We start from the raw sequence: 228,604 nt of genomic DNA, 5'->3' as shown, positions 1-228,604 counted from the left end.
CCACGCAATCGGCGCCGGTGGCGCGGGCAAAGCCGATATAGCCCTCGCCGGCCTCGCGCGGGAAGGCGATGACCGGCAACCCGGGGTGGCGCGCCTTCAGTTCGGCGATGATCCGCTTCGCCGGTTCCAGCGCGTAGGCGTTGAAATCCTCGCCCTTGAGCGAACCTGCCCAGCTGTCGAACAGTTTCACCACCTCGGCGCCCGCCTCCACCTGCATCGAGAGATAGTCGATCGTCGCCTCGGTGATCCGCTCCAGCAGCGCCTCGAACAGCGGGCGGTTCTCGTCCTTGAGCGCATGCGCCGGGCCCTGGTCGGGGGTGCCGCGCCCGGCGATCATGTAGGTCGCCACCGTCCAGGGTGCGCCGGCGAAGCCGATGAGCGTGGTTTCCGCGGGCAGTTCGCGCGAGAGAATGCGCACGGTCTCGTAGACCGGGCCGAGCGTGTCGTGGATCATCGAGGCCGGTTTCAGCACATCGAAATCGGCCTGCGTGGTGACCGTGGAGAGCCGTGGCCCCTCGCCGGTGACGAACCACAGATCGGCCCCCAGCGCCTGTGGCACTAGGAGAATATCGGCGAACAGGATCGCGGCATCGAAGCCATAGCGGCGGATCGGTTGCAGCGTCACCTCCGCTGCAAGCTCCGGGTTGTAGCACAGCTTGAGGAAATCGCCCGCCTCTGCCCGGGTCGCGCGGTATTCCGGCAGGTAGCGCCCGGCCTGGCGCATCATCCAGATCGGCGGAACCGGCAGGGTCTCGCCCGCAAGGGCGCGCAGCAGAAGCTTGGTCATGCGTGATCCTTTCGCTTGTTGCGGCTGGTTCCCAACTGCGCGGCGACTTGTCAAGCACGCGGGGCGTGGACAGGCCGATTTGCCGCGTTTAAACGGTTCGCATGACAGTGACGCTCCCCTCCCCCGCCCAACCGCTCAAGATCGGCACCCGCGGCTCGCCGCTGGCGCTGGCCCAGGCGCACGAGACCCGCGCCCGCCTGATGGCCGCCTTCGACCTGCCCGAGGCCGCCTTCGAGATCGTGGTGATCAGGACCACCGGCGACGACGCGGCGCTGATCGCCGCCGACCGGCCCTTGAAGGAGATTGGCAACAAGGGATTGTTCACCAAGGAGATCGAGGAGCAGCTGCTTTCGGGCGGGATCGACATCGCGGTGCATTCGATGAAAGACATGCCCACGGAGCAGCCCGAGGGCCTCGCGCTCGATTGCTACCTGCCGCGCGAAGACAGCGCCGACGCTTTCGTCTCGCTGACATGCGCCAGCATCGCCGATCTGCCGCAGGGCGCCACCGTGGGCACCTCGTCGCTCAGGCGCAAGGCGCAGCTTCTTAACCGGCGGCCCGACCTGAACGTGGTGGAGTTTCGCGGCAACGTGCAGACCCGGCTGAAGAAGCTCGCCAATGGGGTGGCCGAGGCCACTTTCCTCGCCATGGCGGGGCTCAACCGGCTGGGGATGAACGATGTACCGCGCCGGGCGATCACCCCCGAGGAGATGTTGCCCGCCGTGGCGCAGGGGGCGATCGGCATCGAGCGGCGCAGCGCCGACAACCGCACCGCCGACATGCTGGCCGCGCTGCACCACGCCGAAACCGGCCTGCGCCTCGCCGCCGAGCGCGCGTTTCTCGCGGCCCTCGATGGCTCGTGCGAAACCCCGATCGCGGCGCTGGCCACGCTGGCTGGGGGCAGGCTGCGGCTGCGTGGCGAGATCCTGCGCACCGATGGCTCGGAGGCGCTGGCCGACGATGTCACCGGCGCCATCGAGGACGGGCCCGAGATCGGCCGCGCGATGGCCGCCAGGTTGCTCGCCCAGGCGGGCGACGGGTTTTTCGACTGGAAATAGACGTGTTTACAGGGCCTTGCGGGCCTTTAGCGCGGCGGTGATCGTGCCGTCGTCGAGGTAATCCAGCTCGCCGCCAATCGGCACGCCTTGCGCCAGCGAGGTCACGGCACAGCGCCCTTCCAGTTCCTCGGCGATGTAATGCGCCGTGGTCTGGCCGTCGATCGTGGCGTTGAGGGCAAGGATGACCTCGGTAATCCCCTCGTCGACCACGCGCTGCACCAGCTTGGGAATCCGCAATTCCTCCGGCCCCATCGAGTCGAGCGCCGAGAGCGTGCCGCCGAGCACATGGTAGCGGCCCTTGAACACGCTCGCGCGCTCCATCGCCCAGAGATCGGCCACGTCCTCGACCACGCAAAGCTCGCCGGTGGCGCGTTTCTCGGAGGTGCAGATATCGCAGACCTCCGAGGTGGAGACGTTGCCACAGACCACGCATTCGCGGGCGGTGACGGCGACCTGGTGCATCGCGTCGGCGAGCGGGGCGAGCAGGAGGCCGCGTTTGCGGATGAGGTAGAGCACCGCCCGGCGCGCCGAGCGGGGGCCGAGCCCCGGCAACCTCGCCATGAGGTCGATCAGGTTTTCAATCTCGCGCGGTGCGTTGGTCATGGTCTAATCCCAGGCAAGGGGGAACACCTCGCGGTGCGTCCACCAGAACTTCTTCGGATCGGTCTCGCGGGCGATTTCAGCGGCGGCATTCCGTCGAAGCGGAATGCTGGCGATGAAGTGGTTCAGGGTCGCGAACAGGGCGCCCCAGAGACCCCAGGCGGCAAGCGTCGCCAGACCTGCGGACAGCCAGACGACCAAACCGTCGGCCTGGACCGCACCCCACACCAGCCCCCCGACAAGGGCGGCGAAGGCCGCGAGCTGCGTCAGGCAGACCCGGCGTGCCTTCGCGATCACGGCCTCGACCGTCGCCTCGCTGAGCGGCAAGGCCGCCGCTTCCTTGCGGCCGTAGCTCAGGATACCCGCCATCAGCCGAAGGGGTTCGCCATCCCCGGCGGAAGCCCGAGTCCCTCGGTGACCTTGGCCATTTCCTGTTCCATCCGCTCGGCGGCCTTGGCCTGTGCGTCCTTGATCGCGGCCAGGATGAGGTCTTCCACCACCTCCTTCTCGTTCGGATCGAAGATCGAGGGGTCGATCTCGAGCCCGGTCAATTCGCCCTTCGCCGTCGCGGTGGCCTTAACCAGCCCGGCGCCGGCCTCGCCCTCGACGGTGATGCGCGCAAGCGCCTCCTGCGTCTCGGCCATCTTCGATTGCATCTCCTGCGCGGCCTTCATCATCTTGGCCATGTCGCCGAGATTTCCCAAACCTTTGAGCATGTCGCGATCCTTGTCTGTTGTGAGTCCTAGATACGAACGCGCCGGGCTTCGCACAAGCGCGGGGGCGCCGACCGGGCTCGCTGGCTGTGATCCATATCCCGTGCGTTCAATCGCTTGCCCCGGTCTTGAGCCCCCGCACAAGGTCAGCCGTCCTCGAACGGGTCCCAATCCTCGCCGGCTTCCTCGACCTCCGGCAGCGCCTCGGCCTCGGCCTCGGCGGCAAGCTCTTCCGGGGTGCGGATCTCGGTGATCCGCGCTTTCGGGAAGGCGGCGAACACCGCCTGCACAAGGGGATGCGCCTTCGCCTCCTCCTCGAGCGCCAGTTTTTCGGCTTCGCGGGTTTCGGCGATCGTCGGCGCGGTGGCGCCCGGAACCAGCGTTACCCCCCAGCGCACGCCGGTCCAGCCCTGCAACCGCGCGGTCAGCCGCGACGCAAGGTCGGGGGGCGCGGCGTCGGTGGGGGTGAACTCGATGCGTCCCGGCTCGTAGCGGGCCAGCCGGAGCGCGGTTTCGACCTCGACGAGCAGTTTCACGTCGCGGTTGGCGCGGATGATTTCCACGACATTTCCGAAGCTGGCGTAATGGGCGAGCGCGGAGTCCTCCGCCACCGCAAGCGCCGTCGCGCCGCCGCCGTTGCCGCCGGATCGCGGCGCAATGCCGCCGCGCGCCTCGGGCCCGCCGCCGCCTGTCGGCGCGGGCGACCCGGCCGGGGGCGAGGGCGGCGGCTGTGTTTCGGTGAGCTGCTTCACGAGGTCGGCCGGCGAGGGCAGATCGGCCACGTGGGTGAGCCGGATCACCGCCATCTCGGCCGCCATCATCGCGTTGGGGGCCTGCCCGACCTCCTCGATCGCCTTGAGCAGCATCTGCCACATCCGGCTCAGCACCCGGATCGGCAGCACCGCCGCCATCGCCTGCCCCCGCGCCCGCTCATCCGGGCCGACGGTGGGATCCTCCACCGCCTCGGGCGTGATCTTGATGACACTGATCCAGTGCGTGACCTCGGCGAGATCGCGCAGCACCGCCATCGGGTCGGCCCCATCGGCATATTGCCGGGCCAGTTCCGAAAGCGCGCCCGAGGCCTCGCCTTTCACGACCATGTCGAACAGGTCCATCACCCGGCCGCGGTCGGCCAGCCCGAGCATGGCGCGCACCTGGTCGGCGCTGGTCTCGCCCGCACCGTGGGAGATCGCCTGGTCGAGCAGCGAGGTGGCATCGCGCGCCGAGCCTTCCGCCGCGCGCGTGATCAGCGCCAGCGCGTCGTCGGCGATCTCGGCGCCCTCGGCACTCGCGATCCGGCGCAGCAGCGAGATCATCTCTTCGGGTTCGATCCGGCGCAGGTCGAACCGCTGGCACCGGCTCAGCACCGTCACCGGCACCTGCCGGATCTCGGTGGTGGCAAAGATGAATTTCACGTGCTCGGGCGGTTCTTCCAGCGTTTTGAGCAGCGCGTTGAAGGCGCTTTTCGACAGCATGTGAACTTCGTCGATGATGTAGATCTTGTAGCGCGCGCTGGCGGCCCGGTAGTGCACGCTTTCGATGATCTCGCGGATATCGCCCACACCGGTGCGGCTGGCGGCGTCCATCTCCATCACGTCGACATGCCGCCCCTCGGCAATCGCCACACAATGCTCGCACTGACCACAGGGCGAGACCGTTGGCCCGCCGCTGCCATCGGCGCCGATGCAATTCATGCCCTTGGCAATGATCCTTGCGGTGGTGGTTTTCCCGATCCCGCGAATGCCGGTCATGATGAAGGCCTGCGCGATCCGGTCGGCCTCGAAGGCATTCTTCAGGGTCCGAACCATGGCATCCTGGCCGACGAGATCGGCAAAGGTCTCGGGCCGGTATTTGCGCGCGAGAACCTGGTAGGCCTTTTCGCCGGTATCGGACATGCTGCTCCCCGGGGGTTGGTTGGCTGCAAATCTAGAGGCTGGGTAGACCGGCGTCCACCACCCGAGCACTCGATGAGCGGATTTCATGTGGCCTCGCCGGCGAGGGGCCGATTGCGCACGACTTGTGGGCCAAGCGCGATGGCATCACGCGCCGTGCTCGGCCCGCAACCGGTCACGCTCCTCGCGCAGGATCTGCGCCAGCACCCGGAAATCCTCCTCCCGCGCCGAGGATTTGCGCCATGCCAGGATCACCTCGCGCGGCCAGGCCCCCTCCAGCGGCGTGAGCGCGATCTCGGCATGGCGCGCCGCACCCGCGTCGATCACCAGTTGCGGCAGGAGCGTGATCCCGACCCCCTCCTCGACCATCGCGATGAGCGTGGCCAGCGAGGTGGCGGCGAAGCTCTCATCCTGCCGCGCGTGGCTCTCGGGAAAGGCGGCGAGGGCGTGGCGCTGCAGGCAATGGCCGCGCTCGAGCAGCAGCAACGTCTCGTCGTCCAGATCCGCGCCATGCACCGGATCGGGCCCCGCGAGCGGGTGGTCGGGCGTGCTGGCGAGCTGGTAGCCGTCCATGAACAGGGACTCGGAGGAAAGATCGCCGATGTCGAAGGGCAGCGCGATCAGGATCACGTCGAGCCGCCCGCCGCGCAGGCCCTCGATCAGGCTCTCGGTCAGTTCCTCGCGCGGGTAGAGCCGAAGCTCGGGAAAATCGCGACGCAGCCGGGGCATGAGGCGCGGAAACAGGAACGGGCCGATGGTCGGGATCGAGCCCAGCCGCAGCGGGCCGCGCAGCGTGCCCGCCTCGCGCTGCGCCAGTTCGACCATTTCGCCCACGTCCGCCAGCACGCCGCGCGCACGTTCGGCCAGCTCTCGGCCGAGCGGCGTCATCATCACGGAGCGCCTGGTGCGTTCGGCCACCGGCGCGCCGAGCAGGTCTTCAAGCTCCTTCAACCCCGACGACAGGGTCGATTGGGTCACGAAGCACCGTTCGGCGGCGCGGCTGAAATGCAGCTCGTCGTTGAGCGCCACGAGAAAGCGGAGTTGGCGGAGGCTGGGCAGATTCATGATCGTTTTTTTCGATTATTGTTATCTTTTTTATTCGTTTCACCGATTATACTCAATCCCCTATCTCTGTCTCATCGAAGGCGACAGGGCCTTCACCGAAACCCAAGAGGAGACAAGACATGACCGAAGAAATCCAAGCCATCGGCCCCGGCCTGAACCGCCCCGCGCCCGACTTCGACGCGCCCACCACCCACGGCCGCAAGAGCCTTGCGGACTACAAGGGCAAGTGGCTCGTGCTGTTCTCGCACCCGGCCGACTTCACGCCGGTCTGCACCACCGAGTTCATCGGTTTCGCCAACAGGCAAGACGAGTTCGCCGCGATGGGCGTGGAGCTTCTCGGGCTCTCGATCGACAGCCACTACAGCCACATCGCCTGGGTGCGCAACATCAAGGAGAAGTGGGGCGTCGACATCAAGTTCCCGATCATCGCCGACCTCGACATGAAGGTGGCCAAGGCCTACGGCATGATCCAGCCCGGCGCCTCCGATACCGCTGCGGTGCGTGCGACCTTCATCGTCGACCCGGAGGGCGTGCTGCGCGCCATGGTCTACTACCCGATGAACGCGGGCCGCTCGGTTGACGAGATCCACCGCCTTCTGGTGGCGCTGCAAACCGCCGATGAAAACGCCTGTGCGATGCCCGAGAACTGGAAGCCGGGCGACCGGGTGATCGTGCCGCCGCCGGCGACCGATGCCGCCGCCGAGGAGCGCGTGGCCGAGGCCGGGGACGACATCGAGGTGATCGACTGGTATTTCGCCACCCGCGCACTCTGACAGGCGGAACAAAGAAAAAAACGGGGCGCCCTCGGGTGCCCCGTTTCGCGTTTCGGCGGATGCCCGGCCGGCTCAGCGCTGGTTCATCTGCTCGATATAGGCGCGCAGTTCCTCCGCCTCGTGGCGGGCGTCGCGCAAACCGTCCATCGCCGCGCGCAACTCCGCCTCGGCCTGGTGCAGCTGGTTCGACATTTCCGCCTCGCGCTGCTGCAGGTAGGTGATCGCCTGATCGCGGGTTTCCTCCGCCTCGTGCAGCGATTGCGCCAGCCGGTCGATCTCCGACATGTCACCCGATGCCACCCGCGAAAAGCGGTGGATCAGCCAATGCGCGAACCATCCCAACCCGAAGGCCACGAAGAGGATGATGGCGGTGACGATGATGAACTCGGTTCTGTTCATGTCCTTCTCCGTTGGGGCACGGCCTCTAGCCGTCGTCGCGGTCGGGGCGGGGTTGCGGCCGGATGCCCTCCAGCTCGGGGGCAACGACGATCGGGGCGTCGAGCTCCGCCTCGTCGGCATCCTCGGTTGCGTCGGCGGCCGTGGCGGCTTCCGCCTCGGCATCGGCATCCACCGCCGGGGCGGCCTCGCTCTCGGGCACGGCTTCTTCGGCTGGTTCCGGTGAGGCTTCGGGCGTGTCTTCGGCGTCGCCCTCATCCTGCGGGGCGGGGGCGTCCTCGTCGGCGGCGTCGTTCGCCGGCTCTTCGGCCCCATCCTCACCCGTCACGTCCTCGACCAGTTCATCCGGGCGAGCGAGGGGGCGAACCGCTGTCAGCTCGTCTTCCGTCGCGTCCTCCGCGCCGTCGCCGCCGGCAGTGTCCGGATCTTCGTCCGCCGATTCCGGCGTGTCTTCATCGACGGCACCCGCGCCGATCAGGCGGAACTCGATCCGGCGATTGGCCTCGCGGCCTTCCTCGGTATCGTTGTCGGCAATCGGGTTTTCCTCGCCGTACCCAAAGGCGGTGAGATTGCTGGTGAGCACGCGGCGCGCGAGCAGCGCCGAAAGCACCGAATCGGCCCGCCGCTGCGACAGCACCTGGTTCATCTCTTCGCGGCCCTGGCTGTCGGTGTAACCGCCGATTTCCATCGCCACGTCGGGACAGGTCTTGAGGATTTCGGCGATCTGGTCGACGGTCCGCACCGAAGACGCCTCGATCTCCGCCGAGCCGGGCGAAAAGGTGATCTTGTTCTCGGTCAGCGCCGCGTTGATCTCGGCCGCGCACTCCTCCGGGGTGGGGAGCGCGGCCAGCGGATCGAGCTCTTCCTCGTAGCGGACGTTCACGCGGAAATCCTCCGCCTCACCCAGCTTGTCGGACAGGATGCGCGAAATTTCCGCCGAAGCGCCGGTATCACCGGTCGCGCCGCGCACATCCACGACGAGCGGCTGCACCACGACCGCCCCGTTGGCGAGATGCGAAAGCGATTCAAGCGCGGCGAGCGTGCGGACAGACCAGCCGCGCGGCAACTCGGGATCAAGCCGCATCGCGGCATAGACGTTATCGGAGCCGAAGCGCGCGCGCGCGAAGCTCTCGGTTACCGTGCGCTCCTGGGCGTCGGCCACGCGCCCGCGCAGCTGCACCAGCCCCTCGGGGCTGAGCGTGGCGACGAATTCGGGTGGCCCGTCGGACTCGCCGGTGCCGGAGATGTTCACCGGGTCGGGCAGCACCGAGTGAAGCGAGAACACGTCGGGCAATTCGGTTTCAAGCTCGCCCACCACCCGGTCGAAGGTGTTCTGCGGCGTGCCTTCGGCAGCGACGAGGGTAACATCGGCGTCGGAGAAGGTGAGCGATCCGCCGCCCATGTCGCGCAGAGCCGCGATCCCGAGCGCCGCGGCCTCGGGCCAATCCGTCGAGGGTTCGCCAAGACCGATCGGGCAAGAGGGCCTGCCTTTCACCCCCGCCGCAACCCCGGCGGCGACGATCTTGTCGCGCCCGGCCTCGTTCGAGGCGGTGCAGGCGTCGAAGCGGGCGCCGCTGTCGTCGATGGTGAAGCGCAGGGTGAAGGGTGTGATCACAGGGCGCGGGGCGGTGATATCGAGCGCGATCCGCAGGCCGCCGGGCGCCTGCGCGCGCAACTGGCGCTCCCACCCCGCCTTCTGCTCGCGCGAATCCGCAATCGCCTCGATCGCCACCCGGTCGGCGCGGATCGAGATTTTTGATCGCGGCAACATCCGGAGCGCCTCGATCGCGAACCCGAGTGCGTCGTCCCAGCCTTCGGGCACCGGGTAATCGGCCGTTTCCAGCAGGTCGGTCACCGCGCGGGCCAGGTCGATGCGTTGAATCTGCGCTCCCAGCGCCTCGCGATCCGTCGCAGCGGGGATCAGCCCGATCATCGAGATCCCCGCCTCGCCGCGCAGGATCTCGACAGCGAACCGGGGCGGGATGATGTCTTTCGGCGGCGGCACCTCCATGAGGTCGATCACGCGGCTCGACTCGACGCGTGCGCCCGCGATCGACAAGGCCTGGAAACGCGCGGATTCGCTCGGGGCGGTGCCCGAAAGAACCACCTGAAGACCGCTTGTCTCGACGCTGGCCCAGTCCTCCCCCTCGAGCAGCAAGGCCCGCTCCACCGCGCTTTGCGAGACGGTCTCGATGGCTCTGAGCGCGCCCCAGGCGACGAAGAGCGAGATCAGCGCCGCCGCAATGAAGACGGCGATGCTGAGAATCCCGGGGTTGTTGCGCAGAATGGAAAGACGCGGCAGGCGCATGGGCGGTCGAGTTCCAGGTTCCGGTTCCAGTTCAGCTTCCTTAAGCCGCGACGGAACCGGGCGCAATCAAAGGACCGCGGCAGCGGCAAGAAACAGCACAGGGATGAGTCCCGCGTCGCGGTTGGAGCGGAACAGGCGCAGGCAGGTGTCGGGGTCTTCGGTGTCAAGCACGCGCAACTGCCACGCCATGTGCCAGCCCATGAACCACGCGCCGCCGAGCGCCACGGTGAGCGCCAGCACCGAGCGGTCTGGCGTGAAGGCGAGCACGATGGCGAGCGTCATCAGCAGCACGGTAGCAATCAGGAAGCCGCGCAGCCAAGGCGCGGTGGCGTCGCCGAACAGCCGGGCGGTGGATTTCACCCCGATCAGCGCGTCGTCTTCCTTGTCCTGGTGGGCATAGATCGTGTCGTAGAACAGCGTCCAGCCGATCCCGGCGAGATAGAGCGCCACCGCGGGCCAGCCGAGCGCACCGGTGTGGGCGGTATAGGCCAGCAGCGCGCCCCAGTTGAAGGCGAGGCCGAGAAACACCTGCGGCCACCAGGTGAACCGCTTGGCGAACGGGTAGATCGCCACCGGCGCGAGCGAGATGAAGCCGAGCAGGATCGCGTTCGGGTGGAAGGTGAGCAGGATCAGGAAGGCGACGAGCGATTGCCCCGCGAGCCAGCCCAGCGCCTGTTTCACGCTCACCTGCCCGGAGGGAATCGGGCGCGACCGGGTGCGCGCCACGGCGGCGTCGATGTCGCGGTCGGTGATATCGTTCCAGGTGCAGCCCGCGCCGCGCATGAGCCAGGCGCCGATCGCCACGCCAAGGGCGATCCAGGCGTCCTGCCAGCCGACCTGCCCGGTTTCGCCGATGCCCAGCAGCAGCCCCCACCAGCAGGGCAGAAGCAATAGCCACGTGCCTATCGGCCGGTCGGCGCGCGACAGCCGCAGGTAGGGGCGGCTCCAGGCCGGCGCGTGCCGGTCGACCCAGTTGCCGCGCACGGCGTCGGCAACCTGCCCCGCCGCCTCTGGCTTCTTCCCCGCACCCGCCATATCGTGCTCCCCATGATGCACCGTGAGAAAATCCGCCTCTTTGTAGACGCCCCCTTGGGGGCGGGGCAATCCGTCGATCTGACGCGCGACCAGGCCCATTACCTTTTCGCGGTGATGCGTCTCGGCCCCGGCGCGCGCGTGGCGCTGTTCAACGGCCAGGCCGGCGAGTGGACGGCGGAAGTGGCCGTGGCGGGCAAGCGCGGCGGGCGGCTCGCGGTGCTCGGCCAGAGCGCGCCGCAGCTCGACCCGCCCGACCTCTGGCTGATCTTCGCGCCGATCAAGAAGGCGCGCACAGATTTCATCGTCGAAAAGGCCGCCGAGATGGGCGCCGCGCGCATCCTGCCGGTGCAGACCGCGTTCACCAACGCCGAGCGGATCCGGCAGGACCGGTTGCAGGCCCACGCGGTGGAGGCCGCCGAGCAATGCGGCGGCACCTTCGTGCCACCTGTGGACGCGTTGCAAAGACTCGACAAGCTGCTCGATGCCTGGCCCGAGGATCGCCAGATCATGTTCGCCGACGAGGCGCTTTCCGGCGCGCGCGAAAGCCTCGGCGCCGCGACGGGCGGCAAATGGGCGATCCTGATCGGCCCCGAGGGCGGCTTTTCCGACGCCGAGCGAACCCGTTTGCACGCCATGCCAAGGGCCCACCCGGTGAGCCTCGGGCCGCGCATCCTGCGCGCCGATACTGCCGCCGTCGCAGCCCTGACCCTGTGGCAATCGACCTTGGGAGACTGGTGATGCTGCGCCCCGCGAAGGCCGGAGACGAAGCGGCGATCGAGGCATTCCTTGCGGGCTATCCCGACACGTCGATGTTCCTGCGCGCGAATTTGCGCGAGCATGGTCTGTTTGACCACGGCGCACCGCACGCCACCACCTTCTGGATTGCCGGGCAAGGAGGGGTCAGCGCGGTCTTCGGCCTCAGCAATGCGGGCTTCGCCATGAGCCAGGCCCGGGGCGCCGATGCGGCCCTGTGGCACACCTTCGCCGAGGCGGCGGCGGGGCGGATGCTCGCCGGAATCGTCGGCGAGGTGACCGAGGTCGCCCTGATGAAACGCGCGCTCGGCCTGCACAGCGCCGCCTTCAGCCTCGACGACCCCGAACCGCTCTACCGGCTCGATCTTGCCCGGCTCACACCGCCATCCGGGCCGGGCATACTCCGCAAGCCGACGCAGGACGACCGCGCGCTGCTCGAAGAGTGGTTTCGCGGCTATCTCGACGAACTTCGCATGGCGGCGCCGGAACGGATCGCGATGGAGGCGCGCGAGCGCGCCGCGCGCGCCATTGCCGGGGGCGAAACCCGTATTCTCGAAGTGGATGGCACGCCACGCGCGATGAGCGCGATCAACGCCCGCCTGCCCGACATGGTGCAGATCGGCGGGGTCTTCACGCCGCCCGCCGATCGCGGGCAGGGGCTGGCCCGCCGCGTCGTCGCCCTCCACCTCGCCGAAGAGCGGCCGAACGGCGTCACCACCGCGATCCTCTTCGCCTCCGGCCTCGCGGCCTCGCGCGCCTACGAAGCCATCGGCTTTGCCCGCGTCGGCACCTATGCGCTCGCGATCCTGAAAACCCCCGTCACCATAGGAGCGCAGCCATGACCTTCATCCGCCCCGAACTGCGCCACGAATTGCACCGCTGGCGCGAGGTCATCGCGGCCAGCGCCGTTCTGGCACTGGCGCTTTGGTGGGCGCTCACCGGCCTGGGGCTGATCCGCTGGATCGGCTGGGCGCTGGTGGTCGGCGGCGCGGCGCTGCTCTGGACCGGGATTCAGCGCGCGCGATTCCACGGCGGCCACGGCGGCCTCGGCGTGGTCGAGGTGGATGAACGGCAGATCGCCTACCTTGCACCGGTGGGCGGCGGCATCGCTTCGCTCGACCTGCTCACCGAGGTCAGCCTCGGGCCCGACCGCGCCGGCCTGCCGGTCTGGCGCTTCCGCTCGGGCGGCGAGACACTGATCATTCCCGCTTCCGCAGAGGGCACGGCCAAGCTGTTCGACGCGCTCACCGCCCTGCCCGGCGTCGACATCGAAGCAGCGATCCGCGCCAGCCGCTCCCGCCCCACGCACAGCGTCGTGATCTGGGCTAAGCCCCCGGCGCGCCTGCATTGACACCGCCCGCGCCTTGGCCCACCAAGCAGACCACGCGAAAACGAACAGCCCGGAGGCCCCCCATGTCCATTCCCCAAACCGGCGGCGGCCCGATCGAAAACGTCGACCAGCTCGCAGAATACCTCGCGTCGGGCTGCAAGCCGATCGAGGAATGGCGGATCGGCACCGAGCACGAGAAGTTCGGCTACGACAAGGCCACGCTGATGCCCCTGCCCTACGAGGGGCCGACCTCGATCAAGGCGATGCTGGAGGGCCTGCGAGACACCTACGGCTGGAACCCGATCCACGAGGGCGAGCACATCATCGGGCTGGAAATGCGGGGCGCCAACATCTCGCTGGAGCCGGGCGGCCAGCTCGAATTGTCCGGCGCGCCGCTGGCGACGATTCACCAGACCTGTGACGAGGTGAACGAGCACCTGCGCGAGGTGCAGCACGTCGCCAACCAGATCGGTGCCGGTTTCATCGGCCTCGGCGCCGCCCCGATCTGGACGCATGAGCAGATGCCGATGATGCCCAAGGGCCGCTACCGGCTGATGACCGACTACATGGACAAGGTCGGCACACTCGGCAAACAGATGATGTATCGCACCTGCACGGTGCAGGTGAACCTCGATTTCGCCTCCGAGGCCGACATGGTAAAGAAGTTTCGCGTCGGCCTCGCGCTGCAGCCGATCGCCACCGCGCTCTTCGCCAATTCGCCGTTCCTGGAGGGCAAGCCGAACGGCCACAAATCGTGGCGGTCGCGGATCTGGCGCGATCTCGATCCGGCGCGCACCGGCATGCTGCCCTTCGTCTTCGAAGAAGGCATGGGCTTCCAGCGTTACGTCGACTACGCGCTCGATGTGCCGATGTATTTCGTCTACCGCGACGGGCAATACGTCGACGCGCGCGGCCAGTCGTTCCGCGATTTTCTCAACGGCAAGCTGCCCGCCCTGCCCGGCCAGATCCCCACCCTGTCGGACTGGGCCGATCACCTCACCACGATCTTCCCCGAGGTGCGGATCAAGAAATTCATGGAAATGCGTGGCGCCGACGGCGGACCGTGGCGCCGCATCTGCGCCCTGCCCGCGTTCTGGGTCGGCCTGCTCTACGACGACCTGGCGCTCGACGCCGCCTGGGATCTCGTCAAGGGCTGGGATGCCGAGACCCGGGAGGAACTTCGCGTGGCGGCCTCGGTCGACGGGCTGCAGGGCCAGGTCGGCAAGCTGCACATTCACCAACTTGCCGAAACCGTGCTCGACATCTCGCGCGGCGGCCTGCGCCGTCGCGCGCGCCCCGGCTTCAGCGGCATGGTGCCCGACGAGCGCCACTTCCTGACCGCTCTGGAAGACACCGTGGAAGACGGGATGACCCCGGCCGACGAACTGCTGGCCAAGTACCACGGCGAATGGGGCGGCGATCTCAGCCGGATCTACGACGAATACAGCTACTGACGCGGAGGCGCCTCGCCTCGCCCGGCGGCCGGAGGCTGCCCTCCGGCCGGACCTGGTGGCCTCAATCCCGCGGCACGTTCGGAACCGATGAGGCCGTCAGCCCCGCGCCTCCACCATAATCATCGCCGCCCCCGAGCGGATCGGGGCCGAAGCGGTTGGCGCCACGGGTGCCCTCGGTGGCGAACCAGACGATCAGGATGATGATGCCCACCACCGGGATCAGGCCGAGCCAATACCACCAGCCCGACTTGTCGCGGTCATGCAACCGGCGCACCGCCACCGATACCATCGGCAGAAAGGTCGCCAGCGCGAAGATACCCGACAGGATCGGCGTTTCGGTCGAGGCCTCGAAACCGTATTCGGTCGTCGTCGTGGTACCGAACACAACAGAGTCGACGATCGACAAGGCGATCTGACCGCCGAAAACGAAAAGCGCAAACCACCAGAATTCGGATCGCGCCGCCCGCCCCGAAAAAGTGACATACTTGGAAAAACACGTTCTAACGGACTCGGAGAATGTCATGAGCCGCCCTCCCCTCTTGAATACGGAGCGATTCTGCGCTGCTTTGCCTGCGAAATCAACTCGGACGGTGCCGCGCCGCCTGACTATTTGCGGCCAATCCTCGGTTCCTCGCCACGCAGGAGCCGACCGATATTCGGTCGATGCCGTGCGAAGATCAGCGCGCCGAGAAGCAGCGCGAGTAGGAAGGTGTCGCCGTGCCCCACCGCGATCGCCCAGACCGGCGTGAGCGCCGCGGCCGCGAGCCCCGCGAGCGACGAAATGCGAAACACCGCCGCGATGACGAGCCAGGTGGCGGCCGCCGCGAGCCCGGCCGGCCAGGCCACGGCGAGCATCGTGCCGAGCCATGTCGCCACACCCTTGCCGCCGCGAAAGCCTATGTAGACCGGGTAGAGATGGCCGAGATAGGCCGCGAGCCCGGCCACCTGCGCCGCGTCATCCCCGAGCAGCGCGCGCGCCACCAGCACCGCGAAGGCGCCCTTGCCGACGTCGCCGACCAGCGTCAGAAGCGCCGCGAGCTTGTGGCCGGTGCGCAGAACGTTGGTCGCACCGATATTGCCCGAGCCGATCTCGCGAATATCGCCCAGGCCGAACAGCTTCGCCCAGACAAGGCCGAAGGGCACCGACCCGAGCAGGTAGCCGAGCACGGCGGTGAGGGCGAGGAACGGAGCGGAGGTGATGATCTCGGGCATGCCCTTCTATCCCCCGATCGCCCTTCCCGGACAAGATCAAATCCAACGCCGCGGCGCATCCGTGCCAACCCGGCCGAAGTCCGCACCGCAGCAAAGGGGGGCTGTCTGCCCCCCTCGCCCTTCGGGCTCACCCCCCGAAGGTATTTGACGACCCAAGAAGCAACGAGCCGTTAACCTTAACGCGCCCTTGTCGCTTTTCGAACCGCCGCGCCGGCCCGACTTCGGGGCTTCCCGGTTCTTCTTGGGTCCGAAAATACCTCACGGGGGTCCGAGGGTGTGAAACCCCCGGTCCGACGCCGGCCAAAGGGGGCGTCAGCCAAAGACCCGTTCGCCACCCACCCAGGTGCCCAGCACCCGGCCCTGCAGACGCGCGCCGTCGAACGGCGTGTTCTTGGATTTGGAGCGCAGCGCGAAACGGTCGAGCACGAAGGGCACGTCGGGGTCGAACAGAACGAGATCGGCGGGCGCGCCTTCGGCGAGGGTGCCGCCGGGCAGGCCGAAGCGCCGGGCCGGGTTCAGAGATAGGGCGCGCCACAGAACCGGGAGCGCGAGAGCGCCGGCGTGCACGAGGCGCATCGCGGCGGGCAGGAGCGTTTCCAGCGCCACCGCCCCCGAGGCCGCCTCCTCGTAGGGCAGCCGCTTGCTCTCCTCGTCCTGCGGCGTGTGCATCGACGAGATCACGTCGACGAGACCGGTGGCCACCGCTTCAACCATCGCCACCCGATCCTCTTCCGCTCGAAGCGGCGGCTTGAGCTTGAAAAAGGTGCGGTAATCGCCGACGTCGAACTCGTTCAGCGTGAGATGGTGAATATTGACCCCGGCGGTGACATCGAGCCCCGCCGCCTTGGCGCGCTCCAGAACCGGCAGGCTGGCGGCGGCGGAGAGGTTGTCGGCGTGGTAGCGCGCCCCGGTCATCTCCACCAGCGCCATGTCGCGCTCCAACCCCATGCGCTCGGCCATCGGCGACACCGCCGGAAGACCGCGCAGCGAGGCGAACTTGCCCGAGGTGACGGCGGCGCCCCGGGTCAGCACCGGTTCCTGCGGGTGCGCAATCACCAGCGCGCCGAGGCTGCGGGCGTAGACCAGCGCGCGGGAGAATACCTTGGCGTCGGTCACCACGTTGTCGCAATCGGTGAAGGCCACCGCGCCCGCGTCGAGCAGGAACCCGACCTCGACCATCTCGCGGCCCTCGCGGCCCTTGGTCAGCGCGGCCATGGAGTGCACCCGCACCGGCGAAACCTCGCGGGCGCGGCGGGTGACGAAGGCCAGCGTTTCAGGCGTATCGATCGTGGGCGTGGTGTCGGGCCGGGTGACCATGGTCGTCACGCCGCCGGCCGCGGCCGCCTCGCCCGCCGTGCGGAAGCTTTCCTTGTGCCGCTCGCCCGGCTCGCCGATCTTGACGCCGATATCCACGATCCCCGGGGCCAGGCACTTGCCGTCGCAGTCCACCACCGCGCCGCGCGGCGCGAGATTCCGCCCGACGATCGTGCCGGCCTCGACGGTCAGGCTCCCGGTCGTTTCGGTGCCGGTCTCGGGGTCGATCAGGCGGGCATTGATGAAGGTGGTGGTGGTCATGGCATTCCCTCGATCCGCGCCAACAGGGTGTCGCGCGCCATCTCCGCGTCGTCAAGCCGTTCGAAGGCGAGCCGCGCCTGCGGGCCTTCGACGAGGAGCGTATCGCCCCGCGTCTGCACGGTCACGCCGGGCGCGAGGCGCACCTCGGCGCGGTAGGGCCCGGCGAGCACGAGCGCGCGCCGGTCGGTGATGGCATAGGCGGTGCGGGCATCGCGCGCGCGGGCGCGGCGTCGGTCGAGCAGGGTGAAGCGCAGCCCGAGGTAGGTGCAGAAGGCGGCCGTCGACACCAGGAGGTAGACCACGAGGCGCCACTGCGGCACATGGCCCCAGTAGATTTCCAGCCACCCCGCGAAAACGGTGAGCAGGAGAGCCGCGACGTAGAGCGCCGCGCCGAGGAGGTTGGCGCGGGCTGGTGCCCGCCGGCCCGGCTTCGGGTAGCCCTGCCAGACCAGCGCCTCGCCTGGTTCGAGCGCCGCGCCCGGATCGGGGCGCCCGCTCATGCCCGGGCCGCCGCGTCGGCCTGAATCCCGCGGATCAGGCCGTGCACCTTTTCCGCCTCGGCGATCCGCTCGAAGCCGATATCGACCATGCGCACCCGGCCCTTGCTGCCACGTCTCTCCTCTCGGAAAAACGTCACCGAGCCGGGGGCGCCCGCCTTGAGCACGAGCGGCGTTCCGGCGCCTATCGGGTAGCTCTCGAGCCGCTTGCCCTTTACCGGCAGATCGGTGGCGATGAAGGCCCGCCGGTCGGTGAGCGTGTACCAGGTGCGGCGACGGCGGAGCGTGGGCCAGACGAGCGCGCCGAACACCATCGCGGCCCCGACCGAAAAGTGAATGAGGCCGAACATCCAGAACACCCCGCCGGCCTGCGCCGCCATGAGCATCCAGAACAGCGCGAATCCTGCGAAAGCCAAACCGAACAGGGCAAGTGGCAGCGTGACAAGCGCAACGTGAAACCCGTGGTCGGGCCGCCCCTGCCACAGGATGCGCTCGTTCTCATCGAGGATACCGCGCCAGCCTTCGGGCTGGGCCGGGGCTTCGGTTACGGAGGCTGGCCGGTCGGTCATGGCGCGCTGCTTGCTGGGGGGCGGAACGCCCAAGGTATAGGCGGGCGGACCGTCCGGGGCAACGTGCTAGCCCTTGCCCATGATCGTCGCGGCCACTTGCCCGGGGTCGGCCTGGTACTTGATCATGTATTTCTCGCCCTTGCGGGTGACCACTTGGGCGGCGGAGAAGATCGTGCGCACCTTGTCGATCTCGGAGCGCGGGATACCGATGCCGGCGGGGGTGATGAGGCGGCGGTCGGTGAGTTGCCAGGTCATGCCGATCTGCTCTGACGCGACGTAGAAACCGCGGATCGCGATTGCGAACACCGCGCCCACCACGCCCGTCCAGGCATGGGCATTGCCCATCGCCATCAGCACCAGCACGGCGCCGACCGAGCCGATCGCGGCGAGCATCACGTGCTCCTTTATGTAGGTTTCGCGGCTGCCGGTGAAGCTTGCGACGAGGGCCTCGCCATCGGCCAGCGCGGGGATCGGATCGGGCATGGGCATTTCCTGTCGGGTCAGACGAAGGCGAGGATGACGAACACAAGGGCGAGGAGTCCCGCGAGCGCAAGAAGGAGCGCGCGGCGGTAGTCGAGCGCCGGGCCGGGGGGTGGCGTGATATGGCCCGTGGTGCTGGCCGACGGCATGGCCGGCGTCACTGGCGAGAGGCGCCGGGGCGCGCTGTAACGACCGAAGAAGTTCGCCGGCCGGCTCGGGGCGAACCGCCCCGGACGCTCCCGGAGCGCCCCCGACAACACCACCGCCACTGTGCCGCGCAGCGCGTCGAGCCTGTCTGCGTCGGCTTCGACCTCGGCCTCGTCCATGCCGTGGGCATCGGCGAGGTAACGGCGCAATCCGCCCGGGCCGAGATCGGCCGCCTCGAACACCTGAACATGGGCGGGATCGAGCGGCCCCGCGCCCAGTGCCGCCTCGAGCGGCCAGTCGCGCGGCGGCTGACCGATGCGCGGCGGCTCCCAGTCGGCGATCTCGGCGGACGGCACGAAGAGCGTGAACAGCCAGATCTCGCGCAGGCCGGTATCGGGGCCGAATTCAAGGGGATCATCGCTCATACCATCACCTCTTTTGGTCCGGCCAGTTCGCGCAGGTTGCGCGCGAGCAGGTCCATCGCCGCCATGCGCACGGCAACCCCCATCTCCACCTGTTCCTGGATCACCGAGCGGTTGATGTCATCGGCGATCACCCCGTCGATCTCGACGCCCCGGTTCATCGGGCCGGGGTGCATCACGATCGCGTCGTCCTTCGCATAGGAGAGCTTTTCCGCGTCGAGCCCGAAGCGGTGATAGTACTCGCGTTCCGACGGGATGAAGCCGCCGTCCATCCGTTCCTTCTGGAGCCGCAGCATCATCACCACGTCGGCCCCCTCCAGCCCGGCGCGCATGTCGTCGTAGACCTCGACGCCGAATTCCTCGATTTTCGCGGGCATCAGCGTTGGCGGACCGATCAGGCGCACCCGGTTTTCCATCTTGCCGAGCAGGATCAGGTTCGACCGCGCCACCCGGCTGTGCGCGATATCGCCGCAGATGGCGATGGTCAGCCGGTGCAAACGGCCCTTCTTGCGCCGAATCGTCAGCGCATCGAGCAGCGCCTGGGTCGGGTGCTCGTGCTTGCCGTCGCCGGCGTTCAGCACCGCCGCGTTGACCTTCTCGGCCAACAGGTTGACCGCGCCCGAGTTGGGGTGGCGCATGACGATCAGGTCGGGGTGCATGGCGTTGAGCGTAAGCGCGGTGTCGATCAGGGTTTCGCCCTTTTTGATCGACGAGGCCTGCATCGCCATGTTCATCACGTCGGCCCCGAGCCGTTTGCCGGCGATCTCGAAGCTCGCCTGGGTGCGGGTCGAGGCCTCGAAGAACATGTTGATCTGGGTGAGCCCCTTGAGAACCTTGGAGCGTTTCACCGGCTGGCGGTTGAGATCGACGTATTTTTCCGCGAGATCGAGGATGGTGGTGATCTCCTCCGGGCGGAGAGGTTCGATCCCGAGCAGGTGACGGTGGCGGAAGGTCATGGGCGCGGCTCCCTGTTTGCGCCCGGTTTAGCCTTCACGGCGCGTCCGGGCAAGGCGGCGAGGCCGGGGGTTTCACACCCCCGGACCCCCGTGAGGTATTTGAGCCAGGATGAAAGGGCATTCGGCGCGCCGCCACGGCTTGCCGCTTCCCCGGCACGGCCCTAGCTTGGAGCCATGGAATCGGCACTGGACTGGCATCAGGCAAGGGCGCTGCTCGAATGGTATGTCGAGCTTGGCGCGGTGGACGCGGTGGGCGATGCCCCCGTGAACCGCTGCGATCTGGCCCAGGTCGCGCCGAAGCCCGCGCGGCGCGCCGCCGAGCCTGCGCCTGCGCAGGCGGCCCCGCCGGGCGAGGCCCCGAGTATCGATCACGCCGCCGAGGCGCGGCGACTGGCCGCGGCGGCGGGCGATCTTGGCGCGCTGGCGGAAGCGATGCGCGATTTCGACGGTCTCGAGCTGAAGAAGGGCGCGCGGAATTTCGTCCTGGCCGACGGCAACCCCGCGGCGCGGCTGATGATCGTGGGCGAGGCTCCCGGCGCGGACGAAGACCGGGTTGGGCGCCCATTCGTGGGGCGCGCGGGGCAACTGCTGGACCGGATGCTCGCCGCCATCGGGCTCGACCGCGACAGCCCCGACCCGGCACGGGCGGTTTACATCACCAACGTTCTGCCCTGGCGCCCCCCCGGAAACCGCACGCCCACGCCGGCGGAAATGGCGATGATGGTGCCCTTCCTCGAACGTCACATCGCGCTGGCCGACCCGGAGGTGCTCGTGCTGATGGGCAACACCCCCTGCGGTGCGCTTCTCGCACGCACCGGAATTCTGCGGCTTCGCGGGCAATGGACGCAGGCGCTCGGCAAGCCGGTGATGCCGATGACTCATCCGGCCTACCTGTTGCGCAACCCCGCCGCCAAGCGCGAGGCCTGGGCCGATCTGCTCGAGATCCGCGCCCGGCTGGAGGGTGGCGCATGAGGATTCTCGCCTTCTCCGATCTGCACATGGCGCGCGCCCGCGCCGCCGATCTCGTGGCGGCCTCGCGCGAGGCCGATCTCGTCATCGGCGCGGGTGATTTCGGCAACATGCGCCGCGGCGTCGGCGCGGCGATGGCGATGCTCGCCGGGATCGAGGCACCGCTCGTGATGGTGCCCGGCAACAACGAGAGCGAAGAAGAGTTGCGCGCCGCCGCGCCCGAGGGCGCGCATGTGCTGCACGGCGCGGGCATCGGGATCGGCGGATTGCGCATCTTCGGCCTCGGCGGCGGCGTGCCGGTCACCCCCTTCGGCCCCTGGAGCTGGGACCTGACCGAGGACGAGGCCGCGGCATTGCTGGCGGGCTCGGAGGGCGCCGACATCATCGTCAGCCACTCGCCCCCCAAGGGCATCGCCGACCGCACCTCGAGCGGGCTTTCGGTTGGTTCCACCGCCGTGCGCGACGCGGTCGACCGGGTGCAGCCCCGGCTCCTGCTGTGCGGCCATATCCATGATTGCTGGGGCGAGGAGGCAAGGCGCGGCGCGACCCGCATCGTCAACCTCGGCCCCACCGTCAACTGGTTCGAACTCGAAGGAACGCCACAATGAACACCATCACCGACGCCGAAAGCCGCGAATTCATCCCGGTGCGTGTGGCCGTGATCACCGTGTCCGACACGCGCACGCCCGAGGATGACCGATCGGGCGATACACTGGTCGCGCGGATCGAGGCCGCGGGCCACATTCTCGCCGACCGCGACATCGTGAAGGACGATCGCGGCGTGATCGCCGACAGGCTGCGCGCCTGGTCGCTCGACCCCGAGATCGACGTGGTGATCTCGACCGGCGGCACCGGCCTTACCGGGCGCGACGTCAGCGTGGAGGCGCATCGCGATGTCTACGAGAAGGAAATCGAGGCTTTCGCCACGCTGTTCACCACGATCTCCTACCAGAAGATCGGGACCAGCGCGGTGCAGAGCCGGGCCACCGGCGGCGTGGCCAACGGCACCTACCTGTTCGCGCTGCCCGGCTCCACCGGCGCCTGCAAAGACGCCTGGGACGAAATCCTCGCGCCGCAGCTGGATTATCGCCACCCGCCTTGCAACTTCGTCGAGATTTTTCCGCGGCTCGACGAACACAAGCGACGGAAATAAACCGGTCGGGCGTTCCAAACCGTAGAGTATATGTCAAGTTTGCCCGCTGGCGCGACGCCAGGATTGTTGCGGGCGCCAATTCTGGAGTGACCCGCACATGCGATTTCTGCGCCGCAGCCTGACCGGGATTTTTCTGATCGCCGTGACCCTCGCGCTGCTCGCGCTCGCGGCCCAGACAGTGCGCAGCGCGTTCGAGACTCGGATGGCGCGCGAGACCATGGACCGCCCTGCACGCGAGCGGGTCTACGCCGTCAACGTGCTGCCGGTAACGTCGCAAGCGGTTGCCCCGGTGCTTGAAGCCTTCGGCGAAGTGCGGGCGAGACGCTCGCTCGAAGTGCGCGCCCAGGCCGGGGGGCCGGTGATCGAACTCGGCGCGGGTTTCGAGGAAGGCGGGCGCGTGGAGGCCGGTGAGCTTCTGTTGCGGGTCGACCCGACCGACCATGAAGACGCGCTGGCGCTGGCGCGCACCGACCTTGCCGAGGCGCAGGCCGAAACCCGCGATGCCGCAGCGGCGCTGGAGATCGCCCGTGACGACCTCGACAGCGCCCGCCGTCAGTCCGACCTGCGGGCCCAGGCGCTGGCCCGACAGCGTGACCTTGCGACCCGTGGCGTGGCCACCGAAGCGCAGGTTGAAACCGCCGCGCTCGCCGCCGCCACGGCCGAGCAGGCGGTGCTTTCGCGGCGCTCGGCGCTGGCCAATGCCGAAGCCCGCGTGGCGCAGGCCGACAACCGGCTTGCCCGTGCGCGCATCTCGCTCGAAGAGGCCGAGCGCCGGCTGGCGGAAACCGAGATCACCGCCGCCTTTCCGGGGCGGCTGACCGGGGTGAACGCCGTCGAGGGGAGGATCGTGACCGCCAACGAGAAGGTGGCCACACTGGTGGACCCGACCGCACTGGAAGTTTCGTTCCGCCTGTCCACCGCGCAATATGCCCGCCTCGTCGACGAACGCGGCCAGTTGCTCGACGTTGACGTGACGGCGCGGCTCGCGGTTTCGGGCGTCGATCTCGTTGCGCGCGGGCGGGTCGACCGCGAAAGCGCCGAGGTGGGCGCGGGGCAGACCGGGCGGCTGATCTTCGCCCGGCTCGACGATGCACCGGGGTTCCGACCCGGCGATTTCATCACCGTGGAGATCGAGGAGCCGGTGCTCGCCAATGTCGCGCGCCTGCCGGCCACGGCGGTGGGCGCGGCGGGAACGGTGCTGGTTCTGGGCGAGAACGACCGGCTCGAGGAAATGCCCGTCGAGGTGCTCCGTCGCCGGGGCGACAGCGTTCTGGTACGCGCCGAGCCGCTCGAAGGGCGCGAGGTGGTGACAGAGCGCACCCCGATGCTCGGCGCGGGCATCCTTGTGCGGCCCTTCCGCGAGGGCGATGCCGAGCCTCCAGAGTCCGGAGGCGGAGGCGGACAGGGCGCGGGCGGTGGCGGGGCAAGCGCCGATGGCGAGATGATCGCGCTCGACGACGCGCGCCGCGCCCGGCTGATCAGTTTCGTGGAGACCAACCAGATGATGCCCGCCGACGCCAAGGAGCGCATCCTCAACCAGTTGAACGCGCCCGAGGTGCCGGTGAGCGTGGTCGAGCGGCTCGAAGGCCGGATGGGAGGCTGACATGGCGCGGCGACCGACAGAACTTGCCCGGGGCCTGCTGAGCTACTTCACCCGGCATCGCACCGCGGCCAACCTTCTGTTGGTGGTCCTGATCGCGGCGGGGCTGACGATCCTGCCACAAATGCGGGCGCAGTTTTTCCCCGACGTGGTGATCGACGATGTCACCGTCTCGGTCGGATGGAGCGGCGCCGGCGCGGAAGATGTCGATACCGGCATCGTCCAGCCGCTGGAGCCGGCCCTGCTCGCGGTGGAAGGCGTAACCGCAAGTTCGTCGCGCGCCTCGGAGGGCCGGGCGCGGATCCAGCTCGAGTTCGAACCGGGCTGGGACATGGCCCGCGCCGCCGCCGATATCGAGGAAGCCGTGGCCGCGGTGTCGACGCTGCCCGCCGAGGCCGACGCGCCCGAGGTGCGGCGGGGAAGCTGGCGCGACCCGGTGACCGACGTGGTCATCACCGGGCCGGTGGGCCTCGACCAACTCGCCCGTTTCGCCGACGAGATGGTGGCGCGGCTGTTCCTCGAGGGCGTGACCCGCACCTCGATCCGGGGCGTGGCCGCACCGCGCACCATCGTCGAAGTCACCTCGGCCGCGCTGGTGAGGAACGACGTGACGATGGCGCAGATCGCCGACGCCATCGGCGCCGAAACCTCCGCCGATCCGGCCGGCAACATGGCGTCCGGATCGGCCCGTGTGCGCACCGGCGTGGCCAAGCGCACTCCCGCCGAGATTGCCGAAATCGTGCTGCGCTCCAACCCCGACGGCTCCAAGCTGACGGTCGGCGACGTGGCCCGCATCAACGTCGAGGGGATCGACCGCGAGGTGGCCTATTTCGTCGGCGAAACCCCGGCGATCACGATCAACGTCACCCGCTCCGCCCAGGGCGACGCGATCCGGATGCAGCGCATCGTCGAGGACGTTGCCGCCGAGATGATGCTGACGCTTCCCGATGGCGTCGAGATCGACCTGATCCGCACCCGCGCCGAGATCATCACCGCGCGGCTCCAGATCCTGCTTGAAAACGGCCTGATGGGGCTTGGCCTGGTGGTGGTGCTGCTGTTTTTGTTCCTCAACGCGCGCACGGCGTTCTGGGTTGCGGTCGGCATCCCGGTGTCGATGCTCACCGCGGTTGCGATCATGTACATGCTGGGGCTCAGCTTCAACATGATCTCGATCTTTGCCCTGATCATCACGCTGGGGATCGTGGTGGACGACGCGATCGTGGTCGGCGAACACGCCGATTTTCGCGCCCGTCATCGTGGCGAAGACCCTGTTACCGCAGCCGAGAACGCCGCACGCCGGATGTTCCCGCCGGTGTTCTCGGCCACGCTCACCACGATCATCGCCTTCGTCGGGCTGACCGCCATCGGCGGGCGTTTCGGCGACCTGATCGAGGATATCCCGATCACGGTGATCGCCGTGCTCGCGGCCTCGCTGGTCGAATGCTTCCTGATCCTGCCCAACCACATGGCCCATGCGCTCACGCACTCGAAGGAGCACCATTGGTATGACTGGCCGTCGCGGCAGGTCAACAAGGGCTTCCGTTTCGTGCGCGAGCGGCTGTTCCGTCCGCTCATGCGGTTCGTCATCGCCGCGCGTTACCCGGTGCTCGCCGGCGCCGTGCTGGTGCTCGCCACGCAGGCCGCGCTGTTCATCGAGGGCAAGGTGCAGTTTCGCTTCTTCAACGCCCCCGAGCGTTCCGACGTGACGGCGAATTTCGCCATGGCCCCCGGCGCCACGCGCGAGGACACGGTGGAGATGCTGGCGATGCTCCAGCAATCGGTGCGCGACTACGGCGCCGAGGTCGAAGCCGACACCGGGGTCGATCCGATCCTCTACGTTCTGGGCCAGGTTGGCGGCAACGCCGGCCGCGGGCTTGCCGCCGCCGAAGACAAGGATGCCGAGCTGCTCGGCTCGGTCTCGATCGAACTGATCGATGCCGACCAGCGGCCGTTTTCCTCCTTCGCATTCGTGAGCGACGTGCAGGAACGCGCGCCGCGTCACCCGATGCTGGAGGAACTGAGCTTCCGGGGCGGCCGCTTCGGCCCCGGCGGCGATGCGCTCGACGTGGAGCTGACCGGCGCCGACGCAGCGGTTCTCAAGGCCGCGGCCGAGTCGCTGAAAACCGCCGTCGTGCAGTTCCCAGAGGTTTCCGCGGTGGAGGACAGCCTTGCCTACGACAAGGACGAACTGGTGCTGGAACTGACCGCGCAGGGCAAGGCGCTCGGCTTCACCATCGACGAGCTGGGCCGCGAGCTGCGCCGCCGTCTCGGCGGGATCGAGGCCGCGAACTATCCGGTGGGCATGCGCTCGGGCACGATCCGGGTGGAATTGCCGCAGGACGAGCTGACCGCCGATTTCCTCGAACGCACGATGTTGCGCAATGCCGCGGGCGCCTATGTGCCACTTGGCGATATCGTCACCGTCACCACCCGGTCGGGCTTCTCCACCGTCAACCGCGAGAACGGGTTGCGCGTGGTCTCCGTCACCGGCGATATCGACGAGAGCGATCCCGCCCGCGCTGAGGAAATCGCCCGCGCCATCGAAACCGAGATCCTGCCCGCGGTCGCCGAAGAGCACGGCATTTCCTACAAGATCGCCGGGTTGAAGGAACAGGAAAGCGCGTTTCTCGAAGATGCCCGCCTCGGCCTCCTCCTCACGCTGATCGGGATTTTCCTCACGCTCGCATGGATCTTTTCGAGTTGGACACGGCCGTTGGTGGTGATGGGCATCATCCCCTTCGGGCTGATCGGCGCGCTCTGGGGGCACTACGCCTGGGGGGTTCCGATGAACCTTTTCTCCATCGTGGGCCTGATCGGCATGGTGGGGATCATCATCAACGATTCCATCGTGCTGGTGAGCACCATCGACGAATACGGCCGTGATCGCGGCCTTGTGCCGGCGATCATCGACGCGGTGGCCGATCGTCTGCGCCCGGTGTTCCTCACCACCGCGACAACCGTGATCGGCCTCTCGCCGCTGCTCTACGAGACCTCGAGCCAGGCCCAGTTCCTCAAGCCGACGGTGATCACGTTGGTCTACGGCCTCGGCTTCGGCTTTTTCCTCGTCCTGCTCGTGGTGCCGGCGCTGGTGGCGGTGCAGGAAGACGTGGGCAAGCAGATGCGCGCGCTTCGCCGCATGATGGGGCTCAAGCACCGCCGGGCGCGTGGCGCCGCATTGGGAACGACCGGGGTCGCGCTGGTGCTTGCCGCGCTGTTCGCGGCAACGCTTGGCTGGGTGATGGTCACCGGCGCGCTGCCTTTCGGGCTGTTCGAGGGCATGGAGGATCCCACCCTCGCCGCCGCCGGGTTGTTTCTCGCCGGCGCTGTCGTGGTCGTCGTGGTGGCCTGGCTGCTCGCGGCACTCGCCCACTGGGCGCACCTGCGTCGCGGGCGGGCCTAGCGGATCGGGCTGCAGCCCAGGATATCCACCGCGCGGGCCTCGTCCATGACCGTGAACCGCAAGGTTCCGGTGTCGAGGTCGAAGGGCTTGGCGTCGGCCGGCACGAGGTCGGCAACCGCGACGAGTTCGCCGCCGTCGCGGCTGGTGGTGACTGACGACACCCAGACCGACGGATCGTCGGCCTCGATCACGGCCATTTCCTCGCCGCCCAAAGCTGGAAGGACGAAGTGTGCTGTCACCGTGAGACCATCCTTGATCGGGGTCACCTCGCAGCGGGCGGAGACCAGCCCCGCCGCCTCGGCGCTCTCCGGCTGACGCTCAAGCGCCAGCAGAATACGCGGATCAGGGGCCTTCTCGGCCCGATCCAGAACCGCCGCCACCTCCCTCTGGAGGGGCACGCAGATGTTTTCGCAGATTCCCATCGCCAGATCGCCGTTCAGCGCGATCTCGGCCGCCGGATCCACGGGCAGGATCTCGAGGGGCAGGATCAACTCGTCGTGGTAGCCGAGCGTCATCATCCCGCTGGACAGAAACGCCTCCGGCACCGGCCAGTGCGGCGTGATCGCGGCAATGTTCGACGATGCCGACCAATCGAACTGTGGCGGCAAGCCGGCCTCGCCCGGCGCGCGCCAGTAGGTTTTCCATCCCTCGTCGAGCGTCACCCGCAGCGCAGCCATATGCGTGCCCGCTTCGGTGCGCCAGCCCGGCAGGATCTCGACACCGGGGCTTGGCGGCTCCTGCGCCCCATCGGCGAGGAGCGGCGCGGCCGCGAGCGAGACGGCGAGGGCAAGGGGGGCAATTCTGTTCATGAGATTTGGATATAGGGTGGCGGCACGGCAGCGGAAGTCACATTCGCGAGACATCGCTCACTTTGCCGCACCTCTTGCAAATCCCGCGCAACGGTCCCCATCTTGAAAGCATGAATGCGCCAGATCAAACCGAACATGACCTCACGGGGAAAATGCTGATCGCCATGCCCGGCATGGAAGATCCGCGTTTCGAGTATTCCGTGGTGTTGCTTTGCGCCCATTCCGTGGATGGCGCGATGGGGCTCGTCGTCAACAAACGGGTGCCGGACCTGAGCTTCGACGATCTGCTCGGGCAGCTCGAAATCGAAAGCGGCGCCGGCAGCCAGGGCGTGGCCCTGCACTTCGGCGGGCCGGTGGAAGGCGCACGGGGGTTCGTGCTGCACTCCAACGATTACCCCGGCGCGCAGGGCACGATGAAGATCAACGCCCGGTTCGGCATGACGGCGACGAAGGATATTCTCGTCGATATCGCCCGCGGTCAGGGGCCGAAGGCGGCGCTCACGGCACTGGGCTATGCCGGCTGGGGGCCGGGCCAGCTTGAAAGCGAGCTCAAGCAGAACGCCTGGCTGACCGTCGATGGCGACGAGGCCATCGTCTTCGATGCCGATGACGGCGGCAAATGGGCGCGCGCGCTGCGCAAGCTGGGGATAGATCCGTCGATGCTCTCGGCCGGGGGCGGCCGCGCCTGAGCGCCGGGCTATTCCAGCGCCGCGCTCAACGCCTTCACGCGGTCGACGAAATCCCCCGCCCCGTCTCCCAGAACCGCCAAGAGCTCGGCCTGATACGCCGCCGCGATCGGTGAAAGCGTGTCGATCATCTCGAGGCCCTTTTGGGTGAGTGATAGCTCCACCAGCCGGCGATCGGCGGGATTGATCACCTTGCGGACATAGCCTGCCGCCTCGAGCCGCGTGGCGGCGCGGCTGACCTTGGGCTTGTCCATCCCGACGCGGTTATGGATCTCGCGCACCGAGACCGCCGTCTGCTGGCTCAGATGCGCCACCACCCGCCATTCCGCCACCGAAAGTCCGTATCGTTCCCGGTAATGCCGGGAAAACCGCGCGCTGACGCGGCGCGACAGCTCGGCCAGTTGGTAGGGCAGAAATTCGTCGAGATTGAAATCGGTCACCTGGATTCCCCGTCTGATACGGGTCGATTGAACCGCAGGGTTCCGATCAGTGCAAGAACAACGAAGCTTGCACAGCCCCGCGATGCCGTGTCATCTGGCGCGACGTCCGGAACGGGGAGGAGAAACACGCATGCGCGCCGGGATCGCAATGCTCATCACGGGCTACGTGCTCAGTCAGTTCTACCGAGCCTTCCTGCCGGTCATGGCCCCCGTGCTCCAGACCGACCTCGGCGCAACGCCGGAAAGCCTCGGGCGCGCCTCGGGGCTGTGGTTTCTGGCGTTCGCGGCGATGCAGATCCCTGTTGGCTGGGGGCTCGATCGTCTTGGCCCGCGGCGCACCGCGGCCTGGCTTCTCGGCTTCGGCGCGGGCGGCGGCGCGGCCCTCTTCGCGGTCGCGGCCGAGCCCTGGCACATCCAGGCGGCAATGGTGCTGATGGGGATCGGCTGTTCGCCGGTGCTGATGGGCGCTTTCTTCATCATCGCCAAGAGCTTTCCCCCGGCGGTGTTCGGCACCTTTGCCGGCGCGGTGATCGGCATCGGTTCGATCGGCAATATCGCGGGCAGCCTGCCGATGGCATGGGCAGTGGAAAACCTCGGCTGGCGCGAGACCATGTGGGGGCTGGCCGCGCTCACCTTCGCGGTGGCCGGGATGATCTTCGCGCTGGTCGAAGACCCCGAGCGCGCGCCGGATCACGGCACCCAGAAAGGCTCGCTGCTCACCCTGCTGGCGATGCCCGCGCTCTGGGCAATCCTGCCGCTGATGTTCGTGAACTATGCGCCCGCCGCCGGGCTGCGCGGCCTCTGGGCCGGGCCATACCTTTCGGACGTCTTCGGCATGAACACATCCGGCATCGGGCTGGTGACCCTCGCCATGGGCATCGCGATGATCATCGGCAATTTCGCCTATGGCCCGCTCGACCGTGTCTTCGGCACCCGCAAATGGGTGATCTTCTTCGGCAACCTCGCCTCCGGCCTTTCCGTGCTCGCGCTCTGGGCCTTCCCCTCAAGCGGGGTCTGGGCCGTCACGATGCTCCTGGCCAGCGCCGGGCTGTTCGGCGCCTCGTTCCCGCTGATGATGGCACATGCGCGGGCCTTCTTCCCGGCCCATCTCACCGGACGCGGCGTCTCGCTGATGAACCTGTTCGGGATCGGCGGCGTCGGATTGTTCCAGTTTTCGTCGGGCTGGGTTTTCGAGGCGGCGAAGGAAGCGGGCAGCGATCCGGTGACCGCGTATCGCGCCCTGTTCCTGTTCTTCGGCCTGCCGGTGCTGATGGGCCTGGTCGTCTACCTGTTCAGCCGCGACCGGCTGGATTGAGGGCAGGACCGGGGGTTTCACACCCCCGGACCCCCGTGAGGTATTTGTGCCAGGATGAAGAGGCTCAGGCCGCCTTGCGGCGCGGGCGGCGGCGCTTCTGCCCCGCGTTCTGCCCCTGCGGCCGGGCCTGACCCTGCGGCGGCCCGCCACGACGGCCGCGCCCGCCCTTCTTCGGCGGGTCGACCTCGACGGGGCGTTCACCGCCGAGCACGGGGATCTCGATCTTCATGGTCTTTTCGATCTGGCGCAGGAGCCCGATCTCTTCGCCGCTGACGAAGGCGATGGCGTCGCCTTCCAGCCCGGCACGGGCGGTGCGGCCGATCCGGTGCACGTAGTTCTCCGCCACTTCCGGCAGGTCGAAGTTGTAGACATGGCTGACGCCGGGAATGTCGATCCCGCGCGCGGCCACGTCGGTGGCCACGAGGATGCGGGCGGTGCCTTCACGGAACGCCTTGAGCGCGCGGTCGCGCTGGCCCTGGCTCTTGTTACCGTGAATCGAGACCGCGCCGTAGCCCTCGGCCACGAGGTGCTTCATCAGCCGCTCGGCGCCGTGCTTGGTGCGCGCGAAAACCAGCGCGAGCCCTTCGGGCGCGTCGTCGAGGTAGCCTTTGAGGAGCGAAACCTTGTGTTCCTTGCCCTTGGCCCAGTGCACCCCCTGGGTGATCTTGTCGGCGGCCTTGCCCGGGGGCGCGGCCTGAACCCGGATCGGGTCGTTCAGGTAGGTGGCGGCGATCTCCTCCATGTCTTTCGGCATGGTGGCGGAAAACAGCATGGTCTGGCGCGGGGTGCCCAGCTTGGGCGCGATCCGGCGCAGCGCGTGGATGAAACCCATGTCGAGCATGTGGTCGGCTTCGTCGAGCACGAGGAAGGTGGCAGCATCGAGCCGCACGGCGCCCCGGTCCATCAGGTCGATCAGGCGGCCCGGGGTGGCGACGAGAATGTCGGTGCCCTTCTCGAGCGCATTCACCTGGCGGTTGATGGATACCCCGCCCACCACGGTGGTCACCTTGAGGTGCGTGCCCTTGATGTAGAGCACGAGGTTTTCGGCGATCTGGCCGACGAGTTCGCGGGTGGGCGCGAGGATCAGCGCACGCGCGGTTTTCGGCGCCCGCTTGTCGTGGTTGCCCATCAGCTGGTGGATCAGCGGCAGGCCGAAGGCGGCGGTTTTGCCGGTGCCGGTCTGGGCCAGGCCCATCACGTCACGGCCTTCCAGAACCGGCGGGATCGCCTTGATCTGGATCGGCGTGGGGGCGGTGTAGCCTGCGGCCTTCACGGCGGCGAGCAGTTTCGGGTCGAGCCCGAGGCTTTCGAATGTGGTCATGTTTCTCTTTCGGCGGCGAAGGCGCCGCATACGTGGGGGCCTCGGGCACAGGATGCGCCCGGGCGACTTCAAGGTGCGGACCAAGCCTCGCGGAAGGACCCCTGCCCCGCCGCCGTTTGGCCCGTTGACCCCCCGCGTGAATTGGGAACCTGTCTGGGCGCGCTCCTCGGAGCCGCGCCGCTCTTGCATCGTGCCTTGCCGCTCATTGGTAGACTGGCGGCGGGTGGCTCACGCGGCCACCGGGACGATGCGCTCTCATCACAGCATGTGGGGGCCGAGTCAACGCAAATCAACGCCCCTTTCGCTGCGCGCCGGATTGCGGTATCTCACCCCCCGTCCTCGCTTGGAGGCAAATTCAAAGGAGACCCTCATGGGCTACAAGGTCGTCGTCGTGGGCGCCACGGGCAACGTGGGCCGCGAAATGCTGAACATTCTGGCCGAGCGCCAGTTTCCCGTTGACGAGATCGCCGCGCTGGCCAGCCGCCGCTCGCTCGGCACCGAAGTCAGCTTCGGCGACAAGACGCTCACCACCCAGGATCTCGACCAGTTCGACTTCACCGGCTGGGACATGGCGCTGTTCGCCATCGGCTCGGACGCCACGAAGAAATACGCGCCCATCGCCGCCAAGGCGGGCTGCGTGGTGATCGACAACTCGTCGCTCTACCGCTACGACGCCGACGTGCCCCTGATCGTGCCCGAGGTGAACCCGCAGGCGGTGCACGGCTATTCCAAGAAAAACATCATCGCCAACCCGAACTGCTCGACGGCGCAGATGGTGGTGGCGCTCAAGCCGCTGCACGACCGCGCCAAGATCAAGCGCGTGGTGGTGAGCACCTACCAGTCGGTGTCCGGCTCCGGCAAGGAAGCGATGGACGAGCTGTGGAACCAGACCAAGGGCATGTATGTGCCCGGCCAGGAAGTGGAGCCCACCGTCTACCCCAAGCAGATCGCCTTCAACGTGATCCCGCATATCGACGTTTTCCTCGACGACGGCCAGACCAAGGAAGAGTGGAAGATGGTGGCGGAGACGAAAAAGATCGTCGATCCCGCGATCAAGCTCACCGCCACCTGTGTGCGGGTGCCGGTTTTCGTCGGCCATGCCGAGGCGATCAACATCGAGTTCGAAGACTTCCTCGACGAGGACGAGGCGCGCGATATCCTGCGCGAGGCGCCGGGCATTCTCGTCGTCGACAAGCGCGAGCCCGGTGGCTACATCACCCCGGTGGATTGCGTCGGCGACTACGCCACCTTCATCAGCCGGATCCGGCAGGACTCGACCATCGACAACGGGCTGAACCTCTGGTGCGTCTCTGACAACCTGCGCAAGGGCGCGGCGCTGAACGCCGTTCAGATCGCCGAGCTTCTCGGCCGTGAGGTTCTGAAAAAGGGCTGACCCTTCCCCGAACGACGCTGCACGGCCGTCGGGCGCCCACCCGGCGGCCGTCTGCTTTTTCACGGGCCTCGTCGAGGCTTGCGGCACCGTCGAAAGGCTTCAGGGCTCAGGCGCGATCTCCCGCAGTGGCGGTGCGTGTTGGCCCGCTGGAGGCCCCACCCGAAGGCGGGTCATGCGCCCGAACCGCCCCGGCATCGGCGCGGCGAACCTGCGCGCGAGCTCGGCCTGGGTAAACCCCAGCTCAGACATCCCGCACGAAAGGACGCCGTCCGCCCCGCACACCCCGAGGCCGGCAGCCGACCGGCCAAGCGTGTAGCCATGTCGGCCAAGGCGCAGCGCCAGGTCTGCCCAGGAGGTCGCCGCCGCCACTTCGGCCGCGAGGCGCCGGTACAAGGGCGCGATGATCGGGTCATCGACGGGATCACGGACCCCGGTCCGCCCATGGCGGGCCACCTCGCGCAGAAGCATGGCGCGGATCATGTCGCCGGGGGCCTCGTCGCGTTCGGCCGCGATGCGGCGCAGATCGTGGATCAGGGCGGACGGCAGGTTGATGGTGACAGGTCTCTGGCTCATGCCCGGATCCTGCCGGGTTAACCTTGAGAAAGCGTTAAGCGCTGCGGGCCGGGTTCCGCCGGTGCGACGACTCTGCGCTTTGCTCCACCGGGATCGCGGTTTAGCCTTGTAGTGCAAACCAGGCAGAAAGGATTGCGCCATGCGTATGTTCGCCACCTCGCTGATCGCCCTCGCCGCTGCGGTGCCGGCGCTGGCCGAAGATGTCTACACCCAGGCGCCGGTCGCGGCCGCCACCGTTTATCCGGCCGGGGCCGAACTCACCCTGCGCGCCACGGTCGAGCTGCCTGCCGGAACGCACCGGGTGTTCCTGCCCTATTCCGGGCTCGACAGCCTCGCCGCCCTGCCCCGCATCCGCACCTCCGAAGGCGTGGTGATCGGCACGCTCGGATTTCGCCGCGAGGTCAGCCTCGACCGGGAGGCGCTGTTCACCCCGGCGCAGGCCGAAGCCTGGGCCGGCTTGGAGACCGCGCGCGAAAACGTCGCGATGAAGCAGGACGAGATAGAGACCGCGCGCGCGGAACTGCGTGGCCTCGAGGCCCGGCTCGACTTTCTTTCGCGGATCGACCCCGGCGAAGAAATGGAAGCCGAGACGCTCTTCGCCCTTGCCGACCGGTTGCGCGACGAGACCGGGTTGAGCGAGGCCGCCCTTGTCGACGCCAAGGCGAAGCTCAGGCCGCTGGAAGACGCGCTGGAAGATCTGCGCGCCGATCTCGCCGCGGCGCAAGCCGCGTTCGAACGGCTCTCGCCGCCGGATGCGGTGGCCGACATGCTTTCGGTCGAGGTCACGCTGGCCGAGGCCGGGCCGGTGACGCTGGAACTCACCGAACTCACCTCGCGCGCCTATTGGGAAATGGATTACGACCTCGATCTCGACCGCGCGGCGGGCGAGGTGGCGGTGGCGCGCAAGGTGATCGTGACGCAGGAAACCGGGCGCATCTGGGATGACGTGGCGCTCACGCTCTCCACCGCGCGGCCGGGCGAAGACGTGTCGCCCGCGCCGGTGGAGCCCGACCGCGCGCGCATCGTCGAACCGATGGAGGCAGAGCGTTTCTCGGACCGTGCCTCCGCCCCGAGGATGGAATCCGCCGGGATCATGCCGGAACCGATGATGCTCGCGGATGCCGAGATGAAAACCGCCGCGCTGGAAATCGACGGGCTCGCGCTGTCCTATGTCTATCCCGAAGCGGTGACCATCGCGTCCGACGAGGCCGCGGAGCTTGCGCTCGACCAACTCACGCTCGAGGCGGAGTCCGCCGTGCACGCCTCGCCGCGGTGGGACGAAACCGCCTTCACCGTGGCCCGCTTCACCAACAGCACCGGCGAGCCGATGTTGCCCGGCTGGGCCAATATCATGCGCGACGGCCATCTCGTCGGCCGCGAACGGCTCGACATGATTCCCGCCGGCGCGGAGGCGGAGCTGGGGTTCGGCCCGATCGAGGGCATCCGGCTCGAGACGATCTTCGCGCGCAACGAGGAAGGCGACACCGGCTTCATCTCGAAATCCAACACGCGCACCCAACTGGTGACCTTCACGGTGGAAAACCTCACCGACGAGGCGCAGGACGTGCGCGCCCTGTTCCCGCTCACCTTCTCCGAGCAGGAAGGGCTGCGGGTGCGGATCGTGGCCGATCCTGCGCCGGATGAAACCGATATCAACCGCAAACGCGGCGTTTCGGCCTGGGATCTCGCGATTGCGCCGGGCGAAACGGCGGAGGTCGAGATTTCCATCGCGCTCGACTGGCCGGAGGGGATGGAGCTGATCTGGAACCCGTAGTGCCCCGACTCGGTGGCGATTCTCACCCGGCCCGCGCCCATTGGCGCGGGCCTTTTTTTAGGGACCGTCACGAAATTCAGGTTAAATTTCTTCGATTATGACATGGTTTCGCCGCAATTCAGCGCATTTGGCGCCGGATTCGGACGCAAGTCTGAACCGGTCGGCAACAAAGATTGCCGCCACGGCCAGGCCGAGTGGCCCGATAGGCCCCCGCCGAGAACCGGCATCCTGTTCGCCCGCAACGTGATCGGCACCAGTGGCCGAAACCTGCGTCCTGCATCAAGGGAGTCCGCCATGCCTACCAACGTCGTCGCCTTCACCAGCCGCCGCGAGAACCGCAAGCGCCACGCCGCGCGCCGGCAAGCCGCCGCGCGCAACAACGTCATCGAGCTTGCCGCATGGATCGGAAAGGCGATGCCTCGGCGCACGCCGCACGGCGTGTTCTTTGCAACCCATGCGGTCGTCACGCCGGGTGAAATCGCCTGATTTTTCGGCCGTTTCCGTAACCAAGACAGAAAGACAACGCCATGCCCACTTCGCTCGCCGAAAAGGCCCGCGCCCGCCGCCGCGGCGCGCTCGCTGCCCTCAACGCCCGCTTTGCCACCGACGAGGGCGTCGTCTCGATCTTCGAGGGCAGCTTTCCGAAGCGCCAGGCCGTGCCCGAATTCCGCTCCGTCCGCGGCCATCCCGACCCGCGCGAGACGCGCCCGCTGCCGGTGCTTGTCTTGCGCAACAGGGTCGCGGCCTGAGGTCTCGGGGGCGCCGACGGCGGGCCCGTTTGCGCCGCGCTCCGGCCTCACCAGCGCCGCATGTGAGAAGGTTTGGAGGGCATCCTGAGGCGTTCCGGTGTCGAAAGAGTGGAATTCCACTTTTCTGCCCCAATTCGGCACAAATACCGCCCGAATCGAGACGCATCTTTGACCACATCGGAACGGAAATCTGACCAACGGGAGACACACCATGGCTGCCACCATGACACTCCAGAAAACGGCAAAGGTTCTGCCCTTCAGCAAGCCTTGCCAAAGCGTGAACCGGACAGACCGCAATCAGCGCCTGCCCAGGATCACGAGCGCCGAGATCGAAATCTTCTTCGACCAGGCGAACTCTGCCAAGCCAACCCGTCAGGCGGCCTGATGCCAGACTGACGGGCGATACGTCAACACAAGTTATAGAAACAATCTCGGCACAATGCCGAAACGATCCTGGGAAAAAACGCCATGCACACCAACGTCATCGCCTTCGACCGCGCCCGCAAATCCGCTGACCGCACCACCGCCGCCATCAAGAGCGTCCGCAACAATGTCGTCTCGCTGGCAGAGTGGAAAACCCGCGCCCGCGCCCGCCGCACGGCTTCCGGCGTGTTCTTCACCACCGGCGTGCTGGTCACCTGCGGCAACGTCGCCTGAGCCCGGTCAACCCGCCGCCGAAGCGCGGCATGCAAGACAGAATGCAAGACAAGGAGAACCCAAAATGGCCACCATCACCCTTCTCGAGAAAGCCCGCCAGGGTCGCCGCAATGCAATCGCTTCGCTCGCAACCCGCCAGCAACGCAACGACACGATGACGTCGATCTTCGACTTCGTCTTCGACGAAGCCCCGGCTCAGCCGACGGGCCCGGCCCAGGGCTCGAACGTGATCGCCTTCCGCTCGGCCCGCCGCGCCGCCGCGCCCGCGCCGCGCCACATCACGCCGCGCCGCGCGGCTTGATCCCTCAAGGCGGGCGAGGCGCGCAGCACGCGCCTCGCCGCCGGCGTCCCTCGGGCCATCAGCCGGCCGCCCAGAAATAGCGCACGAGGTGGAAGAACAGCGGCGCCGAGAACACAACCGAGTCCAGCCGGTCGATGAAGCCTCCCTGGCCGGGGATCAGGTGCCCCCAGTCCACCACGCCCTTGTCGCGCTTGATCGCGGCCATCACCATCCCCCCGCCATAGCCCAGCAGCGCCACCACCAGCGCCATGATCGCCGCCTGCCAGGGCGCGAAGGGCGTGATCCAGGCCAGCACGGTGCCGAGCACTGCGCCCGAGCCCAGCGCGCCGATAAAGCCCTCCCAGGTGCGCGAATGCGGCACCCCGGGCGCGATCCGGGTGCGGCCCATCAGCCGGGGGGTGATGAAATGGGCCATGTCGGCGCCCTGCACCACGATCACCAGCCAGGCGATGAGAAGGATCTCCTTGCCGTCATAGCCGGGAATATCGAGCCAGAGCAGAGCCGGCGCGTGCGACGCGGCGAAGATGCACAGCATCAGCCCCCACTGCGTTTCGGCGATGCGGGTGAGGAAGCCCGCGGTATCGCCCCGCACAGCGGCGAGCACAGGCAGGAACAGGAAGGCATAAACCGGGATGAAGATCGTCATCAGCCCGATACCACCGGTGGCGACCAGAAGGTATTGCAGCGGCAGGGCCAGGAAGAAGGAGAACATCAGCACCCAGTGATCGGCCCGGCGTTTCGCGGTGAGGGTGAGAAATTCGCGCAGCGCGGCGAAGGAAATGAAGGCAAACAGGACCACAACGCCGATCCGCCCGAACAGCGCCGCGAGCGAGAGCAGAACCACCATCGCCCACCAGGCGTTGATCCGGGCGAACACCGTCTCGATGATGATGTTTTCCGGCCCCGCCGTCCGCCACCAGCGCCTGAGCGCCGCCGCCACCAGCGTGGCGCCAAGAAGCGCGAGCACGAGACCGGTGAAGAGCTGGGCGAACTCCGCGGGCGCACTCATGCCTCGCCCGCCTTGTGCAGCGCCACGAGGGCCCGGTGCGCGCGATCGAGGAAGATCTCGCGGTCTTCGCCGGGCGCGATGTGGATCGGGGGGCCGAAGGTCACCGTGCAGATCAGTGGCACCGGCACGACCTCGCCTTTCGGCAGCACCGAGTTCAGGTTGTCGATCCAGGTCGGCACGAGATCGACCCCGGGCCGGGCGCGGGCGAGGTGGTAGAGCCCGGTCTTGAATGGCAGAAGCGGGTCTTCGGTGAGGTTGCGCTTGCCCTCCGGGAAGATGATGAGGCTCGCCCCCCCGTCGATCGCCGCGATCATCCGCGCCACCGGGTCTTCCTCCGGATCGCGGTTCTCGCTGTCGCGGTTGATCAGCACGGCGTTCAGCACATCCCGCCCGAAGAAGGCGCGCAGGCGGTTCTTGAGCCAGTAGTCCGAGGCCGCAACGGGCCGGGTCTTGCTGCGCAGGAAGGTGGGCAGGACAGACCAGATCAGCGGAAAATCGGCGTTGGAGGTGTGATTGGCGAAATAAACCCGCTGCCGCGGGATCGGCTCGATCCCGGCCCAGATCGCCCGGGGCGCGGTCACCATGCGGACGAACAGCACCAGCCCGTGGCCCGCGATCTGGGCAATCGCCTTTCTGAACATGAATGTCCTCTCCCCGGCTCTCGAAAACTATAGGCGCAGGATTCCCTTGGGGAAACCGCCTATCCGCGAATTCCGCCGGTGGGTCTCAGCCGCGCGGGGCCGCGGCGCGGCGCAGCCTGTCATTGATCGCGCGGCCGAGGCCGGTGTCGGGGATCGGCGAGACGGCGATCGGCGCGGCGCCGCCGGCGTCGAGCGCGTGGAGGTGGTGAAACAGGTTCGCCGCCGCCTCGACCATGTCACCCGACGGCGAAAGGTTGAGCACCGCCCCATCGACCGGGCCAAAGCCCAGAAGGCGTTCGCCGGGGTTGGCGGTGGCCGCGTTCAGCCGCAGCGGGGCCTCGGGGGCATAGTGCGAGGCGAGCTGGCCCGGCGCGTTGATCGCGGCATCGGGGGCGTGGTGCACCAGCGCCGCGCCGAGGCAGGACTCGATCGCCTCCACCGGCAGGCCGCCGGGGCGTAGCAGCACCGGCACCGGATCGAAACCGACGATGGTGGATTCCACGCCCACCGCACAGGGCCCACCATCGAGCACCGCTTCGATTCGCCCGCCAAGCCCGGAGATAACGTGCCCCGCCTCTGTCGGGCTGATCCGCCCCGAGGGGTTGGCCGATGGGGCGGCCACCGGCCGGTCGGCCGCCGCCAGAAGCGCGCGTGCCAGCGCATGGTCGGGCACCCGCACAGCGACCGTGGGCAGGCCCGCCGACACCAGCGGCGACAGCCCGCCGCCCTCGCGCAGCGGCAGAACCAGCGTGAGCGGACCGGGCCAGAAGGCATCGGCCAGCCGTTCCGCCGCGCCCTCGAGCCGCGCGTATCGCGCCACCGCCGCCACGTCGGGCAGGTGCACGATCAGCGGGTTGAACCTTGGCCGCCCCTTGGCCTCGAAAATCCGCGCCACGGCGTGATCATTGCTGGCGTCGGCGCCGAGGCCATAGACCGTCTCGGTCGGAAAGCTCACCAGCCCGCCCGCGCGCAGGATCTGCCCGGCCCGGGCGATCCCGGCCGCGTCTGGCTGCAGAACTTCGGTTTCGACCATGACGCGGCGTTTCCCTTGCCTCGGTATCGCGGCGGTTTACCCTCCGCTCCCGTCTGCCTACAAGTCGCATGAGAACTTGCCAAGCCGTGAGAAGGAGAAGGCCCGATGCCCTACGCCGCACCCGCCAGCGAGTTTCGTTTCCTGCTCGACGACGTTCTCGGCTTCGACGCCGTCACCGCGACCGACCGGTTCGCCGAGGCCACGCCGGAGACGGTGAATGCGATCATCGCGGAAGCGGCCAGGCTCAACGACGAGGTCATCGCGCCGCTGCAGCGAGCCGGCGACACCGAAGGCGCGCGGCTGGAGAACGGCATGGTGCGTACCAGCCCGGGCTTCGCCGATGGTTACCGCGCGATCGCCGAGGGCGGCTGGATCGGCATGGCGGGTGACCCGGCGCATGGCGGCATGGGGCTGCCCTTCACCCTCAACGCCGTGTTCAACGACATGATCTCGGGCGCGGCGCTGTCGCTGGGGCTCAACCCGCTGCTCACGCAAGGCCAGATCGAGGCGCTGGAAACCCACGCCTCGCCGGAGATGAAGGCGCTCTACCTGCCCAAGCTCAATTCCGGCGCGTGGACCGGCACGATGAACCTGACCGAACCGCAGGCGGGTTCGGACGTGGGCGCGCTCACAACGAAGGCGGTGCCGAACGGCGACGGCACCTTCGCGATCACCGGACAGAAGATCTACATCTCCTGGGGTGACCACGATTTCGGCGGCAACGTCTGCCACCTCGTGCTCGCGCGCCTGCCCGACGCCGCGCCGGGCACCCGGGGGATCAGCCTGTTCATGGTGCCGAAGTTCATCCCGGATGAAGCCGGCGAGCCGGGCGCGCGCAACGCGCTGCGGGTGGTCAGCCTCGAACACAAGACGGGCCTGCACGGCTCGCCCACTTGCGTGATGTCCTACGAGGGCGCGACGGGCTGGCTCGTCGGCAAGGAACACGGCGGCATGGCGGCGATGTTCACGATGATGAACAACGCCCGGCTGCAAGTGGGCGTGCAGGGGATCGGCGTGGCCGAGGGCGCCTACCAGCACGCGCTGGCCTATGCGCTGGAGCGAAAGCAGGGCCGCTCGCCCTTGCCGGACGGCACCGGCGCGATCGTCGATTTCGCCGACGTTCGCCGGATGCTCACCGAGGCCAAGGCCGAGATCTTCGCCGCCCGCGCCATCGCGCTGGCCTGCGCCATGGCGCTCGACATGGAGAAGGCCACCGGCGCGCCGGAATGGTCGGCCCGCGCGGCATTGCTCACCCCCATCGCCAAGAGCTACGGCACCGACATGGCGCAGAAGGTGACCGGGCTGGGCGTCCAGATCCACGGCGGCATGGGCTACATCGAGGAGACCGGCGCCGCGCAATACGCCCGCGACGCCCGCGTGCTGACAATCTACGAGGGCACCAACGGCATCCAGGCGATGGACCTCGTGGGCCGCAAGATGATGGACGGCGGCGAGGCCGCCTTCCGGCTCTGCGAAGAGATCGAGGCCGAGGCCGAAGCCGCCCGTGCCACCATGCCGGAATTGGCGGAACCGGTCTGGGGTGCTGCCGAGACGCTGCGCGAAACCGTCGAATGGCTCGTCGGGCAGGAGATGCAGGAGCGCTTCGCCGGTGCGGTGCCCTTCCAGGCCGCCTTCGCCCGGGTGCTGGGCGCCTTCTATCACCTGCGCGCGGCGCGGGCGGCGGGCGGCACCGGGCCGCGCCAAGCCCTCGCCGCGTTCTACATCGAAAGGCTGCTGCCCGAACATGCCGCCCTGATCGCGGCGGCCCGGGCGGGTGCTGCGGGGCTCTATGCCCTCAGCCCCGAGGATCTCGCGTCGTGACCGCTTCGATCCACTTCCCCTGGGAAACGCCGCCCGCCGAGGGCGAGGCGATCGAGGTGGGCGAAGGCGCGCTGTGGATGCGCCTGCCCCTGCCGATGAAGCTCGACCATGTGAACGTCTATGCCTTCGAGGACGACGACGGCTGGACCATCGTCGACACGGGCTTCGATACCAGCCGCACCCGCAAGATCTGGCAGACGCTGCTTGCCGGCCCCCTCGGCGGAAAGCCCGTTGCCCGCGTCATCGTCACCCATCACCACCCCGACCACGTCGGCCTTGCCGGCTGGTTCCAGCGCGACCACGGCGCCACGCTGATCACCACCCGCACCTCGTGGCTGTTCGCCCGGATGCTGCTGCTCGACGAGCAGATGGTGCCGGTGGACGAAACGCTGGCCTATTGGCGTTCGGCGGGGATGGAGCAAGAGGTTTTCGAGGAACGCCGGGCGCAGCGCCCGTTCAACTACGTCGATATCGTCGCCGACATGCCGCTCGGGTTTTCCCGGGTGAAGGAGGGCGACGTGATCCACTTCGGCGGGCGCGACTGGGACGTGCGGATCGGCAACGGCCACGCACCGGAACACGCCACCTTCTGGAGCCGCGATTGCGATCTCGTGCTCGGCGGCGACCAGTTGCTCGCCACGATCAGCCCGAATCTCGGGGTCTACGCCACCGAGCCGGAGGCCGACCCGGTGGGCGACTGGCTCGAAAGCTGCGAGCGGCTCGCCCCCTTCGCACGTGCAAGCCACCTCGTGCTGCCCGGCCACAAGCTGCCCTATCGCGGCTTGCCCACCCGGATGCGTCAGCTCGTGGATAACCATCATACCGCGCTGGCCCGGCTTCTCGATCACCTCGCCGAGCCGCGCACGGCGGTCGAGTGCTTCCCGGTGCTCTATCGCCGCCGTATCGGTGAAGGCGAATACGGGCTCGCCCTTGTCGAGGCGGTGGGGCATCTCAACCACCTCCTGCACACCGGCGAGGTCACCCGCACCCGGCGCGAAGATGGCGCCTGGCTCTGGCAACGAAAGGACACCGCCGATGGCTGACAAGAAAGCGAAGCGCCCGCCCGCCCGCGTTGCCCATTGCAATGCCGATACACCGCCCACCGCCGAGCAGAAGCCGCTGCCGCGCTCGATCGCGGAAACGCCGCTCGAAGAAAAAAGCCCGGCCGAGTGGGCCTATGAACGGCTCATACTCTACATCCAGAACTTCGAGGAACAGCTCGACAACGCCCACGAGGTCGCCATGGGGTTCACCGGCGGCGACGCGGGCGTGCTGATGATCGAGGGGCTCGGTTATTTCGAGCCCGATATCGTCACGTTCTATGGCACCGATACCACGGGGGCGAAAACCCAGCTTATCCAGCACGTGAGCCAGTTGAACGTGATGCTGCGCGCGCTGCCGCGTGAAGACGAAACCGACGAACCGCCCAAGCGGATCGGCTTCCGCCTCGCCGCCGATCTCAACATCGACAACGAAGACGACTGACGCGATTTCAGCCGCGCATTTTCAGCGGGCAACGATCCGAGCGTTCGCGGTTGTCATCGGTGATGCCGTATTGCCACCACTCGATTTCACCTTTCTGGAAACTGCCCAGTTCCGGCGCGTGCGGGATGCCGTCGTATGCCTCGGCGCGGTCGCGGATCACCTGCCGGATGCGGTTGCCCTCCGGGGTGTCGCCGGCGACGATATCGAAGCGTTCGCGCGGGTTGACGATGAACAGGAAGTGGCGCCCGAGATTGCGGCTCTTGCGCTGCTTGTGGGCAGGTGATGAGAAATTGATGAAAAGCTGCATGCCGGAAAAGCACATCGACCAATAGGCCGCCATCGGGTCTTTGGCGACTTCCTCGGGCCACGGCTCGGGATCGTGGTCGTGCCAGTCCTGCAGCACCTCCCAGCCGATCGCATGATAGCCCTCCACGCTGTCGGCGCGCGCCGCCTCGGCGGAAAAGGCGACAACGAGGGGATGCGCGGTGTTGACCTGCCCGTCCCAGGCGCGGGCCTCGGCGATGTAATCGGCAAGATCGGTGCGCAGCCGGGCGAGCCCCGCCGCATCACGCGTTTCGACGAAAATGAAGCGGACGAGCCCGCGCCGGAAGGCGTTTTGCGAAAAGGTGCAGGGGAAATCCGACGGCGGCGTGAGCCGGGCGGCGAGATCTTCGGCCACGTCGCGGTGCCATGCGGGACCCGCATAATCCGACGCGGTGATCGTTTCCTGGGCGAAAAGTGTCATGGCGGGAGATTTGCATCTTTCCACGCCCGGCCGCCAGCGCCCTGTTGCCGCATATCGCGATTTTTTGAAATCGCGCCCGCGCACCCGGTTCGCGCGGTTGTGATTGGACGTGATTTCCTCCGCGGTTACGCTCGCGCCTGATTGCTCGAAACACCTCCGCAAAAGGATCATTCCCCAATGGTGAAACTGAATACCGCCCTCGCCGCCGCCGTCGTGCTCGGCACCGCCTCCTTCGCCTTCGCCCAAGCGCAGGATGCCAACATCAAAAACCGTCAGGCCGCGATGAAGGTCGTCGGCGCCAACACGAAGGCGTTGGGCGAGATGGTGCAGGGCAAGACCAGCTTCGACGCCGCCGCCGCGCAGGAAGCCTTCGCCGCGATCTCGGCGAAAGCGGCCGAGGTGCCCGTGCTCTTCGAGGCTGAAGTGACCGATCCCGAGAGCGATGCCGCCGACGAGATCTGGATGATGTGGGATGATTTCATCGACAAGGCGGGCGCCCTCAAGGCAGCGGCTGATGCCGGTGCCGGCGTCGACAGCCCCGAGGCGCTCGGCGCCGCCTTCGGCGATCTGAACGGCGCCTGCAAGGCCTGCCACACGCAATTCAAGCTCTGAACTAGTCGCAACTCAGTTCCACGACCCGCGTCTCGCCCACGGTGCTCCCGTCGGGCGAGACGTAATCGAAGACCAGCCGCACCGGCCCCGACTCCAGGCATCGCACCGAGAACAACTGCGGCGCGGGCGCACCGATCAGATCCGATTCGGGCGTGCCAAAGCCCTCATCGGTGAGCGCCACTCGGTCGACCCCGTCTGACGCCTCTGCATCGAGCTTCCACGCATAGCCGGTTGACGGATTTGCGGGGAAACTGAGGCTCAGGTCACCATCCCCGTTGGCATGAAGTGGCAGGGCGAGGCCAAGGCTCAGCACCGGGGCCAGGGCCAACTTTCCAAGCAATCCAGAACCGCGCATCTATGCCTCCCCGGCCAGGTGTTTCACAGTCAAGGGTTGCAGCCCGGGCGTTTCCCTGCCTTGATGCGCGTCAAACGCCGAGCATTCTCCGCCACGCGCATCGCCGGATCCGAAGACATGAAAAACACCTCGAATACCCCTCTGCTCGCCGTCCTGATCGACGCCGACAACATCCCGGCGCGCCACGCCGAAGCTATCCTGAAGGAAGTGACCGCCTATGGAGAGCCGGCGCTGAGGCGTGTCTACGGCGACTGGGCGGCGCCCCGGCTGCAGACCTGGGCCCGCAAGGTGCATGCGCTCGGCCTTGTCGCGCACCAGGAAACCGCCAATACGAAGGGCAAGAACGCCTCCGATATCGGCCTCGTGATCGACGCCATGGATCTCTTGCACACCGGGCGCTTCGACGGTTTCGTGCTGGTCTCGTCCGACAGCGATTTCACCTCGCTCGCCAACCGCATCCGCGAACAGGGACTCGATGTGATCGGCATCGGCGAGGGCAAGACGCCTGAATCCCTGCGCAACGTCTGCACCCGCTTCGTGATGATCGAAAACATCACCGAACAACCGGCCGAGACACCGGCGACAACCGGGGTGCAGGACAATGCCAAGCGCCCGCCCGCCGAGGCCTTGCCGCTGATCCTGCGGGCGATGGAGAAGATAGACCAGGACGGCGAATGGTATCAGCTCGGGCAGATCGGCCAGGCGATACAGGCCGATGTGCGCGACTTCGACACCCGCAGTTACGGCAAGGCGAAGCTGTCTGACCTGATCGGCGAATTCAAGCGCTTCGAGACCAAGCGCGAGGGGAACCACGTCTATATCAGGCGGCTTGACTGAGGCCTTGCATGGCGCCGGGAAATGTCTAATTTAGAACCATTCTAAAAGGAGGCCCCGGATGATCCCCGGAATCACCAGTGGTCGGCGCCGTTTTTCCGACCTGTCCGAACAGGAAGTTCTCGCGCTCGCGATATCCAACGAGGAAGACGATGCGCGCATCTACCGGCAATACGCCGAGCGCCTGCGCGAGGAATACCCGGCCTCGGCCAAGGTATTCGAGGAAATGGCGGTGGAAGAAGACGAGCACCGCCGCCGCCTGATCGAGGCCCACAAGCACCGCTTCGGGGACGTGATCCCGCTCATTCGGCGCGAGCACGTTTCGGGCTTCTATGCCCGCAACCCGGTCTGGCTGATCGAGAACCTCGGGCTTGAGCGGATGCGGGCCGAGGCGCGCGAAATGGAGCGCCAGGCCGAGCAATTCTACCGCAAGGCGGCCGACCGCTCGTCGGACGCCGAAACCCGCAAGCTGCTTGGCGACCTTGCCGCCGCCGAAGCCGGGCACAACGTGCTCGCCGGCGATCTCGAGGCGGAGTACCTCGGCGGCGACGAACGCAGCGAGGAAGATCGCAGCGCGCACCGCCAGTTCATCCTGACGTGGGTGCAGCCCGGCCTCGCGGGCCTGATGGACGGCTCGGTTTCGACGCTTGCGCCGATCTTCGCCACCGCCTTCGCCACGCAGGATACCCGCACAACCCTGCTGGTGGGCCTCGCCGCCTCGATCGGCGCGGGGATCTCGATGGGCTTCACCGAGGCCGCGTCGGACGACGGCGAGCTTTCGGGGCGTGGCAGCCCGGTCAAGCGCGGCTTCGCGTCCGGTATGATGACCACGCTGGGCGGCCTCGGCCACGCCCTGCCCTACCTGATCACCGATTTCTGGACCGCCACGACGCTGGCGATCATCGTCGTTTTCGTCGAGCTCTGGGCCATCGTCTGGATCCAGAACCGCTACATGCAAACACCCTTTGGCCGCGCCACGTTCCAGGTGGTTCTCGGCGGCGCGCTGGTGTTTGCCGCGGGCGCTCTGATCGGCTCCGGTTAGAGCCATTCGATCGCGCCCGAAACGCGCGTGCGGCATGGCGCTTGACGCAGCGCCATGCTAGTCGCTCCGCATGCTCGCCGTCCTGATCCAGACCCTTCCCTTCTTCGCCCTCATCGGCATCGGTTACGGCGCCGGGCGGCGCGGCTTTTTCAGCGCCGAGGCCACGGCGGCCCTCACGAAATTCGTGTTCTACTTCGCGCTCTCGGCGATGCTGCTGAAGTTCTCGTCCAGTCTCGACCTCGCGGCCTTGATCGACCGCGATTTTCTTCTCGCCTACCTCGTCGGTTCGCTGGCCGTCTACCTGCTGGCCACCGCCGTCGCGTTGATGCGCGCGCGCGGGTTGGAGGAGGCCGCCGTGGAGGCGCAATGCGCGGTGATCGGCAATGTCGGCTTCCTCGGCATCCCGATGCTGGTGATGCTGCTCGGCGAAGCGGCGATCGGGCCGGTGATGATGGTGCTGATCGTCGACCTGATCGTGTTCGGCAGCCTGATCGTGATCCTGATCACCGCGCGGCGTGACGGCCGGGTGAGCCCGGCGGTGCTGGGATCGGTCGGCCTCGGCCTCCTGCGCAACCCGATGATCGTTTCGATCGTGGTGGGCCTTGCATGGTCGGCCACCGGCTGGCCGCTGCCCGGCCCGGTGTCGGCCACGCTCGACATTCTCGGAGCCGCCGCCACCCCGGGAGCGCTGTTCGCCATCGGCGCCTCGCTCGCCACAAAGTCGGCCGAACGCGTCCGCGTCGCGGCCTGGCTTTCCTTCGCCAAGCTGGTGCTGCACCCGGCCGCCGTGGCGGTGATGGCGCTGTTCGTGCTGCCGGTGGATCGCTTCGCCGCCGGGGTGATGATCGCCACCGCCGCGCTCCCGGTGGCGGGCAACGTCTACATCCTCGCCCAGCACTACGGCGTTGCGCCGCACCGGGTTTCGGCCTCGATCCTGATCTCGACCGCCATTTCGGTGCTGACGGTGTCGATGGTGATCGCCTGGGTGACGGCATGATCTACGTCGACGCCGATGCCTGCCCGGTCAAGAGCGAGGTGGAAGAGATCGCCACCCGGCACCGGGTGCGCGCGCTGTTTGTCTCGAACGGGGGCTTGCGCCCCTCGCCCAACCCTTTTGTCGAGATGGTCTACGTGCCCGCCGACCCCGACGCCGCCGATATCTGGATCGCCGAGCGGGCCGGGCCAGGCGACGTGGTGGTGACCGCCGACATCCCGCTTGCCGCCCGCGCCATCGAAGTCGGGGCGCGGGCGCTCAAGCCCAACGGCGAGGCCTTCACCGCCGCAAATATCGGCTCGGTGCTCGCCACCCGCGACCTGATGACCGACCTGCGCGCCGCCGATCCGTTTCGCCAAGGCGGCGGCCGCGCCTTCTCGCGCACCGACCGCGCCCGTTTTCGCGACACGCTCGAACGGCTGCTGCGGGCGGCGGCCGCGGGCAGCAAGGACTGAAACTCCTTTCGGCAGACCGGCACCGCCGCGATGTGAAAGCCCGGGCCGCCGCGCCTTGCTCGCCCCGCCCCCACTGGCTACCTTCGGCGAATGTCCGCCGCCGAGCAAGATACGCCCCAGGGCTTCGCCGCGATCCGCAACAACGCCCCACTCCGGCGCCTGCTCATTGCGCAGACGCCGGCCGACCTTGCCGATTGGCTGGATTTCACCGCCCTTGCCGCGCTGCTTGCCTATGCCTGGGAGGTCGAGCCCTTCGTCTTCGCCCTGCTCGCAGTGGCCATGGGCCTGCCCTACATGCTCGTCGGCCCGCTCGCAGGCGTGATCGCCGACCGCCTCCCGCTGCGCGGCGTGATGGTTGGCGCAAATCTCGCCAAGGCCGGGGCCACCGCGATGTTCGCACTGGCGCAGGATTGGCCGCTCCTGCTCGCGCTCGTCTTCCTGCGCGGCGCATTCGATTCCTTCTTCACCCCGGCCCGGCAGGCGGCGATCCAGGCCCTCACCACCCCCCGCGACCGCGCCGCGATGAACGGGCTCAGCCTCGGGCTGAACCAGGCGACGAAGATCGTCGCCCCGGCGCTCGGGGGCGTGCTGCTGGTCGTGCTTGCCCCGGGCGAGGTGTTCCTGCTCAACGCCGGGGTTTCGCTGCTGGCGGCGCTGCTCCTGCTGCGGCTCGCCCCGATCCCGCGGGACGATACCGAAGCTACGACGGGCGGGATGGTCGCCCAGCTGGTGGAGGGCTGGCGCATGGCCATCGGCCGCCCCCGGCTGGTCAACGCCCTCGGATTGATGGCGATCGGCTTCTTCGCCGTGTTCCTCTACGACAGTTTCTTCGCCCCGCTCACCCGCGATTTCGGCTTCAGCGAGGTGCAGCTTGGCCTCATCCTTTCCGCCGTCGGGGCCGGCGGCGTGATCGGCGCGCTGTTCTCGGGGCGCGCCGGCGGCACCCGGCCGTTCCGGCAGGTCGCCCTCGCCATGGCCGCGGCCGGGCTGTTGGTCATCGCCGTGGGCCTCACCGCCGCGCTCGGACTCGGGCTTTCCTTCGCGCTGTTCCTCACCGGCTCCACGCTGGTCGGCTTCACCTCCGCCGCCACGCTGGTGCCGATCCGAACCGTGATCCAGAACGAAACGCCACCGAGCCACATGGCCCGCATGGCGGCTCTCAGCGAAGCGGTGAACACCCTCGCCATTCTCAGCGCCCCCTTCATCGGCGCCGCCATCGCCGAAGCGACCACCCTGGGCTATGCTTTCGTCGCCGGAGGCACCGTGGCGCTCGCCGGGGCCGCCCTCGCCGCATGCGCCGACCGCGCCTAATTCCCTTGCCTCGCTCCGTTACCCTTTGTAGGCAAGGCGTTGGAAACGCGAGGGGGAACCATCATGCCTGAGAGCGACCCGAAATCACTGGTCTCGACCGATTGGCTCGCCCAACATCTCGAAGACCCCGACCTGCGCCTGCTCGACGCCTCCTGGTATCTGCCCAACGCCGACCGGGATCCGAAGGCGGAATACGCCGGCGCACACATCCCCGGCGCGCGGTTCTTCGACATCGACGAGATCGCCGATCTGCGCTCGACGCTGCCGCACATGGTGCCGCCGGTGGAAAAATTCATGAGCCGGATGCGCGCGATAGGCGTGGGCGATGGCCACCAGGTGGTGGTCTATGACAGCGCCGGCATCTTCTCGGCGCCGCGCGTCTGGTGGCTGTTCCACCTGATGGGAAAAACCGATGTCGCCGTGCTCGATGGCGGCCTGCCGAAGTGGCGCGCCGAGGGCCACCCGGTGACCGACGCCCGCCCCCAGATCCGCGACCGTCACATGACGGTAACCCGCCAGAACGACATGGTGAAGGACGTCACGCAGGTCGCCGCCGCCTCGAAGCTCGGAGATTGGCAGATCGTCGACGCCCGCGCCGCCGACCGCTTTCGCGGCGAAGCCCCCGAGCCGCGGCCGGGCCTGCGCATGGGCCATATCCCCGGCTCGAAGAACGTGCCGTGGAACAGCCTGCTGAACGACGATCAGACGATGAAATCCCCCGCCGAACTCAAGGCGGTCTTCGAGGCGGCCGGCGTCGACCTCGACAAGCCGGTGATCTCGAGCTGCGGCTCCGGGGTCAACGCCTGCATCCTCGACCTCGCGCTCACCCGCATCGGCCACGCGCGTCACGCCGTCTACGATGGCGCATGGGCCGAATGGGGCATGTATAACGATCTCAAGATCGCCACCGGGGCCTGATCCCCTCAACCGGAGACTACCGATGTTCGAACACCTCAAGGACCTGCCCGCCGACAAGATCATCGCGCTCATGGCGGAGTATCGTGCCGATCCGCGCGATAACAAGGTCGATCTGGGCGTGGGCGTCTACAAGGACGCCTCCGGCAACACCCCCGTGATGCGGGCAGTGAAAAAGGCCGAGAAACAGCTCTGGGAGGCGGAGACCACCAAGACCTACACCGCGCTCGCGGGCGATCCGGCCTTCGGCCGCGCGCTGTCCGGCCTCGTGCTCGGCGACGCGGTCGAGGAAGACCTGCTCGCCCTCGCCGCCCAACCCGGCGGCACCGGCGCGATCCACCAGGCGCTGGAACTGATCCAGATGGCCACGCCCGAAGCCACCGTCTGGCTCTCGGCCCCGACCTGGCCCAACCACCCCTCGATCATCAGGCATCTCGGCATGAAGATGACCGAGTATCGCTATTTCGACAACGAAACGCGGGCGGTGGATTTCGCCGGGATGATGGAAGATCTCCAGAAGGTGAAGGCGGGCGACGTGGTCTTGCTGCACGGCGCCTGCCACAACCCCACCGGCGCCAACCTCACCCTGCCGCAATGGGACGAGGTCGCCACCCTGCTCGAGACGAAGGCCGCGGTGCCGCTGATCGACATCGCCTACCAGGGCTTCGGCGACGGGCTGGAGGCGGATGCCGCCGGCACCCGCCTGGTCGCGGCGCGCCTGCCCGAAACACTCATCGCGGCGAGCTGCTCGAAGAACTTCGGCCTCTACCGCGAGCGCACCGGCCTGTTGATGGCCGTCGCGCCCAACGCGAAATCGAAAGCCCTCACCCAGGCGACCCTCGCCCACCTCAACCGGCAGAACTTCTCCTTCCCGCCCGACCACGGCGCACGGCTGGTGCAGATGATCCTCGACGATCCCGAGCTGCGCGCCGACTGGGCGGCGGAGCTTGAAGAGGTGCGCACCGGCATGCTCGGCCTGCGCACCAGGCTCGCCGACGCGCTGCGCGCGCGCACCGGCTCGGATCGTTTCGGCTTCATCGCCGAGCACCGTGGCATGTTCTCGCGCCTCGGCGCCACCCCCGAGCAGGTGGCCTACATGCGCGACAAGCACGCGATCTACATGGTCGGCGACAGCCGGATGAATATCGCCGGGCTCAACGAGAACACCATCGACCTCCTCGCCGACGCCATCGTCGACGCGGGCGTCTGAGCCAGCGGACAACCACACGACACCAAGGCGCCGGGCTTCCAAACCCGGCGCCTTTTTTCTTGGGTCGCGAAATACCTCGGGGCGTTTGAGGGGCAGAGCCCCTCATCCGAAAAAACCTGCGCGGCGCAGCCGCACCTTTGGGCAACAAAAAAACCCGGGCGCGAACGCCCGGGCCAGTTGATACGGCTCAGGAAGGAAACTCAGCCGTTGGTAAACTCGGGGTAGGCCTCCATGCCGAGCTCGGCCTTGTCGAGGCCCATCGCCTCGGCCTCCTCCGACACCCGCAGGCCCATGATCATCTTGATCAGGTAGAAGACGATCAGGCTGACCACGAAGACGAAGGCGCCGATGGCCACGATACCCATGATCTGCGCACCCCAGTTGCCGGTGTAGAAAGCAACGGCGAGGGTGCCCCAGATACCGGCGACCAGGTGCACCGGGATGGCGCCGACCACATCGTCGATCTTGAGCTTGTCGAGCAGCGGCACGGCGAAGACCACGATCACGCCACCGACAGCACCGGTCAGGAGCGACGCGAACAGCGAAGGTGCGAGCGGTTCGGCGGTGATCGAAACCAGGCCGGCGAGCGCACCGTTGAGCACCATCGTGAGATCGACCTTCTTGTAGATCACCTGGGTCAGGATCAGCGCGGCAACGGCACCGGAAGCGGCGGCCATGTTGGTGTTGGCGAAGATCCGGCTCACGTCGGCGACATCACCGATCGTGCCCATGGCCAACTGCGAGCCGCCGTTGAAGCCGAACCAGCCGAGCCACAGGATGAAGGTGCCGAGCGTGGCGAGGGCCAGGTTCGAACCGGGCATGGCGTTGACCTTGCCGTCCTTGCCATACTTGCCTTTCCGCGCGCCGAGCACGATGGCACCGGCCAGGGCGGCGAAACCACCCGCGGCGTGCACCAGCGTGGAACCGGCGAAGTCGGAGAACCCGGCTTCAGACAGCCAGCCGCCACCCCACTGCCAGGAGGCTTCGATCGGGTAGATCAAGCCGGTCAGCACGACCACGAAGAACAGGAAGGGCCACAGCTTGACGCGCTCGGCGAGCGTGCCCGAGACGATCGAGGCGGTGGTGGCCGCGAACATCAGCTGGAAGAAGAAGTCCGACCCGGCCGAGGCATAGGTCACATCGACGCCATCGGCGCCAACACCCACGGCCTCGAGCACGGTCGGCGAGAAGAACGGCCCGAGCCAGCCTTCGATCAGCCACTCGCCGGGATACATCAGGTTGAAGCCGATCAGCCAGTACATGATCGCGGCAATGGAGAAGAGGCCGACGTTCTTGGTGAGCTGCATCGTGACGTTCTTGGACCGCACGAGGCCCGCTTCGAGCATCGAGAAGCCCGCGGCCATCCAGAACACGAGGAAGCCGCCGACAAGGAACAGCAGCGTGTTGAGAATGAACTGGGTGTGCGCCGCGGCCTCGCCCGTGGCCATCGCCGCTTCCTCGGCTTCCTGCGCAAGGCCGAGCGCGGGCACAAGTGCCGCGGCGGCCGCGAAGGGAAGGAATGTCTTGATATTCATTGGAGTTGTCCTCTTTGTCTCGGTCCGGCCCGTCTCAGAGCGCGTCGCCGTCGGTTTCGCCAGTCCGCACGCGAAGCGCGCTGTCGACATCCAGGGTGAAGATCTTGCCGTCGCCGATCTTGCCGGTCTGGGCGGTCTTGGCGATGGTCTCGACGACCTGTTCGGCCAGGGTGTCGGCCACGACGATCTCGAGCTTGACCTTGGGCACGAAGTTCACGGCGTATTCCGCCCCGCGGTAGATTTCGGTGTGGCCCGACTGAGTGCCGAAGCCCTTGATTTCCGTCACCATCATGCCGCGCACGCCGATGGTGGTGAGCGCCTCGCGCACCTCCTCCAGCTTGAACGGCTTGATCGCTGCAATGATCAGTTTCACGTTTTTCCCCTTTTGCCAGATGCGAGGTGCCCCCGCGCGAAGTCACGGTGAGAGCCAAGCGCGCCCAGGTGGTGAGCGACAAGCAAACGAGCGGGCGTCGGGGGGGTGAAAACAGGCGGCGTGCCACATTTTCTGCACTTGCAGCAGGCAATGCACAAAATTTGTGCGCCGAAAAAATGAGCAGGTCACCGCAGCCGTGTCTTCGCTCTCGTCTTCATTCGGCCGAGTCGCTATGCTGCGCGGAAAACAGAGCAGGTCGGACCAGCAAGATGGCACAGAAAGGTTCCCGGCGCCCACCGTTGGTGGCGGACAAGCGGTATTCGGGCGGCTCACGGGGCAAGAAACCGCCGCGCGGGACTCCGCGGAAAAGAAAACCCGCGCCCCGTGGGCCGAAGCGGAACCTGCCGTTCTTCCTCGCTTGGCCGCTTGCGCTCATCCGCTGGATCTTCCGCCTCGGCCTGCGCCTCGCGATGGTCGGCGCCCTCGTCGTCGGCCTGATGATCGGGCTTGGTGTTTTCTATTTCACCTCCACCATGCCGCCGCTTTCACAACTCGTCGACGGCAGGGCGCAAGGATCGGTCACGCTGCTCGACCGTCGCGGCGAGGTGTTTGCCTGGCGCGGCGACCAGTTCGGCGGGTTGATCTCCGCCAGCACCGTTTCACCACATCTCAAGAACGCCGTCATCGCCACCGAGGACCGCCGGTTCTACCGCCATATCGGCGTCAGCCCGCGCGGCATCGCCGGGGCGGTGCGCATCAACCTCGCGGCCGGCCGCGGGCCGCTCTCCGGCCACGGTGGCTCGACCCTCACCCAGCAAACCGCCAAGCTCCTCTGCCTTGGCGAACCCTACGATCCGTCCTCGGGCATGACCGAACGCGAATACGAGGCCGACTGCCGCGAATCCTCGCTCTGGCGCAAGATCAAGGAGGCCGTCTACGCCCTCGCGCTGGAGGCGAAGTTTTCCAAGGACGACATCCTCACGATCTACCTCAACCGCGCCTATCTCGGTGCGGGCGCCTATGGTTTCGAGGCCGCGAGCCAACGCTACTTCGGCAAGTCATCGGCTCAGCTCGACGCCGGCGAGGCCGCCATCCTTGCCGGTCTGCTCACCGCGCCCAGCACCTACGCCCCGACCAACAACTTCCAGCGCAGCTGGGACCGCGCGCTCACCGTGCTCCGTCTGATGGAAGAGCAGGGGTATCTCACCGCGCAGGAAGTGGCGCAGGCGCGCGCGACCCCGGCCGAACTGTCAGAGGCGGCCGAGGCCCGGGCTGGCGGCTATTTCGCCGACTGGGTGATGGCGTCGGGCCCCTCCTTCCTGACCCGCGACACCACCGAGGATGTGATCATCCGCACCACCTTCGACCAGGAGATCCAGCGGGCCGCCGAGGCGGCGCTCGCGCAGGTTTTCGAAACCAAGGTCAGCCCTGAATCGCAAGCCCAAGCCGCCATCGTGGTGATGAGCGCCGACGGCGCGGTGCGCGCGATGGTGGGCGGGCGCAAGACCAGGGTCTCGGGCGCGTTCAACCGCGCCACGCAGGCGCTGCGCCAAACCGGCTCGTCGTTCAAACCCTTCGTCTACGGCGCCGCGCTCGATCTCGGCTGGCGCTACGACAGCCTGATCGAAGACGCGCCCTTCTGCATGAACATCGTCGGCTCCGGCGAGTGGTGCCCGGCGAATTACGATCGCAAGACGAGGGGCTGGGTCACCCTCACCGATGCGCTGAGAAATTCGCTCAACATTCCGGCGGTCAAGCTCTCCGAGGCCGTCGGGCGCGAGAACGTGCGCACCGTGGCCGCGATGTTCGGCATCGAAAGCGATCTTGCGCTCGGCCCCGCGCTCGCACTGGGCGCCTCGGAATCGACGCTGCTGGAAATGTCCGGCGCCTACGCCGGCATCCTCAACGGCGGCTCCTCGGTCACGCCCTATGGCCTAGTCGAGTTGCGCCTGCTCGGCGACAACGCACCATTAATGGAACAGGCCGGCGGCATCGGCGAACGGGTGATCACCCCGCAGGCGGCGCAGGCCCTCACCTACATGATGCATCGGGCGATCGAGGATGGCTCGGGCCGCCGCGCCAAGCTTTCCGACCGGGAAGCGGCCGGCAAGACCGGCACCACCAGCGCCGCCCGCGATGCCTGGTTTCTCGGCTTCACCGCCGATTACGTCGCCGGCGTCTGGATGGGCTATGATGACAACTCCCCGCTCACCGGCGTGACTGGCGGCGGTTTGCCCGCCGAAATCTGGCGCGAGACGATGGCGCGGGTTCATGCCGATCTGCCGCCACGCCCGCTGCCGATGATCCGCCCCGAAGCGCCCCCCACGGCGGAAACCGGCGTTCCCCAACCCGGAACGTCACGTGGAACCGCGCGGCCCCGCGCGGGCGACGACAGCCTGATGGGGGTGCTGCGCTCGATCCTCGGCATCGACGGCTGAGATCATAACCGAATCTTGGCAATTGTGGCGCACCCTGCAGGCGCGGGCGGCGTCGCCCGCGTTTGAACCGCCGGGGCGCCATGAGATTTTCCGAGCCGATAGGGGGAAAAGCCGAACTGCACGCCATCCTGCGCGAACGCCGGGGCGCGCTCTGGGCGGCGGGCCTGTTTTCCGTCCTCGTCAACCTGCTGATGCTGACCGGCCCCTTGTTCATGCTCCAGGTCTACGATCGCGTTCTGGGCTCGCGCTCGGAAGAAACACTGGTGGCGCTGTTTCTGCTGATGGCCTTCCTGTTCCTGATGATGGGGGTTCTCGACTATGCGCGGGGCCGGGTGCTCGCCCGCGTCGGCGCCGGTTTTCGCGCCAGGCTCGACCGGCGGGTGTTTTCCGCCATGCTCCGCCACGAGGCCTCCCAGCGGGGCCGTGCCTGCCGGGGCAACAACACGCTGCGCGATCTCGAAGCGGTGCAACGCCTGTTCGCCGCCCCGGTCATCACCGCGTTCTTCGACATTCCCTGGACCCCGGTTTTCCTCGCCGGCATCCTGATTTTCCACCCCTGGCTCGGGGCGCTCGCCCTCGTTGGCGGGGCGATCCTGATTGCTCTCGCCGCGCTCAACCAGGGGCTCACCTCCGGCCTCGCCTTCGCCGCCGACCGGGCCGCGGCACGCGCGGATCACCTCGCCGAAGACCTGCGCGCAAATGCCGAGATGGTGGGCGCCCTCGGCATGTCGGGCGCCGTGTTCGAAAGGTGGCGCCGCGCGCAGGACGCTGCCCTCGACAACGCCATAAGGGCGTCCGACCGCGCCGGGCAGTTCGGATCGATCTCGAAGTCGTTCCGGATGTTCCTGCAATCGGCCATGCTCGGGCTCGGTGCGCTCCTCGTCCTGAGGGGAGAGCTCAGCGCGGGCGCGATGATCGCGGCATCCATCCTTCTCGGCCGGGCGCTTGCCCCGGTTGAAACGGCGATCGGCCACTGGCCCGCGGTGCAGCGCGCGCGGCATGGCTGGCGGGCCCTGGTCGAGCTTCTCGGCAAACAGGCACCGCGCGCGGCCCGGCTGGCCCTGCCCAGACCGGCGGCGCGCCTCGTTGCCCACCAGCTCAGCGTGGCCCCCGCAGGGCGGTCCGATCCGGCGCTTGCACGGATCTCGTTCGAGCTTGAACCCGGCCGCGCACTTGGCGTGATCGGGCCATCGGGGGCGGGAAAATCATCGCTTGCGCGCGCCATCACCGGCGCCTGGCCGCCTCGGAGCGGCGCGATCAGGCTCGATGGCGCGTCGCTCGACCAGTATGCGCCCGAGGCACTCGGCCGGCATATCGGTTACCTGCCCCAGCAGGTGAAGCTGTTTGACGGCACAATCGCGGAAAACATCGCCGGGCTCGCGATCTCGCCCGATCCCGATGCCGTGGTCATGGCGGCAAGGCAGGCGGCGGCGCATGATCTGATCCTCGCCCTGCCGGATGGCTACGACACCCTCATCGAAACCGGCGCCAACCGCCTCTCGGGTGGCCAGGTTCAGCGCATCGCGCTCGCCCGCGCCCTTTTTGGCGAGCCCGTCATCCTCGTGCTCGATGAGCCCAATGCCAACCTCGACAACGACGGAACGATCGCCCTCAACCGCGCCATCCGCACCGTCAAGGCGCGGGGCGGTGCCGTCGTCATCATGGCGCACCGGCCCGCCGCGATCACCGAGTGCGAGCTTCTCATGGTGCTGGAGGAAGGCCGCATGCGCGCTTTCGGCCCGCGCGACGAGGTGCTCGCGCGCATGGTTCAGAACCTGCATGAAATCCAGCCCACACTGCGCGCGGGACAGGCCGGCGGCGTGGCGTGATGGCAGAACAGGACAGCACCCGCACCTGGTCGGCGCGCGGCGCCCTCGTGCTTGGCCTGCTCGCATCGCTCCTGCTCGTCGGCGGGGCCGGCGGCTGGGCGATCACCGCGCGGATCGCAGGGGCCGTCGTCGCCACCGGCACCCTGCAAACGGAACAGAACCGCCAGGTCATCCAGCACGCCGAGGGTGGCGCGGTCAGCGAAATCCTCGTGCGGGAGGGCGATTTTGTGAAGGCTGGGCAAGTCATCGCCCGGCTCGATCCCTCCACGCTCACCCGCGAGCTTGCCATCATCGACAACCGGATCTTCGAACTGAGCGCGCGGCGCGGTCGCCTCGAGGCCGAGCGCGACGGGCTCACCGATCTCACCTACCGCGACGGAATTCTGAACGAAGCGCGGCACCGGCCAACATCCAGCGAGATGCTGCAAAGCAACCTGCGGCTCTTCGCCCAGCGCCGCGAGGCCGAGGCGGCATCCATCGCGCGGCTCGGAAAGCGGAAGACCCAGATCACGAGCCAGATCGCCGGCCTTGAGCACCAGCTTGCCGCCAGCCGAACCCAGGCCGCGCTCATTGCCGAGGAAATCGAGATCCAGACGGCCCTGAAGGAAAAAGGCCTCGCGACGACGGCCCCCGGCCTCGCCCTGCAGCGCGAGGCCGCGCGGCTCGACGGGCTGCAGGGAGAACTCCGCGCCGAAATCGCCCGCAACGCCGAAAGGATCGGCGAGCTTGAAATCGAGATGCTCACGCTCCGGGCCACCCGGCGCGAGGACGCCATCGCGCGCCTGACCGCCCAGGAAGGCGATGAACTCGAGTTGGCGGAACGTCGCCGGGAGATCCTCGATCGGCTCGACCGGCTCGATCTGCGCGCGCCCTTGTCCGGCGTGGTGCATGGGCTGGAGGTATTCGGTCCGGGCGCCGTGATCCGGGCGGCGCAGCCGATCCTCCATATCGTTCCCGAGGATGCACCGCGCGTGATCGCCGCCCACATCGAACCGGTCCACGTTGACGAGGTTTTCCCGGGCCAGGAGGTGTCGCTACACTTTCCCACGCTCGACCTGCAACACCTGCCCGCGATTCGCGGCGAGGTGCTTTCGGTTTCGCCCGACGCCTTCAGCGATGAGCGCAGCGGACGAAGGTTCTACCTGGTCAGGATCGGCGTTCGCGACGATGAAGTGGCAAACCTGCCCAGGGGCACGGCGCTGATCCCCGGCATCCCCGTCGACGCCTACATCCAGACCGGCGCGCGAAGCCCGTGGGCCTACCTCGTCAAACCGCTCGCGGACTATTTCCGAAAGGCGATGCGCGAGGGCTGAACGAAGCGTCTGGCTGCAAATGGCATGTTTCCGCGCCCGTCATTCCGCACTAGTCTGTGGCTGATGACAGGAGAGCGCGAATGACCAACCCGACAGCCGCCATGCTTGTGATCGGCGACGAGATCCTTTCCGGCCGAACGCGCGATTCGAACCTTCACTTCCTTGCCGGCCAGCTCACGGCGCATGGCATCGACCTCAAGGAAGCTCGCGTCGTATCGGACGACACCGCCGCCATCGTCAGCGCCATTCGCGCGCTGTCAGCCAGCTACGACCAGGTGTTCACCTCCGGTGGCATCGGCCCGACGCACGACGACATCACCGCCGATGCCGTGGCACAGGCCTTCGAGGTGGGGATCGATGTCCGCGACGACGCCAAGGCGATCCTGCTGGCGTTTCTCGACGCGCGCGGCGCCGAACTCACGCAAGCCCGTCTGCGGATGGCGCGCATTCCCGACGGCGCCACCCTGATCGACAACCCGATTTCGGCGGCGCCCGGGTTCACCATCGGCAACGTGCATGTCTGCGCCGGGGTGCCGAAGATTTTCGAAGCCATGGTGACCAGTGTCCTGGCCACCATCACCCACGGCGCGCCGCTGCTGTCCCAAACCCTGCGGGTGGAACGCCCCGAAGGCGACATTGCCACGCCGCTGGCCGGCCTCGCCGCCCGCTACCCGATGCTGTCGATCGGTTCCTACCCGTTCAATCGCGATGGCGTTTTCGGCGCGAACATCGTTGTGCGCGGGCACGATGGCGCAGCGGTGAGCGAGGCGATGATGGAATTGGCCGCGCTGTTCCCGGAGACCACAAAATGAACCGACCGCTCCACCTGCCCGATGCCACCAAACTCTCCGAAGTCTGCGAAGTCACCTGGCCGCCAGCCAGCCGCCAGCACCTTGGCGCATGGACGATCCGCGACGGACAGGGCGCGGGCAACCGCGTGTCGGCCGCCACCGAAGACTGGCCGGTGACGGAGGCCGACCTGCCCGCCGCCGAAGCCGCCATGCGCGCGCTGGGCCAACCTCCCCTGTTCCAGATCCGCGAAGGCGAGGAAAAGCTCGACGCCCTGCTCGAAGCCCATGGTTACATCCTGCGCGATCCGGTGAACCTCTGGGCGGTGTCGGTCGCCGATCTGCTGAAGGAACCGATCCCCCGCGCCGCGGCCTACACCATGTGGCCGCCGCTCGAACTGGTGCGCGAGATCTGGCAGGACGGCGGCATCGGCGCGGCGCGGCAGGCGGTGATGGAGCGGGCAACCTGCCCGAAAGCGGCCATCCTGGCGCGGATGGGCGACTATCCGGGTGGCGCGGCCTATGTCGGATTGCACGACGGTATCGCCATGGTGCATGCGATCCACGTTCTCCCCGCGCAACGCCGCAAGGGCGCCGGGGGGCTGTTGCTCCGGGCGGCGGCAAAATGGGCCGAGGGCCACGGCGCCGAGATTCTCGGCCTGATCGTCACGCAAGGCAACCACGCCGCCAATCCGCTCTATGCCTCGCTGGGGATGACCCGTGTGGGCAACTACCATTACCGGATCCACCCGCACGCCGTCTGATGCATGCCATCCCCGGGCGCGTGGCGAGCGGGGGCGCGGCGCGATGTGGGCTTTCACCAATGCGGTATTTGGGTTAATGCGGTCCGTAACTAGCCCTTTTCCATCGTGGACCGCGCGGCTCCGCCGCCAAGCCGAGAACAGACGCCGCCCGCACGCACAGGCCACATGATCCGAACCGCCCATCTTTTCGCCGCTTTGATCGTGGCATTGCCGCTCGGGGCTGGCGCGGCGGAATTGTCCTTGCCCGCCGGTGCCACGCTGCGCGCCGAAACGGTCGAAGCCGCCGGCCGCTACGCGCTGCCGATCGGGCCCTGGCGCGAGGATGGCGGGGTTGAAACGCAAGACATCTCCGGTGCGATCACGCGCCAGGCCTGGCGGATCGGCGGCACCGCGCTCACCAGCTACGAATTGCTGCTCGAATTGCGGCGCCAGATCATTGCTGACGGCTACGACATCCGATTTGAATGCAGCACCCAATCCTGCGGCGGGTTTGATTTCCGCTACGGTATCGAGGTGATCGGCGCGCCGGAAATGCACGTCGATCTCGGCGATTTTCACTTTCTCGCGGCAACCCGGCCCGGCGACGCGCCCGATCACGTGAGCCTGCTCGTCAGCCGCTCGCCGTCGGCCGGTTTCGTCCAGATCGTGCAGGTCGGCGCGCTCGCGGCCCGCCCCGCCGAACCCATGGCGACGACGAAGGCGGAGCCCGGTGCCGCGCTGCCGGCCCAGGCCCTTACCGAGATCGGCCCGGCGATGGAAGGGATCGGCCGGTTCGTGCTCGCCGATCTCGTCTTCGATACCGGCTCGGCGGAACTCGGGCCGGGACAGTTCAGCTCGCTGGAAGATCTCGCGGACTACCTGAAGGCCAATCCGCGCAAACGCGTGGCGCTCGTTGGCCATACCGATGCGGAGGGCTCGCTTGCGGGCAATCTCTCGCTGTCGAAGCGGCGCGCCACCTCTGTCATGACGCGCCTTGTCGATGAATTCGGCGTCGATGCCGGCCAGCTGGAGGCCGAGGGCGTGGGCTATCTCGCGCCGATCGCCTCGAACCAGACCGACGACGGGCGCACCATCAACCGGCGGGTAGAGGCGATCCTCATTTCCACCGACTAGTCATGGCGAGGGCGACATGACCGCAGACAGAGATGCGCAGGCGGCGGTGATCGCCTTTCTCGAAGACCCCGATACGCACGGGATCGGTGAAGCCGTCGAGGTGATCACCACCCATTCCGCCCATGTCTTTCTGGCCGGCGACCGCGCCTACAAGATCAAGCGCGCGGTGAAATACAATTACCTCGATTTCAGCACCCTCGAAACCAGGCGCAGGATCATCGAACGCGAGCTCGAGCTGAACGCGCCCGGTGCACCGATGATCTACGACCGGGTGGTGGCGATCACCCGCGACAGCACCGGCGCGCTCGCCTTCGACGGAACCGGCGAGGCGGTGGAATACGCGCTGGCGATGCAGCGTTTCGCCCGCGAGGACGAGCTTGACCGCATCGCCGAGGCCGGCGGCCTTTCTTTCGAGATCGCGGAAAAGCTCGGCGTTGCGGTGGCCGAGCTTCACGCCAGCGCGCCACGCCGCGAGGCCGATGGCGCCGCCCTGATCGGCGAGATCCTCGATGAACTGGCCGAGGCGTTTTCAGATATGGAGGAGGTTCTGGGCGCCGCGCGGCTCGCATCCTTCCTCGACAGCGTGCGCAGCGTCTTCGACGCCACCGCGCCGTTGCTCAGGGCTCGGGCCGAAGGCGGGTTCGTGCGCCGCTGCCACGGCGATCTGCACCTCAAGAACATCGTGATGATCGACGACCACCCGGTGCTTTTCGACGCGCTCGAATTCGACGAGCGCCTCGGCATCACCGATGTTTTCTACGATTTCGCCTTCCTGGTGATGGACCTGCTGCACCGCGGCCTGCCACGGCAGGCCAACGCGGCGCTCAACCGGTTCCTCGCCCGCTCCGGCGATATTGGCGGCCTCGCCACCTTGCCCCTCTTCCTCTCGGTGCGGGCCGCGATCCGCGCCATGGTCGCGGTTCAGACGATGGCCGACCGCGCCCCCGACGGGCTCGCCCGCGAGGCGCGCACCTATCTGGACGCAGCGATCGCCTTTCTCGCGCCGCCCCCGGCCCGGCTTGTGGCGATTGGCGGCCTCTCGGGCACCGGCAAGACGACGATCGCCGCGCACCTGGCCTTCCGCCTCGGCCCTGCCCCCGGCGCGCTGCACCTGCGCAGCGATCTCGAGCGCAAGGCGATGTTCGGGGTCGACCCGCTGGAGCCGCTCCCGCCCGAAGCCTACAGCGCCGAGGTGAACCGCGAGGTCTACCAGCGGATGATCGAAAAGGCCGGGACTGCGCTTGCGGCCGGGCATGCGGCCATCCTCGACGCCACCTTCCTCGACCCGGAGCAGCGCGTGGCCGCCGAGCGGCTTGCAAGGGCACGCAGCGTGCGGTTTGACGGGCTCTGGCTCGACGCCGAGGCGGCCACGCTGGAAGCCCGGGTCGCCGCGCGGCGCAACGATGCGTCCGATGCCGACCTGGCCGTGCTGCGCCGCCAGCTCGCCCGCGGGTTCGATGCAGGCGACTGGGCCGGGATCGACGCGGGCGGCACGCCCGAAGAGGTCACGGCCCGAGCCGCCAAGGCGCTTGGCCTCGACTGAAAAAAGCGCCGGTGCGACTGCCATCGCCCGGCGCTTCAGTTTTGCCCGTTGTAGATCAGGCTGGGAAACCTCTGGCGCCCCGGGGGCTCACCATCTGTCGGGGCCCTTCTCGGCGAAGGCGTTCACGAGGAAGTCGATGAAGGCGCGCACCTTAGGCTGGGTGAAGCGTCCCGGCGGGTAAACCGCGTAGATGCCCTGCTGGTCGATCGGCAGATCGGGGATCGCGTCTTCGACGAGGCCGTTCTCCATGGCATCGGCGTAGAGGAAACTGGGCAGATAGGCGATGCCAAGCCCCGCGATCGCGGCGTTGAGCAGCGATTGACCATCGTTGACCGAAAGCCACCCCGCCGTGCGCACCTGCCGGACTTCACCAGAGGGGGCGGGGATCTTCCAGACGTTGCCCGAGGCCTGGCTGGAATAATGCAGGAGCTTGTGCTCGTTCAGATCGTCGATCCGCATCGGGCGGCCGAATTTCTGGAAATATCCCGGGCTGCCAACCATCCGCCGCGTGGTCTCGGCGATCTTTCGGGCACGCAGCGAGCTGTCTTCCAGTTCGCCCACGCGGATCGCCATGTCGAACCCTTCCGAAATCAGTTCGACGTAGCGGTTGTTGAGCACCATGTTCACCGTGATATCGGGGAACTCCTGCAGGAACTCGCCCAGCACCGGAGAGAGATGGTTAACGCCGAAATCGGTGGCGACCGAGATCCGCAGAAGACCGGAGGGCGCCGATTGCATCGAGGTGACCAGCGCGTCGGCCTCGCCGGCGTCGTTCAGCACGCGGCGGGCGCGGTCGTAATAGGCGAGGCCGATCTCCGTCGGGCTCACCCGGCGCGTGGTCCGGTTGAGAAGACGCGCCCCGAGACGAGCTTCCAGGGACGAGACGTGTTTTGATACGGCGGATTTGGAAATCCCCATTTTCTTGGCCGCGTCGGTGAAACCGCCCTGATCAACCACCGTGGCAAATGCTTCCATCTCAGTCAGTCGGTCCATCGTAAATCTTTCTACAGTCATCGCCCCAACAAGGAATTGTATCGGGGGCAATTCGGGCAAGACTGTGGAGCGAAGGCGACGATTGCGCGGTAATTCACCGAATTGGTTATGGGTGGGAAACGTGCCGGGAGCCGCTCAGAGCGTCGCCGCGAGCCGCACGCCCTGGTCGATGGCGCGCTTGGCGTCGAGCTCGGCCGCCACGTCGGCACCGCCGATCACGTGCACCGGCACGCCCGCCTCGGCCAGCGCGTCGGCAAGGCCGCGCGCGCTTTCCTGCCCCGCGCAGATCACCACCGTGTCGGCCTCGACAAGTCGCGGCCCTTCGGCAGTGGCCACGTGCAGCCCGGCGCCGTCTATCCGCTGGTAGTCGACACCGCCCAGCGTCTCGACCCCCCTGGCGCGCAGGCTGGCGCGGTGGATCCAACCGGTGGTCTTGCCAAGGCCCTTGCCGAGCGCCCCGGCCTTGCGCTGCAGCAGGGTCACCTTGCGCGGGCTGGTAGCCGGGTGCGACGTGGTCAGGCCGCCGCGCGTTTGGGCCGGGTCGCCCACGCCCCACTCCTCTTTCCACAGGTCGAGGTTTTCCGTCGGGCTCTCGCCCGTGTGGGTCAGAAATTCCGCCACGTCGAAGCCGATGCCACCCGCGCCGACGATCGCCACGCGATTGCCAACCGCCGCGCCGGTGAGCACGTCGACGTAGGACAACACCCGCGCGCCGGGCTCTGCCGGGATGCCCGGATCACGCGGGATAACCCCGGTGGCCACGATCACCGCGTCGTAGTTGGCCACGTCGGCAAGGCCCGCTTCCACGCCCAGCCGCGTCTCGACGCCGCGCCGCGCCACCATCGTTTCGAACCAGTCGATCAGCCCCTGGAATTCCTCCTTGCCGGGAATGGTCGCGGCCAGGTGCAACTGCCCGCCCACGCGTCCCGCCTTGTCGAACAGGGTGACGTGGTGACCGCGCTCCGCCGCGGTGATCGCCGCCGCGAGCCCGGCGGGGCCGGCGCCGACAACGGCGATATGCCTGGCGGTTTGCGCCGGGTCGAGCACGATCTCGGTTTCATGAGCGGCACGGGGGTTCACCAGGCAGGTCGAGATCTTGCCTGCGAAAGTGTGATCGAGGCAGGCCTGGTTGCAGGCGATGCAGGGGGCGATCTCGTCGGCCCGCCCGGTCTGCGCCTTGGCGACGAAATCAGGATCGGCGAGGAAGGGCCGCGCCAATGAGACCATGTCGGCCGCACCGCCCGCGAGCAGCTCCTCGGCCACCTGTGGGCTGTTGATCCGGTTCGAAGTGATCAGCGGCACGCCCACCTTGCCCATCAGCTTCTTCGTCACCCAGGCGAAGGCCGCCCGCGGCACGCTGGTGGCGATGGTGGGCACGCGGGCCTCGTGCCAGCCGATCCCGGTGTTGAGAATGGTCGCCCCGGCCGCCTCCACTGCCTTGGCCAGTTGCAACACCTCGTCGGAGGTCGAGCCCTCGGGCACGAGGTCGATCATCGAAAGGCGATAGATCAGGATGAAATCCTCGCCCACCGCCTCGCGCACCCGCCGCACAACCTCGACGGGCAGGCGCATGCGGTTTTCGTAAGACCCGCCCCAGCGATCCTCGCGCTGGTTGGTTCTGGTGACGAGGAACTGGTTGAGGAAATAGCCCTCGCTCCCCATCACCTCGACGCCGTTATAGCCCGCCTCGCGCGCGAGCCGCGCAGCATTGGCGAAATCGGCGATCTGTTTCTCGATGCCTTCCTCGTCGAGCGCGCGCGGCACAAAGGGCGAGATCGGTGACTTGATCGCCGAAGCCGAGACGCAATCCTTGCCGTAGGCGTAGCGCCCGGCATGGAGAATCTGCATCGCGATCCGGCCACCCTCGGCGTGCACGCGCCCGGTCACGATCCGGTGGTTTGCCACGTCCTGCGCCGTCATCATCGCCGAGGCACCGGGGAACACCGCACCCTCGGGGTTCGGCGCGATCCCGCCGGTGACGATGAGGCCCGCACCGCCCCGCGCCCGCGCGCCGTAATAGGCCGCGACCCGCTCCCAATCGCCGCGCTCTTCCAGCCCGGTGTGCATCGAGCCCATCAGAACGCGGTTTGGCAGGGTCGTGAACCCCAGGTCGAGCGGGGCGAGCAGGTGTGGGTATTCGGTCATGGCGTTCTCCCTTGGCCGCAGCCTAGCGGCGCGCGCGCGGCCACGTCACCCGCGACGCCACGTCAGCCCCGGCCGGCCTACATCGTCGCGACGCAGTGGCGGCGGAAGGCCCTCTTGAGCATGTCGAGTTCAGCGCGCAGAAGCTCCATCTCGGCACGGAAATCCTCGTCGAGCGGCTGGCCGGTGACGATGGTGAAGGCCGCAAGCCGGGTATCGGTGGATTTGTCGGTGATCAGGAAGGTCTGCACCCCCTCCGACAGCAGCTCCACCGGGATCGGAACCCGCACCAGGAACTGGCTGGGCGTCTCCGGATCTTCGCGCACGGTGGCCCCGTCAACCGGCTTGGCGAGATGCGTCACCTCGAGATCGGGCAGGGTTTCCGCGCCGGTGAGCACCCCTTCCCAAACCCCGGCCTGGATGCGCGTCTTGGTCAGTTCGATATCCGGCATCGTGTTCTCCTAAAGCTCGGCGCGGGGACGGCGACTGAAGGTCACATCGCGCAGGATGACCTGGTTCATCCGCACGCCCTCGAAGATCAGGTCGACCCAGGCCGCCTCCACGCGCTTCTCGTTGAGCTTGGTATAGGCGAGATCGAATTCCACCATGACCTCGCTCTCGCCAAGCGGCAGTTCACGCACCAGTTGCTCGGTGTTCGGCCCGTGGCGCACGTTGAGCCGGGCGAAAATCTCGAGATTGTTTTCGGATTCGACCACCGTGGTCATCCGCACGAGGTGCTTGCGCTTGAGCCCCTCCAGCGCACCTTTCGGCAGTTCGATCACGAGCGAGAGGAAGGAACCGTCGAAGTTGAACACGTCCATCTTCAGCCCGTAAGGCGCAAGGTCGGCCTCGCGCGTGTTACGCACCTGTCGCACCGTCAGCTCCGACATGCGGCAATCGTGGAACAGGGTGACATCGTCGCCAAAGGTCGTTTTCGTTTCCGCCGCCGCCACCCCGGGCGGCGAGATCGGCCCGCGCCAGAGCGGCGGCCGCCAGGCCCAGTCGGAATGGAGCGGCTTCTGGATCGCTTTGGACCCGATCAACGGAAGCGTCAGCCGGCTGTCAGCGACGTGTATCACCCGGTCGAGCAACGCGCGCATCTCCAGCGCCCGCAAACGGACCTGGCGCAGATCGCTCAGCCGCATCCGCGCGGCATGCCGCGCGATCCGCTCCCAGCGCCGCATCATGCGCCGCTGCAGCAGGCGGGCGGAAAAACCGAAAGTGCCATTTGCCATGGGTAGGGAATCGCCTTGGAGCCAGGATTGTTGCCATACTTAAAACAAAAGGTTTCTTTAGAGCAAACGATTGAAAAACGCCGCCAATCCGCCGCCGCCGCCGACCGCTGTGCGCTCCGAAGGCGCCCTGTTGGCGCGCCGGATCGCCTCGGCGAAGTCTCGGGCGAGTTTCGTGCCCGCGGTCTCGTCGAGCGGCGCGGCGCGAAAGCCCGCGACAGTGACGGTGACGAGCTGGCCGGCAAGGGAGAACACGCCGCGCCAGTAGTCGCCCGCCATGTCGCCCGCGCGCGCGCCATCGCGGGCATGGACGAGCACCAGATTGTCGTCCCGCGAGAGTTCGAGCACCACGACCTCTTCAGCATCCTCGCTGCGCGCCAGGGTCGACCGGCCTTCATCGGTCGCAAAGAACGCCGCCAACCGATCCAGCCCCGCGTCATCGAGCGGCGTTTCGGCCGCGGCCACCGAGGCGGTGAGCACGGCCGGTATTCTCGGCTTGGCATCGCGGTTGTTGCCCGAGATCGCGGCGCAACTGCCCAGCATCACGAAAGCTCCGGCAGCGGTTTCCCGCATCGCGGCTTCGTCGATGCAGAACCCCCTTGGCCCTGAAATGGTGAAGGATTTCGACATGACCTGCACGCTCGGGGTGCCGCGCGCCGTGCTTTGGGTGGACGCCCCGCGCACGCCATCGGAACAGCCCGCCAGCATCACCGTGAACCCCAAGGCAACCCGCAATCCAACGCCAGCCACGCCTGCTCTCCCCCTTTGTCATGCGTTGGTCTAGGAGTAAGTCAGCACCCGGTGTGGCGCAACCCGCTGGACGGCGCCGGCCCGCGGCGGCAATCTGGAACCGGCGCAACCCATGAGGCACCACGATGACCCAGCCCCCGTTCTGGCAACCGGCCCTGCCCCGGGTTCAACTCTGGCGCACGGCGCTTGGGTTTGTGATCGTCATGGCGATCTGGCTCGCGGCCTCCTTCGTGCTTGTCCTCGGCGGCGCATGGCTGCTCGGCCAGCCGCCCGGCCTCGTCGCCCAGGGCAACACCTGGGCCGCGGCAGCGGTGTTTTTCGCCGGGTTCCTCGGGTTTCATCTCGGTCTCGCGCTGGTGCTGCCCTTGCTGCATCGGCGGGGCTACACAAGCCTGTTCGGCCCCACCCGGCGGCTGAACCTCCGGCACATGGCACTCGGCGCGGGGGTGATGCTGGGGCTCGCTACCGTGCTCTACGCGCTGATGGGGCTCGAGCATCTCCTGCTGCCGGAAGGCGCCGCGCCGAAGTTGCGTCAGGTCGCACCGCTTTGGCCGTGGCTGGCAGGGCTCCTGCCCGCGCTGGCGCTGATCTTCGTGCAGGTCTTCGCCGAGGAAGCCTTGTTTCGCGGCTACCTGCTGCAGCAGTTGCGGGCCCGGTTCCGCTCGGCGCTGGTCTGGGGCGTTGCGCCCTCACTCGTCTTTGGGCTGCTGCATTTCCAGCCCGGGGTATACGGCATGGCCAACGCACTGGCCTATGTGCTCAACGCTACCGTGATGGGCACGCTCGCCGCCTTCATCACCCTGCGCACCGGCAATCTCGGCGCGGCGGTGGGGCTGCACTTCGGCAACAACGCGGCCCTCGCCCTGATCGGCATTTCCGGCTCGCTCGAAGGCTTCTCGCTGTTCGTGGCGGAGGTGCCGCTGGCCTCGGGCTACATGACCTATTCGATCCTGACCCAGACGCTCGTCACCGCGCTCGTTTTTCTCGCCTGGTGGCGCTGGATGAACCGCCATCGCCCGATTGCAAATACCGGCCCCTCGGCTTAGGTAGGGCCAGTCAGTCCGAGGAAGTCTTATGAACTGGATCTCCAACTACGTCCGGCCCCGGATCAATTCGCTGTTTTCGCGCCGCGAGGTGCCCGAAAACCTCTGGATCAAGTGTCCCGAGTGCGGCCAGATGCTGTTCCACCGCGAGCTCGAGCAGAACCTTCACGTCTGCACCGCCTGCGACCATCACATGGCCATCACCCCGCGCGACCGTTTCCAGGCGTTGTTCGATGGTGGCATTTTTGTCGAGGTCGAGGTGCCGACACCGGTGACCGATCCGCTGCACTTCAAGGACCAGAAGCGCTACCCCGACCGGCTCAAGGCCGCGCAGAAATCCACCGGCGAAAAGGAAGCCATGCTGGTGGCCGAGGGTGAGATCGGGCGGACCCCGATCGTGGCCGCGGCGCAGGATTTCTCGTTCATGGGCGGCTCGATGGGCATGTACGTGGGCAACGCGATCATCGCCGCGGCCGAACGCGCCGTGGCGCTCCGCCGTCCGTTCGTGCTGTTTTCCGCCGCCGGCGGCGCACGGATGCAGGAGGGAATCCTCAGCCTGATGCAGATGCCGCGCACCACCGTCGCCGTCGACATGGTGAAGGAAGCGGGCCTGCCTTACATCGTGGTGCTCACCCATCCCACCACCGGCGGCGTCACGGCTTCCTATGCGATGCTGGGCGACGTTCAGATCGCCGAGCCTAACGCGCTGATCTGCTTTGCCGGCCCGCGCGTGATCGAGCAGACCATCCGCGAAAAACTGCCCGAGGGCTTCCAGCGCGCCGAATACCTGCTCGACCACGGGATGCTCGACCGGGTGAGCCACCGCAAGGACCTCAAGGACGAATTGGTGACGATCCTGCGGATGCTGCTCAAGCAGAGCCCCGCCGTGCGCGGCGACCTCCCGGCGCCGGAAACGACATTGCCCGCGCCGGCGAAAGAGCCGTCGACCAAAGAGGCGAAAAAAGAGTGAGTCGGCCCGATTCCGACGTCATCCTCGACCGGATGATGTCGCTTCACCCCAAGGTGATCGACCTCACGCTCGACCGGGTCTGGCGGCTGCTCGAGGCCGTCGGCCACCCCGAGCGGCGCCTGCCACCTGTTGTGCATATCGCGGGCACCAACGGCAAGGGCTCGACGCTGGCGATGATCCGCGCCGGGATCGAGGGCGGGGGGCTTACCGCCCACGCCTATACCTCGCCGCACCTCGCGCGCTTTCACGAGCGCATCCGCCTTGCCGGCAATCTGATTTCGGAAGACCACCTCGCGCAGGTGCTCGACCGCTGCGAGACCGCGAACGGTGGCGAGAGCATCACCTATTTCGAGATCACCACGGTGGCGGCCCTGCTCGCCTTCGCCGAAACGCCCGCCGACTACACCCTGCTCGAAGTCGGGCTTGGCGGGCGGCTCGACGCGACCAACGTGATCAAAAAGCCGGCGATCACCGTGATCACCCCGGTCTCGATCGACCATACCCAGTTTCTGGGCGACACGATCGAGAAGATCGCCTTCGAGAAGGCGGGCATCATCAAGCCGGGCGTGCCGGTGGTGGTGGGACCGCAGCAGGAGGCGGCCCTCGAGGTGATTGAACGGCAGGCCGCCCGGTTGGGCGCGCCGGTGCTCGCCCATGGCCAGCATTGGCAGGTGTGGGAAGAGCGCGGGCGGCTGGTGTTTCAGGACGAATCCGGGCTGGTCGACCTGCCGCGCCCCGCGCTGATCGGCGACCACCAGGTGCAAAACGCCGGTGCCGCGTTGGCGGCGCTGCGCGCGCTGGGCTTCGAGGAGGCCGCCTGCGAAGCGGCCATGCGCGATGCAACCTGGCCCGCGCGGATGCAGCGGCTGCGCAGCGGGCCCCTCGTCGTAGCGGCAGGCGCGGCCGAGCTCTGGCTCGACGGCGGGCACAACCCGGCGGCCGGTGAAATGCTCGCGCGGGTGCTCGAAACCATGCCGCCGCGCCCCACGCATCTGGTTTGCGGCATGCTCAACACCAAGGACGTGGCCGGGTTCATGCGCCCCCTCGCCGGGCAGGCTGTGAGCCTCACCGCGGTCTCGATCCCCGGCGAAGCCGCCACGCTCTCCGCCGAGGAGACCGCCCGCATCGCCACCGACACCGGACATCACAGCCGAACGGCCGCCGATCTTGGCCAGGCCATTGCGGCGATTACGGCCGAGGAACCGAACGCGCGCATCCTGATTTGCGGCTCGCTCTACCTCGCCGGCCGCGTGCTGCGCGAGAACGGCTGAGGCGGCCTTGCGCGGTTTTTCGCGCGTTCAGATTTGTGATCACGAAAAAAACTTTTGGCCGAGGGGTGGTGACGGCCGGGCCTGACGGAGTCAACCCATTGGCGCGACTCACTTTTTGCGCTTTAGTGCGAAATCCGATGAGGTCAACCCTTCATATTGACGAATTCGCGAACTTCTGCCTAAATGTTGATAAGTTCGTTGGCCGGGCCATCCACCCGGAACGCGGCAACAACCTGTCGAGCAGGACAGGATCAGGGAACGGTGAATGGTTTGGCTGCTGCTGGGCGCGCTTTCCAATATTGTGATCACGAAATCACGGATGAACGCGCAAAACGTGCACGTCGCGCCCGACACCAGAACTCGCACGATCGATAACAACGCAAAAGCCGTGACGATCGCGCCAGTTCAAAACATTCACCAGGCAGTCGCGCCTGGATTTCGGAAAATTCCCCGTTCCCGCCCCCCGTCGCATATGCACCCGAAAGCGTCCGGGGAAGGGATGCAAACGGTGGGCAAACTCCCGGTCATCGGCTTCTGCGAGAAGCGGTTGCCCGCAGCACCCGGCGCATGATCGGCGGCCGGGCGCCGGAACGGTTGGTGAAGGGCATGATCCACGGCGGGAGCGTGCCCTTCACAACACATGCCACCACGTTGTGGCCCACCCGCATCGCGCCCCGGAACGTCACCGGGTTGCGCCGGGAAAACCGTCGCGTCCGGGCTGAGCCGATTTTGCCGAAAACTTGTGCCGCGACCGGCCTCAGCGCAGCGTGGCCGCCGTGACCCACCAATCGGGGTGGGCATCGGCGAGATCATCCGCCGCCGCGTCGGCCTCGCCTCGGTCTTCGAACAGGGCGAAGCAGGTCGCCCCCGAACCCGACATCCGCGCCATGCGCGCGCCCGGAAGGGCCGAGAGCGCCGCGAGCACATCGCCGATCACCGGCGCGAGCTTCAGCGCCGGCGCCTGCAGATCGTTGCGCTGCTTCGAGATCCAGTCGATCGCCGACCACGCCCCGCGCCAGCGCGGGATGCGCTTTGGCATCGGGTCGTTTTGCTTCTCGTCCAGCGCCGCGAACACCTCGGGCGTCGACATTGCCACGCCGGGGTTGGCGAGAACCGCGTGCAGTTCCGGCACGCCCTCTACCGGCTGCACATCTTCGCCGATCCCGCGCATCCGCGCCGCCTGCCGCGCGAGGCAAACCCGCACGTCGGCGCCAAGCCCGGTCGTGCCCTCGGGCATCGTGGTGTTGCCGGTGAGATCGACCATGGCGAACAGCGTCGCCGCCGCATCGGAGGATCCACCCCCAAGCCCGCCCGCCGTGGGCAGATGTTTTTCCAGCGTGATCGCCACCGGAAGATCGTAGAGCGCCGCCGCCTTCCAGACGAGGTTGGACGCGTCGGCGGGCACACCTGCGGCCATGGGCCCCTTCACCTCGAGCGAGATGGCGTCGGCAGGCTCAAGGCGCACCCGGTCGCCGACATCGGCGAACATCACCAGGCTGTCGAGCAGGTGATAGCCGTCGGGCCGCTGTCCGGTCACGTGCAGGGTGAGGTTGATCTTGGCGGCGGCGAAGGTTTTCGTCATCATCGCGTGAGCGGCTCCCCGCCTTCTTCTTCGAGCACCACGTCGAGCCCGACCTCAAGCTTGCGCCGGATACGGTCGGGTTTGAGCTCTTCGAGATTGGTTTCGTCGGTCACGAAGGAAAGCGCGCGTTTCCATTGGAACCGCGCCTCGCGAACACGCCCGACCGACCAGTAGGTATCGCCAAGGTGATCGTTCAGCACCGGGTCGATCGGCATCAGCTCCACCGCCCGTTCCATTTCCTCGACCGCTTCCTGGTAGCGCCCGAGGCGGTAGTAGACCCAGCCGAGACTGTCGCGGATATAGCCATCATAGGGCCGTTCGGCGACGGCACGCTGGATCATGTCGAGCGCCTCGTCTAGGTTTTCGCGCCGTTCCACGTAGGAATAGCCCAGGTAGTTCAGAACCGAGGGCTGATCGGGAAACAGCTCCAGCGCCTTGCGGAAATCCCGTTCCGCCTCGTCCCAGCGCCCTGCCCGCTCGAACGTGATCCCGCGCGCGAAATAGACCGACCATTGCGCCGGACGATCTTCGTCGTAGAGCGCGATGGCCGCGTCGTAATGGGGCTGCGCCTCGGCGAAGCGTTGCTCGAAGCGATAGGTATCGCCCAGCGCGGCATGGGCGAGGGCGAGTTCAGGCCGCTCGGCGACCAGATCGCTCAGCACCGCGATCACCTCTTCCACCCGGTTCATCCGGCGCAGCGCCGTTGCGCGCCCGAGTTGGGCCTGGGGATAGGCCTGGTGATCCGCCGGCACCGTCGCATAGGCATCCGCCGCCAGCGCGTGGTTGTCCATTTCCTCGAGCACGGACGCCGCGATCAGGGTGGCGCCGATGGTGGTGGGTTCAAGATACTCCGCAATCCGGGCATAGATCAGAACCAGCCCCGGATCTGTTTCGCCCGCAAGCGAATCCGCAACCTCGTAGAACAGGTGCCCAAGCCCCTCGCGCGGGCCGGCGACCGCGTTGAAGGCGATCGGTTTGCCCGCCGCAAGCTCATCGCGAAGGGTGATGAGCTCGGCATCGTTGGTATCGGGAAAAGCCGTTTCGAGAAGCGAGACCGCATCGGGATTGCGCTCCAGCTGGCTCAGAACCTGCGCATAGGCGACGATGCCCGCGCGATTGAGGTTCAAGACTTCTTCCTCGCCCGAAAAAATCTGCGCCGAGCCTTCGTGATCGCCCACCAGCGCAAGCGCGAGCGCCTTCTGGATCAAGGCCGCCTGCCGGGTGCCGGGATCACTTGCCAGATCATCGAACAGCGCGAGTGCGCGGCTCATCTGGCCGGCGCCGATGAGCGCCCACGCTTCGATCATCTGGTCGAGGAATCCGCCGACGGAGGCGCCGCCTTCGATCTGGGCCACGACGCCATCCCAGTCTTCGCGCTGCATCGCATCGGCCAGCAGAACGAGTTCGGCAACCTGGTTGGCCTCGGTCAGCCCGTCGAGCCTGCGCGCCACCGGCACCGCGTCGCCGATCCTGCCTAGCCCGATCTGGGCGATGATAAGCCCTTCCATCAGCCCGGTGTTTTCCGGATCGGCCGCGAGCGCCCGCGTGCCATACTCGACAACAGACACGTAATCCGCGTTTTGATCGGCGGAGCGCGCCGCGAGATAGGCCCCGGCCAGCCCGTCATCCGCCCGCATCGGGGCGGTTGCGAGCCCCAGCACGAATACGGACAGGCCAAGCGCTCGGGCGATACGGGAATGCGGCAAGGGAAGCTCCGTCACGAATGCGTCACCGGCAACCTAATGGGACGGGCGCGGTGGTTCAATGCGCCGCGTGCATCGCCGCACTGACGGTTGCGTGAAGCCGGGCCGTGGCAACCCGCCTCACATGTTGGGATAATTCGGCCCGTCGCCACCCTGCGGCACCGTCCAGGTGATGTTCTGGTGCGGATCCTTGATGTCACAGGTCTTGCAGTGCACGCAGTTCTGGAAGTTGATCTGGAATTTCGGCCCGGCCTCGCTCTGGACGACTTCGTAAACCCCCGCCGGGCAATAGCGCTGCGCCGGCTCGTCGAACTCCGGCAGGTTGAGCGCGATCGGCAGCTCGGGATCTTTCAGGATCAGGTGGCAGGGCTGGCTTTCCTCGTGGTTGGTGGCCGAGAAGCTCACGTTGGTCAGCCGGTCGAAGCTGAGCGTGCCGTCGGGCTTGGGATAGTCGATCTTCGGGAAATCCTTCGCGAGCCCGGTGGCCGCGGCGTCGGACTTGCCGTGCTTCAGCGTGCCGAACAGCGAGGTCTTGAAGATCGTCTGAAACCACATGTCGAAGCCGGAGACCATCAGGCCGAGCCGGAGCCCGAGCTTGGTCATCAGCGGCTTGACGTTGCGCACCGGCTTGAGATCGCGCGCCACGTCGCCGCTGCGCAATTCGCTCTCGTAGGCCTCCAGCACGTCGCCCGAGCGGCCGGCCTTGATCGCCTCGGCCGCCGCCTCGGCCGCCGCGATGCCCGAAAGCATCGCGTTGTGGTTGCCCTTGATCCGGGCGTAGTTCACCAGCCCCACGTTGTCGCCGAGCAGCGCGCCGCCCGGAAAGGCGGCCTTGGGCATCGACTGGTAGCCGCCCGCCGAGATCGCCCGCGCGCCGTAGGCCACGCGCTTGCCGCCTTCGAGCAGTTCGGCCACCTTCGGGTGGTGCTTGAGCCGCTGGAATTCCATGTAGGGATGCAGGTGCGGGTTCTGGTAGTTCAGGTGCACCACGAGGCCGAGGAAAAGCTGGTTGTTCTCGGCATGGTAGATGAAGCCGCCGCCGGAGGCGTTCTTGCCGAGCGGCCAGCCCATGGTGTGGGTGACGGTGCCTTCCTTGTGCTTCGCCGGGTCGATCTCCCAGATCTCTTTCATCCCGATGCCGAACTTCGGCAGATCACGGCCCTTGCACAGCTCGAACTTGCTCATCACCTGCTTGGCGAGCGAACCGCGCACCCCCTCGGCGAGGAACACGTATTTGCCCAGGAGCTCCATGCCCGGTTCGTAGGCCGGGCCGGGGGTGCCATCGGGGTTCTTGCCGAACTCGCCGGCGACCACGCCCTTGACCGCACCGGTCTCGGGGTCGCAGACCAGTTCGGAGCACGACATGCCGGGGTAGATCTCCACCCCCAGCGCCTCGGCCTGCTCGCCGAGCCAGCGCGCCACGTTGCCCATCGAGACGATATAGGCGCCGTGGTTCGACATCAGCGGCGGCATCGGCCAGGTGGGAATGGAAAAGCCCCCGCTTTCGCTCAGCATCAGGAATTCGTCGTCGGTCACCCCGGTTTTCACCGGCGCGCCCTTGTCTTTCCAGTCGGGGATCAGCCGGTCGAGCCCGACCGGGTCGAGCACCGCGCCCGAGAGGATATGCGCACCCACCTCCGAGCCCTTTTCGAGCACGACGACGTTCAGATCCGCGTCGATCTGCTTGAGCCGGATCGCCGCCGAGAGCCCCGCGGGGCCCGCGCCCACGATCACCACATCGACTTCCATCGCCTCGCGTTCAATCTCGGACATGGTTTCCCTCCTCGGACACTTGGCATTTGGTAGCGGCCCGGCCGGGGTGGGTCAATTGCGACGGCACGGAATATTGCCGCAGCGCGGCAAGGCGCGCGCGGCCGCCGAAGCCAACCGGCGCGGGGGTGAGGCAGGGCCTGCGTGCATCGACGCCGCGGCGCGCCGCCGCGCAACGCAACAAGACCATTGCAAACCAAGCGGATTTGCTTTTCCCTTACCTGAACGTATCGCCTCTTTGGAGGTGACTTGCACAACTCATGCCACCACATTAGGGCTGACCGCGCCAAGCCGGCCCGCGACGAACGAGTGAATACCGCCCATGGATAAAATTCTTCTGACCCGCGCGGGGCACACCGCGCTGAACGACGAGTTGAAAAACCTCAAGTCGGTGGAACGTCCGGCCGTCATCGCCGCTATCGCCGAGGCGCGCGAACATGGTGACCTGTCGGAGAACGCCGAGTATCACGCCGCGCGCGAGAAGCAGAGCTTCATCGAGGGCCGGGTGAAAGAGCTTGAGGGCATTCTCTCGCTGGCCGAGGTGATCGACCCGGCGAAGCTTTCGGGGCCGGTCAAGTTCGGCGCCACGATCAAGCTTGTCGACGAAGACACCGACGAGGAAAAGACCTACCAGATCGTCGGTGAACCCGAGGCCGATCTGGAGAAGGGCAAGCTCAACATCAAGTCGCCGCTCGCCCGCGCGCTGATCGGCAAGGACGAGGGCGACAGCGTCGAGGTCAAGACCCCGGGCGGCGAGAAGAGCTACGAGATACTCGAGATCGACTACGTCTGAGGCGCGAGCCGGGGAGCGGCGGATGGCACGAGAAAGGCAGGGCGGGCGGATCGACCTCGGCATGTTCGAGAGCGGCGTGCGTCGGGGTCTCGGCGCGTCGGAGATCGTCGCGCTGGCGCTTTCGGCAATCTGGCTCATCGCCTGCCTCGTGTTTTTCCTGGTGCTCGGCGGCTCCGGGCCGGACGCGCCCGATGCGCTGCGCTTCGTGATGATCCTCGTGGCGGTCGCGCTCCCCGTCGTGGTGATCTGGCTCGCGGCGTCCGCTGCGCGCTCGGCCCGGGTGATGCGCGAGGAAAGTCGGCGGCTTCAGGACGCGCTCAACGCGATGCGGCAAAGCTTTGTTGAAGCCCAGCACGCGCATGTGATCGGCCCGCGGCCGCAAGACCTGACCCGCAAGCTCGAAGAGATCGCCGAGAAACAACGCCGGACGGAAGATGCGCTGGCGACGTTCGTTTCCACCCGGCCGCGGGTGGACAACCGCCTTTCACCGCCTGCGGCGCCGGTCGCCGCGCCGGCACCGCAGGTCGACGTCGAGACCGGGCAGGCCAGCCTTGCGCTCGGCACCCCCGCCGAGGCGCTCGCGCCCCCGGTCGAGGCCAACGACCTGATCCGCGCGATCAACTTTCCCGAGAACGCCGAAGACGAGGAAGGCTTCGCCGCGCTGCGCCGCGCCCTGGCCGACCGCAAGATCGCCTCGCTGATCCAGGCCGCGCAGGACGTGCTCACGCTGCTGAGCCAGGATGGCATCTACATGGACGATCTGCGCCCCGACCTCGCGCGCCCCGATATCTGGCGGCAGTTCGCCGAGGGCGAACGCGGCCGCGCCGTGGCCCCGCTGGGCGGAATCCGTGACCGCTCATCGCTGGCGCTCACCGCCGGACGGATGCGGCAAGACCCGATCTTCCGCGACGCCGCCCACCACTTCCTGCGCCGTTTCGACGAGGTGCTGACCGCGGTTGCGCCAAGGCTCAGCGACGAGGAAATCGCCCATTTCGGCAGCACGCGCACGGCGCGCGCCTTCATGCTGCTGGGCCGGGTGACCCATACGTTCGACTGAGCGCGGGCGCTTTTCTAACGGACGATATAGCCGATGACCCGCACGAAGGCGTGCGGGATATCTTCGATCGTGTAGCCCTGTGGATGCTGGGTATGCGCCCATGCCACCAGCCCGCCGCCGACGAGCAGCATGATCGTGGCAAAGATCGGCATCCGGCGCTCGGAATAGGCCGCGACAATGGCTGGTATGGTGAAGCCCAGGATGACCAGGCCAATCACCAGTTGGAAATCATTTTGCAAATCGGGCTCCCCCCCAAAGGGTGCCCGGCCATTATTCCGGGTCGGTGGCGAAAATCAACCGCTCCGCGCAAGGCGCCACGCGCAGGATGTTGGTTGTGCCGGGCACGTTGAAGGGAACACCCGCCGTCACCACGATCTGGTCTTCCTCGCTCACGATACCCGAGGCGCGGGCTGCGCGGGCCGCCGAGACCACGGCGAGCTTGAAGCGGTCGACCGTGTCGGAGGTGATGTGGCAGGAGATGCCCCAGCTCAGGCAGAGCCTGCGCGCGGTGCCTTCCAGCGGGGTGAGCGCGAGGATCGGCACGCGCGGGCGCTCGCGCGCCGTCAGCAGCGCGGTGGTGCCAGACTGGGTGAAACAGCAGATCGCCTTGATGTCGGTCGCCTCGGCGATCTCGCGCGCGGCGGAAACCAGACCATCGGCCACCGTGCGCCGGTCGATGATGCGGCTGGCCTCGATCACACGGCGATATGTCGGATCCCCCTCGACCTCGACGGCGACGTTGACCATCGTCATCACCGCCTCGATCGGGTAGTTGCCCGCCGCCGATTCCGCCGACAGCATCACCGCGTCGGCCCCCTCGTAGATCGCGTTGGCCACGTCGGACACCTCGGCGCGAGTCGGCACCGGGCTCTCGATCATGCTTTCCAGCATCTGTGTTGCCACGATCACCGGCTTGGCGGCGGCACGGCAGACATGGGTGAGCCGCTTCTGGATCGGCGGCACGTTCTGCACCGGCAGTTCCACCCCGAGATCGCCGCGCGCGATCATGATCCCGTCGGACACCGCGAGGATTTCGTCGAACGCCTTGACCGCCGCGGGCTTCTCGATCTTCGAGAGCACCGCCGCGCGGCCATTGGCGAGGCGGCGGGCCTCTTCCACGTCGGCGGCGCGCTGCACGAAACTCAGCGCCAGCCAGTCGACGCCCAGTTCGCAGGCGAATTCGAGGTCTTCACGGTCTTTCTCCGAAAGCGCCGCGACCGGCAGCACCACGTCGGGCACGTTGACGCCCTTGCGATCGGAGATCGTGCCGCCCACCATCACGGTGCAATTGGCATAATCCTCGCCGTTGTCGTCCACCCGCAGGCGGATCTTGCCATCGTTGACGAGCAGGGTGGAACCCGGCTCCAACGCATCAAAAATCTCCTTGTGCGGCAGGCGCACGCGGTGGCTGTCGCCCGGGGTCTTGTCGAGATCGAAGCGGAAGGACTGGCCCTCTTCGAGATCCGCCGCTCCCGACGCGAAGACGCCGCAGCGCAGCTTGGGGCCCTGCAGGTCGGCAAGAATGGCGATGGGGCGGCCCAGGTCACGCTCGACCCGGCGGATCATCTCGTGGCGCGCACGGTGCTCCTCGTGGGTGCCGTGCGACATGTTGATCCGGAACACGTCGGCGCCGGTTTCAAACAGCTTGCGGATGGTGTCGTAATCGTTGGAGGCGGGGCCGAGCGTGGCTACGATCTTTACATTGCGGCGGCGTTGCATGCCTTGTCCTTCGTCTGAGCGCCGTGTTTGCGGTAACGGCGGGTTGCGCGTTCTATGCCCGAAAACCGAACCGCTCGCAACTGGCGCTTTCCACGGATCGCCCGGCTTTCGGCATGGCGCGAGGTTGCAAAGGGAAACCGGTTTTCACCGCCGGGAATGCGCACTAGAACGCTGTGAACCAGAGAGATGACGGTTTCATGACCTACCTGCCTTTTCACGTTGTCGGCGAGGATCGGGAGTCGCGCTGGCTGATAACCTGCGACCATGCCTCGAACGCCGTGCCCCCGGAGGTGAACGGCGGCTCGCTCGGGCTGCCCGACGAAGACATGGCGCGCCACATCGCCTGGGATCCGGGCGCGGCGGGCGTTTCGATCGGGCTTGGCGAATTGCTCGGCGCGCCGGTGGTGATGTCGAACTTCTCGCGTCTGGTGATCGACCCCAACCGCGGCGAAGATGACCCGACGGTGCTTATGAAGCTTTACGACGGCACCATCATTCCGGCCAACAGGCACGTCGACGAAGCCGAGCGGGATCGCCGGCTCAACGCCTATTACCGGCCCTACCACGGCGCCGTGGCCCGGATGGCGGCACGGCGCGACGACACGGTTTATGTCGCCATTCATTCGTTCACCCGGCAACTGAGAGGCCGCGATCCCCGGCCATGGCATATCGGTGTGCTCTACGGCAAGGACGACCGCTTCGCCCAACCGCTCCTGCGCCGGCTGCGCGATGAAACCGATCTCTGCGTCGGCGAGAACGAGCCCTATGGCGGCCATCTCGACGGCGATAGCGTCGACCGGCACGCGATCCGCCCCGGGCGGGTGAACGTGTTGATCGAACTCCGGAACGACCTGATCCGCACCGATGCGCAGCAATGGGCCTGGGCCGAGCGGCTCGCGCCGATCCTTGAAGAAGTGCTCGACGCGGCCCAACTCTGAGAAAAGGGAGAAACGCGCATGGATATCGACGAAAAGACCCGGACCGAACTCGAGGCCGCCGCCTTCCGCCGGCTGCGCAAGCACCTGATGGAAGACCGGCCCGAGGTGCAGAACATCGACCTGATGAACCTCGCCGGCTTCTGCCGCAACTGCCTCAGCCGCTGGTACCAGGAGGCCGCGAACGAACGCGGCATCGAGATGACCAAGGAAGAGGGGCGCGAGGCGTTCTACGGCATGCCCTACGACGACTGGAAGGCGCAGAGCCAGACCGACGCCAGCCCCGAAAAGCAGGCCGAATTCGAGGTGGCCTTCCGCGAAAACGTGCTCGGCGAGAAAGGCTGAGGGTTTCGCCCCGCCTGCGGCGGGCCGACCCGCGCCGCGCTCGCGCGCGGCGGTCGCAGACCTCCCAGGGTGGCCCGGACGGTCAGGCCCGGGCCGAACTTTCCTGCCTCCGGTGGAGGTATTTTTCGACCCGAGAAACGATGTGCGTGGATGCGCGGAGGCTGTTCGGTTGCGGGGGGTTTCACCGCTCTCCGGACGTGGCAGGATAGCCTCTGGCCATTGTGGAGGGTGCCATGACACGAATGCCGAGCTACTTCATTTCCCATGGCGGCGGACCGTGGCCGTGGATCGACGACATGCGCGCGGCCTTTGCGCCACTGGAAGCCTCGCTGGCGGCGATCCCGGCGGCGCTGCCCGAACAGCCCAGGGCCATCTTGATGGTTTCGGGCCACTGGGAAGCGCGCGAGGCGCGGGTGATGCACGCAGAGCGGCCGCCAATGGTTTACGACTATGGCGGCTTCCCCGCGCATACCTACGAGATCACCTACCCCGCCCCGGGGGCGCCCCGGCTTGCGGAACGCGCGGCGGCGCTGATCGAGGCGGCGGGATTGGCGGTGACGGTCGATGAAACCCGTGGCTTCGACCATGGCGCCTTCGTGCCGGCTTTCGTGATGTATCCCGATGCGGATGTACCCATGTTCCAGGTTTCGCTCATGGAAAGCTACGACCCGGAAGATCACTTCCGCCTCGGCCGCGCCCTTGCGCCGTTGCGCGACGAGGGCGTTCTGATCCTTGGCTCGGGGCTGAGCTATCACAACCTGCGGCTATTTGGCCCCGGGGCGCGCGGGCCCTCCGAGGCCTTCGACGCCTGGCTCGACACCGCCCTTGCCCTCGATCCCGCCGCGCGGACCGCCGCACTTCTCGACTGGGAAAGCGCGCCCGAGGCGCGCACCTGCCATGCCCGGGAGGATCACCTGGTGCCGCTGTTCGTGGCGCTGGGCGCGGCTGAGGAGACGGGCGCGACCCGGGTCTATCACCAGGAGATGATTTTCGGCGGCGTCACCGCCTCGAGTTGGCGGTTCGACTGACCCTTTCCCGGCCGGATCGGCGCTGGACTTTACTTGTAAAGATCGCCCTTCTTCACCTTGCTGGCGAAGGCGGTGTTGCCGCCGGCGGCCAGGATCCCGGCCTGTTGCACCCAGTCGTCACGGGTGACCCTTCCCTTGAAACCTTCGAGATTGGCATCGACCCAGGCGATCTCCTCCGCCGTCCAGTTCGCGATCTGGTCGAAGTGGTAGAAGCCGAGGGCGTGGCAGAGCTTCTCGAGCTTCGGCCCGATACCCTTGATCTGTTTCAGATCGTCGGGACCGCCTTCGCGCGGTGCGTCGAGGGCGGCGGGTTTGACGCCGGTCGTCTCCTCTACCCCGTCGGGGTGCACCGGATGCGCGCCGTGATCCGCCTCCACCGCCTCGGCCACGGCGACGGCCTCGGCGGCGGCTTCCATCGCGGCTTTCTCGGCGGCCTGCGCCTCGTTGCGCGCCGCCGCCAGATCGCCTTCGAGCGACGCGATGCGGGTGTCTTTCGCGTTCGCCTCCTTCCGGCAGGCGGCGAGATCGGCCTTCAGTCCATCCGTTTCGGCACCGGCCGGCCCGCCACGACGGCCCCAGATGATCCAGCCCACGAGCAGGCCCAGAAGGGCGGCGAGGATGATGAGCAGCACCATCTCCGCGATCAGAAAACCCCATTCTTCAAACATGCGTTTGCTCCTTGTCTCGGCCGCGGCTCATTCGGGCCATTCGAACGTGGTGCGACGGTTCTTCGCGCGCCCTTCCTCGGTGTCGTTGTCGGCGACGGGTTCGGTCTCGCCGTAGCCGACCGCCGTCATCCGCACCGTATCAATGCCGCGCGCGGCGAGGGCATCGCGCACCGCCCGCGCCCGGGCCAGCGAGAGCGCATAGTTCGCCGTATCGTCGCCCTGCGCGTCGGTGTGGCCGCCGATTACCACGCGCATCCCGGCCTCGCGGGTGCACAGGTGGATGATCCCGGCCACCTCGTTGACGGTGGCGAGCGAGACCGGATCAAGCTCGGCGGACCCGGTGACAAAGCGGATCGGCGCGGCCTCGACGGTATCGCGCGCGGCTTGCGTACAGGTGGCCTTGCTCGGCTCGAACTCCGGCATGTTCATCCAGACGCCACCTTGCGCGAACTGCCTGCGGCCGGTGGCGGCATTCACCCGCTCGGCGCCGTCGGCAGGCGCAGTTGATGCGATCATCGTGATCCCCTCGCCGTCGCCCAGCCCCTCGACCAGCGCGGCGCGCACTGTGTCGCCATCAAGCCCCGCCATCGGTTCGGCTGCGAGGCTCAGCCCATCGTCGCTGGCGGTGAGATCGAAGCTTTCGAACAACCCGAGGCGCGCGCCAAGCGCGACCAACGCGGCTTCCAGCCCGTCGAGGCCGGCGAAGGTCGTGCTCACCTCGCCGTCAAGCTCCACACCGCCAAGCGCGGCCGCGATCGCGTCGCGCCCCAGAGATCCGGGCACGGTGCCCGCGATGCGGAAGCCTTCCGACGCGTCGTAGCCAATTTGGAAATCGACGATGCCCGGATCGAGCACCTCGATCGCGACAACGGTTTCAAACCCGTCCAGCCCGGCCAACGCGGCGCGCGTCTCGTTCTCCTCGAACGGGGTCGCGGCCATGCCCGCGAGGGTGAAGGTGGTGCCGGTGAGTGCCGCGCTGCCCTCTTCGAGCGGCGCGAGCGCGGCGGCGCCCGCTGCGAGCGCCCCGGCCCAGCCTTCCGGCGCGCCGTGTCCAAGCAGCAGCCCGGCAAGCCCGGGCAAATCGGCGGCGAGCGCATCGCGCGCAGCGGCGGTGGGGGCGTAGCCGGTGGCGGCGATGCTGCCGTCCGCTGCCTTGGAAAGCGCGGTTTCATAGGGCTCGACCAGCGGCAACACGGTGACGCCCTCGGCGTTGACCACCCGCCGCCCGCGAATGTCGTTCAGCCCGTCGACAAGGCCCGCCAGTTCGGCCTCGTTATCGGCGGTTCCGGCCAGCGCGATATCGCGCCCGATGACCGAAACACTCATCGGATGCACCGTTTGCGCGATCAAGCTCATCGCCTCGGCCGCGATCTTGCGCTCCATCGTGACGGCGTGCGACTGCGCGCCCCAGTAGCTCAACGCGGCCACGCCCGCGACGAAGACAAGCGCGCCCAATCCCTTGCTCATGCTGTTCCCTCTCAGCAATACGGCCCAAGGAAATCAGGCCCCAGGCCAGCCTTCAAAGCAAGAGGGAAAGCACGCGCAAACACGGCATGTTCGCAAACGAGGCAATGGGCCGCAGCGGTGCGGCCCGGTCAGATCGCCGATTTCAGGCTCTCTTCGAGGTAGATCTCGCGCAGCCGGCCGGCCACCGGCCCGGGTGTGCCCGCGCCGACCTTGACGCCGTCGATCTCGACCACCGGCATCACGAAAGCGGTGGCGGAGGTTACGAAAGCCTCATCGGCGGCCTGCGCCTCCTCAAGGGTGAAGCGGCGTTCCTCGATCTCCATCTGGGCCTCGGCGGCGTAGCGCAGCACGGCGGCGCGGGTGATGCCGTGAAGAATGTCGGACGAGCGCTCACGGGTGATGATCTTGCCGTCCTTGACGATATAGGCGTTGTTCGAGGTGCCCTCGGTCACCTTGCCATCCTCGACGAACCAGGCATCATCGGCCCCGGCCGCGAGCGCGGCCATCTTGCCCATCGAGGGATAGAGCAGTTGCACCGTCTTGATGTCGCGCCGCGCCCAGCGCTGATCGGGGATCGAGATCACCTTGATGCCGGTCTTCGCCGCCGGGCTGGCGGCCAGCCCCGGCTTGGACTGGGTGAACATCACCACCGTGCCGGGGGTCGTTTCAGGATCGGGGAAGACGAAATCGCGATCGCCGGGGTTGCCCCGGGTGATCTGGAGATAGACCAGACCCTCCTCGATGCCGTTGCGCGCCACCAGTTCGCGGTGCGCCGCGAGCAGGTCTTCGTGGCTGATCGGCTGGGCCATGTCGAGCTCGGCCAGCGAGCGGGCGAGGCGGGCGGCGTGGCCGTCGAAGTCGATGAGCTTGCCGCCGAGCACGCTGGTCACCTCGTAAACCCCGTCGGCCATCAGGAAACCGCGGTCGAAGACAGATACCTTCGCCTCTTCCTCGGGCAGGTAGTCTCCGTTCACGTAAACGATGCGGCTCATGCCCGTCTCCTTCATGATCGGCCCTCAGGCCTCGTCCTGTTCCACGATCCAGGGCTCGGCGCGGCCCGCTGCCGCCCACTCGGCCCAGGCCGGGAGCGCCTTCATGGCGGCCGAATACCGGGCCACCGCTTCATGCGTGCTGAGCGCGTAGATTTCAAGCCGGTTCACCACCGGGGCGAACATCGCGTCGACGTTGCTGAATTCGCCAAACAGGAACGGCCCGCCGGAGGCCGAAAGCGCCTCGCTCCAGAGCTGTTCGATCCGGGCAACGTCGCGGCGCACCCCGTCCGAAACGGCGATCGGGCGCACTTCGCGGGCCATGTTCATCGGGCATTCCGAGCGCAAGGCCCCGAACCCGCCGTGCATCTCGTGCGCCATCGACCGCGCTCGCGCCCGCGCGGCGATGTCTTCCGGCAAGAGCCCCACTTCGGGAAACCGCTCCGCGAGGTATTCGAGAATGGCGAGCGATTCCCACACCGCGAGATCGCCGTCGACCAGCACCGGCACCTTGCCTGCGGGCGTCGCCGCCCTGATCGCCGGGTTGCCCGCGGCGAAATCGAACGGGATCAGCTCTTCTTCGAAGGCGATGCCCTTCACCCGCATCGCGATCCATGGCCGGAACGACCACGAGGAATACTTCTTGTTGCCGATGATCAGCTTCATGGCTCACCCCCAGAGCGCGGCCTCCGGCGGGTGGACCCCGGCGGCGTCATAACGCAAGGCATGCGGGCGATCCTTCGCGAGAAGCAGCGGTCCGTCAAGGTCCGTCACCATCGCGCCCTGCGCCACCAGCACGGCAGGCGCCATCGCCAGCGACGAGCCGACCATACAGCCCACCATCACCCGGAAACCTTCGGCGCGGGCGGCATCGCGCAATGCAAGCGCCTCGGTCAGCCCGCCGGTCTTGTCGAGCTTGATGTTGACCACGTCATACTTGCCCTTGAGCCCGGGCAGGCTCGCCCGGTCATGGCAGCTTTCGTCGGCACAAACCGGCAAGGGGCGCGCGATCTCGGCGAGCATGTCGTCCGCGCCCGCCGGCAGGGGCTGCTCCACCAGTTCCACCCCGAGGCGGATGAGATGCGGCGCGAGGTCGGCATAAACCTCCGCCGTCCAGCCTTCGTTGGCATCGACGATGATGCGCGATTTCGGCGCGCCTGCGCGCACGGCTTCGAGCCGGGGCATGTCATCTGGCGTGCCGAGCTTGATCTTGAGCAGGGGGCGATGCGCGTTCGCCGCCGCCTTGGCGCGCATGTCGTCCGGCGTGCCGAGGCTGAGCGTATAGGCGGTGATCTCCGGTCCGGGGCGCTCCAGCCCGGCAAGTTCCCAGGCCCGCTTGCCCGCGCGCTTGGCTTCCAGATCCCACAACGCGCAATCCACCGCGTTGCGCGCGGCCCCGGCGGGCAAGAGCGCCTGCAATTCCGCCCGGGTGAACCGCTCGGGCAGCGCCTCGATCTCGGCGCGCACGCTCTCTAGCGTCTCGCCATATCGGGCATAGGGCACGCATTCCCCCCAGCCCGTCGCGCCCGTATCTTCCACGCGCACGGTCAGAACCGCGGCCTCCGACTTGGACCCGCGCGAGATGGTGAACACCTCCGCCAGGGGGAATCGCTCTTCGGTCACGGAAAGCCGCATCACTTGCTCCTTCATCCTGGCAAAAATACCTCGGGGGGTTTGGGGGGCAGCGCCCCCCATCTACCCCATCGCGGCCAGCGCATCCACCAGCTTGCCCGCCCCGAAACGGAACGGATCGGTGGCCGGCAGCCCCATACGCGCCTCGGTCTCGGCCAGGTAGGCCACCGCCTCGTCCTCGCTCATGGCCTGGGTGTTGACCGAGATCGCCACCACCTCGCAGGCCGGGTTCGCCACCCGGGCCATCGTCAGCGCCATGTCGCGCAACGCCTCGAGGCCGGGCAGGCTGTAGCCCGGCAAGCCGCGCATGTGCTCTCGGGTCGGCTCATGGGCGAGGATCAGCGCGTCGGGCTGGCCGCCGTGGATCAGCGCCATGGTCACACCGGAATAGGAGACATGAAACAGGCTGCCCTGGCCCTCGATAAGATCCCAGTGGTCGGGATCGTTATCGGGCGTCAGCCATTCCACCGCCCCGGCCATGAAATCGGCCACCACCGCGTCGAGCGGCACGCCGTCGCCGGTGATCAGGATGCCGGTCTGGCCGGTGGAGCGGAAGGTGGCCTTCATGCCCCGCGCCTGCATCTCGCGGTCCATCGCCAGCGCGGTATACATCTTGCCGACCGAGCAATCGGTGCCCACCGCGAGGCAGCGCTTGCCCGAGCGCTTCACGCCGTTGGCGATGGGATAATCCACCTCGGGCACCCGTACATCATGCAGGCTGCGTCCGGTCGCCTCGGCCACCGCCACCAGGTCGGGTTCGTCGCGCAGCAGGTTGTGCAGGCCGGAGGCGAGGTCGAAGCCCTCTTCCAGCGCCGTCACCAGCACCTTCTTCCATGCTTTCGAGATCACGCCGCCCCGGTTGGCCACGCCGATCACCAGCGTTTTCGCGCCGGCGGCTTTCGCCTCCCGCAACGTCATGTCGGCAAGCCCGAGATCGGCCTTGCAGCCTTCGAGGCGGAACTGGCCAACGGCGTTTTCCGGGCGCCAGTCCTTGATGCCCTGGGCGACCTTCACGGCAAGTTGGTCGGGCGCGTCGCCGAGGAAGAGAAGATAGGGTGTTTCGATCATGGGGAGCTCCATCGTTTGGCGCAGGATTGCCTGCCCATCGGGCAAAGTCTTCGCAAGATCAAGCGTAATGAATAAGCAGGTAGGGAGAATCTTGCGTCATTTCGCCGTTTCTCGGGACAAACCCTTTCCTTTGCCGCATTGCGGCGCATGTTGTGCTGCAACCGCGAGATTCGGCTTGCTCCCGATTGCGCAACAATCTATCCGTTGCGCAAAGATAAGTGAAACAAACTTGCCCGGAGGTTTTCCATGTCCTTCCGCCCCCAACCCAGCCCCCCGGCCCGTCCCAACCGCAGCCAGTTGTTCGGCCCGGGCTCGCGCAGCGAGTTGTTCGAGAAAATGGCGGCCTCGGCGGCCGACGTGATCAACCTCGATCTCGAAGACAGCGTGGCGCCCGACGACAAGGACAAGGCGCGCGCGAATATCATCGCGGCCACCCACGAGGTCGATTGGGGCGACAAGTATTTCTCGGTGCGTATCAACGGCCTCGATACCCCGCACTGGTATCGCGACGTGGTGGACCTGCTCGAAAACGCCTCCGACCGGCTCGACCAGATCATGATCCCGATGGTGGGCTGCGGCGAGGATATCTATGCCGTCGACGCGCTGGTCACCGCCGTCGAGCGCGCCAAGGGGCGGACGAAACCGATCAGCTTCGAGGTGATCATCGAGACGGCGGCGGGGCTTGCCCATGTCGAAGAGATCGCCGCCGCCTCGCCGCGGCTTCAGGCGATGAGCCTCGGCTACGCCGATTTCGCCGCCTCGATGGGCATGGCCACCACCGGCATCGGCGGCACGCAGGCGAACTACTACATGATCCACGAGGGCCAGACCGATTACCCCGACCCGTGGCACTATGCCGTCTCCGCCATCGTCGCGGCCTGCCGCACCCACGGCGTGTTGCCGGTCGATGGCCCGTTCGGCGATTTTTCCGACGAAGATGCCTACATCGCCCATGCGCGCCGGGTGGCGACGCTCGGCATGGTGGGCAAATGGGCGATCCACCCCAAGCAGGTGAAGCTCGCCAACGAGGTATTCTCGCCAAGCGAGGAGGCCGTGGCGGAAGCGCGCGAGATTCTCGCCGCGATGGAGGAGGCCAAGGCCAAGGGGCTTGGCGCCACCACCTGGAAGGGCAAGCTGATCGACATCGCCAGCATGAAACAGGCCGAGGTGATCGTGCGGCAGGCGGAACTGATCGCGGGGCGCTGAGGGCTTGTGGCACGCCGTTTTGCGGCGTGCTACGCTCGCGGCATGAAGATCCTGATCATGAGCTATGGCACGCGCGGCGACGTGCAGCCTTACCTGGCGCTCGGGCGGGGTTTGCAGGCGCGCGGCCATGCGGTGACGATCGCCACGGCCGGGCGCTTTGAAGGGTTCGTGACGAGCCATGGCCTGGGCTTCGCGCCGCTGTCCGACGAGATGCTCGCGGTTCTCGACACGCCGCAGGGCCGCGAGATGCTCGAAAACACCGAGAACGCGCTGCAATCGCTGTTCCGGATGGTCAGCATGTTGCCGCAGGTCGGGCCGATGCAGCGCGCGCTGGTGGAGGATTGCTGGGCCGCGGCCGAGGCAACGCAGCCCGATCTCATCCTGTTCCACCCCAAGGCCTATGCCGCCCCCGCCATCGCCGAGAAGCTCGGCGTTCCGGTGATTCTGGCGCTGCTGATGCCCTTGCTGGTGCCGACAGCCAGCGCGCCGATGATGAGTTTTCCGGATCTCCGCATGGGCTGGTGGAACCGGGCGACTTACCGGCTGGCTCGGCGGCTCATCGGGCTTTCCGCCAGAAAATACGTCCGCGAAACCCGCTCCGTGCACGGCCTGCCAAAACAGCGCCGCTTCGACATCGCCTGTTCCGCCGATGGCCGCCCGATCCCGGTGCTGCACGCGGTCAGCCCTTCGGTGCTGCCGCCGCCCCCGGACTGGCCCGACTGGGCGCGGATGAGCGGATACTGGTTTCTCGACGAGCAGGACTGGACGCCGCCACCCGCGCTCTCGGACTTTCTCGCGGCCGGGCCGCCGCCGGTCTATGTCGGTTTCGGCTCGATGGCCGGGCGCTTTCCCAACCGGCTGGCGCACGCCGTGGTCGAGGCGCTCGGGCAGGCCGGGCTTCGCGGCGTCATCGCCACTGGCTGGGGCGGCCTTGAACCGGCCGACCTGCCCGAAACGATCCATCGGATCGACGCCGCGCCGCACGACTGGCTGTTCCCGCGCATGGCGGCGGTGGTCCATCACGGCGGCGCCGGCACCACGGCGGCCGCGATCCGGGCCGGCCGTCCGCAAGTGGTCGTGCCGTTCTTCGGCGATCAGCCGTGGTGGGGCGCAAAGGTGCACGGGCTGGGGCTTTCGCCCGCGCCGATCCCGCAGAAGAAGCTGACCGCCGCCAAGTTCGCCGACGCGCTGCGCAAGGCGACCGGCGACGAGACCATCGCCGCCGCGGCCGCGCAGCTTGGCGCAACGGTGCGTAAGGAGGATGGCGTGGCTCAGGCGATCGCCGACATCGAGGCGTTGACCGGGGTCTCGCTCGCGAAATCGGCGGCCTGACCGGGGCGCAGGGAATGGCGCAGAGGCCGAGCCCCGATCACGAGTTGCAATCCACGCACCCCGAGTCTTATATCGGCGCGATACATTGAAGGGGTTCGCGATGACCAATTACCTCGAATTCGAAAAGCCGCTGGCCGAGATCGAAGGCAAGGCCGAGGAGCTGCGCGCGATGGCGCGGGCCAACGAGGAGATGGACATCGAGAAGGAAGCCGCCGCGCTCGATCGCAAGGCCGAGACGATGCTTCAGGATCTTTACAGAGACCTCACGCCATGGCGCAAATGCCAGGTCGCGCGCCACCCCGACCGGCCGCATTGCCGCGACTACATCGAGGCGCTGTTCAACGAATACACCCCGCTCGCGGGCGACCGGAATTTTGCCGACGATCACGCGGTGATGGGCGGCCTCGCCCGGCTTGGCGACATGCCGGTGATGGTAATCGGCCACGAGAAGGGCCACGACACGAAAAGCCGGATCGAACGGAATTTCGGCATGGCGCGCCCCGAGGGCTACCGCAAGGCGATCAGGCTGATGGACATGGCCGACCGTTTCGGCCTGCCGGTGATCTCGCTGGTCGACACCCCCGGCGCCTATCCCGGCAAGGGCGCGGAGGAGCGGGGCCAATCCGAGGCAATCGCCCGTTCGACGGAAAAATGCCTCTCGCTGCGCGTGCCGCTGGTGTCGGTCATCATCGGCGAAGGCGGCTCGGGCGGCGCGGTGGCCTTCGCCACCGGCAACACGGTGATGATGCTGGAGCATTCGATCTACTCGGTGATCAGCCCCGAGGGCTGTGCCTCGATCCTTTGGAAGGATGCCGAGAAGATGCGCGAGGCCGCCGAGGCGCTGCGGCTCACGGCGCAGGATCTCAAGGCGCTTGGCGTGATCGACCGGATCATCTCGGAGCCGATCGGCGGCGCCCAGCGCGGCCGCGAAGACACCATCCGTGCCGTTGGCAAGGCGCTGGAAGTGGAACTGAAGGCGCTCTCGGAAAAGAAGCCCGACGCGCTGCGCAAGGATCGCCGCCGCAAATACCTCGACATGGGCTCCAAGGGCCTCGCCGCCTGAATCCCGGACGGCCCCGCCGCTACTGGTGGCGCAGCGCCTCGATCGGGTCGAGTCGGGCGGCGCGGCGGGCGGGGAAGTAGCCGAAGACGACGCCGACAAGAGCCGAGAACAGGAAGGCGCCGATCACCACGCTGGCATTCGGCGCGAAGGGAATCGCCATGTTGAACGCCGTCACCGCGGCGATCACGAGGCCCAGGCCGATCCCGACCACGCCACCCAGTAGCGAGAGCATCACCGCCTCGACGAGAAACTGCATCATCACCTGCCCCGCCGTCGCCCCGACAGCGAGACGAATGCCGATCTCGCGGGTGCGCTCGGTCACGCTCACCAGCATGATGTTCATGATCCCGATGCCCCCGACGAGCAGGCTCACAGCCGCGACCGCCGAGAGCAGACCGGTGAGCACCCCGGTGATGCCGGACAGCATCGAGGCAATCTGCGCCATGTCCATCGCATAGAAATCGTCTTCCTCGTCTTCGGTGATTCGCCGCCGATCGCGCATCAGGTCTTCGATATCGGCAAGGCCCTGCGCGGTGGTGAACCCTTCCGCGAGGCCGGCATAGATCATGCTGACATCGCGGTTGCCGAGAATGCGCTTCTGCATCGTCCGCATCGGGATCAGCACAACCGAGTCCTGGTCCATTCCGAAACTTCCGGCGCCCTTTTCCTCGAGCACGCCGATCACCTCGCATGACAGGCTGCCCAGCCGGATCTTCTGCCCGACCGGATCGGCGCCGCCGAACAGATCCTTGCGCACCGTCTCGCCGAGAATGCACACGCTCTGGCCCACGGTTTCCTCCGCGTTGGTGAAACCGCGCCCGAGCACCACCGGCCAGTCGACGACGTCGAAATACCTGTTGTCGGTGCCCGCGACCTGGGTGGATATCGTCTCCGATCCGAGGATCGCCGTGACCGGCTGCGTGCCGTAGGGCGCGGCGGCGGCGATGCTGACCAGATCGGACTCGATCGCATCCGCGTCGGCGATCGTGAACGGCTCGGCAGAAAGGCCGCGGCTGCCCGGCCCGCTCGGACCCATGCCGGAAACGCCCGGCCGCACCATCAGGATATCGGTGCCCAGTTTTTCAAGTTCGCCCGTCACCTCATCCGATGAGCCCTGCCCGAGCGTGACCAGCGCGATCACGGCGGCCACGCCGATCACGATGCCGAGCGTCGTCAGGAAGGAGCGCAGCGCGTTGCGCGCGATCGCCTGAGCGGCAAGGCCGAAGGTTTCACCGATCATGACACACCCGCCCCGGGCTCGGGCACGCCATCGCGCACCACCTTGCCGTCGACCATCATGATATGGCGCGGAGCATAGGCAGCCATATCGGTTTCATGGGTGACCATCACGATGGTCATGCCGTCGTGGTTGAGCCCCTCGAGCAGCTTCATGATCTCGTTCGAGCGGGTCTGGTCGAGGTTGCCGGTGGGTTCGTCGGCGAGGATCACTTCCGGGTTGCCCACCAAGGCGCGGGCAATGGCCACGCGCTGTTGCTGACCGCCGGACAGCTCGGAAGGATCGTGCGCGGCCCAGTCGGCCAGCCCCACCCGCGCCAGCGCCTCCATCGCCTGGCGCCGCCGCGCCGCGCGCGGCACACCCTTGTAGATCAGCGGCAGTTCGACGTTCTCGATCGCCGGGGTGCGGGCGAGCAGGTTGAAACCCTGGAAGACGAAACCGATGAAATCGCGCCGGATCAGGGCGCGCTGGTCTCGGGTGAGATTGGCGACGTTCACCCCGTCGAAAAGGTATTCGCCGGAGGTCGGGGTGTCGAGACAGCCGATCACGTTCATCGCCGTCGACTTGCCCGATCCGGACGGCCCCATGATCGCGATGAACTCCCCGCGCGACACCTTGAAGCTCACGCCGTCGAGCGCCCGGACCTCCGCCGCCCCGGTGCCATAGATCCGGGAGATATCGCGAAACTCGATGACCGGGGGTGCGTTCTGCATGACCGCTCTACTCGTTGCGGATGCGGGCGAGCACCACCTCGTCGCCCTCCGCGATCTCGCCCGTCAGAATGGCGGTGCGGCTGCCGTCGCTTTCGCCCGGCACCACCGCAACCTCGACGGGCTGGCCCGCGCGCATGACCCAGACGGTGCCCGGATCGGCCTTGCCGCGCAGGTCACCGTCGCCGGGCGCACGCGGCATCATCATGCCGAGCAGCCCCCCGCTCGCACCATCCTCTTCGGTGGCGGTCGGCGGGGCGTAGCGCAGGGCGGCATTCGGCACCACCAAGGCGTCAGGCACCTCCGCCACAACGATCTCGGCCACAGCCGTCATGCCGGGGCGGAGGATCAGATCGGGGTTCTCGACCGTGAGGATCACCTTGTAGGTCACGAGCCCGTCGGTCACTTCGGAGGAATAGCGCACCTGGGTGATCTCGGCGGGAAATTCCCGCTCGTTCCAGGCTTCCACCGAGAAGGTGGCCGGGTTGCCGATCTCAACAAGCCCGATATCGGCCTCGGCCACGTCGACATGCAATTGCATGCGGGAAAGATCCTGCGCGATGGTGAACAACTCGGGCGCCGACATCGTGGCGGCGACGATCTGTCCGGTTTTGACCGCCACGTCGAGCACGACGCCGTCGATCGGCGAACAGATGCAGGCTTTCTCCAGTTCCGCCTCCTGGGCCTCGGCATTCGCCCGGGCGAGGTCCACATTCGCCGCGGCCACGTCGCGGGCGGCTTCGGCGCGCTCCAGCGTGGTTCTCGCCGTCGTCAGCTGGGTGGTGGAGACAAGCCCGCGCTCATCGAGCCCTTGGGCACGGGTGAAGGCTTCGCGCGCCTCGGCGAGCGAGGCTTCGGCCGACACCAGTTGCGCGTCGGCGGCGGCCAGCGAGGCGCGCTGAACCGCGAGTTGAGCCTCGAGCTTGGTGGTGTCGAGCGAGGCGAGCACCTGGCCCGCTGTTACATGATCGTTGTAGTCGACGTGCACGGCGGTGAGCGTGCCCGAAAGCTCCGATGAAATCTCGACGAGATTGGTAGGTTCGATCGAGCCCGTCGCGGTCACGGTGACGGTGAGATCGCCGCGCGTTACCGGGGCGGTGGTGTAGGTAAAGGGGGCGCCGGCGTTCGGGGCTGCGGCCCACCACCAGAGTGCCGCCACCAGGCCCAGCGCGACCAACGCATAAAACATTCTTCGCAGGCCCTTGCGGGGGCGCCCGGCGCGCGCGAGCGTGGCTTTGATGTCAGGTTTGGCGGTGTTCACGTCGTTCACCTCGGCTTGCCGGGAGGCCCGGTCGGTCTGCCCTCCCAATATAGGGTTTCCGCCCGGTATTTCCCATACGCAGCTCGGCGCGATCAGCCCAGAAGCCAGAGCATGGTATAGAGCGTCGCCGCGCCGCCGAGGATGGCGAAGAGCATGTTGCGCACGACCAACCCGATCACCAGCGTGGCGAGGGCGGCGAGCAGGCGGGCCGGATCGGCCGCGCCATCGGTGGCCGCGGGCCAGAGCACCAGCGGCGCGACGAGGCCGGGCAACACCGCCACCGGCGTGTAGCGCAACAGCCGCAGGAGCCAGGCGGGCAGCGGCCGGTTGCCGACGATGCCGAGAAACGAGAACCGGATCAGGAAGGTGCCGATCGCGAGGCCGGCGATCACCGTCCAGATTTCGCCCGTGCTCATGCTCATGGCCGCGCCCTCTCCATCGCCACCTCGACACCGGCGCCAACCGCCATCGCAAGCGCGGCGGCGATCAGCAGCCCGGCCCCGAAGGGCAGCCCCGCGAGCAGCAGCGCGACGATCACCGAGGTGGCCGCGGCCGCGACATGGGCAAGCGTGCGCAGCATCGGCGCGATCATCGCCAGGAAGGTGATCGGCACGGCGAAATCGAGCGCGAACTCCGGCGGAATCGCCTTGCCGACCACGGCGCCGACGAAGCTCGCCACATACCACATCGGCCCGATCAGGATCATCGTGCCGAAGTAGTAGCGCAGCCGCTCCGAGAGCGTCATCTCCGGGTCGGTCTCATATTTCGCGATGCTGAGCATGTAGGACTGGTCGACCATCACGTAGGACGCGATGGCGCGTTGCCAGAGCGGCGCGGCCCCGAGGTATGGCGTGAGCGAGGCGGAATACATCGCCATCCGCAGGTTCACCGCCAGCGCGGTGGCGAGCACCATCACCACCGGCGCGTCGCCCACCATCTGCTGAAGCGCGGCGAATTGCGCCGCCCCCGCGATCACCAGAACCGACATTCCCATCACCTCGACGAGGTTCAGCCCTGCTTCGGTGGCCACCACGCCGAACAGCAGCGCGAAGGGCAGAATGACGAGCAGGAAAGGCGCGGCATCGCGCGCGCCGAGCCAGACGAGCGATTTCGGGTTGGAGCGGGACATTGTAGAACCTAGGTTGTGCGTGGCGTGGGTAGGGGGAAACCGGAGCGGATGCAATTCCCGACAGCACAAATTCCGGGCGTCGAGCCATGACCACGACCCTGGGCGTGATCCTTGCAGGTGGATTGGCCACGCGGATGGGCGGCGGCGACAAGGCCCTGTTGGCGCTCGGCGGGCGACCGATGCTCGCCCATGTGATCGAGCGGCTGCGCCCGCAGGTTTCCGCGCTCGTGCTCAACGCCAACGGCGATCCCGCCCGCTTCGCGCAGTTCGGCCTGCCGGTGATCGCCGACCCGGTGCCGGATTATCCCGGCCCCCTCGCGGGCGTGCTCGCCGGGCTTGAAAAGGCGGCTCAAACGGGGGCGGTGCGGATCGTGACCGCCGCCGCCGACACCCCCTTCCTGCCGACCGATCTGGTCGCCCGCCTCGAGGCCGCGGCCAGCCCCGACGACGCCATCGCGCTCGCCGCCACCGCCTCGGGCCTGCATCCCACCTTCGGGCTCTGGCCGGTTTCGCTTCGCAGCGCGCTCGCCCGGGATCTGGCTGCGGGCATGCGCAAGGTGGGGGCATGGGCCGAGAGCAAGGGGGCGCAGCGCGCGACATTCGAAGACACCCCGTTCGACCCGTTCTTCAACATCAATACCCCCGACGATCTCGCGCGGGCCGAACAACTTCTGGCAGGAGAAGGCAGATGAGGATTTACGGTGTGATCGGCTGGAAAAACGCCGGAAAGACAAGCCTGATGGAACGGCTGGTCACCGACGTTCGGGCGCGGGGCTTCACCGTGTCGACGGTCAAGCACACCCACCACCGCTTCGATCTCGACCGACCGGGAAAGGACAGCTACCGCCACCGCGCGGCGGGCGCCCGCGAGGTGCTGCTCGCTTCGCACCAGCGCTGGGCGCTGCTGCACGAGTTGGGCGACGAAGCCGAGCCGCCGCTGACGGAGGTGCTGGCCAAGCTCGCGCCCGTCGATCTCGTGCTGGTCGAGGGCTACAAGCGCGACTCGCATCCCAAGGTGGAAGTGTTCCGCGAGGGCGAGGGCCGCAGCCTGATCCAGCCCGAAGACCCGACGGTGCGCGCCGTGGCCACCGACCAGCCGATCGAAGGGCTGCCCGTGCCTACCCTCGACCTCGACGACACCCGCGCCATCGCCGACTTCATCCTTGCCGAAACCGGTCTGCGGCGCACGGCGGAGGAAGGCCCGAGCGCGGCCTGTTTCGATCCGCCCCAGTTGCAGGGCATGGCAAGTGTCGACGAGGCGCAGGCGGCGCTGCGCGGCGCGCTCTCGGCGGTGACGGGGCAGGAAACAGTGGCGCTGGGCGAAGCCGCCGCGCGCATCCTCGCCGCCGATGCCGTCGCGCTCAGGGCCAACCCGCCGGGAACGAATTCGGCGATGGACGGTTTTGCCTTCGCCCATGCCTCGCTGCCCGCCACCGGCGAGGCGGCGCTCACGCTGCTGGATGGCCGCTCGGCGGCGGGCGCGCCCTATCCGGGGCAGGTGCCGCCCGGCCACGCGGTGAAGATCCTCACCGGCGCGCTGATGCCGGAGGGCACAGACTCGGTGGTGATGCAGGAGCGCGCGCGGGCGGAAAACGGCTTGCTGCACTTCGACAGCGCCGTCGCACCCGGGAGCAACACGCGGGCAAAAGGCGAGGACGTGGCCGAAGGTGCGGTGGCTCTTGCTGCAGGCACCCTGCTTGGGCCGGGCGAAGTCGGGCTGCTCGCGGTGCTCGGGCTGGGCGAGGTTGCGGTGCGCAGCCGGTTGCGCGTGGGCGTGCTCTCGACCGGCGACGAACTCGCCGCACCGGGCAGCACGCGCGACCCCGCCCGCACCTACGACGCCAACCGCCCGATGCTTCTGGCCCTCGCCGCGCGCTGGGGGCACAAGGCGATAGACCTTGGACACGTGCCCGACGACCGCGACACCCTGCGCACCACGCTCGACAAGGCGGCGGCGGCGGTGGATGTGCTGATCACTTCGGGCGGTGCCTCGGCGGGGGAGGAGGATCACGTCTCGGCGCTGCTGGGCAGCGAGGGACGGGTGACGCAATGGCGCGTGGCGCTGAAGCCGGGCAAGCCGCTCCTGCTCGGACAATGGCAAGGCCTGCCGCTCTTCGGCCTGCCGGGCAACCCGGTTTCGGCCTTCGTCACCGCCCTGCTCTTCGCCCGCCCGGCGCTGTCGGTGCTCGCGGGCGGCGCCTGGCTCGAGGCGCCGGGGTTCACCGTTCCGGCCGCCTTCGCCATGACCAAGCGTGCCGGGCGGCGCGAGTTTCTGCGCGCGCGGCTCACCGCCGAGGGCCGGGCAGACCTCTTCCGTGCCGACAGTTCGGGGATGATCTCCGGGCTCGCCTGGGCCAGCGGGCTCGTCGAGATCGGCGAGCAGGCGCAGGAGATCGCGCCCGGCGACCCGGTGCGGTATTACCCCTTGGGAAGTTTCGGGCTGTAAGCCTCGGGCAGAGGCTGGACTCGACTCTGGCAGGAAGAATCCCTATAAGAACAAATACAGAACAAAAGCTGCCCGCACCCTCATCATGCCGCAAAAGCGCTTCCTCAGCCTGTGGTTTCCCCGTCTCGCGGCGGAGCGGCTCCTGCGGCTTGATCGTGGGCTGGCCTCGGGGCCTCTCGCGGTGGTGGCCGACCAGCGCGGCGCGCAGGTGCTCGCCTGCCTCAACGCCGAGGCGGAGGCGGCGGGGGTCACCCAGGGGCAACCGTTGCGCGATGCCCATGCGATCTGTCCCGATCTCGTCTCGCGGCCCGCGAACCCCCACGCAGAGGCGACCTTTCTCGCCACGCTGCGGCGCTGGGCAGGCAAGTTCACCCCCTGGGTGGCGGAGGAGCTGCCCGACGCCCTCGTGCTCGACATCACCGGCTGCGCGCATCTTTTCGGCGGCGAGGAGGGGCTGGTGGCCACGGTCGAGGCGGATTGCGCCGGGCTTGGGCTGAGCGTTCGCCTCGGGCTGGCCGATACCGTGGGGGCGGCCTGGGCGGTGGCACGCTTCGCCGGCGCGAACCCCGACACCGGCCCGGCAGGCGACGCGATCGACCAGGAGGCCCGGGCCACGCGGTCGCGCGCCGCCAAGCGGCGGCATTGGACGCGCGGCGGCCAGCCGCCGGGAAGCGCCGGGCCGACAGGCCGCGCGCCGGCCCGGATCATCCCCGTTGGAGGCGCGCGGGCGGCGTTGTCTCCCCTGCCCGTCGCAGCGCTCCGGATCGAGGCCGAAACCGTTGCCGCACTCGCCCGGCTCGGCCTCAGGCGCGTGGGCGATATTCTCGGCACCCCGCGCGCAGGCCTCGCCCGGCGCTTTGGCACCCATCTCGTGCGGCGGCTCGACCAGGCAATGGGGATGGAGCCCGAACCGGTTTCGCCCGCCCGCCCGGCCTTGCGTTTTGCCCTGCGCCTGCGCCTGCCCGAACCGATCGGGCTGGAGGACGACCTGCTCGCCGGGATCGACCGGCTGCTGGCGGAGCTGGCCCCCCGGCTTGACCGCGCGGGGCGCGGGGCACGGCAGGTGCGGGTGGAGTTCAGCCGCACCGACCGCACGATGCAGGCCATCGAGGTGGGGCTGGCCCGCCCCGCCACCTCCCCCGAGCGCATCCGCCCGCTGCTGGCGATGAAGCTCGGCGATGTCGACGCGGGCTTCGGCATCGACCAGCTGCGCCTCAGCGTGCCGGTGCACGAGCCGGTTCATGCCGAGCAGCACCGCGGCCATCTCGCGGCAGGCGAGGCCGCGGCACAAACCGACGGCCGCGCGCTCGACGACCTGATGGGCCGGATCGGCGCGCGCCTCGGGCTCGAAGCGCTCACCCGGCTGCACCCAGCCGAGAGCCATATTCCCGAGAAATCGGCCACGGTGGTGGCCGCCGCCTTCACGCCGCCGAGCACCGACTGGCGCCCCGCTGCAACCGAGCGTCCACTGCGGCTCTGGCCGCCCGAACCGGTGATGCTGCCGGCCGTTCCGGGCCTGCCCTCGCGGTTTCGCTGGCGCGGGCGTGATCACGAGGTGGTGGCCGGTGAAGGCCCTGAACGGATCGCACCGGAATGGTGGTTCGACGATCCCGCCTGGCGCAGCGGCAGCCGCGATTACTGGCGGGTGACCACCCACCGGGGCGACCGGCTCTGGCTCTACTTCGCACATGGCGCGGCGCTGTCGGCGGGCTGGTTCTGCCACGGGGCCTTCGCCTGAGCCGGGATCAGCCGGGGCTTGCGGCCACGGCAAGTGGCTTTTCGCGGATCGGCAGGTGGATGAGGGCCGAGAAGGCACCCACGCCAACCCCGATCCACCACACGAAGGTATAATCGCCGGTGATGTCATACATCCGCCCGCCCAGCCAGACGCCGAGAAAGCTGCCAAGCTGGTGCGAGAAGAAGACGATGCCATAAAGCGTGCCCATGTAGCGCAGCCCATAGATATGCGCGACCAGCCCCGAGGTGAGCGGAACCGTCGCCAACCAGAGGCTGCCCATGGCGATGGAGAACACGATCACCGAGGTCGGCGTGATCGGAAGCATGATGAAGAGCGCCGCGATCACCGTGCGCCCGGCATAGATCGCCGCGAGCAGGTATTTCTTCGGAAAACGGTTGCCCAGCGCGCCCGCGAGCAGCGTGCCGCCGATGTTGGCGAGGCCGATCAGCGAAATCGAGATCGCGCCCAGCGCCGAGGTGGTGCCCACCCCGAGCGAGGCAAGCGTGCCCGAGGGGTCGATCGTGCCACACATCTCGGTGACGAAGGCGGGGAAATGGGCGGTGATGAAGGCAAGCTGGTAGCCGCAGGAGAAGAAGCCGAGAAAGATCATCGTGTAGGACGGATCGCGGAATGCCTGTTTCAGAACGTGGCCGAGGCTGTCTTCAAGCTGGGCGCGGCTCGCCACCCGGTGCGCAGGCATGAGCGGCAGCATCACCAGGGAGCCAAGGATCACCGCGGCGAAAACGACGAAGACGCTCTGCCAGGGCATCATCGTAAGCAGCCATTCTGCCACCGGCGCGCCGAAGACCTGGCCGGCAGACCCCGCGGCGGTGGCGATGGCGAGCGCCATGGAGCGGTGCCTGTCGGATGCGGCGCGGCCGACCACGGCGAGGATCACCCCGAAGCCCGTGCCCGCCACGCCGAAACCCACGGCGACCTCGAGGAGTTGGTGTTCGAGCGGCGTGGTAGCGAAGGCCGAGGCGACCAGGCCGGCGGCGTAGAGCAGCGCGCCAAGCACGATCGCCCGCCTGTCACCCAGCTTTTCCGCAATGGCCCCGAAGATCGGCTGACCGATGCCCCAGGCGAGGTTCTGGATCGCGATGGCCAGCGAGAAATCGGCGCGCAGCCAGCCGAATTCCTCGGCGATCGGGATCTGGAACACCCCGAAACTCGCGCGCACCGCGAAACTGAGCATGAGGATCGTGGCCCCGGCAATCAGCACCGGGGTAATCAGTCGCGCGGGTGTCATTCTTGTCTCCGTCGCGCGAAATTGTGGCAAAGCGCGCAGGCGGTCAATCGCTTTCCTTCGCCCCGCGCGCCCGATATTGCTGGGCCATGAGCGAGACGATTGCCGATATCTATGCCGCCCGCGTAGCCAGCGGCGCCCTGCACCCCGACCCGGCGCAGGAGGCCGTTCTGCCGATGTTGGAAGACATCCGCCATCACCTCGAAACCACCAAGCTGAGGCGGCGGGGGATTCTCGGCGGGTTGTTCCACAAGGCCGAGGAGGTGCCGCAGGGGCTCTATCTCTGGGGCGGCGTCGGGCGCGGCAAGTCGATGCTGATGGATCTTTTCGTGAGCCACCTCAACATCGCCGAGAAGCGCCGGGTGCATTTCCATGCCTTCATGCAGGAGGTGCACAACGGCATGCACGCCGCCCGCCAGCAGGGGCTTGCCGATGCGCTCGCCCCGGTGGCCGACGCGCTGGTGAAAGACCTGCGGCTGCTTGCGCTCGACGAGATGCAGATCACCGATATCACCGACGCGATGATCGTGGGCCGGTTGTTCGAGAAGCTCTTCGCCGCCGGCGTGGTGGTCATCACCACGTCGAACCGCCCGCCCGAAGAGCTCTACAAGAACGGCCTGAACCGCCAACTCTTCCTGCCCTTCATCGACATGATCCGCGACCGGCTCGTGGTGCACGAACTCGCAAGCCCCTCGGATTACCGGCAAAACCGCCTCGCCGGCGCGCAAACCTATTTCTCGCCCCTTGGCCCAGAAGCGCGGGACGGGATCGAGGCGATCTGGAAAAGCTTCACCGATCACGGCCAGCCACGCCCGCTGGTGCTGACCGTGAAGGGCCGCGAGGTGGAGCTGCCCGCGGTGTGCTCAGGCGTGGCGCGCGCCAGTTTCTACGAGCTTTGCGCCAGGCCCCATGGCCCCGCCGATTATCTCGCCATCGCCGAGGCGGTGCGGATGATCATCATCGAGAACATTCCCCGGCTCGGCCGCGGCAACTTCAACGAGGCGCGCCGCTTCGTCACCCTGATCGACGCGCTCTACGAGGCCCACGTGCGCCTCGTGGCCAGCGCGGCGGCCGAACCCGAATACCTCTACGTCGAAGGCGAGGGCAGTTTCGAGTTCGAGCGCACCGCCTCGCGCCTGCGCGAGATGCAGGCGGCGGACTGGGGCCGGTAGGGCCGGTAGCGGTGGGTCACTCCGCCGCCCGTGCCGCGCCCAGACGCTCGCGCCCGTGCGGCGCGCTCCAGTCGAGCTGCGGGCCGATGGGCACGATACGGTTGGGGTTAATCGTTTCGTGCGAATAGTGATAATGCCGGATCCAGTGATCTTCATGGCAGGTTTCGGCCACGCCCGGCCACTGGTGAAGTTCGCGCGCATAGGCCCAGAGGTTGGGGTAATCCACCAGCCGCTTGCGGTTGCACTTGAAGTGGCCGTGATAAACCTCGTCGAAACGCGCAAGCGTGGTGAACAGCCGCCAATCCGCTTCGGTGATCCGGTCGCCCACGAGATAACGGCGCGTGGCAAGCCGGTCTTCCAGCCAGTCGAGGCTGTCGAACAGCGCGCCCACCGCTTCATCATAGGCGGATTGCGTCGTGGCGAAGCCGGACTTGTAGACGCCGTTGTTGACGGTGTCGTAAACCCGCGCGTTCACAGCCTCGATCTCGTCGCGCAAGGGCTCGGGCCAGTAATCGTCGGTATTGCCCGTCACCCCGTCGAAGGCGGAATTGAACATGCGGATGATCTCGGCGCTTTCGTTGGACACGATCGCCTGGCGCTCGCGATCCCACAGAACCGGCACGGTCACCCGGCCCGACATGCCGGGCTCGGCCTTGAGGTAGACCTCGCGCAGGTAATCGAATCCATGCAGCCGGTCGCCGGTCGCACCGTCGAAGCCGGTATCGAAGGTCCAGCCGTCCGACAGCATGTCGGGGTGCACAACAGATACGTCGATATGCGATTCCAGCCCCTTCAGCGCGCGAAAGATCAGTGTGCGATGCGCCCAGGGGCAGGCGTAGGAGACGTAGAGATGGTAGCGCCCGCTCTCGGCTTTGAAGCCGCCCTCGCCGGAAGGTCCGGGGGCGCCATCGGGCGTGATCCAGTTGCGAAAACTCTGGGTCGAGCGCACGAAGCGGCCACCCGACTTTTTCGTGTCATACCACGTGTCTTCCCAGACACCGTTTACGAGTTGGCCCATTTCGATCCCCTTTTTCCTGATCGACAGATAGGCCTGGAGCCCGCCGGGAAAAACACCACCCCGCGCGCACGCCTCGTGCGCTGGCGCACAATCGCGTCGCGGCGTCGCGCCCAAGCGCCGTTTCCTGCGTTGAGGCGCGCGGCGGCTTGGCCTATATTGGGCCGCGACGATGCCCGCAGGGGCCGGAGTGGTGTGCCGTGGCAAGATCGACCCAATCAGGGGATCTGGCTGCGCGATCGTCGGGCAAGGCACGCTTTCTCTGCGCCCATGCGGCTGCTTGAAAAGGATATGCCATGCCAGCTTACACCCCTCCGAAGCATGAGCGCCTGCAACCCGAAGCCCGAGGAGCCATCCAATGACGAAAATCGGCGTGATGATCTGCGGCCACGGCTCGCGCAGCCAGGCGGCGGTCGACGAGTTCAAGGTGCTGGCCGAGAAACTGCCCGCCTACCTGCCCGACGACTGGATCACCGATTACGGCTACCTCGAGTTCGCCAACCCGGTGATCCGCGCCGGGCTCGACAACCTGCGCAACGCGGGCGTGGAAAAGATCCTCGCCGTGCCCGGCATGCTCTTCGCGGCGATGCACACCAAGAACGATATCCCCACCGTGCTCAACACCTACGCCACCGAGCATGGCATCGAGGTGCGCTACGGCCGCGATCTCGGGATCGACCCGAAGATGATCGCCGCTGCCGGCGACAGGGTGCGCGCCGCGATCGGCGCGGCCAATGCCAAGCACGGGCCGGTGCCACTGGAGGAAACCTGCCTCGTGGTGATCGGCCGCGGCGCCTCCGACCCCGACGCCAACGGCAACATCGCCAAGGTCGCCCGGCTGTTGCAGGAGGGGCTCGGGCTGGGCTGGCTCGAAACCGGCTATTCGGGCGTGACCTTCCCGCTGGTCGAACCCGTTCTGCGCCACGCCGCCAAGCTCGGCTATCGGCGCATCGTGGTGTTCCCCTACTTCCTGTTCTCGGGCATCCTGATCGACCGTATCTATGGCTTCACCGACAAGGTGGCCGCCGATCACCCGGAGATCCAGTTCGTGAAGGCGGGCTACCTCGGCGATCATCCGAAGGTGCTGGAAACCTTCGCCGAACGGGTCCGCGAGCAACTGGGCGAGGTGCCACCGCCGAACTGCGGCACCTGCCCCTATCGCACCCAGGTTCTGGCGCTCGAAAGCGGCAAGGCGGTGCGCATTTCGGCCGAAGACCGTGCCGGGCACCCGGCATTCGGCGACGTGCCGCCACCGGTCTGCGTGATGTGCAAATACCGCACCGAGGTGCTCGGCTTCGAGGCCGAGGTGGGCGCGGTTCAGGAGAGCCACCATCACCACGTCGAGGGCCAGGGCGCCTCCGCCCCCGGCTCGAACGTGGCCGATTGCCCCTTGTGCGATACCTTCTGCACCGGCGAATGCCGCCTCGACCGGCACCATCATCACCACGATCACGACCACGATCACCATCACCACCCGGCCTATCCCCACGCCAAGCACCCGCACGGCCCGGAATCGGCGCGCCGGAAATGACCGATACGCCGCCCAGACGGCCCCTGCGCTACGAGCGCGATCCGGCGGCGATCTACGCCCAAAGCTTCGCCACCGTGCGGGCGGAGGCGCGGCTTGAGCGCTTCCCGCCCGGCATGGCGCGGCTCGCCACCCGCCTCATCCATTCCTGCGGCATGGTTGAGGTGGCCGACAGGCTGGCGTTTTCGCCAGGCGCTTTCGAAGCCGGGCAGGCCGCGCTGGCCTCCGGCGCGCCGGTGTTCGCCGATTGCGAGATGGTGGGCGCGGGGATCATCCGGCGCTACCTTCCGGCCGAGAACGAGGTCATCGTCACGCTGAACGCTACGCAGGTGCCGGAGCGCGCGGCTCGTATCGGCAATACCCGCTCCGCTGCAGCCGTCGAGCTTTGGGCCGACAAGCTCGGGGGCGCGGTCGTCGCCATCGGCAACGCGCCCACGGCCCTGTTCCGCCTTCTGGAACTGATCGACGAGGGCGCACCGCGCCCGGCGGTGATCCTCGGCTTCCCCGTGGGGTTCGTAGGCGCCGCCGAGTCGAAGGCGGAACTGGTGCGCGATCCGCGCGGCAGCGAATTCGTCGCGCTGCGCGGGCGGCGCGGCGGCTCGGCCATGGCCTCCGCCGCGGTCAATGCCCTTGCCGCCGGGTTGCCGGAGATTGACGCGTGAATCCCTGGCTGCACATCATCGGCATCGGCGCCGACGGGCTTGACAGCCTTTCCCCCAGCGCCCGCGCTGCGCTGGAAACGGCTGAGGTGATTATCGGCGGCGAGCGGCACCATACGTTAACGAATGGTATTGATGCCGAGCGCATCGCCTGGCCCTCACCTTTCGACGCTCTGATCGGCCAACTGCGCGGCCTTGCCGGTCGCAGGGTCGCGGTGCTCGCGACCGGCGATCCGCTCTGGTATTCGGTCGGCTCCAAGATCGCGCGCGCCTTCTCGCCCGGCGAATTCGTGATCCACCCCCAGCTTTCGGCCTTCCAACTCGCGGGCGCCCGCATGGGCTGGTCGCTCGCCGATTGTGAAACCCTCACCGCGCATGGCCGCCCGCCCGAACAGGTAATCCCCTACATCGCCCCCGGGGCGCGGCTCCTGATCCTGACCACGGGGAGCGAAACGCCCGGCCAGATCGCCGGGTTCCTCGCCGCGCGCGGCTATGGCCCTTCACGCCTCACCGTGCTGGCCAACATGGGCGCGGCGGATGAAGAGCGCATTGAGGGTCTCGCGCAGGACTGGGCCGAAAAGGTGCCGGATTTCAATACTCTGGCGGTCGAAGTCTTGCCCGGGGATGCGCCCGTGATCCTGTCACGCACCCCTGGCCTGCCCGATTCCGCCTTTGCCTCCGATGGCACCATGACCAAGCGCGAGGTGCGCGCGGTGAGTCTCGCCCGGCTGATGCCGATGCGCGGCGCGTTGCTTTGGGATATCGGCTGTGGTGCGGGGTCCATCGCCATCGAGTGGATGCGAGCGGCTCGCGATGCCCGCGCGATCGGCATAGAGCCGCGCGCCGACCGCCGGGCCTTCGCCGCCGCAAATGCCGCCACGCTGGGCACGCCCGGGCTTAGGCTGGTTGACGGTGAGGCGCCGGCAGCCCTCGAAGGCCTGCCGGCGCCGGATGCCGCCTTCCTCGGCGGCGGCATTACGGACGAAACATTCGTCATCGTATGGAATGCGCTCAAGCCGGGTGGCCGCCTCGTTGCAAACAGCGTCACGCTCGAAAGCGAAGCCATCCTGCTCGCCCTGCACGCCCGTCATGGCGGCGAGGTGACCCGGCTTTCAGTGTCGCGCGCCGAGCCGGTCGGGCCGCGCACGGGCTGGCGGCCGTTCATGACGGTCACACAATGGAGCCTCGTGAAATGAAGACAGGCAGGTTCATCGGCGTTGGCCTTGGCCCCGGCGATCCCGATCTGATGACGGTCCGCGCCGCCCGGCTGATCGGGCAGGCCAAGGTCATCGCCTACCCTTCTCTGCCCGGCACGGAGAGTTTCGCCCACCAGATCGCCGCGCCCTATATCTCTGACAACACGCACGAAATCGTTCTGGAGATCCCGATGACCACCGCACGTGGCCCGGCGCAGGCGGCTTACGATTTTGGTGCGGCCCGCATCGCCGAGGCGCTCGATCTTGGCGAGGACGTGGTGATGCTCTGTGAGGGCGACCCGTTCTTCTACGGCTCCTTCATGTATCTCCACGCCCGGCTCGCGGAACACTATTCCATCGACGTGGTTCCGGGTGTGACCTCGGTTTCCGCCGCCGCCGCCCGGGCACAGCTTCCCCTCGTGGCGCGCAACGAGGCTTTCTCCGTCATCCCGGCACCGCTGCCGGACGATACCATCCGAAAGCGTATGGAAGCCTCGGATAGCTTTGCCATCCTCAAGGTCGGGCGCCATCTGGGGCGCATTCGTGCGTTGCTCGTCTCGCTCGGTTTGGCGGATCGTGCGCATTACGTTGAGCGCGCAACGCTCGAAAACGAGCGTATCCTGCCGCTGCCTGAAGCACCCGACCCCGCGCCCTATTTCTCCCTCATCCTCGTGACGAAAGGTGCCGACCCTTGGCTCAAGACCCAGTCGTGATCGCCCTCAACCGCGCGGGCGAAGCCACCGCGCATCGCATCGCCGCCCATCTCGGCGCACGCGTCCATGGCCGCGAAGGCCGCGTTGATCGGGCAGATGCACATTTTCCCAACGCGCTGACCCATGTGCGCGATCTTTTTGCCGCGGGCGTGCCAGTAATCGGCGTGTGTGCCTCCGGCATCCTCATCCGCGCCGTCGCTCCCCTGCTTGTGGACAAGACGACCGAGCCGCCGGTGCTCTCGGTGTCCGACGACGGCAGCGTGGTGATTCCGCTGCTCGGCGGTCATCGGGGCGCGAACCGCCTCGCGCGCGACATCGCCGAAGCGCTCGGCGCCACCGCCGCCGTGACCACGGCGGGCGACGTGGCGATCGGCGTGGCGCTGGACGAGCCGCCCCTGGGCTACCGCCTGCAAAACCCCGGCGATGCCAAAGCGGTGATGGCCCGGCTGCTTTCGGGTGCTGCTCCGCGCGTAATTGGCGAGAACATCTTCGATCTGGAGGGCGACGAGAAAGGCCCGGTAGACCTCGTGGTCACTTCTGCCCCGCTGCCCGGTGATTCAACGCGCCTCGTTTACCATCCGCAAACGTATGTTCTGGGCATCGGCTGCGCCCGCGATGCCGATCCGGCGGAACTCGAAGCGCTGGTGACCGATACGCTCGCAGCAAACGAGCTCGCCCCGGGCGCCATCGCCGCCATCGCCACGATCGACCTCAAGGCCGACGAACCAGCCGTGAACGCGCTCGCGCGCAAGCTTGCCGTGCCGCTGCGGCTGTTCACCGCGGATGAACTGGAGGCGCAAACGCCCAGGCTCGCCAATCCATCCGAGATCGTCTTTGCCGAAGTGGGCTGCCATGGCGTGTCGGAGGCGGCCGCGATCGCCGCCGCGCCGGGCAGCGCGCTGGCGGTGGAAAAGCGCAAATCGGCCAACGCCACGTGCGCGCTCTCGCAAAGCTCCAAACCCGTCACGGCACCCGCAGGGCGCGCGCGCGGGCGGCTTTCGATCGTCGGCATCGGCCCCGGCCAGTCGTCATGGCGCACGCCCGAGGCCTCTCGGCTGATCGCGGAGGCGGATGAGCTTGTGGGATACGGGCTCTACATCGACCTGCTCGGCCCCCTCGTGGCGGGCAAACCGCGCCGCGATTTTCCGCTGGGCGCGGAGGAAGATCGCTGCCGCTACGCGCTGGAGGAAGCGGCGAAGGGCCGCAATGTGGCGCTGATCTCGTCCGGCGACGCGGGCATCTACGCCATGGGCGCGCTGGTGTTCGAACTGATGGACCGGGGGCCGGAAGCGATGGGCGTATCGGACGCAGCAAGGCGCGTTGAGGTGATCTCGACCCCCGGCGTTTCGGCCCTTCAGGCCGCAGCCGCCAGATCGGGAGCACCGCTCGGGCACGATTTCTGCGCGATCTCGCTCTCGGATCTGCTCACGCCGCGCGAAGACATTCTGCGCCGCCTGCGCGCCGCCGCCGAGGGCGATTTCGTCATCGCCTTCTACAACCCGGTTTCCAAACGGCGCCGCACCCTGCTCGCCGAAGCGCGCGAAATTCTTCTCGCGCATCGCCCGGACGAAACGCCGGTGCTGCTGGCCTCGAGCCTCGGGCGGCCGGAGGAGGAACTGCGCTACCGCAGGCTCGCTGATCTCGACGTGGACGAGGTCGATATGCTGACCGTGGTGCTCGTGGGCTCGTCCAACTCGCGGCTGGCGCGCCTCGGCGAAGGCCCGCGCATGTATACCCCCCGGGGCTACGCCCGCAAAATCGACGGAGACCTGGCATGAAGGTGTATTTCATCGGCGCGGGGCCGGGCGACCCCGAGTTGCTCACCCTGAAGGCGCAGCGGATCATCGGGCAATGCCCGGTCTGTCTCTACGCCGGCAGCCTCGTGCCGCCCGAGGTTGTGGCCGGCGCCCCCGAGGGCGCGCTGGTGCGCGATACCGCCGCGATGACGCTGGATGAAACCCATGCCGAAATCCTCGCCGCCCGGGAAAGGGGCGAAGACGTCGCCCGCGTGCATTCCGGCGACCCGAGCCTCTACGGCGCCATCGCCGAGCAGATCCGCCGCCTGCGCGCCGACGGCATCGACTACGAGATCGTGCCCGGCGTACCCGCCTATGCGGCCGCCGCAGCAGCACTTGGGCAGGAACTGACGATCCCCGAGATTGCACAGAGCATCGTGCTCACCCGGATGAGCATGCAGTCGACCTCGATGCCCGAGGGCGAGAGCCTGGAGAATTTCGCCCGCACCGGCGCGACGCTGGCGATCCACCTAGCCGTGCGCAACATGCGCGAGATCGAGCGGGTGCTCACGCCGCACTACGGGCCCGATTGCCCGGTGGTCGTGGCCTACCGCGTCGGCTGGCCCGACCAGATGCTCATCCGTGGCAGGCTCGACGACATCCGCCTGAAAGTGCGCGCCGAGAAGATCACCCGAACGGCGCTCATCCTCGTCGGCCCCGCCCTTGGCGAAACAAGGGATTTTCGCGATTCGGCGCTCTACGATCCGGCCAAGCCTCACGTGCTGCGCCCGGTGGTCGGGGTGAACCTGGTGGAAGATCACAACACCTGAGAAGGTTTCGGCCAGTTAACGAACGATACCTTGACCGAATCGAACCACCCTGCATCCTTGATGCACGCGGGGAGGTGCGGAAATGACGACCTATTTGCCGAAAGAAGTGCAGGAAGGGCTTGAACAGGCCCGAAAGCGCGATCTCAAAAAAAGCTCGCGGCTGCGGGTTTCCGCGGGTGACGACGTGTTCCCCGTGCTCGAATTCCGTGACGGCGGATTCGCCCTCGATCTCGATAATGCCCCCAAGCTGCGCGGTTTGGTCGACCTCTACGATGGGAGCCGCCACCTTTACCAATGCCTGATCGTGGCCTCGGAGGAAGACGGCGCGCTGATGCGCTACGAGTTCAAGCGCTCGACGGCGGCCGTCGACAAGGCACCGCTCGATTTCGCCCGCGACGAGAACGCTCCGATCGCGCTCCTGGCCCGCTAGGGCCGGATCTCGACGAGCGTTCCCGTCGGCGCAATGCGCCAAAGCTCTTCCATCGTGGCATCGGACACGGCGATGCACCCGGCTGTCCAGTCATACGGAATGGTGACGATACCCTTGAGCCGGTTGGGCTGGCCATGGATGAAGATGTCGCCGCCGGGGCTGTAGCCACCCGCCCGGGCGCGCGCCACGTCTTCCGGGCGGGGGTAATCAATGCCGAGGCTCAGGTGAAAGGCGCTTCCCGGGTTGCGCCGGTCGATGCGAAACAGGCCCTCGGGCGTTTTGCCGTCGCCCTCGCGGGCCTTGTCGCCTTCCGGTGCGAAACCCAGTGCGATCCGGTGCCGCCTCACCGCCTCGCCTTCCCGGAACACGGTCAGCCTCCGCGCCGATTTTTCCACGACAATGCGCTCGATCTCCCCGTCGAGCGGCGCCCGCGACGGGGCGAGAACGGGCAGGAAATCGCGATCGCGCAGCATGAGCCCGCCGAGAACGACAAGGGCAATCGCAACGAGAAGCCCGACAAGCTTCATTGAAGATCCGAGAACGCCTCCCCGAGCCGGGCAACGGCGTCTTTGACGAGGCTGCGCGGCGTGGCAAAATTGAAACGCAGGAAGGTTTCGCCCCCCCTGCCGAAGGTCGGCCCGTGGTTCACCGCGATCTTCGCCTCCTGCTGCACCCGTCGCGTGACCTCGTCCGCCGACATCCCGGTGCCGGAGAAATCGACCCAGGCAAGATAGGTGCTTTCGAGCGGCATCGAGGCAAGCCCGGGTATCGCGTTCACCGCGTCGTCAAACAGCCGCCGGTTGCCGTCGAGATAACCGACGAGATCATCGACCCAGGCCGCGCCGGCCGGCGAATAGGCCGCCTCCGCCAACCGAAAGCCGAAGGCGTTGCCGGAAATCCCGAGCGCCGCCATCCGCGCCGCGAATGCCTTGCGCAAACCGGGATCGGGAATGATCACGTTGCCCACGTGAATGCCCGCTATGTTGAAGGTTTTCGTGGTGGAGGTCATCATGATCAGGCGGTCCTCCACCCCCTCGATCAGCGCGAAGGGAGTGTGTTTCACACCCGGAAACACAAGGTCGTGGTGGATCTCGTCGGACACCAGCACAAGGTCGTGCCGGATGCAGAAATCGCGGATGCCCTCAAGCTCTTCCCGCGTCCAGACCCGGCCGCCGGGGTTGTGCGGCGACGACAGCACGAGCATTTTTTCGCGCCCGGTCATCTGCCTATCCCACGCCTCAAAATCGAGCACGTAACGCCCGCCGTCGTTGGCCATCTCGCATTCCACCACCTCGCGGCCAGCGGCCTGGATCACCCGGGCGAAAGCGTGGTAAACGGGGGTGAACAGCACCACGCCGTCCCCCGGCGCGGTGTAGGTATCAACGCAAAGCGCCGTGCCGTTGACGAGGCCATGGGTGGTGAAGATCCAGTCGGGCTCAACCTCCCAGCCGTGGCGCGTGCGCATCCACCAGCCGATCGCCGCGAGGTAGCTCGCATCGTCGCCGTAATATCCGTAGATCCCGTGAGCGCACATCGCCTCCAGCTCGGCCCGGATCGGCGGCGCGGCGCGAAAATCCATGTCGGCCACCCACATCGGGATGCCCGTGTCCGCCGGCACGCCGTAGCGCGCCTCCATCATGTCCCATTTCATCGAATGCGTGCCGTGACGGTCGATGACCTCGTCGAAATCCATGTTGCCTCCGCGGTTGGTTCGCCAGAGCCTAGCGTGAGGCGAACGCGGCGCAAGGCCTGCGCGCCGGATTAGTGCCGCTGCGCCGCGATGAATCCGGCCCGGCTACACCACGCTCCCCCATTGCGCCCCGCCGGCCCTTCGCCTAAATCCCGCGCATGACCATTCGCCCGATCGTAATCCACCCCGACCCGCGCCTGAAAAAGGTGGCCGACGCCGTGCCCGACCTGTCCGACGCGCTGCGCCAGCTTGCCGACGACATGCTTGAAACGATGTACGACGCCCCCGGCGTCGGACTTGCCGCGCCGCAGGTCGGCGTGCTGCAGCGGCTGATCGTGGCCGACCCGGTCAAGGACCCCGAGCAGACGCCGCAGCCCATCGTGATGTTCAACCCCGAGATCCTGCTCTCCTCGGACGAAACCTCCGTCTACGAGGAAGGCTGCCTCTCGATCCCCGAGCAATACGCCGAGGTCACCCGCCCCGCCGAGGTGCGCGTGCGCTGGATCGACCTTCACGGCAACGAACAGGAACGCGATTTCGGCGGGTTCTGGGCCACCGTGCTCCAGCACGAGATCGACCATCTGAACGGCAAGCTCTTCATCGACTACCTCAGCCCGATGCGGCGCCAGATGATGACCCGCAAGAGCCAGAAGATCAAACGCGAGCGGGCGCGCGACTGATGCCGCCGGGCTTGATCCCGCCGGCGGCGCACCGCCCCCTGCTCACCTGGCCCGACAAACGGCTGCGCACCCCGGCCGCCCCAGTCGATGAAATCACCGACGAAACCCGCGCGATCTTGACCGAAATGATCGCCGCGATGGAGGCCATGCCCGGCGTCGGCCTGGCCGCGGTTCAGCTCGGCATCATGCAGCGCCTCGCGGTGGTTGACGCCTCCGAGGATCGCGGCCAGGCGGTGCGCATGGCCAACCCGGAGGTGCTCCACGCCTCCGTCCAGTTGCGCGAGCACGACGAGGCCAGCCCCAACCTGCCCGGCGTCTGGGCCACGATCTCGCGCCCGCGCGCGGTGACGGTGCGGTTCCTGAACGCGCAGGGCGAGTGGGAAGAACGCGATTTCGTCGGGCTCTGGGCCACCAGCGTGCAGCACCAGATCGACCACCTGAACGGCAAGATGTATTTCGATCACCTCTCCAGGCTCAAACGCGGGCGGTTGATCGCCAAGGCCAGGAAGCTCGCGAGATGAAGATCGTTTTCATGGGAACCCCCGATTTTTCCGTGCCCGTGCTCGACGCGCTGGTGGAGGCCGGGCACGAGATCGTCGCGGTCTATTGCCAGCCGCCCCGCCCCGCCGGGCGCGGCAAGAGGGAACGCCCCACTCCGGTGCACATCCGCGCGTTGGACCTCGGGCTCGAGGTGCGCCACCCCAGATCGCTGCGCGACCCCGAGGCCCAGGCCGCGTTCGCCGCCCTTGGCGCCGAGATCGGCGTGGTCGTGGCCTACGGGCTGATCCTGCCGCAGCCGATCCTCGACGCGCCCGCGCGCGGCTGCCTCAACATCCACGCCTCGCTGCTGCCACGCTGGCGCGGCGCCGCCCCGATCCACCGCGCGGTCATGGCGGGAGACGAAGAAACCGGCGTTTGCATCATGCAGATGGATGCGGGCCTCGATACCGGGCCGGTGCTGCTCCGCCGCGCCACGCTGATCGGCAAGGAAGAAACCACCGGCGATCTGCACGACCGCCTCTCCCGGCTCGGCGCCGCCGCCATCGTCGAGGCGCTCGACCGGATCGACAGCCTCACCCCCGAGCCGCAGCCCGACGAGGGCGTGACCTACGCCGAGAAGATCGACAAGGCCGAGGCCCGGGTGGATTGGTCGCGGCCCGCCACGGAGGTCGCCCGCCATATTCGCGGCCTCTCCCCCTTCCCCGGCGCCTGGTGCGAGATCGCCGGCGAACGGGTCAAACTGCTCGGCGCGCGCGCCTCGAACGGAGCCGGCCAACCGGGCGAGGTGATCGGCCCGCTTACCATCGCCTGCGGCATCGGCGCGGTGGAGATCACCCGCGCCCAGCGTCCGGGCAGACGACCGATGGAAGCAAACGAATTCCTGCTCGGCTTCGAAATGCCCGATCACGTCGGGTGATCGTGCAGAACCACGGAACCGATTTCATTTGGTGATTCGCCTGGCGCACCGGATTCGCCCCGGCAACCATCACCCCCTGCCGGCGCGCCTCCCGGCTGGAGGAAAGGCCTCTTTCCCACCCAACGAAGATCAACACCGCGAAGCATTAACCTTAACGCGCGTTAACCCTGGCTCCGGTCAAGGCGAGCAACGCCCCACACCGCAGAGCCAAACGCCACGGTCCTTCTTGGGTCGAAAAATACCTTCGGGGGGTGAGCCCGGCACGGGCGAGGGGGGCAGACAGCCCCCCTTCCCTCTCAACCTTTGTCGCGCAACAGCCGTTGCTTCTGCCGGTTCCAGTCGCGCTTGGCCTCGTCGGCGCGCTTGTCGTGCACCTTCTTGCCCTTGGCGATACCGATCTTCAGCTTCACCAGCCCCTTGTCGTTGAAGTAGAGCACCAGCGGCACCAGCGTCATCCCCTTGCGCTGGGTCGCGTTCCAGAGCCGCGCCAGTTCCTTGCGGGAAACCAGCAGCTTGCGGCGGCGGCGCTCTTCGTGGCCCCAGGTCTTGGCCTGTTCGTAGGGCGCGATATAGCCGTTCACCAGCCAGAGCTCGCCATTTTCAACGGCGGCGTAGCTCTCGGCAATATTGGCGCTGCCGCTGCGCAGGCTCTTCACCTCGGACCCCATCAGCATGATCCCGCATTCGAGGTCATCCTCGATCGCGTAATCGTGCCGCGCCCGCCGGTTCTCGGCGATCACCTTGTAGTTCGGGTTTGTGTCTTTCTTCGCCATGGGAGGCACATAGGCTCAGGCGGGCGGGATGTCGACCGTTTCGAGCCAGGGTTTGATGTCCACCACCGGCGTGCCATCGAGGCAGTCGATGGCGTCGATCCCGATCCGGCCGGCCTGCGGGTCGAGGCTGGTGATCCGCACCGTCGAAAGCGCCACCGGGTTGGGCCGGTTGGGGGAGCGCAGCGAGAAGGTGCCGCGCGGCGCATCGACGTGGCGGGGGTTCTGCAACAAAAGATCGCGCCGGGCGCGGTTCATCCAGTACATCAGGATGATCGGCTGGCCGACGGCAAGCCCGCTCAGCGCCGGGGCGAAGGCGGGCTTGAGCTCGATCCACGCGTCGCCGCCCGCCTCGCGCGCCCTGCCGATGTTCTTCGGGCAATCCTCGCGCCGTTTCCACGGCGACCGGACATGGCCGATGAAAACCACGCCCGCGTCCGGCGCGTCGGACGGATCGCGCTCCAGCGCGACCTCGCCCTCGCGGATATCCCAGGTTTCCGCCATGCTCAGTTCAGCAGTTCGGCGTGGCGCATCGCGGCGTCGATGACAGCCTTGGTGGTATCGGTCGCCTCGATCAGCGGCGAGCGCACCTCCGGCTCGCACAGCCCGAGCCGCGACATCGCGTATTTCACCCCCACCACGCCCGGTTCGAGGAAGATCGCGAGGTGCAGCGGCATCAGCTGGTCCGACAGCTCGAGCGCCCGGCCGTAATCGCCCGCGAGGGTGGCCTCCTGCAGGTCGGCGCAGAGTTTCGGCGCCACGTTGGCGGTGACCGAGATGCAGCCGCGCCCGCCCATCGCGTTGAAACCAACCGCCGTTGCATCTTCGCCCGAGATCTGGATGAAATCCTCGCCGCAGGTCATGCGCTGCTTGGCCACGCGGGCGAGATCGCCGGTCGCGTCCTTCACGCCCACGATATTTGGGTGCTTGGCGAGTTCGCCCATGGTGTCGGGCAGCATGTCCACCGCCGAGCGGCCGGGGATGTTGTAGATCACGATCGGCAGGCCCACTTCGGCCAGCTCGAGGTAATGCCGAACCATGCCGCGCTGCGTGGGCTTGTTGTAGTAGGGCGTGACCACGAGCGCGCCGTCGGCGCCGACGGCCTTCGCATGTTCCATGAACCGGATCGCCTCGACGGTGTTGTTCGAGCCCGCCCCCGCAATCACCGGGATCCGTCCGGCGACGGCATTCACCACCTCCTCGACGACGATCTCGTGCTCGCGATGGCTGAGCGTGGGGCTTTCGCCGGTGGTGCCAACCGGCACCAGCCCATGCGATCCCTGCCCGATGTGCCACTCGACGAGATGTTTGAGCGCGTCGACATCCAGCGCGCCGTTCTTGAACGGCGTGACCAGGGCAGGAATGCTTCCTTTGAACATGACACGCTCCTTATTCTTTTTGTGGCCCCGAGTCGGGGCGATACCGGCGCGGCGGAAACTAGCCGGGCGCCGAGGAAATGCCAAGAATGTGTGTTGCCGCGCCCGCACGCCACGCTAGGAATGCGACATGGTTCGAAAAATGAAATTCCTGCTCCGTCTCGTCCTTGCCCCCGCGCTGTTTGCGCTCGGCCTTTCCGCACCCGCCGCAGCCCAGGATGCCGCCGAGGTTGCGGCGCTCGAACGCGGGCTCGAACTGATGCGCTCGGGCGATTGGGATGGCGCCCTCGCCGCCGCCGGCCCGCCGGGCTCGGTCGCGCGCGACATCGTGCAGTGGAATCGCCTGCGCGCCTCGCGTGGCGAGTTTTCCGAAAGCCTCGATTTTCTGCGCCGAAACCCCGATTGGCCGGGGCTGGCGCTGCTGCGGGAACGCTCGGAAAAGACCATTCCGGAAGATGCGAGCGCCGCCGCCGTGCTCGACTTCTTCATCGCCCAGAAGCCCGAAACCGGCTTGGGCAGCCTGCGATTCGCGCAGGCGTTGTGGGATACCGGGGCAAAGCAGGAGGCGATGGCCGAGGCGATCCGGGGCTGGACTTCCTTCGGCTTGTCGCAGGAGGAAGAAGACCAGTTCATGGTCGATTGGCCGCAGACGCTGGCCAGCCATCACTGGGCCAGGATGGACATGCTGCTCTGGCGCGGCCTTACAGCCCAGGCCGAGCGGCAGATGGCGCGGGTCGACGCGGCGCAGCAGGCGCTTGCGCGTGCGCGGATTGCCCTTCGCAACGACGAGAACGGCGTCGACGCCCTCATCGCGGCCGTGCCGACCAACCTCGCCAGCGATCCGGGCCTTGCCTACGAGCGTTTCCTCTGGCGCGCCCGCAAGGGCCGCAACGCCGACGCCATCGAGCTTCTGCTCGAACGCTCCGACACGGCGGCATCGCTCGGCCGCCCCGAGGCATGGGCAAGCTGGCGAAGCGTGCTGGCCCGCTGGGCAATGCGCGAAGACGACGGGCGCACCGCCTACCGCATCGCGGCCAGCCACCAGATCGCCGACGACAGCGAGGACCGCAGCGAGCTGGAATGGCTCGCGGGTTACATCGCCTTGCGCAAGCTCGGCGACGCCGAAACGGCGCTGCGGCATTTTCGGGATTTCAAGGGCGGGGTGGAAAGCCCGATCAGCCTTGGCCGTGCCGGCTATTGGGAAGGCCGCGCGCTCGAGGCGCTCGGCCGTGCCGAGGAGGCCCGCGCCGCTTACACCCGCGCCGGGCAGCACCAAAGCGCCTTCTACGGCATCCTCGCGGCCGAAAAGGCGGGTATCGCGATGGATGCGGCCCTGACCGGGGCCGAGACCTTTCCCGGCTATCAGCAAGCCGCGTTCTGGAACACCACGGTGATGCAGGCGGCGCGGCTGTTGCTCGCGGCGGAGGAACGCTACCTCGCCGAGCGCATGGTGATCCAGCTTTCCGAAGGGCTCGACCGCACCGGCCTTGGCCAACTTATGCAATGGGCCGAGGACGCGAACGCCCCCTACCTGCAACTCAAGCTCGCCAAGTATGCCCTGCGCTTTCACGGCACCCTGCTCAACCGCCCCTACTTTCCCACGCCCGAGATCGGATCGGGAAACCGCACCGTGACCCGCGCGCTGGAGATGGCGATCGCCCGGCGCGAGAGCGAGTTCGATCCGGGCGCACGCTCCGGCGTCGGCGCATTGGGGTTGATGCAGCTCATGCCCGGCACGGCGCAAGACATGGCCCGCCGGCTCGATATCGACCACGCGCCAGCGCGGCTGACCTCCGAAATGGCCTATAACACCCGGCTCGGCTCGGAATACCTCGCCTACCTGATCGAGCAGTTCGGACGAAACCCGGTGCTGATCGCGGTGGCCTACAATGCCGGACCGGGGCGGGCGCGGTCGTGGAGCGAGCGCATGGGCAATCCGGGCGATCCCGCCATCGACGTGATCGACTGGATCGAGCACATCCCCTTCACCGAAACCCGCAACTACGTGATGCGGGTGACCGAGAGCCTGCCCAACTACCGCGCCCGGCTCACCGGCCAGACCGAGGCGATCGCCTTCACTCAGGAACTCAAGCGTCGCTGAGACATCCGCTCGCGGTAGATCGTGAACAGCCCCGCGCCCACCACGATCGCCGCGCCGATCGCCACGTTCGAGGCGATGCGCTCGTCGAACACGACGATGGCCAGCGCCGAGGCGAAGACCAGCTGGAAATAGGCGAAGGGCTGCACCGCCGACGCCTCGGACACCTCGTAGCACTTGATCAGCAGCCAGTGCCCGAGCGCGCCAGTGATGCAGAGCAGCGCCATCCAGCCCCAGTCTGGCCCGGTCATCGGCTCCCAGAACCAGACCCCGGCCAGCGTGATCGCCACCGCGCCCACCGTGCCGGTCCAGAAAAACGAGGTGGCGGTGCTGTCGCGCCGCGCGGCGTAGCGGGTGAGCAATCCGTATAGCGCGAAGAGCAGCGCCGAGGTCAGCGGGATCAGGGCGGCGGGCGAGAATACCGCCACGCCCGGCTGCAGGATGATGAGGATGCCGACGAAACCCACCGCAATCGCCACCCAGCGCCATGGCCCCACCCGTTCGCCAAGGATCGGGCCGGACAGCGCCGCGATGATCAGCGGGTAGGAGGCGAAGATCGCGTGGCTCTCGATCAGCCCGAGCACCACGAAGGCCGCGATCATCACGCAGATCTCCAGGATCAGAACCAGCCCGCGGACAACCTGCAAGACCGGCTGACTGGTATAGGCCGCCGCGCGCCACCCCCCGGCCTTGCGCGTCGCCACGGCGATCACGAAGGCGGCGAAAAACCAGTAGCGGATCATCACCACCATCAGCACGTTGTATTCCCCCGCCAGGTGGCGCGAGATGCCATCCTGCATGGCGAATACGAATGTCGCCGCAAGCATCAGCAGAATGCCAAGGCGCGCGTCGGCCCGGGTCATCGCCGCCCCTCCAGTCTGGCCACCGTCATGTGGCGCTTGCGACCGAACCCGGGGCGTCGTTCCACGGTGAACCCCGCCGCCTCCAGCCCGCGGCGCACGAAGCCGGCGGCGGTATAGGTTGCGGCCGTGCCGCCCGGCGCGGTGTGGCGCGCCACGTCGGCCAGCAGGCGATCGCCCCAGAGCTCGGGGTTCTTCGCCGGGCTGAACCCGTCGAGAAACCACGCATCCGCCCGGCCCTGCCAAAGCGGCAATGTCTCGCGCGCATCGCCCTCGATCACCTCGACGCGGAATCCCCCAAGGTCGGCGCGCCTGTCTCCCCGGCTCCAGACGCCGAGGAACTCCCCCGCCACGGCCTCCGCCTCGGGAAAGGCCGCGAGCGCGCGCGCCATGTCGGCGGCCGCCATCGGGTAGGCCTCGAAACTGGTGAACCGCACCGGCCCCGGCGCCCCCGCCGCGTGAAAGGCGATCAGCGTGGCCAGCATGTTGAGCCCGGTGCCGAAGCCCAGTTCCGCCACCTGAAAGCCGGGGCGGAACCGCGCCGGCAGATCGTTGCCGGCAAGGAAGGTTTGGCGGGTTTCGGCCAGCCCGTCTTCGAGGCTGAAATAGGGGTCATCGAACCGGGTCGAGACGGGGGTGCCCCGCTCGTTCCATGCCACCGCGCTGCGCTGGTCCTCGGCCATGACTTCCCCTAGAAAACACCGGCGCGACAATGCGCAAGGCCGGAGGGCTTGGCAATGGTGGACGTGACGGTGCGTGGCGCAGGGGCCTTCGGGCTCGCGGTGGCCTACGCTTGCGCGGAAAGGGGCGCGCGGGTGCGGGTGGTGGACCCGAACGGGGCCGGGGCGGGATCGTCGGGCGGGCTTGTCGGCGCGCTTGCGCCCCACGTGCCGGAACACTGGAACGACAAGAAGGCGTTCCAGTTCGAGGCGCTGGCCATGGGCGATGACTTCTGGAGCGCGGTCGCGCGCACCGGCGGGCGCGATCCCGGCTATGCCCGCTCGGGACGTCTGCAACCCGTCGCCGATGCTCAGGCTCTGGCGCTTGCCGAGGCTCGGGCTGAAACCGCCCGGGAGCTTTGGCAGGGCCGCTTTCGCTGGGAGATCGTCGAGGCGCGGGCCGAATGGGGACCGGTCAGCCCTACGGGCCTGGCGATCCACGACACACTCACCGCCCGCATGGCCCCCCGCCGCGCCGTGGCGGCACTCGCCGCCGCCATAACGGCCCTTGGCGGCGAGATCGTGACCGAAGCGGAAGACGAGGGCCGCGTGGTCTGGGCCACCGGCGCGGCGGGGCTCACCGAGCTTTCGGCGCATTTCGGCAAGACCGTGGGCGTGCCGGTCAAAGGCCAGTCGGCGAACCTTGGGTTCGACGCGCGGGCGCTTCCGCAGGTCTTTGCCGACGGCGTGCATATCGTGCCCCACGGCGACGGCACCGTGGCCATCGGATCGACCACCGAACGCGAGTTCACCAGCCCCGACAAATGCGATGCGCAGATCGACGCGGTGATCGCAAGGGCCCGCGCCGCCGTTCCGGCGCTCGCGGATGCGCCGGTGATCGAACGCTGGGCCGGGCTGCGCCCCCGGGCCAGAACCCGCGCGCCGATGCTCGGGGCCTGGCCGGGGCGGGCGGGGCATTTCATCGCCAACGGCGGCTTCAAGATCGGATTCGGCATCGCGCCCATGGTGGGGCAGGTCATGGCCGCCCTCGTACTCGACGGCGACGACCGGATCCCCGGCGCGTTCAAGGTCGAGGCAAGTCTCTAGCCCTACTCCGGCACTTCGCGCAGAAAGTCGCGGATCGCCGACAACACCTGCTTGGGGTGGGTATGCGGCAGGGCATGCCCCGCGCCGTCGATCACCTCTTGCCGCGCCTGCCGGTTCCACGCCGCGAAGGCGCCCAGCGATGCCACCGGGATCACCGCATCCTTCTCGCCCCAGATCGCGAGCGTGGGAATATACATCGCCCCGATCTCCCGGTGCACCGCCTTGAGCGAGCGATCCAGCGCATGGCGCTCGGAGGAAAGGATCGCGGCAAGATAGCCCCGGCGCCGGATCTCGCGGCGGATGCGCCGGGGCAGATCGTCGATCACCGAGGGGTTCGCGGCATCGGCCCTTGCCGCGCGCTTCAGCTGCCAGCCGCCGAGCAGGCCCCAGAGCCAGGAACCGAGCCGCCCACCGTCGCGCGCCATGGTGCGCAGGCGGCCGGGCGTGTAGCTCACCCCGGCGGGCGCGAGCAGGATCAGCCGGTCGACCCGGTCCGGCTCATCGGCGGCGAAGGTGGCGGCGATGGCGCCCCCCATCGAATAGCCCATCAGCGTCACCGGCACCTGCACCCCGAGCGCATCGAGCAATTCGCCGAGTTGGCGGGCATGGAATTCCAGCGTCTGGCTGTCGCGCGGTCGGTCGGAAAAGCCGCGGCCGTAAAGATCGTAGCTGAGCACGCGATAGCGCATCGCCAGCAGCCCGCGGATCAGACCGGCGAACACCCACGACGGCGAACTCACCCCATGCACCAGAACGAGCACCCGCGTCGAGCGCGGCCCGTGCCACTGATAATGCGTGTTGCCCGCCGAAAGCTGGGCGAAGGCGCCGGGCGCATCGCCGCGCGCGCGCTCGTTCATCGGCCGGCGCAGCAGCTCCATGCCCCAGGGCAGCGCAACCACGAGGATGGCGAGCAGGGTGACAACGGCAAGAGTTGTGGCAAGAGGCGGCATGGTTGCGCGGTCCAGCAGGGTTCAGGAGCGCCGCAACACTAACCCGCCGGCGTTCCGGCGCAACCCGCCATGCCGTGTTCCGAGGCGCGACAATCCGTTTCCAGGTGCCGTGGTCAGCGGTTGCGCCACTTGTCGAGAATGTAGCGGCTCGTCATCAGATCGAGATGCGCGCCGCCGCCGTTCTTGAACAGGGTGATATCGTCTTCGGCACGCCGGAAGGCCCCCGCCTCGATATCGTAGAAATCGCCCAGAACGTCTTCGCGCGTCACCACGCCTTCTTCCAGCGGGATTTTCAACTCGCCGATGTGGTCGAGCACGGTGGCCCGGCTATCCATGAAGATGCGCGCGCGGCGCAAAGCCTCGTCGTCGGCCTCGCGCATGTCGGGCCGGTAGGCGCCGATCAGGTCGAGGTGCTGACCGGGCTGGAGCCAATCCCCCTCGATCAGCGGCTCGCGGGTCATCGTGGCGCAGGTGATGATATCGGACGCCATCACCGCGCTTTCCAGATCGGTCGCGACGACCGTATCGGGAAAATGCGTGGCCATATCCTCGGCGCCGGCAGGCGAGCGGTTCCAGACCTGGAACCGGGCATCGGGAAAGGCCGCGCCATAGGCCTGCCTGAGCGCACGCGCGACGGTGCCGGCCCCGACGATCAGGATGCATTCGCTTTCCGGGCGGGCAAGCAACAGCGCCCCGAGGAGCGAGTCGGCGGCCGTTTTCCACTTGGTGACGAGGTGGAAATCAACAATCGCCTCCAGGGTGCCGTGGTCATTGCTGTAAAGGTTCACCGCGCCGTTCACCATCGGCACGTTGTCGGCGGGGTTCTCGGGAAAGATCGTGGCCGATTTCACCGCGATCCCCATCCCGTCGATCCACGCCGCGCGCGAAAGCAGGGTGTCGGGCTCGCGGTAGAGGAAGGTATCGGCAACCTCCGCCCTCGGCATCAGGTGCCCGGCCTTGAAGGCTTCCGTCAACTCGACCCAATCCAGAAGCGCCTCGGCTTCGAAGGGAATCATCTCGATACTCACGCGGCGTCCTCCCGGCCTGTCGCTCCGCATTGCTCAGGCAACCCTAGCGCCGGTGCACCGGAATGGAAATGCCATTCACCCGGTCGGCAAGGCGCGCCGGCCGCCTGGGCCGGGCTCACGCGTTCCCGTGGCCGGCACCGGAATGGCGCCGGTTGCCAAGCCGAGCGAATTCCGCTTCAACGGCGCTGGAACAACGGGAGCATCGGCGTGGCAACAACCTGGATCACCATCTGCGATACCTGCAAACGCGAAGACTGGGCCGCGCGCGGGCTGGACAAGACCGATGGCGAGCGCCTTGCCGAACTTGTCGAGGCCGCCGCCGAGGGCAAGGCCGTCCGGGTCCGGCGCACCTCCTGCCTGATGGGCTGCGATCACTCCTGCAACATCGCCATCCAGGCAGCGGGAAAGCTCGCCTATACCCTCGGGCGGTTCGAACCCAGCGATGAGGCGGCGCAAGGCATCGTCGCCTACGCCGAGGGCCACGCGGAGAGCGCGACCGGGCAGGTGCCCTACCGCGAGTGGCCGCAGGCGGTGAAGGGCCATTTCATCACCCGCCACCAGCCGCTTCCGGAAGACGACGCATGACGCCCCCCGGCGGAGCGCGTGACCACGGCGGCGGGCTCGATGCCGCCATCGCGCTTCATGGTGGCGCGCGGGAGGCGTGGATCGACCTTTCAACCGGGATCAACCCGCGCCCCTACCCGGTGCCGGAGATCCCGCCCGAAGCCTTCACCGCGCTGCCCGACCACGCGGCCGCCGAGCGGCTGGAAGCCGCCGCGCGCGCCTTCTGGATGGTGCCGGATGGCGCCGCCGTGCTCGCCGCGCCGGGCGCTTCGTCGCTGATCGCCAACATTCCCCGGCTCGCCCCGCCGGGGCGCGCGCGCATCGTCGAGCGCACCTACAACGAACACGAGGCGGCGTTTCGCGCGGGCAGCTGGGACATCACCCGCACCGAGCCCGAGGGCGGCCCGCCCGCCGAGGCGCGCGTGGTGGTGCATCCCAACAACCCCACGGGCCACATGTGGTCGGGCGAAGACGAACCCGACACCCGCGCCCTCACCGTGATCGACGAAAGCTTCTGCGACGTGATCCTCGGCAATACCCGCGTGCGCGACTGGAGCCTGAAACCCGGCGTCGTCATCCTCAAATCTCTCGGCAAGTTCTGGGGCCTCGCCGGGGTGCGGCTGGGCTTCGCCATCGGCGACCCGGCGATGGTTGCCCGGCTTGGCGAAATGCTGGGGCCGTGGCCCGTCTCGGGCGTGGCGCAGCACATCGGGCGGGTGGCGCTGGAAGACATGGACTGGGCCAACCGTGCCCGCCAGATCCTGAACGTGGAGGTCGCCCGGATGGACGCGCTCGTGCAGGCGCGGGGCGCCGAGGTGATCGGCGGCACCGCGCTGTTCCGGCTCTACGAGGTCGACGACGCGGCCCGTTGGCAGGACCGGCTCGCACGCGGCAAGGTCTGGTCGCGCACCTTCCCTTACGCCCCCACCTGGCTGCGCCTCGGACTTCCGCCGCAGGGCCGCTGGGACCAGCTCGAGGCGGCGTTGGCATGAGCCTCGCGGTGATCCTTGCCCTCGCCATGGCGATCGACGCGCTGATCGGCGAGCCCGAGCCTCTGTGGTCGCGGCTGCCGCACCCGGCGGTGCTGATGGGCAAGGCGGTGGGCTGGGCCGACCGCAAGATGAACCACGGCAAGGGTCGTCTGGTCAGCGGCACTCTGGTGCTGGCAGGGCTCGTCGCGCTGGCGTGGATCGCGGGCGAGCTGATCGCGCGGCTCGGCTGGATCGCCGAGGCGATCGCGGCGGCGATCCTGCTCGCCCAGCGTTCGCTCGTCGACCACGTGCGCGCGGTGGCCGATGCGCTGCACCTTTCGCTCGAAGACGGCCGCGCCGCCGTGGCGCGCATCGTCGGGCGTGACACCGGCGAGATGACCGGCCCGGAAGTGGCGCGCGCGGCGATCGAGTCCGCCGCCGAAAACCTCTCCGATGGCGTGATCGCCCCGGCCTTCTGGTTCCTCCTTCTCGGCCTGCCGGGGCTCGCCGCCTACAAGATGGTCAACACCGCCGACAGCATGATCGGCTACCGCACTCCCCAGCACGAACAATTCGGCAAGGCGGCGGCAAGGCTCGACGACGCGCTGAACTGGTTGCCCGCCCGGATCACCGCGCTCTTGGTCTTTCTCACCCGCCACCGCCCAGGCGGCTGGGCCATCGTCCGGCGCGACGCGGGCAAACACCGCTCGCCCAATGCCGGCTGGCCCGAAGCGGCGATGGCCGTGGGCCTCGGCGTGGCGCTCTCCGGCTCGCGCCGCTACCACGGCGAGCCGGTGGATTACCCCTTTGTGAACGAAGCCGGCGCGCGGGATATCGGCCCGGCCGAGATCGACGCGGCGGTCGTCTCGCTATGGCGGGCCTGGGGCACCGCCCTCGGGCTTGTGATCCTGATCATCGTTGTTTCGTGACAACGACCTGTTAGTCTCATCCCCGGACCAGTCACAGGGGACGCCATGCGCAAGTTTCTTTCCGCCATTGTCTTGAGCCTTTCCACCACCGGCGCCCTCGCCTCGGGCGCGGGCGAGATCCCGCCCCCGATCATCCAGTGCGGTGGATCGTTTTCCTCCTTTGTCGACCGGATGAAAGACCTCGCCGTCAGCCGCGGCACCGACCGCACCACCGTCGACCGCTTCTTCGCCTCCGTGCGCCAGGATCAGCGCACCTTGGGTGCCGACCGGGCACAGGGCATCTTCAACGCGGGCTTCGTCGACTTCTCGCGCAAACTGATCTCGCAGAACCGGATCGACAACGGCCGCGCACGGCTCAACCAGTATAAATCCATCTTCGACAGCATCGAGCGACAGTTCGGCGTGAGCCGGGGTGTTCTGGTGGCCTTCTGGGCCTTCGAGACCGATTTCGGCGCCTTTCAGGGCGATTACAACACGCTCAACTCGCTGATGACCCTGAGCCATGATTGCCGCCGCCCGGGGCTGTTCCAGCCGCAGGTTCTGGCCGCGCTCGAACTCTACAAGAACGACGATTTCTCGCCCACCAATACCACCGGGGCCTGGGCCGGCGAGATCGGCATGGTGCAGATGCTGCCCCGCGACATTCTCGAAAGCGGTGTCGACGGCGACGGCGATGGCCATGTCACGCTCAAGACCTCGGCGCCCGATGCGCTGATGTCGGGCGCCAACATGCTGCGCAAGCTCGGCTGGCGCGCGGGTGAGCCTTGGCTTCAGGAGGTGGTGCTGCCGCAGGGGTTCGACTTCATGAAATCCGGCACCCACACCAAGCTGCCGGTGAGCCAATGGGCCGCGATGGGCGTTCAACCGCGCAACGGCGCCTTCGCCTCGGGCGGGCTTCAGGCCTCGATCTTTGTGCCGCAGGGCCACGGCGGCCCGGCCTTCATCGCCTACCCGAATTTCGACGTGTTCTTCGAATGGAACCAGAGCTTCACCTACGTGCTCACCGCCGCCTATTTCGCCACCCGGCTGGAGGGCGCGCCGGTTTACAACGCCGGCAATCCCGGGGCGGTGCTGTCGGGCAACCAGATGAAGGCGCTCCAGCAGAAGCTGCAGGCGCGCGGGCACGACGTGGGCGCGATTGATGGCATCCTCGGCTCGGGCACCCGGGCCGCGGTCCAGAAGGAACAGGCCCGTCTCGGGCTGGTGCCCGACGCCTGGCCCACGGCGGATCTGCTCAACCGGCTCTGAAGGGCGGCGCCGTTTTCGGAAGGCGGCGGCGACTTTGCCGCGCTGCCCGCGCCTTACCCCCGATCCGGGGTGCCCGGCCGGAAAACACGCGACGAAGAGCGAAAATTCCCTTAGGACTCGGGGAGCACCGACGATTGCGAGGCAGGTTTGGACGGCGAAGTAGCACAACTGGCGGCGCTGGTCATTTCGGCCAATCACCGCCTCAAGCACCCCGGCGACCCGATGCAGTGGTTCGCCACGCAGCGGGCCTTCGCGCGCTGTGGCTCGATCAGTTTCGAGCTCGCCGCCAAGCGCCGGCAAAAAAAGCCGGCGCTCCTGCCGATGGCCGAAACCCCGCCGGCCTGGCTTGACCAGCTTGCCCGCTCCGGCACCGCGCGGGTGCTGCTCGGGTTCGAACGGCAGGACGAGGAAGTGATCCCGGGCGAAACCATCCCCGACCGGATCGCCGCGGGCTTCGCCGGCGGCGGCAGCCTCTGGACCATGACCACTGAAACCGACGACGGCCGCGCACTCGGTTGGCGGGCGGCATGGAAGGCGGCCTACCCTTCGGCGCGTGACGGGCGGATCTGGGCGGTGCGCTACACCGCAACCGCCGCGACACCGCAGCCACAAGGCCGCGATCTGGAATCAGCCGCGACCGAACTGCGCCACGCGCTCGCCGAGATGAGCGAATTCGCATGGTCGCATGACGTCAAGGAGGCCAACCTGCGGTTCACCTCCGCCCTCGCCCTGCTCGAAGGCGCGCCCGACCCAATGCCGATCGCGCACCCCGCCGGCCCTGCCGACACCCTCTCCGACGACGCGGTCTGCCTGCTCAACGCCGCCCAGCGCGGCTGGATGTTCGACAACATGGAGCTTTGGGGCCACCTCCGGCTGGACGAACCCACCTGGCGCGATCACGCCCGCCGCTCGGAAGCGCTCTACGATGCGGTGACGGCGGCCGTCGTCGCGGCGGTCAATTCCTCGGTGCCGCCGCGTTGATCATCCACCCGAACCCGTGGCCGCGATCCGTCCGGTTCAGCCGGGCACCCAGCCGACGTGTTCCTCGAAGATGCCGATCACGTCGGTGAGTTGACCGTAAAACACGTCGAAGTCGGCCGGCGTCATCCCCTGGGCCCCGGTGAACACTTCCATCAGGACGGCAACGTCCTCGTCCTTGTCGAGCACGAATTTCACGAAGTGAAGTTCCATGTTCAGCGTGTTCAGGGTTTCCAGCGGAACCTCGCCGCCCGTTCCGTAGCTGCGGTAGAACTGCAGGTGCGAGCAATCGGCGTTGTCGCTGCAACCATAGAACCAGATCAGGAACCCCACCCCGTCGTCAGTCTGCAGCTGGATCAGCGGATCGCCAAGCTGATCGGCGGTGAGCGTGGCCTCTATCCCTTTTTCGACGAAGAAATCGCTGACGCTTTGCGGATCGGCGGCACTGACTCGCCCTTCCGCCATGGCAGCGCCGCTGGCCATTGCCATCACGACAACGGCGCCGCGCAAAATATTGTTGATCATCATTCCCCCCCTTCTCGTTGTTAGGGAAGTCTACGCGCGCCGGCGGTGCCAGGCCCTGATCTCAATCAACCGGCAGGCCGCGCGTCACGCCACCAGCGCCTCGGCCTTCTTGAGATCGACGCTCACCAGCTGGCTCACGCCCTGCTCGCCCATGGTCACGCCAAAGAGCCTGTCCATCCGCGCCATCGTCACCGCGTGGTGGGTGATGATCAGAAAGCGCGTGTCGGTGCGCCGGGTCATCTCGTCGAGCAGATCGCAGAACCGGGTGACGTTGGCATCGTCGAGCGGGGCGTCGACCTCGTCGAGCACGCAGATCGGCGCCGGGTTGGCGAGGAACACGGCAAAGATCAGCGCCAGCGCCGTCAAGGTCTGCTCGCCACCCGAAAGCAGGCTGAGCGTCGAGAGCTTCTTGCCCGGCGGCTGGCACATGATCTCCAGCCCGGCTTCCAGCGGGTCATCGCTCTCCACCAGCACGAGGTTGGCCTCGCCACCGCCGAACAGGTGGGTGAACAACAGGCCGAAATTGGCGTTGACCTGTTCGAAGGCGGTGAGCAGCCGCTCGCGGCCCTCGCGGTTGAGCGAAGCGATCCCGGCGCGCAGCTTCTTGATCGCCTCTTCGAGATCGGCCTTCTCGTGCACGAGGCTGTCGTGCTCCTGCTGCACCTCCAGCGCGTCTTCCTCGGCCCGCAGGTTGACCGCGCCAAGCGCGTCGCGCTGGCGCTTGAGGCGGTTCACATCATGCTCGATCTGGTCCGACGAGGGCATCCTGTCGGGGTCTTCGCCGAGGGCTTCCAGAAGGCCCTCGGGCGAGGTTTCCTGATCTTCCTCGATCCGCTCGGCCGCATAGGCCACGGTTTCGCGCGCGGCATCGGCGCGGGCCTCGGCGCGGGCGCGGGCCTCGCGGGCCTCGCCGGCGCGGCGCTCGGCATCACGTTCATCGCCCATCGCCGTGCGCAGGGCGGCCTCGGCGCCGGTCAGCGCGTCGAGCGCCTTGGCCCGTCGCGCCTCGGCGCCGGCGATCTCGCGCGCCAGTTCCTCGCGCTTGGCGGCCAGTTCGGCGGGCGCCGCGGTGGCTTCTTTCAACTCCGCTTCCGACGCGGTCTTGCGCTCGGCCAGTTCCGCGATGCGCTTGCCCGCGGTTTCCAGGCGGTGCCGCCAGCCGGAGATCTCCTTCGTCACCTCCTGCGCCCGCTTCACCCGCGCCTCGCCCTCGCGGCGGATCTCGTCATGGGCCGAGCGCTTGGCGAGCATCGTCATCCGCGCCGCCTCGACCGTCAGCTTCACGTCCTCGACCTCGGCGCGCGCCGCGCCGAGGTCGCCGAGATCCGCCACCGCCGCCTCGGCCTCCTTGAGCCGGGTCCGCGCACCCAGTGCGTCTTCTTCGTGGCGGGTAACGGCGAGGCCGAGGTTTTCCAGCTTGCCGGCCGCAAGGTTGCGATCGGCCTCGGCGCGGCTGAGCGCGCGGGCCCCCTCGGCCACCGCGCGGTCGGCCTCGCGCCGCGCTTCGCGGGCGGCGCGGTCGGCCTCGGTGGCGCGAGCGAGTTCCTCGCGCAGCGCCTCGTGGGCACGCATCGCGCCATCGGCCCGCGCCGTGGCGCGCTCCAGTTCCTGCTTGAGCCCTTCGAGGCGATTGAGCTGTTCGAGCCTGAGCGCGGCGGTCGACGGCGCATCTTCCGCCCCGGCGCGAAAGCCATCCCAGCGCCACAGATCGCCCTCGCGCGAAACCAGCCGCTGCCCGGGCTTGAGCGCCGCCTGAAGCCGCGCCCCGTCTTCGGGCGCGACCAGCCCCACCTGCGCCATGCGCCGCGCGAGCACCTCGGGCGCAGTGACATGATTGGTGAGCGCCGCGACGCCATCGGGCAGGGTTTGCGGCTGGCCATATCCCGGCAACAGCGCCCAGCCTGAGGCGGCATCGTCCGCCACCGCCGGCGCGCGCAGATCGTCGGCCAGCGCCGCGCCCAGCGCCTTCTCGAACCCCGGCTCGACGCGCAGCATGTCGATCACCTGCCCGCCCTCGCGGGTGTCGCGCTCGAGCAGTTTGGCCAACGCCATCACCTCGGCACGCAGCGCGTTCGCCTCGCCCTCGGCCTCCGACCGCTCGGCGCGAGCGTCGGCCTCGCCCGCCTGCGCCTGCCCGCGCGCCTCGTCCGCCGCCACCAGCGCGGCCTCGGCCGCTTCGGCCCGTTCCGCCGCCTCGGCCTGCGTGGCCTCTGCCGCGGCGAACTGCGCCCGCGCCGTCGCCAGCGCCGCGCCTGCTTCGTTCACCGCCGCGCGGGCGCGCTCGGCCTCGGCCTCGCTTTTTTCCAGCGTCTTGCGGTTGTCGTCGAGCAGGCGCTGCGCCGACTGGTGGCGCGCGGCGAGCCGGGCGACATCCTCGGTGAGCTGCGACAGCGCATCCTCGCGCTCGGCCAGCACGCGCTTGGCTTCGCGCGCCGCCTCCGATGCCGCTTCGAGCCGGGCTTCGTGCCCCTCGCCCGCCTTGGCAAGCTCGCGGGCTTCCCACTCCAGCCGTTCGATCGTTTCGCCCGCGTCACGGTTCAGCGCCTCTTCGCGCTCCATGTCGCGCTCAAGCTGGGCAATGCGGGCCTTGAGCGTGTCGATCCGGTCGCGCGCCTGCGCCTCCTGATCGGCGAGTTGGTCACGCCCCACCTGCAAACGCTGCAGTACCGCCGCCGCGATCGCCTCCTCTTCGCGCAGCGGCGGCAGACGATCCTCCGCCGTCTGCCGGGCCTTCGCCGCCGTGCGCGAAGCGGTCTCGGCCTCCGCCGCCTCCTTCGCACGCTCGGTCAGCGCCTGGTCGGCGGCAAGCCGCGCCTCGTCGGCCTCCTTCCAGCGCCGGTAAAGCAACAGGCCCTCGGCTTTGCGCAGTTCCGCCCCGATGGCGCGGTAACGCTGCGCTTGCTTTGCCTGCCGGGCGAGCTGGGCGAGCTGGGTGGCGAGCTGTTCGATCACGTCATCGACGCGGGCAAGGTTTGTCTCGGTGCCCTTGAGCTTCAGCTCGGCCTCGTGACGGCGCTGGTAGAGCCCCGAGATCCCCGCCGCTTCCTCGAGAATGCGCCGCCGGTTCTTGGGCTTGGCGTTGATCAACTCGCTGATCTGGCCCTGGCGCACCAGCGCGGGCGAATGCGCCCCCGTCGAGGCATCGGCGAACAGCATCTGCACGTCGCGCGCACGCACGTCCTTGGTGTTGACCTTGTAAGCCGAGCCCGCATCGCGGGTGATCCGCCGGACGATCTCGAGCCCGTCGGCATCGTTGAAGGCGGCAGGCGCGAGGCGCTCGGAATTGTCGATGGTCAGCGCCACTTCGGCAAAGTTGCGCGCAGGCCGGGTGGCGGCTCCGGCGAAGATCACGTCTTCCATCCCGCCGCCGCGCATGGCGCTGGCGCGGTTCTCGCCCATCACCCAGCGCATCGCTTCGAGCAGGTTCGACTTGCCGCAGCCATTCGGTCCGACAACGCCGGTCAGCCCGTCCGCGATCACGAGATCGGTCGGGTCGACGAAGCTCTTGAAGCCGTTGAGCCTGAGTTTGGAGAAGCGCAAGCCGCCCGTCCCTACATGATTCCTTTGACCCGCCAGTGTTTCGGCGCCACGCCGCAGAGTCAACGTGCGCGCCCCATCATGTGGGCTATGATCGAGAGTTATCCACAATATCTTGCTGAGCGCGCGCCGCGGGATTGTCGCGTTTGTCACGCTGCCGTCGCAATCACGCTTGACGCAAAGGCCCGGCGCGCGCCACAAGGGATGAGCATGGTTCCCGCAGGGCGCAAAGCGCCTTGGGAGAATAGGGAATGCGGAACGGGCGACCCAAGCAGGGGCCCGCAGCCGCAGCCGCCCCCGCGACTGTATGCGGTGAGCGCCCGCCAAAAGCCACTGGGGCCAACCCCGGGAAGGCGGCGGAAGCCACGACCCGCGAGCCAGGAGACCTGCCATGTGCACAGCAACCCACCCGTCGGGGAGACGGGCAAAGGAGTAAACGAACATGCATATCGAACCCGGCCTCATTGCGCCCGCAAAAATGGTGCTCGCCTTCGGAACCAGCGCGGCCGCCGGCCTCTACTCGGCCAAGCTCGCGCTTGAAACGGTCAGGAATTCCGGCCCTGCCTCGCTCGCCGCGCGCGGGCTCATCGCCACCGGCGCCGTTCTGGCCTTCTTCCAGCTTCTGCCGCACCCGCCCGTTGGCGTTTCCGAGGTGCACCTGATTCTCGGCTCGACCCTGTTCCTGACGCTGGGCGCCGCCCCCGCCGCGATCGGCCTTGTGCTCGGCTTGCTGCTTCAGGGGCTGTTCTTCGCGCCCTGGGATCTGCCGAATTACGCCGCCAACGTCACCACGCTGCTGGTGCCGCTCTTCGCGATGGCCGCCCTTGCGCGCCGCATCATCGCGCCGGGCACCGCCTATGTGGATCTGACCTATGCCCAGGTCGCCAGGCTCTCGGCCACCTTCCAGGGCGGGATCGTCGCCTGGGTGGCGTTCTGGGCCTTCTACGGCCAAGGCTTCGCGGCGTGGGAAAGCGTTGTCACCTTCGGCGCGGCCTACATGCTGGTGGTACTGATCGAGCCGCTGATCGACCTCGCCGTTCTCGCCGGGGCCAAGTCGGTGCGCGGGCTGGAGAAATCCGGCTTCGTCACCTCGCGCCTCTACGCCTGAACGCCGTTTCACGAGGTTATGCGCCGGGGCTCCAGCGAGCCCCGGCCGTTGCCGTTTTTGCCCCCCGGAGCATGACATGAAGAAAATCCCCGCCACCGTGGTCACCGGCTTTCTCGGCGCCGGCAAGACGACCCTGATCCGCCACCTTCTCGACAACGCCAATGGCCGCCGCATCGCCCTCATCATCAACGAGTTCGGTGACCTCGGCGTCGATGGCGACATTCTCAAGGGCTGCGGCGACGATGCCTGTTCGGACGACGACGTGTTCGAGCTTTCCAACGGCTGCATCTGCTGCACCGTGGCCGAGGACTTCATCCCCACCATGGAGCGCCTGCTCGACCGCCCCGATGCGCCCGATCACATCGTGATCGAAACCTCCGGCCTCGCGCTGCCGCAACCGCTGGTGCGCGCCTTCCAGTGGCCGCAGATCTCCACCCGCGTCACCGTCGACGGGGTGGTCACCGTGGTCGACGGCAAGGCCGTGGCCGAGGGGCGCTTCGCCGCCAACCTCGACGCCGTCGAGGCGCAGCGCAAGGCCGATGAAAACCTCGACCACGAAACCCCGCTCTCGGAGCTGTTCGAAGACCAGATCGCAGCCGCCGACATGATCGTGGTGAACAAGACCGATCTGTTGGGCGAAGACGAGGCCGAGGCGCTGGTGGCGAAGCTCTCCGCCGAAGCGCGGCCCGGCGTGCACGTGGTGCGCACCAGCATGGGGCAGTTGCCGGGCGAGGTTCTGCTCGGGATCGGTGCCGAGGCGGAGGCCAATATGGAAGGCCGCGACGAGGGCCACCATCATCATCACCACCATGACGATGACGACCAGGACGATCACGATCACCACCATGACCACGGCCACGATGAATTCGAAACCTTCGTGGTGGAGCGCACCGAGGTAGCCGATCCGGCGGCGTTCTCATCGCAGGTGGCCGAAGTGATCCGGGCGCACGACATCCTCCGGCTCAAGGGCTTCGTCGCGGTTTCCGGCAAGCCGATGCGGCTTACGCTGCAGGCGGTCGGGCCGCGGGTCGATACCTATTACGATCAACCGTTCGGTGAGGCCCCGCGCACCACCCGGCTCGTGGTGATCGGCCAGGCCGGGCTTGACCGGGCGGCGATCGCGCAGGCGCTATCGGCATGACACTCACGGTGGAACCAGGCGATCCGCGCGACCCGGCAGCCTCGGCGCTGCTCCGGGCCAGCCACGCGCTGATGGAGAGCCTGTTTCCACCCGAGGACAATTTCTTCCTCGATATCGAGGCGCTCACCGCACCGCACATCGCCTTCTTCGTCGCCCGGCGGGGCGGCGAAACCCTCGGCACCGCCGCGCTCGCCGACAAGGGCGCCTATGGCGAGGTCAAATCCATGTTCGTGTCCGAGGCGGCGCGCGGGCTTGGCGTTGGCGCGGCACTTCTCGCGCGGATCGAGGCCGAAGCTCGAGCCCGCAACCTGCCCGCGCTCATGCTGGAAACCGGCAACCTGCTTGACGCGGCCCACCGGCTCTATGCCCGCGCCGGGTTCACCGAACGCGGGCCGTTCGGCGATTATCCGAACGCGGCATCTTCGCTGTTCATGGAAAAGCGGTTGGGCTGATGCGGGCTGCAAGGCATATCGCATTCCGCGCGCGTCAAGGCGCTGGACGGACCATGCGCGGCGCGCACCTAAGCCGGCTACTTGCCCTTGCGCGTTTCGGCTGCGGCTTTCATCCGGGCGAGAAGCTCGGCCTTGGTCTCGGTCTTGCCATAGGGGTTCTTGCCGGTGCCGCGCGCATTGTGCTCGACGTGGCGGGGGGCTTTCTTGGCCATTTTCGGCGCTCCTGCTGCCTTGTAATCCATCGCTCGCGTCTTTCCTCGATGCGCTGTGTTGCCAAGGCTCATGCCCGAACCCGGGGAGCCGCGCAAGCCATCCGGTATTTCCGGTGCGAAATCGCTTTCATCCGCCGAGACCATTTCGCCGGAGGCACAGCCTGATGCACCTGCTCGCCGCCACCCCCGGACAGATCGACGACGGCCGTGAACCCGTCGATCTCGGCCAGACCCCGGCCGACGTGGTGTTTCTCTCCGCCGCCGATACCGAGCTTGCCGCGCTCGCCGAGGCCCGCGCCGAGATGGCCGATCCACCGACGCTGCGGCTTGCCAACATCACCCATCTGGCGCACCCGATGTCGGTCGACCTGCATGTCGATGCCTGCGCGGTGAAATCCCGGCTCGTGGTGGCGCGGGTGCTCGGCGGCATGGGCTACTGGCGCTACGGCGTCGAGCAATACGCGGCCCACCTTCACACCGCCGGCGTGCCCCTTGCGCTCTTGCCCGGCGACGACAAGCCAGACCCGGAGCTGCGCCGCCTCTCCACCGTGGCCGACGAGGATTACGACGCGCTCTGGTCCTGTCTCGTCGAGGGCGGCCCGCACAACGCGGTAACTTTTCTCGCCCATGCAAAGGCCATGATCGAGGATGGCGACCGGCCCGCTCCCGCCCGGCCGCTGCTGCGCGCCGGTGTGTTCTGGCCCGGCGCCGGGGTGGCCGGCCTTGCCGCCGCCCGCGCCCACTGGACCGAGGGCGCGCCGGTGGTGCCGATCGTGTTCTACCGCGCGTTGGTGCAGGGCGGCGGGCTCGATCCGATCACCCGGCTGACCGATGCGCTCCTTGCCCGGGGGCTGAACCCGCTCCCCGTCTTCGTCGCCTCCCTGAAAGATCCGCTCTCCACTGCCACGCTGCAGGCGCTCTTTGCCGACGCCGCGCCGAGCGTCATCCTCAACGCCACCTCCTTTGCCGTGGGGTCGCCGCACGAAGGCGACGCAGGCCCGGAAAACCCGCTCACCATGCCCGAGGCCAACGAAGCCCCGGTGTTTCAGGTGGTGCTGTCCGGCGGATCGGAAACCGCCTGGGCGGAAGGGCTCACCGGGCTTTCGGCCCGCGACATCGCGATGAACGTGGCGTTGCCGGAGGTGGACGGCCGCGTGCTCACCCGCGCGATCAGCTTCAAGGGCGAAGCCTGGTTCGATGAGGCCACCCAGTGCCCGATCGCCACCTACCGGGCGCGCGCCGACCGGGTGGATTTCGTGGCCGACCTTGCCGCCAACTGGGCGCGGCTGCGCCACGCAGCGCCGGGGGAGCGCAAGGTCGCCCTGGTGCTGGCCAACTACCCCAACAAGGACGGCAGGCTCGCCAACGGCGTCGGCCTCGACACGCCCGCCGCCACGATCCACACCCTCGGCCTGCTCGAAGGAGCCGGCTACCGCGTGACCGGCGCACCCGCCGACAGCGACGCGCTGATGCAGGCGATCATGGCCGGGCCCACCAACTGGCTCACCGACCGGGTGCAGCGCACCGGCGGCGTCGAACTTTCCATGGCCGATTACCAGATATCCTGGGGCCAGCTTCCCGACGCCTTCCGAAAGGCGGTGACGGATCGCTGGGGGCCGCCGGAAGCCGATCCGTTCCACGAGCCCGGCGAAGTGGATTGCGGCCGATTCAAGCTCTCGGTGCTGACCTTCGGCAACGTCGTCGTCGGCCTTCAGCCCGCGCGCGGCTACAACATCGACCCGACCGACACCTACCATTCCCCCGACCTGCCCCCGCCGCACAATTACATCGCCTTCTACATCTGGCTGCGCCACGTCTTCGGCGCGCAGGCGATCGTGCATATGGGCAAGCACGGCAACCTCGAATGGCTGCCCGGCAAGGCGCTGGCGCTGTCGGAATCCTGCGCCCCCGAGGCGGTGCTCGGGCCGGTGCCGCATGTCTACCCCTTCATCGTCAACGATCCCGGTGAGGGCACGCAGGCCAAGCGCCGGGCGCAGGCGGTGATCGTCGACCACCTCACGCCGCCGCTGACGAGGGCGGAAACCTACGGGCCTTTGCGCGATCTCGAGGCGCTGGTGGACGAGTATTACGAGGCCGCCGGGGTCGATCCGCGCCGCATCGAGCACCTGCGCCGCGAGATACTGACGCTGACATCCACGACCGGACTCGACGCCGACGCGGGCATGAAGGGCGAGGACGAAGACGGCGATCTCGCCAAGCTCGACGCCTATCTCTGCGATCTCAAGGAGGCCCAGATCCGCGACGGGCTGCACGTGTTCGGCCAATCCCCCGAGGACCGGCTGGCGCGCGATCTGGTGCAGGCGCTGGTGCGGGTGCCGCGCGGTGACGGCAAGGGCGGCAACGCCTCGCTGATCCGCGCGCTCGCGGCGGATTTCGCGCTGGCCTTCGACCCGCTGGATTGCGACATGGCCGCGCCATGGGAAGGCCCCCGGCCCGAGGCGCTGACCGCCCCCGGTGCATGGCGCTCGCAGGGCGACACGGTTGAACGGCTGGAGCTGTTCGCGGCCCGGCTGATCGACGGCGAGTTGCCCGCACCGGGGGCCGCCTCGGCAGCCGTGATGGACGAGGTCTCGTCCCGTGTGCGGCCCGCCGTGGTCGCTTCCGGCCCTGCCGAGGGGGCGGGGCTGCTGACCGCGCTCGACGGACGGTTTCTCGTCCCCGGCCCCTCCGGTGCGCCCACCCGCGGGCGGCTCGACGTTCTGCCGACGGGGCGCAACTTCTACTCGGTCGATACCCGCGCCGTGCCCACGCCCACGGCTTGGACCTTGGGGTGGAAATCGGCCAATCTCCTGATCGAGAAGCACCTGCAAACCGAGGGCGATTGGCCGCGCGCCATGCTGCTCACCGCATGGGGCACCGCCAACATGCGCACCGGCGGCGACGATATCGCCCAGGCGCTCGCGCTGATGGGCGTGAAACCGACGTGGGACAGCGCCAACCGCCGCGTGACAGGCTTCGAGATCATCCCCGAAACCGCGCTGGGGCGGCCGCGCGTCGATGTCACCCTGCGGGTGTCGGGCTTTTTCCGCGATGCCTTCCCGGGCCTGATCGCGCTGGTCGATTCGGCCGCTCGCGCGGTGATGGCGCTGGACGAGCCGGAGGAAGCGAACCCAGCCGCCGCACGTGCCCGCGCCGAAGGCCGCCAGACGCGCGTCTACGGCTCCAAGCCCGGGGCCTACGGCGCAGGGCTGCAGGCGTTGATCGACGAGCGGATCTGGGGCGACACGGCCGATCTTGCCGAGGCCTACCTCGAATGGGGCGGCTACGCCTATGGCGCGGGCGTGGAAGGCGTGCGCGATCGCGCGGGCTTCGAGGCAAGGCTGGGCGAGGCCGAGGCCATCGTGCAGAACCAGGACAACCGCGAGCACGACCTGCTCGACTCCGATGACTATTACCAGTTCGAAGGCGGCGCGGCGGCGGCGGTGGCCACGCTGCAGGGACGCGATCGCCCGATCTACCACAACGACCATTCCCGCCCCGAACGCCCGGTGATTCGCACCCTCGACGAGGAGATCGGCCGGGTGGTGCGATCGCGCGTGGTGAACCCGAAATGGATCGAGGGGGTGAAACGCCACGGCTACAAGGGCGCCTTCGAGATCGCCGCGACGGTGGATTACCTGTTCGCCTTCGCCGCCACCACCGGCGCGGTGAAGCACCACCACTTCGACCTCGTCCACGCGGCCTTCCTCGAAGACGAGACCACCCGCGACTTCATCGCCGAGCACAATGCCCCGGCCTTGCGCGAAATCGCCCAGCGCCTCGTGGAGGCGATCGAACGCGGGCTCTGGGTGCCTCGGTCCAACTCGGCGCGGGCGTTGTTAGAGTCCCTGGCCTAGCCGCAATCGAGCCCGGCGGTCATCAGCGCCGCATCGCCCTTGAAAGAGCCGGAGGCGATGGCGCAGCCCGTGGTCTGACGCACGGCAACCTCGGCCTTGGCGAAAACCGCGCTCATCCGGGGCAGAACTTCGGGCGAGGTGCGGTAGATTTCCACCGCGTCGCCCTGCCGCCAGATGGTGAACCTGCTGCCGTCCACCTCCGCCTCGAACTTCTCGCCGCGCATGAATTGCGGGCTGGGCGAATCACAGCCCGCGAGCAGGCCGACGAACAGGAGAATCGGGAGGAGGCGGGTTGCGGCGATCATCAGGACAGTCTCCGAAAGCACGGTTAATAAAGGGTTAATTCCCTGCGGCCGCGTGCCGCACTTACGCAATCAGGCAGCTATGTTAGTTACATTCCAAATCCTGAATATCAAAATCAATGGAGCTGTCACATGCAACTCACCCGCGCAGCGGACAAATATTCTCCGCTCTACTTCCTCGCCTCGGTGGGCGCCGGCGGCCTCGCCGTCACCTTCTTCATGTACCTGATGTTCTGGGTGCCGCATCCCGGCCGCCCGGTGCCGATCTTTGAAGACATCACCGCCGCCTGGGCGACCGGCACGCTCGGCCTAAAGGCCGCCATTGCCGTCGCCGTCATCGGCATCGCCGTCATGGTGGTGATGAACCTCCAGAAACTGTTCTGGAACATCGGCGCCTACAACGCGTGGAAACAGACGGACGCCTACCAGAAGGTGCGCAACTCGAACGCGGAAACCACGCTCCTGGCCTACCCGCTCGCGCTGGCGATGTCGGTGAACGGCCTGTTCATCGCCGGTCTCGTTTTCGTGCCCGGCCTCTGGAACATCGTCGAATACCTGTTCCCGTTCGCGCTCGCCGCCTTCCTCGCCATCGGCCTTTTCGCCCTGTCGATCATCGGTGATTTCCTTGGCCGCGTGCTCACCAAGGGTGGCGTGTTCGACGTGACCGCGCACAACTCCTTCGCACAACTCCTGCCGTCCTTCGCCCTCTCGATGGTCGCCGTCGGCCTCGCCGCTCCCGCCGCGATGTCGACCAACCAGTTCGTGGTATCCGCCGGGGTCATGACGTCGACCTTCTTCGGCACGGCTGCGCTCGTCTACGGCCTGCTCGCGCTGTTCACCGCGTTCAACTCGATGCTGCACTACGGCACCGCGAAGGAAGCCGCGCCGACGCTGATGATCATCATCCCGATCATGACGATCCTCGGCATCATGATGCTGCGCCAGAGCCACGGCCTGCACGTCACCTTCGACGTCGAAACGAACGCCGGCGAGACCATGGTCTTCCTCTCGCGTGTGCTGTCGATCCAGTTCCTGTTCCTGCTGCTCGGCGTGACCGTGCTGCTGCGTCAGGGCTACTTCAAGGATTTCGTCTTCGGCTCGAAAACCTCGCCGGGCTCCTACGCGCTCGTCTGCCCCGGCGTCGCGCTCTCGGTGATGATCCAGTTCTTCGTGAACAAGGGCCTCGTCGACGCCGGCATCATCGACAAGTTCGGCGTGATCTACTGGGTCGAAACCGCGGTGGCGATCGGCTTCCAGCTTGCCATGGTCTGGCTCGTCCTGCGACTGAACAAGCAGCACTTCGCCCGGACGCAAGCGGCCGAGGCCGTGCCCGCGGAGTGATCCCCGCGCAAGATGACAACCGAACAGGGCGGCCCCGGGCCGCCCTGTTTGCGTTCGGCCGGGCTTGCGCTCGCACGCCGCGCCGCTACCATCCCCGGGCTGACCGGAGGCCCCGATGATCCACGCCGTTGCCCTGCTCCTCGCCTTCCAACTCGCGGGCGAGATCGCCGCGCGCCTCACCGGTCTGCCCCTGCCCGGCCCGGTGCTCGGCATGGCGGCGATGCTGGTTGCCTTTCTCGCCCTGCCCTGGCTCCATGCCCGAACCGAGGCCACCGCCCAGGGCTTGCTCGGGCATCTCTCGCTGCTCTTCGTGCCCGCGGGCGTTGGCGTAGTGGGTCACCTCGGCCGGCTCGGCACCGACGGCGCCCCGATCGCCGCCGCCATCCTCATTTCGACCATGCTTGCCATCGCCGTGGGGGCGGTGGTGTTCGTGGCCGTGGCCAGGCTTGTCGGGGGGCGGGCATGAGGGATTTTTCCGAGATCTGGTCCTATCTCGCCGAAGGCCCGCTGCTCTGGCTCGCCGCCACGCTGGTGGCCTACGCCGTCGGCGACGGGCTTTCGCGCGCCGCCGGGCGGGCGTCGATCGTCAACCCGGTGCTGATCGCCGTCGTGCTCCTCGCCGGGCTCCTGATGATCACCGGCACGAGCTACGAGACCTATTTCGAGGGCGCGCAATTCGTCCACTTCATGCTCGGGCCCGCCACCGTGGCGCTCGCGGTGCCGCTCTACGCCAACCGCGCCCGCATCCGCGCCGCATTCCTGCCGATGCTGGCCGCGCTCCTCGCCGGATCAGTCACCGCCATCGTCGCCGCCCTCGCGATTGCCGGCGCGATGGGGATCGACGGCAAAACCCTCGCCGCGCTGGCACCCAAATCGGCCACCGCGCCGGTGGCGCTCGGCGTGGCCGAAACCATCGGCGGCTCTCCCACGCTCACCGCCGTGCTGGTGATTCTCACCGGCATAACCGGCGCGGTGATTGCCGGGCCGGTGCTCGATCTGCTACGCATACGTGACCCCCGTGCGCGCGGCTTCGCCACCGGCACGGCCGCCCACGGCATCGGCACCGCCCGCGCCTTCATGGAAAGCGAAACCGCCGGCGCATTCTCGGGGATCGGCATGGGGCTCAACGCCCTGCTCACCGCGCTGATCGCCCCGATCATCATCCAGTTCTTCATCTAGAGGCCGACATGACAGACGAAACCCGCAACGACCCCGAACGCCACGCCCAGAAAATGGCCAAGAAGAAGGCCGCGCGCGACAAGATCATGGCCACCAAGACCGAGGAGAAGGGCCTGATCATCGTTCACACCGGCAAGGGCAAGGGCAAGTCCTCCGCCGCCTTCGGGATGATCTTCCGCGCCATCGCCCACGGCATGCCCTCGGCCGTGGTGCAGTTCATCAAGGGCGGCATGACGACCGGCGAACGCGAATTGATCGAAACCCGGTTTTCCGACCTGTGCCAGTTCCACACCATGGGAGAAGGCTTCACCTGGGAAACCCAGGACAAGACCCGGGATATCGAAATGGCCCAGGCCGCCTGGGAAAAGTCGAAAGAGCTGATCCGAAACCCCGAGATCCGCATGGTTCTGCTCGACGAGATCAACATCGCGCTGCGCTACGATTATCTCGACGTGGCCGAGGTGGTGCAGTTTCTGAAAACCGAGAAACCCGAGATGACCCACGTTATCCTCACCGGGCGCAACGCCAAGGACGAGCTGATCGAGGTCGCCGACCTGGTGACGGAAATGGAGCTTATCAAGCACCCGTTCCGCGCCGGGGTGAAGGCGCAGGCGGGGGTGGAGTTCTAGGGCCTCGAGCCGCTTCCACGGCCCGACCCGCCGGGGGCGTCATATCCGTTTCGCCAAAGGCACGCTCTTGGCGAGACACCCCCGTGGGATACTTGTGAAAAGTTCCTCGCCAAAGGCAAGAAAACCTGCCCGGCTCGCCGGTGTTAACCCTGCTGCAACCTTGGTGACGCAGCCTGGTTTGGCGGCACAGGCGGGGACGCCGATGAACGTGAAGCTGAAAGGCTCAGGCCGCCCCGCACCGGCACTCGGGCGGGGTTCCTTTTCACCCGCCCCGCACTTCGCTCAAGGTCTGCGTCGTGGTGAGCGCCTCCGGATCGAGGCGCAGCTCGATCACCGCGAGCCCGCCCGAGGATACCGCGCGCTCGAAGGCCGGGGCGAAATCCTCATCGCGCTCCACGATCTCGCCACGCCCGCCGTAGGCCCGGGCGAGGGCGGCGAAATCGGGGTTGGCGAGGTCGGTGCCCGAAACGCGGCCGGGATAGGCGCGCTCCTGGTGCATCCGGATCGTGCCGTAGCGGCCATTGTTGGCCACGATCACGATCACCTTCGCGCCATGCTGCACCGCCGTCGACATCTCGTTCAGCGTCATCTGGAAGCAGCCGTCGCCCTCCCAGGCCACGGCGAGGCCGCCGGTCTCGAGGCTGGCGGCGATGGCGGCGGGAAAGCCGTAGCCCATACTGCCAGAGGTGGCGCCGAGATAGGTCTTGGGCGTGGTGAACTGGTGGTAGCGATGCAGCCACATGTTGTAGTTGCCGGCGCCATTGGCGATCACCGTCCCCTCCGGCAAAAGCCCCGGCAGAGCCTTGACCACGTTCTCGAGCTTCACCGCGCCGGGCGTCTCGACCGGCTGCAGCCAGGCCTCGTAGCCTGCGCGCAAGCTGTCGCGCCAAGCGGCCCGGTCGGCGCGGCCTCCGCCGTTTTGCGCGGCAAGCGCCGCGAGCATCGCGGGGGCGGTGGCGGCGATGGCGAGATCGGGGCGGAATACCCGGCCCAGCTCGTCGGGGTCCGGGTGCACGTGCACGATGGTTTTGCCCGGGCGGGCAGGATCGACCGCGTAGCCGCCGGAGGCCACATCGCCGAACCGGGTGCCGAGCAGGAGCAGGAGGTCAGCCTCCTGCAAAGCCGCCTTGAGATCGGGCCGCATGCCGACGCTGAGATCGCCGACGTAATGCGGGTTCCGGTTGTCGAGGTAGTCCTGGCGTCGGAACGAGAGAGCGACGGGCAGGCCCTGCGCCTCGGCAAAGCGGGCCAGATCGGCGCTCGCCGCTGTCGTCCAGAGCGGCCCGCCGACCACCACGAGCGGCTTTTTCGCCGCCGCAAGCCGTTCCATCACCGCCTCGGCTGCGGCCGGCGCCATGCTCGAGGCCGGAGGCGCCACGGCCGCCAGATCCGCCACGTCCGCCTCCGCCGAGAGCACATCCTCGGGCAGCGCCAGAACCACCGGGCCGGGCCTACCCGACATCGCGGCGTGGAAGGCGCGGCTGATGTATTCAGGCAGGCGGGCGGTGTCATCCACCTGCGCCACCCACTTGGCCAGCCCGCCGAACATCTGGCGGTAATCGACCTCCTGGAACGCCGCACGATCGCGGTGGGCGCGGTCGATCTGGCCGACAAACACCACCATCGGCGTCGAATCGTGCATCGCGACGTGAATGCCGGAGGAGGCGTTCGTCGCCCCCGGCCCGCGGGTGACGAACAGCACCCCCGGCGTATTGGTGAGTTTGCCGTGGGCCTCCGCCATCATCGCCGCCCCGCCTTCGTGGCGGCAGACGATGTTCTCGATCCCGCTGTCGAACAGCCCGTCGAGCGCGGCGAGAAAGCTCTCGCCCGGCACCGAAAACACCCGTTTCACACCCTGGATCGCCAGCGCATCCGCGAGGATCTTGCCACCGTGACGCATCTTTTGCCCTTTCGCCTTGCACCCCGCGCCCTGCCCCATACATTCGGGCCAACGACTATGGAGGCATCATGTCCACGTTCACCCTGCTTGGCATTTCGGGCTCACTCCGGCAAGACGCCTGCAACCGCAAGCTCCTGCGCGAAGCCGTGCGGCTTTTCGGCGAGTCCGAGTATACCGAGGCCAACCTGCGGCTGCCGCTTTACGATGCCGATCTCGAGGAAGCCGAAGGCATCCCCGCCGAGGTTTCCGACCTCGCCGACCAGATCAAGGCGGCGGACGCGATCGTGATCTCGACCCCGGAATACAACAAGAACCTCTCCGGCGTGCTCAAGAACGCGCTCGACTGGGTCAGCCGGGTCAAGGGCATGCCGTGGAAAGACAAGCCCGTGGTGCTGATGGCCGCCGCCGACGGGCGCGCGGGCGGCGAGCGGGCGATGCACTCGCTCATCCTGTGCATGATGCCGTTCCGGGCGAAGCTGGTTTACGGCCCCGAGGTCTTCATCGCCAATTGCCGCGAGGCCTTCGACGAGACCGGCGAACTCAAGGATGAGGGCGCGCAGAAGTTTCTCGGGATGCTGATGAAAAAGCTGCGCGGCGAGCTGGAAGGCTGACCCCCACAAACAACAAACCCCCGGGGCAGAGCCGCGGGGGTCGTCGTGGCAACAGCCCCGGAAGGCTGCGCCGTGTTCGTGCGTCAACGCCTCAGAGAAGGCCTTCGCGCTGTGCTTTCTTGCGGGCCAGCTTGCGCGCCCGACGGACGGCTTCGGCCTTTTCGCGCGCTTTCTTGACGGAGGGTTTCTCGAAATGTTGCCGAAGCTTCATCTCGCGGAAGACGCCCTCACGCTGCAGCTTTTTCTTCAGGGCACGGAGCGCCTGATCGACGTTGTTGTCGCGAACGGTCACCTGCATGTGGTTTTCACCACCTTTCTAGGTTTGAGTTGCATGAAATTGCAGGAGCGCGCCGTATAGCAAAGGCTCGGCGCTTTGTCCAGTTCCCGGCGCAATGGCTTGCATCGTTGCTGGAATTGTCCACCAACGGGGTTTATGCAGGGGCGAAAGCCCAAGGGAGCATCGGATGACTGCGAAAGACGAACTGCTCGACGCGGCCCTGAACCACGCGCTGTTCGACGGCTGGAGCGCGGCGGCGATCGAGGCGGCGCGGGCCGATATCGGCATGGGCGCCGAAGAGGCGCAGGCGCTCCTGCCGCGCGGCGCCGTCGATCTCGCGCTCGCCTATCACCGGCGCGGCGACGCCCAGATGATCGAGGCGCTCGCAAACCAGGACCTCTCCACCATGCGGTTTCGCGACCGCATCGCGCTTGCGGTCCGGATTCGCCTCGAGGTGGTCGACAAGGAACTGGTGCGCCGGGGGTTCAGCCTGTTCGCCCTGCCCCAGCACGCCGGCGACGGGTCTCGCGCCCTGTGGGAAACCGCCGATCACATCTGGACCGCGCTCGGCGACACCTCGCGCGATATCAACTGGTATACCAAGCGCGCCTCGCTCTCGGCGGTCTACTCCGCCACCGCGCTCTACTGGCTGGGCGACGAAAGCCCCGGCAACGCGGAAACCTGGGCTTTCCTCGACCGGCGGATCGAAAACGTCATGCAGTTCGAGAAGGTCAAGGCGCAGGTCAAGAAGAACCCGCTGTTCGAAACCTTCATGAAAGGGCCGGGCCGGGTGTTCGATCATGTCCGCGCGCCCGGCACGCCGCGCGAGGGCTACCCTGGGCATTGGAAAACGGGAACCGACGAATGACCCTGCCCGACACGATGCGCGCCGTCGAAATCTCCGCGCCCGGCGGTCCGGAGGTGCTCACCCCCTGCACGCGCCCGGTGCCGAGCCCGCGCGCCGGTGAAATCCTCATCCGGCTTGCCCATGCCGGGGTCAACCGCCCCGACGCGCTGCAACGCGCGGGCAGCTACGCGCCGCCGCCCGGTGCCTCCGATCTGCCCGGGCTGGAAGGTGCGGGCGAAGTGGTGGCCCTCGGTGCCGGGGTGTCGCAATGGCGGATCGGCGACCGCGTCACCGCGCTCCTGCCCGGCGGCGGCTACGCCGAATACGTCACCACCCCGGCCGCCCATGCCCTGCCCGTTCCCGCAGGTCTCACGCTCGCCGAAGCCGCCTGCCTGCCCGAAACCTTCTTCACCGTCTGGTCGAACGTCTTCATGCGCGGGGGCTTGCAGGCGGGCGAGCGCTTCCTGGTGCATGGCGGCTCTTCGGGCATCGGCACCACGGCGATCCAGCTTGCCAGCATCTTCGGCGCGCGGGTGTTCACCACCGCCGGCTCCGACGAGAAATGCGCGGTCTGCCGCGATCTCGGCGCGGAGGTAGCGATCAACTACCGCAATGAGGATTTCGTCGAGGTTCTGCGCGCGGCCGGCGGCGCCGACCTGATCCTCGACATGGTCGGTGGCGACTACATCGCGCGCAACATCAGCGCGCTGGCCGACGACGGCCGCATGGTGCACATCGCCTTCCTCTCGGGCCCCAAGGCCGAGATCAACTTCGCGCAGGTGATGGTTCGCCGCCTCACCATCACCGGCTCCACCCTGCGCCCGCAATCCGACGCCGCCAAGGCCCGCATCGCCGCGGAACTGCGCGAAAAGGTGTGGCCGCTGATCGAGGCGGGCCGCGTGGGCCCGGTGATGGACAGCGCCTTCGCCCTCGAAGACGCCGCCCGCGCCCACGAACGGATCGAAAGCGCGGGCCACATCGGCAAGATCGTCCTGAACATCTGACCAGAGGAAACCATGGCAAAAACCGTCATCATCGAAGAGTTCGGCGGCCCCGAACAGCTGAAGATCGTCGACATGCCCGTGGGCGAACCCGGCCCCGGCGAAGTGCGCATCCGCCACGAGCGGGTGGGGCTCAACTTCATCGACGTCTACCAGCGCACCGGGCTCTATCCGCTCACGCTGCCGCATGCCCTCGGGATGGAGGCCGCAGGCGTGATCGAGGCGGTCGGTGAAGGCGTCACCCACCTTGCGCCCGGAACCCGCGCCGCCTACGCCGCCATGCCGCCGGGCGCCTATGCCGAGGCCCGGGTGATGCCGGCCGCCCACGTGGTGCCGCTTCCCGACGATATCAGCTTTTCCCAGGCCGCGGCGATGATGCTGCAAGGCATGACGGTGGAATACCTCTTCCACCGCACCACGCCCCTCAAGGCGGGCGATACCGTGCTGTTCCACGCCGCCGCCGGCGGGGTGGGGCTGATCGCCTGCCAATGGGCGAAATCGGAAGGGATTACCCTGATCGGCACCGCCGGCTCTGATGAGAAGTGCCACGAGGCCCGCGCCAACGGCGCCGCCCATTGCATCAACTATCGCACGGAGAACTTCGTCGAACGGGTGCGCGAGCTGACCGACGGCAAGGGCGTCGACGTGGTGATGGATGCGGTCGGCGCCGATACCTTCACCGGCTCGCTTGATTGCCTCAAGCCGCTGGGCATGATGATTTCCTTCGGCAACGCCTCCGGCCCGGTGCCGCCCTTCAGCCTCGCCGAACTGGCCTCGCGCGGCAGCCTGAAGATCACCCGGCCGACGCTGTTCACCCATATCGCCGAGCATGAAACCTGCATGTCCATGGCCAACCACCTGTTCGAAAAGGTTATCTCCGGCGCGGTGAAGATCCATGTCGACCAGCGATTCCCGCTCGACGCCGTCGCCGAGGCGCACCAATTGCTCGAAGCCCGCAAGACCACCGGCTCCACCGTCCTGATCCCCTGAGGCATACCCGATGACCATGACCGGCTGGATCCTTGCCGTGCTCGCGCTGTTCTTCCTGCAAACGCTGCTGCCCTCGATGGCGCGCGCGGCGAGCGGCGCCCCCGAACAACTGCGCTTCCTGCGCGGCCCGCGCGACGAGCGCCCCGCGCCCACGGTCATGGCCGGGCGCATGGAACGGGCCTTGCGCAACATGTTCGAGGCGCTGCCGATATTCATCGCGCTGGCGCTGCTCGCCGAGGTCAAGGGCATCACCGGGGGCTGGGCGCTCACCGGCGCCGCCGTGTTCTTCGCCGCCCGCCTCGCCTACGTGCCGGCCTACGGCTCCGGCATCGTGCTGCTGCGCTCGGCGGTCTGGGCGGTGGGGCACGCAGGCCTGGTGATGATGATCGTCGGTGTCGTTTGATCCCGCGCATGGCGCGAAAGGCAATCTGCGCCCATAGTCCTCCGCGAAAGGAGGTGCGCCATGGCTGAAAAGATCATCCGCGTACAAAACGAGTTCGGCCTGCTTTGGTTCGCAGGCTGGCTATTCACGCTGGGTTGGCTCGGGCTCGGGTTCTGGAAGAGCGTCCTCGCCCTGATCGTCTGGCCCTACTTCATCGGGGCGGCGCTCGCCGCGGCGGGTGCAGGCTGAAGCTTCAAGGCCTTCTTGGGTCCGAAAATACCTCCGCCGGAGGCAAAAGAGCTTCGCGCCGAGCGCAGCGAGGCGCGAGTCGCCCGCGTGAGCGGGCGAAACCTTTCGCTCACCGAATCGGCCGCAGGACCGCGTCGCGCATCGCACAATCGCGCACCACGTCAGCGCCGCAAACGCGCGGCTCGAGGTCGCGGGTGAGGCAGATGCGCGCCTCCTGGATGTGACCGGCCTTGCAGGTGATCGTCACCATGTCGGCCGACCAGTCCGGGTTGGCCTCGAGAAACGCCGCCTCGATCACCTCTGCTGGCAGTTTCACCGTCCGGTCGAGCTTGCGCAGCACCGCGGGGCGGTTGACCCGGGTCCAGGCATCGCGCGCCATCCGGTAATACGCCGCCGCCGAAAGCCCGGAACAGGCGCCATGCTTGCGCCATTGATACCACGCCGCGCCCCCGGCTCCGAACAGATCGGCCTGCGCCGCCGTCATCGCACGCGAGGGCGCGGGTTCGGCGGTGGGGCAGTAGGCCGGCCAGCCCGCCTCGTATTGCGGCCAGAGCCCGTGCAGCACCCAGCCGAACCCCTGCTCGCATTGCTCGGCGCCGCGCGCGTCGCCTTCCAGCGCGCACCAGTTGGGCGACCATGAGAGCGCCAGCACGTAGTAATCGAAGGCCCCTGCACGCTCGCCATCGGCGCGGGCGGTGGTGGCGCAAAGCATCAGGGCCACAAGAAACAGGCGCATTTTCTCTTTCCTAACCGGCACGCGCGCACTATATACCGCCCGAGTTTCCCGACAACGGTAACCCGACCCGGCCCGCCGGGAGCCCATCCCAGGGCGCGGGACAATCGTATGCGCAAGGAGTGCCGAGATGGACAAACCGATCATGGCCAAGGCCACCGCCGTCTGGCTGGTGGACAACACCACGCTGAGCTTCAAGCAGATCGCGGATTTCTGCGGCCTGCACGAGCTCGAGGTGCAAGGCATCGCCGACGGCGACGTGGCTTCCGGGGTGAAGGGCTTTGACCCGGTCGCCAACAACCAGCTCACCCAGGACGAGATCGAAAAGGCCGAGGCCGATCCGCTGCACAGCCTCAAGCTCAAGTTCAACCCCGCCGCCCTCGGCGAGGAAAAGCGCCGCGGCCCGCGCTACACGCCGCTCTCGAAGCGGCAGGACCGGCCCAACGCCATCCTCTGGCTGGTGAAGTTCCACCCCGAACTGACCGACGCCCAGATCGCCAAGCTCGTCGGCACGACCAAGCCCACGATCCAGTCGATCCGCGAACGCACGCATTGGAACATCCAGCAGATGGAGCCGATCGACCCGGTAGCGCTTGGCCTGTGCAAGCAGTCCGAGCTTGACGCCGCTGTGCAGAAGGCCGCCGCCAAGCGCGCCGCCGCCGGCGAGGTGATGTCGGACGACGAGCGCCGCAAGCTGGTCTCGACCGAGCAGAGCCTCGCGATGGAAGCCGAGCCGAAGATGCCCACCGCCATCGAAGGGCTCGAAACCTTCACGCTTTCGGGCGATGACAAGAAGGAACGCGAGGTTGACGCCGACAGCCTGTTCAACCTGCCCGACGATACGGATGAAGACGAAGACGACGACGACAAGCGCTGATCGCCGTCTCATCCGGTACGGACGCCCCCGGGGATCGCTCCCCGGGGTTTTTTCTTGCCGCCGCGCCGGATCCGGCGCACCGGGCGAAACGCCGCCATCAGCCTCCCGCCGTATCCCCGATCCGTGCTAAGGTGATTCCATGCCCACATGGGAGGCCGTCATGCCCCGTTTCGCCCTCGTCATCCTTGCTTCCCTCGTTGCCGGCCCGGCACTGGCCTTCGACCCCTGCGACGATCTGTGGTTCTCGCGCAACCAGCTCTACGATCGCGCCGGCTACTGCTTCTCCAGCCCGCTCGGAAAGGCGGTCTTCGACAACGCCGATTGCACCGGCACCGAGGTCTCGCTCGAGCCGGGCGGCGACGAACTCGTCACCTATGTTCAAGGCATGGAAGACCTGTTCGCCTGCGCCGTGGATACCAGCGCCACCAGCCTCGACATCGCCAACATCCCGCTGCGCCTGAGGCTCGAAACCGTGGTGGCGCTTTCGGAATTCGCCTCCGGCTGCCTCGGCTGGACCGGCGAGGCGATCCCGCTGCGCGCAGGCCCGCGCGAGGCGGCGGAGGTGATCTCCGTCGCCATGCCCGGCGATGATCTGGTCTGGGAATACGAAGGCATCGGCTGGCCCGAAGGCTGGACCTTCCTGACCATCTACCGCGACGAGACCCAGGTCGCGCTCGGCTTTACCCGCAGCACGATCGACTACGATCTCTGCACCGGCACCGCGGGCTAACGCAGCTCCACCTGCGCCCGCGCCGCGCGCCCCTCCGCGTCGATCACCGAGAGCGTCACGTGCCCCGGGCCGAGCGGCAGCGACGGTGTGCGCGCCCGCGTCGCCACCAGAACCGGTGTGCCGTTGGCCAGAAGCGTGAACGGTGGCCGCCCGCCCTCGATCCGCACTGCGAGCGACGCGCCCGCGGTTTCCACCAGCGCGCCATCCGGCGGGAAGGCCAGTTCCGGCGTGTCGGCGGCCGCGAACACCGCGTTCCGCGATCGGAATTCCCGCAGCGGCAACGGCAGGGCGGAGGTGGAGACGAGCAGCGTGCCCGGCGGCGGTGGCGGTAACGGATCGAGCGCCGGTTTCACCCGCGCGAAGGCCTCGAACAGCACCGGCGCGGCCATGTCGGCTCCGAAGGCGCCCGGCACCGGCGTGCCATCGGGCCGACCCATCCAGACGGTGACCACATGCCGCCCGTCGAAACCAACCGCCCAGGTGTCGCGGTGACCGTAGGAGGTGCCGGTCTTGTAGGCCAGCCGCTGGCGTGCGGCATTGGGCGGCGGCGGCATCCCGGCAAGGATGTGCCCCACCTGCCACGCCGCTTCGGGAGAGACGATCCGGCCCGCCGCCGCGCCAGCTTCGCCCGCCCTTTCCCGCAGCGCCACCGCCGCGCCCCCGCGCGCGAGCCCGGCGTAAAGCGCGGTGAGGTCTCGCGGGGTGATCCCGATCCCGCCCAGCGCCACCGCCAGCCCCGGCGCCGCCGCGCCCGGCAGCACCGGGGCCGCCCCCGCCCGCGCGAGTGCCGCCATCAGCCGGGCCGGCCCCAGCTCGGCGGTCAATGCCACCACCGGAATGTTGAGCGAAAGCTGCAGCGCCTCCGTCACCGTCACCGGCCCGCGATAGGCCCCGTCGAAATTCTCCGGAGCATAGCCGCCAAACCGCATCGGTCGGTCGTCGATCATCGTTTGCGGATGGGCAAGCCCCTCATCGAAAGCGAGGGCATAGACCAACGGCTTGAGCGTCGAGCCCGGCGAGCGCAGCGCCGTGGTCATGTCGACGAACCCCGCCCGCGCATCGGTGGCATAGCCGGCCGAGCCGACGCTTGCGCGCACCTCGCCGCTGGCGTGATCAGCCACGAGAATGGCTATCGAAAGCGCACCCTCGCCATCATCGCGCACCGCCTGGGCGGCGAGAGTTTCGAGCCGGGCCTGGAGGCCTGCATCCAGCGTGGTCATGTGCAGGCCCGCGCCGGGGTTTTCGCGGCGCAGCCGGTCGGCAAGATGCGCCGCCAGCAACGGCATGTCGCGCCTGACCCCGGGCAGCGCCTCGCCCAGCGCGGCGCGCGCCGCCTCCGCCCCGATCACGCCCGCGGCTTCGGCCCGGGCCAGAACCCGGGCGCGGGCCACGCGCGCCGCCTCCGGATGGCGGTCGGGCCGGCGCAACTCCGGCGATTGCGGCAGCGCCACCAAGAGCGCCGCTTCCGCCGGGGTAAGCCGGCCGGGCGGCTTGCCGAACCACGCGCGCGTTGCCGCGCCAATCCCCTCGATATTGCCGCCATAGGGCGCACGATCGAGGTAGAGCGCGAGGATCTCGTCCTTGCCAAGCCGCCGCTCCAGCGCCAGTGCGACGCGGATCTGCCGCAGCTTGCCCGCGCCGGTGCCGGTTGGCCCATCCTCCAGCAGCCGCGCGGTCTGCATCGTCAGCGTCGAGGCGCCCGATACGATCCGCCCCTGCCCGATCGCCTGCCACGCCGCGCGCAGCACCGCGAGAGGATCGACGCCCGCGTGACTGAAAAACCGCTTGTCCTCGTAGGCCACCAGCATCCGGAAAAACAGCGGATCGACCGCACCCGGATCAACCGCCAACCGCCAGCGCCCGTCGGCCACGGTATAGGCGCGCAGCAGATCGCCGTGCCGATCGAGAACTTCCACGGAAGTCTCCACCGCGAGCGGCGGCAGAACCGTCGCCGTCACCCAGGCGTCAAACCGGTCGCGCGCGAACCCCGCGGCGAACAGCACCAGGGCCAGAGCGAAGAAAACCCGCGCCATCATGCCGCCCCGCCAACCGGCGCGACGACCAAAGCCCGCCTTCCCCCTTCATCCTGAAAAAAATACCTGCGGCCCTCTCGGCGATTTCGACAAGCAAAATCGCCTGACGGGTTTGCGAAGGAGCCTCGGCTCCTTCGCTCAGGGTCCGGGGGGCAGCGCCCCCCGGCCGCCGGCCACGGAAAGCCCTTGTCCGGCACCGCGCCTACTCCGTCACCCGCACGGTTCCCGCCGCACCAACCGCCCGGTAGGCCGGTCGATACATGTCCTCGATCGACGCCGCGGGATGGTGGAACTGCCCCGTGGTGACCGCGCGCACCACGTAGGCCAGCCGGATCGGCTTGTCCGACGACCAGTCGACCGCCGCGAGGAAACGGTCCTGCCGGAACTCGGTGGTTTCCGTCTCCGAGGTCACCTGCAACCAGTCGAGCGCCTTGATGTCGCCCGCACGCAGCAGGTTGGGGTTGTCGATCTCGAAGCCCGCGGGCAACGGATCGGTGATCATCAGCCGGCCCTCGGAATAGGCCCATGGCGTCACCGTGAGCAGCGTGACCAGCCGCGTGCCCTGCGCCACCTCGCCCGGATCGGCAGGCTCGCCCTCCATGGTGAAATAGCGCCGCTCGATGGCATAACCGTTGCCCTCGGCCGGCGGGGCCACATCGGGCACACCGATGATCGTGGTGGTAAGCAGCGTCTCGCGCAGGCCCTCGTTAACGATGACCCGGTCGCGGGCGAGATCGGCCGACCCGAGAATGCGCACCAGCGGTCCGCTGAGCGCGGCACCGTCAAGCGTCAGCCCAGCGCCGGGGGCTTCCTCTAGCAGCGCATTCGCGGCGAGCAGCGACCACGCCGCTTCCTGCGTCGATAGCCGCCCGGCACCGGCCACGATCCGGCCCAGCAGCGCCTCGCGGTCGATCGCCTCGCTGCCGGCCTCTGTGCCGAGTGCGAGAACAGCCGCCGCGTCGCGCAGGTTGGTGCCGTAATCGGCGCGCCAGACCTGCCCCTCGTCGCTTGCGCTTTCGATCTGGCGCATGGCGCGGGCGAACATCCGGTCGGCCCGAACCGGATCGCCATAGGCCGCGAGCGCCGCGCCGATCTGCGCCGAGGCGAGCGGCGTGGCGAATTCGTCCGCCCTGGTATCGGCATAATAGCGCAGGTCACCCATGGAGGCCGCACCTTCGCGCGCGAGCACGTAGAGCGCATAGGCCAGGTCCTGCCCACCATCCTCGAAGTCGGGGTAGTAGTTCACCCGGTTGCGCAGGTTGTCCATCGCCGCGCGGAAGCCGGAATCGGGCACCTCGTACCCTTCCGTCCTTGCGCGGGCGAGGAAGTCGGAGGCATAGGCGTCGAGCCAGAGATCGCCCGAGCCGGGGCGCCAGACCCCGAAAGCGCCGGAAGACGATTGGTTCGCGAGCACCGCGGCAATCGCACCGCGCACCCGGCCCGGCAGATCTTCGCGATCGGCAAGCCCCATCGCCTCGGCGATCCCTCCCATATAGAGCAGCGGCAGCGCGCGCGAGGCCTGTTGCTCGGTGCAGCCGTAGGGATAGGCATCGAGCTTGTCGAGCAGCCCGGCGGCGTCGACACGGGCGAGCGGCCCGCCGGTGATCGTGGCGCGCGCGGTGCCGGCATCGAGCCCCGCGAGCATGTCGCGCGTCAGCGTGAAGCCTTGCCCCGGCGCAAGGCTGAGCCGGGTGGTGCGCGCCACTTCCGGATCGAGCCGTTCCACCGGCAGCGTAAGCGTCTTGGTCAGCCGGACCCCGTCGGGGGTTTCCAGCGCGAGGTCGATCTGGTGAACGCCGACCCCGGGTGCTGTGACTGGCACCGAAAGCCGCGCGGTCTCGCCCTCCCCAAGCGTCACATCGCGGGCAAAGCCACCGCCCGCGACGGCGACGGTATCGGAGGCGGCGCTGAGCCGCATCTCGCCCGCCGGGCCCTTGGCGTGGGTCAGTTCCAGCAGCATCCGGGCCTCGTCGCCCGGTGCGAGGAAGCGCGGCAGCGAGGCAGTAAGCACAACCGGATCGCGCACCAGCACCTCGGCCTGTGCGTTGCCAACCCCGGTTTTCGACCAGACCACGGCCATCAGCTTCACCGTGCCGTTGAACTCGGGCAGATCGATGCGCGCCACCGCCTTGCCGTCGATCACTTCGACGGGGCCGGAAAACTGCGCCATCAACTCCTCGGTCGGGGGCGGGGCCTGCATCCGCATCTGCGCCATCGCATCGCCGCCGGAGCGGATCGCGCCCATCGCGCCGCTCCGCCCGTCGATCAGGCGGCCATAAAGGTCACGCACCGCCATGCCGAGGCGGCGCTGGCCAAAGTAGTGATCGGACGGGTCGGGCGCCTCGAAGGAGGTGAGGTTGAGGATGCCCACGTCCACCGCCGCGATGGTCGCCCAGGCGGATTCGCCATCGGCCACCCCATCGACCTCCAGCACAACCTCGAGCGGGCCGCGCGGGGCGGCTTCGGCGGGCACGTCGAAAGCGGCGGCAAGCTGGTGCGCGCCGGGATCGACGCTGGCGTGGGTCAGACCCAGCGCCCGCGTTGGCTCGCGCCCCTCCGTCTCGTCAAGCGGGCGGATCATCGTGGCCATCACGTAGGCCCCCGCGCCCCAGTCCTCCGTCACCGGCAGGCGCACGGTATTCTCACCCGCCACCGCATCGACGGCGACCATGTCGATCAAGCGGTTCGACACGACGGTCACAAGCGCCTTGCCAGCCGCCCGCGGCACGAAGCGCAGCGTGGCGGTATCGCCCGGGGCATAGGCCGGCGCGTCGAGCGAGACTTCGAGCATGTCGGGCGTGGTGGTGGCGTCGGCGGGCGCATACCAACCGGCGAAAAACTCGACGCTCGACGCCACGTAACTGCCGCCCTTCTCGGACACGACCAGTTCGTAGCGGCCCCAGTCGGTCGGGGCGGAAACGCGCACGGGATCATCGCCGAGCATGGCCTCGCCCGAAGCCACGCGGGTGCGGGTGGTGGTCGGCTCCCAGTTCCAGTTGCCGTGCATCGAATACCACTGGTAGCGGGTTTCCACGCGGTTGAGCTCCCAGCTCACCTCCATGGCGCGAAGCCCGAGGTCGGGCGCGAGCGCGATCAGGTCGAAGCTCGCCTCCGCGCCTTCCGGCACGGTGCCGTCGAAGCCCGGACGAATGCCGATCAGCGGCTCGGCCGGCGCCACCGGCACGTTCAGGCTGCGCTCGACCGGGCGGCCAGAGCCTTCCTTCACGCGGATGTTGATCTCGGCCACGAGCGGGGTGCCGCGCGTCTCGGCATCGGGGAAGCCCACGGCGAACTCCGCCCGGCCCGAGGCATCGGTGCGGGCTTCGGGGATCATGCCCCATTGCGGGCCGTAAAGGTCTTCATGCGGGCCAAAGCGGTAGCCCGGCCATTCCGCGATTTCGCGCGTCGACCGCAGCCGAAGATCGCCCTCGATGGCGAGATCCGCCGCCGGTGCGCCGAACAGGTAGCGCGCCTCGAGTTTCAGGCGCGGCCGCTCGGTCAGGCGCGGGCGTTCGCTGGACAGCGCGAGGTCGAAGTCGATCCGCTCGGGCAGGAAATCCTCGACGAGCAGCGTCGTCGAGGAAAGCGCGGGCGCATCCGGGTCGGCGAAGAGATCGAGCCGCCATGTGCCGCGCGGCGCGTTGCCGGCAAGCGGCAGGGAGAAGACATGCCCCCCGGCGCCCGCCCCTTTGGAAAGATGCCGGGAGTATTCCACCCCGTCGGGACGCGAGAGCACGGCGATCAGTGGCAGGCCCTCGATCGCCTCGGCCCGGTCATCGCGCGCGAGCGCGGTGGCGTGCACCGTTTCCCCGGCGCGGTAGGCGCCCCGGTCGGTGGTGAGGAACACGTCGATCGGCGGCGCGGCGGCATGGCCCTCCACCCCCCGGTCGGACAGGTCGAAAGCCGGGCCGGTGAGCGACAGGAAGGCGATATCGTCGCCCTTGGTCAGCGTGAGCATCGCCGGTTCGGCGCCCGCCCGCCCCGAGGTCATCCCCTCCGGGAAGCGCGCGTAGCCCGCCGCATCGGTGACGGCCTCGCCCAGCACAGCGTTGGCGCGAGAGGCCAGTTGCACCGTGGCGCCCGCGATCGGCTCGGCGCTGCCCAGCGAACGGGCGAAAACGTGCAGCCCATCGGCGCCCATCATCGTGGTCAGCCCGATATCGGAGATCACGAACCATTGCGTCGCGGGCGGGCTGGAATCCTGCGTTTCACCCGGCACCACGGCATGCAGCACGTAGATGCCCGGCGGCTGGTCGGCCAGCGCCTCGCCAATCGGCAAACGGGTGGTGACATCGCGGTTCAGCTCGCTCGCCACCTGCGCCGTGCCCTCCCAGATCGGCTCGGCAAGGGTTTCGTTGAACCACGACACGTCCCACGTGCTGAGCGCGCGGCCGAACCAGTCTTCCGCGTAGGCGCGCACGAGGTTGCGGTCGGGCAGGCGCGAGAGCGTCAACTCGATCTCGGAGGCGTTGACGGCGACGATCGGCAGGCCCGCATCGGGGCTGGCGGGCAGCACGTAGGCCCGGCCCGGGAAGCGAACGGAGGGGGCGCGGTCGCGCACGTAGAGGTTCAGTTGCACCGGCTTGGCGAGTTCCTCGCCGGACGCCGCCGGCAGGCCCGCGCGCAGGGTCAGGGCGTAGCGGTTGCCGTGGCTCACCCCCTCCACGCAAAGCTGGCTCCCCCGCGCGCTGACGGCGAGGCCCGAGACATCGGATTGCACGAAGGGCGCGTAATCCACCCCGGTTTCCACCAGCGATTCGGAGAACTGCGCACAGATACGCGGGCTGGCGGCATCGCTCTCGACGCTGCTATCGGTCACGCGGAAACCGTAGAGCCCCACCGCACGGTCGATCGCCTCGGCGGTTTCGGCGCGCGGGCTTGCCGCCTGCGCCAACCGGAGCGCCGAGATCATCTGCCGCCCGCGCCCGAGGTTTTCCAGCGCCGTTGCCATCTCGGTCAGCGCGTTGGCCTCCTGTGCCGGCGAAGCGGCGCGCAGGTAACCCGAGATCGCGGCTTCAAGCGCGGTCTGGTAAAGCTTGGTGCGCTCCGACTGATTGGTTGTGGAAAAGGCGACGGAATTGGCAAGGCGGGCGTAATCGGCCCAGTCCTGCCCGGCATCGCTTATCACGGTGGCCGCGGCGGTGTAGCGCATCGCGGAGACGATATTGGCATCCGCCTCGGCCTCCTGCGCCCAGCCCAGAAGCTGCTCGGCCGACCAGCCGCCGGAGAGAAATTCGCGCGGCAGGGCGCGGGCGCGGGCCTGTGCTTGCGCGATATCGCTTTCATACAGGAAATCGAGCCGCTCGGCGCGCGCCTCGGCCCCGGCAACCACGGCGGGCGGCGCGGCGACGATCTCGCCCGAGAACGCACCGGAATAACTTTCGCTCGTCCCAAAGCGGTCTTTCAGGAAACAGGCCTGCGAGCGGGAATTGTAGGTGAACGCCCGGCAATCTTCGCGCGTCAGGCAGGCCGATTCGCAGGCCTCCAGGGTGGTGTCGAAGATCGACTGGATATCGCCGCCGGGAAAATCGGTGTCACGGTGCAGGATCACCCGCTTTTCCGGCACCGGCCCCTCGGCAAGGGCGATCTGGGTAAGACTGAAGAAAAATGCAAAGAAAATCAGAATGAGTCGCATCGGGTCCTCCCTCGCGCGTTGCGCCATGCTGGCACTTCGCGGCGCATCGCGCAACTTTCGCGGCGGAACTTCGGCGCCCGTTAAACCCCTGTTCACCTTGTTTGGCGAAGCTTTGCCCATGGGCACGAGGCCCGGGACGGATGGAGAGGGCGATGAAGGCGGAAGACCTGTTTACCGAGGAGCGCCGCGCGCGGCTGGCGGCGGAACGGCTGCTGGCGCAGAAGGAAGCGGAACTGCACGAGGCCAACCGAATGCTCTCGCGCCATGCCATCTCGTTGACCGAAAACCTGGTGGAAACCCGCGAGCAGGTGGAGGTGGTGCGCGGCGAGAACACCAAGGTCCGAAAGGATCTTGCCCGCGCCAACACCGAGGTCGATATCGCCAAGCGCCGCTTGTGGAACTCGATCCAGTCGATCGAGGACGGATTTGCCGTGTTCGACGCCGACAGCCGCATGGTCATCGCCAACTCGGCCTATCTTCAGCCCTTCGACGGGCTCGAATGCATCCGCCCCGGCGCGCATTACCAGGAAATCGTCGAAGCCGCGCTTGCCGAGGGTGTCGTCGACACCGAAGGCATGAGCGCCGGCCAGTGGCGCGAGGAAATGCTGGCGCGCTGGTTCTCCCCCGCCCCCGAACCGCGCGTGATCCGGCTGTGGGACGGCACCTGGATTCGCCTCGTCGACCAGCGCGCACCGGGGGGCGATACCGTCTGCCTCGGCCTCAACATCACCGAAGCGATGCGGCGCGAGGCGGCACTGGAAGACGCCCGCAAGCGCGCCGAGGCCGCCAACCGTGCCAAGTCGGCCTTCCTCGCCAACATGAGCCACGAGATCCGTACGCCGATGAATGGCGTCGTCGGCATGGCCGACCTGCTCGCCGAAAGCGGGCTCGACGACGATCAGCGCGCTTACGTCGACACCATCCGATCCTCCGGCACCGCCCTGCTTTCGATCATCAACGACGTGCTCGACTATTCCAAGATCGAGGCCGAAAAGCTCACCCTGCGGCCCGAGCCGTTCGATCTCGAACGCACGATTCTCGACGTGATCCAGCTCATGGAGCCGTCGATCCGCGAGAAGGGGCTGAAGATCATGCTCGACTACGACATGTTCCTGCCCACCCGGTTCGAGGGCGACCCGGTGCGCATCCGGCAGGTGCTGACCAACCTCGTCGGCAACGCGGTCAAATTCACCGCGCGGGGCCACGTGCTGGTGCGCGTCGTCGGGGTGCCCGAGGGCACCCGCCAGACCTCGCGCATCCACATCGTGGTGGAAGACACCGGGATCGGCATCCCGGCCCACATGCTCGACCACGTCTTCGGCAAGTTCAACCAGGTGGAAGACGAGCGCAACCGGGCCTTCGAAGGCACCGGGCTGGGGCTCACGATCACCCGGCAGCTGGTGGAGCTGATGGGCGGCAAGGTCTGGGTCGAGAGCGAGGAAGACGTTGGCTCGGCTTTTGGCGTGCAACTGCACCTCTCCGTCGTGGAAAGCGAAGACCTGCCGCAGCCGCCGGGCTGGATCTCGCGCGTGCTCCTGGTGATGCAGGACGATCTGCACCGCGCGATCCTCGAAAAGCGCCTCGCCGCCCTTGGCCTCGGCGTGACCTGCGCCTTGTCCGCGGCCGAAGCGCGCGACGGCCGCGCGGCGGCCGCCGACGTGATCATCGCCGATCAACGGCTGCCCGACATGAGCGCGGCGGCATTCATCGCGGTGCTGCACAGCGATGGGATCAACGCGCCGTTGATCCTCGCGGCCGCACCAGGGGAGGGCCGCGCGCAGGAAAGCGGGGTATCCGCGATCCTTGCCAAGCCCATCGCCCGGGCCGAACTCACCACCGCGCTCGCCGGGCTTGAGGCCCCGGCGCCGCGCCCGGCCACCGAGGTTCAACCGCCCGAGGAGGCGCCGGTGTTCGGCTCCCGCCGGGCCGCGCCGCCCGAGCCGTCGCCTGTATTCGGCTCGTCGCGCCTTGCACCCGCCCCGGCCCGCGCGCCGGAACCCGCCTCCACCGGCACAGCTGACGACGCCACGCCCAAGGCCGTCCGCGCCATGCGCATTCTCGCCGCCGAAGACAACCAGACGAACCAGCTGGTGTTCTCGAAGCTGGTTCAAGCCTGCGACGTCGACCTCAGCTTCGCAGCCAATGGTGCCGATGCTGTCGCCGCCTTCGAGGCGGATCGCCCCGATCTGATCTTCATGGATATCTCGATGCCCGGGATGGACGGAAAGGAAGCCACCCGTCGCATCCGCGCCATCGAGGCGGAACGCGGCCTGCCCCCGGTGCGCATCGTCGCGCTCACCGCCCATGCGATGTCCGGCGACGCCGAGGAGATCCTCTCGCACGGCCTCGACGAACATCTTTCAAAGCCACTGAAAAAGAGGGAAATCCTCGCCGAGATCACCGCCGCGTGCCCCGCGAACGCACGCCCGCCCGTGGCCGATGATTGCGACGCCTGAGCGCGGCGCTCAGCCAGCGTTGAGAAACACCATCCGGTCGCCCTCGCTCATCTCCGGGCGATACCGATAGCCGCCGGTGTCGAACGCCTTGAGCGCCTGCGGGTCTTTGAGCCGGTTCTGGATGATGAAGCGCGCCATCGCGCCGCGCGCCTTCTTGGCGAAGAAGGAGTTGATGCGCGGCCCATCGGGATGCTCTTCCATGAACACCGGGGTGATCACCCGCAACCGCAATGCCGGCCGGTCGGCGGCGGTGAAATACTCCACCGAGGCGCAGTTGACGAGAATTTCGGTGCCCGCCGCCTCGGCATCGGCGTTGAGCTGTTCCGCGATCCGGTCGCCCCAGAATTCGTAGAGGTTCCGCCCGCGCGGGTTGGCGAGGCGCGAGCCCATTTCCAGCCGGTGCGGCTGGATCACGTCGCGCGGGCGCAAGAGGCCGTAAAGCCCCGAAAGGATGCGGAAGTGCCGCTGGGCATAGTCGATCTCTTCCGGGTCCAGCGAGGCTGCTTCGAGCCCGCTGTAGGTGTCGCCGGCGAAAATCTCGATCGCCTGTTTCTCGCCGAGGCCCGACCCGAACGCCGCGAACCGATCCACGTTGAGCGCGGCGAGCTTGGGCGAGATATGCATCAGATTTTCGAGCGCGCCCGCGTCAAGGCCACGCGCCGTTTCGGCGAGCCTTGCCGCCTCGTCGAGAAAACGCGGCGAGGTGCCGTTCTCGGCTCGGGGGGCAGTTTCGTTCAGGCGCTTGGCGGGGGAAACGACGATCAGCATTTTGTCCTTCAGAAGTTCATGAGGTCGGTCACCTCGCCGGCGGTGAAGAGATCGCTCCCGGGCGCGCCGTCGAGATGTTTTTCGAGAAAGGCGCGCAACCCGGAGCGAATATCACCCCGGGTGAGGCCGAGATAGCCCGGATCGGCGGCCCGCGCGCGCTTGTGCTCGGCGAAGTAGAGCGCGGCGTAACCGCTGGTGTCGCCCTCGGGTGTGTCGCAGGCGCGGGCGAGGAACGAGACCCGCGCCAGAAGCTCGCCCCCATCGACGTTGTCGACGGCATGGGTGGCAAGCGCCGAAGCCTCCTCGGCCGGGTAGAGCCCACAGCCGATCTGTTCGATCTTTCCGGGCGTGTAGATATCGGCGTGAACGCCGAACACGAGGTAATCCGCCGCCATGGCGAACATCAGGTCCCAATAGGCGTTGCGTTCGTCGATCACGCTCCACTGGATCTCGCCGCCATCCGGGCCGTTCAGCCCGATCGGGTCGAACCCGCCGCCGCCCGCGCGGTTGATCGCGTTGATGGTGCGGAAGGCGTTCAGGTGCGCCCCGAACCGCTCGGGATCCGGGGCTTCACGCACAAGGCCGGTGATGGTGAACATTTCAAGGATCTGCCCCAGCAGCGCCCGCTCCCGCCCGCAAGCCCGGGTGATCTCGGTGGCGACCTGTGCCGCCTCGGCGGGGGACAGCGCGCCGTCGCGCGCCTTCTGGCTGAGATCGAAAATGCGTTGGCTCGCGTCCGCCGGACAGTCGGCCGCCTGCGCCATGCCGGGCAGGGCGGGGAACAGCAGCGTCAGGGCAAGGGCGAGATTACGCAGCATGGGGGCCTCGGTCTGGAGTCCAGCCAAGGTAGGCGCGCGGGCCGGTCGGCTCAAGCATCGGCGATGATTTCGAGCAAGGCCGCGCCAAAACGGTCGAGCTTCGGCTCCGACATGCCGGCGATACGCGCGAGCGTGTCGCGCGAGGCCGGGCGGCGCTCGGCGATCTGGCGCAAGCTCGCCGGGCTGAGGCTGAGCGGCTTTTCGGTGCCATCCTCGCCCCGCGCAAGCGTGCGCGCCACCGCCTCGAGGCGATCATAGAGCGCACCCGCGTCGCGCCCCGCCAGCCGGCGGCGGTTCGGGTGCATCTCGGGCGCTTCGCCCGCGATCACCTCGAGGAAGGCGCGGCCGTAGGTTTCCAGCTTCTTCGCGCCCACCCCCGAGATCCCCGCCATCTGGTCGAGCGTGGTCGGCCGGGTTTCGGCCATCTCGATCAGCGTCTTGTCGGTGAACACGACGTAGGCCGGCACGCGGGCGGCCTCGGCGAGCGCCCGCCGCTTGGCCTTCAGCGCCGACAGCAGAGGCGCGTCCTCGTCCGAGACCAGCGCCCGCACCGCCGGACGGCTCTTGCGCGCCTGCCGGATCGCGTCACGCCGCAGCGTCACCTTCCCCTCGCCGCGCAGCACCGGGTGGGCCTTCTCGGTCACCCGCAGCGCACCGTGGCGCGCCGGGTCTGGCCGAACCAGGTCAAGCCCCATCATCTGGCGAAACACCGCCTGCCACTCGCGCCGCGACATATCCTGCCCGACGGCCCAGGTGGGCAGGTTCATGTGGCCGCGCGCGCGGGTCTTGTCGGTCTCAACGCCGGTGAGAATGTCGATCAGGTGGCCCGCGCCAAACCATTCCTCGGTGCGCAGCGCCGCCGAGAGCGCCTTCATCACCGGCACGGTGCCGTCGAAGGTCTCCGGCGGCGTGTCGCAGGTGTCGCAGTTGCCACAGGGCTCGGCGGACTCGCCGAAGTAGGCGAGCAGCGCCTGGCGGCGGCAGGCAGGGGTTTCGGCAAGGCCCAGCAGCGCGTTGAGCCGGGCATGGTCGGCGGCGCGGCGCTCTGCTGGGGCAAGCCCCTCGTCGATCTGGGCGCGGCGCAGGCGGATATCGTCGGGGCCGAACAGGGTGAGCGTTTCGGCCGGCGCGCCATCGCGCCCGGCGCGCCCGATTTCCTGGTAATAGGCCTCGATCGACTTCGGCAGATCGGCTTGCGCCACCCAACGGATATCGGGCTTGTCGACCCCCATGCCGAAGGCCACCGTCGCCACCACGATCAGCCCGTCCTCCTGCTGAAACCGGCGCTCGACCTCGCGGCGTGCCTCGGCCTCCATGCCGCCATGATAGGCCACTGCCGCGTGCCCCTCCTCGCGCAACGCCTGCGACAGAGACTCGGTCTTGGCCCGCGTCGCGGTATAGACGATGCCGGGCTGGCCGCGCCGGGCGGCGGCGAAGGCGAGTATCTGGGCGCGCGGGCTGTCTTTCGCGGCGAAGGCGAGGTGAATGTTGGGCCGGTCGAACCCGTGCAGGAAGGCGCGGGGCGGCGCGCCGTCGAACAGCTTGGCGACGATCTCGGTGCGGGTTTCGGCATCCGCCGTGGCGGTGAAGGCGGCGAGCGGCACGTCGAGCGCGCGGCGCAGATCCCCGATACGCAGGTAGTCGGGCCGGAAATCATGCCCCCACTGGCTCACGCAATGGGCCTCGTCCACCGCGATCAGCGAAACGCCGGCGCGGCGCAGGAGGTTCAGCGTGCCGCCCGACGCAAGCCGCTCGGGCGCCATGTAGAGCAGCTTCAGCCGGCCTTCGGAGATCGCGGCGAACACCGCGTCGGTTTCATCGTCGGTATTGCCCGAGGTCAGCGCGCCGGCCTCGACGCCAGCGGCTTTCAGCGCCCGCACCTGGTCACGCATCAGGGCGATGAGCGGCGAGATCACCACCGTCACGCCATCGCGCAGCAAGGCGGGCAACTGGAAACAGAGCGACTTGCCACCGCCGGTGGGCATGATCGCCAGCGTGTTTTCGCCCGCTGTCACGGCGACCACGATCTCCGCCTGTCCGGGGCGGAAGGCATCGAATCCGAAAACCGATTTCAGAAGATCAAGATCGCGGGGCATGGGGCAGGCTGCTCGGTGATTGGCCAGCACAATCCCACGCCGCCCGCGCCGGGGCAACCCGGATCAGATGAAGGCGTAGTAGTAATTCGCTACCAGTTGCCGCAGGAAGAACAGGATCAGCAGCACCACCAGGGGGGCGAGGTCGATCCCGCCGAGATCGGGCAGCAAGCGGCGGATCGGGCGATACATCGGCTCCACCAGCCGGTTCAGCCCGTACCAGATCTGGCTCACCAGCGGCTGGCGCAGGTTGAGCACCTGGAAGTTCACCAGCCAGGAGACGATGATATGCGCGATGACAACGAACCAGACCACGCCGAGCACCGCGACGAACAGCTGGAACAAAGTGGCGAGGAGTGGAGACATCTGGCGGCACCCTTTTCTGCTACGCCCCCCAACTAGGGGCAAGTCCGGGCCAGCGCAAGACTGACGGGCCGTTGTGGTTGACCATGCCGCGCGCGCCGGGCACGAGGGGGCAAAAGGAGGCCCCCCGGATGTATCCCTTCGTGCGCATGATGAAAGAACTCGTGGTGCATTCGCGCGCCGAGAGCCTGCCGCTCGATGGCACCCACGTGAGCTACCACATCTGCTGGCCCTGGGATCTCGACCTCTGGATGGAACTCAACAACGGCCGCACCCTCACCCTGTTCGATCTCGGCCGCATTCCGCTCGGGCGGCGCACCGGGCTGGAGGCGGCCTTGCGCGCAAAGGGCTGGGGGCTGACCGTGGCCGGCGTTTCGGTGCGCTATCGCCGCCGGGTTCGGCTGTTCGACCGGATCGAGATGCGCTCACGCGCGGTGGGGCACGACGCGCGTTTTCTCTACATCGAGCAAAGCATGTGGAAGCGCGGCGAGGCTACCACCCACGCACTTTTGCGCATCGCCGTCACGGGCCCGGACGGCATCGTGCCCTCGGCACAGGTGATCGCGGCCCTCGGGCATGACCCCACCCCCGGCGACTTGCCGGGCTGGGTGCAGGCCTGGATCGAGGCCGATGCCGAGCGCCCCTGGCCGCCCGAGATGTAGCTTGCCCAATCGCGGGTTTTCGGGTCTCTTTCCCGCAAACCGAGGGAAAGCAGGCATGAAAGCGATATCGCTCAGGAAACGCGTTTGGGGATGGTGGTGGTTCGACTGGGCCAGCCAGCCTTACAACACCCTGCTGATCACCTTCATCTTCGCGCCCTACGTCAAGGAACTGATCGGCGACGGCGCGCGGGCGCAATCGGCCTGGGGCTTCGGCATCGGCGCGGCGGGCTTCATCATCGCGCTGCTTGCGCCGATCCTCGGCGCGATGGCCGATATCTCTGGCAACCGGATGCGCTGGATCTGGGGCTTCTCGGCGATGTATGTCGCCGGAGCCTCCGGGCTGTGGTGGGCCGCACCGGGCGATTTCAACCTCATCCTCGTGCTGGTTTTCTTCGCCGTCGGCATGATCGGCATGGAATTCGCCACGATCTTCACCAACTCGATGCTGCCCGATCTCGGCACCCGGGAAGAGATCGGCCGGATCTCGGGCAACGGCTGGGCCTTCGGCTATCTTGGCGGGCTGGTCGCGCTCGTCATCATGCTGACGCTGTTCGCCGAGAGCGCCAGCACCGGCAAGACCTTCATCGGCATCGACCCGATCCTCGGCCTCGACGCCGCCGAGCGCGAGGGCACCCGCGCGGTCGGGCCGCTCACCGCGATCTGGTATGCCGTGTTCATGATCCCCTTCTTCCTCTGGGTGCGCGATCCCAAGCCGGTCGCTCCGCCGCGCGGCGCGCTCAAGCGGGCGCTGGCCGACGTGTTGGCAACGCTGCGTGGATTGCCCCGCAACCGCTCGCTGTTCGCCTATCTCACCAGTTCGATGCTCTACCGCGACGGGCTGAACGGGATGTATGTCTTCGGCGGCATCTACGCCGCGGGGGTGCTGGAATGGTCTGTCGTCGATACCGGCGTGTTCGGCATCATCGCCATCATCACCGGCGCGATCTTCGCCATGCTGGGCGGGCGGGCCGACCAGACATTCGGCCCGAAACCGGTGATCACGGTTTCGATCCTCGTGCTGACGCTCGTCGCGATCACCATCGTCTTCATCTCGCGCGAGGCGGTGTTCGGCATCGTTCTTCCCGAGGGCTCGAACCTGCCCGACGTGATGTTCTACGTCATCGGCGCCCTGATCGGCGCGGCGGGCGGCACGATCCAGGCCGCGAGCCGCACGATGATGGTGCGCCAGGCCAACCCGGCGCGGATGACCGAGGCTTTTGGTCTCTACGCCCTCGCGGGCAAGGCCACCTCGTTCATCGCGCCGCTCTCCATCGGCGTCGTCACCACGATAAGCGGTAGTCAGCAGATCGGGGTGACGCCCCTGATCGCGCTGTTCCTCTTCGGCCTGGTTCTGCTAATCTGGGTGAAACCCGACGGCGAAAAGGCCTGACCGATGCGTGTTTCCCCGCTCCTGCCCCTCGTGTTCGCGCTTGGCCTGACCGCGTGCGGCGATGCCGGTGGCGGTGGCGAGACCACGACAACCAGCACCCTGCCCCGCGCCACCGCGACAGGCGGCATCCTGTCCACCTCGAACGAGCCCGCCAAGCAGCTTTTCGGCCCGGTGCAGACCGCGTCGCGCCAGGCCCCCGAGAGCTTCGGCGGCTACTCGCAAGGCTGCCTCGCCGGCGCGGTGCAACTGCCCGAAACCGGCCCCACGTGGCAGGCGATGCGGCTCAGCCGCAACCGCAACTGGGGCCACCCCGACCTGATCTCCTACGTCCAGCGGCTTTCCGCCAGGGCCGCCGCCCAACCGGGCTGGGCCGGGCTCTATGTCGGCGACATGAGCCAGCCGCGCGGCGGGCCGATGTCTTCGGGTCACGCCAGCCACCAGCTCGGGCTCGACGTCGATATCTGGATGCTGCCGCCCAAGCGGCTCGACCTCAGCGCGGCGGAACGCGAGAGCCTGTCGTCGATCTCAACGCGCCGCGCGAACGGGGCCTACGTCAACGACAACTGGACCCGCGCGCATCACGAGGTGATCAAGGCCGCGGCCTCCGATCCGGCGGTGGCCCGCATCTTCGTCTTCGCCGGCGCCAAGGTGCAGATGTGCAAGGACGAGAAAGGCGACCGCGCCTGGCTGCGCAAGGTCCGACCATGGTACGGGCATCACTACCATTTCCACGTGCGCCTCGCTTGCCCGCAGGGCGACAGGACCTGCGTTGACCAGGCCCCGCCGCCGCCGGGCGACGGCTGCGCCGATGCCGAGGAATGGGTGGACAATATCCTCAACCCGCCACCGCCCGACCCCAACGCCAAGCCGGCGCCGCCCCGGCCTGCCATCACGCTTGCCGATCTGCCGAACCAATGCGCCTCCGTCCTGCGCTCGCAATAGCTCTACTCGTGCTGGTCGCGCCCGCGACCTCGGCACAGGACGATGGCCGCGCAGATTTCGCCTCGCGGTTCGCGTGGTCGATCGACGACGCCGATTTCGGCGGCTGGTCGGGGCTGGAGATCGCACCGGACGGCCGCCGCTTCTTCGCCGTGTCGGACCGGGGCAGTTTCATGTCGGGCACGATCCGGCGCGACGAGCGCAACCGGATCGTCGCCATCGACGATGTCACGCTGCAGCCCCTGCCCCATAGCAACGGCAAGCCATTGCCGCGATACTTCACCGACTCCGAGGGCCTTGCCATTTCGCACACCGGCGAGGTCTTCGTGTCTTTCGAGGCCGAACACCGGGTCATGCGCTACCCGAGCGTCTCGCTCGAGTCGGCCACGGAACTGCCCGCGCATGGCTCATTCGAGCGGATGAAGAACAACAGCTCGCTCGAAGCCCTCGCCATCGACGCCGATGGCGCGCTCTACACCATGCCCGAACGCTCGGGCGGGGCGAACCGGCCCTTCCCGATCCTGCGTTTCAAGGATGGCGCCTGGACGCGCTACCACAGCCTCAAGCGCGAGGACGATTTCCTCCCCGTCGGCGCCGACATCGGTCCGGACGGGCGGTTCTACCTGCTCGAACGCACGCTGGTGGGGATCTTCGGCTTCGCGGCCCGGGTTCGCAGCTTCGAGATGACGCCGCAGGGCCTGCGCAACGAGATGCAGCTGTTTCGATCGCCCGCGGGCACGCATGACAACCTCGAAGGGCTCGCCGTGTGGCGCGATGACGATGGCAAGATACGTCTGACGATGATCTCCGACGACAACTTCCGCTTTTTCCAGAAAACCGAGTTCGTCGAATACGTCATAGCGGAGTGACTTGACGGCGCACCCGCCGGAGCGTAGGTGCGGCGCGTTCCCGCTTCGGGCACCAAGTCTCCGCAACCTTGTCAAAACGGATACATCATGGTTCGCATCCTCCCCGGCATTCTTGCCATGGCCACCGTCGTGGTGGCCTCCAACGTCCTCGTCCAGTTCCTGTTCGGCAACTGGCTCACATGGGGCGCATTCACCTACCCCATCGCCTTTCTCGTCACCGACGTGATGAACCGCGTCTACGGCCCCGGCCCCGCGCGCAAGGTGGTGTTCGCGGGCTTCGTCGTCGGCGTGCTGTGCTCGCTCGTCGGCAGCCAGATCGAGCTTCAGGGCGATGGTTACACCTATCCTGCCGTCAGCCTGCGGGTGGCGGTCGGCTCCGGCGTCGCCTTCCTCACCGCACAGCTTCTCGACGTGGGAATCTTCAACATGTTGCGGCGTCGCCAGTGGTGGCTGCCGCCGCTGGCCTCCACGCTGGTGGGATCGGCGGTCGATACTGCGCTGTTTTTCACCATCGCCTTCGCCGCCTCGATCACGATTTTTGGGGCCGAGGCCGATGCCGCGATCAACTGGGCCTGGGACGAGCTGCCCTTCCTCGGCGTCGGCGCGGTGGTGCCGCTGTGGGTGAGCCTCGCCTTCGCCGACTGGCTCGTCAAACTTTCGCTCGCTTTGGTGGCACTTGTGCCCTTCCGGGTGCTTGTTACGAAACTTTCACCAGATACAGCGTGATTTTTGTTGACCCACACAAAATCTGTGGCAGGCTTTCCTTATCGCAACAAAATTTGCAGAGAAAGGAGGTGTCCATGTCTAGAGATTTCGGGGAGCGAGGTGCCGGGACAAGGTAGAAGCGCGCTTCCGGGGCAGCCCCCGGTGGCAAGCGGGCTAGTTTGGCGCATCGTCTAACCGGCCCCACCTCCAGACTTCTCGAAGGGCCACCCCAGCGGTGGCCCTTTTCGATTGCGGCGGCAGGATTTACAACGCTCCACAGTGCCGAAACGCGGAGGTTCAAACCTTCCCGGCGGCAAGACAGCGAAGCTCAAACTTTCAGAGGCCACCCATGGCGATCCGGATCGACGACAAGGTGACCATCGCCGACTGGGAGCTCTCCGAGAGCTTCACCCGGTCGTCCGGCCCCGGCGGGCAGAACGTCAACAAGGTGTCGTCCGCCGTCGAACTGCGCTTCGAAGCTGCCCGCAGCCCCGCGCTCACCCCCGCCCAGAAGGCCCGGCTGAAACGCATCGCCGGCCGCAAATGGACGAGCGAGGGCGCGCTCCTGATCCGGGTGGAAGACACCCGCAGCCAGGCCCGCAACCGCGAGATCGCCGAGGAACGGCTGGCCGAAATGATCCGCGCCGCGCTGGTGCCGCCGAAACGCCGGGTGCCGACGAGACCAACGCTGGGCAGCAAACGGCGGCGGATCGAGGCGAAGAAGAAGCGGGGGGAAGTGAAGGCGATGCGGGGGAAGGTATCCGATGACTGATTTGACAGCCCGCCGCGCGCGTGTCCTCGGCCCGCGCATGACCACCTTCTACCGCGAGCCGGTGGAGATCGTACGCGGCGAGGGGGTCTGGCTTTGGGATGCCGGGGGACGGGCCTATCTCGATGCCTATAACAACGTGCCCCACGTCGGCCACGGGCATCCTCGTGTCGTCGAGGCCGTTGCCGACCAGCTCGCCACGCTCAACACCCACAGCCGTTACCTGCACGAAGGGATCGTGGCCTACGGCGAGCGGCTGACAGGGCGGCTGGGCGAGGGGCTGGACGTGCTCACCATGGTCTGCACCGGGTCGGAGGCCAATGACATCGCGCTGCGCATGGGCTGGGCCGCCACCGGCAAGACCGGGCTGATCGGCACCGATGCGACCTATCACGGCAATACCCACCTGGTCAGCCAGTTCTCGTCCGGGCGCACGCCGATCGGCGGGCGGGTGGACTGGGTCCGCCGCGTGCCCGCGCCCGACAGTCTGCGCCCGCTCGGCGGCAGCGCCGAAGCGCAGGCGGAGGCGTTCGCGGCGGGGGTGGCGCGGGCCATCGACGAGCTGGAGGCGGCGGGCCATGGCTTTGCCGCGCTGATCCTCGATCCGTTCTTCGCCAACGAGGGCTTTCCCGATCTGCCGCCGGGGTTTATGGCGCCCACGCAAGCCGTGGTGCGCGCGGCGGGCGGGCTTGTCATCGCCGACGAGGTGCAGCCCGGCTTCGGCCGCACCGGCGGGCATTTCTGGGGCCATGAGCGGATCGGGCTGGTGCCGGATATCGTGACCATGGGCAAGCCGATGGGCAATGGCTACCCGGTGGCGGGCGTGGTGACGAGGGGCGAGATCGTCGAGGCGTTCCGCCGCGATTTCGGCTATTTCAACACCTTCGCGGGCACGCCTGTGGCCGCCGCCGCCGCGAGCGCCGTGCTCAACGTGATCGAGGCGGAGGGGCTGCAGGCCAACGCGGCGGAGGTGGGCACGCACCTGCTGGCGGGGCTGCGCGCGCTCGATCATCCGCGCATCGCCGATGTGCGCGGCGCGGGGTTGTTCGTGGGCGTGGAGTTCACCGAACCGGGCGGGCTGGAGCCGGCGCCGGAGTTCACCGCCGAGGCGGTGGAGCGGATGCGGGAACGAGGCGTGCTGATGCACCGGATCGGGCGCGGCGGGAACATCCTCAAGATCCGCCCGCCGATGGTTTTTTCGCGCGAGAACGCCGAGCTTCTGGTGGCGACGCTCGGGGAGGTTCTGGAGGGAATGGATTGAGCGAGATCGACGAGGCGCTCGGGCTGTTCGGCGGGCGGGCGGCCCGGCTGGTGAGCGAACGCGAGAACGCCGTTTATGCTGCCGACCTTCCCGGTGGGCGGGCGGCGGTTCGGCTGCACCGGCCGGGCTACCAGACGCCGGAAGCGATCCGCTCGGAGCTGGACTGGATGCGCGCGCTGGCCTCTGCCGGCGTGGCCGTGCCCGCGCCGCTGGCCGGGCCGGTGGTGCTTTCCACCGGCCGGGTGGCGACGGCGGTCGCGTGGATGGAGGGGGCGCCGCTCGGCGAAGGCGGCGAACCGCTCGCGGGCGATCCGGTCACGCAGCAAGCCCGGTTTCGCGCCGTGGGCCGGGCGGTGGCGGATCTGCACAACGCCTCCGACGGGCTCGACCTTGGCGCAGGGTTCACCCGCCACGCCTGGAACATCGACGGGCTGCTCGGCGCCGCGCCGCTCTGGGGGCGGTTCTGGGAAAGCCCGGCGCTCGACGCGGAGGAGCGCGCGCTGGTGGATGCGGCGCGCGCGAAGGCGCACGGGATGCTCGGTGCCTTCGCCACGAGCGGCGGCGACTACGGCCTCATCCATGCCGACGTGCTGCGCGAGAACGTGCTGATGCGGGCGGATGCGGCGATGCTGATCGACTTCGACGATGCCGGCTGGGGCTTTCGGCTCTACGACCTCGCCACCTTCATGACCCAGAACGAAGACGAACCGAATGCCGAAGCCTTGCGCGATGCGGCCCTGCAAGGCTACCGCGAGGCGCGGCCGCTTTCCACCGAGGACGAAGACCTCCTGCCGATGTTCGTGATGCTGCGCCGCTTCGCCTCGATGGGCTGGATCGTGCCCCGCGCCGCGCCGGGCGACCCGAAGGTGCGCGCCTATGCGGCAAAGGCGGTAACGGCGGCGCGGGCTTTCATGGCGAATGCCTAGCCGGGAAACCAGGGGTCCATCTCCTCGAGGAACCGCTCGTGATCGGGCTCGGGAAACATCGGGTCGGGCTCAAGGATCTCGCCCGCGTCATAATCCGGATCGGCCATGCACATCTCGGGATAGAACCCGATGCGGCCCGTCACGTAGTGCCGATAAGCCACCACGCTGATCGCCTCCCACGCCTCGGCGCAGAACATCGCCTGCGCCCCCGGCATGGCGTCGAACACGTGATGCAACTCGCAGGTGGCTGCGAATTGCTCCAGCCGAGGGCCGCTCACCCCCGCCTCGCGGTAGGCTTCAACGAGGGCATGGCAGCACTCGGTGTAGAAGCCGCAGTCATGGGCGCGCGCCTGAGCAGGCATCACGGCCAGCATGGCCAGGAGCAAAAGATGGAACGGCGCGCGCATGCCTGCCTCCCTTGTCGGGATGCGGACATTCTACGCGCTCGCGAAGGCGCGGGTCCAGCGACGCTGGCGTCGCACCCCGCGGCTTCATGGCGGCGAGAACCGTCGCGCGCTTCGGAGTAGCCGCTAGACCACAACCTCCCGCGCGACCTGCTTGCCGACGTGGAACACCCGTTTGTAGCGTTCGACTTCCTCGGCCGGGCCCATCGCCTTGTTGGGGTTGTCGGAGAGCTTGACGGTGGGCTTGCCCTCCGCCGCCACCGCCTTGCAGACCAGCGAGAAGGGCGCGAGGCTGTCATTCGGGGTGAGGCCGCGGAAATCGTTGGTGAGCAGGGTGCCCCAGCCAAAGCTCGGGCGGACGCGGCCGGCGAATTGTTTCTGAAGCTCCACGATCTTCTCGGCGTCGAGCCCGTCGGAGAAGATCACCATCTTCTCGCGCGGGTCTTCGCCGCGCGATTTCCACCATTCGATCGCGGTCTCCGCCCCCTCGACCGGATCCCCCGAGTCGACGCGGATGCCGGTCCAGCCCGCCAGCCAGTCGGGCGCGTTCTCGAGGAAGCCCTCGGTGCCGAAGGTGTCGGGCAGGATGATGCGCAGGTTGCCCTCGTGCTCCTCGTGCCAGTCGGCCAGCACCTTGTAGGGGGCTTCGGCCAGTTCCTCGTCGCTCTCCGCCAGCGCGGCGTAGACCATCGGCAACTCGTGGGCATTGGTGCCGATCGCTTCCAGATCGCGGTTCTTGGCGATGAGGCAGTTCGAGGTGCCGACGAATTTTTCGCCCAGCCCTTCCGTCATCGCCTGCACGCACCAGTCCTGCCACAGGAAAGAGTGCCGCCGCCGGGTGCCGAAATCGGCGATCTTCAGGCCATCGACGGCGCGCAGGGTTTCGACCTTCTGCCACAGCTTGGTCATCGCGCGGGCGTAGAGCACCTGCAGCTCGAACTTGTCCATGTTGTTCAGGACCGCCCGCGAGCGCAGTTCCATCAGCACCGCGAGGGCGGGGATTTCCCACATCATCACCTCGGGCCAGCTGCCCTCGAAGGTCAGCTCGTACTGATCGCCGACGCGTTCGAGGTGATAGGGCGGCAGACGCAGGGTTTCGAACCATTCGACGAAATCGGGGCGGAACATCTGCCGCTTGCCGTAAAACATGTTGCCGCGCAACCAGGTGCTTTCGCCCCGCGTGAGCGAAAGCGTGCGGATGTGATCGAGCTGCTCGCGCAATTCGCCCTCATCGACCAGGTCGGCGAGCGGGATCGAGGTTGTCCGGTTGATCAGCGAGAAGGTCACCTGCGTGTCGGGCCGGTTGCGGAAGACAGACTGGCACATCAGGAGCTTGTAGAAGTCGGTGTCGATCAGCGACCGGACGATCGGGTCGATCTTCCAGTGGTGATTGTAGACGCGCGTGGCGATGTCGACCATGGTATACTCCCGGGGCTGTTAGCGCTGTTGGACCACAGTGCGGCGCCGAAATGCAAGGAGTAAGGCATATGCGGGTGTTGGCCTGCCACGGATACGGCAACGGTGAGAACCTCGCCGTCGAAACCCGCCCGGTGCCGGAACCCGGGCCGGGCGAGCTACGCGTGAAGGTTCTGGCCTGCGGCGTGAACGGGTCGGACTGGGAATTCATCTCGGGCCACCCGGCCTATGGCTGGATCACGCGCGCCTTCATGCGCGGCCGCAACGTGTTCGGCTCCGACGTGGTGGGCATCGTCGACGAGATCGGGGAAGGCGTGCGCGGGATCGCGCCGGGAGACCGGGTGCTGGCGGACATTTTCGGAATCTTCGGCGGGTTCGGCGCGTTCGCGGTCGCCAAGGCCGATCTCTGGGTGCCGGTGCCCGATGACGTGAACGACGTCGCCGCCGCGGCGCTGCCGCAGTCGGGCACCATCGCGATCGAGGGCATCCATGACCGGGTGCGGCCCGGGATGACGGTTCTGATCAATGGCGGCGGTGGCGGCTCCGGCCTGCTCGCGATCCAGATGGCGAAGGCCGGGGGCGCGACGGTCTGGGGCGTCGACACCGCCGGCAAGGCCGCGGCGATGACCGAGGCGGGCGCCGACCGCGTGCTTGATTTCGAGCGCGAGGATTTCACCGCGCAACACGAGCGGTTCGACCTCATCCTCGATCTCTGGGGCACGCGCCCGGTGCGCCGGGTGCGCGCTGCCCTCGCCCCCGGCGGGCGCTACATGATGGTGGGCGGGCCGTTGCGCCGGTTGATCGGCGTTGCGGCCTGGGGCGGGCTCAGCTCGCTGTGGTCCGACCGCAAGGTGGGCGTTCTGGCGGTGAACCAGGGGCCGGGCCGGCTGGTGGAGCTTCTGGAGTTGGTGCGGAGCGGGAAGCTGCGCCCGGTGATCGGCGAATGCGCCGCGCTGGAAGACGGCGCCGGGGCGATCGCCCGAATGGGGCGGCGCGAGATCGCGGGCAAGCTGGTGATCCTGCCCTGAGCCGCCGTCAGGGCTCGAGCGTCACGCCTGCCTGCTGCATGTTCCTGATCGCCGCGTCGAGCGAGCCATCGAGGTCGATGGCCCGGCAGGCCGAAAGCTTGACGTTCACCTCGAAGCCGAGCCGGGCGGCATCGAGCGCCGACCAGGCAACGCAGAAATCGGTGGCGAGCCCGGCGAGAGTAACGCGGCGCACCCCGCGCGTGCGCAGGTAGCCTTCAAGGCCGGTGGGCGTGGTTCGATCGTTCTCGAAGAAGGCGGAATAGCTGTCGATCTCCGGGCGGAAGCCCTTGCGCAGGATCACGTCGGCGGTTTCGACGTGGAGATCTTCATGGAATTCGGCGCCGTCGCTGCCCTGCACACAATGATCGGGCCAGAGCACCTGCGACCCGTAGGGCATTTCCACGGTTTCGAAGGCGGCGCGGCCGGGGTGCGACGAGGCGAAGGAGCCGTGGCCCAGCGGGTGCCAGTCCTGCGTGAACACGCGCACCGGGAAGTCGCGCAGGATGCGGTTGATCTCGGGCACGACCTCGTTGCCCTCGGCCACCGCAAGTGCGCCGCCGGGGCAGAAATCGTTCTGCACGTCGATCACGAGAATGGCTTCGTCAGAGGCGTGTGGCATCGGCGTTTCCCCCTTTGCTTCAATGGGTAAGCGGGCGCGGGGCGCCGGTCAACCGGGCTCAGCCGCGCCAGGTGAGAAAGACCCGCCCGCCGCCTCTTTCGATCACCATCTGCCAGGTGCGGCGATCGTCGTCGGCGGCGGCGAGGAAATCGGCCATCGAGCGGATCGCCTGGCCGTTAACCTGGCTGATCACATCGCCGGGCTGGAAATTGCGCGCCCGGCCGGGGTTTTCCATGCCGAGCACGATCACGCCTTCAAGCTCGCGCCGAAGCCCCAGCTGCTCGGCCAGCAAGGGCGAAAGTTCCTGAACCACGAGGCCCTGGAACGGACCGGGGCGGGCGATGGTCACCGGGGCGGCGCCGATCGCCTCGCTCGCGGCGGCGGCGGCGCGCATCTCGACACCGACGATCCGCCGCGCCCCGTCCGACAGCAACGTGAGCGGCACGATGCTGCCCAGTTCCTGCAGCGAGAGCCGGAAGCTGAGTTCGCCCGGCGCATCGAGAGCATGGCCGCCGATCTCGAGGATCACGTCGCCGGGCCGCACCCCGGCCTCGGCGAAAGAACTCGCCGGGGCCAGCGCGCGCACCAGCAGCCCCTGCGGGCGATCAAGCCCGAGCGCCTCGGCGATATCGGCATCGACCGGCTGCACCTCGATCCCGGCCCAGGGCCGGGTGAAGCTCGCAGCACCCGCCGCCGCCTGCTCGACGACGCGAGCAACGAGGTTGGCCGGGATGGCGAAGCCGATGCCGTTGGAGCCGCCGGAGCGGGTGACGATCTGGGTGTTGATTCCGACCAGCCTTCCCTGCATGTCGACCAGCGCGCCGCCGGAATTGCCGGGGTTGATCGGTGCGTCGGTCTGGATGAAATAGCCGCCGGCGTTGAAGGCGCCGCCGCCCTGTCCGCTGCGCGCGAGGCCGGAGATGATCCCCGAGGAAACCGTCTGCCCGACGCCGAAGGGATTGCCGATCGCGAGCACGAGATCGCCCACCGCGACGGCATCGCTGTCGGCAAAATCGAGCGCGGGCAGGTCTTCGCCGCCGTCGAGGCGGATCACCGCGATGTCGGCCTCTTCGTCGGCAAGCACGAGCTGGCCCGCGTATTCGCGCCGGTCGGCCAGCACCACGCGGATATCGGTGGCGTTCTCGACCACGTGGAAATTGGACACCACCAGCCCCTCACCCACGATCACCCCGGAGCCGAGCGAATTCTGCTCGCGCTGGCGCGGCATCGAGAAATCACGGAAGAACTCGGAGAAGAAGGGATCGTCGAAGAACGGGCTTACCCGTTCAGCAACCAGACGGGTGGCGTAGATGTTGACCACGGCGGGCGCAGCCCGATCGACCACCGGCGAGAAGCTCAGTTGCACCTCGCCAGGGCTGTCCGGCACGCGGGTTTCGCCCGCGAGGGATGCCGGCATCAGGGCGAGAACAAGAACAAGGCTCTGAATGATCCGTTTCATGGTGGTCCTCCGTGTGGCTCAGGTTTTGGCGTTTCAGCGCGCGGGATCAAGCGGCAATTCGCCTGCGCCCGGCAGATGGCCGGAAATGGCCTGCACCCGGGGCCTTGATCCGCGCGCCGCCCGGCTGTAGCCCGCTGGGCATGATCAGCGTCTGCGCACTCTACCACTTCGCCCGGTTCGATGACCCCTCCACGCTCGCCGGGCCGTTGCGCGATCTTTGCGCCGACGCGGGCCTCACCGGCACGCTTCTGCTCGCGCCCGAGGGGATCAACGGCACCGTGGCCGGCCCGCGCGCGGGGCTTGACCGGCTGCTTGCCCACGTCCGCGCCCTGCCCGGTTGCGCCGGGCTGGAAGCGAAGTTTTCGACCGCCAGCGCGCCGCCGTTCGGACGCATGAAGGTGCGGCTCAAGCGCGAGATCGTGACCATGGGGCAACCCGACGTCGATCCGCGCGCCCGCGTCGGCCACTACCTATCGCCCGCGGAGTGGAACGATCTCATCGCGCAGGGCGACGTGGCGGTGATCGACACGCGCAACGACTACGAGGTTGCCATCGGCACCTTCGAGGGCGCGATCGACCCGGGCACGAAGAGCTTTCGGGAGTTCCCCGCGTGGTGGGAGGCCAACAAGGCACGGTTTCACAACAAGCGCATCGCGATGTTCTGCACCGGCGGTATCCGCTGCGAGAAATCGACGAACTACCTTCTCGAACAGGGCGTTGAGGAGGTTTACCACCTCAAGGGCGGCGTCCTGCAATATCTCGAAGACATGCCGGAAGACCAAAGCCTCTGGCATGGGGCCTGCTTCGTGTTCGACGAGCGGGTGAGCGTGGAGCACGGCCTGCGGGAGGGGCCGCACCTGCTTTGCCGGGCCTGTCGCCGCCCGCTCGCGCCGGAAGACCTGTCGCGCCCCGAATACGAGGAGGGCGTCTGCTGTCATCGTTGCGCGGGCGATTACACCGAAGCCCAGCGCGCCCGCTTTCGCGAACGGCAGCGCCAGGTCACACTCGCGCAAGCGCGGGGCGAGCGTCACATCGGACCGGCGGCGTGAACGCCGTCAGCGCCACCTGCTGAGATGCAGCGGCAGGCTGCGAAATACCGTGCGCAGCATCAGGAGAATATCGTAACAGAACGTCCGGTGCTCGGCGTAGAGCATGTCGAGCTGGGCCTTTCGCGGCACGCAACGCCGGGTATAGACCTCTTCTGTCTCCGCCGCCGTGCGGCATTTGGAGAGCAGGCGTTCCTCGTGCTTGTGGTAGGACAACGTGGCCAGCCCGGTGATCCCCGGCCGCATCTTGAGAACTTCGGCATAGAGCTCGGGAAACATCTCGACATAGCGCGGATCGGGCGGGCGCGGGCCGACGAAGGAAATATCGCCCCGGATCACGTTGATCAGCTGCGGGAACTCATCAAGCCGGTGATGGCGCAGGAAGCGGCCAAGCGGGGTAACGCGCCGGCGCTTGTGCCCCCCCGAAACCCCGTGATCATTGCGGACCCGGCGCATGGTGCGGAATTTCCAGAGCGTGAATTCCTTGCCCGGACGGCTCACCCGCCTGTGGCCGTAGAAGATCGGCGGCCCGTCGCGGACCAGGACGGCCAGCCCGATCACCACCATCAGCGGCAACAGGACCACGAACATGACAAGCGCCAGGACAAGATCGGTCAGACGTTTCCCGAATGTCATTCTACGCGACCACCTCGAAGGTTTCCGATGTCCCGCAGGAGCACCGGGCCGATTCCCGCGCGTTGCCCGGGGCGAGTACCACGCGCGAACGCAACCTCAAGATGTATCACCGATTGCAGCCGACGAGTAAATGGCTCATGATACATCCTATTGCATTCGGGTCGCACTCGCGAAAAAGCTCCTGACTTTTCAGTCCCTGTTCGTATCTCCGATTGAAGCCTGAGTGTAAATGGTCCAGAGAATAGGCAAGCCAGATCTTGGGGAGGCACTTCGCTTTTGCGCAACATTCTGCTCTCATTGGTGGCTGTTCTGGGTCTCGCGGCCTGCGGCTTTCCCGCCGGGGCGCCGATCGAGTCCGACGTGCTTTCGGAAGCCAGTGCGAAGGATCCGAGCTTTGCCGTCGTCGAGGTGACCCCTCAAAACCTTCCGATCGTCGCCGAATGGCCATCAACCGGCTGGCGCGGGCACTACCGTTGGCTCCAGGCCGGCGGCGGCGCGCGCTCTTCGGTGATCCGCCCGGGCGACCGCGTCGACCTCGTGATCTGGGATAACCAGCAAAACTCGCTGCTTACCGTGCCGAATACCCGGTCGACCCCGATGAAGGGCCTCGACGTTTCGCCGGCGGGCACGATCTTCGTGCCCTACGTTGGCGAGGTGGTGGTGAACGGCCTCACCCCGGAACGCGCCCGCCTTACGGTGCAGAACGAGATCGAACGCATCGCGCCGTCGGCGCAGGTGCAACTCTCGATGGTGCCGGGCGAGGGCAATACGGTTGATCTCGTGCGCGGCGTTCCCCGGCCCGGCCCGGTGCAACTGACCTCGCGCAATGTCACGATCCTGAGCCTGCTGTCGCAGGGCGGTGGCATATCGCCCAACATGCGCAATCCGCTGGTGCGCCTGATCCGGAACGGCAAGACCTACGAGATCCGCGCGGAAGACCTGCTATCGGATGCCAGCCGCAACATCGTCATGCGCGGTGGCGACAAGGTGATCGTGGACGAGGACGAACGCTTCTTCGTCTCGGCCGGCGCGACCGGCGACCGGATCGTCAATTTCGATCGCGAGCACATCACCGCGATGGAAGCCCTTTCCATGGCCGGCGGCCTGAACGAGATGCGCGCCGACCCGAAAGGCATCCTGATCCTGCGCGATTACCCCGCCAACGCGGTCGATCCGAACGGGATCAAGGGGCCGACGATGCAGCAGGTGGTGTTCACCGTCGACCTCACCAGCGCCGACAGCCTCTTCGCGGCGCGGAAGTTCCGCGTCAATCCCGGCGATCTGGTGATGGTGACCGAGAGCGCGATGGTGGGCGTGAGCGCGCTGGTCGGGCTCGTGGCCGATGCCCTGCTGGTGCGCAACCGCTTCTAGGCGCCGCGCACCGGATTTGATTCGACAGCCCCGATGGAACGGAGGACGCAATGAGATATCTGCACACTATGATCCGGGTGACCGACCTGGAAGAAAGCCTCGATTTCTGGGTCGGCAAGGTCGGCCTTGTCGAAACCCGCCGCAGCGAGGTGCCCGAGGGCAAGTTCACGCTGGTGTTTCTCGCCGCGCCGAAAGACGAGGCGCAGGCCCGCGAGGTGAACGCCCCGGAACTGGAACTGACCTACAACTGGGACAGCGACGAGAAGCTCGAAACCGGCCGGAGCTGGGGCCACCTGGCCTACAAGGTCGATGATATCTACGCCTTTTGCCAGAAGCTGATGGACGCGGGCGTGACCATCAACCGGCCGCCGCGCGACGGGCGCATGGCCTTCTTCAAGTCGCCCGACAATATCTCCGTCGAACTCCTGCAAGAGGGCGAGGCGCTGGAACCGCGCGAACCCTGGGCCTCGATGCCGAACACCGGAACCTGGTAGACCACCGAACCGCCCCGTGATTTCGGGGCTTTCGGTTTGTGCGCTTTCATTGTATACCGTCGCACACATTGACTTTTGCCACCGCGCCGTCTAGGCGGACGGCGATGCCGAGCGCGGCGCCCCCCGCGCCGCCCGCAACACCGAAGGACGACCCCGATCATGGCCAAGACCGAGACCCCCGACATCATCTATACCAAGGTGGATGAAGCCCCCGAGTTGGCGAGCGCCTCGCTGCTGCCGATCATCCGCGCCTTCGCCTCTGCCGCTGGGATCAGCGTCGAGACGCGCAACATCTCGCTCGCGGGCCGGGTGCTCTCGGCCTTCCCCGATTTTCTGACCGAGGATCAGCGCGTGGCCGACGATCTCGCCAAGCTTGGCGAACTGGTGAAAACCCCCGAGGCCAACGTGATCAAGCTGCCCAATATCTCGGCCTCGATGCCGCAGCTCGCGGCCACGATCCGCGAGCTTCAAGCCCAGGGCTATGCCCTGCCCGATTACCCCGAGGAGCCGAAGACCGACGCCGAACGCGATATCAAGGCGCGCTACGATGCGGTGAAGGGCTCGGCGGTGAACCCGGTTCTGCGCGAGGGCAACTCCGACCGGCGCGCGGCCAAGGCGGTCAAGGCCTATGCCCAGGCGCACCCGCATTCGATGGGCGAGTGGAGCCCTGAGTCGAAAACCCATGTCGCCTCGATGCCGGGCGACGATTTCTTCGCCAACGAGACGTCCGCCACGATCACCGCGGCGCAGGCTGGGGGCGCGAAAATCGTGTTCACCGCCGCCGATGGCAGCGAGACGGTGCTGAAAGACGGCCTGTCCTACGGTGAGGGCGAGGTTGTCGACGCGACCTTCATGAGCGCGCGCACCTTGCGTGAGTTCATCCGCTCCGAAATTGCTGCGACAGAGCCCGGCGTGCTGTTCTCGGTGCACCTCAAGGCCACGATGATGAAGGTCTCCGACCCGATCATCTTCGGTCATTTCGTCGCCGTCTACCTCGAGGATTTCATCGCCAAGCACGGCGAAAAGCTTGACGATCTCGGCTGGAACCCGAACTACGGCATCGGTGACCTTGAAACGCGGATCAAGGGCGACGCCGCGCTGGAGGCCGATCTCAAGGCCGCGCTCGGTGCCCGCCCGCCGCTCTACATGGTCGACAGCGACCGCGGCATCACCAACCTGCACGTGCCCTCGGACGTGATCATCGACGCCTCGATGCCCGCACTGATCCGCGCTGGCGGCAAGGGCTGGGGCCCCGATGGCGGGCAGGCCGATGCCAAGTGCTGCATCCCCGACAACAGCTATGCCCCGGTCTATGACGAGACGATTTCCTACTTCAAGGAAACCGGCAAGCTCGACGTGACCACCTGCGGCGCGGTGTCGAACGTCGGCCTGATGGCGCAGAAGGCGGAGGAATACGGCTCGCACCCCACCACCTTCGAGATGAAGGCCGACGGCGTGGTGCGCATCGTGCTCGACAGCGGCGAGGTGCTGCACGAGCACAAGGTGGAGAAGGGCGATATCTGGCGCTCGGCCACGGCGAAGAAGGCGCCGATCCTCGACTGGATCAAGCTCGGCATCGACCGCACAAAGGCCACGGGCAAGGCGGCGTTCTGGCTCGACGAGGCACGTGCGCACGACCGCGAACTGATCGCTTACGTCAAGCCCGTGCTCGAAGCCGAAGGCATCGACATCCCGATCCTTGCTCCGCGCGAGGCCACCCGCTTCACGCTGGAAGAGATGCGCGCGGGCAAAGACGTGGTGACGATCACCGGCAACGTGCTGCGCGACTACCTGACCGACCTGTTCCCGATCCTCGAGCTTGGCACCTCGGCCAAGATGCTCTCGATCGTGAAGCTGATGAACGGCGGCGGGCTGTTCGAGACCGGTGCCGGCGGGTCGGCACCCAAGCACGTCACCCAGCTTGTCGGCCAGAACCACCTGCGCTGGGACAGCCTCGGCGAGTTCTGCGCGCTTGGTGAGAGCTTCAAATTCCTCGCCGAAACCAGGCACAAGGGCAGCGCGGAGGTGCTGGGCGAAGCGGTCGAGGCGGCCACCCAGAAGGTGCTCGAAAACGGCCGGAGCCCGGAATACAAGCCCGGCCAGAACGACAACCGCACCTCGCATTTCTACTTCGCGCTCTACTGGGCCGAGGCGCTCGCGGCGCAAACCGACGATGCCGTCCTGGCCGCCCACTTCGCCCCGATCGCAGAGGCGCTGGCCGACAAGAAGGACGCCATCGTCGCCGAACTGATGGAGGGTCAGGGCGAAGCGGTGGATATCGGGGGCTATTACCACCCCGACCCGGAAAAGCTGGCCAAGGTGATGCGGCCGAGCCCGACGCTCAACGCGATCATCGGCTGATCCGGCCGGCCTGAAACGAAAGGGGGAGCCGCCCGGCTCCCCCTTTTTTGTTGTCCGTGGTGGTGCGGGAACGCGCGCGCGCCCGGTTCAGCGCAACGCCGCTTCGATGTTGCCGCCGTCCACCGTCATTACATGCGCGGTGGTGCGCTCCGATAGCGCCAGGGCAACAAAGGCCTCGCCCACGTGGCGCGCCTCGACCTCGCGCTGCAGCAGGTTGCCGCCGAGATAGGTGGCCTCGTCGACCCCGCGCGCGGCGGAGCGGGCGGCGATCATCTCCGGCGTGAGCAGGCCCGAGCGGATGCGGTCGGCGTTGATGCCGTTCACCCGCACGCCCTCGCCGCCCAGTTCCAGCGCGAGCTGGCGCAACAGGAAGAAGGTAGCGGCCTTGGGCAGCCCGTAGGCAGCGAAGCCCTTGCCCGGGTTCACCGCCTGCTTGGAGACGTTGAACAGGATCTGCCCGCCTCGCCCCTGCGCCCGGAACACCGAAACGGCGGCCTGCGAAAACGCGACGTGGGAGAAGAAGTTCAACTCGAACGACGCGCGCAGGGTTTCGTCGGGCAGCGTGGCGATATCGCCCGTCATCGCCGCCCCGGCGTTCGACACGAGCACGTCGAGCCCGCCGAAGCGCGCGGCGCAGGCCTCCACTGCCGCGCGTGGCGCACCCGACGCGGTGATGTCCAGCGCGACGCCGCCATGATCGCGCCCGAGCTTCGCAAGCGCCGCGTCCAGCGCCTCCGGGTCACGGTCGACGAGGAAGACGTTGGCGCCCTTCGCGCGGAAAGACTCCGCCGTGGCCAGCCCGATCGCCCCGGCGCCGCCGGTGACGAGCACCACCCTGCCGCGCATCGCGGGCGGCGCGCCCTTGCCGAGCTTGGCCTGTTCGAGCGACCAGTATTCCATGTCGAACAGGTCGGCCTCGCCAAGTGGGTGGAATCCGCCGGCCGCCTCGCCATCGCGCATCACGCGGGTGTTCTGCTCGCCGAGATCGGCGGCGATGCGCGCGGCCTTGGCGTCGGCGCCGATGCCGACGAGGCCCAGCCCTTCGATCCAGGCAAGGTTGGGCAGCGGCGAGAGCATCACCTTTTCACCGCCGAAGCGCGGGGCCTGGCGGTCGAAATAGCCGGTGTAATCGGCCTTGAATGCCGCCACTTTCGCGGCGATGGCCTCCGCGCCACCCGCCACGTCGTCTGAGGTCAGGTGCAGCGGGTGGGCCTTGATGCGGATCACGTGGTCGGGGGTGGCGACGCCACGGGTGGCGAGTTTCGCCAGATCGTCGCGCATCAGGAAGCCGCGCAGGGCGTCGCTGTCGCGCGTGTCGAACACCGGCATCGCCGCCCCCTCGGGCAGATGCGCGCCGATCGCGCCGCGCAGGGCGGCCAGCGTCTCGGCGCGGGCGGCCTCGGGCAGCGCGGCGGCGGGCTTCAGCGGCGCCGGGCGGCGCTCGGCGAACCAGGCTTCCACCGCGTTGGTGTGCTCCACGATCTTGTCGTAGGAGGCTTTCGCGTCCGGCCCCCAGGCGAAGTGACCGTGGTTGACGAGCAGGAGCCCCTCGGCGTGCGGGTGCGCGTCGAAGGTTTCCGCCGCGCGCTTGGCCAGTTCGAAGCCGGGCATGACGTAGGGCACCAGCACGATCCGGTCGCCGAACAATTCGCGGGTGACGGCCTCGACCTCGGGCAGGTTGGCAAGCGCCAGCATCGCCGTGGCGTGGGTGTGATCGACGTATTTGTGCGGCAGGTAGGCGTGCAGCAGGGTTTCAACCGAGGGGTTCGGCGCGGTCGAGTCGATCAGGTTGGAGCGCTGGACGTTGACCATCTCCTCGTCCGACAGCGCCGCCAGCGCGCGAAGCCGCATCAGGGGGGCAAGACGCACCGCCGGCATCCCGCGCGCCTCCATGGTCTCGAGATCCCAGCCCGAACCCTTGATGTGGATCACCTCGACCTCGTCGCCGTAAACGTCGCGGGCGGTGAGCTTCACCGAGGTGTTGCCGCCGCCGTGCATCACGAGGTCGGGATCGGCCCCGATCAGGCGCGAGGTGTAGACCCTCAGCGCCAGTTCGCGCGCCGCCGGGTCATCGCCCGCCGCGTCCTGCATCTGTTTTGCCTCGGCGTCTTGCCATCTGTTCTGGATCATCTGAAACTCCCGCGTAACTTCGAGACGGTGCCGCCACCGTGCTCCGGCTTGATCTTTCGCGGTTTTTATACAAAAGTCAGATACGATTGTCATAGATAAAATAAGAGGCTCAGGCATGGCCGGACCGAAGCGCAGGACGACAGGGCGGATCAGCGGTGAAAACGTGGTGATCGAGGTGGCCTGGCTCTATTATCAGGATGGGCTGAACCAGAAGGATATCGCCGACCGGCTCGGCATTTCCCGCGCCACGGTGGTGAACTACCTTCAGGAAGCGCGCGAGCGGGGGATGATCCGGATCTCGCTCGCCTCGCCCGCCTTCACCAACCACCGCGCCGCCGTCGAGCTTGTGGAAAAGTTCGGGCTGACCGCCGCTTACGTCATCCCCGACGAGGATGCCGACGAGGTCGAGACGTTCTATCGCGTGGTGCGCGGCGCGGCGGCATGGCTGCCCGATTTGCTCGAACCGGGCGACCGGCTGGGGCTGGCCTGGGGCAAGACGATCTACGACATGGCCGAAGCCACCGAGAAAACACGGATGGAAGATGTTGCCGTGCTCCAGCTCGTCGGCTCCATGGCCACGCCCTACGGCTTCACCGCCGAGGCCTGCTCAACCCGCCTTGCCCAGCGCCTTGGCGCACAGGTCTACAACCTGCACGCCCCGGCGATTCTCTCGAACCCCGGGCTGGCCGAGGCGCTGCGGGCCGAGCCGATCATTCACAGCCAGCTTGCCCGGCTGGAAACCTGCAACAAGTTCCTGTTCTCGGTCGGCACCGTCGAATCCGACAGCCATATCGTGGGCTCCGGCCTCGCCACCCAGGCCGATCTCGACTGGCATCTCGAACATGGCGCGCGGGGCGTGATCTGCGGCCGCTTCATCGACGCCGAGGGCAACGCGATTCACGGCCCCCTCGACGACCGGATGATCGGCATTCCGCTCGAAAGCCTCGTCGGGCTCGACATGGGCATTCTCGTCACCCCCGGCACCGACAAGACCGAAGCCTCGCTGGCGGCGATTCGCGGCGGCTACGTGAGCCATTTCGTCACCTGCCTGAGCGTTGCCGAGAAACTGCTGGCCGTCGATTGAAAGGAAAAGGCCCGGGCGCCTGGCCCGGGCCTTCTCGGCTGCATCGCGGATCGGGGAGGACTACCGCGACGCGAGATCGGGGAAGGCGGCCGCCAGCGCCTCTGCATCGGCCGCCACCACGCCGCGCTCGGTGATCAACCCGGTGACAAGCTCGGCCGGGGTGACATCGAAGGCCGGGTTGCGCGCGCCGGTGCCATCGGGCGAGATCTGCACCGAGATGATCGCGCCATCGGCTGCCTTGCCCTGAACATGGGTGACTTCCTCGGGCCCACGCTCCTCGATCGGGATTTCCTTCACCCCGTCCTGCACCGTCCAGTCGATCGTCGGCGAGGGCAGCGCAACGTAGAAGGGCACGCCGTTCGCTTTCGCCGCGAGCGCCTTGAGATAGGTGCCGATCTTGTTGCAGACGTCGCCGCGCGCGGTGGTGCGGTCGGTGCCAACGATCACGAGGTCGATCTCGCCGTGCTGCATCAGGTGGCCGCCGGCGTTATCCACGATCAGGTCGTGGCTCACACCGTGGGAATTGAGCTCCCAGGCGGTGAGCTGCGCGCCCTGGTTGCGCGGGCGGGTTTCGTCGACGAACACATGCACGTCGATCCCCTCTTCAACCGCATGGTAGATCGGCGAGGTGGCGGTGCCCCAGTCGACGGTGGCGGGCCAGCCGGCGTTGCAATGGGTCAGCACGTTGACCCGGCCGCCGCCCTTCTTCGCCGCAATCTCGCGGATGATCTCGAGCCCGTTCAATCCGATCCGGCGGTTGATCTCCACGTCTTCGTCGCAGATCTCGGCGGCGCGCTTGTAGGCCGCTTCGGCGCGGGCTTCGGGCGCGAGCGGGCGCAGAACCCGGTTCATCTCGTCGAGCGCCCACTTGAGGTTGATCGCGGTGGGACGGGTGGCGTGCAGCACCTCGTAGGTTTCATCGAGTGACGCGTCGGACGGGTCTTCCGCCATCTGCACCGCCACGCCGTAGGCCGCCGTCGCCCCGATCAGTGGCGCGCCACGCACCCACATCTCGTAGATCGCATCGGCGAAGTCCTTGCGGTTGGCCAGCGTCACGATGCGCAGCTCGTGCGGCAGCCAGCGCTGGTCGATCACCTTCACCTCGCCGGAGGGCTCGCGCCAGATCGCGCGGTAATGTTTGCCGTTGATCTTCACAGGTAGTCCTCCTTGTTGGTTGCGCGGGCCAGGTCGAGCACCTGCGCCATAGACGTGATTTCGCCCCGGGCCACGGCGAGGGTGCGCCCCATCATCAGGGCGCGGGCTTCGAGGCGGGCGCGGGTGGCCTCGTCCTCGATCTTCTCGAAATCGGCGTTGTGCGCGAGGCTCAGGATCCGGCGGTGCATCTCGATGCCGCAAAAGCCGAGCGTATCGCGCCAGATCGCGGCGAGCCGCTCAAGCCGGGCCTGCTCGGCGCCGCGCGCGTGGCCCTGATCCTCGAACAGGCTGGCCTGATACAGGATGCCGGTGCGCTCGCTGCGCCACAGCCGCGAGAACTCATCCTCGAACGCGGCCCAGAGATCGGCCACGACCCCGAGAATCCACTCCTGGTAGGCGTCGCGCGCGCCGGGGGTTTCGGCATGGCCGGGTTGGGACAAGTAGGCGTGCAGGAAGTTGGCGATCAGCATGCCCACGTCGAAGCCCATCGGCCCGTAGGTGGCGAACTCGGGATCAATCACCTTGGTTTCGGTTTCGGTCACCATCACCGATCCGCTGTGAAGATCCCCGTGCAGCATGGTTTCGGCATTGGTGGCAAAGGCCGCCTTCATGTGCTGCGACGCGATCTTGAGGTCGATATCCTCGCGCAGAAGCTTCACCACCGGGTCCAGCGCCGGGGTGTGGTGATTCATCTCCGCCTCGAAATAGGGATCGGAGAACACGAGGTTCTCGGTGATGTCGCACAGCTCGACATTGCCGAGGAACATCGCCGCGTCGGCCTTGCGCCGCGCCGTGGGCATGGCGAGGTCGGAGCCGCGGAACAGCGTGCGGGCGCAGAACCGCCCGAGCATCTCCGCCAGCCCCTCGACCCGGCCACCCTCGATCAGCACCTTGCGCAGGATGACATGGGGGGCGAGGAATTCCATCACCACGATCGCCTGCTCCTCGTCGAAGTGGAACACCTCGGGCACCGAGCCGGGATCGCGTTCGGCCTGGCGGATCAGGGCGTTGTATTCGAAGAAGGCGCGCTTGAGCGGCAGCGGCCAGCTGTCACCGACGAGGCGCACGTAAGGGAGCGCCTGCTTGACGACGACGCTGCCATCGGGGCCGTCGACGATGAACACGAGGTTCAGGTTGCCATCGCCCACCTCGCGCACCGTCCACGCGGCAGGGTCTCCAATCCGGTTTCGGATCGCCTCGATCGCGCCGATCCGCGCGGCGAGCGTTTCCGGGCTCAACGCCTCGTATGCCTGTTGAGACACTGGTCTCCTCCCTTCGCAATCCACAGATTTTCTGCCCTCTCAGGGCGGCTTCGGGAGACAGAATTTCGCCTTTTCATCCATTTGTCAAATTGTATTGACATTTGGAAGTTTCGAGGGATAGCCTGCCCCGCAGTGGAGGAGAAATGAACGTGGGCGAACCGGCAATACAGCTGTCAGACGTGCGAAAGGCTTTCGGCCAGAACCAGGTTCTGCGCGGGATTGATCTCGATATTCCGGCCGGCCAGGTGACCGTACTCATGGGCGCGAACGGCGCGGGCAAATCGACGCTGGTGAAGGTGCTCTGCGGCGTGCATTCGGCCGATGGCGGCGAAGTGCGGCTCGACGGCGCGCCCTTCGCCCCGGCCACGCCATCCGAGGCGCTGCGCGCGGGCGTGGTGACGGTGCACCAGAACATCAACGACGGCGTGGTGCCCGATCTCGACGTGGCCTCCAACCTCCTGCTCGACACGCTGGCGAGCGGCTCGGGCACCTTCCTCAAGCGGCGCGAGATGCGCGCCCGGGCGCGCGAGATCGCCGCCGCCGTCGGGCTCGAGATCGACGTGACCCGGCCGGTCGCCGACCTCACGCTTGCAGACCGCCAGCTGGTGTCGATCGCGCGCGCGATGGCCCATGCGCCGAAGATGCTCATCCTCGACGAGCCCACCTCGTCGCTCTCCGCGGTCGAGGCCGACCGTCTGTTCGACCTGATCGAGATGCTGCGTGAACGGGGCGTTGCGATTCTCTACATTTCGCACCGGATGTCGGACATTCGCCGCCTTGCCGATCGCATCCTGTCGATGCGCGATGGCCGGATCGTCGGCGCCTTCGACGAAAAGCCGCTCGACTATTCCGGCGCGGTGCGCGCGATGCTCGGCCACGAGATGACCGAGGTCGATATCCGGGTGCCCGAGCGCGGCAGGCCGGTGATGGAAATAAAGGATCTCGTGCTGCGCGAAGGCGCCGCGCCGTTCTCGATCACCGCGCACGAAAACGAGGTCATCGCGGTGGCCGGGCTCGTCGGCAGCGGCAAATCCACCTTCGCCTCCGTTCTGTTCGGGCTGCAGCCGCCGGTCGCCGGCACGATGCGGCTCGACGGCGGGCCGCACCTGCCCGCCAACGCCCGCGAGGCGATCCGGGCCGGGGTGTTCATGTGCCCGAGGGACCGGCTGGTGAACGCGGTGGTGACGGACTTCGACATCACCGAGAACATCACCCTGCCCTTCACCCGGCGCCATTCGCGCGGCTCGTTCCTGTCGTTCCGCTCCGAGCGGGCCACGGCCCGGAAGATGATCGCCGACATGGGCGTGATCTGCCAGGGCGCGGATGATGGCATCCTGACGCTTTCGGGCGGCAACCAGCAAAAGGTGATGGTGGCACGCTGGATGGCCGAGGCCTCGCGGCTGCTGATCCTCGACGAGCCCTTCCAGGGCGTCGACATCCAGGCCCGGCGCGACATCGGGCGCAAGATCCGCGAAACCGCACCATCGCGCGGCACCATCGTTTTCGTCGCCGAGCTCGACGAGGCGCTGGAAGTGGCCGACCGCATCCTGGTGATGAGCGAGCATTCCGTGGTCGGCGACCACCGCAACGAAAATATCGACGTTTCCGCGATCATGGCCGAGGTGGTCGACGCGGCAACGGCACGGGCAGCAGGACAGTGAACCAGATGAAACAAGCCAACACCGCCATTGATCTCGCCATCAAGTTCGGCTTCCTCGCGCTGATGGCGGGGCTGATCGTGTTTTTCAGCATCACCGCCGAGGGCTTCCTCACCCCGTTCTCCGCCGTCTTCATCCTGCAATCGGTGGCGATCACCGGCATCCTCGCGCTCGGCGTCACCTCGACACTCGTGGTCGGCGGGTTCGACCTTTCGATCGGCGCGGTGGCCACCTCGGCGCTGATGCTGTCGTCCTACGTGATGGTGGTGTGGGAGATGAACGCCTTCTGGGCCGTCACCTTCAGCCTGATGATGGGCGCCTTCGTCGGCTTCCTCAACGGCGTGCTGATCGTGAAGATGCGCGTGCCCGACCTGCTGGCGACGCTCGGGATGATGTTTCTCCTCATCGGCGCGCAGCGCATCCCCACCGAGGGCCGCTCGATTTCCACCGGCATGGCCCTGCCCGACGGCACCATCGCGGACGGCACGTTCTCGCAGGCCTTCCTGATGCTCGGCCGCCACCGGATCGGCGATCTCGTGCCGCTCTCGGTGGTCTTCCTCATCGTCATCGCCATCCTGGTCTGGGTGTTTCTCGAACTCACCCGCCACGGCCGGCTGATGTATGCGATCGGCTCCAACGCGCAGGCCGCCAGCCTCGCGGGCACCAACGTCAACCGCTACAAGATCATCGCCTACATGATCTCGGGCACGCTCGCCTCGGTTGGCGGTGTTCTGCTGGCCGCCCGCCTCGGGCGCGGCGACGTGGCCTCGGGCAACAACCTTCTGCTCGACTCGGTCGCCGCCGCCCTGATCGGCTTCGCCGTGCTCGGCGCTTCGAAACCCAACGCCTTCGGCACCGCTATCGGCGCGCTGTTCGTTGGCATCCTCCTGCAGGGCCTCACCATGCTGAACGCCCCCTACTACACGCAGGATTTCATCAAGGGCGCCGTGCTCGTCGTGGCCCTGATGTTCACCTTCGCGCTTTCCGGCCGCTCTGGCCGGGGACGCATCTGACGGCACTTCACTCGGAGAATAGGGAGGAAACCATGATCTCCAGACGTACCTTTACCGGCCTGCTCGCGGCAGCCGCGATGATCCCCACCGCGGGCTTCGCGGCTGATATGCCGGCCCCCTTCGACAACCCCGGCGACGTGAAGATCGCGCTCGTGCGCTACCTTTCGACCGGCGACTTCTTCCAGGCCTATCTCTCGGGCGTGGAAAAGCAGGCCGAGGCCATCGGCGTCGACCTGCGGGTGTTCGACAGCCGCCAGGACGCCGCCCTGCAGGCCGACATGGTCGACCAGGCCATCGCCCTCGGCGTTGACGGCATCATCATCCAGCACGGCCTCACCGAGTCGATGCGCGAAGCCGCCCAGCGCGCGGTGGATGCCGGCATCAAGGTTGTCGCCTTCGACGTCGACGTCGAGAACGACGCGATCCCGCAGGTCGAGCAATCCGACCGCGACCTCGCCCGCCTCGCCCTCGAAGCGGCGCTTGAAGACAACGTCCTATGTCGGGAACATCTGGCTGCTTAGGTCAGCAGGTCGTGTGGCATCCGGCTGTCCGGATACCGTGATAAGGTTGCCCAGACGGGCTCTGCCGTCAAGAAATGATCTCTTCCATAGCAAACACAGGGTACGCGCAGCGGCGGCCCTCACCGTCCTTAATACGAGATCCCAAATCCCAAGCAGAAGGCCCGAACATTATCTACGAGGTCAGATGCCTGCCTCCACGGCTCATGTCAGAGAGAGGTCCTTCCGCCTGGGCTCACCCCCTCAAAGAAGGGGCGATAGGGTTCGCCGTTTTTGACCACGGCGTGTACTGTGCGCGCCATCTTTGCCGCGATAGCGGTGTAAGCCTTGCGGCGCAGATGGGCGTTATGTCGATCCTTCGAGATGTATCGTTCGAATTTGTCGCGGAAGCTGTTGGTCCGCTTGAGAACGGCTGTCTGGCCGGCCATCCAGAGCGTACGACGCAGGCGGGCATTGCCGTACTTCGAGATGCGGCTCTGGCCGCGGAACATGCCGGACTGAACCGTGGCAAGGTCCATGCCGCAGAACTTCAGGAACTGCCGGTGATGTCGGAACCGACGCAGGTCGCCTGCTTCGGCCAGGATGGTCATGGCGTTGATTGGACCGATGCCGGGAATGGTTGTCAGCAACTGGTAGTCAGGCAGATCGGAGAGCAACTCGACCGCCCGGGCCTCAATCTCGTTGCGCTGGCGGACAAGGCTCCGCCCTTCGGCGAGAACGAGACGAAACATGCGGACAGCGTCGGAATCCGGATCCACCGGTAGTCCGACAGAGTCGACGGCAGTGGCGTAAATATCTGAAAGCAGGCGCTCTTTGGAGACCTTCTTGCCAACCACCTGCCAGGCATCAGCGATGAAGGCGTCCCGGCCCATGGTCGTGATCATCATCGGCGTTGGATACTTCTCAAGGAACGCCAGGAACCAGTCGGTTCGCGAGCTGCGATGAAACCGTTCGGCCTCTGGGAAGTAGAGCGGCAGGTAATGCGTCAGGATGCGGTGCCACAGCTCGGTCTTCGACCGCGAGACGATCTCGTGGGTCTTCGACAGCTCCTGGATGTCGGCGGTGCCGGACGCCAGCGGGTCATGGAAGAACTGCACCGCGCCGATCTCCAGCATGTGCAGGATGACCTGAGCATCCTTCGGGTCATTCTTGTCCCAGCTGTTGTGCAGCGCCTCGCGCGTCCGGGCCAATCCGACGGACGACACCAGCTTCAACTCGAACCCGAGCTGTCCGAGATGATGCGCGAGGGGCCTGTGATAATTGCCGGTCGCCTCAAACCCGATCCGAACCGGCAGGTCGTAGCTGGCAAGGGCCGTGGAGAGGCGCTGGAAGTCCTCCAGGGTATTCATAACCGTCAAACGACGGCGGCGCTTCTTCCCCGGAACAGCGATCAGTACCTCGTGGCGGTGCTTGGAAATGTCGATGGCGACCAGAACGGTCGCGGCGGTAGTATGGTGGACGGTCATAGCCGGTCTCCTCAGCGGTGTGGTTCAGCAAAACCACTGTTGAGACCTGAGACCCGGTTATGGCCACCCGCTGCGCAATGTGGAGGCTGCGCGCGCGGCCATAACCTGTCGGCAGCGCCTGTTCCCGACGTGCTACGGCAACGAGTTCGTCGCCGGTTACGTCTACGTGCCCGGCATCGCGCCGCTCGACCGGCGCGACGAAACCTGGGTGGGCGTCAAGGAAGCCAACCCGGGGATCAATGAGGTGGCGATGTTCGGCACCCTCGACAACCCAATCGCCAACTCGGTCGCCAACCAGGCCCGCGCCGTGCTTTCGGCCAACCCCAACATCACCGTGATGTTCGCCCCCTACGACGAGTTCGCCAAGGGCGTGAAGATCGCCGTGGACGAAGCCGGGATGTCGGACCAGGTGTCGATCTACTCGGCCGACGTTTCCACCGCCGATATCGCGATGATGCGCGAGCCGGGCTCCTCGTGGAAAGCCACCGCCGCCACCAACCCGGCGGTTGTGGGCGAGGTTTCGGTGCGCACGCTGGCGATGCTGCTGGCCGGTGAAGATCCGGGCGCGAGCGTGATCGTGCCGCCGACGCTGATCACCCAGTCCATGCTCAACGAGCTGGAGATCACCAACATGGAAGAACTGGGGGCCAAGCTCCCCGCCTTCGCCCATGCCGACGTGGTCGTGCCCGAGTGGATGCCGCTTCCGGCCCGCTGATCGCGCATAGTGGACAACGACAGGGGGCCGGCGCTAGTGCACCGGCCCCCTTTTCATTTGGAGGACAGACGATGCTGAAGGGAATAGACCCGCGCATGACCGCCGATCTGCTCGACGTGCTGATGCGCATGGGCCATGGCGACGAGATCGCGGTGGTCGACTGCAACTTCCCCGCCCATGCCACCGCAGCCGATACGATTTCAGGCCAGTTGGTCGAACTGCCCGGCTTCACCGCGCCGAACGCGATCGAGCTGATCTGCGCGCTGTTGCCACTCGACCACCTGGTGCCGGAAGGCGGCTTCTGGATGGAACGCGACGGCGAGGGCGCGAAGCCCGACCCGGTGCACGCCGAAGCCATCGCGATCATGACGCGCGAGATGCCCGAAGGCGGCGCGATCGGCTCGCTGGAACGTCAGGCGTTCTATGCCCGGGCGCGGGAGGGTTTTGGCGTGGTGCGCTGCACCGAGACGCGGGCCTTTGGCTGCTTCATTCTGCGCAAGGGGGTCATTTTCTGACTCCCTTGCGCAGGGCGGGTGGGGATGTGAAACCCGCCCTCGGCCCGAGGCTGGCTCTCAGCCTTGGGCGGCTTCCGCCGCATCGAGCGCGGCGCGCATGGCGTTGATGCCCTCGCCGATATCTTCGCCCAGCCGCAACAGGCTGCCGCCGAGCAGGTAGACAACGTCTTCGCCATACATCGAGGCCATGCCGGCGGCGCGCTCCACGCTCATGCCGCCGCCGGGGCTCGGCAGCATCGCCCGGCCCGGTCCGTCCGGCGCGCGGCAGGCGTCGGCGATCTCGCCACATTCTTCGGCGCTGAAACCGAACCGCCCCCCGACGTTGGGAAACACCGAGATATCGGCCCCCGCGAGGCGCTGGAGCGTGCCGAACATCATCCCGTGGCTGAAGCCGGTGTCATCCGACAGAACGAACGGCCCGAGGAACGACGGGTGGGTCATGATCGGCATCGAAAGGCTCTCGTCGCGCGCGATCCGGTCGACCACGCCGAAGCCCAGCAGGCCGGGCATGATGAGGAGGCCATCGGCGCCGGCTTCCTTTGCGAAACGGATGTTTGTCTCGATCTCCTGCGGCTGCCCGGCGAGCGACGGGAAATAGAGCGAATGCCCCCCGGTTTCGGCATTGGCGCGGGCCACGGCGGCGGCGGTTTTTTCCACCCGCTCGCGGAACGGCGCGGTGGCCTGGTCGGTGATGCCGTGATCTTCCTTCACCACGTCGGCACCGGCGCGGGCACAGAGATAGCCGATCCGCGCCAGCGCATCCGCATCAAGCCCCTGGGGCTTCAGCACCGGGGCGATCATGCCGCCCTTCGGCCGCCCAACCAGCGCGCGGATACCCTCGATCCCGAAGCGCGGCCCGGGGTGGCGTGCCAGCATCTCGGCGCCCGGGTCGATCCCGATCACCTTGAGGCCCTTCTGGATCGAGGAATTGCCGAAGATGACGTTGAGAAACTGCGTCATCTCGTGCCCGGCGCTCTCGGGGCTGTAGGAGATGGTGGCGCGGAACCGCCCCTCGCCCTCGGTGCCGATCTCCTCGATCTGCCCGACGATCTCGTCGGCGATGAGGCCCTCGGGCACCACGTCGCGCGGCACTTCCACGGTTTGCTCCAGCGCGATCGCCTCGGCGCGCGCGCGGGCCTCGGCGGCATCACCGGCGAAGACCCGGTAGGTGACCGAGAACCGCGCCATCAGAGCGCCTCGGCCTTGACGCTGGAGTGCACCGCATCGACCCGCACCGCCTCCAGCGCGCCTTCGTCGATCCCGGTTTCAATCCCCATGAGCCGCTCGATTCCGCGCACCAGCGCGATGGCGTCGAGCCCGTAGTAATTCATCAGGTAGGGGCGCGAGCCGCCGTGGGCGTAGGTGTCTTGCAACCCGAGCCGGATCAGCTTCTTGCCAAGCCCGGCATCGGCCAGCGCCTCGGCCGTCATCGAGCCGATCCCGCCGGCGACGAGGTGGTTTTCAAGCGTCACCACGCCGTGCTTCACGCTCGCGGCATGGGCCACGATGGCCTCGGCATCGAAGGGCTTGAGCGTGTTCAGGTGCAGGTGCCGCACAGAAACGCCGGCCTTGTCGAGCGCCCCGCGCGCCCGGATCGCCTCCTCGGTGGTGATCCCGGCGGTGATCACCAGAACGTCGGTGCCTTCCGCGAGCACGCGCATCTCGCCCACCTTGAGCGGGCTGTCGAACAGACGCGGCACGGAACCGCGCAGCACCCGGCAATAGACCGGGCCGTCGATCGAGTCGGCGGCTTCCACGATGCCCTCAACCTCGGTGGCATCGCCGGTTTCGAGCACTGTCATGTTGGGGATCGAGCGCATCACCGAGATATCCTCGATCGCCTGGTGGGTCATGCCCCCCGGCGTGGTGATGCCCGGCAGGAAGCCCATCAGCCGCACCTTGCGGCGCGGATAGGCGATGGAAGCCATGAGTTGGTCATAGGGGCGGCGGTAGAGAAACACGCCGAAGGTGTGAATGAAGGGGCGGTAGCCCGCGAGCCCCATGCCGCCGGCGAAGGACAGCATGTTCTGCTCGGCCATCCCCATCGACAGGAATTGCTCGGGGTGGCGATCGCGGAAACCGTCGATCTCGACCGAAGAGGTCAGGTCGGCCGACAGCGCGATGACCTCGGGGTGCTGAACCGCGTAAGCCTCGAAAGCGGCGGCGTAGGGGCGTGCGACCATTTCGACCATGATCTCTCTCCTCAATGCGCGTAGTCGACCGGCGCGATGCCGAGGTCGGCCGCGATCGCCTGGTTGTATTCTGCGCGTTCGTCTTCCGACTTGAAGCGCACGTAATGCAGGCGCGGGAAGCGCCGCTCGAGGATCGGCATCCCCTTGGTGGGCGAGGTGTAGGCGAGGATTATGAGCGGCTTGCCCTCGTGGTTCTCGGCCCTGGCCTGCCGCATCGCCTCGAGGTCGTGCCCGTCGATCTCGACGCAATGCGCGCCGAAGTCGATGAACTTCTGGCGGATGTCGCCCACCTGCATCACCTCGTCCATCGCGCCGTCGCATTGCTGGCGGTTCACGTCCATGATCGCCCAGAGATTGTCGATACCGTGGTGGGCGGCGGCCTGCACCGCTTCCCAGGTCTGGCCCTCCTGCACCTCGCCGTCGGACATGAACACGCAAACCTCGCCCGGCTCGCCCTTGCGCTTGCGGCCCCAGGCAAGCCCGGCGCCGGTAGACAGGCCGATCCCGAGCGTGCCGTTGTGCACCTCCATACCGGGCGAATGCTCGGCGCCGATCATCTCGACCGACGAGCCATCCTTGTTGAACATCTCCAGCCCTTCGGGCGCCATGCGGCCGGTTTCGATCAACGTGGCATAGGCCACCAGCGCGTAATGCGCGGGCGCGATGAACAGTCGGTCATACTGCGGCTCGAACGGGCCGTTGTAGCCCGCGCCGGTGACGTAATCGGGATTGTCCGCCGAGGGCACCCCGCCGAAGGGCGGCGGAATCATCGGCATCGTCGGCTGCCCGAGGTGAAGGGCTTCGTTGTAGAGAAAGGCGAGTTGCTCGGCCGAGGAACAGGCCTGGCTGAGATAGCCGCCGTTGTTGCGGATGGTGTGTTCGAACACCCGACGCCGCACGCCGAGGGCGATTTCCTCGGTGGTCTTCTCGTTCTGGAGGGGGGCTTGGCTGGGCACGGCCGTCTTCTCCCGTTCTGTCCATGGGATATTCATCAGGTTCGCACTCAAATTACATATGTCAGCCATATTTGACAAATGATTTTTCGCCATCCTGAAGCGCCCCGCGCGATATCGACACGGCACCGCGCAAAACCCCACGCCGGGCCTGCATCGGCGGAGCTTGTCGCGTGACCGCCCAAACCCGCAGCGGCACTGGTAACTGCGACACCGCGTGTTAGAATCACGAGATGGCGCATAGGTTCGCCGCATCGCACAGCTGCTCGTGCACGAGGTAAGGGCATGGCCCATCGGGGGAAATCCATCAGGCTCGCGCTGCTGGCGCTGGCGGGGCTCATTGCGCCGGGGCTTGGCCTTGCGCTGGATCGCGTCGATTTCGACCTGCGCGGCGGCGACAAGGCGCTGGCCGGCGCATTGCGCAACGCATCGCTACTCGGTGGCCTGGAGACCAATGGGCAGAGCGATCCGCGCGACGTGTTGTCGGCGGCGCTTGCCGATTACGGGCGGTTGTTGGATGCGCTCTATGCTGCCGGGCATTATGGCGGCGTGATCAATATCCTGATCGACGGCAAGGAGGCGGCCGGCATCGCAGCCTTTGCCGTGCCCGACAGGATCTCGCGCGTCACCGTCCGGGTCGAGCCCGGACCGCAATTTCGCTTCAACACCGCCCGGGTCGCCCCCCTGCCGCGCGAGTCGCGGCCCGTCGCGGGCTTCGAACGCGGCGCGCCGGCACGCAGCACGACGATTCGCTCGGCTGTCGAAGCCGGGGTTTCCGATTGGCGCGACGCGGGCCACGCCAAGGCCGATGTGGCCGGGCAAAGGCTTGTCGCCAATCACCCCAACGCCACGCTCGACGCCGATATCCGCCTCGCGCCCGGGCCATTGGTGCGCTTCGGCGCCTTGCGGCAAACCAACCCCTCCGCCGTGCGCGCCGAGCGGATCGCGCGGATCGCGGGCTTGCCGACGGGCGAAACCTTCTCACCCGACACACTCGACCGGGTGGCGAACCGGCTGCGCCGCACCGGCGCCTTCGCGTCCGTCGCGCTCAGCGAAGCGGATGATCTCGGGCCGGGCGACAGCATGGACATCGACCTCGCGCTGGCCGACCAGAAACCGCGCCGCTTCGGCTTCGGGGCCGAGATTTCGTCGCTCGAAGGCGCCACGCTTTCGGGCTTCTGGCTGCACCGCAACCTGTTCGGCGGCGCGGAGCGTTTCCGGGTCGACGCCGAGGTGTCGGGAATCGACGGCACCATCGCCGGCATGGACGCGTCACTCTCGGCCCGGCTCGACGTGCCCGCCGCCTTCGGCACCGATACCGATGCCTTCGTTTTCGCCAGCGTGGCCTATCAGGACGAACCGGCCTACCGGCTGCTGCAGGGCGGCGGAACGGTCGGCGTGCATCGCTACTTCACCGACCGGCTCGAAGGCGAGATCGGTGCCGCCTATCGCTACACCATAACCGACGACGATCTCGGGACGCGGCGATTCTCGATGGTCTCGTTGCCGGCGGAATTGACGTGGGACGGGCGCAACGACGCGCTCGATCCCTCGCGGGGTGCCTTTATCAACGCCGAGGTCGAACCGTTCCATGATCTCGAAGGCGGTGCCTGGGGCGCGCGCGGCTGGCTCGATGCCCGGGCCTATCGCGGCTTCGGCGACGACGATCGCTTCGTCTTCGCCGGGCGGGCGCTGGTCGGGTCGGTTGTCGGTGCCGGCGCCGCCGCGGTGCCGCCGGATTATCTCTTCTTCTCCGGCGGCGGCGGCTCGGTGCGGGGCTTTCCCTACCAGTCGCTCGGGATCGATCTCGGCGGCGGCACCATCGTCGGCGGCCGCGCCTTCCTCGGCCTCTCGGGCGAACTTCGCTACCGGGTGAGCGAGACCTTCGGCGCCGCCGCCTTCGTCGATGCCGGCCACCTCGGGGCCGACAAGTTCTTCGACGCCAGCAGCAATTGGCAAGTCGGGGCCGGCGTTGGCCTGCGATATTACACCGGGATCGGCCCGGTCCGGCTCGACGTGGCGCTCCCCGTTAGCGGGCCGGGCGGCGCGGGCGTGCAGTTCTATGTCGGGATCGGACAATCGTTTTGACACGCCTCATCGCCCTCCTCGCCGTTGTCCTGACCGTCACCGCCCTGCCGCTCCGGGCGCAGGAGACGGTGTCCGACGGGCCGGGCTTTCTCGAAGGCTGGCTCGAAGACAACCTGTCGGCGGCAGGCCGGGAGGTTCAGGTGCGCGGCTTTGCCGGGGCACTGAGCGCGCAGGCGACGATCGACGAGATCACCATCGCCGATGACGACGGCGTCTGGTTCATCCTGCGCGGCGCGGTGCTTGACTGGACCCGCTCCGCCCTGCTCACCGGGCGGCTGGAGATCGAAACGCTCTCCGCGCGCGAGATCGAGATCCTGCGCCAGCCTTCCGCGATATCGGACGGACCGCAGGCCGAAGCCTCGGACTTCGCCCTGCCGGAACTGCCGGTGAGCATCCAGATCGGGCGGGTCACCGCAACGCGGGTGGTGCTGGGCGAAGACCTGCTCGGCACCCCGGCCGTGGTGCAGCTCGAAGGCAGCGGGCAGCTCCAAGGCGGCGCCGGCGAGGCGCTGTTCACCATCGAGCGGATCGACGGGACATCGGGCCTGTTGCGGCTCGAAGGGGCCTATGCCAACGAAACCCGCAACCTCACGCTCGACCTGTCGCTGAACGAGGGGCCGGGCGGGATCGCCGCCGGGCTGATCGGGCTGGAGGGCGGCATCCCGCTTGACCTCGAGATCGGCGGCACCGGGCCGATCGACGACTTCAACGCCACCATCGCGCTCGCCACCGACGGCTCCGAGCGCCTCGGCGGCGAGGTGGCGCTGCGCCCCGGCCCCATGCCCGACGACATCGCCTTCCGGGCAGCGCTTTCCGGCGACCCCTCGGTGCTTCTCAAGCCCGACGCGCGCGCTTTCTTCGGCACCGACGTGCGCCTCGCGCTCGACGGGCTGCGGCGGGGCAACGGCCTGACCGAGATCGCCGCCTTCGCGCTCGATACCGGGGCGATGTCGCTCTCGGGCGACGCGGTGCTGCGCCCCGGCGGCTGGCCGCTGAAGCTGAACCTCGAGGGACGGATCGAAAACGAGGATGGCACCCCCGTGCGCCTGCCGCTCGACACCACGACGCGCGCAACCGAGGTGGATCTCGCCTTCAGTTTCGACGCGCGCAAGAGCGATGATTGGCGCGGCGCGCTCACCCTGACCGGGCTTGACCGCCCCGAAATCTCCGCCACCGCCATCGAGTTGCGCGGGACAGGCAGCCTGTTCGCCGGCGGCGCGGATCGCGCGCCACGCGTCTCGGGCAGGGTCGATTTCTCCGCCCGTGGTCTGGATGCGGCCGATGCGGGCGTGTCTCAGGCGCTCGGGGAAGAGATCATCGGGGAAACGCGCTTCCTCAAGAGCGGCAGTGCGCCCCTGAGGCTCAGCGCGCTCCGGCTCGAAGGCGAGGATTACGGACTGAGCGGCGCGCTCTCGCTCGACATCGACACGACCCGGCTTGACCTGCTCGCCCAAGGTGATCTCACCCTGCGCGCCAACGATATCGCTCGTTTCGCAGCCCTCACCGGGCAGGCGCTCAGCGGTCAGGCCCGGCTCGACATCAGCGGCAACGCGGCCCTGCCCGGCGGTCCGTTCGATCTGGCCATTCGCGGCACCGCCCGGGATATCGGGGTCGGCGAGCCCCGTCTCGATCGGGTGTTTGCCGGGCCGAGCAGGCTGGAGATTGACACCGTGCGCGATGCCGATGGCACCCGGATCGAACGGTTCACCATCGTCTCCGACCATGCCCGCGCCGAAGGCGACGCAACGCTCAAGACCGAGGCGAGCCGCGTGGCGGCCCGGTTGGAGATCGCCGACGCGACCCGGCTTGCCGAAGGGCTCGACGGCCGCGTGGTGCTCAACGCCACGGCGCAGCAATCCGGGCCGAGCTGGGCCTTTGAACTCGACGCCACCGCGCCGGGCGACGCGCGCGCCAGCGCCTCGGGCATTCTGCGCAACGCCCGCGCCGGGCTCGAGACCGTGAACGCAAGCTTGAGCGCGGAAATCGGGAACCTCCGGCCCTATTCCGGGCTTGCCGGTCAGAGCCTGAGCGGCGGCCTGACGCTCGAGACCGAGGGCGGATTTGCGCCGCAAAGCGGGGATTTCGACCTGTCCGGCACGGCGGTGGGGCGCGACCTCGCGCTCGGGATCGCCACGCTCGACGACCTGATCGCCGGAAGCAGCGATCTCGCTTTTTCGATCCGGCGGGAAGAAGGGATCGCCGTGCTCGAAAAGCTGGACCTTGCCACCAGCGAGCTGACCATCGCGGCAACGGGGCGCGACGAGGGCGGCGCGCCGCAGGTCACCCTCACCGCCCGGCTGCGCGATCTCGGGCGGCTGGTGGGCGGGCTTTCCGGCCCGGCCGATGCCAGGGGCGAAGCGGTGCTGACCGACGGGCGTTGGCAGGTGACCGGCGACGGCTCCGGGCCGGGCGGCACCGTGCTTGCCGTTCGCGGCAGCCTCGGGGCCGACGGGACCGATCCGGCGCTCGGTTTGACCGGGCGCGCGCCGCTCGCTCTCGCCAACGCGATGATCGCACCGCGACAGATCAACGGCATGGCCAGCTTCGACCTCGGGCTCAACGGTGGCTACAGCCTCGCCGCGCTCTCCGGGCAGGTTTCGACTGCGGAGGCCCGGCTTTCGCTCCCGACCCTGCGCATGTCGCTCGATCCGATCAACGGCACCGCCCGGCTCGCGAACGGCCGCGCCACGCTCGATCTCGACGCGGCGTCTTCCTCCGGCGGGCGGATCACCGTCTCCGGCCCTGTCACGCTCACGGCCCCTTTCCCGGCCGATCTCACGCTGCGGCTCGCCGGGCTGGGGCTGACCGATCCGACGCTGTTCGACACCAACGTGAGCGGCGATGTGGCGGTGACCGGGCCGTTGACCGGGGGCGGCCAGATCGCCGGGCGGCTTGCCTTCGGCGCGGTCGAATTGCGCGTGCCGGAAAGCGGCTTCGGCGTGAACGGCGCGCTGCCCGATCTTCAGCACGTCGGCGAACCCGCGGCGGTGCGCGCGACCCGCCGCCGCGCCGGTGTTCTGGCCGAGGGCAGCGGGGGCACGGCCGCGCCATTCGGCCTCGATTTGACCATCGACGCCCCGGCGCAGATCTTCCTGCGCGGCCGCGGCCTCGATGCCGAGTTCGGCGGCTCGGTGCGGATCGGCGGCACCACGGCCAACGTCATCGCCCAGGGCGGCTTTCAACTCATCCGCGGACGCCTCGACCTTCTCGGAAACCGGCTGGCGCTCACCGAGGGCACCGTGACGCTGGCGGGCAGCCTCGACCCCTACCTGCGGATCGTTGCCGAAACCGAGGCCAGCGGCGCGCTGGTGCGGATCGTGCTCGAAGGCCCGGCCTCGAACCCGGATGTGCGCTTCACCTCCTCGCCCGACCTGCCGGAAGACGAGATCCTCGCCCGCCTCGTTTTCGGGCGCGGGATCGAGCAGATTTCGCCGTTCCAGGCGCTCAAGCTCGCCAGCGCCGTGGCAAGGCTCGCCGGGCAGGGCGGCGCGGGCACCGTCGACCGGCTGCGGCAGGGCTTCGGCCTCGATGACCTCGACGTGACCACCGACGCCGAGGGCAACACCGCGGTGCGGGCGGGCACCTACATCACCGAGAACATCTACACCGACGTGACGGTGGGCCAGGACGGCAACGCCGAGATCAACCTGAACCTCACGATCACCCCCAACATCACCGCGCGAGGGCGGGTTTCGGGCAGCGGCGGATCGGCGCTCGGGGTGTTCTTCGAGAAGGACTACTGAACGCGCGGCGGCGCCGGGCGCTCAGGAACAATCGGCCATGGCCCGCGACGCGGCGGTGAAACCCATCAACGAAAGCTCGATATTCACCGGGCGCGCGCCGGCCATCGGCTGGAATCCGACGAAAACCGAGCGCGCCCGGCGCAGCCGCGCCACGGCTTCCCCGCTCAGCCGCCCGACGGCGGTGCACATCTTCGCGCCACAGCTGATCCATTCGAGCCCGATCGCGGTCTTGCCATCGTCGGGATGGCGCAAGGCGATACCAGCGGGCAGGTGCACGCCGAGCGGCACCTGAAGTGCGACCAGCAGCGCACCAGCGTCGCGGACGGGCGTATCCCGCTGGAACGACGCTTCCAGCAGGACCGCCCCCGAGGTGCGGCTGACCACCGTCGAGACCATCCGGCATCCGCCGCCGGTGGCGTGCAGGCTCCAATCCTGGAACTGGCGCAGGACGTCTTGCGTGGCCAAGGCAGGTGCGGCCCAAGGCAGGAGAGCCGTGAGGGCGAGGGCATACGCGAGCCGGGGTGTCACGCGATTACCCCCGCTCTTGGCGTTCACGCTCATCTTCGCGCTCCCGCGCCCCGTCGCGCCCCGATCCAAGGCCGATGCCGCGCCGGAACTCGTCGAACCTGCCGCCGAAGATCCGGTCAAACAAGGTGCCGAGACTGCCGCGCAGGTCGGTCGGCGGCCCTTTCTGATCGCGCGAGTTCCACGCGTTGTCCGGCCCGCCCCTGCCCGGCCCGGACTCGTCGGGCCGCGTGCCGCCGTCACCGGTTTCACCGTCATCCGCATCATCCGAGCCGCCGTCGTCACCATCACCGGTATTGCCGCCGCCGCCATCGTCACCGCCGGTTCCACCGTCATCGCCGCCGCTGCCGTCATCGCCGCCGTCCGAGCCGCCGCCGGCATCACCACCGTCATCTCCCGTGTCACCGTCGCCCGGACCCTTGTCGTCGGATGGGCCGGGCACATCGGTTTCCTGGAAGAACCCGGCCTCGACCAGCCCGGCGAAGCCGATCACCCCGGCGATATCGGCGGGTTCATCGCCCCATTGGCCAAGGGTCGCCCCGCCGACCGCATCCAGAAGCGGCTCCTCGATGCTGCCGACCGTATCCATGACGATCTCGCCGGGCGCGGTCATGCCCACCGAGCCCGCCGCGGCGGTGACAAGGCCAAACGCCGGCTCGCCGCGCAGCACGTCGATCACCAGGGCGCCATCGCGCGCCGCGATGTCCATTGCCTGCACCTCGGAAAGGTCAAGCTCGAGCGGGGCGCCGTCGGCCCCGATTGCGCCCTCGGCGTAGAGCACCGCCCGGTCGGCGCGCAGCAACGCCCGCCCGGCGATGGTTCCACCGCTCGCGAGCACGAGCAGCGTTGTTTCCGGGTGATCGAGGGTGACCGACCCGTCAAGCGTCATGGCGCCGGTGCTGATCACCTGCGCGCTCCGGCCCTCGTTCAGAACCAGCGCCCCAAGGCTGAGGGCGCCTTCGTTGACCAGCGCGAACGCGCCCCTCTCGACACGGGCCTCAACCGAGCCAACCGCCGTGCGAAGGCCGCGCCCAACGCTGCCAGACACCTCGCCACCGGCGTTCAGGACAAGCTTTTCGGCCGTGATCTGCGGCAACACACCGGCGCCCGTCACCGCGCCGCCGATCTCGAATTCAATCACGCCCGTGCCCGCGTCGATCTGGCCGAGCAGCGTGAAATCACCACCAAGCGAAAGGCTCAGATCGCCGCCGTTGGTCGCGAGTCGCGCCCTCTCACCGAGGACGAACGCGCCGGGGAGATCCAGCTCGAGCTCGCCGCTGACCGTTTCCAGCACGTATTCGCCAAGGTTGAGCGCGCCGGGGCGCAGGATGATATTTCCACGCGCCAGCATGTCTTCGATGAAGGTGAAGGTGCCCGGTCCGCCAACCGTCACATTGCCCATCGGCGCTGCCAGCCCGGTTGCGACGATGCTGGCCCCGTCGGCGATGTCGAAGGCGATATCCCCTTCGGTATCGAGCGACACCGTCAGGTTGGCGCCGCTATCCGGCGCGATCATCGGGGCCACAAGCCCGGTGCCACCAAGTCCGATGCCGGTCAGGGCGGAGAGCGTCACCTCGCCGCCGGTGAGGTGCGGCCGATCAAGTCCGGCGCGCGCGCGCAGCGCCCCTTTCGGCAGGGTGATCAAGAGCGGGCCCGGCGTTTGCAACGCGCCGAGAGTGAGATCGCCCGGTCCGGTGAGCCAGATCCCCTCCGGCGCCGACCCGCCAAGCGCCGCGCCCGCGCCCGTCGTGGCGACGGAAAGCGGGGCCGACGCCCCGCCGATACCGCCGGCGCGCGCTTCGAGCAGGATCTCGTTGCCGCTGATCCTTGCAATCTCGCGGCCCGGCGCGGCGTCGATGATGCTGGCCCCGGCCGAGAGCCGGACCTCGGCTCCGCCCTCGACGAGGGCGACCCGAAGATCGCCATCGGTGCCGACGATCACCCGCTGCGCCGCCCCCGCGACGAGATCGCCACTCAGATCGACATCGAGGTCATCGAACCCGCGCAGGGTGATCGAGCCATCGGCCTCCTCGGTGATGTGGGTGCGTTCGGCCTGCCAAAGCGCGGCCAGCGCGCCATCGGGGGTTTCGTCGCCGGGTGCGAGATTGACCGGTTCGAACGCGCGCCCGATATCGAAGGCGGCGTCCAGATACAGGTCGCGCGCGACGATATTGGCGGCTTCCGGACGGATCTCGCCATCCGTCAGCGGCTCGACAAGGTTGCGCCGCACCAGCCTTTGAAGCTGGGTTTCCAGCAGGAAGAGATCCTCGGTGAGCGCCGCCAAACGATCGCCCTCGGGGGCCAAATCACGGTCGGGATCATAGGGCTCGTCGCCGTAGAGCGCGTGGATCCGGTGGTAGGCCTCGGTGCGTTCGGTTTCCCGGTCGGCAATTTCGGCCTCGCTGAAACCCTCGCCAAGCAGGGCCGCACGCAATTCCGGCTGATAGGAGAAGGCGAAGCCGGGATCGTATCCCAGGTCGTCATAGATCCATGCGCCGGTCTCGTCGCGGCCCTTGTCGATGGCGCGAAGGCCCCAGTAGAAGAAATAATCGGTCCGGTCTGCCGCCGCCTCGCTCTGCGCGAGGCCCGCGATCCGCGCCTCTGCTCCATCGGAGCCGTTGTCGAACAGGCCAAGCTCGTTCCACAGCACGTCCACCAGCCCCGCTTCGGCCCGCAGATCGAGCCCGTCGTCGGGGTTCGCGTCAAAGATCGACCCCTGCGCCACGCTGATGTGAACGTCGCGCCCCGGCGCGGCGATCTGGCCGATCCCGAGGTTGCCGGTGGGGACGGTGAGGTGAATATCCTGCCCGGCCCGGGCATCGAGCCACGCGCTCGACACCGCCAGCGGGCGCACCGACGTGCCGATGCCACCGTGCTGCGCCGTCAGTTCCACCCGGTCGCCGGCGAGGTTGACGCCGGCCCCGCCCGACAGGATCGCGCCGGGCGCTTCGAGCGATACCCGCGCGCCCGCAACCGAGCCCAGAACCATGTCGCCCGTCACTTCGCGCAGGAAGATGTCGCCCGTCGCCTCGGCGCTGAGGATGGCACCATCGGCAAGGTCGATCAGCGCCACGCCCGTGGTTTCGCGGGTGGTATCGCCGGTCCGGATCAACTGCCCCCAGTTCGTGGCCCCCACGGTGCGCGAGAAGCTGTTGTAGCTCGCTCCCAGAATATCGCCCGCCTCGGCCCGAAGGGTGAGATCGGCGGCCACGATCTGCACGCCGTCGCCCAGCGTGACGAGGTTTCCGCCCAGCGGCGCGTTGCCGGCGGTGCCGCCGCCCAGAGCGCCAAGCGAGGTGATCGAGGTGGCGCCGCTGCGATTGTAGACACCGGCCGCGAGGCGCACATCGCCGACCGAGGTGATCTCGATCGCACCGTTGTTCTGCCCGGCGAAGCGGATGTCGATCGGCCGGTTGGCGGCGAGGCGATGCGAATGCACCCGCCAGGTTACGCCGGTGTCGTCATCGGTGACGAACTCGCGGCGGTAGAGATAGGGCGTATCGGCGTCCAGCCCGGCCTGCGAGAAAGAGAGCGGCGTGATGAGATCGAATTGCGCCTCATCGCTGCTGCCGATCTTCGCCCGCAGGATCTCGAACGCCATCTGCGAGGCGGGGTCGAACCGGGCGGCATCGGGCGCGACCAGCGAAACCTCTTCTTCCACGAAGAAACTGGCGCTGGGAACAACCGTGCCCTGAGGCTGGAGGTTGAGTTCGTAATCCAGCACCTCGCGGGTGACTTCGACGAAATTGCCGCTCTTGCGGTAAACCGTCGTGGGGTAGCGGTCTCCCAGGGCTTCGAGGATGAAGCCGTTGACGAGCGCGGTCTGGAGCGACACGTCGTTCAGATCGGTGATGCGGATCTCGCCGGTGATCGGCTCGGCGCTGGTGGACAGGCCGTTGAACACGATCGGCATGTCGGAGTGATTGTCGACGGTGATGTGGCCATAGCCGTTCGCGGCGATCAGTTGCGCGCGGCCTTCCGGCCCGGCGTGCCCTCCGGTCGACGCCATCCGGCCCACCAGTTCGATATAGCCGCCCTTGGTCAGCATCGGCTCCACTTCGAGCGTGCCGTCCTCGACGTTGAACCAGACCGAGGCGTTGCCGGTGACGTAGGGGCGGTAGGCCGAGCCAAGCCCCGGCAGCACCACGAGCTCGGGCGAAAGTTCCTTGCCCAGCTGGTCGCCAGTGTTGAAGGCGTCGTAGACGAGGATGCGGTCACGCCCGCCGATCTCGGCCTCGGTCAGCAGCCGCAGCCGGTCGGCGAAACTGGCGGCGACATCGAGCCGCCAGTCGGTTTCGCCCGACTGGATCGTGCCGTCGATGTTGAGCACGTCGGCGAAGATGTGAACCCCGCCCAGCGCCCGGATTCGGCCCTGCGCGCTGCGATCGACCGAGAACGGCTCCAGCCCTGCGGGCAGCAGTCCGGCGCGGTAGTTCTGGTATTGAATCGGCCCCATGTTCTCGTAGGTCTCGAAGAACGAGCGGTAGACGCCTTCGGGGTTGCGCGCCGGGCTTGTCACCTCGGCGGCGCCGGACAGGAAGAAATCGCCGCCCGAATTGACAAGAACAGACTTGCCCGCGATCTCGGCCCCAAGCACCAGCACCGAGCCGTCGAGGCTGGTGACCTCGATCGTGCCCGCGAGGTTCTCGATATCGCCCGACACCACCAGGTCGGCGGGCGGGCCGTCGAGCGCCACGTGGGTGCCGCGCAGGCGGATCATCGGCTCGGTTCCTGCCGCCAGCGTGCTTTCGAGCAGGATGGTCGCGGTCGAGTCCTTCGTCGCCGCGCGCAAGGCCTGCGTATCGGCAACGTCAATCCCGTTCATCGAAATGCGCCCGACATCGCGGAACGGGATCTGCCCCCCGCGCACCTCCATCGTCATCGCGCTTTCGTTCGTCACCCGGATCTCGGCATCGCCCTTCGCGCGGATCACGCCATTGCCGGTGATCGTGTCGGTGCGCATGTCGATGTTGCCACCCTGCGCGAACAGCGGGTCGACCACGACCACGTCGCCGCGCGCATCCGCGCCACCGAGCCGCTCCAGCCGGGCCTCGAGGCTGGCCACTTCGGCTTCCAGCCGCGTGATCTGCGCCTGATCCTGCCAGTCCCCGAACTTCTTCAGCTGCGCCAGCGCCGCTTTCTGCTGCGCGATGAAACTCACCAGCGCGGCGTTGCGAAGCTGGTTCTCGACGATCCGCACCGAAGGCTCTTCCACGTCGCCCTCGGCCTGCACGCTGCCATCGCCGGCCACGGTGACCACGACGCTGCCGAAGGCCCCCGCCGTCGCGCGCCCGTCCATGTGCATCCGCCCGCGTCCTAAATCGAGCGCACCGCCGCCGCTTTCAACGATGGTGACATCCTCGAACAGCGCATCGCCGTCAGGGGAGCCCTTGGCCTTGAGCTGCTGCCAGAACCCGTTGAAATTGGTCAATCCCCGGTCGCCTGAGAGGCTCACATCGCGCCCCGCGATCGCCCGCACACCACTGTCGACGGTCATGGAGGCATCAAACTCGGACCGCACGAGCGCCTGCGTGTCCCGGAATGCGACAAGGCCAGACTTGCGGATCAACCGCGATTCGGCGTTGAGCTGCACGATCTGCCGACGCGTCTCGTCGCGCCCGGTCCAGAGCCGCACGTTGCCTCGGGTCGAGGTCAGCCGGGTATTGCCGAGGATCGAGGTCGCCTGTTCGCCGGTCAGGCGGGTATAGGTCAGCGCGTTGACGTTGCCCGCGGTCGAGGTGTTCGACACCACCGCTTCCGTCGTCGCCGTCATGTCGGCCCTGTTGAAGACGACGATATCGTCCTCGGCCTCGACCAGCACCGAATCGAGCCGCACCGCCGATTGCGCAAGCTCCAGCGTCCCACCCAGATCGGCGCCCGGGCGGTTGTAGACTCCCCGGTTGAGTTGCGTGGCACGATCCTGCAGGACGAGGTTCTGCAACAGGCCGACGCGCACGCCGGAGCCGCCCAGGTAGCGCCCGGTCAGTTGCCGCAATGCGACGTTCGGCGCCACTTCCACCCTTGCATCCAACCGCATGAAAAAATCGGTTTCGATGGAACTGCCTGACACAACGCTGCCGACCTTCGCGCGCGCGTTGAAATCGCCGCTCACCGGCACGATCGACTGAAGGCCGAGCACCTCGATGGAGGGCGCGGTGATATCGGCATTCAGAGCGGTATGGAGGCGGGCGTCGATCTCGGTGTCGAGCCGCACGCCGGAGTAGTTCGCGAGGCTGGCCGCACGCGCATCGCCAAGGTTCTGGTAGCCAAGCGCGCGGTCGGTGGCGATCCGAACGCCGCCGAGCGCGCTTATGGCCCCGCCTTGCACCGAAACCTCGCTGTCGGGCCGCAGGTGCAGGGTCGATTCCGAGGCCTGAACCGTCACGCCGCCGCCGATGCCCGAGATCGCGGCGGATTTCGTGTCGCCCCGGCTGGTGGCGAGAATGTCGGCCCGGCCGCCGACCGTCATGCCAGTATCGAGGCGCAGGTGGGTGTGATTGGTCAACCGGTTGTCGGCCTGCGTTTTCACGTAGCCGAGCGCCAGGCCAAGCGAGGCGGTGTTGCCGTTGCCGAAGGCCTCCAGCCGGGTGTTGCTGCGCGCGTCCGCCAAAAGATCGCCATCGAGGTTGACCGCACCAAGGCGCAGATCGACCTCGCTGGTGGCGGTGTTCTTCACCTTGGTGAACACGGCGCCCGCGCCGAACAGAGCGCCGCCGTTCGACCCCTCGCCCGTTGCCTTGACCAGCGCGGCGTTGCCGGGAATGAGCCCGCCCGCGTCGGAACTGATCACGCTGGCAGAGCCGCCGCGCAGCTCGGCGCGCCCGGCGATCCGGCTCACCGCCTCGCGTTCGGCGGTGGCGCTCGACAAACCGGCGGTTGCCGCGCCGACGTTCACCCCGAAGGCGCCGGCCTCGGTCGTGCCGGTATTCATGGCCCCGATGTTGATCTCGTCGAGGCCGGTCAGATCGGCCCCGTCCATCGTGACGGTGACCTCCGACAGATCCCGCGCAAGGCTCAGGCTGCCCGATCCGCTTGCGATGCCGCCGCTCGCGGCGATGGCGCTGGTGCTGGTGTCGCCGCTCCGGAACGCCCTGAGGTTGAGGCTGCCACCACTGACCGAGACGTTGCCGAGATCGAGCGTCACCGTCGAACTGCGGCTGCTGTTGGCCGTCGCCAGGCCGATCGCAACCGCCCCCACGTTCGCCGTGATCGTCCGCGCGGTCGAGGCCCCCACCTCGCTGGCGGTGATCGACGTCAGCCCGAGGCCGGAACTGATCGCGACACCGTCGAACAGCCGCGTCTGCACCCGGCGCTCCACCTGCGTTCTGGCAACGGCGGCACTGCCGGAGCCGAGCAGGGCGGCGCCACCGGCAACGGCGTTCACGTTGCCATCGTCGGTCTCGGCCCTGGCCCCGATGAACACCGTCTGACCATTGATCGCCACGTTGCCGTCGATGTTGACCTGCACGTTCGAGTAGCGCCGCAGCACCGAGACCCCGGCCGAAACCCCCACCGCCGCGACCGCGACCGCGCCGGTGAGCATCCGCACGTCACCGCCTTCCCGCGCGCCGATATCGACCATACCACCGGCAGCGATCCGGGTGCCGACGCCAATACGGGTTTCGATCACGTCCGACTGCGCGGTCCGGCGCAGCGCCTCGAAATCGACCGACTGGCGATCGCCCCGCGCCTCGGCAAAGATCCCGCCAAGCTGGCTGTCGCCAAGATCCATGCGCCCGCTGCCGTCATAGTCGGTGTCGTCATCGACCCGGGCGGTGAAGGGATCGCCCCTCATATCATCGCCAACGCGATCCATGTAGCCGTCGGAATCCGGGTCCGCCGTCGATCCGGCGAAGGTGGCGACCAGCACAGAGCCCTGCATCGCGAAGGCGCCCGCTGCGGCGCCGGCAACCGCTGTCGCATCAAGATCGCGCACCCCTTCCGCAAGGATGGTGAAATCGCGCGTCAGCGAAAGGTCGATGCCACGGCCCAGCCGCGCGGAGACCGTATTGCGCATGTTGGTCACGCCGACGCTGCCGCCGATCGCCGCCGCGCCACCGGCCACGACGCTGCCGAGGGTGATCGTCTGATCGAACGCCTGCAGGGCTTCGATCGTCACGTCGCGCGGCAGGCCCGCGCCGTCCTCGTTAAGCACCGTGCCGTCGCCGATCTGGGCGATCACGCTTTGCGAGAAGGAGGTGACCAGCACCTGCCCGCCGATCGCCACCGCGCCGGCGCCGGAACCGCTGGCAAGCGTCGTGCCCACGCTCAGCGTCGACGAGGCGCGCACCGTCAGGTCGCGCCCGGCCAGAAGCGTGCTGGCCCCCCCGGCGCTGAAATCGTCGGTGGTGCCGGCAAACCCGGTGTCACGCGCGTTGATCACCATCACCGTGCCCGCGATCCCGGCCACGCCGCCCACCGCCACCGTCGCCCCGGTGTGGTTGATCTGGCGCGGCGCGGCAGTTTCGACGCCGATATCGCGCCCGGCGATGATCCGGCTGCGATCCACCAGCGCGAGCGTTTCGTTCTCGGTGACGAGCGTTTCCACCAGGCCGGCAACGCCGGCGAACCCACCGCCGCCCGCCGCGAGGGAATACTTGTTGAGCCGTTCCGGGGAAGCGGCAACGACATCCACATCGCCCCCGGCCTTCACATCGCTGTCGACGATCTCGGCCCGGGTCTTCTTCTTCAGCGAGGCAACCTCGACCAGCGCACCAACGCCCGCGCCGCCGGAGAACGCCCCCACGACCGAGACCGTGCGGATACCGCTGGCATTGAACGCCTGAACGGTTGCATCCGCGTCCCCGGCTTCGACGTTGCTATCCTCGATCCGGGCCGCAACGTCATCGCGTTGCAGGATCACCGGCACGAGCGCGGAAACCGCCACCGTGCCCGCCGCCGAAAGCGTGACATTCGCCGCGCGCAGGCGGGTTTCGTTGTCGGCCTCGACGATCACGCCCTGCCGGTTGGCGCTGCCGCGCGTGAACCAGTCGTCGCTCGACGCCGATCGCCGGATCGTGTCGACCCCGGCGCCGATCCCGGAGGGGGCCGAGAGCCGCGCACGCAGCGTGCTGCCGACGATCTCCGAGCGGATCGTCGCGGCACTTTTGACTACGGCGACCGACACGCCGATCCCCGCCGAACCGCCAACGGCGATATTGAAGTTCCCCGCGCCGAGCTGGCCCAGAACGCTGTCGTCGCCGCCACCCGCGCTGCCCATCTCGCCGCCGTTGAGCGCACGCACGAGCACCGTGTCACCGGCCGAAACATCGCTGCCCTCGATCCGCGCATTCACGGCGTCTTCCTTGAGCGATATCGCCACCGAGCCCGACACGCCCGCCGATCCGCCCGCGGCCACGCCGACGGCGGCCGAGCCCATGCTGCTCGCGCCAGTGCCGGCGACGACGAGGTTGCGCCCGGTCTCGATCTCGCTGTCGAGCACCAGCGCATCGCTGCGGCCCTTCTGCTGGGCCACGGATAGCGAGGCCCCCACGCCCGCACCGCTGCCGCCGACCGCCACCTGCAGAACGAAGCTGTTGAGGCTTTGCGCGCGGTCTGCCGCGATGATGACATTGCCGCCCGCGCGCAGCGTCGCGTTCTCCACGATCGCCCGGGTGAGGCTGTTGGCGGTATTGACGCCGACGGAGAGCGACACCGCGCTGCCGCCGGCCGACACACCGCCCGTCAGCGCCATCGCGAGCGAGGAGGACGTGTCGGAACTGTGCAACTCGATATGGTTGGCGGCGGCGGCAGAGGTGTCGAGCGTCACGCCGCTGATCCGGGTCAGGGTCTGGGCGTCAATGTCAGACACGGCGAGCGTTCCGCCCACCTGCGCGCCGCTGTCGCCAACGGCAAGCTGCCCGGCGATCGCCCATGAGCGGCCATCGCTCGCCGCGTCCATCGCAACCCGGCCGGCGGCGATGCTGTTACCGACGCCGGTCATTCCGGCGCGCACCAGCTGATCATGCCGGCTGATCCCGGCGCCGGCGCCAAGGTTGGTGCCGCCCGCCATCGCCCCGACCGAGACGCCCGCCGCGCGGGCCTCGGAGGAGGCGTCGATGGTCAGATCGCCCAGTGCCGCCCCGGCACCCGCGCCGAGCACGAGATCGGCGGCGACGAGGCCGCCAAGCCGGGCCCAGCCCATCGAGGCGCCGACCGAGACGCCGCCGCTGCCGCCATCGCCATCGCCGCCGTTGTCGTCACCAATATCCGGGCCACCGTCGGGCGCCGGCGCTTCCCCTTCGCGCGCAGCCGCCTCGGCGCCCGCTTCCGAAATGCCGGCATCGTTTTCGTCGTCGCCGCCACCGCCGGAGCCGAGATAGATCGACACCAGTTCCGTCATCGCCGCGCTGGCGACATCCCTGATCGAGACCGAAACCCCGTTTTCGTCGATCGACACAACGTCGAGTGCCTTCTCGACAACGCCACCGGTAGAGAAATTGACCTGAAGCTGGCCGGCGATGGCCGCCACGCGGCGCGCGTCGGTGGCAAGGATCCCGGTTGCGCCACCCACCGTGAGCGCGCTCGCATCCTCGATGGCGACCCGCGCCTCGATGGCAAGATCGAAGCGGCGGCGCAATTCGCTGGCCTCCAGGCCGGCAACCCCGGCCATCTCGTCGCCGAGATCATCGCGCACGCCCTCGATGGCCGTCTCGTGATCGGCGCTGCGCGCGTTGACGGCCGCGGGCTGCGCCCCGGCGGGCAACCGGCCCATCTGCACATAGGCCAGCGACCCGACGGCGCTGAACCCGCCCGACCCGGAGGCGGTCCCGACCGCGACGTTCACCGCCTTCGAGGCGTCATGCGCGGCAACCTCGAGGTCACCGGCGATATCGACGTCACCGGCAATCCGCGCCTCGGCAAGCGTGCGCCCGCCGGTCTGCAGGATGTTCCCGGCGATCCCCACCGACGCCCCCGCTTCCTGCGCAGTCGCCCCGATGCCGACCTGCTTGTCTTCGCGCCGGGCTTCGACCGTGAGATCACCGACAAGCTGTACATCCTCAAGTTCGGCCAGCGCCCGCACGTAGCGGTTGGCGGTGAGCCATGCCACCTGGATGCTGCCGGCGAAGGTGCCGCCGCCCATGTTGACGCCCACGACCGTGCCGCTCATCGCGCTGGTCGCCAGCGCCTGCACGGTGGCGCCGCCCGCCAGCGCGTCTGCGCCGGCTGCCAGGCGAGCGGTCACGTCGAGCCGGTTGGCCGCATAGCCCACGCCGCCGGTGCCACCGACGCCATCGGTCGAGGCGCGGGCGATCGCGGCTGCGGCGAGGCGGCTGTTTTCCTCGGCCCGGATGGCAAGGTTCCCGCTCGCGATGGTCCCGCCCACCGCTTCGGCCGCAAGGGTGCCGCGCAGGGTGGCGGTCGCCACCATGACGTCAATCGACGATCCGCCCTTCCCGGTCTTGGCCGCGCGCGACAGGAGCGAAGACTGCTCGGTCGCCGAGATAGACACCGCGCCAACGTTGGCCGCCAGAACGCTGTTTTCGGACCGCGCCGCGACATCCGACGTCAGCCGGGTCACGATCACACCCAGCGAACCGCCGATATTCGGCGCGTTGACCACGCCCTGGCGGTTATGCAGATTGCCCGCCTGCGCCGCCTCGATGCTCACATCGCCATCGGCGACATGGCTCTCAATGATCTCCGCGCGGGTGGTGCGGTCGCTGAACAGCACGCCAAGTCCGATGGTCGCCGAGAACCCATCCTCGCTCTCGCCCGCGCCGGTCTGCACGGCATCGACATCCGACGCCTGACGCGCCCTGACGATTACGTCGGGCGCGGACGCGCCGTGGCCATAAACGCTGCTGCCGTCGATCACCGCGCGGGTGCGCCGATCCTCGACGGCGATGACCCCGGCGGCCCCCGCGCTGATCCCGTCCGACTCGCTCTCGGAGCCGACGCGCAGGCGGGTCGGGGTTTCGTCGATGGCTTCGAGGGTGACGGACGCGCCCGCGAACACCGACGCATTGTCAACCCGCGCGGAAACCTCGCGATCGACCGCGGCCACCGCCGCGGCCGCCGCGAGCGAGAACGAGCCGGCAACGCCGGAGGAGGAGGCCAGCGCATCCACCCGGCCCGTTCTCTCCGCCCTCACGCTCACCGCGCCGGGGGTGGAGACGCTGCCCGAGAGTGTCGCGGTGACGGTTTCCGGTGCGAACTGGCCGGCGAAGGCCACGCCGATACCAATGCCGCCGCTTTCGTCTTCGCTTTCCTCGTCTTCATCGGTCTCCGACGCGGGACGCACGGCGCCCGCCAGGGTCACCGACGTCGAACGATTGCCCGCGAAAACCTCCAGACCACGCTCGGCCTCGTCGTCCCAGGTCAGCGCCCCCACGTCCACGGTCGCCGCAACGTCGGTGCGCGCGTAATCTAGCGCGGCGCTGCCCGCGACCGAGAAATCCACCCCCGCGCCCGCACGGCCAGCCGCCAGAAGCCGCACCTCACTGCGGTCGAGCGCATTCACGAGCACGATGCCCTCGTCGATATCGAGCGCGCGCAGGGTCAGTTCGGAGGTTGTCGAGCGGCGGGTGCCGTTCAGCGCGACCGAGGCCGCCAGCCCGAAGCTCCCGGCACCCGAAACCGTGGCGCCGGCGCCGCCGAACAGGGCGAGATCGTTACGTGATGTCACCTGCACCGGGACCAGGCCGTTGGCGTCTTGCACGATGTTCATCCCGCCCGCGTGCTCGATCCGCGCCACCGCGTCGCTGCGCCCGAACAGGCCGGAGAAATCCCCCGCGAGGGCAAAGCCGAACTTGGCGCCATCGGCCTCGGACTTGCCACCCTGCCCTTCGGTCTTGTCGTCCTGGGTGTCGACCTCCTTGTCGGCCAGGTCGTCGGCATTGGTCTCGGCGCGCATGCCAAGCAGCTTGGTCGGCACCTCGGTGCGCTCGCGGGTTTCGGGTTCGTTTTCGCTGGCCACGCCGTCGCCAGGGGTATCTCCGTCGGGCGGCGTGGTGTCGTCCTCGGTCTCCGCGTCCTCGGCGTCGTCCTTGCCCGCCCCGGCCTGTGACGTGGCGATGGAGGCCCCTTCGATCACGGCCTCAACCTTCGCGCCGCCAAGGTTGAGTGTCGCGTCGGAGTTCAGACCGCCGAGAATCTCCGCCGTCGCGGCGCGATCGCCGAAGATCAGCGCGACCGACACGCCGACCGCGATGTTGCCGCCCGTCTGCGAGCCCGCATCGGCCAAGAGGACGGACTCGTCGCTCGACAGCACCGCGGCCGAGACGGACTGCACCTGCTCGGGCCGGACCAGCCGCGCGATCGCCGCGCCATCGTAGTCGACCATCGCGAAACCGATGTTCAGCCCGAAGGTTTCGGCCTTGCCGAAGGAGGCCGCCGCCGCTGCGCCGACGAGCGCGTTGCGGGCCGAGATCGTGATTTCGCCGAGCTCGCTCTTGTCCGAGCTGCTGGCCGGCGTCGCGTCGATCAGCGCCGTGGTGGTGGGGCGGAGCAGCAGGATATGGCCGCTGCCACCGGCCCCGAAGCCGCCGGATTCCACCGGCACCAGCCCCTCGGGATCGCGCCGCGTGGCCAGCCCGCCGCTGGTTTCGGCGCTCACGTTCAGGCTGCCGGATACCATGGGCAAACGGCCACTGGCGATCGCCGCCGATGTGTTGCTGCGCACCCGGGTGATCGAACCGTCGACCGCCACGCCGAGCTTGCCGAAATCGCTTTGCGCCGAACTGATTATGTTCCAGCTTTCGTCATCGACGAGGCTCGCCGCCGAGCCGGGCAGGTCTTCGCCTTCGGCATAACCCCCGGCCCCGCGCTCGAACAGGCTGTCTTCGTTGGCAAGCCAGGCCTCGCGGTCGAAATCGACGGCCACATCGGGCAGCGTCGTCGTGGCGGAGACCTCGAACTGGCCCGCCTCCACGCTGAGCACATGGGCTCCCACCATGGCATCGGTCGCGATCCGCCAGTCGCCGAGGTTGACGGCCACCACCGCCCCGCGCTGCGGCGCGGCCTCGCCAAGGCCGATCCCGGCGCGCGCCTCTTTCAGGAAGCTCTCGATATGGGTGCCCGCGTGAAGGCTGACGCTCGGGGCCTCAGCCCCGGTCCAGCCGTCGGCCCGGAAGCCGCCGATGATGAGCGCCGCGTCGTCGGGGAGCAGGCGCGGCGCCGCGCCGCGTGCGGTGGTCACGTCGTCGTGGCGATCGAGCGTGAAGGCGATCGCGAACGAGGCCTTGCGGCTGGCGCTCTCCTTTTTCGGCGCGGGCGTCTCGTCACCTTCGCCGCCATCTTCCTCGGGCGGCGTGGTATCGTCGCTGACCGCATCCTCGGTGTCGTCGGCCACGTCCATCAGCGCTGTTGCCGCCTTCCCGACGCGGCGCGGGCGGCGCATCGGGTTGTCGTCTTCCGCGCCTTCTCCATCTTCCGATCCCGAGCCGTCGCCGGTCGCCTCATCGTCGGCCTCGGGTGCGTCCTCGTCCTCGCCCGGCGCTTGCGGTTCTTCCGCCCCGGGCACGAGCGATCCGGCGGCGGCAATCGCGCGCGCCGAGTAGCGGGTGTAGGTATTCGTGGCTTCCAGAACCGCCAGCCCCTGATCGTTGAGCAGGATCACCCCGGCGCCGAGTTCCGTCACCGTATCGGCCAGCGAGATGATCCCCGCCAGCGCCAGTGCCGCCGTCGAACCATCGCCCGCGATCACCTCGAAATCGAGATCGTGGGTCGACCGCCCCGCGATCTCGGTTCCGGCCCCGATGATGAAGCGGCTGTTCGGCATGGTCTCGCCATTGTCGCGCCAGCTTGGCACGCGGCTTTCGTCGGCGTCGATCAGCAGGCGGTTTTCCATGCTGCGCAGCGACAGGATCCCGGCCGCCTTGATCGCCCGCGCCGCCCCGGCGGTGGCGCGCATCCGGTGCTGCTCGTCGGCTTCCGACAGCATCGTGAGGGTGCCGTTGCCGCGCACGTCGATATCCGACCGGCTGACCCGCACCCGGCTCTTGGTATCGGTGATCGCGATGGCGGCTGCGATGGCATCGGAGCTTGCGTCGATATCGAGGCTGGTGCGGGCGGTCGACCGCACCGTCACCTGCCCGGGATTTCCCTCGAAGAACGCATCTTCCGGGCCGGTCGCATCGGGGTTTTCGCGCAGCAGTTGCGCTTCGAGCAGGCTGTTTTCAAGCACCACGCTTGCGTCGGAGATGAACCGCAGCGGCGCGACGGTGATCGAGATCCCTTTAAGACCGCCTTCACCTTCGTTGTTACCGCCGCCTGCGCCCTCGTCTTCCTTCTCGTCATCTTTCTTCTGCGCCGCTTCGCCGCTGTCGCGGATCAGGTCGCCCACCGCGTCCATCTGGGTGGCATCGGCGGTATCGGCCTCGGTTGCCGGTTCTTCGGGCACGTCTGGGTCATCCGTCGGCGTGGGGTCGACCGGGGTTTCGTCCCCCGGCCCGCTGCGCTCGGAGGTGGCGCGGATCGTCAGTGTCGGGTCCGACAGGGCGCTGACGATGATCTCGCGCCCATCCGCGCTCGGCGGTCTGGCATCGACCGGACCGCAGAAGAGGCCGTCGCAGGGCGGACCTTCGATCAGGTCCCCTTCGGAGCCTTCATCAAACTCGCCTTCAAAGCCTTCGTCGAAATCCCCAAGGTCGTCGGACGCGAGATCATGGGGCCCGGTTCCGTCGCCCAGCCGGATGAACCCTTGCTGCAACTCGGTGCGCACAGTGCTGGACACCTTGGTGAAATTTGCCGCGATCGCCATGGCCCAGCCCCCATCGGGCCGGCCGGCGCGGCCATCGACGAGAAAATCGAGGCGGCTTTCGTCGGTGCTGGTGATCCGCACCGGATTCAGCTCCACCTCGTCGCCGTGGTAATGCGTGCCGAACTGGATCTCGCTATCCACAAGGCGGGTCGCCGTCTGGTGGTTGATCGAGGTCAGGCCGAAACTGCCGGAGATTCCCACGCCGCCGGTCGCCACCGCGGTTACCGCGCTGGACTGGCCATAGTTGATCGTCGTCGCCGACGACACGTCGACCGCTCCCTCCACGTCGACGTAGATCGCGTCGGTCTGGTTGTCGGGATCCCTGTCTCGCCCGACCACAAGCGCCTCGGTGGTGACAGTGCCGAACAAGCCGCCGAAATCACCGGCGAAGGCGAGCCCGCCTTCCTCTTCGTTACCGGAGCCGTCGCCGCCGCCCGCCTCAAGCGGGTTCGCGCCGCCAACCGCCTCGGCGATACGGCCGGAATCCTCCGCGCCAATGGCCTCGGCATCGAGCGAGACGGGGGCCTCGTCGTCGGCTTCGGCTGCATCAAGATCGGTTTCTTCCGGGTCGGTCTCCTCGGGCGGCTCCATCGCGTCGGACGCCTCCCCGGCGCGCGTCCGCCCACCGGAGATGACGTTACCGTCGTTCGTGGCCGTCACCTCCAGCCCGCCGAGAACCGCGATGCCCTCGGCCCATTTGTCGCCAAGATCGACGATATCCTCGCCCACCAGCCCCGCGCGCGTCTCGCGGTCTGCGAAGGTGAGCGCAATGCCGATACCGATGGAACGCTGCCCGACCGCGCCGGCGGAAACGACCGTGACAGTGTCGCCCGAGTTGAGCGCGCGCACGCGCAGCGCGCCGTCGATCTCGATGTAATTGCGCGGTGCGACGAAAGCCTGGGTCATGTCATCGCGCTGCACCATCGAGAAGGCGCCGGAAAACGCGGTTTTGCCCGCCGTGCCATGCGTGCGCGCATCGGCCGAAACAAGGCGTGTGTCCTGCGCCAGAACGGTCACACCGGCATCATTGTCTTCGGCGTAGAAGGAGGGGCCGTTCTGGATGACCGACGAGGTGAGCGCCTCGATGTTCACCAGCGAGATCGACGCGCCGTATGCGCCGCCCTCGGAGGCGGAGGTGGCGGTATCTGGGGCCCCGGAACTGGCGCCCCAGACCCCGGCCTGAAGGGCCTGCACGGTGACCGCGCCGAGCGGAATGCCGCTCTCCGGCGGAAGGTTGATCGCCATCGGCGAAGTATCGAAACCGGTTGAGCCGGTGACCACCACCTGCGCGCGCTGATCGCCCGTCAGCCGGGCCAACGACAGCCCGGCACCGAGCTTTTCGCCGGCGGCAAAGGTCTGGGCCACTGACAACGCCTGGTTGCTGCCGTCGTCACGCGCGAACAGCGCGCCTTCCCCGTCGGACCACGCCCCGATCAGACCACCGGGATTCGGCTCGTCTTCGTCCCCCTCGCCGGTCTCGTCCCCTTCGCCGTCCCCGTCGCCAGTCTCGTCTTCGTCGCTGCCTTCGTCGTCCGGCTCCAACACGGCCTCGCCCGCGCTCTTGAAACCCTCCGGGTCGGCCACCGCTTCCGAGCCTTCATCGTCAGATGGATCCTCGGCTTGCCGCTTGCCGGAATAGAGCTCGTGGGCATCGTCCAGCGCCTCGCGCCCGGCAAAGTCCCGCGCGGCGTTGCGGGCGGTGATCGTGATCCCGGCGGGAGAGGTCAACTCGCTCCAGCCGGAATCGGCATCGCCGACCGTGACGGTGGCATCGAGATCCCAATCGGCGAGGCTGACCGACAGGAGCGCGGTGCTCTTTGCCGCCACGTCTGGCTCCTCGCCCGGCTCGGGCACCTCGCCGGCGGCGGTGATCGCGCTCTGGCGCACGTTGCCGAGAATGTTCTCGGCCGTCAGCCGCACACCCTCGTCGGCCGGCGCGGTGTCTACCTCGATGGACGGGCGGCGATCGCCCCCCGGGCTCATGAACACCTCCTCCGGCAATTCGCGCACCGCCAGGTCGCCAATGGTATGGCTGCCGCCACCGGGCTTCACGACGCTGATGTTCGTGGTGCCGGCCAGAACCTCGGCGCGGGCGGCATGGTTGGAAAGCGCGAAGCTCGCCGCATATGCGCGGTCGGCCGGGTCGCCACCCGATGTAGCAGCGGTGATGCCCGCGCCATCGCCCAGCGCCGAAGCCTTCTGCGCCTCCGCCGCGACGCTGTCGAGAACGCCCGCGCCGATGTCTTGCGTGGCCTCCGGCTGGCCGTCCTGCGCGCTATCGGGCGCATCTTCCGCCTCGAGCGCACCGCCGGTCACCCGGGCATGGATGTTCACCGTCTCGTAGATGTTGCGCGCGAGGATCTCCACGTCGAGCGTGTTCGACCAGATCGCCCCGCCTACAGCCGTCACCGCCTCGCGGTCATCGAGCGAGAGCACAATCGAGGCACCACGTCCGTTTTCGCCCAGACGGGTATCGGCCATGAGATCAAGCTCGGTCCGATTCGTCGCCTCGATCACGACCGGCCCGCCGGCCTTGACCACCATGCTCTTGATCAGATCAACCCCGGCGGGCGTGAAGGCGTTCCAGCTTGTCCCGGAAAGGACCGTCTCCGCCCCACCCATCCGCACCGAGGCCACCAACGCGGTGTTGAGCCCCGATAGCCCTCCGCCGGGCACACCTTCGGCACGCAATGCCTGATCCGCCCGGGTGCCGGAGACGACCGACACCGCATCGCCGCCAATCAGCAGCGAATCCGTCACGATGGTGCGCGCGCGTGTATTCGACGCGGCGATCACCAGCGCCATGCCGCCGGTCTCGGGGGTGATCTCGGTTTTTGTCCCGGCGAAGCTGGCGATGCGGATCTGCTCTTCCGCGCGCAGCACCGAGCGATCAATCCCGATCGTGGCGCGCGCTTCGAGGTAGGAGGGCCAGTTGTCGTAATTGGCCGCATCGAGAATCGCCTGGCTCTTGCTCGCCGCCTGCTCGCCCAACGCGACGAGTTGCGAGGTCAGGTCTCCCGGCAGCCCGTCCGGGATCAACCCGCCGAGATAGGCGTTGATGTTTTCCTCGGCGTCGACGGTGTTGTTCTTCACCGTCTCGGCGCTGATCTTGATATTGCGCGCATGCAGGTAGGCATTGTTGATCTCGACCGATGTCGAGGAAACCGGAAGGGCCTCGGTCAGGTGGCCCTCGGCGTCGATCCTTTCCGCGCGCAGAACGATATCGCCCGACTCGAAACCTTCGTCGGCATGGGCCAGAAGCTGCGCCTGGGCGCGGATCTCGATATTCGGGGCCGTCAGCACGATATCGCCGGAATCGCCCTGCGACTTGGCCGTCGCATGATCAGACGGCTCAGCGTCCACCTTGCGCGTGGAGATAACAGCGCCCGACGCCACGATGATCCGCGCCGTCGCCTCGGCTATGAAATCGGCACCGTTTTCGATTGCGCCGGTGATGGTGATATTTTCGGGGTCGATGTAGACGGTGCCGCCCGCACCTTCAGCCGACCACGCCTGGAGCAGCCCGTGCACCTCGACGGATTTCTCGGCCGAGAACTCGACGAAGCCGCCATCGCCCGCACCATGCGCGGCGACCGAAACGCGCCCCCCCAGATCGAGAATCGCGGCATGGCTGGCAAACACGTCGATCGTGCCGCCGTGGCCCGCGCCCTCCCCCTCGGCGAGGATCACCGCGCCCGTGGCCACGCGCACGTCGCGCCCGGCCCGCAGGGTGACATGCCCACCCGAGGCCCCGTCGCGCGCGGTGACAGCGCCGCCCGGCGCAAGGTGCACATCGCGCCCGGCGCTGATGGCAACCGACCCTTCCGGGCCAAGGGCGGCCACATCGCCGCCGATCACCACATCGCCGCCGGCCTGCATCCGCACCCGCCGCTCGCCGCGCACCTGGCCGTGGATGACGATATCGCCCTGCCCGGTGGGCGCATTGCCGGTTATCAGCGCGCTCACCTGTTCGCCACCGACCTGCCCGGACGCCGCGAACATGTCTTTCACGAAGTCCTGCGAGGGCGTCGAGAGCGAAACGCTGCCGCCGTGGAACCCGCCGTCTGGCCCAACGACAACCCCGGCCGGGTTGGCGAAATACAGATCGCCGCCGATGGTTCCGCCAGCCACCGAATTGACCGCGCCGTTGATCACGCTGCGCGGACCGTTGACGATATTGACCGTCCCCTTCGCCCCGCTCGGCACGTGGATATTGGTGACCGACCCGGTCGTGGTCGAGAAGCTCGAAAAGCTGTTGACGCCGTGGCCAGCGGCGATGGTTCCGGTGCGGATGTCGGTGATCGCGCCCGCGCCTTGCGACACCGTCGTCGCGGTCTTGCCATCGGCCACGATCTGCGCTTGCGCCGCGCCGCCGACCAGAAGCGCCAGCAGCGCGACGGAGTTGCGGTATGTCCTACGCCGCTGCGCCGACGATCGTGAAGGCGACCGGCGCGTCATTGGCCTTCCTCCCCGGTCGGCTCAAAACCCGCCACGGTCCTTGGCCCGGGTTGCCCCAGCACCTCGGCGAGGGCGAAGAGGCCCTCGTTCAGCCCCTGCGGTGAAACCCGGAACACCAGCGCATCGCTGGTGATACCGGGGCGATAGCCCGCAACCCAGGGGCCTTGCGCCTCGAAAGCGTCGAGGTGACCGGGTTCGAGCGCGAGCAGCGCCTCGCAGCTTTCGGCCGTGCAGTTCTGCCACTCGAACGCGATCCGGGCGTCTTCGTCCTCCAGTCCGAGAACAAACCCCGACGGGAAATAGACCCCGTTCGGAACCCGCGCCACGAGCCAGGCGCCGACTTCCTCGGCATCGTTGAACGCCACGAGCTCGGCCAGCACCGCGTTGCTGTCGGATCGTAAAAGGCGTTGCGACAAGACACACAGCGTTTCGTTGACGGCGATCGCTTCGCAAGACACCGTCCAGCCGCCGAATTGCGCGCCGTTCTCGATGCGTTTCGTCTCGGCCTGCGCCGGCAGGGAAAGGCCGATTGCCGCAAGCGTGGCCGGAAGACCCCCCCAAAAAACCTTCGTCATCAAATCAATCTCCCAAAAAACAACTTGCGAGAGCGTCAGAACCGCACCCCCAGCCTGAAATCGGCGCGCCAGGCATTGGCGGCGAGAAACAGGTTCGCGTCGCGCAATGGCTTGGCCAATGAAACCTCGGCCACCATGTTGGCACCGATCTGGAAAACGCTGCCCACGCCCGCCGAAAAAAGCGGGTCCTGCGCCGTGGTCGTTCCCGCCGCCCTGTCATAGGCGCGGCCGGCATCGACGAAGGCGAACGGCTGGGCCGTAACCCTCCAGACATCGTCGTCGTTCAGGACGAAGGGCGTCGAGCGCTGCACCTGAAGCGACCCGAAAACGAAACTGTCGCCGGCACTGTTGCCCGACGGATAGCCGCGCACCCGCGTCGGGCTGCTCAGCGTGTTGCGGAAGCGCGCGGGCGAGTTGTCGCCAAGGGCGTATTGCCAGCCCAACCGGCCGAACACCTGCCAGTCGTCGGATATCTGCGCACTGGCAGAGCCTTCTCCCCCCAGCAGCGTCGTTCTGCCCGCGCCCAGGGTTCCGTCGGTCCAACGCACGTGCTGAAGGGTTTGATCATAGGACAGGCCGCCGCCCTCGAAGAGCCGGCTGTAGCTCGCCCCGAGCAGAAACGCGGTGCCGCCCTGATCGGTGGTCAGCACACCGAGAGAGCGGCGTTCATCGCCGAACCGCTGCAGGCTGGCGCGCAGCGTCAACTGCCGCGTGCGCTCCACGATCACCGGATAGCTCGCGCCCAGTTCTGCCGACCAAGCCGTGCCCGTTTGGGCCGGACCCGTGACCGTTCGGCTCTTCTCGAGGCTTCCGGCGGCAAACACCGAAAACCCGTCGGCACTGATCGGCAGCGCATAGCCCACCGCGGCCGAGCGCAGGCCCTCCGACAGCGTCACCGAGGCCGAGAACGGATCGAGCTGGCCCAGCAACGAGGCATGGCTGACCGAAACGGTCAGTTGCTCGCGCCCGAAGGATGGGCTGCCGTGGTTGTCGATCGCCGCCGAAAAGCTCAGGGCCGGCGGCTCGGCCGGCGTCACAAAGAGATCGAGCAGATCGGCGCCGGCGCCTTGCTGAACCGCGATTTCCGTGGTGACCCCGGTCAGAAGCTCAAGCCGGGTCTGGCGCGCCTCGATCCGGCGGGTGTCGGCCAGCTCGCCCGGCCTGAGCGCGAGCCGGCGGGCATAGACCGCACCCGGCGCGAGCACGCCGTCCCTGGCCTGAACCTGCCCGATGCGCGGCTCGTAGAACCCGAGTTCCACCAGCCCGCGTTGCAGGTCTATCTCGCGGATCACCACGTTCGCGAGGGTGATCCCGCGGGCGCGATACATCGCGTTAAACGGTGCGGTGAGGCTTTCAAGATCGCGCAGATCCACCTGTCTCCCGATCAACTGGCGGATCACCGCGTCGACGGCGTCCGGGTCGAGATACTGCGAGCGCGGCACGGAGATGCGGCGCAGGGTGAACCGTGTTTGCACCGTGGCAGGGCGGGGCGCCGAGGCTGCGGCGGACTTAGCGGCTTCGTCCCGGGCCGCCGCCTCGGCCTCGAGGGCAAGTTCCTGCGCCGGGGTCAGGGCAGTGTCACCGGCCGCCGCATTGTCGTCACCGACCTCGACGACAACACTCTCCACAACGGCAGGCGCATCATCCGGCGTTTCGGTCTGGGCGTCCGCGGGCAGGGCAACCTGCAGCGCACAGGCCAGAACAAGCGCGCGAACCGACCAGGGCCGGGGCTGCATCATCGAGATCATGACTGGCAGGTTCATCGTGCTCGGGACAATCGCTACGTCATCAGGAAACCTGGGACAGGTTGAAAAATGTGGTAACTCTGTTCGTCTGAGATTAACCTCGGTTACGAAGGCTTGGAAAAGCGCTAGATCGCCATCAAGCGGGTTCCGGTTTTGAAATCGCCCCAATCCAGCCTAGGATATTCCGAATATACCCCAGATGGTGTAAGACGTTTGTATTGACCCGAACGACATTAGTGACCGCCTCGGCCGGTTGCGGCAGAAGCGGCACCATTTTGAAATGGTCTTGGTGTGCACATGAAGATTGACGCAGGTCTTCTCGAAGCGATCTATCAGACGGCCCTGCTTCCGCAGAAATACGATGGCCTCATGGATGAATGGGGCGCGCGGATCGAGACACTTGTTTCCAACATGCCCGACGATGCGGTGCAGGATGGCACCGAGCCCGACCAGAGCGAGTTGGACGAGGCGTTTCCCTACCTGTCTACGTCGCTGAAAATAATGGAAACGCTCGACAAATCGCGAGACAAGGCGGCCGGCAAAACGCAATGGTCGGTGAGTGCGAAGCTGCTTCTCAGCGCCGGAGGCCAGGTGCTTTGGTGCAACGGACGCGCCCAGCGCCTGTTCGGGATCTCGCATGCCAGCCGGCTTGAAACCCTCGCGATGGACCCGGCAACCCGGACACGCATCAGCAAGGTTCTGTCTCGTCTCGATACCGCCCCTGCGCCCGGCGAGACCGGCGCGCCCTTGATCGTTCAGATGTCGCCCGTCGGGTCGGCCGCACCAGTTTTCATGATCGCCAACCGGCTCGAACAGCCCGGCAACCAGACGGTGCTGATACTGGAACAGACCGACCCGGTCTGGTCGGCGGCGGTGGAGGCCAGCTTGCGCGGGTCGTTCGGCCTGACCGCGAGCGAAACCCAGGTTCTCGCCGCGCTTTGCGACGGGAAGACGATCGCCGAGATCGCCGAGGCGCGCGGCCGCCAGGTTTCGACCCTGCGCACGCAGGTCAAATCCATCCTGCGCAAGACGGCCGTGGGTTCACAAGCCCAGCTCGTGCGCCTCGCGCTCAGCGTGGCGGCGCATGTGGAAGCGATCCTGCCGGAAAACGAGCGCCGCGCCGCTTCGATCCAGTTTCACACGCTGCCGGACGGACGCAGGATTCCATTTCACGATTACGGACCGAAGGGCGGCAAGCCGGTCGTGTTCCTGCACGGCATGCTCGACGGGCTGAGCTTGATCACCGGGTTTGAGTC

Annotated in this window: 199 protein-coding genes and 1 riboswitch (2 of these 200 only partly in view); of the genes, 110 read left to right on the top strand and 89 right to left on the bottom strand. The window is 67.7% G+C overall.

Annotation, left to right across the window (positions count from 1 at the left end; translation table 11 throughout):
* Positions 1-787 carry the 5' portion of a uroporphyrinogen decarboxylase gene (gene hemE, locus IEW01_RS11080; RefSeq protein WP_188527694.1) on the bottom strand. Its footprint begins 242 nt before the window's first position, so the window shows 787 of its 1,029 coding nt (coding positions 1-787); it begins with the start codon at positions 785-787; its stop codon lies beyond the left edge, outside the window.
* 101 nt (positions 788-888) lie between these two features.
* Between hemE and hemC the strand changes: the two genes are divergently transcribed.
* Complete coding sequence (hemC, locus tag IEW01_RS11075) at positions 889-1,845, top strand: hydroxymethylbilane synthase (RefSeq protein ID WP_188527693.1); 957 nt, start codon at positions 889-891, stop codon at positions 1,843-1,845.
* Positions 1,846-1,851: 6 nt separating this feature from the next.
* On the opposite strand, the gene recR is transcribed toward hemC, so the two are convergent.
* From recR to IEW01_RS11050, 5 genes are all read right to left on the bottom strand, one after another.
* The gene (gene recR, locus IEW01_RS11070) at positions 1,852-2,448 is read right to left on the bottom strand and encodes a recombination mediator RecR (RefSeq protein WP_188527692.1); all 597 of its coding nucleotides are present in this window, start codon (positions 2,446-2,448) and stop codon (positions 1,852-1,854) included.
* Between the two features lie 3 nt (positions 2,449-2,451).
* Complete coding sequence (locus IEW01_RS11065) at positions 2,452-2,814, bottom strand: hypothetical protein (RefSeq protein WP_188527691.1); 363 nt, start codon at positions 2,812-2,814, stop codon at positions 2,452-2,454.
* Positions 2,814-3,161, bottom strand: coding sequence for a YbaB/EbfC family nucleoid-associated protein (locus IEW01_RS11060; protein WP_188527690.1), 348 nt, complete (start codon positions 3,159-3,161; stop codon positions 2,814-2,816). Before IEW01_RS11060 ends, IEW01_RS11065 begins: the two co-directional genes overlap by 1 nt.
* A gap of 143 nt (positions 3,162-3,304) precedes the next feature.
* Complete coding sequence (locus IEW01_RS11055; RefSeq protein ID WP_229738210.1) at positions 3,305-5,053, bottom strand: DNA polymerase III subunit gamma/tau; 1,749 nt, start codon at positions 5,051-5,053, stop codon at positions 3,305-3,307.
* Between the two features lie 144 nt (positions 5,054-5,197).
* Complete coding sequence (locus IEW01_RS11050; protein ID WP_188527688.1) at positions 5,198-6,115, bottom strand: hydrogen peroxide-inducible genes activator; 918 nt, start codon at positions 6,113-6,115, stop codon at positions 5,198-5,200.
* 119 nt (positions 6,116-6,234) lie between these two features.
* Here IEW01_RS11050 and IEW01_RS11045 point away from each other — a divergent pair, with 119 nt between their 5' ends.
* Positions 6,235-6,888, top strand: a complete 654-nt coding sequence (locus IEW01_RS11045; RefSeq protein WP_188527687.1) for a peroxiredoxin — start codon at positions 6,235-6,237, stop codon at positions 6,886-6,888.
* Between the two features lie 72 nt (positions 6,889-6,960).
* Here the strand turns inward: IEW01_RS11045 and IEW01_RS11040 are convergent, their stop codons facing one another.
* The 3 genes from IEW01_RS11040 to ubiA form a co-directional block, all read right to left on the bottom strand.
* Complete coding sequence (locus IEW01_RS11040) at positions 6,961-7,287, bottom strand: hypothetical protein (RefSeq protein WP_188527686.1); 327 nt, start codon at positions 7,285-7,287, stop codon at positions 6,961-6,963.
* Positions 7,288-7,312: 25 nt separating this feature from the next.
* Positions 7,313-9,592 carry an OmpA family protein gene (locus tag IEW01_RS11035; protein WP_188527685.1) on the bottom strand — a complete coding sequence of 760 codons (2,280 nt, stop codon included), beginning with the start codon at positions 9,590-9,592 and terminating at the stop codon, positions 7,313-7,315.
* A gap of 66 nt (positions 9,593-9,658) precedes the next feature.
* Positions 9,659-10,627 (bottom strand): 4-hydroxybenzoate octaprenyltransferase, encoded by a 969-nt coding sequence (gene ubiA, locus IEW01_RS11030; RefSeq protein WP_229738209.1) that lies wholly within the window; start codon positions 10,625-10,627, stop codon positions 9,659-9,661.
* A 15-nt stretch (positions 10,628-10,642) separates the two neighbouring features.
* Here ubiA and IEW01_RS11025 point away from each other — a divergent pair, with 15 nt between their 5' ends.
* The 4 genes from IEW01_RS11025 to IEW01_RS11010 all read left to right on the top strand — a co-directional run bounded on the left by IEW01_RS11025 (position 10,643) and on the right by IEW01_RS11010 (position 14,164).
* The gene (locus tag IEW01_RS11025; RefSeq protein ID WP_188527683.1) at positions 10,643-11,365 is read left to right on the top strand and encodes a 16S rRNA (uracil(1498)-N(3))-methyltransferase; all 723 of its coding nucleotides are present in this window, start codon (positions 10,643-10,645) and stop codon (positions 11,363-11,365) included.
* Positions 11,365-12,222 (top strand): GNAT family N-acetyltransferase, encoded by an 858-nt coding sequence (locus IEW01_RS11020; RefSeq protein WP_188527682.1) that lies wholly within the window; start codon positions 11,365-11,367, stop codon positions 12,220-12,222. The genes IEW01_RS11025 and IEW01_RS11020 overlap by 1 nt, the downstream gene beginning before the upstream one ends.
* Positions 12,219-12,731: a hypothetical protein gene (locus IEW01_RS11015; protein WP_188527681.1), complete on the top strand. Its 513-nt coding sequence runs from the start codon at positions 12,219-12,221 to the stop codon at positions 12,729-12,731. Before IEW01_RS11020 ends, IEW01_RS11015 begins: the two co-directional genes overlap by 4 nt.
* A gap of 62 nt (positions 12,732-12,793) precedes the next feature.
* The gene (locus IEW01_RS11010) at positions 12,794-14,164 is read left to right on the top strand and encodes a glutamate--cysteine ligase (RefSeq protein ID WP_188527680.1); all 1,371 of its coding nucleotides are present in this window, start codon (positions 12,794-12,796) and stop codon (positions 14,162-14,164) included.
* 61 nt (positions 14,165-14,225) lie between these two features.
* On the opposite strand, the gene IEW01_RS11005 is transcribed toward IEW01_RS11010, so the two are convergent.
* The 8 genes from IEW01_RS11005 to IEW01_RS10970 all read right to left on the bottom strand — a co-directional run bounded on the left by IEW01_RS11005 (position 14,226) and on the right by IEW01_RS10970 (position 20,022).
* Positions 14,226-14,687 carry a DUF805 domain-containing protein gene (locus tag IEW01_RS11005; RefSeq protein WP_188527679.1) on the bottom strand — a complete coding sequence of 154 codons (462 nt, stop codon included), beginning with the start codon at positions 14,685-14,687 and terminating at the stop codon, positions 14,226-14,228.
* Positions 14,688-14,770: 83 nt separating this feature from the next.
* Entirely contained in the window at positions 14,771-15,376 is a 606-nt protein-coding gene (gene plsY / locus IEW01_RS11000; protein WP_188527678.1) for a glycerol-3-phosphate 1-O-acyltransferase PlsY, read from the bottom strand.
* A 312-nt stretch (positions 15,377-15,688) separates the two neighbouring features.
* On the bottom strand, positions 15,689-16,951 hold the full coding sequence (gene pyrC / locus IEW01_RS10995; RefSeq protein ID WP_188527677.1) for a dihydroorotase: 1,263 nt from the start codon (positions 16,949-16,951) through the stop codon (positions 15,689-15,691).
* Positions 16,948-17,451, bottom strand: a complete 504-nt coding sequence (locus tag IEW01_RS10990) for a hypothetical protein (RefSeq protein WP_188527676.1) — start codon at positions 17,449-17,451, stop codon at positions 16,948-16,950. Before IEW01_RS10990 ends, pyrC begins: the two co-directional genes overlap by 4 nt.
* Positions 17,448-18,017: an aspartate carbamoyltransferase catalytic subunit gene (locus IEW01_RS10985; RefSeq protein ID WP_188527675.1), complete on the bottom strand. Its 570-nt coding sequence runs from the start codon at positions 18,015-18,017 to the stop codon at positions 17,448-17,450. Before IEW01_RS10985 ends, IEW01_RS10990 begins: the two co-directional genes overlap by 4 nt.
* Before the next feature lie 66 nt (positions 18,018-18,083).
* Positions 18,084-18,500, bottom strand: coding sequence for a hypothetical protein (locus IEW01_RS10980; protein ID WP_229738207.1), 417 nt, complete (start codon positions 18,498-18,500; stop codon positions 18,084-18,086).
* Between the two features lie 17 nt (positions 18,501-18,517).
* Entirely contained in the window at positions 18,518-19,069 is a 552-nt protein-coding gene (locus tag IEW01_RS17850; RefSeq protein ID WP_188527674.1) for a hypothetical protein, read from the bottom strand.
* Positions 19,066-20,022, bottom strand: coding sequence for an aspartate carbamoyltransferase catalytic subunit (locus IEW01_RS10970; protein WP_188527673.1), 957 nt, complete (start codon positions 20,020-20,022; stop codon positions 19,066-19,068). Before IEW01_RS10970 ends, IEW01_RS17850 begins: the two co-directional genes overlap by 4 nt.
* Before the next feature lie 174 nt (positions 20,023-20,196).
* On the opposite strand from IEW01_RS10970, the gene IEW01_RS10965 reads away from it, so the two are divergent.
* The 5 genes from IEW01_RS10965 (at position 20,197) to IEW01_RS10945 (ending at position 27,144) form a co-directional block, all read left to right on the top strand.
* On the top strand, positions 20,197-20,994 hold the full coding sequence (locus IEW01_RS10965) for a uracil-DNA glycosylase (protein ID WP_188527672.1): 798 nt from the start codon (positions 20,197-20,199) through the stop codon (positions 20,992-20,994).
* On the top strand, positions 20,991-21,599 hold the full coding sequence (locus IEW01_RS10960) for a metallophosphoesterase family protein (RefSeq protein ID WP_188527671.1): 609 nt from the start codon (positions 20,991-20,993) through the stop codon (positions 21,597-21,599). The genes IEW01_RS10965 and IEW01_RS10960 overlap by 4 nt, the downstream gene beginning before the upstream one ends.
* Positions 21,596-22,144: a molybdenum cofactor biosynthesis protein B gene (gene moaB / locus IEW01_RS10955; protein ID WP_188527670.1), complete on the top strand. Its 549-nt coding sequence runs from the start codon at positions 21,596-21,598 to the stop codon at positions 22,142-22,144. The genes IEW01_RS10960 and moaB overlap by 4 nt, the downstream gene beginning before the upstream one ends.
* A 97-nt stretch (positions 22,145-22,241) precedes the next feature.
* Positions 22,242-23,747: an efflux RND transporter periplasmic adaptor subunit gene (locus IEW01_RS10950; RefSeq protein ID WP_188527669.1), complete on the top strand. Its 1,506-nt coding sequence runs from the start codon at positions 22,242-22,244 to the stop codon at positions 23,745-23,747.
* Between the two features lies 1 nt (position 23,748).
* Entirely contained in the window at positions 23,749-27,144 is a 3,396-nt protein-coding gene (locus IEW01_RS10945) for an efflux RND transporter permease subunit (protein WP_188527668.1), read from the top strand.
* Here the strand turns inward: IEW01_RS10945 and IEW01_RS10940 are convergent.
* Positions 27,141-27,953, bottom strand: coding sequence for a protein-disulfide reductase DsbD domain-containing protein (locus tag IEW01_RS10940; protein WP_188527667.1), 813 nt, complete (start codon positions 27,951-27,953; stop codon positions 27,141-27,143). The genes IEW01_RS10945 and IEW01_RS10940 overlap by 4 nt on opposite strands.
* 110 nt (positions 27,954-28,063) lie before the next feature.
* Here IEW01_RS10940 and IEW01_RS10935 point away from each other — a divergent pair, with 110 nt between their 5' ends.
* Positions 28,064-28,642: a YqgE/AlgH family protein gene (locus IEW01_RS10935; RefSeq protein WP_188527666.1), complete on the top strand. Its 579-nt coding sequence runs from the start codon at positions 28,064-28,066 to the stop codon at positions 28,640-28,642.
* A gap of 8 nt (positions 28,643-28,650) precedes the next feature.
* Here the strand turns inward: IEW01_RS10935 and IEW01_RS10930 are convergent, their stop codons facing one another.
* Entirely contained in the window at positions 28,651-29,079 is a 429-nt protein-coding gene (locus tag IEW01_RS10930) for a MarR family winged helix-turn-helix transcriptional regulator (protein WP_308418948.1), read from the bottom strand.
* A 130-nt stretch (positions 29,080-29,209) separates the two neighbouring features.
* Here IEW01_RS10930 and IEW01_RS10925 point away from each other — a divergent pair, with 130 nt between their 5' ends.
* Positions 29,210-30,394, top strand: a complete 1,185-nt coding sequence (locus tag IEW01_RS10925; RefSeq protein WP_188527665.1) for an MFS transporter — start codon at positions 29,210-29,212, stop codon at positions 30,392-30,394.
* A 64-nt stretch (positions 30,395-30,458) separates the two neighbouring features.
* On the opposite strand, the gene IEW01_RS10920 is transcribed toward IEW01_RS10925, so the two are convergent.
* Positions 30,459-31,715, bottom strand: a complete 1,257-nt coding sequence (locus tag IEW01_RS10920) for a DEAD/DEAH box helicase (RefSeq protein ID WP_188527664.1) — start codon at positions 31,713-31,715, stop codon at positions 30,459-30,461.
* Between the two features lie 370 nt (positions 31,716-32,085).
* Between IEW01_RS10920 and IEW01_RS10915 the strand changes: the two genes are divergently transcribed.
* Complete coding sequence (locus IEW01_RS10915; protein ID WP_188527663.1) at positions 32,086-33,108, top strand: aspartate-semialdehyde dehydrogenase; 1,023 nt, start codon at positions 32,086-32,088, stop codon at positions 33,106-33,108.
* 99 nt (positions 33,109-33,207) lie between these two features.
* On the opposite strand, the gene IEW01_RS10910 is transcribed toward IEW01_RS10915, so the two are convergent.
* Positions 33,208-33,681, bottom strand: coding sequence for a hypothetical protein (locus IEW01_RS10910; protein WP_188527662.1), 474 nt, complete (start codon positions 33,679-33,681; stop codon positions 33,208-33,210).
* 139 nt (positions 33,682-33,820) lie between these two features.
* On the opposite strand from IEW01_RS10910, the gene IEW01_RS10905 reads away from it, so the two are divergent.
* The 6 genes from IEW01_RS10905 (at position 33,821) to IEW01_RS10880 (ending at position 37,162) form a co-directional block, all read left to right on the top strand.
* On the top strand, positions 33,821-35,455 hold the full coding sequence (locus tag IEW01_RS10905; RefSeq protein ID WP_188527661.1) for a DUF4139 domain-containing protein: 1,635 nt from the start codon (positions 33,821-33,823) through the stop codon (positions 35,453-35,455).
* Positions 35,456-35,467: 12 nt separating this feature from the next.
* On the top strand, positions 35,468-35,941 hold the full coding sequence (locus IEW01_RS10900; protein ID WP_188527660.1) for a hypothetical protein: 474 nt from the start codon (positions 35,468-35,470) through the stop codon (positions 35,939-35,941).
* A gap of 41 nt (positions 35,942-35,982) precedes the next feature.
* Positions 35,983-36,204: a hypothetical protein gene (locus tag IEW01_RS10895; RefSeq protein WP_188527659.1), complete on the top strand. Its 222-nt coding sequence runs from the start codon at positions 35,983-35,985 to the stop codon at positions 36,202-36,204.
* 211 nt (positions 36,205-36,415) lie between these two features.
* Complete coding sequence (locus tag IEW01_RS10890; protein ID WP_188527658.1) at positions 36,416-36,589, top strand: hypothetical protein; 174 nt, start codon at positions 36,416-36,418, stop codon at positions 36,587-36,589.
* 83 nt (positions 36,590-36,672) lie between these two features.
* On the top strand, positions 36,673-36,861 hold the full coding sequence (locus IEW01_RS10885) for a hypothetical protein (RefSeq protein ID WP_188527657.1): 189 nt from the start codon (positions 36,673-36,675) through the stop codon (positions 36,859-36,861).
* Between the two features lie 64 nt (positions 36,862-36,925).
* Complete coding sequence (locus IEW01_RS10880) at positions 36,926-37,162, top strand: hypothetical protein (protein ID WP_188527656.1); 237 nt, start codon at positions 36,926-36,928, stop codon at positions 37,160-37,162.
* A 58-nt stretch (positions 37,163-37,220) separates the two neighbouring features.
* On the opposite strand, the gene IEW01_RS10875 is transcribed toward IEW01_RS10880, so the two are convergent.
* The 3 genes from IEW01_RS10875 to IEW01_RS10865 form a co-directional block, all read right to left on the bottom strand.
* Positions 37,221-38,171: a phosphatidate cytidylyltransferase gene (locus tag IEW01_RS10875; RefSeq protein ID WP_188527655.1), complete on the bottom strand. Its 951-nt coding sequence runs from the start codon at positions 38,169-38,171 to the stop codon at positions 37,221-37,223.
* Positions 38,168-38,812 carry a lysophospholipid acyltransferase family protein gene (locus IEW01_RS10870; RefSeq protein WP_188527654.1) on the bottom strand — a complete coding sequence of 215 codons (645 nt, stop codon included), beginning with the start codon at positions 38,810-38,812 and terminating at the stop codon, positions 38,168-38,170. Before IEW01_RS10870 ends, IEW01_RS10875 begins: the two co-directional genes overlap by 4 nt.
* 85 nt (positions 38,813-38,897) lie before the next feature.
* Positions 38,898-39,845: an L-threonylcarbamoyladenylate synthase gene (locus IEW01_RS10865; protein WP_188527653.1), complete on the bottom strand. Its 948-nt coding sequence runs from the start codon at positions 39,843-39,845 to the stop codon at positions 38,898-38,900.
* 105 nt (positions 39,846-39,950) lie between these two features.
* On the opposite strand from IEW01_RS10865, the gene IEW01_RS10860 reads away from it, so the two are divergent.
* The 3 genes from IEW01_RS10860 to IEW01_RS10850 are packed head-to-tail and all read left to right on the top strand — an operon-like array spanning position 39,951 to position 43,151.
* Positions 39,951-41,666, top strand: a complete 1,716-nt coding sequence (locus IEW01_RS10860; RefSeq protein WP_188527652.1) for an acyl-CoA dehydrogenase — start codon at positions 39,951-39,953, stop codon at positions 41,664-41,666.
* Complete coding sequence (locus IEW01_RS10855; RefSeq protein WP_229738205.1) at positions 41,663-42,709, top strand: MBL fold metallo-hydrolase; 1,047 nt, start codon at positions 41,663-41,665, stop codon at positions 42,707-42,709. Before IEW01_RS10860 ends, IEW01_RS10855 begins: the two co-directional genes overlap by 4 nt.
* The gene (locus IEW01_RS10850; RefSeq protein ID WP_229738204.1) at positions 42,702-43,151 is read left to right on the top strand and encodes a DUF6173 family protein; all 450 of its coding nucleotides are present in this window, start codon (positions 42,702-42,704) and stop codon (positions 43,149-43,151) included. The genes IEW01_RS10855 and IEW01_RS10850 overlap by 8 nt, the downstream gene beginning before the upstream one ends.
* A gap of 7 nt (positions 43,152-43,158) precedes the next feature.
* On the opposite strand, the gene IEW01_RS10845 is transcribed toward IEW01_RS10850, so the two are convergent.
* The gene (locus tag IEW01_RS10845) at positions 43,159-43,896 is read right to left on the bottom strand and encodes a YqcI/YcgG family protein (RefSeq protein WP_188527651.1); all 738 of its coding nucleotides are present in this window, start codon (positions 43,894-43,896) and stop codon (positions 43,159-43,161) included.
* Between the two features lie 177 nt (positions 43,897-44,073).
* Between IEW01_RS10845 and IEW01_RS10840 the strand changes: the two genes are divergently transcribed.
* A complete protein-coding gene (locus IEW01_RS10840) occupies positions 44,074-44,508 on the top strand; it encodes a c-type cytochrome (RefSeq protein WP_188527650.1) in 435 nt (144 codons plus the stop codon).
* Position 44,509: 1 nt separating this feature from the next.
* Here the strand turns inward: IEW01_RS10840 and IEW01_RS10835 are convergent, their stop codons facing one another.
* A complete protein-coding gene (locus IEW01_RS10835) occupies positions 44,510-44,863 on the bottom strand; it encodes a protease inhibitor I42 family protein (protein WP_188527649.1) in 354 nt (117 codons plus the stop codon).
* Positions 44,864-44,980: 117 nt separating this feature from the next.
* Between IEW01_RS10835 and IEW01_RS10830 the strand changes: the two genes are divergently transcribed.
* From IEW01_RS10830 to IEW01_RS10800, 7 genes are all read left to right on the top strand, one after another.
* Positions 44,981-45,700, top strand: coding sequence for an NYN domain-containing protein (locus tag IEW01_RS10830; RefSeq protein ID WP_188527648.1), 720 nt, complete (start codon positions 44,981-44,983; stop codon positions 45,698-45,700).
* 58 nt (positions 45,701-45,758) lie between these two features.
* Positions 45,759-46,739, top strand: coding sequence for an iron exporter MbfA (mbfA, locus tag IEW01_RS10825; RefSeq protein ID WP_188527647.1), 981 nt, complete (start codon positions 45,759-45,761; stop codon positions 46,737-46,739).
* A gap of 70 nt (positions 46,740-46,809) precedes the next feature.
* Complete coding sequence (locus IEW01_RS10820) at positions 46,810-47,736, top strand: AEC family transporter (protein WP_188527646.1); 927 nt, start codon at positions 46,810-46,812, stop codon at positions 47,734-47,736.
* Entirely contained in the window at positions 47,733-48,188 is a 456-nt protein-coding gene (locus IEW01_RS10815; RefSeq protein WP_188527645.1) for a YaiI/YqxD family protein, read from the top strand. The genes IEW01_RS10820 and IEW01_RS10815 overlap by 4 nt, the downstream gene beginning before the upstream one ends.
* A gap of 90 nt (positions 48,189-48,278) precedes the next feature.
* Positions 48,279-49,499: an MFS transporter gene (locus tag IEW01_RS10810; RefSeq protein WP_188527644.1), complete on the top strand. Its 1,221-nt coding sequence runs from the start codon at positions 48,279-48,281 to the stop codon at positions 49,497-49,499.
* A 63-nt stretch (positions 49,500-49,562) separates the two neighbouring features.
* The gene (gene sseA / locus IEW01_RS10805) at positions 49,563-50,417 is read left to right on the top strand and encodes a 3-mercaptopyruvate sulfurtransferase (protein WP_188527643.1); all 855 of its coding nucleotides are present in this window, start codon (positions 49,563-49,565) and stop codon (positions 50,415-50,417) included.
* Positions 50,418-50,439: 22 nt separating this feature from the next.
* Positions 50,440-51,624, top strand: a complete 1,185-nt coding sequence (locus IEW01_RS10800; protein WP_188527642.1) for an amino acid aminotransferase — start codon at positions 50,440-50,442, stop codon at positions 51,622-51,624.
* A 200-nt stretch (positions 51,625-51,824) separates the two neighbouring features.
* Here IEW01_RS10800 and IEW01_RS10795 read toward each other — a convergent pair whose 3' ends face one another.
* Both IEW01_RS10795 and IEW01_RS10790 read right to left on the bottom strand, forming a co-directional pair.
* A complete protein-coding gene (locus IEW01_RS10795; protein WP_188527641.1) occupies positions 51,825-53,159 on the bottom strand; it encodes an ammonium transporter in 1,335 nt (444 codons plus the stop codon).
* Between the two features lie 34 nt (positions 53,160-53,193).
* Positions 53,194-53,532, bottom strand: coding sequence for a P-II family nitrogen regulator (locus tag IEW01_RS10790; RefSeq protein ID WP_085528127.1), 339 nt, complete (start codon positions 53,530-53,532; stop codon positions 53,194-53,196).
* A 269-nt stretch (positions 53,533-53,801) separates the two neighbouring features.
* On the opposite strand from IEW01_RS10790, the gene IEW01_RS10785 reads away from it, so the two are divergent.
* From IEW01_RS10785 to IEW01_RS10755, 7 genes are all read left to right on the top strand, one after another.
* On the top strand, positions 53,802-55,970 hold the full coding sequence (locus IEW01_RS10785) for a transglycosylase domain-containing protein (RefSeq protein WP_188527640.1): 2,169 nt from the start codon (positions 53,802-53,804) through the stop codon (positions 55,968-55,970).
* Positions 55,971-56,050: 80 nt separating this feature from the next.
* Complete coding sequence (locus IEW01_RS10780) at positions 56,051-57,799, top strand: type I secretion system permease/ATPase (RefSeq protein ID WP_188527639.1); 1,749 nt, start codon at positions 56,051-56,053, stop codon at positions 57,797-57,799.
* Positions 57,799-59,112: an HlyD family type I secretion periplasmic adaptor subunit gene (locus tag IEW01_RS10775; RefSeq protein ID WP_188527638.1), complete on the top strand. Its 1,314-nt coding sequence runs from the start codon at positions 57,799-57,801 to the stop codon at positions 59,110-59,112. The genes IEW01_RS10780 and IEW01_RS10775 overlap by 1 nt, the downstream gene beginning before the upstream one ends.
* A gap of 80 nt (positions 59,113-59,192) precedes the next feature.
* Positions 59,193-59,924: a competence/damage-inducible protein A gene (locus IEW01_RS10770; protein ID WP_188527637.1), complete on the top strand. Its 732-nt coding sequence runs from the start codon at positions 59,193-59,195 to the stop codon at positions 59,922-59,924.
* Entirely contained in the window at positions 59,921-60,664 is a 744-nt protein-coding gene (locus IEW01_RS10765) for a GNAT family N-acetyltransferase (protein WP_188527636.1), read from the top strand. Before IEW01_RS10770 ends, IEW01_RS10765 begins: the two co-directional genes overlap by 4 nt.
* Before the next feature lie 165 nt (positions 60,665-60,829).
* Positions 60,830-61,777, top strand: a complete 948-nt coding sequence (locus IEW01_RS10760; RefSeq protein WP_188527635.1) for an OmpA family protein — start codon at positions 60,830-60,832, stop codon at positions 61,775-61,777.
* A 16-nt stretch (positions 61,778-61,793) separates the two neighbouring features.
* Positions 61,794-63,320 carry a bifunctional aminoglycoside phosphotransferase/ATP-binding protein gene (locus tag IEW01_RS10755; RefSeq protein WP_188527634.1) on the top strand — a complete coding sequence of 509 codons (1,527 nt, stop codon included), beginning with the start codon at positions 61,794-61,796 and terminating at the stop codon, positions 63,318-63,320.
* Positions 63,321-63,407: 87 nt separating this feature from the next.
* Here the strand turns inward: IEW01_RS10755 and IEW01_RS10750 are convergent, their stop codons facing one another.
* The 5 genes from IEW01_RS10750 to IEW01_RS10730 all read right to left on the bottom strand — a co-directional run bounded on the left by IEW01_RS10750 (position 63,408) and on the right by IEW01_RS10730 (position 68,437).
* Complete coding sequence (locus IEW01_RS10750; protein ID WP_188527633.1) at positions 63,408-64,313, bottom strand: LysR family transcriptional regulator; 906 nt, start codon at positions 64,311-64,313, stop codon at positions 63,408-63,410.
* A gap of 135 nt (positions 64,314-64,448) precedes the next feature.
* Positions 64,449-66,458: an NADPH-dependent 2,4-dienoyl-CoA reductase gene (locus tag IEW01_RS10745; protein ID WP_188527632.1), complete on the bottom strand. Its 2,010-nt coding sequence runs from the start codon at positions 66,456-66,458 to the stop codon at positions 64,449-64,451.
* 77 nt (positions 66,459-66,535) lie between these two features.
* The gene (locus tag IEW01_RS10740; protein WP_188527631.1) at positions 66,536-66,907 is read right to left on the bottom strand and encodes a hypothetical protein; all 372 of its coding nucleotides are present in this window, start codon (positions 66,905-66,907) and stop codon (positions 66,536-66,538) included.
* Positions 66,908-66,916: 9 nt separating this feature from the next.
* On the bottom strand, positions 66,917-67,690 hold the full coding sequence (locus tag IEW01_RS10735; RefSeq protein WP_188527630.1) for a DUF6478 family protein: 774 nt from the start codon (positions 67,688-67,690) through the stop codon (positions 66,917-66,919).
* Positions 67,691-67,747: 57 nt separating this feature from the next.
* The gene (locus IEW01_RS10730) at positions 67,748-68,437 is read right to left on the bottom strand and encodes a hypothetical protein (protein ID WP_188527629.1); all 690 of its coding nucleotides are present in this window, start codon (positions 68,435-68,437) and stop codon (positions 67,748-67,750) included.
* A gap of 125 nt (positions 68,438-68,562) precedes the next feature.
* Between IEW01_RS10730 and IEW01_RS10725 the strand changes: the two genes are divergently transcribed.
* The 4 genes from IEW01_RS10725 (at position 68,563) to IEW01_RS10710 (ending at position 72,292) form a co-directional block, all read left to right on the top strand.
* Positions 68,563-69,483, top strand: a complete 921-nt coding sequence (locus IEW01_RS10725; RefSeq protein ID WP_188527628.1) for a CPBP family intramembrane glutamic endopeptidase — start codon at positions 68,563-68,565, stop codon at positions 69,481-69,483.
* A gap of 28 nt (positions 69,484-69,511) precedes the next feature.
* Complete coding sequence (gene accD / locus IEW01_RS10720) at positions 69,512-70,450, top strand: acetyl-CoA carboxylase, carboxyltransferase subunit beta (protein ID WP_188527627.1); 939 nt, start codon at positions 69,512-69,514, stop codon at positions 70,448-70,450.
* Between the two features lie 32 nt (positions 70,451-70,482).
* Entirely contained in the window at positions 70,483-71,721 is a 1,239-nt protein-coding gene (locus IEW01_RS10715) for a bifunctional folylpolyglutamate synthase/dihydrofolate synthase (RefSeq protein ID WP_188527959.1), read from the top strand.
* Between the two features lie 265 nt (positions 71,722-71,986).
* A complete protein-coding gene (locus IEW01_RS10710) occupies positions 71,987-72,292 on the top strand; it encodes a hypothetical protein (protein ID WP_188527626.1) in 306 nt (101 codons plus the stop codon).
* Between the two features lie 186 nt (positions 72,293-72,478).
* On the opposite strand, the gene IEW01_RS10705 is transcribed toward IEW01_RS10710, so the two are convergent.
* The 3 genes from IEW01_RS10705 to IEW01_RS10695 all read right to left on the bottom strand — a co-directional run bounded on the left by IEW01_RS10705 (position 72,479) and on the right by IEW01_RS10695 (position 76,779).
* Positions 72,479-73,306: a 4-(cytidine 5'-diphospho)-2-C-methyl-D-erythritol kinase gene (locus IEW01_RS10705; RefSeq protein ID WP_188527625.1), complete on the bottom strand. Its 828-nt coding sequence runs from the start codon at positions 73,304-73,306 to the stop codon at positions 72,479-72,481.
* A complete protein-coding gene (locus IEW01_RS10700; protein WP_188527624.1) occupies positions 73,303-75,009 on the bottom strand; it encodes a tetratricopeptide repeat protein in 1,707 nt (568 codons plus the stop codon). The genes IEW01_RS10705 and IEW01_RS10700 overlap by 4 nt, the downstream gene beginning before the upstream one ends.
* A 117-nt stretch (positions 75,010-75,126) precedes the next feature.
* Positions 75,127-76,779, bottom strand: coding sequence for an electron transfer flavoprotein-ubiquinone oxidoreductase (locus tag IEW01_RS10695; protein ID WP_188527623.1), 1,653 nt, complete (start codon positions 76,777-76,779; stop codon positions 75,127-75,129).
* Between the two features lie 319 nt (positions 76,780-77,098).
* Between IEW01_RS10695 and greA the strand changes: the two genes are divergently transcribed.
* The gene (greA, locus tag IEW01_RS10690) at positions 77,099-77,569 is read left to right on the top strand and encodes a transcription elongation factor GreA (protein ID WP_188527622.1); all 471 of its coding nucleotides are present in this window, start codon (positions 77,099-77,101) and stop codon (positions 77,567-77,569) included.
* A gap of 22 nt (positions 77,570-77,591) precedes the next feature.
* On the top strand, positions 77,592-78,626 hold the full coding sequence (locus IEW01_RS10685) for a hypothetical protein (RefSeq protein ID WP_188527621.1): 1,035 nt from the start codon (positions 77,592-77,594) through the stop codon (positions 78,624-78,626).
* Between the two features lie 14 nt (positions 78,627-78,640).
* Here the strand turns inward: IEW01_RS10685 and IEW01_RS10680 are convergent, their stop codons facing one another.
* A complete protein-coding gene (locus IEW01_RS10680) occupies positions 78,641-78,865 on the bottom strand; it encodes a hypothetical protein (RefSeq protein ID WP_188527620.1) in 225 nt (74 codons plus the stop codon).
* Between the two features lie 31 nt (positions 78,866-78,896).
* Complete coding sequence (gene pyk, locus IEW01_RS10675; protein WP_188527619.1) at positions 78,897-80,345, bottom strand: pyruvate kinase; 1,449 nt, start codon at positions 80,343-80,345, stop codon at positions 78,897-78,899.
* 197 nt (positions 80,346-80,542) lie between these two features.
* On the opposite strand from pyk, the gene IEW01_RS10670 reads away from it, so the two are divergent.
* The 3 genes from IEW01_RS10670 to IEW01_RS10660 all read left to right on the top strand — a co-directional run bounded on the left by IEW01_RS10670 (position 80,543) and on the right by IEW01_RS10660 (position 82,653).
* Positions 80,543-81,283 carry an N-formylglutamate amidohydrolase gene (locus tag IEW01_RS10670; RefSeq protein ID WP_188527618.1) on the top strand — a complete coding sequence of 247 codons (741 nt, stop codon included), beginning with the start codon at positions 80,543-80,545 and terminating at the stop codon, positions 81,281-81,283.
* An 18-nt stretch (positions 81,284-81,301) separates the two neighbouring features.
* Complete coding sequence (locus tag IEW01_RS10665) at positions 81,302-81,625, top strand: DUF1244 domain-containing protein (RefSeq protein WP_438810822.1); 324 nt, start codon at positions 81,302-81,304, stop codon at positions 81,623-81,625.
* A 233-nt stretch (positions 81,626-81,858) separates the two neighbouring features.
* Complete coding sequence (locus IEW01_RS10660; RefSeq protein WP_188527617.1) at positions 81,859-82,653, top strand: DODA-type extradiol aromatic ring-opening family dioxygenase; 795 nt, start codon at positions 81,859-81,861, stop codon at positions 82,651-82,653.
* A 29-nt stretch (positions 82,654-82,682) separates the two neighbouring features.
* Here the strand turns inward: IEW01_RS10660 and IEW01_RS10655 are convergent, their stop codons facing one another.
* The 6 genes from IEW01_RS10655 to dgcN form a co-directional block, all read right to left on the bottom strand.
* Positions 82,683-83,321: a helix-hairpin-helix domain-containing protein gene (locus tag IEW01_RS10655; protein WP_188527616.1), complete on the bottom strand. Its 639-nt coding sequence runs from the start codon at positions 83,319-83,321 to the stop codon at positions 82,683-82,685.
* Positions 83,322-83,348: 27 nt separating this feature from the next.
* On the bottom strand, positions 83,349-84,788 hold the full coding sequence (locus IEW01_RS10650; RefSeq protein WP_188527615.1) for an OmpA family protein: 1,440 nt from the start codon (positions 84,786-84,788) through the stop codon (positions 83,349-83,351).
* A 128-nt stretch (positions 84,789-84,916) separates the two neighbouring features.
* Positions 84,917-85,780, bottom strand: a complete 864-nt coding sequence (locus IEW01_RS10645; RefSeq protein WP_188527614.1) for a D-amino-acid transaminase — start codon at positions 85,778-85,780, stop codon at positions 84,917-84,919.
* Positions 85,781-85,804: 24 nt separating this feature from the next.
* The gene (locus tag IEW01_RS10640; protein ID WP_188527613.1) at positions 85,805-86,443 is read right to left on the bottom strand and encodes a glutathione S-transferase family protein; all 639 of its coding nucleotides are present in this window, start codon (positions 86,441-86,443) and stop codon (positions 85,805-85,807) included.
* A gap of 3 nt (positions 86,444-86,446) precedes the next feature.
* Positions 86,447-87,412, bottom strand: coding sequence for an N-acetyl-D-Glu racemase DgcA (gene dgcA / locus IEW01_RS10635; protein WP_188527612.1), 966 nt, complete (start codon positions 87,410-87,412; stop codon positions 86,447-86,449).
* A 60-nt stretch (positions 87,413-87,472) separates the two neighbouring features.
* Entirely contained in the window at positions 87,473-88,477 is a 1,005-nt protein-coding gene (dgcN, locus tag IEW01_RS10630; RefSeq protein ID WP_188527611.1) for an N-acetyltransferase DgcN, read from the bottom strand.
* Between the two features lie 246 nt (positions 88,478-88,723).
* Between dgcN and IEW01_RS10625 the strand changes: the two genes are divergently transcribed.
* The 3 genes from IEW01_RS10625 to IEW01_RS10615 all read left to right on the top strand — a co-directional run bounded on the left by IEW01_RS10625 (position 88,724) and on the right by IEW01_RS10615 (position 92,078).
* Positions 88,724-89,683, top strand: coding sequence for an L-malyl-CoA/beta-methylmalyl-CoA lyase (locus tag IEW01_RS10625; RefSeq protein WP_188527610.1), 960 nt, complete (start codon positions 88,724-88,726; stop codon positions 89,681-89,683).
* Positions 89,684-89,725: 42 nt separating this feature from the next.
* A complete protein-coding gene (locus tag IEW01_RS10620; RefSeq protein ID WP_188527609.1) occupies positions 89,726-91,015 on the top strand; it encodes a glycosyltransferase in 1,290 nt (429 codons plus the stop codon).
* Between the two features lie 100 nt (positions 91,016-91,115).
* Positions 91,116-92,078: an acetyl-CoA carboxylase carboxyltransferase subunit alpha gene (locus IEW01_RS10615; RefSeq protein WP_188527608.1), complete on the top strand. Its 963-nt coding sequence runs from the start codon at positions 91,116-91,118 to the stop codon at positions 92,076-92,078.
* 19 nt (positions 92,079-92,097) lie between these two features.
* Here IEW01_RS10615 and IEW01_RS10610 read toward each other — a convergent pair whose 3' ends face one another.
* From IEW01_RS10610 to IEW01_RS10590, 5 genes are all read right to left on the bottom strand, one after another.
* Positions 92,098-93,318 carry an ABC transporter permease gene (locus IEW01_RS10610; protein ID WP_188527607.1) on the bottom strand — a complete coding sequence of 407 codons (1,221 nt, stop codon included), beginning with the start codon at positions 93,316-93,318 and terminating at the stop codon, positions 92,098-92,100.
* Complete coding sequence (locus tag IEW01_RS10605; protein WP_188527606.1) at positions 93,315-94,028, bottom strand: ABC transporter ATP-binding protein; 714 nt, start codon at positions 94,026-94,028, stop codon at positions 93,315-93,317. The genes IEW01_RS10610 and IEW01_RS10605 overlap by 4 nt, the downstream gene beginning before the upstream one ends.
* A 7-nt stretch (positions 94,029-94,035) precedes the next feature.
* Positions 94,036-95,214, bottom strand: a complete 1,179-nt coding sequence (locus IEW01_RS10600; RefSeq protein ID WP_188527605.1) for an efflux RND transporter periplasmic adaptor subunit — start codon at positions 95,212-95,214, stop codon at positions 94,036-94,038.
* Positions 95,215-95,378: 164 nt separating this feature from the next.
* The gene (locus tag IEW01_RS10595) at positions 95,379-95,708 is read right to left on the bottom strand and encodes an AzlD domain-containing protein (protein WP_188527604.1); all 330 of its coding nucleotides are present in this window, start codon (positions 95,706-95,708) and stop codon (positions 95,379-95,381) included.
* Complete coding sequence (locus IEW01_RS10590) at positions 95,705-96,415, bottom strand: AzlC family ABC transporter permease (protein WP_188527603.1); 711 nt, start codon at positions 96,413-96,415, stop codon at positions 95,705-95,707. The genes IEW01_RS10595 and IEW01_RS10590 overlap by 4 nt, the downstream gene beginning before the upstream one ends.
* 86 nt (positions 96,416-96,501) lie before the next feature.
* Here IEW01_RS10590 and mobA point away from each other — a divergent pair, with 86 nt between their 5' ends.
* The 3 genes from mobA to IEW01_RS10575 all read left to right on the top strand — a co-directional run bounded on the left by mobA (position 96,502) and on the right by IEW01_RS10575 (position 100,599).
* Positions 96,502-97,107, top strand: a complete 606-nt coding sequence (gene mobA, locus IEW01_RS10585) for a molybdenum cofactor guanylyltransferase MobA (protein ID WP_188527602.1) — start codon at positions 96,502-96,504, stop codon at positions 97,105-97,107.
* Complete coding sequence (locus IEW01_RS10580) at positions 97,104-98,861, top strand: bifunctional molybdopterin-guanine dinucleotide biosynthesis adaptor protein MobB/molybdopterin molybdotransferase MoeA (RefSeq protein ID WP_188527601.1); 1,758 nt, start codon at positions 97,104-97,106, stop codon at positions 98,859-98,861. Before mobA ends, IEW01_RS10580 begins: the two co-directional genes overlap by 4 nt.
* Positions 98,862-98,946: 85 nt before the next feature.
* Positions 98,947-100,599 carry a DUF6504 family protein gene (locus tag IEW01_RS10575; protein ID WP_188527600.1) on the top strand — a complete coding sequence of 551 codons (1,653 nt, stop codon included), beginning with the start codon at positions 98,947-98,949 and terminating at the stop codon, positions 100,597-100,599.
* 7 nt (positions 100,600-100,606) lie between these two features.
* On the opposite strand, the gene IEW01_RS10570 is transcribed toward IEW01_RS10575, so the two are convergent.
* A complete protein-coding gene (locus IEW01_RS10570; protein WP_188527599.1) occupies positions 100,607-101,848 on the bottom strand; it encodes an MFS transporter in 1,242 nt (413 codons plus the stop codon).
* A gap of 86 nt (positions 101,849-101,934) precedes the next feature.
* Here IEW01_RS10570 and zapE point away from each other — a divergent pair, with 86 nt between their 5' ends.
* Positions 101,935-103,017, top strand: a complete 1,083-nt coding sequence (gene zapE, locus IEW01_RS10565; RefSeq protein WP_188527598.1) for a cell division protein ZapE — start codon at positions 101,935-101,937, stop codon at positions 103,015-103,017.
* 16 nt (positions 103,018-103,033) lie between these two features.
* Here the strand turns inward: zapE and IEW01_RS10560 are convergent, their stop codons facing one another.
* Positions 103,034-104,035 carry a glutathione S-transferase family protein gene (locus tag IEW01_RS10560; protein WP_188527597.1) on the bottom strand — a complete coding sequence of 334 codons (1,002 nt, stop codon included), beginning with the start codon at positions 104,033-104,035 and terminating at the stop codon, positions 103,034-103,036.
* Between the two features lie 355 nt (positions 104,036-104,390).
* Between IEW01_RS10560 and IEW01_RS10555 the strand changes: the two genes are divergently transcribed.
* The 7 genes from IEW01_RS10555 to IEW01_RS10525 all read left to right on the top strand — a co-directional run bounded on the left by IEW01_RS10555 (position 104,391) and on the right by IEW01_RS10525 (position 111,124).
* Positions 104,391-105,563, top strand: a complete 1,173-nt coding sequence (locus IEW01_RS10555; protein WP_188527596.1) for a sirohydrochlorin chelatase — start codon at positions 104,391-104,393, stop codon at positions 105,561-105,563.
* Positions 105,560-106,222: a precorrin-8X methylmutase gene (locus IEW01_RS10550; RefSeq protein WP_188527595.1), complete on the top strand. Its 663-nt coding sequence runs from the start codon at positions 105,560-105,562 to the stop codon at positions 106,220-106,222. The genes IEW01_RS10555 and IEW01_RS10550 overlap by 4 nt, the downstream gene beginning before the upstream one ends.
* On the top strand, positions 106,219-107,415 hold the full coding sequence (cbiE, locus tag IEW01_RS10545) for a precorrin-6y C5,15-methyltransferase (decarboxylating) subunit CbiE (RefSeq protein WP_188527594.1): 1,197 nt from the start codon (positions 106,219-106,221) through the stop codon (positions 107,413-107,415). The genes IEW01_RS10550 and cbiE overlap by 4 nt, the downstream gene beginning before the upstream one ends.
* On the top strand, positions 107,412-108,128 hold the full coding sequence (cobI, locus tag IEW01_RS10540; protein WP_229738201.1) for a precorrin-2 C(20)-methyltransferase: 717 nt from the start codon (positions 107,412-107,414) through the stop codon (positions 108,126-108,128). Before cbiE ends, cobI begins: the two co-directional genes overlap by 4 nt.
* Complete coding sequence (gene cobJ, locus IEW01_RS10535; RefSeq protein ID WP_188527592.1) at positions 108,107-109,906, top strand: precorrin-3B C(17)-methyltransferase; 1,800 nt, start codon at positions 108,107-108,109, stop codon at positions 109,904-109,906. The genes cobI and cobJ overlap by 22 nt, the downstream gene beginning before the upstream one ends.
* On the top strand, positions 109,903-110,694 hold the full coding sequence (gene cobM / locus IEW01_RS10530; RefSeq protein WP_188527591.1) for a precorrin-4 C(11)-methyltransferase: 792 nt from the start codon (positions 109,903-109,905) through the stop codon (positions 110,692-110,694). Before cobJ ends, cobM begins: the two co-directional genes overlap by 4 nt.
* Before the next feature lie 82 nt (positions 110,695-110,776).
* Positions 110,777-111,124, top strand: coding sequence for a hypothetical protein (locus tag IEW01_RS10525; RefSeq protein WP_188527590.1), 348 nt, complete (start codon positions 110,777-110,779; stop codon positions 111,122-111,124).
* Here IEW01_RS10525 and IEW01_RS10520 read toward each other — a convergent pair.
* Both IEW01_RS10520 and IEW01_RS10515 read right to left on the bottom strand, forming a co-directional pair.
* The gene (locus tag IEW01_RS10520; RefSeq protein WP_188527589.1) at positions 111,121-111,651 is read right to left on the bottom strand and encodes a L,D-transpeptidase family protein; all 531 of its coding nucleotides are present in this window, start codon (positions 111,649-111,651) and stop codon (positions 111,121-111,123) included. The two genes, IEW01_RS10525 and IEW01_RS10520, sit on opposite strands and share 4 nt — an antisense overlap.
* Positions 111,648-112,817 (bottom strand): MalY/PatB family protein, encoded by a 1,170-nt coding sequence (locus tag IEW01_RS10515; protein WP_188527588.1) that lies wholly within the window; start codon positions 112,815-112,817, stop codon positions 111,648-111,650. The genes IEW01_RS10520 and IEW01_RS10515 overlap by 4 nt, the downstream gene beginning before the upstream one ends.
* Before the next feature lie 155 nt (positions 112,818-112,972).
* Here IEW01_RS10515 and def (IEW01_RS10510) point away from each other — a divergent pair, with 155 nt between their 5' ends.
* The 3 genes from def (IEW01_RS10510) to fmt are packed head-to-tail and all read left to right on the top strand — an operon-like array spanning position 112,973 to position 114,911.
* Positions 112,973-113,494 carry a peptide deformylase gene (gene def, locus IEW01_RS10510; protein ID WP_188527587.1) on the top strand — a complete coding sequence of 174 codons (522 nt, stop codon included), beginning with the start codon at positions 112,973-112,975 and terminating at the stop codon, positions 113,492-113,494.
* The gene (gene def / locus IEW01_RS10505; protein ID WP_188527586.1) at positions 113,494-114,015 is read left to right on the top strand and encodes a peptide deformylase; all 522 of its coding nucleotides are present in this window, start codon (positions 113,494-113,496) and stop codon (positions 114,013-114,015) included. Before def (IEW01_RS10510) ends, def (IEW01_RS10505) begins: the two co-directional genes overlap by 1 nt.
* Positions 114,012-114,911 carry a methionyl-tRNA formyltransferase gene (fmt, locus tag IEW01_RS10500; protein WP_188527585.1) on the top strand — a complete coding sequence of 300 codons (900 nt, stop codon included), beginning with the start codon at positions 114,012-114,014 and terminating at the stop codon, positions 114,909-114,911. The genes def (IEW01_RS10505) and fmt overlap by 4 nt, the downstream gene beginning before the upstream one ends.
* 296 nt (positions 114,912-115,207) lie before the next feature.
* On the opposite strand, the gene smpB is transcribed toward fmt, so the two are convergent.
* Genes smpB through dapA form a run of 3 tightly spaced genes read right to left on the bottom strand, consistent with a single transcriptional unit; the run spans position 115,208 to position 117,060 of the window.
* Positions 115,208-115,684, bottom strand: coding sequence for an SsrA-binding protein SmpB (smpB, locus tag IEW01_RS10495; RefSeq protein WP_188527584.1), 477 nt, complete (start codon positions 115,682-115,684; stop codon positions 115,208-115,210).
* A gap of 15 nt (positions 115,685-115,699) precedes the next feature.
* Positions 115,700-116,185, bottom strand: a complete 486-nt coding sequence (tsaA, locus tag IEW01_RS10490) for a tRNA (N6-threonylcarbamoyladenosine(37)-N6)-methyltransferase TrmO (RefSeq protein ID WP_188527583.1) — start codon at positions 116,183-116,185, stop codon at positions 115,700-115,702.
* Between the two features lie 2 nt (positions 116,186-116,187).
* Complete coding sequence (gene dapA / locus IEW01_RS10485; protein WP_188527582.1) at positions 116,188-117,060, bottom strand: 4-hydroxy-tetrahydrodipicolinate synthase; 873 nt, start codon at positions 117,058-117,060, stop codon at positions 116,188-116,190.
* 139 nt (positions 117,061-117,199) lie between these two features.
* Between dapA and IEW01_RS10480 the strand changes: the two genes are divergently transcribed.
* Positions 117,200-119,158 (top strand): lytic transglycosylase domain-containing protein, encoded by a 1,959-nt coding sequence (locus IEW01_RS10480; protein ID WP_229738200.1) that lies wholly within the window; start codon positions 117,200-117,202, stop codon positions 119,156-119,158.
* Here the strand turns inward: IEW01_RS10480 and IEW01_RS10475 are convergent.
* The gene (locus tag IEW01_RS10475; RefSeq protein WP_188527580.1) at positions 119,137-120,018 is read right to left on the bottom strand and encodes a DMT family transporter; all 882 of its coding nucleotides are present in this window, start codon (positions 120,016-120,018) and stop codon (positions 119,137-119,139) included. The genes IEW01_RS10480 and IEW01_RS10475 overlap by 22 nt on opposite strands.
* Entirely contained in the window at positions 120,015-120,698 is a 684-nt protein-coding gene (mnmC2, locus tag IEW01_RS10470) for a tRNA (5-methylaminomethyl-2-thiouridine)(34)-methyltransferase MnmC2 (RefSeq protein ID WP_188527579.1), read from the bottom strand. The genes IEW01_RS10475 and mnmC2 overlap by 4 nt, the downstream gene beginning before the upstream one ends.
* 54 nt (positions 120,699-120,752) lie before the next feature.
* On the opposite strand from mnmC2, the gene IEW01_RS10465 reads away from it, so the two are divergent.
* Positions 120,753-121,781, top strand: coding sequence for an NAD(P)/FAD-dependent oxidoreductase (locus tag IEW01_RS10465; RefSeq protein WP_188527578.1), 1,029 nt, complete (start codon positions 120,753-120,755; stop codon positions 121,779-121,781).
* 2 nt (positions 121,782-121,783) lie between these two features.
* On the opposite strand, the gene IEW01_RS10460 is transcribed toward IEW01_RS10465, so the two are convergent.
* Complete coding sequence (locus tag IEW01_RS10460; protein WP_188527577.1) at positions 121,784-122,731, bottom strand: alpha/beta fold hydrolase; 948 nt, start codon at positions 122,729-122,731, stop codon at positions 121,784-121,786.
* Positions 122,732-122,844: 113 nt separating this feature from the next.
* Positions 122,845-123,759, bottom strand: coding sequence for an ornithine cyclodeaminase family protein (locus tag IEW01_RS10455; protein ID WP_229738199.1), 915 nt, complete (start codon positions 123,757-123,759; stop codon positions 122,845-122,847).
* A 207-nt stretch (positions 123,760-123,966) separates the two neighbouring features.
* Here IEW01_RS10455 and IEW01_RS10450 point away from each other — a divergent pair, with 207 nt between their 5' ends.
* From IEW01_RS10450 to IEW01_RS10430, 5 genes are all read left to right on the top strand, one after another.
* Positions 123,967-124,344, top strand: a complete 378-nt coding sequence (locus IEW01_RS10450) for a DUF1636 family protein (RefSeq protein WP_188527575.1) — start codon at positions 123,967-123,969, stop codon at positions 124,342-124,344.
* Positions 124,341-125,315: a threonine-phosphate decarboxylase gene (locus tag IEW01_RS10445; protein ID WP_188527574.1), complete on the top strand. Its 975-nt coding sequence runs from the start codon at positions 124,341-124,343 to the stop codon at positions 125,313-125,315. Before IEW01_RS10450 ends, IEW01_RS10445 begins: the two co-directional genes overlap by 4 nt.
* Positions 125,312-126,223: an adenosylcobinamide-phosphate synthase CbiB gene (gene cbiB / locus IEW01_RS10440; protein ID WP_188527573.1), complete on the top strand. Its 912-nt coding sequence runs from the start codon at positions 125,312-125,314 to the stop codon at positions 126,221-126,223. The genes IEW01_RS10445 and cbiB overlap by 4 nt, the downstream gene beginning before the upstream one ends.
* A 45-nt stretch (positions 126,224-126,268) precedes the next feature.
* Entirely contained in the window at positions 126,269-127,471 is a 1,203-nt protein-coding gene (locus IEW01_RS10435) for a lytic murein transglycosylase (RefSeq protein WP_188527572.1), read from the top strand.
* 147 nt (positions 127,472-127,618) lie between these two features.
* Positions 127,619-128,452, top strand: a complete 834-nt coding sequence (locus tag IEW01_RS10430; RefSeq protein WP_188527571.1) for a hypothetical protein — start codon at positions 127,619-127,621, stop codon at positions 128,450-128,452.
* Between the two features lie 36 nt (positions 128,453-128,488).
* Here IEW01_RS10430 and IEW01_RS10425 read toward each other — a convergent pair whose 3' ends face one another.
* Together IEW01_RS10425 and smc are read right to left on the bottom strand one after the other, a co-directional pair.
* Positions 128,489-128,974 carry a YbjN domain-containing protein gene (locus tag IEW01_RS10425; RefSeq protein ID WP_188527570.1) on the bottom strand — a complete coding sequence of 162 codons (486 nt, stop codon included), beginning with the start codon at positions 128,972-128,974 and terminating at the stop codon, positions 128,489-128,491.
* 84 nt (positions 128,975-129,058) lie between these two features.
* On the bottom strand, positions 129,059-132,514 hold the full coding sequence (smc, locus tag IEW01_RS10420) for a chromosome segregation protein SMC (protein ID WP_188527569.1): 3,456 nt from the start codon (positions 132,512-132,514) through the stop codon (positions 129,059-129,061).
* 191 nt (positions 132,515-132,705) lie between these two features.
* A riboswitch (cobalamin riboswitch) is annotated at positions 132,706-132,919 on the top strand.
* Between the two features lie 34 nt (positions 132,920-132,953).
* Here smc and IEW01_RS10415 point away from each other — a divergent pair.
* The 3 genes from IEW01_RS10415 (at position 132,954) to IEW01_RS10405 (ending at position 135,212) form a co-directional block, all read left to right on the top strand.
* Positions 132,954-133,619, top strand: coding sequence for an energy-coupling factor ABC transporter permease (locus tag IEW01_RS10415; protein ID WP_188527568.1), 666 nt, complete (start codon positions 132,954-132,956; stop codon positions 133,617-133,619).
* A gap of 76 nt (positions 133,620-133,695) precedes the next feature.
* On the top strand, positions 133,696-134,760 hold the full coding sequence (cobW, locus tag IEW01_RS10410; protein ID WP_188527567.1) for a cobalamin biosynthesis protein CobW: 1,065 nt from the start codon (positions 133,696-133,698) through the stop codon (positions 134,758-134,760).
* Positions 134,757-135,212 (top strand): GNAT family N-acetyltransferase, encoded by a 456-nt coding sequence (locus tag IEW01_RS10405; protein ID WP_188527566.1) that lies wholly within the window; start codon positions 134,757-134,759, stop codon positions 135,210-135,212. Before cobW ends, IEW01_RS10405 begins: the two co-directional genes overlap by 4 nt.
* A gap of 77 nt (positions 135,213-135,289) precedes the next feature.
* On the opposite strand, the gene IEW01_RS17770 is transcribed toward IEW01_RS10405, so the two are convergent.
* Positions 135,290-135,424 (bottom strand): hypothetical protein, encoded by a 135-nt coding sequence (locus tag IEW01_RS17770; protein WP_268236822.1) that lies wholly within the window; start codon positions 135,422-135,424, stop codon positions 135,290-135,292.
* 164 nt (positions 135,425-135,588) lie between these two features.
* Between IEW01_RS17770 and cobN the strand changes: the two genes are divergently transcribed.
* The gene (gene cobN / locus IEW01_RS10400; protein ID WP_188527565.1) at positions 135,589-139,281 is read left to right on the top strand and encodes a cobaltochelatase subunit CobN; all 3,693 of its coding nucleotides are present in this window, start codon (positions 135,589-135,591) and stop codon (positions 139,279-139,281) included.
* On the opposite strand, the gene IEW01_RS10395 is transcribed toward cobN, so the two are convergent.
* A complete protein-coding gene (locus tag IEW01_RS10395) occupies positions 139,278-139,586 on the bottom strand; it encodes a hypothetical protein (RefSeq protein ID WP_188527564.1) in 309 nt (102 codons plus the stop codon). The two genes, cobN and IEW01_RS10395, sit on opposite strands and share 4 nt — an antisense overlap.
* A 129-nt stretch (positions 139,587-139,715) precedes the next feature.
* On the opposite strand from IEW01_RS10395, the gene IEW01_RS10390 reads away from it, so the two are divergent.
* The 4 genes from IEW01_RS10390 (at position 139,716) to cobO (ending at position 142,732) form a co-directional block, all read left to right on the top strand.
* Positions 139,716-140,924 (top strand): TsoY family (seleno)protein, encoded by a 1,209-nt coding sequence (locus IEW01_RS10390; RefSeq protein ID WP_188527563.1) that lies wholly within the window; start codon positions 139,716-139,718, stop codon positions 140,922-140,924.
* A gap of 115 nt (positions 140,925-141,039) precedes the next feature.
* The gene (locus IEW01_RS10385) at positions 141,040-141,390 is read left to right on the top strand and encodes a CidA/LrgA family protein (RefSeq protein WP_188527562.1); all 351 of its coding nucleotides are present in this window, start codon (positions 141,040-141,042) and stop codon (positions 141,388-141,390) included.
* Positions 141,387-142,103: an LrgB family protein gene (locus tag IEW01_RS10380; protein ID WP_188527561.1), complete on the top strand. Its 717-nt coding sequence runs from the start codon at positions 141,387-141,389 to the stop codon at positions 142,101-142,103. The genes IEW01_RS10385 and IEW01_RS10380 overlap by 4 nt, the downstream gene beginning before the upstream one ends.
* Positions 142,104-142,111: 8 nt before the next feature.
* On the top strand, positions 142,112-142,732 hold the full coding sequence (gene cobO, locus IEW01_RS10375) for a cob(I)yrinic acid a,c-diamide adenosyltransferase (RefSeq protein WP_188527560.1): 621 nt from the start codon (positions 142,112-142,114) through the stop codon (positions 142,730-142,732).
* 262 nt (positions 142,733-142,994) lie between these two features.
* Here cobO and IEW01_RS10370 read toward each other — a convergent pair whose 3' ends face one another.
* A complete protein-coding gene (locus IEW01_RS10370) occupies positions 142,995-144,632 on the bottom strand; it encodes a thiamine pyrophosphate-dependent enzyme (RefSeq protein WP_188527559.1) in 1,638 nt (545 codons plus the stop codon).
* A gap of 68 nt (positions 144,633-144,700) precedes the next feature.
* Here IEW01_RS10370 and IEW01_RS10365 point away from each other — a divergent pair, with 68 nt between their 5' ends.
* Entirely contained in the window at positions 144,701-145,243 is a 543-nt protein-coding gene (locus IEW01_RS10365) for an NADPH-dependent FMN reductase (RefSeq protein ID WP_188527558.1), read from the top strand.
* 91 nt (positions 145,244-145,334) lie between these two features.
* On the opposite strand, the gene rpsU is transcribed toward IEW01_RS10365, so the two are convergent.
* Positions 145,335-145,541 carry a 30S ribosomal protein S21 gene (gene rpsU, locus IEW01_RS10360; protein ID WP_188527557.1) on the bottom strand — a complete coding sequence of 69 codons (207 nt, stop codon included), beginning with the start codon at positions 145,539-145,541 and terminating at the stop codon, positions 145,335-145,337.
* Between the two features lie 166 nt (positions 145,542-145,707).
* Here rpsU and IEW01_RS10355 point away from each other — a divergent pair, with 166 nt between their 5' ends.
* Genes IEW01_RS10355 through IEW01_RS10335 form a run of 5 tightly spaced genes read left to right on the top strand, consistent with a single transcriptional unit; the run spans position 145,708 to position 148,989 of the window.
* The gene (locus IEW01_RS10355; protein WP_188527556.1) at positions 145,708-146,388 is read left to right on the top strand and encodes a COQ9 family protein; all 681 of its coding nucleotides are present in this window, start codon (positions 145,708-145,710) and stop codon (positions 146,386-146,388) included.
* Between the two features lie 2 nt (positions 146,389-146,390).
* Positions 146,391-147,371: an NAD(P)H-quinone oxidoreductase gene (locus IEW01_RS10350; RefSeq protein WP_188527955.1), complete on the top strand. Its 981-nt coding sequence runs from the start codon at positions 146,391-146,393 to the stop codon at positions 147,369-147,371.
* Between the two features lie 12 nt (positions 147,372-147,383).
* Positions 147,384-148,358: a quinone oxidoreductase family protein gene (locus IEW01_RS10345; protein ID WP_188527555.1), complete on the top strand. Its 975-nt coding sequence runs from the start codon at positions 147,384-147,386 to the stop codon at positions 148,356-148,358.
* A gap of 16 nt (positions 148,359-148,374) precedes the next feature.
* On the top strand, positions 148,375-148,761 hold the full coding sequence (locus tag IEW01_RS10340; protein WP_188527554.1) for an MAPEG family protein: 387 nt from the start codon (positions 148,375-148,377) through the stop codon (positions 148,759-148,761).
* A 60-nt stretch (positions 148,762-148,821) separates the two neighbouring features.
* Positions 148,822-148,989 (top strand): hypothetical protein, encoded by a 168-nt coding sequence (locus tag IEW01_RS10335; protein ID WP_188527553.1) that lies wholly within the window; start codon positions 148,822-148,824, stop codon positions 148,987-148,989.
* 109 nt (positions 148,990-149,098) lie between these two features.
* On the opposite strand, the gene IEW01_RS10330 is transcribed toward IEW01_RS10335, so the two are convergent.
* On the bottom strand, positions 149,099-149,725 hold the full coding sequence (locus IEW01_RS10330) for a ribonuclease T2 family protein (protein WP_188527552.1): 627 nt from the start codon (positions 149,723-149,725) through the stop codon (positions 149,099-149,101).
* Positions 149,726-149,852: 127 nt separating this feature from the next.
* Here IEW01_RS10330 and IEW01_RS10325 point away from each other — a divergent pair, with 127 nt between their 5' ends.
* Together IEW01_RS10325 and IEW01_RS10320 are read left to right on the top strand one after the other, a co-directional pair.
* On the top strand, positions 149,853-150,599 hold the full coding sequence (locus tag IEW01_RS10325; protein WP_188527551.1) for a DUF1013 domain-containing protein: 747 nt from the start codon (positions 149,853-149,855) through the stop codon (positions 150,597-150,599).
* Positions 150,600-150,759: 160 nt separating this feature from the next.
* The gene (locus tag IEW01_RS10320) at positions 150,760-151,329 is read left to right on the top strand and encodes a DUF4453 domain-containing protein (RefSeq protein WP_188527550.1); all 570 of its coding nucleotides are present in this window, start codon (positions 150,760-150,762) and stop codon (positions 151,327-151,329) included.
* On the opposite strand, the gene pbpC is transcribed toward IEW01_RS10320, so the two are convergent.
* Together pbpC and IEW01_RS10310 are read right to left on the bottom strand one after the other, a co-directional pair.
* Positions 151,326-153,365, bottom strand: a complete 2,040-nt coding sequence (gene pbpC, locus IEW01_RS10315) for a penicillin-binding protein 1C (RefSeq protein ID WP_188527549.1) — start codon at positions 153,363-153,365, stop codon at positions 151,326-151,328. The two genes, IEW01_RS10320 and pbpC, sit on opposite strands and share 4 nt — an antisense overlap.
* 199 nt (positions 153,366-153,564) lie before the next feature.
* The gene (locus tag IEW01_RS10310; RefSeq protein ID WP_188527548.1) at positions 153,565-158,997 is read right to left on the bottom strand and encodes an alpha-2-macroglobulin family protein; all 5,433 of its coding nucleotides are present in this window, start codon (positions 158,995-158,997) and stop codon (positions 153,565-153,567) included.
* A 152-nt stretch (positions 158,998-159,149) separates the two neighbouring features.
* Here IEW01_RS10310 and IEW01_RS10305 point away from each other — a divergent pair, with 152 nt between their 5' ends.
* Positions 159,150-161,453: a response regulator gene (locus IEW01_RS10305; RefSeq protein ID WP_229738198.1), complete on the top strand. Its 2,304-nt coding sequence runs from the start codon at positions 159,150-159,152 to the stop codon at positions 161,451-161,453.
* A 9-nt stretch (positions 161,454-161,462) separates the two neighbouring features.
* Here the strand turns inward: IEW01_RS10305 and yaaA are convergent, their stop codons facing one another.
* The 4 genes from yaaA to IEW01_RS10285 all read right to left on the bottom strand — a co-directional run bounded on the left by yaaA (position 161,463) and on the right by IEW01_RS10285 (position 165,498).
* Positions 161,463-162,221, bottom strand: coding sequence for a peroxide stress protein YaaA (yaaA, locus tag IEW01_RS10300; RefSeq protein WP_188527547.1), 759 nt, complete (start codon positions 162,219-162,221; stop codon positions 161,463-161,465).
* A gap of 8 nt (positions 162,222-162,229) precedes the next feature.
* Complete coding sequence (locus IEW01_RS10295) at positions 162,230-163,039, bottom strand: hypothetical protein (RefSeq protein ID WP_188527546.1); 810 nt, start codon at positions 163,037-163,039, stop codon at positions 162,230-162,232.
* 50 nt (positions 163,040-163,089) lie between these two features.
* Positions 163,090-165,135, bottom strand: coding sequence for a DNA helicase RecQ (recQ, locus tag IEW01_RS10290; protein ID WP_188527545.1), 2,046 nt, complete (start codon positions 165,133-165,135; stop codon positions 163,090-163,092).
* Between the two features lie 63 nt (positions 165,136-165,198).
* Entirely contained in the window at positions 165,199-165,498 is a 300-nt protein-coding gene (locus tag IEW01_RS10285) for a YggT family protein (RefSeq protein ID WP_188527544.1), read from the bottom strand.
* Between the two features lie 128 nt (positions 165,499-165,626).
* Between IEW01_RS10285 and IEW01_RS10280 the strand changes: the two genes are divergently transcribed.
* The 8 genes from IEW01_RS10280 to IEW01_RS10245 all read left to right on the top strand — a co-directional run bounded on the left by IEW01_RS10280 (position 165,627) and on the right by IEW01_RS10245 (position 173,016).
* A complete protein-coding gene (locus IEW01_RS10280; protein ID WP_188527543.1) occupies positions 165,627-166,157 on the top strand; it encodes an acyl-CoA thioesterase in 531 nt (176 codons plus the stop codon).
* 1 nt (position 166,158) lies between these two features.
* Positions 166,159-167,547, top strand: a complete 1,389-nt coding sequence (locus IEW01_RS10275; RefSeq protein ID WP_368855196.1) for an MFS transporter — start codon at positions 166,159-166,161, stop codon at positions 167,545-167,547.
* A gap of 3 nt (positions 167,548-167,550) precedes the next feature.
* Positions 167,551-168,489 (top strand): penicillin-insensitive murein endopeptidase, encoded by a 939-nt coding sequence (gene mepA / locus IEW01_RS10270; protein WP_188527541.1) that lies wholly within the window; start codon positions 167,551-167,553, stop codon positions 168,487-168,489.
* Positions 168,462-169,355: an esterase-like activity of phytase family protein gene (locus tag IEW01_RS10265; RefSeq protein WP_188527540.1), complete on the top strand. Its 894-nt coding sequence runs from the start codon at positions 168,462-168,464 to the stop codon at positions 169,353-169,355. Before mepA ends, IEW01_RS10265 begins: the two co-directional genes overlap by 28 nt.
* Before the next feature lie 87 nt (positions 169,356-169,442).
* The gene (locus IEW01_RS10260; protein WP_188527539.1) at positions 169,443-170,081 is read left to right on the top strand and encodes a queuosine precursor transporter; all 639 of its coding nucleotides are present in this window, start codon (positions 169,443-169,445) and stop codon (positions 170,079-170,081) included.
* A 328-nt stretch (positions 170,082-170,409) separates the two neighbouring features.
* Entirely contained in the window at positions 170,410-170,832 is a 423-nt protein-coding gene (gene arfB / locus IEW01_RS10255) for an alternative ribosome rescue aminoacyl-tRNA hydrolase ArfB (protein WP_188527538.1), read from the top strand.
* 37 nt (positions 170,833-170,869) lie between these two features.
* Positions 170,870-172,090, top strand: a complete 1,221-nt coding sequence (locus IEW01_RS10250) for an aspartate aminotransferase family protein (protein ID WP_229738196.1) — start codon at positions 170,870-170,872, stop codon at positions 172,088-172,090.
* Positions 172,087-173,016, top strand: coding sequence for a phosphotransferase enzyme family protein (locus tag IEW01_RS10245; protein WP_188527536.1), 930 nt, complete (start codon positions 172,087-172,089; stop codon positions 173,014-173,016). Before IEW01_RS10250 ends, IEW01_RS10245 begins: the two co-directional genes overlap by 4 nt.
* Here the strand turns inward: IEW01_RS10245 and IEW01_RS10240 are convergent.
* On the bottom strand, positions 173,013-173,423 hold the full coding sequence (locus tag IEW01_RS10240) for a hypothetical protein (RefSeq protein WP_188527535.1): 411 nt from the start codon (positions 173,421-173,423) through the stop codon (positions 173,013-173,015). The genes IEW01_RS10245 and IEW01_RS10240 overlap by 4 nt on opposite strands.
* A 123-nt stretch (positions 173,424-173,546) precedes the next feature.
* Positions 173,547-174,839 carry a nicotinate phosphoribosyltransferase gene (gene pncB / locus IEW01_RS10235; RefSeq protein WP_188527534.1) on the bottom strand — a complete coding sequence of 431 codons (1,293 nt, stop codon included), beginning with the start codon at positions 174,837-174,839 and terminating at the stop codon, positions 173,547-173,549.
* A 68-nt stretch (positions 174,840-174,907) separates the two neighbouring features.
* On the opposite strand from pncB, the gene IEW01_RS10230 reads away from it, so the two are divergent.
* The gene (locus IEW01_RS10230; RefSeq protein ID WP_188527533.1) at positions 174,908-175,864 is read left to right on the top strand and encodes an NAD(P)-dependent alcohol dehydrogenase; all 957 of its coding nucleotides are present in this window, start codon (positions 174,908-174,910) and stop codon (positions 175,862-175,864) included.
* A gap of 7 nt (positions 175,865-175,871) precedes the next feature.
* Here IEW01_RS10230 and pncA read toward each other — a convergent pair whose 3' ends face one another.
* Positions 175,872-176,483, bottom strand: a complete 612-nt coding sequence (gene pncA, locus IEW01_RS10225) for a bifunctional nicotinamidase/pyrazinamidase (protein ID WP_188527532.1) — start codon at positions 176,481-176,483, stop codon at positions 175,872-175,874.
* Between the two features lie 58 nt (positions 176,484-176,541).
* Entirely contained in the window at positions 176,542-177,942 is a 1,401-nt protein-coding gene (locus tag IEW01_RS10220; RefSeq protein WP_188527531.1) for a trypsin-like peptidase domain-containing protein, read from the bottom strand.
* Positions 177,943-178,082: 140 nt separating this feature from the next.
* Here IEW01_RS10220 and trhO point away from each other — a divergent pair, with 140 nt between their 5' ends.
* Positions 178,083-178,991 (top strand): oxygen-dependent tRNA uridine(34) hydroxylase TrhO, encoded by a 909-nt coding sequence (gene trhO, locus IEW01_RS10215; protein WP_188527530.1) that lies wholly within the window; start codon positions 178,083-178,085, stop codon positions 178,989-178,991.
* Between the two features lie 6 nt (positions 178,992-178,997).
* On the opposite strand, the gene IEW01_RS10210 is transcribed toward trhO, so the two are convergent.
* The gene (locus IEW01_RS10210) at positions 178,998-179,624 is read right to left on the bottom strand and encodes a sugar transferase (protein ID WP_188527529.1); all 627 of its coding nucleotides are present in this window, start codon (positions 179,622-179,624) and stop codon (positions 178,998-179,000) included.
* 300 nt (positions 179,625-179,924) lie between these two features.
* On the opposite strand from IEW01_RS10210, the gene IEW01_RS10205 reads away from it, so the two are divergent.
* From IEW01_RS10205 to IEW01_RS10195, 3 genes are all read left to right on the top strand, one after another.
* Positions 179,925-180,995: a polysaccharide biosynthesis/export family protein gene (locus tag IEW01_RS10205; RefSeq protein ID WP_188527528.1), complete on the top strand. Its 1,071-nt coding sequence runs from the start codon at positions 179,925-179,927 to the stop codon at positions 180,993-180,995.
* 50 nt (positions 180,996-181,045) lie between these two features.
* Positions 181,046-181,489: a VOC family protein gene (locus IEW01_RS10200; protein ID WP_188527527.1), complete on the top strand. Its 444-nt coding sequence runs from the start codon at positions 181,046-181,048 to the stop codon at positions 181,487-181,489.
* 159 nt (positions 181,490-181,648) lie between these two features.
* Positions 181,649-183,850: an NADP-dependent isocitrate dehydrogenase gene (locus tag IEW01_RS10195; RefSeq protein WP_188527526.1), complete on the top strand. Its 2,202-nt coding sequence runs from the start codon at positions 181,649-181,651 to the stop codon at positions 183,848-183,850.
* A gap of 87 nt (positions 183,851-183,937) precedes the next feature.
* Here the strand turns inward: IEW01_RS10195 and IEW01_RS10190 are convergent, their stop codons facing one another.
* Positions 183,938-185,980 carry a bifunctional aldolase/short-chain dehydrogenase gene (locus tag IEW01_RS10190; protein WP_188527525.1) on the bottom strand — a complete coding sequence of 681 codons (2,043 nt, stop codon included), beginning with the start codon at positions 185,978-185,980 and terminating at the stop codon, positions 183,938-183,940.
* Positions 185,981-186,095: 115 nt separating this feature from the next.
* Between IEW01_RS10190 and IEW01_RS10185 the strand changes: the two genes are divergently transcribed.
* Positions 186,096-187,064, top strand: coding sequence for a sugar-binding transcriptional regulator (locus tag IEW01_RS10185; protein ID WP_188527524.1), 969 nt, complete (start codon positions 186,096-186,098; stop codon positions 187,062-187,064).
* A 60-nt stretch (positions 187,065-187,124) separates the two neighbouring features.
* On the opposite strand, the gene mtnA is transcribed toward IEW01_RS10185, so the two are convergent.
* Positions 187,125-188,219 (bottom strand): S-methyl-5-thioribose-1-phosphate isomerase, encoded by a 1,095-nt coding sequence (gene mtnA / locus IEW01_RS10180; protein WP_188527523.1) that lies wholly within the window; start codon positions 188,217-188,219, stop codon positions 187,125-187,127.
* Positions 188,216-189,481, bottom strand: a complete 1,266-nt coding sequence (gene mtnK, locus IEW01_RS10175; RefSeq protein ID WP_188527522.1) for an S-methyl-5-thioribose kinase — start codon at positions 189,479-189,481, stop codon at positions 188,216-188,218. Before mtnK ends, mtnA begins: the two co-directional genes overlap by 4 nt.
* 149 nt (positions 189,482-189,630) lie before the next feature.
* On the opposite strand from mtnK, the gene IEW01_RS10170 reads away from it, so the two are divergent.
* The 3 genes from IEW01_RS10170 to IEW01_RS10160 are packed head-to-tail and all read left to right on the top strand — an operon-like array spanning position 189,631 to position 192,673.
* Positions 189,631-191,142 carry a sugar ABC transporter ATP-binding protein gene (locus IEW01_RS10170; RefSeq protein WP_229738194.1) on the top strand — a complete coding sequence of 504 codons (1,512 nt, stop codon included), beginning with the start codon at positions 189,631-189,633 and terminating at the stop codon, positions 191,140-191,142.
* Positions 191,143-191,147: 5 nt separating this feature from the next.
* Positions 191,148-192,152, top strand: a complete 1,005-nt coding sequence (locus tag IEW01_RS10165; RefSeq protein WP_188527520.1) for an ABC transporter permease — start codon at positions 191,148-191,150, stop codon at positions 192,150-192,152.
* A gap of 32 nt (positions 192,153-192,184) precedes the next feature.
* Entirely contained in the window at positions 192,185-192,673 is a 489-nt protein-coding gene (locus tag IEW01_RS10160) for a substrate-binding domain-containing protein (protein WP_229738192.1), read from the top strand.
* 206 nt (positions 192,674-192,879) lie between these two features.
* Here IEW01_RS10160 and IEW01_RS10155 read toward each other — a convergent pair whose 3' ends face one another.
* Positions 192,880-194,136 carry an IS110 family RNA-guided transposase gene (locus tag IEW01_RS10155; protein ID WP_188527500.1) on the bottom strand — a complete coding sequence of 419 codons (1,257 nt, stop codon included), beginning with the start codon at positions 194,134-194,136 and terminating at the stop codon, positions 192,880-192,882.
* A 79-nt stretch (positions 194,137-194,215) separates the two neighbouring features.
* Between IEW01_RS10155 and IEW01_RS10150 the strand changes: the two genes are divergently transcribed.
* Positions 194,216-194,851: a substrate-binding domain-containing protein gene (locus IEW01_RS10150; protein ID WP_229738190.1), complete on the top strand. Its 636-nt coding sequence runs from the start codon at positions 194,216-194,218 to the stop codon at positions 194,849-194,851.
* Between the two features lie 71 nt (positions 194,852-194,922).
* Positions 194,923-195,366 carry an RbsD/FucU family protein gene (locus tag IEW01_RS10145; protein WP_188527519.1) on the top strand — a complete coding sequence of 148 codons (444 nt, stop codon included), beginning with the start codon at positions 194,923-194,925 and terminating at the stop codon, positions 195,364-195,366.
* 57 nt (positions 195,367-195,423) lie between these two features.
* Here the strand turns inward: IEW01_RS10145 and IEW01_RS10140 are convergent, their stop codons facing one another.
* The 3 genes from IEW01_RS10140 to IEW01_RS10130 are packed head-to-tail and all read right to left on the bottom strand — an operon-like array spanning position 195,424 to position 198,514.
* A complete protein-coding gene (locus tag IEW01_RS10140; protein ID WP_188527518.1) occupies positions 195,424-196,554 on the bottom strand; it encodes a RuBisCO large subunit C-terminal-like domain-containing protein in 1,131 nt (376 codons plus the stop codon).
* Positions 196,554-197,558 carry a transketolase family protein gene (locus IEW01_RS10135; protein ID WP_188527517.1) on the bottom strand — a complete coding sequence of 335 codons (1,005 nt, stop codon included), beginning with the start codon at positions 197,556-197,558 and terminating at the stop codon, positions 196,554-196,556. Before IEW01_RS10135 ends, IEW01_RS10140 begins: the two co-directional genes overlap by 1 nt.
* Before the next feature lie 11 nt (positions 197,559-197,569).
* Positions 197,570-198,514 (bottom strand): transketolase, encoded by a 945-nt coding sequence (locus tag IEW01_RS10130; RefSeq protein WP_229738189.1) that lies wholly within the window; start codon positions 198,512-198,514, stop codon positions 197,570-197,572.
* Positions 198,515-198,796: 282 nt separating this feature from the next.
* Between IEW01_RS10130 and IEW01_RS10125 the strand changes: the two genes are divergently transcribed.
* Both IEW01_RS10125 and IEW01_RS10120 read left to right on the top strand, forming a co-directional pair.
* Complete coding sequence (locus IEW01_RS10125) at positions 198,797-200,599, top strand: autotransporter assembly complex protein TamA (RefSeq protein ID WP_188527515.1); 1,803 nt, start codon at positions 198,797-198,799, stop codon at positions 200,597-200,599.
* Positions 200,596-204,342, top strand: coding sequence for a translocation/assembly module TamB domain-containing protein (locus tag IEW01_RS10120; RefSeq protein ID WP_188527514.1), 3,747 nt, complete (start codon positions 200,596-200,598; stop codon positions 204,340-204,342). Before IEW01_RS10125 ends, IEW01_RS10120 begins: the two co-directional genes overlap by 4 nt.
* A 21-nt stretch (positions 204,343-204,363) precedes the next feature.
* Here IEW01_RS10120 and IEW01_RS10115 read toward each other — a convergent pair whose 3' ends face one another.
* The 4 genes from IEW01_RS10115 to IEW01_RS10100 are packed head-to-tail and all read right to left on the bottom strand — an operon-like array spanning position 204,364 to position 227,366.
* Positions 204,364-204,903: an invasion associated locus B family protein gene (locus IEW01_RS10115; RefSeq protein WP_188527513.1), complete on the bottom strand. Its 540-nt coding sequence runs from the start codon at positions 204,901-204,903 to the stop codon at positions 204,364-204,366.
* Positions 204,875-225,028 carry a leukotoxin LktA family filamentous adhesin gene (locus IEW01_RS10110; protein WP_188527512.1) on the bottom strand — a complete coding sequence of 6,718 codons (20,154 nt, stop codon included), beginning with the start codon at positions 225,026-225,028 and terminating at the stop codon, positions 204,875-204,877. Before IEW01_RS10110 ends, IEW01_RS10115 begins: the two co-directional genes overlap by 29 nt.
* The gene (locus IEW01_RS10105) at positions 225,025-225,603 is read right to left on the bottom strand and encodes an invasion associated locus B family protein (RefSeq protein WP_188527511.1); all 579 of its coding nucleotides are present in this window, start codon (positions 225,601-225,603) and stop codon (positions 225,025-225,027) included. Before IEW01_RS10105 ends, IEW01_RS10110 begins: the two co-directional genes overlap by 4 nt.
* A 35-nt stretch (positions 225,604-225,638) precedes the next feature.
* Positions 225,639-227,366 (bottom strand): ShlB/FhaC/HecB family hemolysin secretion/activation protein, encoded by a 1,728-nt coding sequence (locus IEW01_RS10100; protein ID WP_188527510.1) that lies wholly within the window; start codon positions 227,364-227,366, stop codon positions 225,639-225,641.
* Between the two features lie 279 nt (positions 227,367-227,645).
* Between IEW01_RS10100 and IEW01_RS10095 the strand changes: the two genes are divergently transcribed.
* A protein-coding gene (locus tag IEW01_RS10095; protein ID WP_188527509.1) for a bifunctional helix-turn-helix transcriptional regulator/alpha/beta hydrolase crosses the window boundary here: on the top strand, positions 227,646-228,604 show its 5' portion. 742 nt of this gene lie beyond the right edge of the window; the window shows 959 of its 1,701 coding nt (coding positions 1-959); it begins with the start codon at positions 227,646-227,648; its stop codon lies beyond the right edge, outside the window.

Origin of the sequence: Sinisalibacter lacisalsi (assembly GCF_014640115.1) — a bacterium.
Taxonomy (GTDB): domain Bacteria; phylum Pseudomonadota; class Alphaproteobacteria; order Rhodobacterales; family Rhodobacteraceae; genus Sinisalibacter; species Sinisalibacter lacisalsi.
This window is presented reverse-complemented; position numbering and strand designations above follow the sequence as displayed.

Coding starts and splice junctions, on each gene's coding strand:
- IEW01_RS10555 (WP_188527596.1), top strand. CDS start 104,391: ATGACGAAAATCGGCGTGATGATCTGCGGCCACGGCTCGCGCAGCCAG.
- IEW01_RS10230 (WP_188527533.1), top strand. CDS start 174,908: ATGCGGGTGTTGGCCTGCCACGGATACGGCAACGGTGAGAACCTCGCC.
- IEW01_RS10840 (WP_188527650.1), top strand. CDS start 44,074: ATGGTGAAACTGAATACCGCCCTCGCCGCCGCCGTCGTGCTCGGCACC.
- IEW01_RS10295 (WP_188527546.1), bottom strand. CDS start 163,039: ATGCTGCGTAATCTCGCCCTTGCCCTGACGCTGCTGTTCCCCGCCCTG.
- IEW01_RS10905 (WP_188527661.1), top strand. CDS start 33,821: ATGCGTATGTTCGCCACCTCGCTGATCGCCCTCGCCGCTGCGGTGCCG.
- pyk (WP_188527619.1), bottom strand. CDS start 80,345: ATGCAACGCCGCCGCAATGTAAAGATCGTAGCCACGCTCGGCCCCGCC.
- IEW01_RS10525 (WP_188527590.1), top strand. CDS start 110,777: ATGACGACCTATTTGCCGAAAGAAGTGCAGGAAGGGCTTGAACAGGCC.
- IEW01_RS10560 (WP_188527597.1), bottom strand. CDS start 104,035: ATGGGCCAACTCGTAAACGGTGTCTGGGAAGACACGTGGTATGACACG.
- IEW01_RS10695 (WP_188527623.1), bottom strand. CDS start 76,779: ATGTCCGAGATTGAACGCGAGGCGATGGAAGTCGATGTGGTGATCGTG.
- IEW01_RS10640 (WP_188527613.1), bottom strand. CDS start 86,443: ATGAAGCTGATCATCGGCAACAAGAAGTATTCCTCGTGGTCGTTCCGG.
- IEW01_RS10195 (WP_188527526.1), top strand. CDS start 181,649: ATGGCCAAGACCGAGACCCCCGACATCATCTATACCAAGGTGGATGAA.
- IEW01_RS10210 (WP_188527529.1), bottom strand. CDS start 179,624: ATGACATTCGGGAAACGTCTGACCGATCTTGTCCTGGCGCTTGTCATG.
- IEW01_RS10445 (WP_188527574.1), top strand. CDS start 124,341: ATGACGCCCCCCGGCGGAGCGCGTGACCACGGCGGCGGGCTCGATGCC.
- IEW01_RS11015 (WP_188527681.1), top strand. CDS start 12,219: ATGACCTTCATCCGCCCCGAACTGCGCCACGAATTGCACCGCTGGCGC.
- IEW01_RS10335 (WP_188527553.1), top strand. CDS start 148,822: ATGGCTGAAAAGATCATCCGCGTACAAAACGAGTTCGGCCTGCTTTGG.
- IEW01_RS10765 (WP_188527636.1), top strand. CDS start 59,921: ATGAACCGACCGCTCCACCTGCCCGATGCCACCAAACTCTCCGAAGTC.
- arfB (WP_188527538.1), top strand. CDS start 170,410: ATGGCGATCCGGATCGACGACAAGGTGACCATCGCCGACTGGGAGCTC.
- IEW01_RS10795 (WP_188527641.1), bottom strand. CDS start 53,159: ATGAATATCAAGACATTCCTTCCCTTCGCGGCCGCCGCGGCACTTGTG.
- IEW01_RS10650 (WP_188527615.1), bottom strand. CDS start 84,788: ATGAGCAAGGGATTGGGCGCGCTTGTCTTCGTCGCGGGCGTGGCCGCG.
- IEW01_RS10645 (WP_188527614.1), bottom strand. CDS start 85,780: ATGAGCCGCATCGTTTACGTGAACGGAGACTACCTGCCCGAGGAAGAG.
- mnmC2 (WP_188527579.1), bottom strand. CDS start 120,698: ATGGCCGAGGACCAGCGCAGCGCGGTGGCATGGAACGAGCGGGGCACC.
- IEW01_RS10660 (WP_188527617.1), top strand. CDS start 81,859: ATGACACGAATGCCGAGCTACTTCATTTCCCATGGCGGCGGACCGTGG.
- IEW01_RS10475 (WP_188527580.1), bottom strand. CDS start 120,018: ATGACCCGGGCCGACGCGCGCCTTGGCATTCTGCTGATGCTTGCGGCG.
- IEW01_RS10140 (WP_188527518.1), bottom strand. CDS start 196,554: ATGGCGCGGTTCTCGGTCACCTACCGGGTCTTCGCCGGTGATGCCGCC.
- recQ (WP_188527545.1), bottom strand. CDS start 165,135: ATGCCCCGCGATCTTGATCTTCTGAAATCGGTTTTCGGATTCGATGCC.
- IEW01_RS10320 (WP_188527550.1), top strand. CDS start 150,760: ATGCCCCGTTTCGCCCTCGTCATCCTTGCTTCCCTCGTTGCCGGCCCG.
- IEW01_RS10155 (WP_188527500.1), bottom strand. CDS start 194,136: ATGACCGTCCACCATACTACCGCCGCGACCGTTCTGGTCGCCATCGAC.
- IEW01_RS10385 (WP_188527562.1), top strand. CDS start 141,040: ATGATCCACGCCGTTGCCCTGCTCCTCGCCTTCCAACTCGCGGGCGAG.
- IEW01_RS10345 (WP_188527555.1), top strand. CDS start 147,384: ATGGCAAAAACCGTCATCATCGAAGAGTTCGGCGGCCCCGAACAGCTG.
- def (WP_188527586.1), top strand. CDS start 113,494: ATGCCGCCGGGCTTGATCCCGCCGGCGGCGCACCGCCCCCTGCTCACC.
- IEW01_RS10405 (WP_188527566.1), top strand. CDS start 134,757: ATGACACTCACGGTGGAACCAGGCGATCCGCGCGACCCGGCAGCCTCG.
- IEW01_RS10810 (WP_188527644.1), top strand. CDS start 48,279: ATGTCCGCCGCCGAGCAAGATACGCCCCAGGGCTTCGCCGCGATCCGC.
- IEW01_RS10190 (WP_188527525.1), bottom strand. CDS start 185,980: ATGATCCAGAACAGATGGCAAGACGCCGAGGCAAAACAGATGCAGGAC.
- IEW01_RS10960 (WP_188527671.1), top strand. CDS start 20,991: ATGAGGATTCTCGCCTTCTCCGATCTGCACATGGCGCGCGCCCGCGCC.
- IEW01_RS10625 (WP_188527610.1), top strand. CDS start 88,724: ATGTCCTTCCGCCCCCAACCCAGCCCCCCGGCCCGTCCCAACCGCAGC.
- rpsU (WP_188527557.1), bottom strand. CDS start 145,541: ATGCAGGTGACCGTTCGCGACAACAACGTCGATCAGGCGCTCCGTGCC.
- IEW01_RS10715 (WP_188527959.1), top strand. CDS start 70,483: ATGATGTCGCTTCACCCCAAGGTGATCGACCTCACGCTCGACCGGGTC.
- IEW01_RS10200 (WP_188527527.1), top strand. CDS start 181,046: ATGAGATATCTGCACACTATGATCCGGGTGACCGACCTGGAAGAAAGC.
- IEW01_RS10125 (WP_188527515.1), top strand. CDS start 198,797: ATGGCCCATCGGGGGAAATCCATCAGGCTCGCGCTGCTGGCGCTGGCG.
- IEW01_RS10145 (WP_188527519.1), top strand. CDS start 194,923: ATGCTGAAGGGAATAGACCCGCGCATGACCGCCGATCTGCTCGACGTG.
- IEW01_RS10980 (WP_229738207.1), bottom strand. CDS start 18,500: ATGCCCGATCCGATCCCCGCGCTGGCCGATGGCGAGGCCCTCGTCGCA.
- IEW01_RS10355 (WP_188527556.1), top strand. CDS start 145,708: ATGACTGCGAAAGACGAACTGCTCGACGCGGCCCTGAACCACGCGCTG.
- ubiA (WP_229738209.1), bottom strand. CDS start 10,627: ATGGCGGGTGCGGGGAAGAAGCCAGAGGCGGCGGGGCAGGTTGCCGAC.
- IEW01_RS11055 (WP_229738210.1), bottom strand. CDS start 5,053: ATGTCCGATACCGGCGAAAAGGCCTACCAGGTTCTCGCGCGCAAATAC.
- IEW01_RS10890 (WP_188527658.1), top strand. CDS start 36,416: ATGGCTGCCACCATGACACTCCAGAAAACGGCAAAGGTTCTGCCCTTC.
- hemC (WP_188527693.1), top strand. CDS start 889: ATGACAGTGACGCTCCCCTCCCCCGCCCAACCGCTCAAGATCGGCACC.
- IEW01_RS10830 (WP_188527648.1), top strand. CDS start 44,981: ATGAAAAACACCTCGAATACCCCTCTGCTCGCCGTCCTGATCGACGCC.
- IEW01_RS10610 (WP_188527607.1), bottom strand. CDS start 93,318: ATGATCGGTGAAACCTTCGGCCTTGCCGCTCAGGCGATCGCGCGCAAC.
- IEW01_RS10100 (WP_188527510.1), bottom strand. CDS start 227,366: ATGAACCTGCCAGTCATGATCTCGATGATGCAGCCCCGGCCCTGGTCG.
- mepA (WP_188527541.1), top strand. CDS start 167,551: ATGCGTGTTTCCCCGCTCCTGCCCCTCGTGTTCGCGCTTGGCCTGACC.
- IEW01_RS10740 (WP_188527631.1), bottom strand. CDS start 66,907: ATGCCGGATATCGAACTGACCAAGACGCGCATCCAGGCCGGGGTTTGG.
- IEW01_RS10965 (WP_188527672.1), top strand. CDS start 20,197: ATGGAATCGGCACTGGACTGGCATCAGGCAAGGGCGCTGCTCGAATGG.
- IEW01_RS10590 (WP_188527603.1), bottom strand. CDS start 96,415: ATGTCCCGCTCCAACCCGAAATCGCTCGTCTGGCTCGGCGCGCGCGAT.
- IEW01_RS10280 (WP_188527543.1), top strand. CDS start 165,627: ATGTATCCCTTCGTGCGCATGATGAAAGAACTCGTGGTGCATTCGCGC.
- IEW01_RS10920 (WP_188527664.1), bottom strand. CDS start 31,715: ATGACCACATTCGAAAGCCTCGGGCTCGACCCGAAACTGCTCGCCGCC.
- IEW01_RS10250 (WP_229738196.1), top strand. CDS start 170,870: ATGACCACCTTCTACCGCGAGCCGGTGGAGATCGTACGCGGCGAGGGG.
- IEW01_RS10580 (WP_188527601.1), top strand. CDS start 97,104: ATGAGGATTTACGGTGTGATCGGCTGGAAAAACGCCGGAAAGACAAGC.
- IEW01_RS10240 (WP_188527535.1), bottom strand. CDS start 173,423: ATGCGCGCGCCGTTCCATCTTTTGCTCCTGGCCATGCTGGCCGTGATG.
- IEW01_RS10970 (WP_188527673.1), bottom strand. CDS start 20,022: ATGACCTTCCGCCACCGTCACCTGCTCGGGATCGAACCTCTCCGCCCG.
- cobM (WP_188527591.1), top strand. CDS start 109,903: ATGAAGGTGTATTTCATCGGCGCGGGGCCGGGCGACCCCGAGTTGCTC.
- IEW01_RS10550 (WP_188527595.1), top strand. CDS start 105,560: ATGACCGATACGCCGCCCAGACGGCCCCTGCGCTACGAGCGCGATCCG.
- IEW01_RS17850 (WP_188527674.1), bottom strand. CDS start 19,069: ATGAGCGATGATCCCCTTGAATTCGGCCCCGATACCGGCCTGCGCGAG.
- yaaA (WP_188527547.1), bottom strand. CDS start 162,221: ATGCTGATCGTCGTTTCCCCCGCCAAGCGCCTGAACGAAACTGCCCCC.
- IEW01_RS10620 (WP_188527609.1), top strand. CDS start 89,726: ATGAAGATCCTGATCATGAGCTATGGCACGCGCGGCGACGTGCAGCCT.
- IEW01_RS10735 (WP_188527630.1), bottom strand. CDS start 67,690: ATGGCAAATGGCACTTTCGGTTTTTCCGCCCGCCTGCTGCAGCGGCGC.
- IEW01_RS10850 (WP_229738204.1), top strand. CDS start 42,702: ATGGCTGACAAGAAAGCGAAGCGCCCGCCCGCCCGCGTTGCCCATTGC.
- sseA (WP_188527643.1), top strand. CDS start 49,563: ATGCCTGAGAGCGACCCGAAATCACTGGTCTCGACCGATTGGCTCGCC.
- IEW01_RS10670 (WP_188527618.1), top strand. CDS start 80,543: ATGACCTACCTGCCTTTTCACGTTGTCGGCGAGGATCGGGAGTCGCGC.
- IEW01_RS10380 (WP_188527561.1), top strand. CDS start 141,387: ATGAGGGATTTTTCCGAGATCTGGTCCTATCTCGCCGAAGGCCCGCTG.
- IEW01_RS10880 (WP_188527656.1), top strand. CDS start 36,926: ATGGCCACCATCACCCTTCTCGAGAAAGCCCGCCAGGGTCGCCGCAAT.
- IEW01_RS10615 (WP_188527608.1), top strand. CDS start 91,116: ATGACCAATTACCTCGAATTCGAAAAGCCGCTGGCCGAGATCGAAGGC.
- IEW01_RS10775 (WP_188527638.1), top strand. CDS start 57,799: ATGGCAGAACAGGACAGCACCCGCACCTGGTCGGCGCGCGGCGCCCTC.
- IEW01_RS10915 (WP_188527663.1), top strand. CDS start 32,086: ATGGGCTACAAGGTCGTCGTCGTGGGCGCCACGGGCAACGTGGGCCGC.
- cobO (WP_188527560.1), top strand. CDS start 142,112: ATGACAGACGAAACCCGCAACGACCCCGAACGCCACGCCCAGAAAATG.
- cobW (WP_188527567.1), top strand. CDS start 133,696: ATGAAGAAAATCCCCGCCACCGTGGTCACCGGCTTTCTCGGCGCCGGC.
- smpB (WP_188527584.1), bottom strand. CDS start 115,684: ATGGCGAAGAAAGACACAAACCCGAACTACAAGGTGATCGCCGAGAAC.
- IEW01_RS10800 (WP_188527642.1), top strand. CDS start 50,440: ATGTTCGAACACCTCAAGGACCTGCCCGCCGACAAGATCATCGCGCTC.
- IEW01_RS10950 (WP_188527669.1), top strand. CDS start 22,242: ATGCGATTTCTGCGCCGCAGCCTGACCGGGATTTTTCTGATCGCCGTG.
- IEW01_RS10105 (WP_188527511.1), bottom strand. CDS start 225,603: ATGACGAAGGTTTTTTGGGGGGGTCTTCCGGCCACGCTTGCGGCAATC.
- IEW01_RS11045 (WP_188527687.1), top strand. CDS start 6,235: ATGACCGAAGAAATCCAAGCCATCGGCCCCGGCCTGAACCGCCCCGCG.
- IEW01_RS10860 (WP_188527652.1), top strand. CDS start 39,951: ATGCCCTACGCCGCACCCGCCAGCGAGTTTCGTTTCCTGCTCGACGAC.
- IEW01_RS10110 (WP_188527512.1), bottom strand. CDS start 225,028: ATGACGCGCCGGTCGCCTTCACGATCGTCGGCGCAGCGGCGTAGGACA.
- IEW01_RS10135 (WP_188527517.1), bottom strand. CDS start 197,558: ATGGTCGAAATGGTCGCACGCCCCTACGCCGCCGCTTTCGAGGCTTAC.
- IEW01_RS17770 (WP_268236822.1), bottom strand. CDS start 135,424: ATGGCCAAGAAAGCCCCCCGCCACGTCGAGCACAATGCGCGCGGCACC.
- IEW01_RS11050 (WP_188527688.1), bottom strand. CDS start 6,115: ATGAATCTGCCCAGCCTCCGCCAACTCCGCTTTCTCGTGGCGCTCAAC.
- dapA (WP_188527582.1), bottom strand. CDS start 117,060: ATGTTCAAAGGAAGCATTCCTGCCCTGGTCACGCCGTTCAAGAACGGC.
- pncB (WP_188527534.1), bottom strand. CDS start 174,839: ATGGTCGACATCGCCACGCGCGTCTACAATCACCACTGGAAGATCGAC.
- dgcN (WP_188527611.1), bottom strand. CDS start 88,477: ATGATCGAAACACCCTATCTTCTCTTCCTCGGCGACGCGCCCGACCAA.
- IEW01_RS10895 (WP_188527659.1), top strand. CDS start 35,983: ATGCCCACTTCGCTCGCCGAAAAGGCCCGCGCCCGCCGCCGCGGCGCG.
- IEW01_RS10395 (WP_188527564.1), bottom strand. CDS start 139,586: ATGATCGCCGCAACCCGCCTCCTCCCGATTCTCCTGTTCGTCGGCCTG.
- IEW01_RS10520 (WP_188527589.1), bottom strand. CDS start 111,651: ATGAAGCTTGTCGGGCTTCTCGTTGCGATTGCCCTTGTCGTTCTCGGC.
- IEW01_RS10990 (WP_188527676.1), bottom strand. CDS start 17,451: ATGAGCGGGCGCCCCGATCCGGGCGCGGCGCTCGAACCAGGCGAGGCG.
- moaB (WP_188527670.1), top strand. CDS start 21,596: ATGAACACCATCACCGACGCCGAAAGCCGCGAATTCATCCCGGTGCGT.
- IEW01_RS10985 (WP_188527675.1), bottom strand. CDS start 18,017: ATGACCGACCGGCCAGCCTCCGTAACCGAAGCCCCGGCCCAGCCCGAA.
- IEW01_RS10910 (WP_188527662.1), bottom strand. CDS start 33,681: ATGAGCCAGAGACCTGTCACCATCAACCTGCCGTCCGCCCTGATCCAC.
- cobI (WP_229738201.1), top strand. CDS start 107,412: ATGAAGACAGGCAGGTTCATCGGCGTTGGCCTTGGCCCCGGCGATCCC.
- IEW01_RS10835 (WP_188527649.1), bottom strand. CDS start 44,863: ATGCGCGGTTCTGGATTGCTTGGAAAGTTGGCCCTGGCCCCGGTGCTG.
- IEW01_RS11060 (WP_188527690.1), bottom strand. CDS start 3,161: ATGCTCAAAGGTTTGGGAAATCTCGGCGACATGGCCAAGATGATGAAG.
- IEW01_RS11065 (WP_188527691.1), bottom strand. CDS start 2,814: ATGGCGGGTATCCTGAGCTACGGCCGCAAGGAAGCGGCGGCCTTGCCG.
- IEW01_RS10330 (WP_188527552.1), bottom strand. CDS start 149,725: ATGCGCCTGTTTCTTGTGGCCCTGATGCTTTGCGCCACCACCGCCCGC.
- IEW01_RS10665 (WP_438810822.1), top strand. CDS start 81,302: ATGGATATCGACGAAAAGACCCGGACCGAACTCGAGGCCGCCGCCTTC.
- IEW01_RS10750 (WP_188527633.1), bottom strand. CDS start 64,313: ATGGACCGACTGACTGAGATGGAAGCATTTGCCACGGTGGTTGATCAG.
- dgcA (WP_188527612.1), bottom strand. CDS start 87,412: ATGCGGCTTTCCGTGACCGAAGAGCGATTCCCCCTGGCGGAGGTGTTC.
- IEW01_RS10305 (WP_229738198.1), top strand. CDS start 159,150: ATGAAGGCGGAAGACCTGTTTACCGAGGAGCGCCGCGCGCGGCTGGCG.
- accD (WP_188527627.1), top strand. CDS start 69,512: ATGAACTGGATCTCCAACTACGTCCGGCCCCGGATCAATTCGCTGTTT.
- IEW01_RS10220 (WP_188527531.1), bottom strand. CDS start 177,942: ATGAAACGGATCATTCAGAGCCTTGTTCTTGTTCTCGCCCTGATGCCG.
- IEW01_RS10710 (WP_188527626.1), top strand. CDS start 71,987: ATGGTTTGGCTGCTGCTGGGCGCGCTTTCCAATATTGTGATCACGAAA.
- plsY (WP_188527678.1), bottom strand. CDS start 15,376: ATGCCCGAGATCATCACCTCCGCTCCGTTCCTCGCCCTCACCGCCGTG.
- IEW01_RS10425 (WP_188527570.1), bottom strand. CDS start 128,974: ATGATCAACAATATTTTGCGCGGCGCCGTTGTCGTGATGGCAATGGCC.
- IEW01_RS10285 (WP_188527544.1), bottom strand. CDS start 165,498: ATGTCTCCACTCCTCGCCACTTTGTTCCAGCTGTTCGTCGCGGTGCTC.
- IEW01_RS10865 (WP_188527653.1), bottom strand. CDS start 39,845: ATGGTCGAAACCGAAGTTCTGCAGCCAGACGCGGCCGGGATCGCCCGG.
- IEW01_RS10595 (WP_188527604.1), bottom strand. CDS start 95,708: ATGAGCATGAGCACGGGCGAAATCTGGACGGTGATCGCCGGCCTCGCG.
- IEW01_RS11025 (WP_188527683.1), top strand. CDS start 10,643: ATGCACCGTGAGAAAATCCGCCTCTTTGTAGACGCCCCCTTGGGGGCG.
- IEW01_RS10600 (WP_188527605.1), bottom strand. CDS start 95,214: ATGTTTTATGCGTTGGTCGCGCTGGGCCTGGTGGCGGCACTCTGGTGG.
- IEW01_RS10165 (WP_188527520.1), top strand. CDS start 191,148: ATGAAACAAGCCAACACCGCCATTGATCTCGCCATCAAGTTCGGCTTC.
- IEW01_RS10845 (WP_188527651.1), bottom strand. CDS start 43,896: ATGACACTTTTCGCCCAGGAAACGATCACCGCGTCGGATTATGCGGGT.
- IEW01_RS10755 (WP_188527634.1), top strand. CDS start 61,794: ATGACCGCAGACAGAGATGCGCAGGCGGCGGTGATCGCCTTTCTCGAA.
- IEW01_RS10655 (WP_188527616.1), bottom strand. CDS start 83,321: ATGTTTGAAGAATGGGGTTTTCTGATCGCGGAGATGGTGCTGCTCATC.
- IEW01_RS10820 (WP_188527646.1), top strand. CDS start 46,810: ATGCTCGCCGTCCTGATCCAGACCCTTCCCTTCTTCGCCCTCATCGGC.
- IEW01_RS10885 (WP_188527657.1), top strand. CDS start 36,673: ATGCACACCAACGTCATCGCCTTCGACCGCGCCCGCAAATCCGCTGAC.
- IEW01_RS10780 (WP_188527639.1), top strand. CDS start 56,051: ATGAGATTTTCCGAGCCGATAGGGGGAAAAGCCGAACTGCACGCCATC.
- IEW01_RS10435 (WP_188527572.1), top strand. CDS start 126,269: ATGCGCAAGTTTCTTTCCGCCATTGTCTTGAGCCTTTCCACCACCGGC.
- IEW01_RS10390 (WP_188527563.1), top strand. CDS start 139,716: ATGCAACTCACCCGCGCAGCGGACAAATATTCTCCGCTCTACTTCCTC.
- IEW01_RS10760 (WP_188527635.1), top strand. CDS start 60,830: ATGATCCGAACCGCCCATCTTTTCGCCGCTTTGATCGTGGCATTGCCG.
- pyrC (WP_188527677.1), bottom strand. CDS start 16,951: ATGACCACCACCACCTTCATCAATGCCCGCCTGATCGACCCCGAGACC.
- IEW01_RS10115 (WP_188527513.1), bottom strand. CDS start 204,903: ATGAGCGTGAACGCCAAGAGCGGGGGTAATCGCGTGACACCCCGGCTC.
- IEW01_RS11010 (WP_188527680.1), top strand. CDS start 12,794: ATGTCCATTCCCCAAACCGGCGGCGGCCCGATCGAAAACGTCGACCAG.
- IEW01_RS10515 (WP_188527588.1), bottom strand. CDS start 112,817: ATGGATTTCGACGAGGTCATCGACCGTCACGGCACGCATTCGATGAAA.
- fmt (WP_188527585.1), top strand. CDS start 114,012: ATGAAGATCGTTTTCATGGGAACCCCCGATTTTTCCGTGCCCGTGCTC.
- IEW01_RS10770 (WP_188527637.1), top strand. CDS start 59,193: ATGACCAACCCGACAGCCGCCATGCTTGTGATCGGCGACGAGATCCTT.
- IEW01_RS10815 (WP_188527645.1), top strand. CDS start 47,733: ATGATCTACGTCGACGCCGATGCCTGCCCGGTCAAGAGCGAGGTGGAA.
- def (WP_188527587.1), top strand. CDS start 112,973: ATGACCATTCGCCCGATCGTAATCCACCCCGACCCGCGCCTGAAAAAG.
- IEW01_RS10705 (WP_188527625.1), bottom strand. CDS start 73,306: ATGATGACGAAAACCTTCGCCGCCGCCAAGATCAACCTCACCCTGCAC.
- zapE (WP_188527598.1), top strand. CDS start 101,935: ATGAGCGAGACGATTGCCGATATCTATGCCGCCCGCGTAGCCAGCGGC.
- IEW01_RS10870 (WP_188527654.1), bottom strand. CDS start 38,812: ATGTTCAGAAAGGCGATTGCCCAGATCGCGGGCCACGGGCTGGTGCTG.
- IEW01_RS10365 (WP_188527558.1), top strand. CDS start 144,701: ATGTCCACGTTCACCCTGCTTGGCATTTCGGGCTCACTCCGGCAAGAC.
- IEW01_RS10875 (WP_188527655.1), bottom strand. CDS start 38,171: ATGAGTGCGCCCGCGGAGTTCGCCCAGCTCTTCACCGGTCTCGTGCTC.
- IEW01_RS11040 (WP_188527686.1), bottom strand. CDS start 7,287: ATGAACAGAACCGAGTTCATCATCGTCACCGCCATCATCCTCTTCGTG.
- IEW01_RS10785 (WP_188527640.1), top strand. CDS start 53,802: ATGGCACAGAAAGGTTCCCGGCGCCCACCGTTGGTGGCGGACAAGCGG.
- IEW01_RS11035 (WP_188527685.1), bottom strand. CDS start 9,592: ATGCGCCTGCCGCGTCTTTCCATTCTGCGCAACAACCCCGGGATTCTC.
- IEW01_RS10945 (WP_188527668.1), top strand. CDS start 23,749: ATGGCGCGGCGACCGACAGAACTTGCCCGGGGCCTGCTGAGCTACTTC.
- IEW01_RS10940 (WP_188527667.1), bottom strand. CDS start 27,953: ATGAACAGAATTGCCCCCCTTGCCCTCGCCGTCTCGCTCGCGGCCGCG.
- IEW01_RS10745 (WP_188527632.1), bottom strand. CDS start 66,458: ATGACCGAATACCCACACCTGCTCGCCCCGCTCGACCTGGGGTTCACG.
- recR (WP_188527692.1), bottom strand. CDS start 2,448: ATGACCAACGCACCGCGCGAGATTGAAAACCTGATCGACCTCATGGCG.
- IEW01_RS10265 (WP_188527540.1), top strand. CDS start 168,462: ATGCGCCTCCGTCCTGCGCTCGCAATAGCTCTACTCGTGCTGGTCGCG.
- IEW01_RS10575 (WP_188527600.1), top strand. CDS start 98,947: ATGCCGCAAAAGCGCTTCCTCAGCCTGTGGTTTCCCCGTCTCGCGGCG.
- IEW01_RS10685 (WP_188527621.1), top strand. CDS start 77,592: ATGGCACGAGAAAGGCAGGGCGGGCGGATCGACCTCGGCATGTTCGAG.
- IEW01_RS10340 (WP_188527554.1), top strand. CDS start 148,375: ATGACCGGCTGGATCCTTGCCGTGCTCGCGCTGTTCTTCCTGCAAACG.
- cbiB (WP_188527573.1), top strand. CDS start 125,312: ATGAGCCTCGCGGTGATCCTTGCCCTCGCCATGGCGATCGACGCGCTG.
- tsaA (WP_188527583.1), bottom strand. CDS start 116,185: ATGGCGGAAACCTGGGATATCCGCGAGGGCGAGGTCGCGCTGGAGCGC.
- IEW01_RS10185 (WP_188527524.1), top strand. CDS start 186,096: ATGGCCGGACCGAAGCGCAGGACGACAGGGCGGATCAGCGGTGAAAAC.
- IEW01_RS10725 (WP_188527628.1), top strand. CDS start 68,563: ATGACCCAGCCCCCGTTCTGGCAACCGGCCCTGCCCCGGGTTCAACTC.
- trhO (WP_188527530.1), top strand. CDS start 178,083: ATGATCAGCGTCTGCGCACTCTACCACTTCGCCCGGTTCGATGACCCC.
- pbpC (WP_188527549.1), bottom strand. CDS start 153,365: ATGATGGCGCGGGTTTTCTTCGCTCTGGCCCTGGTGCTGTTCGCCGCG.
- IEW01_RS10160 (WP_229738192.1), top strand. CDS start 192,185: ATGATCTCCAGACGTACCTTTACCGGCCTGCTCGCGGCAGCCGCGATG.
- cobN (WP_188527565.1), top strand. CDS start 135,589: ATGCACCTGCTCGCCGCCACCCCCGGACAGATCGACGACGGCCGTGAA.
- IEW01_RS10325 (WP_188527551.1), top strand. CDS start 149,853: ATGGACAAACCGATCATGGCCAAGGCCACCGCCGTCTGGCTGGTGGAC.
- IEW01_RS10935 (WP_188527666.1), top strand. CDS start 28,064: ATGAATGCGCCAGATCAAACCGAACATGACCTCACGGGGAAAATGCTG.
- mbfA (WP_188527647.1), top strand. CDS start 45,759: ATGATCCCCGGAATCACCAGTGGTCGGCGCCGTTTTTCCGACCTGTCC.
- greA (WP_188527622.1), top strand. CDS start 77,099: ATGGATAAAATTCTTCTGACCCGCGCGGGGCACACCGCGCTGAACGAC.
- IEW01_RS10415 (WP_188527568.1), top strand. CDS start 132,954: ATGCATATCGAACCCGGCCTCATTGCGCCCGCAAAAATGGTGCTCGCC.
- IEW01_RS10370 (WP_188527559.1), bottom strand. CDS start 144,632: ATGCGTCACGGTGGCAAGATCCTCGCGGATGCGCTGGCGATCCAGGGT.
- IEW01_RS10480 (WP_229738200.1), top strand. CDS start 117,200: ATGAAATTCCTGCTCCGTCTCGTCCTTGCCCCCGCGCTGTTTGCGCTC.
- IEW01_RS10925 (WP_188527665.1), top strand. CDS start 29,210: ATGCGCGCCGGGATCGCAATGCTCATCACGGGCTACGTGCTCAGTCAG.
- IEW01_RS10570 (WP_188527599.1), bottom strand. CDS start 101,848: ATGACACCCGCGCGACTGATTACCCCGGTGCTGATTGCCGGGGCCACG.
- IEW01_RS11005 (WP_188527679.1), bottom strand. CDS start 14,687: ATGACATTCTCCGAGTCCGTTAGAACGTGTTTTTCCAAGTATGTCACT.
- IEW01_RS10460 (WP_188527577.1), bottom strand. CDS start 122,731: ATGCCGCCTCTTGCCACAACTCTTGCCGTTGTCACCCTGCTCGCCATC.
- IEW01_RS10605 (WP_188527606.1), bottom strand. CDS start 94,028: ATGCAGAACGCACCCCCGGTCATCGAGTTTCGCGATATCTCCCGGATC.
- IEW01_RS10465 (WP_188527578.1), top strand. CDS start 120,753: ATGGTGGACGTGACGGTGCGTGGCGCAGGGGCCTTCGGGCTCGCGGTG.
- mobA (WP_188527602.1), top strand. CDS start 96,502: ATGACCACGACCCTGGGCGTGATCCTTGCAGGTGGATTGGCCACGCGG.
- IEW01_RS11020 (WP_188527682.1), top strand. CDS start 11,365: ATGCTGCGCCCCGCGAAGGCCGGAGACGAAGCGGCGATCGAGGCATTC.
- IEW01_RS10260 (WP_188527539.1), top strand. CDS start 169,443: ATGGTTCGCATCCTCCCCGGCATTCTTGCCATGGCCACCGTCGTGGTG.
- pncA (WP_188527532.1), bottom strand. CDS start 176,483: ATGCCACACGCCTCTGACGAAGCCATTCTCGTGATCGACGTGCAGAAC.
- IEW01_RS10310 (WP_188527548.1), bottom strand. CDS start 158,997: ATGCGACTCATTCTGATTTTCTTTGCATTTTTCTTCAGTCTTACCCAG.